The 227210-nt window shown below is 71.5% G+C and carries 203 protein-coding genes, 1 tRNA gene, 1 other RNA gene and 3 pseudogenes (1 of these 208 running past the window's edge); 92 read left to right on the top strand and 116 right to left on the bottom strand.

The annotated features are described in order from the left end of the window. Nucleotides 1–7: 7 nt before the first annotated feature. The 4 genes and pseudogenes from ACQP2F_RS05885 (at nucleotide 8) to ACQP2F_RS05870 (ending at nucleotide 4610) form a co-directional block, all read left to right on the top strand. On the top strand, nucleotides 8–1294 hold the full coding sequence (locus tag ACQP2F_RS05885) for a nicotinate phosphoribosyltransferase (protein WP_433301364.1): 1287 nt from the start codon (nucleotides 8–10) through the stop codon (nucleotides 1292–1294). 10 nt (nucleotides 1295–1304) lie between these two features. Next, nucleotides 1305–1880 carry a nicotinamidase gene (locus ACQP2F_RS05880; protein ID WP_433301362.1) on the top strand — a complete coding sequence of 192 codons (576 nt, stop codon included), beginning with the start codon at nucleotides 1305–1307 and terminating at the stop codon, nucleotides 1878–1880. 99 nt (nucleotides 1881–1979) lie between these two features. After that, nucleotides 1980–3185 (top strand): annotated as a pseudogene (locus ACQP2F_RS05875) (MFS transporter); the annotation flags it as partial. Nucleotides 3186–4001: 816 nt separating this feature from the next. Beyond that, nucleotides 4002–4610, top strand: a complete 609-nt coding sequence (locus ACQP2F_RS05870; RefSeq protein WP_433301360.1) for a hypothetical protein — start codon at nucleotides 4002–4004, stop codon at nucleotides 4608–4610. 47 nt (nucleotides 4611–4657) lie between these two features. On the opposite strand, the gene ACQP2F_RS05865 is transcribed toward ACQP2F_RS05870, so the two are convergent. The 4 genes from ACQP2F_RS05865 to ACQP2F_RS05850 form a co-directional block, all read right to left on the bottom strand. Then, complete coding sequence (locus tag ACQP2F_RS05865; protein ID WP_433301359.1) at nucleotides 4658–5287, bottom strand: TetR/AcrR family transcriptional regulator; 630 nt, start codon at nucleotides 5285–5287, stop codon at nucleotides 4658–4660. Further along, entirely contained in the window at nucleotides 5284–5595 is a 312-nt protein-coding gene (locus ACQP2F_RS05860; protein ID WP_433301357.1) for a DMT family transporter, read from the bottom strand. Before ACQP2F_RS05860 ends, ACQP2F_RS05865 begins: the two co-directional genes overlap by 4 nt. A 214-nt stretch (nucleotides 5596–5809) precedes the next feature. Next, nucleotides 5810–7561 carry an aa3-type cytochrome oxidase subunit I gene (ctaD, locus tag ACQP2F_RS05855; protein WP_433301355.1) on the bottom strand — a complete coding sequence of 584 codons (1752 nt, stop codon included), beginning with the start codon at nucleotides 7559–7561 and terminating at the stop codon, nucleotides 5810–5812. A gap of 111 nt (nucleotides 7562–7672) precedes the next feature. Beyond that, entirely contained in the window at nucleotides 7673–8779 is a 1107-nt protein-coding gene (locus tag ACQP2F_RS05850) for an FAD-dependent monooxygenase (protein ID WP_433301353.1), read from the bottom strand. Nucleotides 8780–8917: 138 nt separating this feature from the next. Here ACQP2F_RS05850 and ACQP2F_RS05845 point away from each other — a divergent pair, with 138 nt between their 5' ends. After that, nucleotides 8918–9316, top strand: a complete 399-nt coding sequence (locus tag ACQP2F_RS05845) for a VOC family protein (RefSeq protein WP_433301351.1) — start codon at nucleotides 8918–8920, stop codon at nucleotides 9314–9316. Nucleotides 9317–9322: 6 nt separating this feature from the next. Here ACQP2F_RS05845 and ACQP2F_RS05840 read toward each other — a convergent pair whose 3' ends face one another. Next, nucleotides 9323–9985, bottom strand: a complete 663-nt coding sequence (locus tag ACQP2F_RS05840) for a helix-turn-helix domain-containing protein (RefSeq protein ID WP_433301349.1) — start codon at nucleotides 9983–9985, stop codon at nucleotides 9323–9325. A gap of 53 nt (nucleotides 9986–10038) precedes the next feature. Between ACQP2F_RS05840 and ACQP2F_RS05835 the strand changes: the two genes are divergently transcribed. Then, the gene (locus tag ACQP2F_RS05835) at nucleotides 10039–11109 is read left to right on the top strand and encodes a DNA polymerase ligase N-terminal domain-containing protein (protein ID WP_433301347.1); all 1071 of its coding nucleotides are present in this window, start codon (nucleotides 10039–10041) and stop codon (nucleotides 11107–11109) included. Between the two features lie 93 nt (nucleotides 11110–11202). Beyond that, nucleotides 11203–12546 (top strand): MGH1-like glycoside hydrolase domain-containing protein, encoded by a 1344-nt coding sequence (locus ACQP2F_RS05830; protein WP_433301346.1) that lies wholly within the window; start codon nucleotides 11203–11205, stop codon nucleotides 12544–12546. Here the strand turns inward: ACQP2F_RS05830 and ACQP2F_RS05825 are convergent. From ACQP2F_RS05825 to ACQP2F_RS05810, 4 genes are all read right to left on the bottom strand, one after another. Continuing rightward, nucleotides 12543–13628, bottom strand: coding sequence for an S-(hydroxymethyl)mycothiol dehydrogenase (locus ACQP2F_RS05825; protein ID WP_433301344.1), 1086 nt, complete (start codon nucleotides 13626–13628; stop codon nucleotides 12543–12545). The two genes, ACQP2F_RS05830 and ACQP2F_RS05825, sit on opposite strands and share 4 nt — an antisense overlap. 39 nt (nucleotides 13629–13667) lie before the next feature. Continuing rightward, on the bottom strand, nucleotides 13668–14141 hold the full coding sequence (locus tag ACQP2F_RS05820; protein WP_433301342.1) for a MarR family winged helix-turn-helix transcriptional regulator: 474 nt from the start codon (nucleotides 14139–14141) through the stop codon (nucleotides 13668–13670). A gap of 184 nt (nucleotides 14142–14325) precedes the next feature. After that, complete coding sequence (locus tag ACQP2F_RS05815; protein ID WP_433301340.1) at nucleotides 14326–14715, bottom strand: cupin domain-containing protein; 390 nt, start codon at nucleotides 14713–14715, stop codon at nucleotides 14326–14328. A 19-nt stretch (nucleotides 14716–14734) separates the two neighbouring features. Then, entirely contained in the window at nucleotides 14735–16381 is a 1647-nt protein-coding gene (locus ACQP2F_RS05810; protein ID WP_433301338.1) for an EAL domain-containing protein, read from the bottom strand. A gap of 436 nt (nucleotides 16382–16817) precedes the next feature. Here ACQP2F_RS05810 and ACQP2F_RS05805 point away from each other — a divergent pair, with 436 nt between their 5' ends. After that, nucleotides 16818–18416, top strand: coding sequence for a restriction endonuclease (locus ACQP2F_RS05805; protein ID WP_433301337.1), 1599 nt, complete (start codon nucleotides 16818–16820; stop codon nucleotides 18414–18416). Here ACQP2F_RS05805 and ACQP2F_RS05800 read toward each other — a convergent pair. Next, a complete protein-coding gene (locus tag ACQP2F_RS05800; protein ID WP_433301335.1) occupies nucleotides 18375–18905 on the bottom strand; it encodes an N-acetyltransferase family protein in 531 nt (176 codons plus the stop codon). The genes ACQP2F_RS05805 and ACQP2F_RS05800 overlap by 42 nt on opposite strands. A gap of 181 nt (nucleotides 18906–19086) precedes the next feature. Here ACQP2F_RS05800 and ACQP2F_RS05795 point away from each other — a divergent pair, with 181 nt between their 5' ends. Then, a complete protein-coding gene (locus ACQP2F_RS05795; RefSeq protein ID WP_433301333.1) occupies nucleotides 19087–19809 on the top strand; it encodes a DUF4190 domain-containing protein in 723 nt (240 codons plus the stop codon). A gap of 18 nt (nucleotides 19810–19827) precedes the next feature. Here ACQP2F_RS05795 and ACQP2F_RS05790 read toward each other — a convergent pair whose 3' ends face one another. After that, complete coding sequence (locus tag ACQP2F_RS05790) at nucleotides 19828–24792, bottom strand: arginase family protein (RefSeq protein ID WP_433301332.1); 4965 nt, start codon at nucleotides 24790–24792, stop codon at nucleotides 19828–19830. Between the two features lie 100 nt (nucleotides 24793–24892). On the opposite strand from ACQP2F_RS05790, the gene ACQP2F_RS05785 reads away from it, so the two are divergent. Next, nucleotides 24893–26191 carry a hypothetical protein gene (locus ACQP2F_RS05785; protein WP_433301330.1) on the top strand — a complete coding sequence of 433 codons (1299 nt, stop codon included), beginning with the start codon at nucleotides 24893–24895 and terminating at the stop codon, nucleotides 26189–26191. A gap of 9 nt (nucleotides 26192–26200) precedes the next feature. Here the strand turns inward: ACQP2F_RS05785 and ACQP2F_RS05780 are convergent, their stop codons facing one another. The 8 genes from ACQP2F_RS05780 to ACQP2F_RS05745 all read right to left on the bottom strand — a co-directional run bounded on the left by ACQP2F_RS05780 (nucleotide 26201) and on the right by ACQP2F_RS05745 (nucleotide 33735). Further along, nucleotides 26201–26473, bottom strand: a complete 273-nt coding sequence (locus ACQP2F_RS05780) for a helix-turn-helix transcriptional regulator (RefSeq protein ID WP_433301328.1) — start codon at nucleotides 26471–26473, stop codon at nucleotides 26201–26203. A 54-nt stretch (nucleotides 26474–26527) separates the two neighbouring features. Continuing rightward, nucleotides 26528–27295 (bottom strand): SDR family NAD(P)-dependent oxidoreductase, encoded by a 768-nt coding sequence (locus tag ACQP2F_RS05775; RefSeq protein ID WP_433301326.1) that lies wholly within the window; start codon nucleotides 27293–27295, stop codon nucleotides 26528–26530. Nucleotides 27296–27391: 96 nt separating this feature from the next. Further along, nucleotides 27392–27742 carry a DUF2795 domain-containing protein gene (locus ACQP2F_RS05770; protein WP_433301324.1) on the bottom strand — a complete coding sequence of 117 codons (351 nt, stop codon included), beginning with the start codon at nucleotides 27740–27742 and terminating at the stop codon, nucleotides 27392–27394. Between the two features lie 286 nt (nucleotides 27743–28028). Further along, nucleotides 28029–28697 (bottom strand): hypothetical protein, encoded by a 669-nt coding sequence (locus ACQP2F_RS05765; RefSeq protein WP_433301322.1) that lies wholly within the window; start codon nucleotides 28695–28697, stop codon nucleotides 28029–28031. A gap of 1081 nt (nucleotides 28698–29778) precedes the next feature. Continuing rightward, nucleotides 29779–30453 carry an activator of HSP90 ATPase gene (locus ACQP2F_RS05760; protein ID WP_433301321.1) on the bottom strand — a complete coding sequence of 225 codons (675 nt, stop codon included), beginning with the start codon at nucleotides 30451–30453 and terminating at the stop codon, nucleotides 29779–29781. Nucleotides 30454–30480: 27 nt separating this feature from the next. Next, the gene (locus tag ACQP2F_RS05755; protein WP_433301319.1) at nucleotides 30481–31338 is read right to left on the bottom strand and encodes a bifunctional DNA primase/polymerase; all 858 of its coding nucleotides are present in this window, start codon (nucleotides 31336–31338) and stop codon (nucleotides 30481–30483) included. Between the two features lie 20 nt (nucleotides 31339–31358). After that, the gene (locus ACQP2F_RS05750) at nucleotides 31359–32396 is read right to left on the bottom strand and encodes a beta family protein (RefSeq protein ID WP_433301318.1); all 1038 of its coding nucleotides are present in this window, start codon (nucleotides 32394–32396) and stop codon (nucleotides 31359–31361) included. A gap of 37 nt (nucleotides 32397–32433) precedes the next feature. Beyond that, nucleotides 32434–33735: an AAA family ATPase gene (locus ACQP2F_RS05745; protein WP_433301316.1), complete on the bottom strand. Its 1302-nt coding sequence runs from the start codon at nucleotides 33733–33735 to the stop codon at nucleotides 32434–32436. Between the two features lie 649 nt (nucleotides 33736–34384). Here ACQP2F_RS05745 and ACQP2F_RS05740 point away from each other — a divergent pair. The 3 genes from ACQP2F_RS05740 to ACQP2F_RS05730 all read left to right on the top strand — a co-directional run bounded on the left by ACQP2F_RS05740 (nucleotide 34385) and on the right by ACQP2F_RS05730 (nucleotide 37053). Continuing rightward, nucleotides 34385–34768, top strand: coding sequence for a YbaB/EbfC family nucleoid-associated protein (locus ACQP2F_RS05740; protein ID WP_433301314.1), 384 nt, complete (start codon nucleotides 34385–34387; stop codon nucleotides 34766–34768). Further along, nucleotides 34761–35075 (top strand): type VII secretion target, encoded by a 315-nt coding sequence (locus tag ACQP2F_RS05735; protein WP_433301312.1) that lies wholly within the window; start codon nucleotides 34761–34763, stop codon nucleotides 35073–35075. The genes ACQP2F_RS05740 and ACQP2F_RS05735 overlap by 8 nt, the downstream gene beginning before the upstream one ends. 202 nt (nucleotides 35076–35277) lie before the next feature. Then, a complete protein-coding gene (locus tag ACQP2F_RS05730; RefSeq protein ID WP_433301310.1) occupies nucleotides 35278–37053 on the top strand; it encodes a SpoIIE family protein phosphatase in 1776 nt (591 codons plus the stop codon). On the opposite strand, the gene ACQP2F_RS05725 is transcribed toward ACQP2F_RS05730, so the two are convergent. From ACQP2F_RS05725 to ACQP2F_RS05715, 3 genes are read right to left on the bottom strand one after another with little or no spacing between them, the layout of a single operon-like run. Next, complete coding sequence (locus ACQP2F_RS05725; protein ID WP_433301309.1) at nucleotides 37033–38445, bottom strand: hypothetical protein; 1413 nt, start codon at nucleotides 38443–38445, stop codon at nucleotides 37033–37035. The two genes, ACQP2F_RS05730 and ACQP2F_RS05725, sit on opposite strands and share 21 nt — an antisense overlap. Further along, nucleotides 38442–39473: a hypothetical protein gene (locus ACQP2F_RS05720; RefSeq protein WP_433307364.1), complete on the bottom strand. Its 1032-nt coding sequence runs from the start codon at nucleotides 39471–39473 to the stop codon at nucleotides 38442–38444. Before ACQP2F_RS05720 ends, ACQP2F_RS05725 begins: the two co-directional genes overlap by 4 nt. Continuing rightward, nucleotides 39467–40033 (bottom strand): hypothetical protein, encoded by a 567-nt coding sequence (locus ACQP2F_RS05715; protein WP_433301308.1) that lies wholly within the window; start codon nucleotides 40031–40033, stop codon nucleotides 39467–39469. The genes ACQP2F_RS05720 and ACQP2F_RS05715 overlap by 7 nt, the downstream gene beginning before the upstream one ends. A gap of 168 nt (nucleotides 40034–40201) precedes the next feature. Here ACQP2F_RS05715 and ACQP2F_RS05710 point away from each other — a divergent pair, with 168 nt between their 5' ends. Next, a complete protein-coding gene (locus ACQP2F_RS05710; protein ID WP_433301306.1) occupies nucleotides 40202–40489 on the top strand; it encodes a DUF427 domain-containing protein in 288 nt (95 codons plus the stop codon). Between the two features lie 16 nt (nucleotides 40490–40505). On the opposite strand, the gene ACQP2F_RS05705 is transcribed toward ACQP2F_RS05710, so the two are convergent. Next, nucleotides 40506–40910 (bottom strand): hypothetical protein, encoded by a 405-nt coding sequence (locus ACQP2F_RS05705; protein ID WP_433301304.1) that lies wholly within the window; start codon nucleotides 40908–40910, stop codon nucleotides 40506–40508. Then, entirely contained in the window at nucleotides 40885–41298 is a 414-nt protein-coding gene (locus ACQP2F_RS05700; protein ID WP_433301302.1) for a YbaB/EbfC family nucleoid-associated protein, read from the bottom strand. The genes ACQP2F_RS05705 and ACQP2F_RS05700 overlap by 26 nt, the downstream gene beginning before the upstream one ends. Nucleotides 41299–41470: 172 nt before the next feature. Here ACQP2F_RS05700 and fxsA point away from each other — a divergent pair, with 172 nt between their 5' ends. The 4 genes from fxsA to ACQP2F_RS05680 all read left to right on the top strand — a co-directional run bounded on the left by fxsA (nucleotide 41471) and on the right by ACQP2F_RS05680 (nucleotide 45521). Beyond that, the gene (gene fxsA, locus ACQP2F_RS05695; RefSeq protein ID WP_433301300.1) at nucleotides 41471–41656 is read left to right on the top strand and encodes an FxSxx-COOH cyclophane-containing RiPP peptide; all 186 of its coding nucleotides are present in this window, start codon (nucleotides 41471–41473) and stop codon (nucleotides 41654–41656) included. 4 nt (nucleotides 41657–41660) lie between these two features. Continuing rightward, nucleotides 41661–43211 carry an aKG-HExxH-type peptide beta-hydroxylase gene (locus tag ACQP2F_RS05690; protein ID WP_433301298.1) on the top strand — a complete coding sequence of 517 codons (1551 nt, stop codon included), beginning with the start codon at nucleotides 41661–41663 and terminating at the stop codon, nucleotides 43209–43211. 26 nt (nucleotides 43212–43237) lie between these two features. Beyond that, nucleotides 43238–44926 carry a putative bifunctional diguanylate cyclase/phosphodiesterase gene (locus ACQP2F_RS05685; RefSeq protein WP_433301297.1) on the top strand — a complete coding sequence of 563 codons (1689 nt, stop codon included), beginning with the start codon at nucleotides 43238–43240 and terminating at the stop codon, nucleotides 44924–44926. Between the two features lie 133 nt (nucleotides 44927–45059). After that, complete coding sequence (locus ACQP2F_RS05680) at nucleotides 45060–45521, top strand: dienelactone hydrolase family protein (RefSeq protein ID WP_433301295.1); 462 nt, start codon at nucleotides 45060–45062, stop codon at nucleotides 45519–45521. On the opposite strand, the gene fxsT is transcribed toward ACQP2F_RS05680, so the two are convergent. Next, complete coding sequence (gene fxsT / locus ACQP2F_RS05675; RefSeq protein ID WP_433301293.1) at nucleotides 45440–47869, bottom strand: FxSxx-COOH system tetratricopeptide repeat protein; 2430 nt, start codon at nucleotides 47867–47869, stop codon at nucleotides 45440–45442. The two genes, ACQP2F_RS05680 and fxsT, sit on opposite strands and share 82 nt — an antisense overlap. A 51-nt stretch (nucleotides 47870–47920) precedes the next feature. Here fxsT and ACQP2F_RS05670 point away from each other — a divergent pair, with 51 nt between their 5' ends. Beyond that, nucleotides 47921–48238: an STAS domain-containing protein gene (locus tag ACQP2F_RS05670; RefSeq protein WP_433301291.1), complete on the top strand. Its 318-nt coding sequence runs from the start codon at nucleotides 47921–47923 to the stop codon at nucleotides 48236–48238. On the opposite strand, the gene ACQP2F_RS05665 is transcribed toward ACQP2F_RS05670, so the two are convergent. Then, nucleotides 48228–49565, bottom strand: a complete 1338-nt coding sequence (locus tag ACQP2F_RS05665; RefSeq protein WP_433307362.1) for an MFS transporter — start codon at nucleotides 49563–49565, stop codon at nucleotides 48228–48230. The two genes, ACQP2F_RS05670 and ACQP2F_RS05665, sit on opposite strands and share 11 nt — an antisense overlap. Nucleotides 49566–49584: 19 nt before the next feature. Between ACQP2F_RS05665 and ACQP2F_RS05660 the strand changes: the two genes are divergently transcribed. From ACQP2F_RS05660 to pilO, 9 genes are all read left to right on the top strand, one after another. After that, nucleotides 49585–50559 carry a GlxA family transcriptional regulator gene (locus tag ACQP2F_RS05660; protein WP_433301289.1) on the top strand — a complete coding sequence of 325 codons (975 nt, stop codon included), beginning with the start codon at nucleotides 49585–49587 and terminating at the stop codon, nucleotides 50557–50559. Nucleotides 50560–50628: 69 nt separating this feature from the next. Next, nucleotides 50629–52296 (top strand): GspE/PulE family protein, encoded by a 1668-nt coding sequence (locus tag ACQP2F_RS05655; RefSeq protein WP_433301287.1) that lies wholly within the window; start codon nucleotides 50629–50631, stop codon nucleotides 52294–52296. Between the two features lie 89 nt (nucleotides 52297–52385). Beyond that, nucleotides 52386–53534: a type IV pilus twitching motility protein PilT gene (locus ACQP2F_RS05650; protein ID WP_433301285.1), complete on the top strand. Its 1149-nt coding sequence runs from the start codon at nucleotides 52386–52388 to the stop codon at nucleotides 53532–53534. 4 nt (nucleotides 53535–53538) lie between these two features. Further along, complete coding sequence (locus ACQP2F_RS05645; RefSeq protein WP_433301283.1) at nucleotides 53539–54771, top strand: type II secretion system F family protein; 1233 nt, start codon at nucleotides 53539–53541, stop codon at nucleotides 54769–54771. Between the two features lie 134 nt (nucleotides 54772–54905). Further along, entirely contained in the window at nucleotides 54906–55382 is a 477-nt protein-coding gene (locus ACQP2F_RS05640; protein WP_433301281.1) for a type II secretion system protein, read from the top strand. A 34-nt stretch (nucleotides 55383–55416) separates the two neighbouring features. Further along, complete coding sequence (locus tag ACQP2F_RS05635; protein ID WP_433301279.1) at nucleotides 55417–56208, top strand: prepilin peptidase; 792 nt, start codon at nucleotides 55417–55419, stop codon at nucleotides 56206–56208. A gap of 34 nt (nucleotides 56209–56242) precedes the next feature. Next, nucleotides 56243–57268 (top strand): type IV pilus assembly protein PilM, encoded by a 1026-nt coding sequence (pilM, locus tag ACQP2F_RS05630; RefSeq protein ID WP_433301278.1) that lies wholly within the window; start codon nucleotides 56243–56245, stop codon nucleotides 57266–57268. Beyond that, nucleotides 57268–57978 carry a hypothetical protein gene (locus ACQP2F_RS05625; RefSeq protein WP_433301276.1) on the top strand — a complete coding sequence of 237 codons (711 nt, stop codon included), beginning with the start codon at nucleotides 57268–57270 and terminating at the stop codon, nucleotides 57976–57978. The genes pilM and ACQP2F_RS05625 overlap by 1 nt, the downstream gene beginning before the upstream one ends. Then, the gene (pilO, locus tag ACQP2F_RS05620) at nucleotides 57978–58550 is read left to right on the top strand and encodes a type 4a pilus biogenesis protein PilO (RefSeq protein WP_433301274.1); all 573 of its coding nucleotides are present in this window, start codon (nucleotides 57978–57980) and stop codon (nucleotides 58548–58550) included. Before ACQP2F_RS05625 ends, pilO begins: the two co-directional genes overlap by 1 nt. On the opposite strand, the gene ACQP2F_RS05615 is transcribed toward pilO, so the two are convergent. Continuing rightward, a complete protein-coding gene (locus ACQP2F_RS05615; RefSeq protein WP_433301272.1) occupies nucleotides 58551–59801 on the bottom strand; it encodes a PQQ-binding-like beta-propeller repeat protein in 1251 nt (416 codons plus the stop codon). A gap of 62 nt (nucleotides 59802–59863) precedes the next feature. Between ACQP2F_RS05615 and ACQP2F_RS05610 the strand changes: the two genes are divergently transcribed. Continuing rightward, complete coding sequence (locus ACQP2F_RS05610; protein ID WP_433301270.1) at nucleotides 59864–60517, top strand: GntR family transcriptional regulator; 654 nt, start codon at nucleotides 59864–59866, stop codon at nucleotides 60515–60517. Here the strand turns inward: ACQP2F_RS05610 and ACQP2F_RS05605 are convergent. Continuing rightward, nucleotides 60511–61353, bottom strand: a complete 843-nt coding sequence (locus ACQP2F_RS05605) for an LLM class flavin-dependent oxidoreductase (RefSeq protein ID WP_433301269.1) — start codon at nucleotides 61351–61353, stop codon at nucleotides 60511–60513. The two genes, ACQP2F_RS05610 and ACQP2F_RS05605, sit on opposite strands and share 7 nt — an antisense overlap. Before the next feature lie 145 nt (nucleotides 61354–61498). Between ACQP2F_RS05605 and ACQP2F_RS05600 the strand changes: the two genes are divergently transcribed. Further along, complete coding sequence (locus tag ACQP2F_RS05600; RefSeq protein WP_433301267.1) at nucleotides 61499–61927, top strand: response regulator transcription factor; 429 nt, start codon at nucleotides 61499–61501, stop codon at nucleotides 61925–61927. Further along, nucleotides 61924–62367 (top strand): response regulator, encoded by a 444-nt coding sequence (locus ACQP2F_RS05595; protein WP_433301265.1) that lies wholly within the window; start codon nucleotides 61924–61926, stop codon nucleotides 62365–62367. The genes ACQP2F_RS05600 and ACQP2F_RS05595 overlap by 4 nt, the downstream gene beginning before the upstream one ends. A 153-nt stretch (nucleotides 62368–62520) precedes the next feature. Here the strand turns inward: ACQP2F_RS05595 and ACQP2F_RS05590 are convergent, their stop codons facing one another. Continuing rightward, nucleotides 62521–69843: a PKD domain-containing protein gene (locus ACQP2F_RS05590; RefSeq protein WP_433301263.1), complete on the bottom strand. Its 7323-nt coding sequence runs from the start codon at nucleotides 69841–69843 to the stop codon at nucleotides 62521–62523. Nucleotides 69844–70106: 263 nt separating this feature from the next. On the opposite strand from ACQP2F_RS05590, the gene ACQP2F_RS05585 reads away from it, so the two are divergent. Together ACQP2F_RS05585 and ACQP2F_RS05580 are read left to right on the top strand one after the other, a co-directional pair. Continuing rightward, on the top strand, nucleotides 70107–72980 hold the full coding sequence (locus ACQP2F_RS05585; protein WP_433301262.1) for an AfsR/SARP family transcriptional regulator: 2874 nt from the start codon (nucleotides 70107–70109) through the stop codon (nucleotides 72978–72980). Nucleotides 72981–72989: 9 nt separating this feature from the next. Further along, on the top strand, nucleotides 72990–73730 hold the full coding sequence (locus ACQP2F_RS05580) for a phosphotransferase enzyme family protein (protein ID WP_433301260.1): 741 nt from the start codon (nucleotides 72990–72992) through the stop codon (nucleotides 73728–73730). Here the strand turns inward: ACQP2F_RS05580 and ACQP2F_RS05575 are convergent. From ACQP2F_RS05575 to ACQP2F_RS05565, 3 genes are read right to left on the bottom strand one after another with little or no spacing between them, the layout of a single operon-like run. Continuing rightward, nucleotides 73705–73995 carry a hypothetical protein gene (locus ACQP2F_RS05575; protein ID WP_433301258.1) on the bottom strand — a complete coding sequence of 97 codons (291 nt, stop codon included), beginning with the start codon at nucleotides 73993–73995 and terminating at the stop codon, nucleotides 73705–73707. The genes ACQP2F_RS05580 and ACQP2F_RS05575 overlap by 26 nt on opposite strands. A 10-nt stretch (nucleotides 73996–74005) precedes the next feature. Then, entirely contained in the window at nucleotides 74006–74929 is a 924-nt protein-coding gene (locus ACQP2F_RS05570; protein WP_433301256.1) for a phosphotransferase, read from the bottom strand. A 9-nt stretch (nucleotides 74930–74938) separates the two neighbouring features. Continuing rightward, complete coding sequence (locus ACQP2F_RS05565) at nucleotides 74939–75397, bottom strand: VOC family protein (protein ID WP_433301254.1); 459 nt, start codon at nucleotides 75395–75397, stop codon at nucleotides 74939–74941. Between the two features lie 165 nt (nucleotides 75398–75562). On the opposite strand from ACQP2F_RS05565, the gene ACQP2F_RS05560 reads away from it, so the two are divergent. The 3 genes from ACQP2F_RS05560 to ACQP2F_RS05550 all read left to right on the top strand — a co-directional run bounded on the left by ACQP2F_RS05560 (nucleotide 75563) and on the right by ACQP2F_RS05550 (nucleotide 77953). Beyond that, entirely contained in the window at nucleotides 75563–75799 is a 237-nt protein-coding gene (locus ACQP2F_RS05560; RefSeq protein WP_433301252.1) for a hypothetical protein, read from the top strand. 850 nt (nucleotides 75800–76649) lie between these two features. Beyond that, nucleotides 76650–77414 carry a hypothetical protein gene (locus tag ACQP2F_RS05555; RefSeq protein WP_433301251.1) on the top strand — a complete coding sequence of 255 codons (765 nt, stop codon included), beginning with the start codon at nucleotides 76650–76652 and terminating at the stop codon, nucleotides 77412–77414. Nucleotides 77415–77419: 5 nt separating this feature from the next. After that, the gene (locus tag ACQP2F_RS05550) at nucleotides 77420–77953 is read left to right on the top strand and encodes a hypothetical protein (RefSeq protein WP_433301249.1); all 534 of its coding nucleotides are present in this window, start codon (nucleotides 77420–77422) and stop codon (nucleotides 77951–77953) included. 807 nt (nucleotides 77954–78760) lie between these two features. Here ACQP2F_RS05550 and ACQP2F_RS05545 read toward each other — a convergent pair. Together ACQP2F_RS05545 and ACQP2F_RS05540 are read right to left on the bottom strand one after the other, a co-directional pair. Then, nucleotides 78761–78833: transfer RNA gene (locus ACQP2F_RS05545), tRNA-Ala, on the bottom strand. 53 nt (nucleotides 78834–78886) lie between these two features. After that, nucleotides 78887–79444 carry a YqgE/AlgH family protein gene (locus ACQP2F_RS05540; RefSeq protein WP_433301247.1) on the bottom strand — a complete coding sequence of 186 codons (558 nt, stop codon included), beginning with the start codon at nucleotides 79442–79444 and terminating at the stop codon, nucleotides 78887–78889. A 107-nt stretch (nucleotides 79445–79551) separates the two neighbouring features. Here ACQP2F_RS05540 and ACQP2F_RS05535 point away from each other — a divergent pair, with 107 nt between their 5' ends. From ACQP2F_RS05535 to ACQP2F_RS05520, 4 genes are read left to right on the top strand one after another with little or no spacing between them, the layout of a single operon-like run. After that, the gene (locus ACQP2F_RS05535) at nucleotides 79552–80343 is read left to right on the top strand and encodes an S-methyl-5'-thioadenosine phosphorylase (RefSeq protein ID WP_433301245.1); all 792 of its coding nucleotides are present in this window, start codon (nucleotides 79552–79554) and stop codon (nucleotides 80341–80343) included. 49 nt (nucleotides 80344–80392) lie between these two features. Beyond that, a complete protein-coding gene (mptB, locus tag ACQP2F_RS05530; RefSeq protein ID WP_433301243.1) occupies nucleotides 80393–81820 on the top strand; it encodes a polyprenol phosphomannose-dependent alpha 1,6 mannosyltransferase MptB in 1428 nt (475 codons plus the stop codon). Continuing rightward, entirely contained in the window at nucleotides 81817–82995 is a 1179-nt protein-coding gene (locus ACQP2F_RS05525) for a glycosyltransferase 87 family protein (protein WP_433301241.1), read from the top strand. The genes mptB and ACQP2F_RS05525 overlap by 4 nt, the downstream gene beginning before the upstream one ends. Before the next feature lie 40 nt (nucleotides 82996–83035). Beyond that, a complete protein-coding gene (locus tag ACQP2F_RS05520) occupies nucleotides 83036–84076 on the top strand; it encodes an LCP family protein (protein WP_433301239.1) in 1041 nt (346 codons plus the stop codon). On the opposite strand, the gene ACQP2F_RS05515 is transcribed toward ACQP2F_RS05520, so the two are convergent. Beyond that, nucleotides 84073–84624 carry a hypothetical protein gene (locus ACQP2F_RS05515; RefSeq protein WP_433301238.1) on the bottom strand — a complete coding sequence of 184 codons (552 nt, stop codon included), beginning with the start codon at nucleotides 84622–84624 and terminating at the stop codon, nucleotides 84073–84075. The two genes, ACQP2F_RS05520 and ACQP2F_RS05515, sit on opposite strands and share 4 nt — an antisense overlap. Nucleotides 84625–84698: 74 nt before the next feature. Then, entirely contained in the window at nucleotides 84699–85094 is a 396-nt protein-coding gene (locus ACQP2F_RS05510; protein WP_433301236.1) for a helix-turn-helix domain-containing protein, read from the bottom strand. A gap of 551 nt (nucleotides 85095–85645) precedes the next feature. On the opposite strand from ACQP2F_RS05510, the gene ACQP2F_RS05505 reads away from it, so the two are divergent. The 4 genes from ACQP2F_RS05505 to ACQP2F_RS05490 all read left to right on the top strand — a co-directional run bounded on the left by ACQP2F_RS05505 (nucleotide 85646) and on the right by ACQP2F_RS05490 (nucleotide 88687). After that, nucleotides 85646–86173 (top strand): SigE family RNA polymerase sigma factor, encoded by a 528-nt coding sequence (locus tag ACQP2F_RS05505; protein WP_433301234.1) that lies wholly within the window; start codon nucleotides 85646–85648, stop codon nucleotides 86171–86173. After that, the gene (locus ACQP2F_RS05500; RefSeq protein ID WP_433301232.1) at nucleotides 86166–86909 is read left to right on the top strand and encodes a hypothetical protein; all 744 of its coding nucleotides are present in this window, start codon (nucleotides 86166–86168) and stop codon (nucleotides 86907–86909) included. The genes ACQP2F_RS05505 and ACQP2F_RS05500 overlap by 8 nt, the downstream gene beginning before the upstream one ends. Nucleotides 86910–86972: 63 nt before the next feature. After that, nucleotides 86973–87923, top strand: a complete 951-nt coding sequence (locus ACQP2F_RS05495) for an ATP-binding cassette domain-containing protein (protein WP_433301230.1) — start codon at nucleotides 86973–86975, stop codon at nucleotides 87921–87923. Further along, nucleotides 87920–88687 carry an ABC transporter permease gene (locus ACQP2F_RS05490; RefSeq protein ID WP_433301228.1) on the top strand — a complete coding sequence of 256 codons (768 nt, stop codon included), beginning with the start codon at nucleotides 87920–87922 and terminating at the stop codon, nucleotides 88685–88687. The genes ACQP2F_RS05495 and ACQP2F_RS05490 overlap by 4 nt, the downstream gene beginning before the upstream one ends. Here the strand turns inward: ACQP2F_RS05490 and ACQP2F_RS05485 are convergent. Further along, a complete protein-coding gene (locus ACQP2F_RS05485) occupies nucleotides 88646–91732 on the bottom strand; it encodes an ATP-binding protein (RefSeq protein ID WP_433301226.1) in 3087 nt (1028 codons plus the stop codon). The two genes, ACQP2F_RS05490 and ACQP2F_RS05485, sit on opposite strands and share 42 nt — an antisense overlap. A 127-nt stretch (nucleotides 91733–91859) precedes the next feature. Between ACQP2F_RS05485 and ACQP2F_RS05480 the strand changes: the two genes are divergently transcribed. Continuing rightward, nucleotides 91860–92540, top strand: coding sequence for a Type 1 glutamine amidotransferase-like domain-containing protein (locus tag ACQP2F_RS05480; RefSeq protein ID WP_433301224.1), 681 nt, complete (start codon nucleotides 91860–91862; stop codon nucleotides 92538–92540). Nucleotides 92541–92543: 3 nt separating this feature from the next. Here ACQP2F_RS05480 and ACQP2F_RS05475 read toward each other — a convergent pair whose 3' ends face one another. Both ACQP2F_RS05475 and ACQP2F_RS05470 read right to left on the bottom strand, forming a co-directional pair. Further along, nucleotides 92544–93311 carry a maleylpyruvate isomerase family mycothiol-dependent enzyme gene (locus tag ACQP2F_RS05475; RefSeq protein WP_433307360.1) on the bottom strand — a complete coding sequence of 256 codons (768 nt, stop codon included), beginning with the start codon at nucleotides 93309–93311 and terminating at the stop codon, nucleotides 92544–92546. 58 nt (nucleotides 93312–93369) lie between these two features. Continuing rightward, on the bottom strand, nucleotides 93370–94032 hold the full coding sequence (locus ACQP2F_RS05470) for an NADPH-dependent F420 reductase (RefSeq protein ID WP_433301222.1): 663 nt from the start codon (nucleotides 94030–94032) through the stop codon (nucleotides 93370–93372). A gap of 186 nt (nucleotides 94033–94218) precedes the next feature. Here ACQP2F_RS05470 and ACQP2F_RS05465 point away from each other — a divergent pair, with 186 nt between their 5' ends. The 3 genes from ACQP2F_RS05465 (at nucleotide 94219) to ACQP2F_RS05455 (ending at nucleotide 95551) form a co-directional block, all read left to right on the top strand. Then, nucleotides 94219–94830: an alpha/beta fold hydrolase gene (locus tag ACQP2F_RS05465; protein ID WP_433301220.1), complete on the top strand. Its 612-nt coding sequence runs from the start codon at nucleotides 94219–94221 to the stop codon at nucleotides 94828–94830. Nucleotides 94831–94928: 98 nt separating this feature from the next. Beyond that, on the top strand, nucleotides 94929–95180 hold the full coding sequence (locus ACQP2F_RS05460; RefSeq protein ID WP_433301218.1) for a type II toxin-antitoxin system Phd/YefM family antitoxin: 252 nt from the start codon (nucleotides 94929–94931) through the stop codon (nucleotides 95178–95180). Further along, nucleotides 95180–95551, top strand: coding sequence for a type II toxin-antitoxin system VapC family toxin (locus tag ACQP2F_RS05455; RefSeq protein WP_433301216.1), 372 nt, complete (start codon nucleotides 95180–95182; stop codon nucleotides 95549–95551). The genes ACQP2F_RS05460 and ACQP2F_RS05455 overlap by 1 nt, the downstream gene beginning before the upstream one ends. Before the next feature lie 40 nt (nucleotides 95552–95591). Here ACQP2F_RS05455 and ACQP2F_RS05450 read toward each other — a convergent pair whose 3' ends face one another. Next, nucleotides 95592–96170 (bottom strand): LURP-one-related/scramblase family protein, encoded by a 579-nt coding sequence (locus tag ACQP2F_RS05450; RefSeq protein ID WP_433301213.1) that lies wholly within the window; start codon nucleotides 96168–96170, stop codon nucleotides 95592–95594. Between the two features lie 157 nt (nucleotides 96171–96327). Between ACQP2F_RS05450 and ACQP2F_RS05445 the strand changes: the two genes are divergently transcribed. Further along, nucleotides 96328–97569: an FIST signal transduction protein gene (locus ACQP2F_RS05445; RefSeq protein ID WP_433301212.1), complete on the top strand. Its 1242-nt coding sequence runs from the start codon at nucleotides 96328–96330 to the stop codon at nucleotides 97567–97569. Between the two features lie 12 nt (nucleotides 97570–97581). Next, nucleotides 97582–99858: a putative bifunctional diguanylate cyclase/phosphodiesterase gene (locus tag ACQP2F_RS05440; RefSeq protein WP_433301211.1), complete on the top strand. Its 2277-nt coding sequence runs from the start codon at nucleotides 97582–97584 to the stop codon at nucleotides 99856–99858. Between the two features lie 165 nt (nucleotides 99859–100023). Here the strand turns inward: ACQP2F_RS05440 and ACQP2F_RS05435 are convergent. Next, a pseudogene (locus ACQP2F_RS05435) lies at nucleotides 100024–100104 on the bottom strand (hypothetical protein); the annotation flags it as partial. 430 nt (nucleotides 100105–100534) lie between these two features. Here ACQP2F_RS05435 and ACQP2F_RS05430 point away from each other — a divergent pair. Further along, nucleotides 100535–102430 carry a hypothetical protein gene (locus ACQP2F_RS05430; protein ID WP_433301210.1) on the top strand — a complete coding sequence of 632 codons (1896 nt, stop codon included), beginning with the start codon at nucleotides 100535–100537 and terminating at the stop codon, nucleotides 102428–102430. Nucleotides 102431–102650: 220 nt separating this feature from the next. On the opposite strand, the gene ssrA is transcribed toward ACQP2F_RS05430, so the two are convergent. The 8 genes from ssrA to ACQP2F_RS05390 form a co-directional block, all read right to left on the bottom strand. Then, nucleotides 102651–103030: a transfer-messenger RNA gene (gene ssrA / locus ACQP2F_RS05425) on the bottom strand. A 23-nt stretch (nucleotides 103031–103053) separates the two neighbouring features. Beyond that, entirely contained in the window at nucleotides 103054–103722 is a 669-nt protein-coding gene (locus tag ACQP2F_RS05420; protein ID WP_433301208.1) for a cellulose binding domain-containing protein, read from the bottom strand. Between the two features lie 47 nt (nucleotides 103723–103769). Further along, nucleotides 103770–104246 (bottom strand): SsrA-binding protein SmpB, encoded by a 477-nt coding sequence (smpB, locus tag ACQP2F_RS05415; protein ID WP_433301206.1) that lies wholly within the window; start codon nucleotides 104244–104246, stop codon nucleotides 103770–103772. Nucleotides 104247–104254: 8 nt separating this feature from the next. Continuing rightward, complete coding sequence (locus ACQP2F_RS05410) at nucleotides 104255–105436, bottom strand: M23 family metallopeptidase (RefSeq protein WP_433301205.1); 1182 nt, start codon at nucleotides 105434–105436, stop codon at nucleotides 104255–104257. 165 nt (nucleotides 105437–105601) lie between these two features. Beyond that, the gene (gene ftsX / locus ACQP2F_RS05405) at nucleotides 105602–106477 is read right to left on the bottom strand and encodes a permease-like cell division protein FtsX (RefSeq protein WP_433301203.1); all 876 of its coding nucleotides are present in this window, start codon (nucleotides 106475–106477) and stop codon (nucleotides 105602–105604) included. Between the two features lie 63 nt (nucleotides 106478–106540). Then, entirely contained in the window at nucleotides 106541–107221 is a 681-nt protein-coding gene (gene ftsE, locus ACQP2F_RS05400) for a cell division ATP-binding protein FtsE (RefSeq protein ID WP_433301201.1), read from the bottom strand. A 143-nt stretch (nucleotides 107222–107364) separates the two neighbouring features. Continuing rightward, on the bottom strand, nucleotides 107365–108477 hold the full coding sequence (gene prfB / locus ACQP2F_RS05395; RefSeq protein ID WP_433301199.1) for a peptide chain release factor 2: 1113 nt from the start codon (nucleotides 108475–108477) through the stop codon (nucleotides 107365–107367). 57 nt (nucleotides 108478–108534) lie between these two features. Then, the gene (locus ACQP2F_RS05390) at nucleotides 108535–109050 is read right to left on the bottom strand and encodes a PadR family transcriptional regulator (RefSeq protein WP_433301197.1); all 516 of its coding nucleotides are present in this window, start codon (nucleotides 109048–109050) and stop codon (nucleotides 108535–108537) included. A gap of 320 nt (nucleotides 109051–109370) precedes the next feature. On the opposite strand from ACQP2F_RS05390, the gene ACQP2F_RS05385 reads away from it, so the two are divergent. Beyond that, nucleotides 109371–110315, top strand: a complete 945-nt coding sequence (locus ACQP2F_RS05385) for a hypothetical protein (RefSeq protein WP_433301196.1) — start codon at nucleotides 109371–109373, stop codon at nucleotides 110313–110315. A gap of 5 nt (nucleotides 110316–110320) precedes the next feature. Here ACQP2F_RS05385 and ACQP2F_RS05380 read toward each other — a convergent pair whose 3' ends face one another. Both ACQP2F_RS05380 and ACQP2F_RS05375 read right to left on the bottom strand, forming a co-directional pair. Continuing rightward, nucleotides 110321–110830, bottom strand: a complete 510-nt coding sequence (locus ACQP2F_RS05380) for a DUF6912 family protein (protein WP_433301194.1) — start codon at nucleotides 110828–110830, stop codon at nucleotides 110321–110323. 119 nt (nucleotides 110831–110949) lie between these two features. After that, nucleotides 110950–111405: an Lrp/AsnC family transcriptional regulator gene (locus ACQP2F_RS05375; protein WP_433301192.1), complete on the bottom strand. Its 456-nt coding sequence runs from the start codon at nucleotides 111403–111405 to the stop codon at nucleotides 110950–110952. A gap of 93 nt (nucleotides 111406–111498) precedes the next feature. On the opposite strand from ACQP2F_RS05375, the gene ACQP2F_RS05370 reads away from it, so the two are divergent. Further along, entirely contained in the window at nucleotides 111499–111942 is a 444-nt protein-coding gene (locus tag ACQP2F_RS05370; RefSeq protein ID WP_433301190.1) for a rhodanese-like domain-containing protein, read from the top strand. Between the two features lie 114 nt (nucleotides 111943–112056). Here ACQP2F_RS05370 and ACQP2F_RS05365 read toward each other — a convergent pair whose 3' ends face one another. The 4 genes and pseudogenes from ACQP2F_RS05365 to secA all read right to left on the bottom strand — a co-directional run. Next, nucleotides 112057–112548, bottom strand: a complete 492-nt coding sequence (locus tag ACQP2F_RS05365) for an Rv3235 family protein (protein ID WP_433301187.1) — start codon at nucleotides 112546–112548, stop codon at nucleotides 112057–112059. 128 nt (nucleotides 112549–112676) lie between these two features. Beyond that, the gene (locus ACQP2F_RS05360) at nucleotides 112677–112904 is read right to left on the bottom strand and encodes a helix-turn-helix transcriptional regulator (RefSeq protein ID WP_433301185.1); all 228 of its coding nucleotides are present in this window, start codon (nucleotides 112902–112904) and stop codon (nucleotides 112677–112679) included. 87 nt (nucleotides 112905–112991) lie between these two features. After that, on the bottom strand, nucleotides 112992–113141 hold the full coding sequence (locus ACQP2F_RS05355; RefSeq protein ID WP_433307358.1) for an SEC-C metal-binding domain-containing protein: 150 nt from the start codon (nucleotides 113139–113141) through the stop codon (nucleotides 112992–112994). 236 nt (nucleotides 113142–113377) lie between these two features. Then, nucleotides 113378–115898 (bottom strand): annotated as a pseudogene (gene secA, locus ACQP2F_RS05350) (preprotein translocase subunit SecA); the annotation flags it as partial. A 176-nt stretch (nucleotides 115899–116074) separates the two neighbouring features. On the opposite strand from secA, the gene ACQP2F_RS05345 reads away from it, so the two are divergent. Then, on the top strand, nucleotides 116075–117208 hold the full coding sequence (locus ACQP2F_RS05345; protein WP_433301183.1) for a GNAT family N-acetyltransferase: 1134 nt from the start codon (nucleotides 116075–116077) through the stop codon (nucleotides 117206–117208). Nucleotides 117209–117212: 4 nt separating this feature from the next. On the opposite strand, the gene hpf is transcribed toward ACQP2F_RS05345, so the two are convergent. From hpf to ACQP2F_RS05265, 16 genes are all read right to left on the bottom strand, one after another. Next, nucleotides 117213–117833: a ribosome hibernation-promoting factor, HPF/YfiA family gene (hpf, locus tag ACQP2F_RS05340; RefSeq protein ID WP_433301181.1), complete on the bottom strand. Its 621-nt coding sequence runs from the start codon at nucleotides 117831–117833 to the stop codon at nucleotides 117213–117215. A 245-nt stretch (nucleotides 117834–118078) separates the two neighbouring features. Further along, nucleotides 118079–118879: a ComF family protein gene (locus tag ACQP2F_RS05335; RefSeq protein ID WP_433301179.1), complete on the bottom strand. Its 801-nt coding sequence runs from the start codon at nucleotides 118877–118879 to the stop codon at nucleotides 118079–118081. Nucleotide 118880: 1 nt separating this feature from the next. Continuing rightward, on the bottom strand, nucleotides 118881–120689 hold the full coding sequence (locus ACQP2F_RS05330; RefSeq protein ID WP_433301177.1) for an LpqB family beta-propeller domain-containing protein: 1809 nt from the start codon (nucleotides 120687–120689) through the stop codon (nucleotides 118881–118883). Then, complete coding sequence (mtrB, locus tag ACQP2F_RS05325) at nucleotides 120689–122356, bottom strand: MtrAB system histidine kinase MtrB (RefSeq protein ID WP_433307356.1); 1668 nt, start codon at nucleotides 122354–122356, stop codon at nucleotides 120689–120691. Before mtrB ends, ACQP2F_RS05330 begins: the two co-directional genes overlap by 1 nt. A gap of 50 nt (nucleotides 122357–122406) precedes the next feature. Next, nucleotides 122407–123096: an MtrAB system response regulator MtrA gene (mtrA, locus tag ACQP2F_RS05320; protein ID WP_433301175.1), complete on the bottom strand. Its 690-nt coding sequence runs from the start codon at nucleotides 123094–123096 to the stop codon at nucleotides 122407–122409. 68 nt (nucleotides 123097–123164) lie between these two features. Continuing rightward, nucleotides 123165–124439, bottom strand: a complete 1275-nt coding sequence (gene efeB, locus ACQP2F_RS05315; protein ID WP_433301173.1) for an iron uptake transporter deferrochelatase/peroxidase subunit — start codon at nucleotides 124437–124439, stop codon at nucleotides 123165–123167. Between the two features lie 5 nt (nucleotides 124440–124444). Then, nucleotides 124445–125572, bottom strand: coding sequence for an iron uptake system protein EfeO (gene efeO, locus ACQP2F_RS05310; protein ID WP_433301171.1), 1128 nt, complete (start codon nucleotides 125570–125572; stop codon nucleotides 124445–124447). 8 nt (nucleotides 125573–125580) lie between these two features. Beyond that, nucleotides 125581–126420 carry an iron uptake transporter permease EfeU gene (efeU, locus tag ACQP2F_RS05305; protein ID WP_433301169.1) on the bottom strand — a complete coding sequence of 280 codons (840 nt, stop codon included), beginning with the start codon at nucleotides 126418–126420 and terminating at the stop codon, nucleotides 125581–125583. A gap of 149 nt (nucleotides 126421–126569) precedes the next feature. Further along, complete coding sequence (locus ACQP2F_RS05300) at nucleotides 126570–126773, bottom strand: DUF397 domain-containing protein (RefSeq protein WP_433301167.1); 204 nt, start codon at nucleotides 126771–126773, stop codon at nucleotides 126570–126572. A 42-nt stretch (nucleotides 126774–126815) separates the two neighbouring features. Continuing rightward, nucleotides 126816–127676 carry a helix-turn-helix domain-containing protein gene (locus tag ACQP2F_RS05295; protein ID WP_433301165.1) on the bottom strand — a complete coding sequence of 287 codons (861 nt, stop codon included), beginning with the start codon at nucleotides 127674–127676 and terminating at the stop codon, nucleotides 126816–126818. Nucleotides 127677–127861: 185 nt separating this feature from the next. Further along, nucleotides 127862–129334 (bottom strand): adenosylhomocysteinase, encoded by a 1473-nt coding sequence (gene ahcY, locus ACQP2F_RS05290; RefSeq protein WP_433301163.1) that lies wholly within the window; start codon nucleotides 129332–129334, stop codon nucleotides 127862–127864. A 938-nt stretch (nucleotides 129335–130272) separates the two neighbouring features. Beyond that, the gene (gene manA, locus ACQP2F_RS05285; protein ID WP_433301161.1) at nucleotides 130273–131415 is read right to left on the bottom strand and encodes a mannose-6-phosphate isomerase, class I; all 1143 of its coding nucleotides are present in this window, start codon (nucleotides 131413–131415) and stop codon (nucleotides 130273–130275) included. A 21-nt stretch (nucleotides 131416–131436) separates the two neighbouring features. Continuing rightward, entirely contained in the window at nucleotides 131437–132396 is a 960-nt protein-coding gene (locus ACQP2F_RS05280) for a cation diffusion facilitator family transporter (RefSeq protein ID WP_433301159.1), read from the bottom strand. Further along, on the bottom strand, nucleotides 132393–133604 hold the full coding sequence (locus ACQP2F_RS05275) for an SIS domain-containing protein (protein WP_433307354.1): 1212 nt from the start codon (nucleotides 133602–133604) through the stop codon (nucleotides 132393–132395). Before ACQP2F_RS05275 ends, ACQP2F_RS05280 begins: the two co-directional genes overlap by 4 nt. 11 nt (nucleotides 133605–133615) lie before the next feature. Next, complete coding sequence (locus ACQP2F_RS05270) at nucleotides 133616–133801, bottom strand: Trm112 family protein (protein WP_433301157.1); 186 nt, start codon at nucleotides 133799–133801, stop codon at nucleotides 133616–133618. A gap of 44 nt (nucleotides 133802–133845) precedes the next feature. Continuing rightward, nucleotides 133846–135225, bottom strand: a complete 1380-nt coding sequence (locus ACQP2F_RS05265; RefSeq protein WP_433301155.1) for a phosphomannomutase/phosphoglucomutase — start codon at nucleotides 135223–135225, stop codon at nucleotides 133846–133848. Nucleotides 135226–135388: 163 nt separating this feature from the next. Between ACQP2F_RS05265 and ACQP2F_RS05260 the strand changes: the two genes are divergently transcribed. From ACQP2F_RS05260 to ACQP2F_RS05250, 3 genes are read left to right on the top strand one after another with little or no spacing between them, the layout of a single operon-like run. Then, a complete protein-coding gene (locus tag ACQP2F_RS05260; RefSeq protein WP_433301153.1) occupies nucleotides 135389–136675 on the top strand; it encodes a GAF domain-containing protein in 1287 nt (428 codons plus the stop codon). Nucleotides 136676–136712: 37 nt separating this feature from the next. Then, nucleotides 136713–138236, top strand: a complete 1524-nt coding sequence (adh, locus tag ACQP2F_RS05255; protein WP_433301151.1) for an aldehyde dehydrogenase — start codon at nucleotides 136713–136715, stop codon at nucleotides 138234–138236. Nucleotides 138237–138238: 2 nt separating this feature from the next. Beyond that, nucleotides 138239–138616 (top strand): DUF779 domain-containing protein, encoded by a 378-nt coding sequence (locus tag ACQP2F_RS05250; RefSeq protein WP_433301149.1) that lies wholly within the window; start codon nucleotides 138239–138241, stop codon nucleotides 138614–138616. A 2-nt stretch (nucleotides 138617–138618) separates the two neighbouring features. Here ACQP2F_RS05250 and ACQP2F_RS05245 read toward each other — a convergent pair whose 3' ends face one another. Then, complete coding sequence (locus ACQP2F_RS05245) at nucleotides 138619–139134, bottom strand: GNAT family N-acetyltransferase (protein WP_433301147.1); 516 nt, start codon at nucleotides 139132–139134, stop codon at nucleotides 138619–138621. A gap of 227 nt (nucleotides 139135–139361) precedes the next feature. On the opposite strand from ACQP2F_RS05245, the gene ACQP2F_RS05240 reads away from it, so the two are divergent. Further along, nucleotides 139362–140180: a polysaccharide deacetylase family protein gene (locus tag ACQP2F_RS05240; protein ID WP_433301145.1), complete on the top strand. Its 819-nt coding sequence runs from the start codon at nucleotides 139362–139364 to the stop codon at nucleotides 140178–140180. Here the strand turns inward: ACQP2F_RS05240 and ACQP2F_RS05235 are convergent. Continuing rightward, nucleotides 140174–140539 carry a DUF3499 domain-containing protein gene (locus tag ACQP2F_RS05235; protein ID WP_433301143.1) on the bottom strand — a complete coding sequence of 122 codons (366 nt, stop codon included), beginning with the start codon at nucleotides 140537–140539 and terminating at the stop codon, nucleotides 140174–140176. The genes ACQP2F_RS05240 and ACQP2F_RS05235 overlap by 7 nt on opposite strands. Before the next feature lie 294 nt (nucleotides 140540–140833). On the opposite strand from ACQP2F_RS05235, the gene ACQP2F_RS05230 reads away from it, so the two are divergent. Then, nucleotides 140834–141199 carry a metallopeptidase family protein gene (locus ACQP2F_RS05230; RefSeq protein ID WP_433307352.1) on the top strand — a complete coding sequence of 122 codons (366 nt, stop codon included), beginning with the start codon at nucleotides 140834–140836 and terminating at the stop codon, nucleotides 141197–141199. On the opposite strand, the gene ACQP2F_RS05225 is transcribed toward ACQP2F_RS05230, so the two are convergent. Together ACQP2F_RS05225 and ACQP2F_RS05220 are read right to left on the bottom strand one after the other, a co-directional pair. After that, complete coding sequence (locus ACQP2F_RS05225; protein WP_015619224.1) at nucleotides 141196–141453, bottom strand: WhiB family transcriptional regulator; 258 nt, start codon at nucleotides 141451–141453, stop codon at nucleotides 141196–141198. The two genes, ACQP2F_RS05230 and ACQP2F_RS05225, sit on opposite strands and share 4 nt — an antisense overlap. A gap of 518 nt (nucleotides 141454–141971) precedes the next feature. After that, the gene (locus ACQP2F_RS05220) at nucleotides 141972–142808 is read right to left on the bottom strand and encodes an NmrA family NAD(P)-binding protein (protein WP_433301140.1); all 837 of its coding nucleotides are present in this window, start codon (nucleotides 142806–142808) and stop codon (nucleotides 141972–141974) included. 85 nt (nucleotides 142809–142893) lie between these two features. On the opposite strand from ACQP2F_RS05220, the gene ACQP2F_RS05215 reads away from it, so the two are divergent. Next, nucleotides 142894–143634 carry a TetR/AcrR family transcriptional regulator gene (locus tag ACQP2F_RS05215; RefSeq protein ID WP_433301138.1) on the top strand — a complete coding sequence of 247 codons (741 nt, stop codon included), beginning with the start codon at nucleotides 142894–142896 and terminating at the stop codon, nucleotides 143632–143634. On the opposite strand, the gene ACQP2F_RS05210 is transcribed toward ACQP2F_RS05215, so the two are convergent. Together ACQP2F_RS05210 and ACQP2F_RS05205 are read right to left on the bottom strand one after the other, a co-directional pair. Next, nucleotides 143631–146141 (bottom strand): bifunctional FO biosynthesis protein CofGH, encoded by a 2511-nt coding sequence (locus ACQP2F_RS05210; protein WP_433301136.1) that lies wholly within the window; start codon nucleotides 146139–146141, stop codon nucleotides 143631–143633. The two genes, ACQP2F_RS05215 and ACQP2F_RS05210, sit on opposite strands and share 4 nt — an antisense overlap. A gap of 108 nt (nucleotides 146142–146249) precedes the next feature. Continuing rightward, entirely contained in the window at nucleotides 146250–147200 is a 951-nt protein-coding gene (locus ACQP2F_RS05205) for a hypothetical protein (RefSeq protein WP_433301134.1), read from the bottom strand. A gap of 112 nt (nucleotides 147201–147312) precedes the next feature. Between ACQP2F_RS05205 and cofD the strand changes: the two genes are divergently transcribed. The 3 genes from cofD to ACQP2F_RS05190 are packed head-to-tail and all read left to right on the top strand — an operon-like array spanning nucleotide 147313 to nucleotide 150085. Further along, nucleotides 147313–148269, top strand: a complete 957-nt coding sequence (cofD, locus tag ACQP2F_RS05200; protein WP_433301132.1) for a 2-phospho-L-lactate transferase — start codon at nucleotides 147313–147315, stop codon at nucleotides 148267–148269. Beyond that, nucleotides 148266–149528: a coenzyme F420-0:L-glutamate ligase gene (locus ACQP2F_RS05195; RefSeq protein ID WP_433301130.1), complete on the top strand. Its 1263-nt coding sequence runs from the start codon at nucleotides 148266–148268 to the stop codon at nucleotides 149526–149528. Before cofD ends, ACQP2F_RS05195 begins: the two co-directional genes overlap by 4 nt. Further along, nucleotides 149525–150085: an NUDIX hydrolase gene (locus ACQP2F_RS05190; RefSeq protein ID WP_433301128.1), complete on the top strand. Its 561-nt coding sequence runs from the start codon at nucleotides 149525–149527 to the stop codon at nucleotides 150083–150085. Before ACQP2F_RS05195 ends, ACQP2F_RS05190 begins: the two co-directional genes overlap by 4 nt. On the opposite strand, the gene ACQP2F_RS05185 is transcribed toward ACQP2F_RS05190, so the two are convergent. Continuing rightward, complete coding sequence (locus ACQP2F_RS05185; RefSeq protein WP_433301126.1) at nucleotides 150086–152200, bottom strand: hypothetical protein; 2115 nt, start codon at nucleotides 152198–152200, stop codon at nucleotides 150086–150088. Nucleotides 152201–152559: 359 nt separating this feature from the next. Between ACQP2F_RS05185 and ACQP2F_RS05180 the strand changes: the two genes are divergently transcribed. Next, nucleotides 152560–154497 (top strand): acetoacetate--CoA ligase, encoded by a 1938-nt coding sequence (locus ACQP2F_RS05180; protein ID WP_433301124.1) that lies wholly within the window; start codon nucleotides 152560–152562, stop codon nucleotides 154495–154497. Here ACQP2F_RS05180 and ACQP2F_RS05175 read toward each other — a convergent pair. Beyond that, the gene (locus ACQP2F_RS05175) at nucleotides 154475–155200 is read right to left on the bottom strand and encodes a TIGR03089 family protein (RefSeq protein ID WP_433301122.1); all 726 of its coding nucleotides are present in this window, start codon (nucleotides 155198–155200) and stop codon (nucleotides 154475–154477) included. The genes ACQP2F_RS05180 and ACQP2F_RS05175 overlap by 23 nt on opposite strands. A 160-nt stretch (nucleotides 155201–155360) precedes the next feature. On the opposite strand from ACQP2F_RS05175, the gene ACQP2F_RS05170 reads away from it, so the two are divergent. The 3 genes from ACQP2F_RS05170 to lexA all read left to right on the top strand — a co-directional run bounded on the left by ACQP2F_RS05170 (nucleotide 155361) and on the right by lexA (nucleotide 158376). Then, complete coding sequence (locus tag ACQP2F_RS05170) at nucleotides 155361–156509, top strand: glycosyltransferase family 4 protein (protein ID WP_433301120.1); 1149 nt, start codon at nucleotides 155361–155363, stop codon at nucleotides 156507–156509. Nucleotides 156510–156543: 34 nt separating this feature from the next. After that, nucleotides 156544–157659: a mannose-1-phosphate guanylyltransferase gene (locus ACQP2F_RS05165; protein ID WP_433301119.1), complete on the top strand. Its 1116-nt coding sequence runs from the start codon at nucleotides 156544–156546 to the stop codon at nucleotides 157657–157659. 87 nt (nucleotides 157660–157746) lie between these two features. Next, nucleotides 157747–158376, top strand: coding sequence for a transcriptional repressor LexA (gene lexA / locus ACQP2F_RS05160; RefSeq protein ID WP_433301117.1), 630 nt, complete (start codon nucleotides 157747–157749; stop codon nucleotides 158374–158376). Here the strand turns inward: lexA and ACQP2F_RS05155 are convergent. Beyond that, nucleotides 158354–158797 carry an NUDIX hydrolase gene (locus ACQP2F_RS05155; protein WP_433301115.1) on the bottom strand — a complete coding sequence of 148 codons (444 nt, stop codon included), beginning with the start codon at nucleotides 158795–158797 and terminating at the stop codon, nucleotides 158354–158356. The two genes, lexA and ACQP2F_RS05155, sit on opposite strands and share 23 nt — an antisense overlap. A gap of 104 nt (nucleotides 158798–158901) precedes the next feature. Here ACQP2F_RS05155 and ACQP2F_RS05150 point away from each other — a divergent pair, with 104 nt between their 5' ends. The 3 genes from ACQP2F_RS05150 (at nucleotide 158902) to ACQP2F_RS05140 (ending at nucleotide 162008) form a co-directional block, all read left to right on the top strand. Next, a complete protein-coding gene (locus tag ACQP2F_RS05150) occupies nucleotides 158902–159717 on the top strand; it encodes an SAM-dependent methyltransferase (protein WP_433301113.1) in 816 nt (271 codons plus the stop codon). Between the two features lie 210 nt (nucleotides 159718–159927). Continuing rightward, nucleotides 159928–161592, top strand: coding sequence for a putative bifunctional diguanylate cyclase/phosphodiesterase (locus ACQP2F_RS05145; protein WP_433301111.1), 1665 nt, complete (start codon nucleotides 159928–159930; stop codon nucleotides 161590–161592). After that, nucleotides 161589–162008: a YbaB/EbfC family nucleoid-associated protein gene (locus tag ACQP2F_RS05140; protein WP_433301109.1), complete on the top strand. Its 420-nt coding sequence runs from the start codon at nucleotides 161589–161591 to the stop codon at nucleotides 162006–162008. The genes ACQP2F_RS05145 and ACQP2F_RS05140 overlap by 4 nt, the downstream gene beginning before the upstream one ends. 39 nt (nucleotides 162009–162047) lie before the next feature. Here ACQP2F_RS05140 and ACQP2F_RS05135 read toward each other — a convergent pair whose 3' ends face one another. Further along, nucleotides 162048–162722 (bottom strand): alpha/beta fold hydrolase, encoded by a 675-nt coding sequence (locus ACQP2F_RS05135; RefSeq protein WP_433301107.1) that lies wholly within the window; start codon nucleotides 162720–162722, stop codon nucleotides 162048–162050. A gap of 70 nt (nucleotides 162723–162792) precedes the next feature. Between ACQP2F_RS05135 and ACQP2F_RS05130 the strand changes: the two genes are divergently transcribed. From ACQP2F_RS05130 to ACQP2F_RS05120, 3 genes are all read left to right on the top strand, one after another. Beyond that, nucleotides 162793–163878 (top strand): AAA family ATPase, encoded by a 1086-nt coding sequence (locus tag ACQP2F_RS05130; protein ID WP_433301106.1) that lies wholly within the window; start codon nucleotides 162793–162795, stop codon nucleotides 163876–163878. Between the two features lie 132 nt (nucleotides 163879–164010). Next, nucleotides 164011–165378 (top strand): response regulator transcription factor, encoded by a 1368-nt coding sequence (locus tag ACQP2F_RS05125; RefSeq protein WP_433301104.1) that lies wholly within the window; start codon nucleotides 164011–164013, stop codon nucleotides 165376–165378. 710 nt (nucleotides 165379–166088) lie between these two features. Next, entirely contained in the window at nucleotides 166089–168020 is a 1932-nt protein-coding gene (locus ACQP2F_RS05120) for an ABC transporter ATP-binding protein (protein WP_433301102.1), read from the top strand. On the opposite strand, the gene ACQP2F_RS05115 is transcribed toward ACQP2F_RS05120, so the two are convergent. Beyond that, nucleotides 168017–168223 carry a hypothetical protein gene (locus tag ACQP2F_RS05115; RefSeq protein WP_433301100.1) on the bottom strand — a complete coding sequence of 69 codons (207 nt, stop codon included), beginning with the start codon at nucleotides 168221–168223 and terminating at the stop codon, nucleotides 168017–168019. The genes ACQP2F_RS05120 and ACQP2F_RS05115 overlap by 4 nt on opposite strands. An 81-nt stretch (nucleotides 168224–168304) precedes the next feature. Between ACQP2F_RS05115 and ACQP2F_RS05110 the strand changes: the two genes are divergently transcribed. Continuing rightward, nucleotides 168305–169473 (top strand): IS3 family transposase gene (locus tag ACQP2F_RS05110; RefSeq protein ID WP_433294327.1). Its coding sequence is split into 2 segments (ribosomal slippage): nucleotides 168305–168589 and nucleotides 168592–169473, totalling 1167 coding nucleotides; the frame shifts between segments, so codons are not numbered across the junction. Between the two features lie 9 nt (nucleotides 169474–169482). On the opposite strand, the gene ACQP2F_RS05105 is transcribed toward ACQP2F_RS05110, so the two are convergent. Next, the gene (locus ACQP2F_RS05105; protein WP_433301098.1) at nucleotides 169483–169719 is read right to left on the bottom strand and encodes a hypothetical protein; all 237 of its coding nucleotides are present in this window, start codon (nucleotides 169717–169719) and stop codon (nucleotides 169483–169485) included. A 53-nt stretch (nucleotides 169720–169772) separates the two neighbouring features. After that, entirely contained in the window at nucleotides 169773–170927 is a 1155-nt protein-coding gene (locus tag ACQP2F_RS05100) for an acyl-CoA dehydrogenase family protein (protein ID WP_433301097.1), read from the bottom strand. Nucleotides 170928–171020: 93 nt separating this feature from the next. Between ACQP2F_RS05100 and ACQP2F_RS05095 the strand changes: the two genes are divergently transcribed. Then, a complete protein-coding gene (locus ACQP2F_RS05095) occupies nucleotides 171021–172388 on the top strand; it encodes a UDP-glucose dehydrogenase family protein (protein WP_433301095.1) in 1368 nt (455 codons plus the stop codon). A gap of 111 nt (nucleotides 172389–172499) precedes the next feature. Then, the gene (locus tag ACQP2F_RS05090; protein WP_433301093.1) at nucleotides 172500–178037 is read left to right on the top strand and encodes a proline-rich domain-containing protein; all 5538 of its coding nucleotides are present in this window, start codon (nucleotides 172500–172502) and stop codon (nucleotides 178035–178037) included. A gap of 927 nt (nucleotides 178038–178964) precedes the next feature. Here the strand turns inward: ACQP2F_RS05090 and ACQP2F_RS05085 are convergent. Genes ACQP2F_RS05085 through ACQP2F_RS05070 form a run of 4 tightly spaced genes read right to left on the bottom strand, consistent with a single transcriptional unit; the run spans nucleotide 178965 to nucleotide 181547 of the window. Next, nucleotides 178965–179444, bottom strand: coding sequence for a GyrI-like domain-containing protein (locus ACQP2F_RS05085; RefSeq protein ID WP_433301091.1), 480 nt, complete (start codon nucleotides 179442–179444; stop codon nucleotides 178965–178967). Continuing rightward, nucleotides 179444–179857 carry a glutaredoxin domain-containing protein gene (locus tag ACQP2F_RS05080; protein WP_433301089.1) on the bottom strand — a complete coding sequence of 138 codons (414 nt, stop codon included), beginning with the start codon at nucleotides 179855–179857 and terminating at the stop codon, nucleotides 179444–179446. The genes ACQP2F_RS05085 and ACQP2F_RS05080 overlap by 1 nt, the downstream gene beginning before the upstream one ends. Before the next feature lie 40 nt (nucleotides 179858–179897). Then, nucleotides 179898–180395, bottom strand: a complete 498-nt coding sequence (gene purE, locus ACQP2F_RS05075; protein ID WP_433301087.1) for a 5-(carboxyamino)imidazole ribonucleotide mutase — start codon at nucleotides 180393–180395, stop codon at nucleotides 179898–179900. Further along, the gene (locus ACQP2F_RS05070) at nucleotides 180396–181547 is read right to left on the bottom strand and encodes a 5-(carboxyamino)imidazole ribonucleotide synthase (protein WP_433301085.1); all 1152 of its coding nucleotides are present in this window, start codon (nucleotides 181545–181547) and stop codon (nucleotides 180396–180398) included. It lies immediately after the preceding gene. 83 nt (nucleotides 181548–181630) lie between these two features. On the opposite strand from ACQP2F_RS05070, the gene ACQP2F_RS05065 reads away from it, so the two are divergent. Then, nucleotides 181631–182188, top strand: coding sequence for a Uma2 family endonuclease (locus ACQP2F_RS05065; RefSeq protein ID WP_433301084.1), 558 nt, complete (start codon nucleotides 181631–181633; stop codon nucleotides 182186–182188). Nucleotides 182189–182203: 15 nt separating this feature from the next. On the opposite strand, the gene ACQP2F_RS05060 is transcribed toward ACQP2F_RS05065, so the two are convergent. The 4 genes from ACQP2F_RS05060 to mca form a co-directional block, all read right to left on the bottom strand. Next, on the bottom strand, nucleotides 182204–184252 hold the full coding sequence (locus tag ACQP2F_RS05060; protein WP_433301082.1) for a thioredoxin domain-containing protein: 2049 nt from the start codon (nucleotides 184250–184252) through the stop codon (nucleotides 182204–182206). Between the two features lie 19 nt (nucleotides 184253–184271). Next, on the bottom strand, nucleotides 184272–186815 hold the full coding sequence (locus ACQP2F_RS05055; RefSeq protein WP_433301080.1) for a putative bifunctional diguanylate cyclase/phosphodiesterase: 2544 nt from the start codon (nucleotides 186813–186815) through the stop codon (nucleotides 184272–184274). A 249-nt stretch (nucleotides 186816–187064) separates the two neighbouring features. Next, nucleotides 187065–187424, bottom strand: coding sequence for a hypothetical protein (locus ACQP2F_RS05050; protein ID WP_433301078.1), 360 nt, complete (start codon nucleotides 187422–187424; stop codon nucleotides 187065–187067). Between the two features lie 669 nt (nucleotides 187425–188093). Beyond that, complete coding sequence (gene mca / locus ACQP2F_RS05045) at nucleotides 188094–188975, bottom strand: mycothiol conjugate amidase Mca (protein ID WP_433301076.1); 882 nt, start codon at nucleotides 188973–188975, stop codon at nucleotides 188094–188096. A gap of 45 nt (nucleotides 188976–189020) precedes the next feature. On the opposite strand from mca, the gene ACQP2F_RS05040 reads away from it, so the two are divergent. Beyond that, nucleotides 189021–189497: a DUF4307 domain-containing protein gene (locus ACQP2F_RS05040; protein ID WP_433301074.1), complete on the top strand. Its 477-nt coding sequence runs from the start codon at nucleotides 189021–189023 to the stop codon at nucleotides 189495–189497. Between the two features lie 141 nt (nucleotides 189498–189638). After that, nucleotides 189639–190133, top strand: coding sequence for a transcription elongation factor GreA (greA, locus tag ACQP2F_RS05035; RefSeq protein WP_433301072.1), 495 nt, complete (start codon nucleotides 189639–189641; stop codon nucleotides 190131–190133). A 27-nt stretch (nucleotides 190134–190160) separates the two neighbouring features. On the opposite strand, the gene ilvA is transcribed toward greA, so the two are convergent. Genes ilvA through ACQP2F_RS05020 form a run of 3 tightly spaced genes read right to left on the bottom strand, consistent with a single transcriptional unit; the run spans nucleotide 190161 to nucleotide 193953 of the window. Then, complete coding sequence (ilvA, locus tag ACQP2F_RS05030; protein ID WP_433301071.1) at nucleotides 190161–191399, bottom strand: threonine ammonia-lyase; 1239 nt, start codon at nucleotides 191397–191399, stop codon at nucleotides 190161–190163. Nucleotides 191400–191420: 21 nt separating this feature from the next. Next, nucleotides 191421–192779, bottom strand: a complete 1359-nt coding sequence (locus ACQP2F_RS05025) for an amidase (RefSeq protein ID WP_433301069.1) — start codon at nucleotides 192777–192779, stop codon at nucleotides 191421–191423. 22 nt (nucleotides 192780–192801) lie between these two features. Next, complete coding sequence (locus tag ACQP2F_RS05020) at nucleotides 192802–193953, bottom strand: cystathionine gamma-synthase (RefSeq protein WP_433301067.1); 1152 nt, start codon at nucleotides 193951–193953, stop codon at nucleotides 192802–192804. A gap of 24 nt (nucleotides 193954–193977) precedes the next feature. On the opposite strand from ACQP2F_RS05020, the gene ACQP2F_RS05015 reads away from it, so the two are divergent. Together ACQP2F_RS05015 and msrA are read left to right on the top strand one after the other, a co-directional pair. Then, the gene (locus ACQP2F_RS05015; RefSeq protein WP_433301065.1) at nucleotides 193978–194391 is read left to right on the top strand and encodes an HIT family protein; all 414 of its coding nucleotides are present in this window, start codon (nucleotides 193978–193980) and stop codon (nucleotides 194389–194391) included. Between the two features lie 48 nt (nucleotides 194392–194439). Then, on the top strand, nucleotides 194440–195111 hold the full coding sequence (gene msrA / locus ACQP2F_RS05010; protein WP_433307350.1) for a peptide-methionine (S)-S-oxide reductase MsrA: 672 nt from the start codon (nucleotides 194440–194442) through the stop codon (nucleotides 195109–195111). Between the two features lie 81 nt (nucleotides 195112–195192). On the opposite strand, the gene ACQP2F_RS05005 is transcribed toward msrA, so the two are convergent. The 11 genes from ACQP2F_RS05005 to ACQP2F_RS04955 all read right to left on the bottom strand — a co-directional run bounded on the left by ACQP2F_RS05005 (nucleotide 195193) and on the right by ACQP2F_RS04955 (nucleotide 203961). Next, nucleotides 195193–196071: a DUF4393 domain-containing protein gene (locus tag ACQP2F_RS05005; RefSeq protein WP_433301063.1), complete on the bottom strand. Its 879-nt coding sequence runs from the start codon at nucleotides 196069–196071 to the stop codon at nucleotides 195193–195195. A 698-nt stretch (nucleotides 196072–196769) separates the two neighbouring features. Then, on the bottom strand, nucleotides 196770–197879 hold the full coding sequence (locus tag ACQP2F_RS05000; RefSeq protein ID WP_433301061.1) for an AAA family ATPase: 1110 nt from the start codon (nucleotides 197877–197879) through the stop codon (nucleotides 196770–196772). Further along, entirely contained in the window at nucleotides 197879–198925 is a 1047-nt protein-coding gene (locus ACQP2F_RS04995; RefSeq protein ID WP_433301059.1) for a bifunctional DNA primase/polymerase, read from the bottom strand. The genes ACQP2F_RS05000 and ACQP2F_RS04995 overlap by 1 nt, the downstream gene beginning before the upstream one ends. Nucleotide 198926: 1 nt before the next feature. Beyond that, nucleotides 198927–199301, bottom strand: coding sequence for an RRQRL motif-containing zinc-binding protein (locus ACQP2F_RS04990; protein ID WP_433301057.1), 375 nt, complete (start codon nucleotides 199299–199301; stop codon nucleotides 198927–198929). After that, entirely contained in the window at nucleotides 199301–199639 is a 339-nt protein-coding gene (locus ACQP2F_RS04985) for a hypothetical protein (protein WP_433301055.1), read from the bottom strand. Before ACQP2F_RS04985 ends, ACQP2F_RS04990 begins: the two co-directional genes overlap by 1 nt. After that, a complete protein-coding gene (locus ACQP2F_RS04980; RefSeq protein ID WP_433301053.1) occupies nucleotides 199636–200076 on the bottom strand; it encodes a hypothetical protein in 441 nt (146 codons plus the stop codon). The genes ACQP2F_RS04985 and ACQP2F_RS04980 overlap by 4 nt, the downstream gene beginning before the upstream one ends. Nucleotides 200077–200276: 200 nt before the next feature. Then, nucleotides 200277–202553, bottom strand: coding sequence for an FtsK/SpoIIIE domain-containing protein (locus ACQP2F_RS04975; protein WP_433301051.1), 2277 nt, complete (start codon nucleotides 202551–202553; stop codon nucleotides 200277–200279). A 7-nt stretch (nucleotides 202554–202560) separates the two neighbouring features. Beyond that, complete coding sequence (locus ACQP2F_RS04970) at nucleotides 202561–202707, bottom strand: hypothetical protein (RefSeq protein WP_433301049.1); 147 nt, start codon at nucleotides 202705–202707, stop codon at nucleotides 202561–202563. 89 nt (nucleotides 202708–202796) lie between these two features. Then, the gene (locus ACQP2F_RS04965; protein ID WP_433301047.1) at nucleotides 202797–202985 is read right to left on the bottom strand and encodes a hypothetical protein; all 189 of its coding nucleotides are present in this window, start codon (nucleotides 202983–202985) and stop codon (nucleotides 202797–202799) included. A gap of 11 nt (nucleotides 202986–202996) precedes the next feature. Further along, nucleotides 202997–203722, bottom strand: coding sequence for a DUF2637 domain-containing protein (locus ACQP2F_RS04960; protein ID WP_433301045.1), 726 nt, complete (start codon nucleotides 203720–203722; stop codon nucleotides 202997–202999). Next, nucleotides 203722–203961 (bottom strand): DUF6284 family protein, encoded by a 240-nt coding sequence (locus ACQP2F_RS04955; RefSeq protein WP_433301043.1) that lies wholly within the window; start codon nucleotides 203959–203961, stop codon nucleotides 203722–203724. The genes ACQP2F_RS04960 and ACQP2F_RS04955 overlap by 1 nt, the downstream gene beginning before the upstream one ends. A 159-nt stretch (nucleotides 203962–204120) precedes the next feature. Between ACQP2F_RS04955 and ACQP2F_RS04950 the strand changes: the two genes are divergently transcribed. Continuing rightward, nucleotides 204121–204900 carry a GntR family transcriptional regulator gene (locus ACQP2F_RS04950; RefSeq protein WP_433301042.1) on the top strand — a complete coding sequence of 260 codons (780 nt, stop codon included), beginning with the start codon at nucleotides 204121–204123 and terminating at the stop codon, nucleotides 204898–204900. A gap of 2 nt (nucleotides 204901–204902) precedes the next feature. Next, nucleotides 204903–205451, top strand: a complete 549-nt coding sequence (locus ACQP2F_RS04945) for a GNAT family N-acetyltransferase (RefSeq protein ID WP_433301040.1) — start codon at nucleotides 204903–204905, stop codon at nucleotides 205449–205451. A gap of 113 nt (nucleotides 205452–205564) precedes the next feature. On the opposite strand, the gene ACQP2F_RS04940 is transcribed toward ACQP2F_RS04945, so the two are convergent. Then, the gene (locus tag ACQP2F_RS04940) at nucleotides 205565–206980 is read right to left on the bottom strand and encodes a recombinase family protein (protein ID WP_433301037.1); all 1416 of its coding nucleotides are present in this window, start codon (nucleotides 206978–206980) and stop codon (nucleotides 205565–205567) included. Between the two features lie 176 nt (nucleotides 206981–207156). Beyond that, nucleotides 207157–208914, bottom strand: coding sequence for a SulP family inorganic anion transporter (locus ACQP2F_RS04935; protein ID WP_433301036.1), 1758 nt, complete (start codon nucleotides 208912–208914; stop codon nucleotides 207157–207159). 259 nt (nucleotides 208915–209173) lie between these two features. Here ACQP2F_RS04935 and ACQP2F_RS04930 point away from each other — a divergent pair, with 259 nt between their 5' ends. After that, nucleotides 209174–209494: a hypothetical protein gene (locus ACQP2F_RS04930; RefSeq protein ID WP_433301034.1), complete on the top strand. Its 321-nt coding sequence runs from the start codon at nucleotides 209174–209176 to the stop codon at nucleotides 209492–209494. A 6-nt stretch (nucleotides 209495–209500) separates the two neighbouring features. Here the strand turns inward: ACQP2F_RS04930 and ACQP2F_RS04925 are convergent, their stop codons facing one another. After that, nucleotides 209501–209674: a hypothetical protein gene (locus ACQP2F_RS04925; RefSeq protein ID WP_433301032.1), complete on the bottom strand. Its 174-nt coding sequence runs from the start codon at nucleotides 209672–209674 to the stop codon at nucleotides 209501–209503. Nucleotides 209675–209846: 172 nt separating this feature from the next. Here ACQP2F_RS04925 and ACQP2F_RS04920 point away from each other — a divergent pair, with 172 nt between their 5' ends. The 3 genes from ACQP2F_RS04920 (at nucleotide 209847) to ACQP2F_RS04910 (ending at nucleotide 213454) form a co-directional block, all read left to right on the top strand. Beyond that, a complete protein-coding gene (locus ACQP2F_RS04920; RefSeq protein ID WP_433301030.1) occupies nucleotides 209847–211268 on the top strand; it encodes a CHAD domain-containing protein in 1422 nt (473 codons plus the stop codon). Between the two features lie 18 nt (nucleotides 211269–211286). Beyond that, nucleotides 211287–212249, top strand: a complete 963-nt coding sequence (ppk2, locus tag ACQP2F_RS04915) for a polyphosphate kinase 2 (RefSeq protein ID WP_433301028.1) — start codon at nucleotides 211287–211289, stop codon at nucleotides 212247–212249. A 299-nt stretch (nucleotides 212250–212548) separates the two neighbouring features. Further along, the gene (locus tag ACQP2F_RS04910; protein ID WP_433301027.1) at nucleotides 212549–213454 is read left to right on the top strand and encodes a ribonuclease Z; all 906 of its coding nucleotides are present in this window, start codon (nucleotides 212549–212551) and stop codon (nucleotides 213452–213454) included. 7 nt (nucleotides 213455–213461) lie between these two features. Here the strand turns inward: ACQP2F_RS04910 and ACQP2F_RS04905 are convergent, their stop codons facing one another. Beyond that, nucleotides 213462–214583 (bottom strand): hypothetical protein, encoded by a 1122-nt coding sequence (locus tag ACQP2F_RS04905; RefSeq protein ID WP_433301025.1) that lies wholly within the window; start codon nucleotides 214581–214583, stop codon nucleotides 213462–213464. 71 nt (nucleotides 214584–214654) lie between these two features. Between ACQP2F_RS04905 and ACQP2F_RS04900 the strand changes: the two genes are divergently transcribed. Next, on the top strand, nucleotides 214655–215161 hold the full coding sequence (locus ACQP2F_RS04900; protein ID WP_433301023.1) for an N-acetyltransferase family protein: 507 nt from the start codon (nucleotides 214655–214657) through the stop codon (nucleotides 215159–215161). Nucleotides 215162–215279: 118 nt separating this feature from the next. Here ACQP2F_RS04900 and ACQP2F_RS04895 read toward each other — a convergent pair whose 3' ends face one another. Next, nucleotides 215280–217448, bottom strand: a complete 2169-nt coding sequence (locus tag ACQP2F_RS04895; protein WP_433301021.1) for a tetratricopeptide repeat protein — start codon at nucleotides 217446–217448, stop codon at nucleotides 215280–215282. Between the two features lie 325 nt (nucleotides 217449–217773). After that, entirely contained in the window at nucleotides 217774–218070 is a 297-nt protein-coding gene (locus tag ACQP2F_RS04890; RefSeq protein WP_433301019.1) for a hypothetical protein, read from the bottom strand. Nucleotides 218071–218251: 181 nt separating this feature from the next. Between ACQP2F_RS04890 and ACQP2F_RS04885 the strand changes: the two genes are divergently transcribed. Further along, complete coding sequence (locus tag ACQP2F_RS04885; protein ID WP_433301017.1) at nucleotides 218252–219199, top strand: S1C family serine protease; 948 nt, start codon at nucleotides 218252–218254, stop codon at nucleotides 219197–219199. Nucleotides 219200–220244: 1045 nt separating this feature from the next. Here ACQP2F_RS04885 and ACQP2F_RS04880 read toward each other — a convergent pair. Continuing rightward, nucleotides 220245–221603, bottom strand: coding sequence for a cystathionine beta-synthase (locus tag ACQP2F_RS04880; protein WP_433301015.1), 1359 nt, complete (start codon nucleotides 221601–221603; stop codon nucleotides 220245–220247). A gap of 3 nt (nucleotides 221604–221606) precedes the next feature. Further along, entirely contained in the window at nucleotides 221607–221951 is a 345-nt protein-coding gene (locus ACQP2F_RS04875; RefSeq protein WP_433301013.1) for a YkvA family protein, read from the bottom strand. A gap of 137 nt (nucleotides 221952–222088) precedes the next feature. Between ACQP2F_RS04875 and ACQP2F_RS04870 the strand changes: the two genes are divergently transcribed. The 3 genes from ACQP2F_RS04870 to ACQP2F_RS04860 are packed head-to-tail and all read left to right on the top strand — an operon-like array spanning nucleotide 222089 to nucleotide 225228. Further along, nucleotides 222089–223120, top strand: a complete 1032-nt coding sequence (locus tag ACQP2F_RS04870; protein WP_433301011.1) for an SGNH/GDSL hydrolase family protein — start codon at nucleotides 222089–222091, stop codon at nucleotides 223118–223120. Between the two features lie 27 nt (nucleotides 223121–223147). After that, nucleotides 223148–223936, top strand: a complete 789-nt coding sequence (locus tag ACQP2F_RS04865) for an SGNH/GDSL hydrolase family protein (protein WP_433301009.1) — start codon at nucleotides 223148–223150, stop codon at nucleotides 223934–223936. A gap of 47 nt (nucleotides 223937–223983) precedes the next feature. After that, nucleotides 223984–225228, top strand: a complete 1245-nt coding sequence (locus ACQP2F_RS04860; protein ID WP_433301007.1) for an acetyl-CoA C-acetyltransferase — start codon at nucleotides 223984–223986, stop codon at nucleotides 225226–225228. 597 nt (nucleotides 225229–225825) lie between these two features. Here the strand turns inward: ACQP2F_RS04860 and ACQP2F_RS04855 are convergent. Together ACQP2F_RS04855 and ACQP2F_RS04850 are read right to left on the bottom strand one after the other, a co-directional pair. Then, entirely contained in the window at nucleotides 225826–226116 is a 291-nt protein-coding gene (locus ACQP2F_RS04855) for a hypothetical protein (RefSeq protein ID WP_433301005.1), read from the bottom strand. Nucleotides 226117–226471: 355 nt separating this feature from the next. Further along, nucleotides 226472–227210, bottom strand: partial view of a Bax inhibitor-1/YccA family protein gene (locus ACQP2F_RS04850; RefSeq protein WP_433301003.1) — the 3' portion only. The gene runs 53 nt beyond the window's last position; 739 of the gene's 792 nt are visible here — the last part of the coding sequence; its start codon lies off the right edge, out of view; it ends in the stop codon at nucleotides 226472–226474.

Genomic DNA, 227210 nt, shown 5'->3' with positions numbered 1-227210 from the left:
TGATGACGTGAACACCTTCGCCCCCGCCCTGCTGACCGATCAGTACGAGCTGACCATGGTCAGCGCCGCCCTCAAGGACGGCACCGCCGATCGATCCTGCGTCTTCGAGGTCTTCGCGCGCCGGCTGCCGACCGGCCGCCGCTACGGCGTGGTCGCCGGCTCCGGCCGTCTGATGGAGCTGATCAGGGACTTCCGGTTCACCGGGCCGGACATTGACTTCCTGCGGCGGGCGAAGATCGTGGACGAGAGCACGGCGGCCTGGCTCGAGGGCTACCGCTTCTCCGGCGACATCGACGGGTACGCCGAGGGCGAGCTGTACTTCCCGGGCTCGCCGATCATGACGGTCGCCGGCACGTTCGCCGAGTGCGTGGTGCTCGAGACCCTCATCCTCTCGGTCCTCAACCACGACTCGGCGGTCGCGACGGGCGCGGCCCGGATGGTGACGGCGGCGCGGGGCCGGCCGATCATCGAGATGGGCTCCCGGCGTACGCACGAGGACGCCGCCGTGGCCGCCGCGCGCGCCGCCTACCTCGCCGGGTTCGCCTCCACCTCGAACCTGGCCGCCGGGATGCGGTACGGCATTCCCACCACCGGCACGTCGGCGCACGCGTTCACGCTGCTGCACGACGACGAGCCGGCCGCCTTCGCGTCGCAGGTGTCGGCGCTGGGCAAGAACACGACGCTGCTGGTCGACACGTACGACATCGCCCAGGGCATCCGCAACGCGATCGCGGTGGCCGGGCCCGACCTGCGGGCGATCCGGATCGACTCCGGCGACCTGTCGGTGCTGGCCCAGCACTCCCGCGAGCTGCTCGACTCGCTCGGCGCGACCGAGACCAAGATCGTCGTCTCCGGCGACATGGACGAGTACGCGATCGCCGCCCTCGCCGCCGAGCCGGTCGACATGTACGGCGCCGGCACCGCGGTGGTCACCGGCTCCGGGGCGCCCACCGCGGGCCTGGTCTACAAGCTGGTCGAGGTCGAGGGCAAGCCGGTGGTCAAGCGCTCGGAGAACAAGGCCACGGTCGGCGGGCGCAAAACGGCCGTGCGGCGGCACAAGCCCACCGGCACCGCGACCGAGGAGATCATCGTCTCCCAGGGCGTGCCCGACCACTCGGCCAACGACCGGCTGCTGCAGCGCTCGTTCGTCGCCCGCGGCGAGATCGTCGACGTGCCGACGCTGGCCGAGTCGCGCGACCACCTGCGGCAGTGCCTGATCTCGATACCGTGGGAGGGCCTGAAGCTCTCGGCCGGCGACCCGGCCATTCCCGTCACCATCGTCCCGACCGCTTAGGGGTTCCGCTGTGGCACGAGCGCTGATCATCGTCGACGTCCAGAACGACTTCTGCGAGGGCGGTTCCCTGCCGGTGACCGGCGGCGCGGCCGTGGCGGCCGGCGTCTCGCTGGTGCTGTCGCAGGCCGGGGACCGGTGGGACCACGTGGTCGCGACCAAGGACTGGCACATCGATCCCGGTAACCACTTCAGCGATCATCCCGACTACCTCGACACCTGGCCGGCGCACTGCGTGGTCGGCTCGGGCGGCGCCGACTTCCACCCGTCGCTGGTGACCGACCGGATCGAGGAGGTCTTCCACAAGGGCGAGCACCAGGCGGCTTATTCGGGCTTCGAGGGGCACGCTTCCGACGGCACGAGCTTGGCGGATTGGTTGCGGTCGCGGTCGGTGACCGAGGTCGAGGTGGTGGGCATCGCGACCGACCATTGCGTACGCGCGACCGCGCTCGACGCCCGGCGCTCCGGTTTCCGGACGACGGTCCTGCTCAATCTGACCGCCGGCGTGGCGGCCGGCACCACCGAGGCGGCGCTCGAGGAATTCCGTACCGCCGCGGTGGAGATGAGCGGCACACCCATCGTCGCTTGAGGGGTTCTGGCCCGATTTTGTCCGGGTTTCTGCCCGCGAAAGCCGTTGGTTTTCTGTCGTACCCCCGGGGCAGGATGACGGGCGGAGGTCAGGAACCACATGCTGCTCAAGCCTTACCGCGAGACCCTCGCCCTGCCCGGCATCAAGTCGCTGCTGATCGTGGCGACGCTGGCGCGCATACCCATCGCCGCCGGCGCCGTGGTCCTGACCCTGCATGTCGTCACCGACCTCGACCGGGGCTACGGCGCCGCCGGCCTGGTCGGCGCCGCCCTGACCATCGGCGGCTCGCTCGGCGCGCCGGTGATGGGCCGCCTGATCGACCGCCGCGGCCTGCGGCCGGTGCTGATCCTGACCACGGTCGCCGAGGTCGTCTTCTGGACGGTCGCCCAGGCCCTGACCTACTGGCCGCTGCTCGTCCTGGCCCTGTTCGGCGGCTTCCTGGCGCTGCCCGCCTTCTCGGTCGCCCGCCAGTCGATCGCCGCGCTCACCCCCGAGGCCCAGCGCCTGCCGGCCTTCGCCCTCGACTCGATCACCACCGAGATCTCGTTCATGGCCGGCCCCGCCCTCGGCGTGGTGATCGCCACCGGCCCCGGCCCGCGCATCGCCATGCTGACCATCGCCGCCGGCATCCTCGCCTCGGGCCTGGGCCTGTGGCTGCTCAACCCGCCGGTCCGCGGCGACCACGAGACCCCGATCGAGGCCGGCGAGCGAGTCCCCCGCCGCTCCTGGCTGCGCCCCCGCTTCGTGGCCATCCTCGCCGTCACGTTGGCCGCCACCCTGGTCCTCTCCGGCACCGACGTGACGGTGGTCGCGGTCCTCCGCGAGAACGGCGAGCTCTCCTGGACCGGCTTGGTGATGTCCCTGTGGGCGTTCTACTCCTTGCTGGGCGGCTTCGCCTACGGCACGATGCACCGCCGCCTACCGGCCGTGGCCCTGCTGACCCCCATGGCCATCCTCACCATGGCCGTGGCGCTGGGCGCCGCCCACTGGTGGCTGCTGGCCATCCTGCTGATCCCATGCGGCGCCCTGTGCGCCCCCACCATCACCGCCAGCGCCGACGCCGTCAGCCGCATGACTCCCGCCTCCGCGCGGGGAGAGGCCATGGGCTTGCACAACTCGTCCTTGACGGTCGGCGTAGCCCTCGGCGGCCCCTTGGCCGGCTTGGCCGCCGACCAGCTTTCCCCAGCGTGGGGTTTCATAGCCGTAGGCGGCGTAGGCACCCTGATCGCCTTGGCCGTACTCCCCACCGAGCTCTTCCACCGCCGCCAGTCCGCCCACGCCGCCGCCGCTCCCGCCGCTGCTCCCGCCGCCGCTCCCGCCGCTGCTCCCGCCGCCGCTCCCGCTGGTCCCGCCGCCGCTCCTGCTGCTCCCGCCGCCGCTCCCGCTGCTGCCGCCGCCCCCGCCGCTGCCGCCCTCGCCGGTCTCGCTGCTGCTGCCGCCCCCGCCGCTGCCGCCCCCGCCGCTCCTGCTCCTGCCGCCGGCAGTGTCGCCCCGGCCACGGAAAGCTCCGTGACCTCGCCCGACGTCGCCTCACCGCTCCCGGACGCCCTCGCTCCCGGCACCGCGGGCCCGGCCGACATCATCCACAGCCCAGCCGCCCACTCCTGACCCCGCCAGCGCTCAGCCCCGCACTCGCCGCTTTCTCCTGCGCCTCCTGCGACCGGCGCCTCTTGCGCCTCGCCCGCGTGCCCCCGAAGACTTTCACGCCTCGACGGGAAGGGCGCGCGAGCAAGGATGGCAGGCGCGCGAGAAGGCGGGCGCGCGAGAAGGCGGGCGCGCGAGAAGGCGGGCGCGCGAGAAGGCGGGCGCGCGCGGAAGGCACGCGCGCGCGGAAGGCAGGCGAGCGCGGACAAGGCAAGCGCGCGGACAAGGCAGGCGCCCGCGGAGAGGGCAGGCGCGCGCCGGGAACGCAGGCGCGCGCGGAGAAGAAAGAGCCCGCACGCCCGTCGCCTCTGCGCCTCCTTCGTCGCCCTCCTCGGCTGGCCCTCGCTGCTGGAAACCATGCTGAGGTCTCCCCCAAGGGGAGAGTCAAGCCCCGAAAGCCTCGCTCTTGGGGCCTTCTGCCGCGCGGAACTCGCCTACTCTGGCGCGGCAACCGGATGGCAACCGAGGCGTGGGACGGTGGCGGACGTGTTCGTCTTCGAGGACTCCGGCTCGGGCGGGCGGCGGCGGTTCGTGGGTCTGGCGGTCGCGCTTGCGGTGGTTGCGGGGGCGGGGCTGCTCTGGTGGGTCGGGCGCGCGCCGGGGGCGGCGATCAAATACTCGTGCGTGTACGTCGGTGGCGGGTCGGCGGCCGAGCGGGAGGCGCAGGACGACTACTGCGAACGCCGGGCGGTCGACGCCGCTCGGCGGGGTGCGGCGCCGGACTGGGCGCCTACCGATCCGCGGGCCGAGCAGCTTGACCGCGCCCTCGAGCAGGCCCTCTGTCGCTTCGACGGCGGCCGGGTCGACTGTCTCGGCGCCACCTCGGGGCAGCGGCGCAAGGCGGACGGCGCCGATGTCGAGCTGATCCGCCGGACGATGATCGGCGCCGGGTTTCCGGACCCGGTGGTACGCCTGACCGGCCGCAAGGACCCGGCCCCGGACGGCGCCGTCGCCTTTGCGACCCTGGTCAACAATCCGCTGAACCCGGCCGAGACCGCCTGCCTGGTCGGCTACGCAAAAGCCGCCGAGCATCCCGAGCAGAACTTGGTCGGCAAGCTTCCGGGCGGTCGCTGCCTCGAGAAATGAGCCGGCGAGCAGCCGCACGGCCGCACCCCGTGGACGCCGCCGGAGAATTATCCGCCGGCCAGGCCGCGGATCGCGGCCGTGAGCGCGGGAGCGTTGAGCGGGTTGCCGGTGACCAGCAGGTGCAGCATCGTGCCGTCGAGCAGGGCCGAGATGTTGTCGGCCGCGTCGGCGCCCACGTGCGGGGCGAGCAGCTCGTGCAGACCTTGCAGCCAGTCCTCGGCCAGCGGCCGCAGCGCCGGGTCCCGAGCCGCCGCGAGGCACAGCTCGAACTCGATCCGGGCCCGCTGCCGGTCGGCCATGTAGTCGTCGACCAGCTCGACCAGGGCGACGGCCAGGTCGTCCGACTCCTGTAGCCGTGCGGCCCACTGCCTGAGGTCCTCTTCCTGGTCTTCGGCCGCCTTCTGCAGAGCGGCCGCGATCAGCGCGTCGAGGGTAGGGAAGTAATAGGTGGTGGCGCCGAGCGGGAGCCCGGCCCGCGCCGCCACGGCCCGGTGGGTCGTCCGCCCGATGCCGAGCTCGGCGACGATCTCGATGGTCGCCGCCGCGAGGGCATCGCGCCGGGCCTGCGGATCCCGTGCGCGTCGCCCGGCCTGCCGCCCATCCGCCGAGGGAGAAGGCCCAGTGGACGGCGCCGCAGAGGGCGGGGAAGGCGGAGGCGGCGCGGGGCGTGCGCTCAACTGGCCCCCCCGAGGTTCAGGGTCACCACTCCCGCGATGATCAGACTGATGCCGGCCACCTTGACCACGGTAATCGGCTCGCCCAGGAAAGCGGCCCCGATGGCGACGATCGCGGCGGTGCCCAGCGCGGACCAGAGCGCATAGGCGACGCCGACCGAGACACCCTTGACCGCCTGGGACAGCAGGACCAGCGAGATCGCGTAGCCGGCGATGCAGGCCAGGGTCGGCCAGAGCCGCGTGAAACCCTCGGTCGCCTTCATCAGGCTGGTCGCCGCAATCTCCGCCGCAATCGCACCGAGCAGAAACACGTAAGCCACGTCAACACCTCTTCTTGTACGTCTGTACAAGTACGATCGTACAAGAGCTGCGAGATTCCCTCACATCAGCCGTCCGGCTGCCGATGGGACAGACTTCGACCTGATGGCGGCAACCGTTCAGCACCCGGCTGGCACCCGGAGAGCAACAGGCAAGAAACGAAAACGGCCCGCCCCGAAGCTCGGGGGCGGGCCGTTTCCGCGACGCTCAGTGGTTGGATTCGCGATCTTCCTGGTACGTGGCGCCGCCGTGCGACTCGGGGCTCAGCGGGCGGGCGCCACCCTCGGGCGGGCCGGCGATCGTCTGGGTGCCGGCGGCCAGCTCCGGGAACTTCGCGTCGAAGGCCGGGCGCTCCGAGCGGATGCGCGGCATGCGGTCGAAGTTGCGCAGCGGCGGCGGCGACGAGGTCGCCCACTCCAGCGAGTTGCCGTGACCCCAGGGGTCGTCGACGTTCACCACCTGGCCGACCTTGTACGACTTCCAGCAGTTGTAGATGAACGGCAGCGTCGACAGGCCCAGGACGAACGAGCCGATCGTCGAGAACGTGTTCAGGAAGGTGAACCCGTCCGACGGCAGGTAGTCCGCGTACCGGCGGGGCATGCCCTCGGTACCGAGCCAGTGCTGCACCAGGAACGTGGCGTGGAAGCCGAGGAAGGTCAGCCAGAAGTGGACCTTGCCGAGGCGGTCGTCGAGCATCCGGCCGAACATCTTCGGGAACCAGAAGTAGATGCCGGCGAAGACCGCGAACACGATGGTGCCGAAGAGCACGTAGTGGAAGTGCGCGATCACAAAGTACGAGTCGGAGACGTGGAAGTCGATGGGCGGCGACGCGAGCAGCACGCCGGACAGGCCACCGAAGAGGAACGTCACCAGGAAGCCGACCGCGAACATCATCGGCGTCTCGAAGCTGATCTGGCCGCGCCACATGGTGCCGATCCAGACGAAGAACTTCATGCCGGTCGGCACCGCGATGAGGAACGAAAGGAAGCTGAAGAACGGCAGCAGCACCTGGCCGGTGACGAACATGTGGTGCGCCCACACCGACATCGACAGCGCGCCGATCAGCAGGGTGGCGGCGACCAGGCCCTTGTAGCCGAAGACCGGCTTGCGGCTGAAGACCGGGATGACCTCGGTGATGATGCCGAAGAACGGCAGCGCCACGATGTACACCTCGGGGTGGCCGAAGAACCAGAAGAGGTGCTGCCAGAGCATGGGGCCGCCGGTGTTCACGTCGAAGACGTGGGCGCCGAGGATGCGGTCGGCGGCGAGGGCGAACAGCGCGGCCGCCAGGAACGGGAAGACCATGACCACCAGGAGGCTGGTGACCAGGATGTTCCACGTCATGATCGGCATGCGGAACATGGTCATGCCGGGAGCGCGGAGGGTCAGGATCGTGGTGATCATGTTGACACCACCGAGGATCGTGCCCAGACCGGAGATCGCCAGGCCGACGACCCACATGTTGCCGCCGACGCCCGGCGAGTGAAGCGAGTCACTCAGCGGCGTGTAGGCGAACCAGCCGAAGTCGGCCGCGCCGGCCGGGGTGAGGAAGCCGCCGATGGCGATCGTGCCGCCGAACAGGTACAGCCAGTAGGCGAACGCATTGAGCCGCGGGAACGACACATCGGGCGCACCGATCTGGATCGGCACCACGAAGTTGGCGAAGGCGAACACGATCGGCGTCGCGAAGAACAGCAGCATGATCGTGCCGTGCATCGTGAACAGCTGGTTGTACTGCTCGGGCGACAGGAACTGCATGCCCGGCCGCGCGAGCTCGGCCCGCATGAGCAGGGCCATCAGGCCGCCCAGCATGAAGAACACGAAGGAGGTGATCATGTACATGATCCCGATCTGCTTCGCGTCCGTCGTGCGCAGGATCCGGGCCAATGCCGAACCCTTGACCTGCCGCCGGACCGGGTAGGGCCGGGTCACGATCGGCTTAGGCGCAACGGTCGTCACGAATAGCCTCCGTCGTCTCGTTCGTGCCACTCGGTACGCCGTGTACCCCCGTAGGAGCAGGCGTACCTCGCAGGCAGAATAGTCCTTCACCTACGCCCGCTCGGCGCGGGGTCAGGCGGGTGGCACCAACGGCCGATAGTGGTCGGCGAAGATCCGCAGGCCGCGCCGCCGCAGCATCGGGTCGCGCAGCGCGGGCGGCACGTCGCGGGTGCGATCGCGCTCGCGGGTGCGGTCCCGCACCGCGCCACAGCGCGGACGACGGCGGTTCTCGTACGCCCGGAGCGCGGCCGGAACGTCCGAGGCGGACCGTTTGAGCTCCTCACCCAGCACCACCGCGTCCTCGAACGACATGGCGGCGCCCTGGGCCAGCGTCGGCGCGGTGGCGTGCGCGGCGTCGCCGACCAGCAGCACCGGGCCACGGAACCAGCGATCGAGCACGACCTCGTCGGTGCGGGCGACCGACACGTTCTCCATGGCGGCCAGGATCGCCGGCACCGGCCCGCCGAAGGAGGCGAACACGTTTCGCAGATGGGCACGCGGGTCCGGCGGGTCCGGCATGTCGGGCGCCGTCTCGTCGGCGTAGCAGTACAGCCGGCGGCCGCCCATCGGCATGGCCACGAAGGACGAACGGCGCCCGAGCAGCGCCGTCCAGTCGCTGAGCGGCGGCCCGCCGCTGACCACCGAGCGGTAGACGATCTGGCCGGTGGGCACCGCCGGCCCGCCGAGGCCGGCCTTGGCCCGGATCGTCGAGCGGCGTCCGTCGGCCCCGACGACCAGGTCGTACTCCGCGACGCTGCCGTCGCCGAACTCGACCTTGGCGGTGCGGTCGAAGATCTCCAGATCGCTCACCGACGTGTCGTAGCGGACCTCGCCGCCGACGCCGGTGAGCAGCACCTGCTGGAGATCGCCCCGGGAGAGCGCCCGGGACTCGCCGACACCGGCCCAGAGACCGGCCACGTCCATCTCGAACAGCGAGCGGCCGCGGGCGTCCAGGAAGACCTGCCGGAAGATGAGGTCGCCGAGCGGCCGCAGCGGCGCGTCGAGGCCGAGCTGGCGCATCGCGCGCGAGGCGTTGCCGGGCAGGTAGATGCCGGCGCCGGGCAGCATGGTGGCGGGCAGCGCCTCGACGACATCCGGCCGGTACCCGGCGAGCCGCAGCGCACGAGCGGCGGACAGACCGGCAATTCCGGCACCCACCACGAGGATGCGCAAGGTCATCGCGGCACTGCCTCCCAGCGGTCGGACACGCGTCGGAGCCAGAACACTACCCCTAGCCACCGGGAGGGGAAAGTCTCGATCAACCCGACGTCCGAATTGTTCAAGACGCCGCGAGCGGGCGCCCGTAGCGTCGACGACATGGCACCGATCATCAATGGAATCGGCCTCGCGGTGGCCGACATGGCAACCTCCCTCACCTTCTATCGCCGTCTCGGTCTGGACGTGCCCGCCTCGGCCGGCAACGAACCGCATGTCGAGGCCGAGCTGCCGGGCGGCATCCGGCTGATGTGGGATACCCACAAGTCCCTCGCGTCAATGGATCCCGGCTACGTTGCCGACTCCGGCCGGCGGACCGGGCCCAGTCTGGCCTTCCTCTGCGCCGACCCGGCCGAGGTGGACCAGCAGCACGCCGATCTCATCGCGGCCGGCGCGGAGAACGAGAAGGCGCCGTGGGACGCCGAGTGGGGCCAGCGCTACGCCCAGCTCCGCGACCCCGACGGCTACCTGGTCGAGCTTTTCGCGTGGCTCAAGAAATGAGCGGGCTCACGAGATGAGCACCCCGAGCGGCACGCCGGCCATGGCCCGCACCTCCCGGGCGAGGTGGGCCTGGTCGGCGTAGCCCGCCTCGGCCGACACCCGGGCGAACGGCGACCCGCGCCGGGCCATCGAGACGGCCCGCTGCATGCGCAGGACCCGCTCGAGCATCTTGGGCCCGTAGCCGAACGCCGCGTTGCTGCGCCGCTGCAACTGCCGGGCGCTCAGCCCGCACCGCGCGGCGATGGCGGCGATCGGCCGGCCGGATCGGGCGGCCGATGCCAGACCCACCATCACCGGGTCGGGGTCGGCCCACCGCCCGGCCGCGAAGGCGGTCAGCGCGGCCAACGGATCATCGGCGGACGCCAGCCGCCGGACCGTGGCCGGTGCGACCAGCGCGTCGAGCGGCACCTGCTGATCGACCAGAGCCGACGCCGGCACGCCGAGGACACCGGGCCCGGTGCCGGAGCCGAAGCGCAGCGCGAAACACCGGCTGCCCGGCGACGCGCACCCGACCTGGGCGGTCGTGTCCGGCCCGGCCACGAAGACGCGCCCGTCCTGCCAGATGATGTCGAGACAGCCATCGGGCAGGATGCGGGACTCACGCACCGCGGTGGTCACGCTCCACCAGGCCACCACGTGCGGCAACGATGACGCCCGTTCCGAGTACATATCGCAACCCTGGCACAGGGGTACGACAAAAGCCGGGCGGGCAAGATGAGCGGATGACCGACCGCCTCGGCGAATACCGGCGCAAACGGGATGAGTCGAAGACCCCGGAGCCGGTTCCCGCGAGCCATCCCGGCGAGACCGGGCAGAACCGCTTCGTCATCCAGCAGCACCACGCCCGCGCCCTGCACTGGGACGTGCGCCTGGAACGGAACGGGGTGCTGGTCAGCTTCGCCGTCCCGCGCGGGCTCCCCCGCGACCGCACCCGCAACAACCTGGCCAAGCACACCGAGGACCACCCGCTGGAGTACCTGACCTTCGCGGGCGAGATCCCGGCCGGCGAGTACGGCGGCGGCACCATGAAGATCTTCGACACCGGCACCTACGACACGCTCAAGTGGCGGGACGACGAGATCGAGGTGACCTTCCACGGCGAGCGCGCGACCGGCCGCTACATCTTCTTCCAGACCTCGGGCACCGACTGGATGGTCCGCCGGATGGACCCGCCGGAGCCGGGCTGGGAGCCGATGCCGGACGAGCTGCGGCCGATGGAGCCGGAGAAGGCGGCGCGGATCCCGAAGAACGACGACCAATGGGCGTACGAGATGGGTTGGTCCGGCCGCCGCGTCATCGCGTACGTGAGCGGGGGAAGAGTGCGCCTGCAGGGAGCCGGCGGCGAGGATCTGACCTCGTGGTTCCCGGAGATCCGGGCGCTCGGACCGGCCCTGGCGCCGATCGAGGCCGTGCTCGACGGCGAGATCGTCGCGTTCGACGGACAGCGACCCGACGCCCGGCTGCTGGAACGCCGCCGGGCGCCGAAGGACGCCGCGGCGGCGAGACGGGCGGCCGAGCGCACCCCGGTCCAGTTCCTCGCCTATGACCTGCTGTGGCTCGAGGGGCACGCGACGACCGGCAACATCGGCTACGCGCAACGCCGGGAGCTGCTGGAAGGCCTGGCGATCGAGGGCGAGCACTGGCAGACGCCGCCCTACTTCCCGGGCGGCGGCCGCTTCGCGCTGGAAACGGCACGGGCCCAGGGACTCGCGCATATCGTGGCGAAAAAGCGTGACTCGCCCTATCTGACCGGGCAGCGCAGCGACCTCTGGCGGGCCATCGAGACCGGGTAGGTCGCACCGGCCGTCCGTGGCCCGTGCATCATGTGCCGGTTCTCTTCAGCGGGACGTTTGCCGGCGCGCGCAGTGGAAAAGGATCCGACCGAGATGTCTGCCGAACTCTGGAACTCCGCCGTTCGCGTCCTGGAGAACAACTGGCAGGACGACCACACCGTGCCGTCCCGGGCGCTGTACCCCCATCAGTGGAGCTGGGACGCCGCGTTCATCGCCATCGGCCTGGCCTATGTGAACCCCATCCGGGCCTGGCGCGACCTGCGGAGCCTGTTCGAGGCGCAGTGGCCGGACGGCCGCGTGCCGCACATCGTCTTCGACCCGGCCACGGCCGAGGAGGACTACTTCCCGGGCCCGGGCTTCTGGGACGTGCCGGCCTACGGCGACCGGCCGGCCCGGGGCAGCACCGGCCTCGTGCAGCCGCCCATGCACGCGATCGCGGCCTGGGACGTCTACCGGCACGCGGCGGCGCACGGCGCGGCCTGCGCGCTGCAGGCCCGCACCGAGCTCGGCTGGCTCTACCCGCGGCTGGTCGCCCAGCAGCGCTACCTCACCGGGCGCCGCGACCTGGGCGGGAGCGGGCTGGCCGCGATCGTGCACCCGTGGGAGTCGGGCCTGGACAACAGCCCGGCCTGGGACGAGGCGATGGCCAACGTGCCCGCCGACCTCGGGCTGCTCGCCGTCCACCGGCGGCGCGACCTGGACCGCGTCGACGCCGCGCACCGGCCGACCGACCTCGACTACGCCCGGTACGTGGGTCTGGTGCTGAGCTACCGGGGCGAGCGCTACGACGACACCGGCCTGCTCGACCGGCACGCGTTCGCGATCGAGTGCCCGGCGTTCAACGCGATCCTGGCGACGGCCGAGCTGTCCCTCGCCCAGATCGCCGGCGAGCTGGGCCTGGCCGCGGAGGCCGCCGCGCACCGCGACCGGGCCGAGTCGATCACCCACGCGATGGTGAAGCGCCTCTGGAACCCGCGGACCGGCATGTTCCACGCCCGGGACCTGCGGGCCGGCAAGCTCGCCGACGCGCGCACCGTGGCCGGCCTGTTGCCGCTCATGCTGCCCGACCTGCCCGCCGGCCACGTCCAGGCGATCATGGCGGCGGCCCGCTCCGAGCGCTTCGGCCTGGGCGAGCGGCCGGCGCCGAGCTACGACCGCACGGCACCCGACTTCGACACCCTGCGGTACTGGCGCGGCCCGATCTGGATCAACATGAACTGGCTGCTGCGCCGCGGCCTGCTGACCCAGGGCTTCCGCGACGAGGCCGAGGACCTGCGCACGGCCATGGTGCGGCTGGTGCATCGCAACGGGCACTTCGAGTACTTCGAGCCGATCACCGGCGAGGGCCTCGGCGCGCCGGCGTTCAGCTGGACCGCCGCCCTCGCCCTGGATCTGCTCGCCGACCGTTCGGTGCCGGCGTACGCCAAGGCCGCTTAGAAGATCACGACCGAGCGCAGCACCCCACCGGTGTGCATCTTGGCGAAGGCCTCCTCGACCTGATCGAGCGCGATCTCCTCGGAGACGAACGCGTCGAGGTCGAGGCGGCCCTGACGGTACAGAGCCGTGAGCATCGGGAAGTCCCGCGTCGGCAGGCAGTCGCCGTACCAGCTCGACTTGAGCGCGCCCCCGCGCCCGAAGACGTCCAGCAGCGGCAGCTCGATCGTCATCTCCGGGGTCGGCACACCGACCAGCACCAGGGTCCCCGCAAGATCACGAGCATAGAACCCCTGCCGGTACGTCTCCGGGCGCCCGACCGCCTCGATCACGAGATCCGCGCCATTGCCGCCGGTGAGCTCGCGAACCGCCTCGACGACATCCGTTTCGCGGGCGTTGACGGTGTGGGTCGCCCCGAAGCCGCGCGCCCACTCCAGCTTCTGGTCGTCGGTGTCGACGGCGATGATGGTCGTCGCGCCGGCCAGCGCCGCGCCCGCCACCGCGCCGTCGCCGACCCCGCCGCAGCCGATCACCGCGACCGAGTCGCCCCGGGTGACGCCGCCGGTGTTGATCGCGGCGCCGATGCCGGCCATCACGCCGCAGCCGAGCAGGCCGACGGCGGCCGGCCGGGCGGACGGGTCGACCTTGGTGCACTGACCGGCCGCGACCAGCGTCTTCTCCACGAAGGCGCCGATGCCGAGCGCCGGGGACAGCTCGGTGCCGTCCTCGAGCGTCATCTTCTGCGCCGCGTTGTGGGTGGCGAAGCAGTACCACGGCTTGCCCCGCCGGCAGGCCCGGCAGTTCCCGCACACGGCGCGCCAGTTGAGCACCACGAAGTCGCCCGGCGCGACGTCGGTGACGCCGGCGCCGACCGACTCGACGACGCCGGCGGCCTCGTGCCCGAGCAGGAACGGGAAGTCGTCGTTGATGCCGCCCTCGCGATAGTGCAGGTCGGTGTGGCACACCCCGCACGCCTGGATCCCGACGACGGCCTCACCCGGCCCCGGATCGGGCACGACGATCGTCGTCACCTCGACCGGCGCGCCCTTGGCCCGGGCGATCACGCCCCGCACCCGCTGACTCATCCGCCCAGCACCTCCGTGAGTTGGGTCACCGAGGCCAGCCTATTCGGCGCTGGGGCGCACCTCGACCGGACTTTCCAGCAGAGCGTCGGCGAGTTTGCCCATCTGCCGCACCTGGGCCGGGGTGAGCCGATCGAAGATCAGCTGCTGGACGGCCTCGACGTGGCCGGGCGCGGAGGAGACCAGCTTGTTCCAGCCCGCGTCGGTCAGCATCGCGATCTGCACCCGGCCGTCCTCGGGGTCGCGCTCGCGGCGCACCCAGCCCTGGGCCTCGAGCCGGGCCACGACGTGCGACAGCCGGGAGAGCGAGGCGGAGACCTGCTTGGCCAGCCGGCTCATGGCCAGCCGGCGGTCCGGCCGCTCGGAGAGGGCGAGCAGCACGATGTAGCCCATGTGGGTCAGGCCGGAGTCGCGCTGCAGTTGGGCCTCGAGCGCCGCCGGGACCTTGACCAGAACCTCGACGAATCGACGCCAGGCCAGCTGTTGCTCCTCGGTCAACCAGCGGGGCTCGTCCATGATGGAAGGTTAAAGGTTCACCGACGGAAGCATCTCATTGGGGCAACGGGACGGCCGCTGAACGAACACGCCGATCGATGCGCTTGCGCCACGCGAGTAGTGTCCCGCCCGGGGTTTCTGCCCCGGCGTGACGCCGGGACCGGCTGGCTGGGGGGCCTCGGCCGGTCCCGGCGGCATGTCACGCTCACTTGTTCGGCGGCTCGTCCTTGCCCTGCTCCTCGAGGCGGTCGGCCTCCTCCTTCGTCTTGTGCACCGCGCCGTCGGCGTGCTCCGGCGGGCCGTAGACGGTGTAGAGGACCAGCGGGTTCGGTCCGGCGTTGACGAAGTTGTGCTTGTGCCCGGCCGGTACGACGACCAGGTCGCCCTGGACCACGTTGCGGGTCTGGCCGGAGACCGTGGCCTTGCCGACGCCGCTCACGAAGGTCAGGATCTGGTCGACCTCGTGGACCTCCTCGCCGATCTCGCCGCCCGGCGGGATCGTCATGACCACGAGCTGGGTGTGCTTACCCGTCCAGAGAACGCGGCGGAAGTCCGGGCTCTTCTCCGCGACGGTGGCGATCGTGAAGTGCTCCATACCGTGACCGTTACCCAGGTCAGGGGCTGGGCAACCGTCCCGGCAGCAGGGGTGCGGGCCGGCCGATGAGGTAGCCCTGGACGTAGTCGACGCCCAGCTCGCGCAGCAGCCGCAGGGTGGGCTCGTCCTGCACGAACTCGGCGACGGTGTGGATCCCGTACGCCTGGCAGACCTGCACCAGCGCTCGCACCAGCACCTGGTCCTGGGGGTTGGCGACGAGGTCCACCACGTACTCCCCGTCGATCTTGACGAGGTCGATCGGGAAGATCCGCAGATAGCGGAACGAGGCGTACCCGGAGCCGAAGTCGTCCAGGGCCAGCTCGCAGCCGAGGTCGCGGACCCGGTCGGCGAAGCGGCGGGCCTCGCTCAGGTTGCCGATCAGCGCGGTCTCGGTGATCTCGAAGGTGAGCTGGGCCGGGTCGACGTCGTACCGCTCGATCAGCCGCTCGACCTCCTCGGTGAGCCGCGGGTCGCCGACCGAGCGGCCGGACAGGTTGATCTGCAGGCACATGCCGGGCTGGCCGGCCGCGAGCTGCATGGCCCGCTCGACCACCCACAAGTCGATGTCGTAGACGGCGTCCAGCCGCTCGGCGATGTCCAGCACCTGGGTCGGCGACTGCGGGCCGTCCGACTCGTCGAGCACCCGCAGCAGCAGCTCGTGCCGGGTGACGGCGTTGGTCTGCAGCTCGAGGATGGGCTGGGCGTAGAGCGTGAACCGGTCGGTGCCGAGCGCGTCGGCGACCCGGCTGCGGTAGGAGCCCTGCCGGTCGCGTACCGGAACGGGATGGGCGACGAAGGTGACCGGCCGGTCGGCGTCGCGGGACTCCCGCCAGGCGTGCTCGGCATCGATCAGGACCTCGTGGCTGCCGGCCTCCGCGTCGGGCGTGAACCGCACGAGCCCGCCCCACGCCTGCGCCCGCAGCCAGGTGTCGGGCAGCACGAAGGTCTGCGAGCGCAACGCCTGCACCAGCAGCTCGGCCTCGCGGCGGGCGGTCGGCCAGGACGTGCCGCCGAGCAGCAGGCCGATCTCGCTGGTGCCGACCCGGCCGAGCAGCGCGCCCTCCTGCACGACGCCCTCGAGCACCCGGGCCGCCCGGTGCAGCAGGTCGGCGGAGAGCTCGGGGCGGGTGCCGGCCGCGTCCTCGCGGGCCGGCTGGACCCGGATGATCAAAATCGCGCCGCCGCCGCGCCGCTGCGCCCGGTCGATCTCGTCGGCGAACCGGGCCCGGGTGAGCAGGCCGGTCGCCGGGTCGGGGTCGACCAGCGAGGCCTGCACGGTCTCGCCGCGCCGGGCCAGCCGGGCCATCTCGCGGCGGGCGCGCTCGCGGGCCGAGACGTCGGTCACCGTGCCGCGGATGCCGCGGACCGTGCCGTCCGGGCTCTTGACCGGCTCGATCCGGCAGTCCACGTCGAACCAGCCGCCGTCGGCACGCATCAGCCGCACGGTGACCCGGACCGGCACCCGGGCCGTCCACGCCTGGGTGATAGCGCCGAGGGCCTTGGCATGATCGTCGCGGTGCACGTAGCGTGCGAGGACCTTGCGGCTCACCTCGTCCTGGGCGGGCGGGTGGCCCAACATGGCACGAAGGGCCGCCGACCAGACGATCTGGTCGCCGGAGGCGGTGTAGTTAAACCACGCAGGCCCGGAAAGGTCGTCCAACGGCACGCGCGGTTCAGGGAGGATGGGCGGCATTGATCGCCGCTCGTCCGGTGCAGCCATGCGCCGGCCACCTCCCCCCTGCCCCATGCCCCAAATCCCCCGGACCTATTACCACCCGTCACGGGCACGAGATAACAGGTCTCGGCCGCGTCAATGTTTTGCCGATCCACTCGGCAAACCCCTCATCTGCAGGTACTCCCCTGATCAGAGTAGGGAATCAACCGATCGGATGACCACTGCGCTGCGTAGTTCCCCGGCCCTACTACGGTCGAGAACATGACGGACAGTTACTGCCAGTGCTGATTGTGGAACCTTCCGCGATTCCTACCCGCTCGCGGGGTTGACCATGCACGGAAAGCTCCGCTGACGACGCGCCGCGTAACTAGATCCAGAAACGGTCGATATGGTGGCGATCGGACATACGCGGAGCGAGGACTGAGGCATGGGCATCATTCGGGACATGCAGCGGGCGCGCGCCACGCAGGTGGCTGCCGACCAGCGGGCGAACACGGCCGCCGCACAGCAGCGCGATCTGATCCGGCGCAACGCCGACTTCGCGATCGCCGCCGCCCAGCAGGCGGCGACCGACGCGCAGCGGCAGCGCGACAGCCAGCGTCTCTACACCGAGGCGCGCACGGCCGACGCGGCGGCGGCCAACGCCGAGATCCGCGCCCGGATCAGCGATCTGGACGCGCTGCTGCTCTCCACCCTGGACGTGGACGACCACATCGACCTCGACCAGTTCAAGAAACCCCTGGCGGTGCCGCCGTTCGACCCGGGCCCGCTCGGTCGGCCGCTGCCCGAGCCGAACTGGGACAGCTATCTGCCGCCGCAGCCGCGGGGGGTGGGCAAGCTGCTGGGCAGCGGCGTCTACCAGCAGCAGACGGCGCAGGCCCGGCGGGCGTACGAGCAGGCGCGGGCGCGGTGGGCGGAGGCCGAGGAGCGGCGCAAGCAGCAGCTGCGGGCGCGCAAGCGGGCGTACGACGAGAGCCGTCGCAAGTACGAGGCGAAGATGACCGCGTACAACGCCGAAGTGGATCGGTTCGCCGCCGCGGTGGCCGGCGCCGACCCCGCCTCGGTCGTCGAGTACTTCGCGATGGTGCTCGGCAACTCGGTCTACCCCGACGATTTTCCGCAGCACTTCCGGCTGGCCTACCTGCCGAAGCAGAAGCACCTGCTGGTCGAGTACCACCTGCCGCCGATCGAGGTCATCCCGGTCGTCAAGGAGTACCGCTACGACCGGGCCCGCGGTGACCTCACGGCGGTGCCGCGCGACGAGGGTGAGATCCGGCACCGGTACGTCGAGATCATCGCCCGGGTCACGCTGCGGACCATCCACGAGATCATCGAGGCCGACCGCGGCGGGCTGGTCCGGCAGGTGTCGTTCAACGGCATCGTGGACACCATCGACCGCCGGACCGGCCGGTTCGTGCGGCCGTGCCTGGTCTCGGTGCGGACCGACCGGGAGACGTTCGCCGCGATCAAGCTGCGCCGGGTCGACCCGGTCGCGTGCGTCAAGCACCTGCAGGGCGCGCTGTCGCCGGCGCCGGACGAGCTGGCCGCGGTCATGCCGAAGATCGACTTCGAGCGGGACGCCGACCGGGACTTCACCGAGGAGTTCAACGTGCTCGCCGACATCGACGAGCGGCCGAACCTGGTGGCGATGACCGACGCGGCCTGGGAACGGCAGCTGGCCGACCTCTTCGGGGTGATGGGCCTGGAGATGGGCGCGGCCGATCGGGTCGCCGGCGGCTCCCGCTGGCTCGCCACCGACCCGCGGCCGATCTTCGGCGGCACGGTGGTGGTCTACGCGACCCGCGGCGTCCCGGCCGGCTCGGCCGCGGTGCACGCCCTGGCCGGCGCGGTGACGGCGGCGGGGGCGACCAAGGGGATCCTGGTGTCGCTCGGCGGGATCGAGGCCGAGGCGTACGAGGCGCTGGCCGGCCGCCCGCTCGAGCTGATCGACGGCCCGGCCCTCGTCACGCTGCTCGCCCACCACCTACGGATCAAGGCCCGGATCGAGCGGACCCGCGAGCCGTAACGCGTAGAAGAGCTTGTCCCAGCGGCGGTCGCCGACGGCGACGAAGTTCTCGAGACGGCCGTAGAGGCGGAAGCCGAGCGACTCGTAGAGCGCGGCGGCCCGGGTGTTGTCGCCGCGCTGGTCGAGGGTGAGCACCTCGACGCCGGCGTCCCGGGCCGCCGCGATCAGCTCGGCCATGATCCGGCGACCCAGGCCGCGGCCCTGGTGGCCGGCGTCGACGGCCACCTTCTCGACGTCGGCGTGCGGCCGGTGGGTCGGCCGGTCGTATCGCCGCCAGTAGCCGAGCCCGTGCAGCCGGCCGTCCTCGCCCGCCACCACCAGCACCGAGTCGGCGTCGGCGGCCACCGTCGTGAGCAGACTGCGGACCTCGGCCGGCTCGGGCGGGTCGACCCAGCCCAGGGCCGCGCCGCCGGCGACCAGACGGCGGAGCAGCTCCGCGGCGTCGGCGATCTCCCGCTCGGTGAGGCGCCCGGCCCGGCGAACATCCATGATCCGCAGTATGCCGAACCGATACCGGCGCGGGTCTGCGAAGGAGATCGGGCCGCTATAGGTTCCGCCGGTGACGGAAAACCCGCCTCCCGACCGCGTGGCAGCCCCGGCGGCTCCCGCGTACGCGCCGCCGGGCGCTTTCCCGCCGCCCGCCTATGCTCCGCCGCCACCGGGTTACTCCATGCCCGACACCGTCGCAGCGCCCTACGCCCCGGCCCACACCGCGCCTCACGCCCCGCCCGCTGCCTTCCCGCCGCCGCACGCGGGCTTCCCGCCGCCTGCCGCCTTCCCGCCGCCTGCCGCCTTCCCGCCGCCCCTCGACCCCGGCTTCAACGGGTTCGCGATCGCCTCGCTCGTCTTCGGCGTCATCGGCGGCCTGCTCTTCAGCATCGGCTTCGGCATCGCCGCCCTGGTACAGATCCGACGGACCCGCCAGCGCGGCCGTTCGCTGGCGATCGCCGGCCTCGCGCTCTCCGGCTTCTGGCTGCTGGTCATCGTGGCCCTCGTGGTCGTCGGGCTCGTCGCCGGCGTCCGCCAGGGCCGCAGCGAGGAGGCCACCGCCGCCCCCGCGGCGCCGGCGCCGACGGCCGGCACCGAGTACCTCGTCGGCCAGTGCATGAACGACATCGAGGGCATGCGCTCGCGGGTGCCGTGCCGGGCGCCGCACGACGGCGAGGTCTACGCCGTCTTCGACCTGCGCGACCGGCCGTGGCCGGGCCGGACGGCCGTCTCCCGGGAGGCCGAGGTGGCGTGCGACGACCGGCTGGCGCCGTACCTGGCGAAGAACGGAAACCTCGACTTCTATTACCTGTACCCGAGCGAGGCGACGTGGCCGGACGACCGGGTCGCCACCTGCATCGCCTACGACGCGACCGGCCAGCTGACCGGCCCGCTGGCCAAATAGGCCGCCCTCCCGGGCGAGTTAGTCGAGCAGCGCCGGCACGAGGCGGGCCAGCACCGCTCGGTCCTCGGGACGGTCCGGCTCGTACTCGGTGATGCCGAGACCCGCCACCGGGAAGCGGTCCCGCAATGCTCGCACCGCGGCGATCAGCTGCTCGGGCGTGACGCCCTCCGGCTCGGGCGCGCCCACCGCCGCGAACGACTGCGGGTCGAGCACGTCCAGGTCGATGTGGATGTAGAGCGCGGTGGCCGAGGCCGGGACGGCGCTCGCCAGCGACGCCAGCGCGGCCGGCTCGACGCGCACGATGCCGGCCTCCTCGACGTACTCCTTCTCGGCCGGGTCGAGCGCCCGCACGCCGGCCAGGATGACCTGCGCCGGTTTCAGCGGCCGAGCCGGCGCCATCTCCGGATGACCGGAGCCGAGCAGGGTGCGCAGGACCATGCCGTGGAAGGCGCCCGACGGTGACGACGACGGCGTGTTCAGGTCACCGTGTGCGTCGAACCAGACGACGACCAGGCCATCGCCGTGTGCGGCCAGCGCCGCCTCGATCGGGGCGACCTCGATGCCGCAGTCGCCGCCGACGATCACGTCCGGCCGGTCGGCCATCGCCGTGCGCGCCACCGCGAGGTTGCGGGCCAGCACGTCGAGCGACGGCGGCTCGTCGGAGAGCGGCGCGCGTACCCGCTTGTCCCCCGGCACCAGCGCGCCCAGCTCCGCCGCGCCGGCGACCAGGCGACGGGCGGTGCGCGAGCCCGACCCCTGCCACTGGGCGAGCTCGAGCACGGTCCGGCGCGGCGTCGGCGTGATCTCCAGCTCCTCGATGCGCTGCCACACCGGCCACATCGCGACCTCGGGCTCGCGGGCGAAGATGCTGCCCCGGATGCGGACGAAGACGCAGTTGCCGACCCGTTCCAGGACGGCCTGCCGGCGCATGTCGCTCTCCCACTGCTCCGGGCCGTGGTAGGCGTCGCCGTCACACTCGATCGCCAGCCGCCGGCCGTCCGGAGCGTTGAGCACGAAATCGATGCGGTAGGCGCCGATCCGGAACTGCGGTATCGGCCGGAAGCCGCGCGCGGTGAGCCGCTTGAACACGTCGCGCTCGAAGTCGCTCTCGCACAACGCCAGGTCGGCCGGGCTTTCGAGATCAACGACATTGTTCGCGTACGCCAGGAGCAGCCCCCGCGCATCGTCGGCGAGCAACGACCCGGCGCGTACGGAATGGAAGATCCACAGTTGATCGCGGGCTCGCGACGCCGCGACGTTGATCCGCCGGTGGTACTCGCGTTTGGTGAAGGCCGCCACCCGGGGATCGTTGTCCGACACCACCATCGAGACCAGCACCACGTCCCGCTCGTCGCCCTGGAACGTGTACGCGTCGCCGACCCGCAGCCGCCGCGCCTGGATCTCGTCCTCACCGATCTCGTCACGCAGCAGCTGCAGCAGGTAGCCGGCCTGCCCGCTGGTGCTGAGCAGCGAGATCACGCCGAGCGTCTTGCCGTCGTAGGCCGGGTCCTTCACGATCGCGCCGACCTGCCGGACCAGCGCCTCGGCCTCGGCCGTGTTGACGTCGCCGAAGCCGGCCAGCGGCTGCCGTACCCCGTCGCCGAGGAAGACCGTGCGGATCGGCGCGAGCGAGGGCCGGTCCGCCCGCAACGGCATGATCTTGCCGTCGTAGTAGTGCCGGGACGAGAACTCGATGATCTGCGGCACGCAGCGGAAGTGCTCGGTGAGCAGGATCCGCTCCGGCGACCGTCGCACCGCGTGGTCGTAGAGCGATGACTCCGGGTCGAAGTGCTCGGCCGACGGCACGTCGCCGAGGTGACTGTGGATCAGCCCGGCCACCGAGCCGACGAAGCCCAGCTGGGGCCCGATCTGCTGGTCGTCGCCGACCACCACGGCCCGCTCGGCCAGCGACAGCACCGGCAGCGCGAAGAGGTCGGCCTGGGACGCCTCGTCCACGATCACCACGTCGAACCGGGCGCCGCCGGCGAACTGCTCGATCGCCCGGTCGACCGACATGACCCAGACCGGGACCGCCTCGACCGCCGACTCCATGTGCCGCTGGGCGTGCGCCTGCCAGGCCGCGGCCGTGCGCCCGGTGCCCTTGCCGATCTTGCGGAGGGCCGTGGTCCAGTCGGCCAGCGCGGCCTTGCGCCGGTCGTCGAGGCTGCGGGCGACCTCGAGCCAGGCGCGGGCCACCACCAGGTCGGCGGTCCGTCGGCGGATCTTCTCGCGGGCGTTCTCGACCCGTTTCGCCAGCACCGCCGGGTCGACGCTGCCGATCACCTCGTCGAACCAGGTCTGCGCGCGTCGCCAGGCCCACGCGTCCAGGCACGCCGGGCCGGAGACCGCCGGCACCTCGCCGCCCTCGATCATGGCGGCCCATTCCGGAGTGTCCTCGGCGAGGCGGTCACGGAGGGCGACGTACCTCTGCACATCGGCACGCAGCGCGACCAGACGACGGACCTCGGCCACCGCGTCGTCCCAGCCGTCCAGCGTCGACCACGCCGCCAGCAGGCGCGGCCACGGCGCCAGCCTCTCCCGGATCGCGCGCTCCCGCTCGACCAGCGTGTCCAGCTCGGACACGGCCGGCGCCTCGTCGAGCAGCGCCTCCACCCCGGCCAGCGCCGCCGGATCAAGGTCAAGATCATGCTGCGGTACGAGGTGAGCCAGCCGCTCGGCCAGCGCGGGCCAATGGCGTACGTCCCAATCGAGAGACTGCCCCGCCTCGGACAGCAACGCGCCCGCCCACAGCTCCGGATCGCCCGCCTGCGCCGGAATCGCCAGCCGCTCGATCCACTCCACCCAGTGGCCGCCGAGCCGGTTGCGGGCCTGCGCCCGACGCACCCAGGCCGTCACCACGTCGACGTCCTCGGTCGTGCGCAGCGGCTCGTCGTCCACCCGCACGTCCTCGGCCAGCTTGTACAGCCCGGCCTGCAGCAGCCGGCTCAGCGAGCGGCCGGCGGCGAACCGCTGCCGGATCTCGGCGAGCTGGGCGAGCAGGCGTTTCGGCTCTCGCGCGTACGCCTCCGGCACCGTCACCCGATGACCCGCGAGCTGACGGGTCAATGCGGCCAGCTCGGCCAGCAGCGCCTCGGTGGCGGTGACGTGGTCGCCCCAGACGGCGCGCCAGTGCGGATCGTTGAGCAGCCGGCCGAGCCGATCGGTCCACGCGCCCTCGCGGCGGCGCAGCCACGAGCGGGCATCGCGGAGATCGTGGCGAACGGCCGCGACATCGGCCGCGCGTACGGCCGCGAGATCGAGGCCCTGGGCCGCGGCCCGGTCCACCCGCTCCTGCAGCTCGTCGATCCGGTCCCGGAGTTGCGCGGCCTCGGCCGCGTCGGGCAGGTCCTCGGTCTCCGGCAGGCTGCGCAACGCGGCCGCCCGGTCGGGCGCGCTCAGCCCGTTCGCCAGCTGGAGCAGCGCGGCGAACTCGTCGCCGGTCAGCGGCGGCGCGGCGCTCACCGGATCGGGGATGCCGGCCTGCGTCGCCGCCCGTTCCCGCAGCCAGGCGCCCACCTCGACCGGGGTCTGCGGCACGCCGTCGATCGGGTAGGTGACCGCCTCGTTCTCGGCGATCGCGCGCAGGCCGCCGAGCGCCGCCGCCAGTTCCCGCTCCGCGTCCTCGAGCAGGCCGGTGAGCCGCGCGACCCGCCGGGCCTCGGCCTCCTGGTCGAGCGTGGCGGCGCGGTCGGCGAGCTCCCGGGCGGCGAGCTGAAGCTGCACGAGCTGATCGGTGGTACGGCCGAGGACGGCCAGACACAGCGCCCGGATGCCCTCGGGCAGGCCGTCGCGCAGCACCCGGAGGGGATCCTCCTTCTGGGCGACGACCAGCACCCGCTTGCCGTTGGCCATGAGATGACAGATCAGGTTGCGGATGGTGTGCGTCTTGCCGGTGCCCGGCGGCCCCTGCACGGCGACGTTGCGATGCTGCGCGAGCCGCCGCGCGATCGACTCCTGCGCCTCGTTGGTGGGCAGCGGCATGAGCAGGCGCTCGCCGACCTTCTGCCAGGCCTCGGGCCGGTCGTCGGGCATGCGCAGCTTGGACGGCTCGTGCGCGACGATCGCGGCCAGCGCGCCGGTGCTCGTGGTGTCGCCGCTCAGCAGCCGGTCGCGCAGGTTTTCCAGGAAGCCGCGGAGCAGCCGCTGCTTGGGCCGCGCGAAGAGAACGCCGACATCCTCGATGTGCGGCCGCGTCGTCTCCCGGCGGCCGTCGGTGACCAGGCGGTCGTAGCCGAGCCGGCCCATCGCGCGCTCGAAGAGCTCGCGGCGCTCGAGGTCGTTCCAGAGGTCGATCTCGAGCGTGCCGGCCGGGCCCGCGAGCCCGAGAAGCTGACTCAGATAACGCTCGTCGAGGCCGGCGAGAGCATCGGTCTGAAGCCGGCTCGGCCCGGCCGGCGAGACCGTGATCATCGACGCGTCCGGCTCGTACTCGATCAGCACCGGGGTCGCGACCAGCGGATATCGCACCCGTTCCCCGTTGACGACGGTGTCGAGGATGCCGTGGCCCCAGACCAGCTCGGTGGTTGTGGCCGTCATGTCGAGCTGGTGCATGAGGTCGAAGAGCTGCCGATGCAGTACGCGGGTCTTCTCCGCTTCCCCGGTGGCATGGGCCCACGGACGCCAGACCGCGTCGCGCCAGCTCTCGAACTCGTCCCCCGCATCGACCGCGCCGCTCTCCTCTTCCTCGCTCGCGCGCGTCGGCTCGGTGACGGAGGTGATGTCACCCCGCAGGCGACGGCGCAGGGCGGCCGGCACCGCGACCGGCGGTGGAAGATCGGGCAGGCCCACCCGCAGCCACGAGGTGCCGTCGGCGGCGGGCCCGGTCCGGCAGGCGGGGTGATCGGGCAACGTGTCGAGCCAGTAGGCATCGGCCGGGACCGTGCGCGCGGGCCGCTCCATCTGGGCCCGCACGGCGAGCAGATAGTCGGCGACCGCGACGGCCCGATCCCGGATCGTCGTGGGCGACTCGACCTGCTCGGACATCCTCCGCATTCTAGGCGGCCCGGTCTCGTCCGCACGGCGTCGTCCACACCCTGGCGAGGCACCGACATACTGAGCACCCGAGACCCGGGCACCCGATACAGTGACGCCGCTGATCCGGCACGAGAGCGGGACGACGTTGACCGAGAACACACCCGAGCGCCCGGACGACGAGAAGCCGTCCCCCGGCACGCCGCCACCGTCCCCGCCCGCGGCCGACCCGTTCGGGGCGCTCCCGCCGGCTTCGGACCCGTACGCGACCTCGGACCCGCTCATCAACTCCGACCCGTTCGGCTCGCCCGATCCGTTGTCGACGTCGAGCCCGTCCGGGCTTCCGCCTCAGGCTCCGCCCTATGGCCCGCCTTATGGTTCGCCTTATGGTCCGCCGCCCGGCCAGACTCCGGCGCCCGGATACATTCCGCCCGGCTACGGCCAGTCGCCCTTCGGCACGCCGCCGCCGGCCTACGGTCCGCCGCCGGCCTACGGTCCGCCGCCGGCCTACGGTCCCCCGCCGGGCTACGGACCTCCTCCCGGATACGGCCTGCCGCCCTACCCCGGCGGCCACCTGCCGGCCGAGTACTACGCCGGCCCCTCCGACCCCCTGGTCAGCGCCGACTTCGGCGGCTGGTGGTCGCGCAGCTTCCGCCTGGTCGGCCAGGCCTGGCGGCCGGTCGCCCTGCTCCAGCTGATCACCGTGGTCCCGCTCCTGGTCGGCACCGTCGTCGTCAACGTGGCCTTCGGCGACCGGTTCACGACGTCGCTCGACACCACACCGGCCGAGAACTTCCAGGACATCGACTGGTCGCCGGTGGTCGACGCGCTGGCCGTGATCCTCCCGCTCGCCCTCGTCTACGTCCTGCTCAGCGTGGTCGTCACCCTCGCCACCCACCGCGTTCTGGTCCAGACCGCGACCGGCCGCCCGGTCGCCATCGGCGCCGCGCTGCTCGACGGCCTGCGCCGCCTGCCCGCCCTGGTCGGCTGGGGCCTGCTGGGCGGCCTGCTGACCCTGCTCGGGGCGATCGCGTGCATCCTGCCCGGCATCTACATAGGCATCGTGCTGACCATCCTGCCGGTGGTGGTCCTGCTGGAACGCGGCAACGCCGTGAGCCGCGCGTTCCAGCTGTTCCACGCCAGCTTCGGCGCCGCCCTCGGCCGCATCCTGACGATGTTCGGGATCACCATCGGGCTGACGATCCTCGAGTCCGTCTTCACCGGAGCCCTGGACAACGCCACCACCTCGGGCGCGGGCGCCACCCCCGCCCTGATCATCGCCCAGCTGATCAGCGCCGCCTTCACCGTCGCCACGGCCGTCATCACGGCCCCGATGCTGCTGGCCGCGTACGCCGACATGAGAGCCCGGCACGAGCCGTTCTCCACCGCCTACCTACTGCCCGGGCAGTAAGCGCGCGTCCTACCGCCCCGCCGCGACCCGCAGACAATCGGAGCTCAGCTCGCGGATCGCCTCATCGAAGGGCTGTCGGCGCGTCCCCTGGGCCACGCGCGGGGGCTGCCGGGCCATCCACTCCTCGACGTCGTCCCTCAGCCAGATCTTGCCCTGAGCCAGCACCGCGACCGGCTTCGGGAAATCCGCCCGCGACGCCAGCTGATAGACCCGCTGCCGGCACACCCCCAGCAGCTCGCGAATCTCATGAGCGCCAAGCAGGCGCATCGGCTCGCCTTCCATGCACACGACTATAGGCCTACGACTACCGGCGCCATAGCCTCTGGTCTGCCAATTTCAGGCTTCTTCCGGGTCCCGGCCGACCGCCGAGCGACCCCCGTCGACCGGGATGATCGCGCCGTTCACGAAGGCCGCCTGCTCGGACAGGAGGAATGCCACGACGTCGGCCACCTCGGACGGGCGGCCCATCCGGCCCAGCGGCTGCAGCAGCCGGATCTCCCGGTCGAACCGCTCCCGCTCGTCGCCGGGCAGCCCGCCGAGATGGGCATCCGACCGGTCGGTCGCTATGGAACCCAAGGCAACGGCATTCACCCGTACGCCCGAAGGACCGTAATCGACGGCAAGCGCGCGAGTGACGCCTTCGACCGCCGCTTTCGCCGTCGCGTAGGCGAAGGCGCCGCGCACCGCCCGCTGTGCCTGGTGCGACGAGACATTGACGATGGAGCCCCGCCCGGCGGACCGGAAGTGCCGGATCGCCGCCGCGCACCCCACCACAACCGGGTCGAGATTCAGCCCGATCAGCCCGAGCATGTCCCGGGCCGCCGTCTCGTGCAGCCAAGCGTCCCGGAAGACCGCCGCATTGTTGACCCAACCGATCAAGGGCGCTCGCGCCGCGGCCTCGGCGGCGGCCCGCTCGGCGACCGCTTCGTCGGAAGCGCTCCCGACGACCGGCAGCAACCGCCCGGCCGCCGGATGATCGGCGATCCAGTCCAGCGCGCCGGGATCGAGCTCGACGACGGCCACGACGTTCCCGCCGCCGGCCAGGCGCTCGACGATGGCCCGGCCGATTCCGCGACCGCCGCCGGTCACCACGAACGAGTCCACCGCGTGATCGTAGGCGGCACGTGCGGAACTCGCCGGGCTGCGCTTCCTGCTTCCTACTTCCTACTTCCTGCTTCCTGCCTCCTGCTTCCTGCTTCCTCAGCGACCCAGCGCCTGCCAGATCTCCACGACGGTCCGGAACTCGGTGCCGGCCGGCAGCCGGTCGAGGTCGGCCAGGATGTCGTCGGGAGCCAGCAGGTCCTGGGCGCTGCGGCGCAGCTTGTCCCGGTCGCCGGGCAGGGCGGACAGGCCGATGTACCGCCCGAGCCGGCTGAACTCCTCGTTCTCGTCGACGTCGAGGCGCTCGGTCGGCTGGGGTTGATCCTCCCCGGCCGGCTCGGCCATGTGCCATTCCTCGGCCCGGCCGCCGGGGACGCCCTGAACCTCCCCGCGGACCTCGTCGCTCATCCGGTCGTCGATGCGGGCCCCGTGCTTGTTTCCTCGGTCCATGCGAGGGACGTTCCCAGCGATCACGCCGATAAACGACCCGTAAGGCGGACGCGGCGTTCTGGTCACCGTCGCCCCGCCGTCGCCGGGCCCCTCGCTCCTCGCCCGCCCCGCTCCTCGCCTGCCCCGCTCCTCGCCCGCCCCGCTCCGCGCCCGCGCCCCTGCGCCGCGAAGAGCCCCATCCTCAACGACCCCGGACACAGCTGTGCCGCACGAGGCGCCTCGCTGTCGAAGCGCCCACGTGCGGCGTTTTCGCTGTCCTCACATCACCCGCACCCGGGCTGATGGATCAGGGGAAACGCATGCGACGAGGGCGGGGAATCACGGGCGGGGGAAGGGGGAGATCATCGATGTGGCTCCAGTTGAGGTGACCGTTGTCGGTCGACTTGACCTCGCCGAGGCACGCCCGCAGCAGGCCGAGGTTCGGCGCACCGGCGAACCCGGCGATCACCACCTCGGGCTTCGGCTCGATCTTCGCGATGGCCGCGCAGATCTTGGCGACCTCGCGCTCGTCGACGGCGTCCAGCGGCAACGGCGCCTCGGCCTGCGACCGGCGCCACGGCGGACCGAATCGCCGCAGCAACTCCCGGGCGAGCCGGCCGAACGAGCGCCCGACCTCGACGTCACGCATCGACGTCTGCGCCGACTGGCCGTAGCACCAGGGCACGACGACGTGTCCGTGGATCACCACGAGCTGGTAGACGGACTTGGGAACACTGATGATCTCGGCGCCGGGGAGCGTGCCGAGGAAGAGCACGAGCTCCTCGTACGGAAGCGGCCATCGCGGATTCGCGAGTACTCGTTCCTGCGTCTGCGTCATAGCGGGGTGAGCGTTGACCTCGCGGTCGATCGCGGTGCTCAACGCCTCCGGAACCCGGGTCCACAGTTCGCCGGCAACCTTGTCGCCGAACTGTTCGACCACCCACTCGCTCGGACCGACCAGAACGTCTGGGCGCATTCGTTACCACCACCGTCCGTGTCGCGGGCGTTACTGCTGGCTTAGAAGAGTTCCACTTCCGGTGATCGACTGGAAGTGGTCTCTTCCCACATCGCAGAAACGCTCATGAATGAAATCCCGCGCGACGATCAAATCTGAGCCACGACGACGGAGCAGCAGGTCGAACCCGTTCGAAACATGCAACTTGCACGGCGAACCGCACGTGCAAGTTGCATGTCGGCTTCGCTATTCGACCGCCTTCTACAGTGAATCACTGACATATTTCGACACGGTGACCACCATGCAAACATCAACTCACCGTGACCATGGAAGGCTCGCCACCAGCACCGACATAACCCACAAAGCCCCCAACCCCCAGCGCCCGTACGCCCGGAGCGCCGTCCAATGCTCCACAGTGGCCAGACGTCCGGGCCGACCTGCGGAGACCGCCGTCGAATCCGCTGCCACCCCTCGAACTTCCCCACTGTCAGATATCCGTCAGAAGCCCACATCGTTATCCGTCGAAGCATGATTTGCCGCATAGGCCCGTTTCCCCGCCGATCCCCGCACCGCACCAAAACGGCATTCGGACCACCGTCCACAAGCCACTCCGCGCAAGAGATCGCCACACCAAATAGTGAGAAGCGGTGTCCTCGGACAAGGGTCGCGCACAGCCACCGCAGGCCCGCCAAGCCCACGCCCAACCGCCCAGCACAGCCAGCCGGGCTTCGACGCCCTGCCGCCCGCCGCACCCAAGGCCCAGCCCGCCCGCCGCGCCTCAGGCCCAGGCCGCCGCCGCACCCAAGGCCAAGCACGCCCGCCGCGCTTCCTGGTCCCGCGCACTGCCCGCCCGCCGCGATCAACGACGTTCTTCCAGCCCCGCGCCGCGGCCAGCCATGTCAAGCCCGGCGCGCTGCCACCCGCCACCAATCGCCGCGCTCTGGCGCCCAGCTCAGCGGCACGACGCGTGACCGCGCGCCTGCCGGTCGCTGCTGGGTGAGGGAGAGGACCGAGCGCGCAGCCGCTACCCGGTGATTCGCCGGCAGATCACCGCGCGTCCGTCAGTTGTCCGGTGATCGGCCGGCAGATCACCGCGCCTCCGTCAGTTGTCCGGCGACGGGTCCGCGGCCGTCGTGATCACCGCATCGGCGGCCAGCGGCGCCCACCTCTTGGTCCACTCCTCCCGCCGCGCCTCGAAGGCCGCGTCGTCCAGGCCGAACGTGGACACCGTCACCTCCATCCGCGCCGCCTCGTGCCGGTCGAGCGGCAGCCGCCCGGACACCACCACCAGCGCGTCCTCGGCGTCGACCGTCCACGCCACCCGCGGCCCGAACCGTTCCCACCCGCCGTCGGCCAGCGTCAGCGCCTGCCGCCCGGTCGTCTCGCCGGTCAGGTAGAGCGTCCGCCGCCGCCCGGCCGGCCGCGCCTCCAGCAGGTACCGCAGCTGGATCAGAAACGCCCGCCACCCCTCCTCGATCGCGTCGTACCGCTCCGGCCCGCCCGGGCCGCCGCCCTCCCGGGACACGCGCACCCGGGCCTCCTCGTCCCCGCCGGACACCTCCAGCGACGACCCGTCGGCCCAGCCCATGTGCTCCGGCGCCCACAACGTCGCCTCGTCCACGAAGATCTGCCGGATCTCGGCGTCGAGCCCGTCGTAGTCCCACCCGAACCACTGACGCAGCACAGCCGTCTGGGTCACGGCCTCCCACACCTCGTCCCGGCCGGCCTTCACGGTGACTTCCACGTCGTACGGCTTCAGCCCGCGTTGATCGGTCATGCCCCCATCATTGGGGCAAACGGATGATCACGCCACGTGTCGGCCCGCTTCGGGATCGATCGGTGACCGTCGACCCGCGCCGAGCCCCGACCGGATCGTCCGCCGAGCCTCGGCGCGGCCCAGACCGGCGCTGCCCGCGGCCGCCTCGAGCTCGCGGACGACGTCGCCAGCGTCGAGCAAGCCGCCGCCGACGAGCCGCCCCAGCGCGAACGCGGCCCGGTTGAGCGTGTCGTTGCGGCTACCGACGGGAGCGGTCGCCACCCGGTCGGCCTCGGCGGCCAGCGCGGCCCGCCCGTAGCGGTCCGGATGCACGATCGGCCGGATCGACCGGCGGGCGACCGGCGCCACCGGCCCCTCGATCAGGTGGCGGAGCGGGGCCGGCCCGGCGGGCAGCCCGTCATCCGGACGGCGCACCCACCGATAGTCGGCGCCGCGGGCGTGCCGAGAGGGCGGGGCCACCACATAGCCGCCGACCCCGCGCCAATCGAGCCCCGGGAGCAGCCGCACCCGGTTGCCGAACCCCAGCGGCGCGAACCACAGGTGCCAGCCGCCCCCGCCCGTACGGACGCGGGGTCCCGCCGGAAGCTCGCCACCGAGCAGGTGGGTCAGACCGTGCCAGCCCTCGGCCGAGTCGATGTCGGCCACATCCATCGCGATGCCCGTGCGCAGCCCGACATTCGCCTCCGGCCACCGGCCCCACCAGAGCTCGATCAGGCGCGGGTCGGTGCTCGCCTCGTTCAGGCCGTGTCGCAGTCGCGGGTGCTTGCCAGGACTGTCGCATCGGACTCCCCGGTCGCAGGAACAGCCGCCGCTCGGGTCAGGCGTGTGCACCGGCAGGACGGGGATCCCGTGCCGGGCGTACGCCAATGCGGCTGTCAGCAACATTAGAACAAGCGTACGACAGTTTATCGCCCCGTCAGAGATTCCAGGACATGGGCGATATGGTGGGAAGTGCTCCACGACATCCAGCTCGCCGAGCTTCCCCCGCCCCGGGCCGTCCGTGCCCGCCGCGCGATCTCGGCGTCGCCCCAGGAGTAGCGCGCCCCGGTCGCCGGCCAGTGCGGAGAACCCACGAGCGTGCGGCAAAGATCGTGGCAGCGGTCGTCACTCCGTCCGCCCCGGCGCGCCCACCGATAGATCCACCAATCGTTCCCGGCGGTGTATCGCAACGTCGGCAACTGCCGGTGGCGCTGCACCCCGTACCGCCGCACCGGCGAGGTCACGCCGTAGTCCGCGTACCCGACGCCCGGCTCACCCAGCCGCGCCCACACCCGCGCGTCCAGCCGCCCCACCGTCACCGCCCGATCGGTGGGCAGGTCGTCGAGATTGGCCGGCATCGCACCCGACGCCACGCTCACCGAACGCCACGGCAGCCCGCGCGCCCAGCGCAGCACCCGGCGGCACTGCTCCTCGACCGCGTCCGCGTGCGCGACGCAGGCGGTCTCGGCCAGGTCGATCAGCAGGTCGACCTCCTCGACCTCCAGCCCCGCGCCGCGCAACATCCGGCCGGTCACCTCGTTCGCCTCCGCCGCGTTCCCGGCGTCGACATGCGGCTGGAGCCGCAACACCGCGCGACGCAGGTGCATCCGGGCCGCAAGCCCGTGGGCGGCCAGGCGACGATTGCTCTCGTACGCCCGGAGCACCGGCAACATCGTCACGCCCAGATCGGCCAGCGCCTCGGCGAGATCCAGCGCCGGCCGCGACAGCGGGTCCCGCGGTTCGGGCAGGCCCCCGAAGTCGATCCCGATCGCCCCGGTCCGCGGCGGCAGCTCCCTGATCAGCGAGAGCACGCCCGGCCCCGGCTCGACCTCGAGGATCGGCATGACCCGCGCCGCGTCCCCGGGCGCCAGGTGACTCAGGGCCGCCAGCTCACCCCGGCGCGGGCGCAGGATGGGACGGTAGACGTCCTCCCGCAACGAGCCCGCCGTCGTGAATATCGCCATTCACTCACGGTAGCGAGTTGTGTCGGATCCGCGACAGTCATCGATATAAATGTGCGAGTATTGCCTGATTCGCCTCCCAGCCGTCCGGGAACTTGACCGGCACGTTGAGGTGCACCGGCTCGGTCGACGGGTGCGCGTCGAGCAGCTCGGCGATGCCGGCCCGGGCCACCACCACGCAAGCGTGCCGGTGCCGCGAGGTGAGCACGCACAGTCGTCCCGACTCCAGATGGAATGCGGTCGCGTCACGCCGCCCCGACAGCGGATGCAGCACGATGGTCAGGTCGTACTCGCGGCCCTGCAGCCGGTTCGCCGTGTCGACCGTGACCCCGGCCGCCTCCGGCGGCAGCAGCGCGCGGATCGCCGCGGCCTGGTCGCGGTGCGCGGCCCCGATCGCGACCCGGGCCGGCGTCAAAGGCCGTTCGTCCTGCTCGGACGTGGCGACCGCATCCCGCGACAGCGCACGCCCGGCCAGCGCCGCGCAGGCGGCCGCGGCCTCGGCGTCCGTACGGACGGTGAACCGCTCCGGAAGTTGGTGAAGACCCCACCCGGTCGCCGCCGCCACGTCCAGCACCTCGTCGAGCGGCCCGGTCGCCGCCGCGCCGAACCGCAGCTTGCGATCGCCCGGCCCGGTGCCCGACCGGAAGCCGGTGAACGGGTAGAACGCCTCGGCCACCACGGAGGCGGCCGAATGCGGCAGCCGCCACGAGACCGGCAGGCGATGCACCGGCAGCTCCAGGTTGTGCCGCAGCAGCACCGCGACGGCGCTCTGCATCGGGTCCCACGACAGCCCCGTCCACCGGTCGACGTCGACGGTCGAGAACGGGTCGAGCTGCCCCGGATCACCCACGAACAGCGCCCGCTCGAACCGTGGCGCCACGCGCAACAGGGCGTCGGAGCGCATCTGGTACGCCTCGTCGACGATCGCCCACGGCCAGGTGCCCTCGGTGACGGTCGCCCACTTGGCCGCCGTGCCGATCGTGACGGCCGGCGACCCGAGATCGGCCACCTTGGCGCCGACCCGGCAGGCGGGATGATCCCGTACCCGCTCGGAGGCCTCGTAGTCGACCGCCGAAAGCCGCCCCACACTCACCCGCGGCGACCGCGCACCCAGCCGCTCGATGAGATCGTCGACCTGCTCGTTGGTCTGCGCGACGATCATCAGCGGCGTGCCGGTGGCCGCGAGCTCGCCGGCCGCCCGCACCACCAGCGTCGACTTCCCGGCGCCCGGCGGCGAGTCGACCACCACGCCGCGATGGTCGCCGACGCGCAGGTCACGAAGCACCGCGTCGATGACACGCGCCGCCTCGGCGGCCGGGCTGACCGGCTGGTTCGCATTCACCCGGGCACCGTAGCGCGGGCCGCCGACATTTCTGCCGTTATCCACAGGGCGCTTTTTAGCGGCCCACCCACGTTCACGGTGGGTGGGTACGTAACCGCGCTCGCGTCACGTTCCACCCCGACCGGCCCACCCCACGTGACGTGGATTGGGCGGGTTACCCGGGCCGATCACACCGGGCCCGATCACCTCGCGCCGATCACCTCGACCGGCCACACGGGCGATCACCTCGGGTCGATCACCTCGGCCGATCACGCATGCAGGTCGCGGGGCGCAGGCCGCGGCGGCCATCCACAGCGGGCCAGCACACGGCGACATCGTCCACGGCCAACGCCAGACACAACCCACCCACGTGACGTGGGTGGGTTGTGTCTCGGCGGCAAACTGGGCGGCCCGCTGTGCGGCCGACCGAGCGGCGATCCAGGCGGCCCGCTGCGCGCGGCCAACCCGGCGGCCCTCCAGGCGGCCCATTGCGCGGCCAACCCGGCGGCCCGCTGCGCGGCCACCGAGCGGCCAACCAGGCGGCCCGCTGCGCGGCCGACCGAGCGGCCACTGAGCGGACGGCTCACCCCTCGCGGTTATCCACAGCCATCAGCGGCAGTTGGCAACCGGGTCTACCGTGAGGCCGAGGCCGCAAGATGGAGGTTGATCAATGTTCGACGCTGGAGATCTCGACGCGGCGGAGCGCATGATCGACGACTGGCAGGCCGGCATCGAGACGCGCGCGGCGCAGGCGCGGGAGCTGTCGGCGCGGCTGTCCCGGCTGTCCGCGACCGCCCGCAGCGCCGACCGGCTGGTCACCGTCACCGTGGGCGCCTCGGGCGACCTGACCGGCCTCACGCTCGACGAGCGCATACGGCAGCGTCCCGCGCAGGAGACGGCGCGGGCGATCCTGGCGACCCTCGGGCAGGCTCGGGCCACGCTGACCGCGGCGGTCACCGAGGTGACGGCCGGGACGGTGGGGGCCGACTCGGAGACGGGGCGGGCCGTCATCGCCTCCTACACCGCGAGGCCGGCTGGTGAGCGCAATGTTTGAGCAGGTGTCGGTGCGGCATCCCGACCTGCTGACGCACGCGACCACGGTCGCGGGCATCGGCGATCAGGTGACCACGGCGGCGGAGGCGGGGAGCGAGGTCCGGCCGGGCGTCGACGCGTACGGGAAATTGTGCGTGATGGTTCCCGCCATGCTCGCGTCGCTGCAGGACGTCCTCGTCTCCGGCATCGCGTCGGCGGCCGGCTCGCTGCAGGACACGGCGGTCCGGCTGCGCACGACGGCGCAGAGCTACGAAGAGATCGACCGGCTGCGGGCGTCGGTCTTCGACAGCATTCGCGCCGGGTCGTGACCGCGACGATGCGAGCAGCGATTCCCGGCTGACGCGGCGAGCAGGAGATTCGCCGCCGGCGATGGCCCGGCGGTCGTGCGACGTGGCCTGCCCGCGGAGAGCGGCTGAACGGAGGGTCGGCATCGGCGCGCCGCGACGGTAGCCTGTCAGGTCTGAGCGGCCGGGGGGCGACGTGCTGCGGGGAGACTTGGTCGAGACGGGTGTGGGCGTTCTCGGGGATCCGGAGCGCCTGCGGGCGGTTCGGCGCCTTGGGCTGGGCGCGCGCGCCGATGCGGCCTTCGATCGGATTGCGACCCTGGTCGAGCGGCTGGTGGACGCGCCGGTCTCGCTGGTCACCGTGCTCGCCGCGGACCGGCAGTATCTGCCGGGGCAGGTCGGGCTTCCGGAACCGCTGGCCGAGTCGCGGGAGATGCCGCTGACGCATTCGCTCAGCCGGCACGTCGTCGAGGCCGGGACCATGCTCGTCGTCCCGGACACCCGCGTCGACCCGCGCATGAAGGACAACCTCGCGGTGCAAGACCTGCAGGCGATGGCGTACGCCGGCGTGCCGCTCACCGACTCCGACGGGCACGTCCTCGGCACCCTCGCGGTGATGGACCGCGAGCCCCGGGCCTGGACCAGGAGCGAGATCGCCCTGCTCGTCGAGCTCGGCGAGGTCTGCTCGTCGGAGCTGCGGCTGCGGATCGCGCGGGAGATCGCGGACGAGGCGCGCCGGGCCGCCGAGTCGGCGCACGACCAGCTCAGCCTGCTCGGGGAGCTCACCGAGACGCTCACGGCCACGATGGACATCGACGAGGCGCTCGGGCGGCTCGGCCGGACGGTCGCCGGCCGGCTCGCCGACTGGTGTGTCGTCGCGCTGGCCGAGCCGTCGGGCACGGTTCGTCATGTGTCGGCCGCGCACCACGATCCGGCGTACGCGGACCTCGCCGAACGTCTCGCGAAGCTGGCCGGCGCGGCTCCCCGCGAAATGAAGTCCCTGGTCGCGGCCGTGCAACGCATTCCGCTGCCGATCCGGGAGGACGCCGCCGATCCCCGCTCGCTGCGCGCCCGCGTCGGACCGGGCGAGGTCATCGAGATCGCCGAGCGGATCGGGCTCGCGTCCTATCTGGTCGCGCCGATCACCACGCCGGTCGGGCGGCGCATCGTCGGCGTGATCATTCTCGTCAACGGGCCGCGGGCGGGCGCCTTCGACGAGGCCGCCGAGCGCACCGCCACCGAGATCGGGCGCCGGGCCGGGCTCGCCGTCGACAACAGCCGGCTCTACGGGCGTCAGCGTCACGTGGCCGAGGTCCTGCAGCACAGCATGCTGCCCGAGCTGCCCCGCATCCCGGGCGTCGAGCTGCACGCCCGCTACCTGCCGGCGCAGGTCGGCGCGGCCGTCGGCGGTGACTGGTACGACGCGTTCGTGCAGCCCGACGGCAGCGTGATGCTGGCGGTCGGCGACGTCTCCGGCCACGACATCGAGGCGGCCGCGACGATGGGCCAGGTCCGCAACCTGGTGCGCGGCGACGCGTACGGCCGCGACGACGAGCCCGGCCCGCTGCTGGCCCAGCTGGATCGCGCGCTGCACGGCCTGAGGATGCCGGCCGCGGCCACCGCCGTGCTGGCGCGGCTGCGGCGCGATGCTGACGGGTACGACCTGACCTTCGCCAACGCCGGCCACCCGCCGCCGATTGTGCTGCGGCGGGACGGCGAGATCGAGGTCTGGTGGCAGTCGCCCGAGCCCCTTCTCGGCCTGATTCCCCGGGATGTCCGCACCACCCACCACCGGCGGATCGATCCGGGCGACACCCTGCTGCTCTACACGGACGGACTGGTGGAGAGCCCGGCCCAGTTGATCGACGAGGGGATCGGCCGCATCCGGAAGGCGATCGAGGGCGGCCAGTCCCGCCCGGCCGACGAGATCTGCACCCGCCTGCTGGACACCGCGATCCGGCGGGACGACGACATCGCGCTCTTAGTGATCCGCTTCGGATGAAGGCGGCGGGCCGCCGTGCGTCCATGGCGTGTCGGCCGGGTCGGGAAACGCGGCTCCGGGCCGGTAAGCCTCACTGAGCGTGGTCAGCAGGAGCTTCTCGCCCACGGCCGGCACGCTCCCGGGCTCGGCGACCAGCTTGCGTCCCATGCCGCCGGAGAGTTCCAGCAACACGTCGTAGCCGGTGGCGGTCGGCGTCACCGAGATCACCCGGGCCTTCTGCGACGGCCGCGCCGGCGAGGTCAGCGACGCCCCGGCCTCGACCCGCACCGTCTCGGTCGTCGCCACCATGATCCGGGGACGTAACACCGGCCGTTTCCCGCTGTCGTCGATCCGGTCCGGATCGGCCAGCGTCACCACTCCGCCGAAGGCCGACCCGGCCAGCCGGTACTCGGCCATCACCAGCGGGTCGTCGAACGCCCGCTGCACCGCATAGCGCGTGGCCGCGTTCTCCAGCCGCTGCAACCGCGCGGCCGCCGCCACGGCGCCGTCCCGGCGCGGCTGCGGCGCGCCGTCCTCGGCCAGGTGCTGCACGTACGCCGAATAGCTGTCCCGGTCCCCGTCCCACCGCGACCCGACCCGGTCGCCCACCGGCAGCCCGCGCAGCAGATCGAGCGCGCGCCACATCCCGTCCCAGGTCGGCGTCAGCAGCTCGCGCAGCACGTCGGACAGCGCCGGGTCGGCCTCCGAGATCAGCGGCGCGAGCACGTGGTTGTCGAAGTCGGGGTCGGTCGCCGGCCCCGCCACCGGGCCGCGCTCGGCCTCCCGGGCGGCCGCCGCGCCCGACTCGATCCAGGCCAGCAGCGAGCCCAGGTGCGCGTCCTCGGCGCCGCTCTGCCCGGTCGCCCAGTGCAGCCCGAGCGCCTGAACCGTGGTGAGCAGCAGCGACGACCCGGGCATCTCGGACGCGCCGGCCAGGAACGTCAGCCACTTCCCGAGCAGCGGTACGGCCGGCGGCACCGGGTTGTCGCCGTCCACCGACCGGAACCGGGTGGACCGCCCGAACAGCCGCAGGAAGTCGATCCCGCCCGTGTTCGGCACCCACACCTGCGGCGCGTCCACGAACCGGTACCGCACGTCGCGTCCGCGGTCGACGGCCACCGCCTCGGTCTCGGTGGCGAAGGACGTCAGGTACGGCACGAGCTCGCCGGCCAGCTCGGCGGCGAACGCGAACCGGTCGTCCCGGTTGCGCGGCTGCCGGACGACCAGCAGGCGGGGCTTCTCCGGATCGGTGCCGGCCATCGCCGCGAGCGGCGCGTTGGCCTCGCCCGCCATGGCCAGTGGGATGAGCACGAACGGCCGGTCGTGGACGTGGAGATGCCGCACTGTGGCGATCGGCTGCGCCCGACCGGCCGTGAACGCCTGTGCCCGCGCGAGCGCGACGAGCGTACTCACGAAAGCGCCTCGGACCGCAACCGCGCCGCCTGGCGCAACAGGGCCGCCGCCTCCTGCTGCTCGGGGGTGGGCGCCACGGCGCCGGTGGAGAGGTCGAGCGCGTGCGCGATCAGCTCGATGCCGCCGAGCGACTCCCGCACCGACCGGCCGAGAGCGGCCGTCGCCCCGTGCGCCTCGTCCCGGCAATATACCGACATTTCGCAGGAGGAGAGGCATTCCGGGGCGTAGCGCGCATCGATCGCTGCGAGCGAGTCGAGCAAAGCGTCCGGAGGCAGGGCGACGTCGAACGAAACGGACGGGGGAAGGGAGGCGATCAAAGCGGCCACCGACGACATACGGGACAATTGCCGCTTAAGCGTGGAAAGCTGCTTGCGCACGTCGAGAGTCACCGCGACCGGTTGCAGGGAGAAGTTCGACGGGCAGACCAGCACGGCCTCGTGACTGACGCGGTCGGCACCGAGCAGGTTGCGCAGGGCGAGCACATAGACGGCTGCCTGCACGGCCGCCGCCGACACCTTGGCCGCATCGGCCTGGCCGTCCACGATCGCGAACGACTTGATCTCGACGACCCGCAGCCGTCCCTCGCTCTGGAAGGCGATCAGATCGGGCTCGAGGAAGACGGTCTGCCCGGCGACCGGGAGCGTCAGCAGCGGATGGTCGATCAGCCCCGGCCGCGAGGAGGCCAGCAGCTCACGGGTGCGCCCGTGCCGCGCGGACAGGGTGTCGTCGGCGTCCGCACCGAGATCCTGATAGCCGATCGCGCCCACGTCGAGCACCGACCGCAGCAGCGCGCAGTCGTCGGCCTTGAGCATCGCCTCGAACGCGTTCCCCCGGGCCAGCGCGAACCGGGACTGCCCGAAGCTGCCCGGGAACCCGATCCGCTCGGCCAGCTTGACCTTGTCGATCCCGGCCGCGTCCAGCACCGCGCGCCGCGAGCAGCCCGGATTTCCGGTGAGCGCCGCGATGGTCCGGGCATTGTGCCGCTTGGCCTTGGCCGTGCCGCGAAGCTGGTCGAGCCGGTTCAACAGCCACCCCGCTGATGCGGCACCACGGGCACACCGAACAACTGCTGCCGGGCGTCGAGCCGTTCCGCCCGCTCGACGGCCGCCTCGCGTACCGGCGCCTCTGCCGCGATCTTCGCGATGAGTTGGGGATCGGCCAGCGCCGCACGCGCCGCGTCCGCAAGATCAAGAGCTTCCACCCCATGGGGTACGCGCTGAGCCAGCTCGCGCAGGAGCAGAGCCGCCGCCCGGCCGGCCGCCGGCGCCATCGCCACGAACCCGGCCACCCGCGCCACCATCGCCAGCTCGTCCGCGCGCCGCACGGCCGGGGTCAGGATCCGCCGTTCGAGTGGCCACTCCGCGAGCGCGAGCACTCCCGGCGCCGCGGTCAGGTCGGGACGCAGCGCCGCGCACAGCCCCGGCACCGGATTGCGCTCGACCTCGGCCAGTGCCGCCGTCGAGAGGTCGCCGTCGAACAGTGCCGCATGCACCCGGACCAGCAGGTGGGCGGGTGCGGGTGCGCCGAGCAGCAGCAGCGCGCGGCGCGCCTGCTCACCGGTCGTGGGTAGCGTGCTCAGACGGTTCACCGGGCCGCTTCTCATCGGGGGGCTGCCAAGGGCCAGTCCTGGCGGATCGACTCTAGATCTTCTTACACCGACGCGGCAATGTGCGGACGAGTCGCCACGTTTCACCCGCGATAGCGATTAATGTTCGCATATCGGACACCAAACCCGTTCCGCGCTACGTTCGACGGTATGCCGAAGGCCATCTGGAACGACGAAGTTATCGCCGAGAGCGACGACACCGTGGTTGTCGAGGGCAACTACTACTTCCCGCGCGCGTCGCTGCGGGAGGACGTGCTGCTGCCCTCCGACACCCACACCGTCTGCCCCTGGAAGGGCAAGGCGTCCTATTACACGCTGTCGTCCGACGGGCACATCGCGACGGACGCCGTCTGGTTCTACCCCGAGCCCAAGCCGGACGCCAAGGCCGTACGGGACCGGGTCGCCTTCCGCAACAAGGACGTCCGGGTAGAAGCCTGAAACCAGTGGGGCCCGCTCACGCGATGCGCGGGTGGGCCTCCTCGATCGCGGAGACCTCGAGGTAGTCCAGCATGTCGCGCTGCTCCTCGGGCTCCAGCGCCCCGAACGCCTCGTAGGCCGACTCCCGCGAGTGGGTGGTCTCGGCCGCGAGCAGCGCGATGATCGCCGACCAGGCCAGCGAGACCCGGTCGAAGAGCCGCGCCTGCCGCAGCGAGGTCAGCCGGCTCAGCATCGCGACCTTGGTCGCCGCGTCGTCGTCGTGCGGGATGCGGTCCGACAGCTCGAAGAGCGCCTTGCCCCGGTACGGATGCTCGGACTCGACCATCCGGGCCAGCTCGGCGTTGCTCATCCGGTCGACCGGGGGCGCCGGACCGCGCCGCGGAAGCTGGGGCACCTCACCGGGCACGGCTGTCCCTTCCACTCTCGTATCCGTTGCCGGGCGACTGCTGCGGCAGGGTGGGCACGCTCTGGAACGTCGGGAACGGCATCACCGGCATGGCCGGCCCGTCCGGCTCGCCGGCGGCCTGCCGGGTCAGCGTGTCGAGCAGCACCCGGCCGGCCTCGCGCTCGGCGCCGTCGGTCTCGTCGACCGCCGCCGCCAGCCGCTCGGCCAGCGTCGCCTGGGCCTTCCGCATCGTCCGCAGGATCTCGTCCGACAACGTCGCGCCGCTCAGCCGGCGCGCGCCGTCGTCCAGCCTCAGCCCGGTCACGACCCCCGCGCCGGCGACGGTCACGGTGACCACGCCGTCGTCACCGGTTGCGGACGCCGACAGCGCCGCGAGCCGATCCGCGAGATTTCCATCCGGCACAGTTTTGTCCTCCGTTGCCGACTTTCTTGCTGTTGGCGTCCTATGAGATCACGGGCACGCAACGATGGCATCCACACCCGCCCCGCTCCTCCCGGGCATCACCCACCCCGGCGACCACCGTAACCTTGCCGCAATACATTGATTGTCACCGTCAACGGGGAGAGTGGGTGTCGTGGACCGGACGACCGACAACGACGCCGATGAGTGGCGCTCACCCCTGGTCGACGTGTCGGACATGTCGCTGGAAGATCTGACATCTCGCAACCCCGAGGGCGCCCTGGCCCAGAGCCTGCGCCGCCTGGCCGCCGAGCGCGACGAGCCGGGCGAGCCGATAGCCGGCTTCAACTCGGCCCTCTGACGTCGTGCGGACCTTCCGCCTCACCGACGCCGAGCTCGCCGCCCTCGCCGCCGGCCGCCCGCACCCACGGACGCTCACCGTCCTGCGGCGGGCCGAGCTCAGCCGCCACCTGCTGCTGATCACCGAGCTGCACCGCCGGGGCGGCCAGATCCCGAGGTGGTACGCGGACCGCGGCACCCTGGCCGACCCGATGGCCGCCCTCCACACCGCCACCCTGCTGGCCGCCACCCCCGCCGCGGCCACCCCCGCCGCGGCCGCTCCCGCCGCGGCCGCTCCCGCCGCGGCCGCTCCCGCCGCGGCCGCTCCCGCCGCGGCCGCCCCGACCGTGGCCGCTCCCGCCGGCGCCACCTCGGTCGCCGCCCCCGTCGGCGCTGCCGCCGCCCGCATTGCCCTCGACCGGGTCACCGCCGGCCGCCACCTCACCGCGACGCACGACGGCCTGACCCTGCGGCTGCGGCTCGAGGACACCGACCCCCTGCGCTCCCACCTGGGCCTGACCCCGTCCCCCCGGCTGAGCGCGGACGACGCGGCCGAGTGGCAGCGCTCGCTGTCGGCCGCGTGGCGGTTGCTGGTCACCCGGCACCGCCCGGCCGCCGAGACCGTCGCGGCCGTGCTCACCGTCCTGATCCCGGTCGAGCCCGACCCCGGCACCACCGGCCTGAGCGCCACCTCGGCCGACGCGTACGGCGCGATGGCCCTCTCCGCGCCCGCCGACCCGGTCGCCTTCGCGGTCGGCCTGCTCCACGAGGCCCAGCACAGCCTGCTCAACGCCACCCGAACCCTCTTCGACCTGGTCACCCCGGGTGCGCCCCGCACCTACTCACCCTGGCGCGACGACCCGCGCCCGGTGTTCGGTCTCCTGCACGGCGCCTACGCCTATCTGGCGGTGACCCGCTTCTGGCGCAGCGAGCGCTCGGCCGGCGGCGGGCGGATCGCCGAGTTCGAGTTCGCGCGATGGCGGGCCGCCGTGGCCTCCGCCGCCGGCCTCCTGCTCGCCGGCGGCCACCTCACCGCGGCCGGGGCACGGTTCGTTCAGGCCATGCGCGACGAGGTCGATCCCTGGCTGGCCGAACCGGTCGATGCCGGCGTCGCGCGACTGGCCGACGGGGCGAACGCCGAACACCGGGCCCGCTGGCGCCTGCGCAACCTGGCCATCGCGCCCGGCTCGGTGGCCGCTCTCGCCGAGGCCTGGCGCCGCGGTGAGCCGGCGCCGATCCCGGAACCCGAGCTCCGGACCGGCGGCGGCCGGGCCCTCGAGACGAGCACGCGGCTCGCGCTGGTCCACCGGCTGCTGCGGGGCTCGTCGGTGGATCACGGGACGGCCGGCGACCTCGCCTATCTGCGGGGTGATGCGGCGACGGCGCTCGACGCGTACCGGAAAAGCCTGGTTTCCGGCGAAGCCGAGCCGTGGGTGGGCATGGCCCTCGTCTCGCCGGCCCGCTCGATCCGGGAGCGGCTCGAGCTCGTACGGGCGACGTGCCTGGCTCTTCCCGATGTTGATCTCGACACAGTCGTCGCGTGGCTGGACGTATCCCTCAACTCACCGCCCCGCTGACCGATGCAAGGCGTCGGAGGTGAGTCATGAGTTCCAGCAAGGTCCTGGATCGGGTTCGCCGGTGCATCGACGAAGCCATGATCTTCGCGTCCTTGATGGTGCTGGCCTGGCCGGTCGTCTTCGGACGCCTGAACGCCGAGAACGCCGGCCTGCTCGACTGGCTGCTGCCGGCCGGCATCGTGCTGGCGGTCAGCGTCCTGGTCTCGAAGCTGGCCGATCGCTGGCCGCTCGCGCAGTACGCACCGGTGAGCGCCGCCGTCGTGATGGCGGCGCTGCTCAACGCCGGGGAAAGTGGCGCGCAGGCCGAGCTCACCTGGCTGATCATCATGGTGGCCGGGGCGATCCTGGTCCGGCAGTTCCTGGGCGCCCGCACCAACCAGGGCCTCATGCGCGACCTCACCCGGCAGCGCGCCCAGCTCGCCCGGCAGGCCTTCCGCGACTCGCTGACCGGGCTCGGCAACCGGGCCATGTTCATGGACCACGCCCGCGACGCCCTGGCCGACGCCGACGACACGATGACCGCGGTGATCCTGCTCGACCTGGACGGGTTCAAGGGCGTCAACGACACGTACGGCCACGCGGCCGGCGACGAGCTGCTGCGGGTGACCGCCGAGCGGCTCAACGCCAACGTCCGGGCCAACGACACCGTCTCCCGCCTCGGTGGCGACGAGTTCGTGGTGCTGCTGCCGCGGCTCACCGACGACCAGATCGCCGACACCGTCGCCAACCGCATCCTGCGCGACCTGCTGCAGCCGCTGGTCGTCGGCGACATCGTGCTGACCATCCGGGCCAGCGCAGGCATCGCCATCACCCGCGGCGCCCAGCACGACGTCGACACCATCCTGCGCGAGGCGGACGCCGCCCTCTACCAGGCCAAGGACGACGGCAAGGGCGTTGCCCGCCGCTTCGACCCGGCCCGCTTCGCCCAGGCCGAGCAGCGCCGCCACGACGAGGACGACCTGCGTCAGGCGCTCGCGCTGCGGCAGTTCGAGGTCTTCTACCAGCCGATCGTGGACCTGGCCGGCGAGCACACCGTGGGCGTCGAGGCGCTGGTCCGCTGGCGGCACCCTTCGCGCGGTCTGCTTCCGCCGGCGGCGTTCCTGGAGCTGGCCGAGGAGCTGGGCCTGATGCCGGAGTTGGGCATCTGGGTGCTCGAGCAGGCGTGCGCGCAGGCCGTCTCCTGGCAGCGCGACAATCCGGACTTCGAGCTCAACGTCAACCTGTCCGCCTCGCAGCTGGGCAGCCCGGCCCTGACCGACGACATCCGCGCCGTGATCGAGCGGACCGGCATCCCGCCGCGGCTGCTGGTGCTGGAGCTGACCGAGTCGGTGGCGCTGGTCGACCTCAAGGAGTCGGCGCGGGTGCTGGGCTCGCTGAAGACCTTGGGCGTACGCATCGCGCTCGACGACTTCGGCACCGGCTTCTCGTCGCTGAGCCACCTGGGCGCCCTCCCGGTCGATGTGGTGAAGATCGACCGCTCCTTCGTCCAGGCCATGCCCGAGAGCGCAACCGGCGCGTCGGTGGCCGAGGCGGTCCTGCAGATCGCCCGCACGTTCGGCCTGGCGCCGGTCGCGGAAGGCGTCGAGGACGAGGCGCAGGCGGCCCGCTTGCGGGACCTGGAGTGCGCGCAGGCGCAGGGATATCACTTCGCCAAGCCGATGCCGGCGTCGGGCGTCACCGAGTTGCTGACCCTGCAGGCCGCGGTCCAGGCCTGATTTCCCTACTGCACGTAATCCACGGCAAGGGACGATGGCGGGGTGACGCACATCGTTCTTTTCCATTCCGTCTACGGTCTGCGGCCGGCCGTCGTCACCGCCGCGGACGAGCTGCATCGGATGGGCGACCATCATGCGGCGGGCGCGCGAAGCCGTCCGGGCCCAGCCGGCCGACGCCGTTCTGGCCGGGCTGTCGATGGGCGCTGGTGTGGCCGGCGAGCTGCTCGCCGACCGCCCGGGCACCGGAGGCCTGCTGCTTCTGCACGGCACCGGCGGCGACCCGCGTTCCGTGCCCGGCGGATTACCGGTGCAGATCCATGTCGGCCGGGCCGACCCGATGTTTCCGCCGGCGACGGTGGCGGCCTGGCGCGATGAGATGGTGGCCGCCGGCGCGGCGGTCGAGCTGTTCAGCTATCCGGACGTGGCCCATTTCTTCACCGATCCCGGTGTGCCGGATTACGACGAGACCGCGGCAGCGCAGGCGTGGCAACGCGGCCTGCGCTTCCTCGAAGCTCAGAGCGGCGGCAGATCCACCTCGGTCTCCAACCGCTCCCCCGCCGCCACCCGGACCAGCAACGGATGTCCTTCGCCGTAGACCTTGGCCAAAGCCGCCGTCACCTGGTGCCGGGCCTCCTCGTCGCCGCCGTCCAGCACGGCGTTCCAGGCGCACGCCAGCGTGTCCGGATGCTCGGCGCCGCGCAGTAGGTGGGAACGCTGCCACGTCTCGGCGGCTATCTGCTGGGCCTCCTGCCGCTCGCCCACCCCGAACAGGTCGGTGGCGTATCCGTTGGCGCACGCCAGCGTGAACGGGTGATCGGCGCCCACGCTGCGCCTCAGGCCGTGCAGGGCCTCCTGGTCTATGCGGCGGGCCTCGACGTGGCCGCCGCCGGCCCGGACCGCGCCGGCCAGGCCGGCCGACGCCGCCAGCGTGAAGGGATGGTCGTCGCCGAGCAGCGAGTGGTAGCGCACCACCGCCCGCTCCAGCAGGTCCAGCGCCCGGCCCAGGTCGCCGGCCGCGGTCACCGCGTTGGCCAGCGTCACCATCGCGCCCAGCGTCTCGATGTGCAGGTCGCCGAAGCGGCGCCGGGTCAGCTCGACCGTGCCCTCGGCCATCGCCACCGCGTCCGGCCGGCAGCGGCGGCGGGCCGCCATCGCGGCGACCCGGGACGCCCACAGGGCGAACGGGTGGTCCTCGGCCACGGCCAGCACGCCGGGACGCGCGGCGGCCAGCACCTCGGCCGCGCCCGCGTAGTCGCCCAGGCCGAACAGGTCGTACGCGAGGCCGGCCCGCGAGGAGAGGATCTCGGGGTGACCGTCGGCCAGGACCGCCTGGCGCTGCCGCAGGGTCTGCTCGTCCAGTGCCCGGGCGCCCCGGAAGTCGCCGAGCAGGCGCAGGTCGGCGGCCAGGTTGTTGGCGCAGCGCAGGGCGGTCGGGAAGCCGTCGCCGAACAGCCGCCGGTAGCGCACCAGGTTGTCGCCGTCGAGCTGCCGGGCCTGCCCGAAGTGGCCGCGGATGCGCAGGTCGGCGCCGACGCTGTTGGCCGTGGCCAGGGTCGTCTCGTCGTCGCCGCCGAGCGTCGTGCGCTGCGAGCGCAGGGTCTGCTCGTTCAGCACCCGGGCCTCGGCCGTGCGGCCCAGTGCGCGCAGGGCGTTGGCCAGGTGGAACGAGGCGAGCAGGGTCTGCTCGTCGGTCTCGCCCAGCGTCTCGCGCCAGCGGGCCACCGCGGCGGCGGCCAGGTCGCGGCTGGAGTCGAAGTCGCCGCTCGCGTACAGGTAGCGGACGCAGTTGATGACCAGCTGGCGGATCTCCTCGGCGCCGGCGCCGAGCACGTCGGAGTGGACCAGGTGCGGGGTGATCTCGGCGTAGCGGGGACGGCCGGTCGGGTCGTCGGGGTCGCCGGGGTCGGCGGCGGCCAGCATGCCGCGGACGGTGGCCAGCAGCGCCGCGTGCCGGTCCGAGCTGAGGCCCTGGCCGAGGATGCCGCGGGCCAGCGGGTGCACCAGCATGCTCTCCCCGGGCGGGTCGAGCTCGGCCAGGCCGTACCGGCCGATCAGGCGCAGCGTGGCCTTGAGCCGGCGCTCGACCCGGACGGCGGGGGCCAGCTCGGCCGGGAGCGGCAGCAGGCGAGCGCCCCAGAGCAGCCGCCAGGAGACCGGGGCGCTGCCCAGGAACGCGCCCAGCTCGAGCAGCTGGTACGCGGCCGGGGAGCCGGTGCGCAGCGCGTCGGCGGCCAGTCCCCACGCCACCCGGATCGGGGTCGGGAAGGACAGCTCGCCGGCGCGGGCGTCGAAGCGGGTCACGTACTCGTCGACCGGCCAGCCGGTCACGACCCGGGTGGCGGCGGCCAGGTGCAGCGCCATCGGCACGTCGCCGAGACGGTCGGCGACCCGGTCGGCGTCGGCGGCGGTCAGCTCGGGGTTGCGCCCGCGCAGCAGGTCGACGCTGTCGGCGCGGTCGAAGACGCCCACCGGCAGGGACTGCGCGACCTCGACCGGCCAGCGCGGGTTGCGGCTGGTGATGAGCACGTGCCCGGCCCCGCTCGGCAGGTACGCCTTGATCTCCTCGGGCCGGTTGGCGTCCTCGAAGACGACCAGCCAGTTGCGGTACGGCTCACCACGGCTCAGCGTGTCGCGTACGGCGGAAAGGGTTCGGTTGATGTCGCCCGTCTCCGGCAGGCCCAGCTCCTGGGCGAGGCCGATCAGCGCCTGCCGGGCCCCGGCCGACTGCTCGGACGGGATCCACCACACGAGGTCATAGGTCTCGGCATATCGATAGACATATTCCACGGCCAGCTGGGTACGTCCCGTGCCACCCAGCGGGTGCTCCTCGCCGGGCAGCAGCACCACCGGGCCGGAGGTGAGCAGGCCATGCAGGCGGGAGAGGAGATCCTCGCGACCCACGAATCCGGGGTTACGCGGCGGCAGACCACCCAGGATCGGCATGCCGATTACCGTACGTGGAAACGTGACGACTGTGGAAGAAGGACGACTCTGTTGCCTGACGAGATCGTGACCAGTCTGGACACCTCCCCCGAGGTCACCACGGTCGCCCTGCGCGGCGAGGTGGACGTGCTCTCCGTCGACCAGGTGCGGGTGGCGCTCGACGAGGCGATGGCCGAACGGCCGCGGGAGATCGTGGTCGATCTGCGCGAGCTGACCTTCATCGACTCGACCGGCCTGGGCGCGCTGATCTTCGGGTTCCAGCGCGCCCGCGACGCGGGCATCCCGTTCCGCCTCGCCCATCCCACCCGGACCGTCCGGCAGATCCTGGTCCTCAGCGGACTGCTCGAGGTCGTCGAGGTCACGCCCTAGAGGTGGCGAGCCCGATGCCGGGCGCCACCGGCTTCAGCCTCTTACCGGCGAAGAGCATGAGGCTGAGCAGGCTGGCCAGGATCGCGAGCGCGCCGGCGCCGTACCAGGCGGCGTTGTACGTCCCGAGCTGGTCCCGCACCAGGCCGGCGCTGGTGGCCGCGATCGCCGCGCCGAACTGGTGCGAGGCGAACACCCAGCCGAAGACGACCGGACCGGAGGCGCCGAAGTACTCCCGGCACAGCGTCACGGTCGGCGGCACGGTGGCCACCCAGTCGAGGCCGTAGAACAGGATGAAGACGACCATGCTCGGGTGCGCGCTCGCGGCGAACAGCGACGGCAGCACCAGCAGCGACAGCCCGCGCCCGAAGTAGTAGACGCCGAGCAGCACCCGGGAGTCGACCCGGTCGGTCAGCCAGCCGGAGACGATGGTGCCGGCGATGTCGAACATGCCGACCAGCGCGAGCAGGCTCGCGGCCGTGGTCTCGGGCATGCCGTGGTCGTGCGCGGCCGGGATGAAGTGGGTGCCGACCAGCCCGTTGGTGGTCGCGCCGCAGATCGCGAAGCCGCCGGCCAGCAGCCAGAACGGCCGGGTGCGGGCGGCCTGCCCGAGCGCGCGCAGGGCGGTGCGGGCGGCGCCGGCCGGGGCGATCGGCTTCGGCTCCTCGTACGGGCCACCGAGCGGCCCGATGCCGAGCGAGGCCGGGTGGTCGCGCAGCCTCCACCAGACCAGCGGCACGACCAGCAGCGCCACCCCGGCCACGGTCAGCGCCGCCACCCGCCAGCCCTGGCTCTCGGTGAGCCGGGCCAGCACCGGCAGGAAGACCAGGTTGCCGGCCGCGCCACCGGCCGTCAGCACGCCGGTGACCAGGCCGCGGTGCGTGACGAACCAGCGGTTGGCGATCACCGCGACGAAGCCGAGGGCCATCGAGCCGGTGCCGAGCCCGACCAGCACACCCCAGCAGAGGATCAGCTGCCAGCTCTGCCGCATGAAGACGGTCAACCCGGAGCCGGCCGACACCAGCAGCAGCGCGCCCATGATCACGCGCCGGATGCCGAACTTCTCCATGAGGGCGGCGGCGAACGGGGCGGTCAGCCCGTAGAGCAGCAGGTTCACCGAGACGGCGGCCGAGATCGTGCCGAGCGACCAGCCGAACTCGTCGTGCAGCGGCCGGATCATGACGGACGGCGTGGCCCGGAAGCCCGCCGCACCGACCAGGGCGACAAAGGCAATCAAAGCGACAAACCAGGCAGGATGGATCCTGTACGTCTTCTGCACGCACTCATCCTGCGCAATCCGGCCCGGCCGGACGAGTGGCCGGAAGGCCATCATGCGCAAGAATCGAGCCATGGAGAAGCATCGGGTAGCGGTTCTCGCCCTGGACCACGTCGTCGGCTTCGACCTCGGCACCCCGCCGCAGGTCTTCCACGCCGCCCGCGACGCCGACCGCCAGCGGCTCTACGAGGTGCGCGTCTGCGGCGCCGGCCCGGTCCGGAGCACGGCCGGCTTCACCGTCGTGCCCGACCACGGCCTCGAGGAGCTGGCGACGGCCGGCACGATCATCGTGCCCGGGATCGGCGGCGGCGGGCCGGTGACGGACGGCACCCTTCCGGCCGAGATCAGATCCGCGCTCCACGAGGCGGCGGCCCGGAACGTTCGCATCGTCTCCATCTGCACCGGCGCCTCGGTGCTCGCGGCGGCCGGCCTGCTCGACGGCCGCCCGGCCGCCACCCACTGGGCCTGGGCGAAGCGGATCGGCGGCCTCTATCCCCGGGTCAACTGGAACTTCGACGTCCTGTTCGTGGACGACGGCGACATCCTCACCTCGGCCGGGGTCGGGGCCGGGGTCGACCTCTGCCTGCACATCGTGCGCAACGACCACGGCGCCGAGGTCGCCAACCGGGCCGCCCGCCGCTGCGTGGTGCCGGCGTTCCGCGAGGGCGGCCAGGCCCAGTACATCGAGCGGCCGATCCCGCAGGTCGCCGGGGCCGGCACCGAGACCACCCGGGCGTGGGCGCTCGACCGGCTGGCCGAGCCGGTCTCGCTCGAGGACATGGCCGCCCACGCGCGGATGAGCGTGCGCACGTTCACCCGGCGGTTCCGCGAGGAGACCGGGCTCAGCCCGCGGCAGTGGCTGCTGCGCCAGCGGGTCGCTCACGCTCAGCTGCTGCTCGAATCGACCGATCTGGGAGTAGACACGGTGGCACGCCGCTCCGGCCTGGGCAGCGCGACCGCGCTGCGGCAGCACCTGCAGGCCACGATCGGGGTGGCGCCGAGCGCATACCGGAAGACATTCCGCCAACCAGTGCAATCCGCCTCATAGGGCCTAAGCTCCGCAGCCGTTCGTCCGATCGTCTGGGGCAAGTACCCACTGTCACCGACGAAGGATGAAATGGACCAGACCTTCCGCCCGCTGCTCGACGCGCTCAAGCAGATCGGCGTCGATCCGCTTGCCGTGGATGCGGCCGCGGAAGAGGCTCAGCGCAGTGGCCGCTCGGTACGTGCCGTCCTGATCAACGACCAGGTCGTCACCGAGGAGCAGCTGACCGCGGCGGCGGCCCAGGCCTTCGGCATCAACACCCTCGACCTGGTCAGCTTCACGCCCGACCCGGCGGCGCTCAAGCGCATCCCGCTCCCGGTCGTGCTGCGGCACCGCGTCCTCGGCCTGTCGATGGCCGACGGCGAGCTGGTCGTCGGCGTCACCGACCCCGGCGACGTGGTGGCGCTCGACGACGTGCGCGCGGCCACGGGCATGACCGTACGCCCGGTGGTCGTCGCCCGCTCCGAGGTCCGCCGGATCATCGAGCGTCTCCAGCGCGAGTCCAGTGATCTCGCCGAGATCGCCGACGAGGAGCAGGACGACCAGGCCGGGATGGCCGCCCAGGCCACCAGCGTCGACGACGCCCCGATCGTGCGCTACGTGAACAGCCTGATCGAGCAGGCGGTCATGAACCGCGCCTCCGACCTGCACCTCGAGCCGACCGAGGACGACATGCGCGTCCGCTACCGGATCGACGGCGTGCTGCACGAGGTCGACCTGGTGCCCAAGGGCGTCATGGCCGCGCTCACCTCGCGTATCAAGATCATGTCGGGCGTCGACATCACCGAGAAGCGGGTGCCGCAGAACGGCCGCATCACCGCGCTGATCCGCGACCGCACGGTCGACCTGCGCACCGCCACGCTGCCGACGGTCTGGGGCGAGAAGATCGTCCTCCGGGTGCTCGACACCGGCGGCATCGACCTCGACATGAACAAGCTGGGCTTCACCCAGCACAACCTCGACCGCTTCGCGGCCTCGTTCACCAAGCCGCACGGGATGGTCCTGGTCACCGGCCCCACCGGCTCGGGCAAGTCCACCACCCTGTACGCGACGCTGGGCCGCATCTCGAAGCCGGAGATCAACGTGATCACGGTCGAGGACCCGGTCGAGTACCGGCTGCGCGGCATCAACCAGGTGCAGGTCAACGCCAAGGCCGGCCTGACCTTCGCGGCCGTGCTCCCGGCCATCCTGCGGTCCGACCCGGACGTGGTGCTGATCGGTGAGATCCGGGACGGCAACACCGCCCAGATCGCGGTCGAGGCCTCGCTCACCGGTCACCTCGTGCTCTCCACGCTGCACACGAACGACGCGCCGGGCGCGGTCACCCGTCTCACCGAGATGGGCATCGAGCCGTTCCTGGTCGGGTCGTCGCTGGACTGCGTGCTGGCCCAGCGTCTCGCCCGCCGCCTCTGCGACTGGTGCAAGGAGGCGTACGTGCCGAGCGAGGAGGAGCTGGTCGGCGCGAACTGGCCGTTCGAGGACCTGGTGGTGCCGGACGCGATCTACCGCCCGATCGGCTGCCGCAACTGCGCCAACACCGGCTACCGCGGCCGGATCGCGATCCACGAGGTCATGCCGATCTCGCCCGAGATCGAGTCGCTGACCATCCGCCGGGCCTCGTCCAACGAGATCCGCGAGGTGGCGCTCGACCAGGGGATGTACGACCTGCGGGCGGACGGCCTGGCCAAGGCGGCCGGCGGCCTGACGTCGCTGCGCGAGGTCTCCCGCGTCGCGATCTGAGGATCGTACCCAAGAAATACGATTTTTACTCTATTTCTGGTGAATGCCCGCTAAGACGGCACGTTCCGGTGCCGAATACAGGTGGCGCCATGACTCGCGAGAGGTTGCCGATGTACACGACGGACCAGCTTGTGCCGCACCAGGCCGCACCGCCCGCGAGCGCGCCGGGCGATCTCGCCGTGCTCAACCAGATGCTCGTGACGCTCGTCGAGTCGCGCGGCTCCGACCTGCACCTGACCGTCGGCACGCCGCCGATGATCCGGGTGCACGGCTCGCTGCAGCCGCTGCCCGGTTACGGCCCGCTCAACTCGGCCGACACCGCGCTGCTGGCCCGGGCCGCGGTCTCGGCCGACCAGTGGCACACCTTCCAGGAGACCCAGGAGCTGGACTTCGCGCACAGCATCGTGGGCGTCTCGCGATTCCGTGGCAACCTCTACGTCCAGCGCAACTCCTGCGGCGCCGTCTTCCGGGCCATCCCGCACGAGATCAAGCCGCTCGACGAGCTCGGCATGCCCGACTCGGTGGCCCGCTTCGCGCACCTCCCCCGCGGTCTGGTGCTGGTCACCGGCCCGACCGGCTCCGGCAAGACGACGACGCTGGCGTCGATCCTCGACCTCGCGAACCGCAGCCGGGCCGCGCACATCATCACCATCGAGGACCCGATCGAGTTCCTCCACCCGCACAAGCGCAGCGTGGTCAACCAGCGCGAGGTCGGCTCGGACACCGAGGACTTCGCGGCCGCGCTCAAGCACGCGCTGCGGCAGGACCCCGACATCATCCTCGTCGGCGAGCTCCGTGACCTCGAGACCACCGCCACCGCGCTGACCGCCGCCGAGACCGGTCACCTGGTGCTGGCCACCCTGCACACGCAGAGCGCCACGCAGACCATCGACCGCGTCATCGACATCTTCCCGCCGCACCAGCAGCTGCAGATCCGCGCCCAGCTCGCCGCCTCGCTGCAGGGCGTGGTCACCCAGGCGCTGGCGCCGACCGCGGACGGCAAGGGCCGGGTCGTGGTCGCCGAGATCCTCACCGCCACGCCGGCCATCCGCAGCCTCATCCGCGAGGGCAAGTCGCACCAGATTCCCTCGTTCATGCAGGCCGGTGGCTCGGACGGGATGCTCGCCTTCGACCAGAACCTGGCCGAGAAGGTCCGGGAGGGCAAGGTGACCCTCCAGGTCGCCTTGGAGCTGTGCCACTCGCAGGAAGAACTGAAGCGACTCATCGGCCGGATGTGATGCCATGCCCGCAACCAAGACGTTCCACTACAACAGCATCGACGCCAACGGCCGCAAGTCGAAGGGCACCGTCGAGGCGCCCAACGAGGCCGCGGCCACCCACATGCTGCGGCAGCGCGGCGAGGTGCCGCTCGAGGTGACCCTCGCCGGCCAGGGCCTCAACCGGGACCTCAAGATCCCGGGGCTCGGCGGCCGCACCAAGCTCAAGGACCTCGCGATCTTCGCGCGGCAGTTCGCCACGATGACCTCGTCCGGCATGTCGCTGCTGCGGTCGCTCTCGATCCTCGAGGAGCAGACCTCGGCCGCCTCGCTGAAGAAGGCGATCGGCGACACGCGGTCGGACGTGGCCGGCGGTGTCTCGCTGTCGGCCGCGATGGCCAAGCACGACAAGATCTTTCCGCGCCTGATGATCGCCATGGTCCGGGCCGGTGAGACCGGCGGCATGATCGACCGCGCTCTCGAGCAGATCGCGGACAGCCTGGAGAAGGACACCGCGCTCCGCAGCAAGATCAAGAGCGCGCTGACGTATCCGGCGATCGTGCTGTGCTTCACGTTCGTCATGATCGCGGCCGTTCTGATCTTCATCGTCCCGATCTTCGAGGCCATGTTCAAGAGCCTCGGCGGTCAGCTGCCGGCGATCACCCAGTTCCTGGTCGACGCCAGCCACAACATGTGGTGGATCGGCCCGCTGGCGCTGGTCCTGTTGATCGGCGGGTCGGTCGGCTACAAGCAGAAGAGCCGCTCGAGCGCCGACTTCCGGCTGAAGGTGGACCGGCTCAAGGTCCGCGCGCCGGTCTTCGGCTCGCTGTTCCAGAAGCTGGCGATGAGCCGTTTCTCCCGCAACCTCGGCCTGCTGCTGAACGTCGGCGTGCCGGTGATGCAGGCGTTGTCCGTGGTGGGCGAGACCACCGGGAACGAAATCATCAACGTCGCCATGAAGGACGTGCAGGCGGCGGTACGGGACGGCCAGCCCATGTCCTCCGCCATGCGCCACCACAAGATCTTTCCCGAGATGGTCACCCAGATGGTCGAGGTCGGGGAAGAAAGCGGTCAGATCAGTCAGATGCTCGACAAAGTTGCCGATTTCTACGACAGGGAGGTCGACAGCGCCGCCGAGTCACTGACGGCGTCGATCGAGCCGATCATGGTGCTCGTCATGGGTGCCGTGGTCGGCGGAATGGTCATCTGTCTGTACCTCCCGATGTTCACCATCTACCAGAACATTCAGAGCAACTGAACCTCAAGTACCGCCGCGGACGACCGAAATGAATCGCCGCGACGACCGCACAGAGCCGGTCGACACCCGGGTGCCCGAACCCGGAGCACGAAGCACCACCCCTTCCCCGCCCCACCCACGGAAAGGCACCCCCAATGCAGGAAACGATCAACCGGCTCCGCGCCAAGAAGGGCGACGAGGGCTTCACGCTCATCGAGCTGCTCGTCGTCGTCGTCATCATCGGCGTGCTGGTCGCGATCGCCGTCCCGGTGTATCTGAACTACCGCAAGGGCGCGGCCGACAAGTCGGCCCAGTCCGACGTCCGCGGCGCGATCAGCGCGATCGAGCAGTTCTACACGGACAACGGCAACACCTACCCGACCGGCCCGACCGCCAAGCAGACCGCCACCTTCGCCCTCACCGGCTCCACGACCGCGAAGATCACGCTGTCGGACAAGACCGAGATGGTCTACGTCCCGGCGTCGACCACCGCGCCGGTGGCGTCGTACAAGGTCTGTGCCTGGAACACCGGCGGTAGCGGCAAGTACTACCTGTACGACAGCACGGCCGGTGGATCGGTGCAGGCCAGCACGGCCATCACCTCCACCAACTTCACCACCTGCGGCCCCTGATACCGGCGACGCCGACCCGACCGAGGAGGACACCATGCTACCGGCATTCCTGCTGGGCCTGACTGCCCTCCTCGGTCTCGCCGTCGGTTCGTTCCTGAACGTGGTGATCTACCGGGTCCCCCGCGACGAGTCGCTGGTCCGGCCCGGATCGCACTGCCCGCACTGCGGTTCCGCGGTGCGCAACCGGCACAACGTGCCGGTTGTCGGCTGGCTGGTGCTGCGCGGCCGGTGCGCCGACTGCGCGGCACCGATCAGCGCCCGGTACCCGCTGGTCGAGGCCGGCACGGCGGCGCTGTTCGTGGCCGTGGCGGCCCGGTTCGGCTACTCCTGGGAACTGCCGGCCTATCTCTACCTGGCCGCCGTCGCGGTGGCGCTGGCGGCGATCGACATCGACCTGATGCGCCTGCCCGACAAGATCGTCCTCCCCTCGTACGCGGTGGCGCCGCTCCTGCTGCTGCCCGCGGTGATCGCGGAGCACAGCTGGGACGCCGCGCTGCGCGGCCTGGCCGCCGCCGCCCTGCTCTTCGCCGGTTACTTCGTCCTCGCGGTCCTGCCCAAGGGCATGGGCTTCGGCGACGTCAAGCTCGCCCCGCTGCTCGGCTTCTACCTCGGCTGGCTCGGCTGGGGCTCGGTCGCCGTCGGCGCGTTCGCCGGCTTCCTGCTCGGCGGCGTGGCCGGCGCCGTGCTCCTGGTCGCCCGCGCCGCCACCGGCAAGACCCGCATCCCGTTCGGCCCGTACATGCTCGCCGGCGCGTTCCTCGCGGTCTTCGCCGCGGCGCCGATCGCGGACTGGTACCTGAACTTCCTCCTCCCACCGACCGTCTGAGAACCGACCCGTCTGAGAAAGCGAAGGGATTGAGATGGCTGGCGTCATCCCGATCGGGCTGGACATCGGCTCGTCCTCGATCCGTGCCGTCGAGGTCCGCCGCAACAAGGACGGCTACGCGCTGAACAACTTCGGCCAGATCCCGCTCGCCCCCGGCACCGTGACCGGCGGCGTCGTGCAGGACCCGGTCGCCGTCACGGCCGCGCTCAAGCAGCTCTGGGCCGCCTGCAAGTTCGGCACCAAGCACGTCAGCATCGGGGTCACCCACCCGCAGCTGGTGGTGCGCGAGATGTCGGTGGCCAACCTGCCGGCCAAGGAGCTGCACCAGGCTTTGCCGTTCCAGGTCAAGGACGCGCTGCCGCTCGCGGTCGAGAAGGCCGTGCTCGACTTCTATCCGCTCGAGGAGCCGGGCAGCAACCCGACCGTACGCGGCCTGCTCATCGCCATCCCCCGCGACGCCGTGCTCACCGCCGTCGACGCCGCGCAGAAGGCCGGCCTGCACGTCGGCACCGTCGACCTCGCCTCGTTCGCCCTGCTGCGCGCCGCCTCCCGGCTCGACACCCAGGTCGAGGCGATCGTCGACATCGGCTCCGACGTGACCAGCGTGGTCGTGCACGCCGACGGCGAGCCGCTGATCGTGCGGACCGTGCCCCGCGGCGGCACCGAGATCACGGCGGCCATCGCCACCCGGCTCGGCGTGCCCGAGCAGGAGGCCGAGGCGATCAAGTGCCACTACGGCCTGCACGGCGACGGCAACCCGATCACCGCCGAGGCGGCCGGCGAGGCCGTCCGCCCGCTCGCCAGCGAGCTGCGCAGCTCGTTCACCTACCTCGCCTCGGGCGAGCGCCAGAAGCAGGTCACCCGGCTCTCCCTCTGCGGCGGCAGCGCGCTCATGCCCGGTCTCGCCGAGCACCTCCAGCAGCAGCTCGGCATCACCGTCATGTACGCCGACGGCGCCAGCCGGCTGCGCGACACCCGCCGCGGCCGCGAACGCGGCTTCGACAGCTTCGTGCCCTCGGCCGCCGTGTCGATCGGCCTCACCCTGGGAGCGGCAGCCTGATGAGCACCGGCACCACGGCCCTGATGCCGCTCGACCCGGCCGTCTCGCCCGAGCAGGCCAACCGGATCCTGCCGATCCGCACCAACCTGCTGCCCGACGAGATCACCGCCGGCCGCAACGCCCGGCGCATCCGGCTGCTGCTGATCGCCGCGGTCGTCCTGGCCGTCGTAGTGATGGGCGGCTGGTACGTCTACGCCATCAAGCAGCGCAACCACGCCCTGGACGACGCCAACGCGGTCAACGACCAGGTGGCCACCGTCCGGAAGCAGACGACGACCAAGGAGTTCAAGGCCGTCACCGACGCGATCAAGCAGACCGAGACGCTGAAGGCGGACCTGAAGTCCACCATGACCGGGGATCTGCCCTGGGACACGCTGCTCGACCAGCTGCGCAGCACCGCCACGGCGAAAGAGGTGACGATCTCGGCGGTGGTCACCACGATGACCCTCGACGACAAGGCCGGCGCGGCCACCGGCAAGCAGACCATCGGCAACCTGCAGATCACCGGCAGCGCCAAGGACAAGAAGACCATCGCCGACTTCGTGGACGCCGTCTCGAAGATCAAGAGCGGGTCGGTCACGCCGCTGACGAACGCCTACCTCACCTCGGCGACGCAGCAGCAGACCTGGGTCTTCACGATGACCGCCGACATCACCGCCGACACGGCCTGCGGCCGGTTCACCACCACCTGCAAGAGCGGAGGCTACTGATGGGCATCCGCCGTATCGACCGGCTCTGGCTGTTCGGCGGCCTCTTCGCGATCATCGTGATCGTGGCCGGCGCCTACCTTCTGGCGATCAAGCCGGTCGACGCGAAGAAGGCCGAGTACCAGGCCCAGGTGGGCGACGCCGGCATCAAGCTGATCAGCCTGAAGCGGGACCTGGCCAAGCTCCAGGCGCAGTACAAGGACCGCGCGAAGTACGCGGCGGCGCTGGACACGATCAAGGACCGTCTGCCCGACAACTACGACGTCCCGAACTTCGTGCGCGCCGTGCAGGCCTCGGGCATCGCCGTCGACGTGACCGTCAGCGGCATCAGCGTGGGCCAGCCGACCAAGGTGGACACCTCGTCCCCGGTCGTCGGCGTCATGATCACGCTGACCGCGTCGGGCACCGCCGACAACATCAGCAAGTTCCTGCACCGCCTCCAGCAGACGCAGTCCCGGGCGGCGCTCATCAACTCGATCAACCTGAGCCAGAGCACCGGCACCGACGCGCTGACCGCTTCGATCATGCTCGACGTCTTCTGCTCGGCGAACCAGACCACCTGCAAGGCGGAGTGATCAGCGGATCTGCCAGACCCGGAACTCGCCGCTGAGCAACGGGCACACCAGGTAGCCCTCGGCCGCCTCGCAACGGAACCAGGCCACCTGCTCCATCGACCCGGCCGTACGCAGGTCGCCGGTGGCCGGGTCGGGCATCAAGACCCAGGAGCGGTTTCCCTCGGTGCGCAGGACCAGCGGGCCGAGCTGCCGGCTGTGCCCGAGCGGGTGAACCACGCGGCCGGTGCCGGCGTCCAGCAGCGCGGCCTCGGCGTCCTCCTGGTTGTCGTACGCGAAGAGCCGTCGCGCGTCGAACCGGTACGCGATGCCCCAGGCCGGCTGCTGCCACCGCACCGCGCCGCCGGCCGGGTCGACGGCGCTGACCCAGCGCGTGTCGGCCACGCACAGCACCGGCCCGCAGTCGGAGATCGTGCCGGTCGGCCCGCCGACCGCCCGCCACACCGGTCGCAGTGGCCGCAGCGAGTAGGCCGTGAGCGACGTCTGCCCGCTCAGCCGCCGGGACAGATAGAGCCGGTCGCCGACCACGCTCACCGACGCGAAGTTGGCGAGCGCCTGCCGGTCGGCCCGCGGCTCCAGGCTCAGCCCGAGGTCGCCCTCGGCCAGCACCGACCCGTCGGCGTAGGAGAGCACCACCACCTGCCCGGTCGACCCGACCGCCACGATCCACGACGAGCGACCGGTGTAGAGGTCGTCCGGGCCGAGGAAGCCGCCGGGGTCGACCGCCCGGGTCCAGATCGTCCGGCCGGTGCGGGCGTCGGTCAGGCGCAGCCGGGACTTCCCCTCCGCCCCGTCCTGGCTGAGCACGCCGCCCCGGCCGGTCGCGATCACCAGCGTGTCCGGGGACTCCGCCGACCACAGCGGCTCGCCCGACGCGGCGTCGAGGGCGGTCAGCTGCTGTCCGCCGCCGGCCAGCACGAGCACCACGCCGGCGTCGAGGTCCGCCCACAGGTTCTGCACGTCCCGGTCGAACTCCCGCCGCCAGCTCTCGGTCCCGGCGGGCAGGGCGTATCGGCGTACGTCGGTGGAGGTCGACAGGAAGAACGACGCGGCACCCAGCTGGACCGAGGTGACCGGATCGGCCACCGACAGCACCAGGCTCAGCCCCGGCCGGGCCGGAACCGCCGCGCTCAGCGTGAACAGCACGGCGGCGATGACCGCGAACAGCAGCCACGGACGGCGGCCCGCCGGCGGCGCCTCGACCGGCGCGGGCGGCGCCCGGTCGAGATCGATCAGCGGAACCCCGGCGACCATGGGTTCAGCATGCCCGGCGAGTGCCCGGAGCGACACCTGGTCACGGTGAGTACTCTGCCCGTATGTCTTATGCGGTCCCACCGACCCGCACCGCGGCCGTGGTCCGGCAGTTACGCAACGAGATAGTGACCGGGGAGCTGCCGCCGGGCACCCTGATCAAGGATGCCGAGCTCGCCGGGCGCCTCGGCGTCAGCATCACGCCCGTACGGGAGGCGATCGCCCAGCTCTCGGTCGAGGGCCTGATCGACATCGCCCCCAACCGGACCCGGCACGTCACCCGCGTGACCCAGAAGAACGCGCTCGAGCTGATCGACGTGATGAGCGTGCTGGCCTGCGCCGGCTTCGAGTGGGGCGTCGACAACCTCACCGAGACGCACATCGAGCTGATGCGCCAGCGGCAGAAGGAGTTCGTCGAGGCGCTGCGCGGCGGCAACGTGCTCGCGGCCAGCGCGGCCGGCGCCGACTTCAGCACGATCGTCATCCTGGCCAGCGGCAACCGCGAGCTGCAGTCCATGGTGGACCTCGTGGTCGCGCGGACCATGCGGATCCTCGCGATGACCGCCGAGAGCAACCTGTGGGACGTCTGGATCGAGGGCCACGACGCGATCATCCAGCTGCTCGAGGCCGGCGACGCGAAGGGCGCCCTGGCCCGGTACCGGCAGATCTACGTCGACTACCGGTACCGGGTCGAGCGCGAGCTCTTCGACGATCAGTAACGGCCGAGGATCGTCTCGACCTCGTCGATCGCCGGCAGCCGTACCGCGAACCGGGTGATGCCCCACCGGCGCTCGATCTCGCCGAGCTTGGCGACGATCTCGTCGTGGGTGCCGGCGAAGACGTAGGGAACGGCGACAATATCGGCTTCGTCCTCTTCCCACTCTTTCGCCCATTTCGCGTACGTCGCACCGGCGTCATCGGTCACCTCGAAGCGCTGCACGAGCGCCTCGGCCGGCTTGTCCCCGCAGATCTCGACCTGAGCGTCGACCTGGTCGCGGCGCCAGCGCGTCTCGTGCATGTGCCCGTCCTCCAGGGTGCGGCCGAGGCCGGAGAGGCCGATGAGGTCGGCGTGGGCGGCCGCCCAGCGCAGCAGCCGGGTGTTGCCGCCGCCGAACAGCAGCGGGACCCGCTCCTGGACCGGGCGCGGCTTCTCCAGCTCGCCGTCGAGCAGGGCCCGGGTCCGCTCCCCGACCGCGATGCAATGCTCGACCCGGCCGCGCACGCCGGGCCGGGTCCTGCCGACCGCCGCCCACTCGGCCGGGGTGTGCCCGGCGCCGAGGCCGAGCACCGCCCGGCCGCCGGAGACGACGTCGAGGGTGGCGACGTCCGAGGCGAGCAGGATTGGCTCCCGGACGCCGGCGTTCGACACGTACGAGCCTAATTTGATCTTTGAGGTCACCGCGGCCGCCGCGGCCAGCGCCACGAAGGGTGAGGCGCAGGCGCCCGGATGGTCGGCGACGTAGAGCGAGTCGAAGCCGATCTTCTCGGCCCGGCGGGCGAGATCGAGCCAGTCGGCGGCGGCGGTCGGTTGCGCCTGGAGCGAGAAGGTCACCATCGGCCGATCCTCGCCGCTCCGGTCGCGGCCGCCCAGGCCGTTCTGCCATGAGCAGAGGACGCAACCGGGATGCAACCGGGATCTCGTTCATCGCGCACCCCCCGAGGTCGATCAGCCGGACAGCCGCCTAGAGGGAGAGCACCCGATGAACCAGAATTTGATCCTCATCGCCGAGGACGACGCCGACATCCGCGACGTGCTCACCTTCGCCGTCGAGTCCGCCGGGTACCGCGCCGTGGCGGCCAAGGACGGGAACACCGCCGCCCGCATCCTCACCGTCGCCAAGCCGGTCGGGCTGATCACCGACGTCCGGATGCCCGCCCTCAACGGCATGGAGCTGTGCCGGCTCGCGCGCCGCACCCCCGACATCCGGGACACCTCGATCCTGATGATCTCGGGCAACGCGCACGCCTACGACGTCGACGCCGGGCTCGAGGCGGGCGCCGACCGCTACCTGCAGAAGCCGCTGTCGACCCGCCGGCTGGTCGCCGAGCTGCAGGACCTGATCACCAACCGGCACCCGTCGATCACCACCCACCGGCATCCGTCGATCATCACGGGAGGCACCCGATGACGCTCACCGAGCCGCGCGCCGACGAGTTCGTCAAGGCGCTCACCTCCGCGCCGATCGCCGCACCGGCGATGCCGACCATCCTCATCGCCGACGACGACGAGGACATCCGCGAGGTCATCGCGTTCAAGCTCCAGGTCGCCGGCTTCACCACGCTGAGCGCCGACAACGGCCGCTCGGCCCTGAACCTGGCCGTCGAGCGCCGCCCCCGCATGATCATCCTCGACGTCACGATGCCGCAGATGAGCGGACTCACCGTCTGCTCCGAGCTGCACTCGCTGCCGGAGACGTCGCGGATCCCGGTGCTCATGATCAGCGGCAACAGCCGCCCGGACGACATCGACCTCGGCTACGCCAACGGCGCCGACGACTACCTGACGAAGCCCTTCAGCCAGCGCGAGATGCTGCGCCGGGTGAACGGGCTGCTCGCGCCCGGTCGCTAGCCGCACGCACCCGGCCACGCGTCAGAAGCCACCGGCGGCCGGGTGCGGGCGGCCGCGGTCGTCGTCCTTGCCGCAGCGGCCCGGACGGGCGGACACGAGTGCGCTCGTCCGCCGGGCCCCCTCGACCCGGCGGACGAGCGCCGCCCGCTTACCTCACTTGGCCTTCACCAAGGCCGCTCCCGGATGCAGTGGCAGCGCGCCGGGGGTGGACCAGAGTGCCGCGCCGGTGAGGGAGAGCACCTTCACCTGCACCGTGTCCGGGGCCGGCTTGCCGTTGACCACGCCGCCGTCGACGACGGTCGCCTCGAACTTGGCGACCTTGCCGTTCCAGAGGGCCGAACCGGTGATCTTCGCGGTGCCGCCGGTGAGGCTCAGGCCGGTGACGGTGCCGATCAGGTTCGACTTTCCGGAGCCGTCGTGCAGGGCGAGCACGCCCCACGTGATCTTTCCGGCGTAGGCGGCGAAGCCCACCCGCGGACCGCCCTCGAGCTGGCCGCCGCCCAGCACCAGGCCGCCGGTCGCGGCCGGGTCCTGCACGATGACGGTGACCTCGGCGGTACCGGTCGCCCCGTCGTCGTCGGTGGCGGTCACCGTGATCGTGTAGACGCCCGCCTTGGCGTACTTCACGGTCGCCGTCGGGCCGGTGCGCGGCGCCGACCCGTCGCCCGCGTCGATCCGCGTGCTCACGGTGTCGTTCGAGCCCGGGTCGGTGACCGTGGCCCGTACGTCGACGGCCGCTCCCGGCAGCACGATCGTGCCGTCGGCCGGGGACGCCACCTTCACCACCGGGGCCGCGCCGGCCACCGTGATCGTGGCCGAGTCGGTGGCCGTACGCCCACCGGCCGTCGCCGTCAGGACCAGCTTCCACACGCCGTCGTCGGTGCAGGTGACGGTCGTGCCCGGCGCGGTCGGGTCGGCGATCGAGCAGGTCGCGCCGGGGTCGGTGCCGGAGACCGGCTCGACCGTCCAGACCGCGGTGGCGCCCGGGCTGACCGTGCCGGTGACGGACACCGGCGAGCCCTCGGTGCCGGTGCGGTCGGCGCCGGCGTCGGCGGTCGGCGCCGGATCCTGCGGCGCCTGCTCGGGCAGGACGACCCAGCTGGTGGTGGTGGCCGTCATGCCGGTGGCCTCCCGCACGGTGTAGCGGAGCTCCAGCGGGGCCGACGGGCCGGCCACGGTGGCGAGCAGGTCCTTGCCGTCCACCTTGGCCGTACCGCCGGAGACCGCCTCGATCCCGGCGACCGTGAGCGCGTCGCCGTCCGGGTCGACGTCGTTGGCGAGCAACGCCGTCAGCGGGAACCGGACCGGCGAGCCCGCCGCCGTACCCGCCGCCGCGGTCAGGGTCTCCCCGGCGGCCCGCGGGGCCCGGCTGCCGACCGTGATGGTCACCAGCGCGATCGGACCGTCACCGGCCTGCAGCCGGATCGAGGCCGTGCCGGCGAAACCGGCGGGCGGCTCGTAGCGCAGCCGGGTGCCGGCGATGGTGGCCGTGCCCTGCTGCGGAGCGGTGACGACGGCCAGGCCGGCCGGGACCCCGTCCGGGTTGCTGACCTCGAGCGGCACCTCGACCGGTACCCCGGCCGCGGTCGTGGCTGTGGCGTCGGCGACGGTGGCCGGCGCACCGTTGGCCGTCCAGCGTCCGTCCGAAGTGACCTTGCTGGTCACGCCGCCGGCGACGACCGTGATGTCGACCGCCGAGCCGGCCGGCAGAGCCGGGGCGACCGCGGTGACCGACCCGTCGCCGGCCACCTTGACCGACGTCGCGGGCTTGTCGCCGAACCGCACCTGGTCCACCGAGTCCAGCAGGTATCCGGCCAGGTGCACCTCGCTGCCGCCGGCCGCCGGTCCGTGGTCCGGCCACACGCCGGTCACCTCGGGCACCGGCGCCGGGAGCACGGTGACGTCGAACTCCTCGCCCGCGTGGTCGCTCGGGTCGTGGTCGAAGGCGAGCACCAGCACCCGGTAGGTCCCCGGCTGGGTCCAGGTGTGCGTGGCCGCCGCCGACCAGCCGCCCGGCACCGCCCGCACCGGGTCGTCGAGCACCCGGTCCGAGCCGTCGCCCCAGTCGACCTCCGTACGCATCGCCGCGCCGTCGGCATCGGTGATCAGTACCGTGTCGAGCTTCGCCGGCACGCCGGCCACCGCGCGCATCGGCGACACCTTGATCGCCGGCAGCGCGTTGGCGGCCGTGACCGTGGTGGTGGCGGTGGCGTCGGTGCCGTCGGCGAGCACCGCCCGGACACCGACCTTCGAGACGCCGTCCCGCGGGATGGTGTACTCGACGCCGGATCCGGCCGCGTCGTCGTACTTGCCGTCGCCGTCGAGATCCCAGTAGTAGAGCGGGATCTCGCCGTTCGGCCGGGTGCCGCCGCCCGCGTTGAGCGTGATCACCTGACCCTCGGTCCCGGTGTACGGTCCACCGGCGTCGGCCAGTGACGGCTCCGGGGCCGGCGGCGGCGGCTTCTCGTCGACCAGCGGCTGCCAGTCCCAGTCGATCGCCGAGTCCCACGTCGGGTCGCCGGTGGAGGTGTGGTCGTAGTCGGTGAACCTCTTGGTGATGGTGCCCTTGGCGTCCAGCAGCGCCAGGTCGTACCGCTGCAGCCCGCCGAGCCAGGCGCCGGCCAGGAAGCCGTCGTCGTGCGGGTTGGCCTTGGCCTGCTGGGCGTCGCTGACCTTGGCGTAGCCGGTGCTGTCCGTCCGGATGGCCCAGGTCTGCCCGTAGTGCTGGCTGGTGTCCGGCGCGATCAGCAGCTCACCGTCGGCCGACCAGCCGCTCAGGCCGTGGAACGCCTCGGGCGGTGTGACCTGCGTGAGCTTCTTGGTCGCCAACTCGTACACCCAGAGCGTCGGCGAACCGCTGCCCGGCAGGTAGAACGCCACCTTCTTGCCGTCCGGCGAGAAGAACGGGCAGGCGCCGGCGAACCCGCCGGTCTCCTCGGTCGCCTCGACCAGGTGGGTCGCCTCCCCGGTGACCGCGTCGAACGCGGTGATCCAGTTCCCCAGGCCGCTCGCGGCGATGGTCCTGCCGTCCGGCGACCAGTCCGGGCACTCCCAGCCGATGCCGTACTGGGCGTACGCGATGGTCCGCTCGTTGGTGCCGTCCGCGTCGCTGGTCACCAGGTCGCCGTTGTGGACCCAGGCCAGCTTGGTGCCGTCCGGCGAGAAGTCCGGGTCCGGCGCCTGCAGCAGCATCGACTGGACGACCTTCTGGTCGCCGGTGGCCGGGTCCAGCAGCTTGATCGTGTAGCGGTGGGTGCTCCTCGCGTCGTCGTAGTAGTTGTCCTCGGTGTAGACGATGCGCCCGGCCTGGGCCCGCTTGCCGGCCTGCGTGGTGGCCTCGGCCGTGCCGGTCAGCACGCCGTCGGAGGTCACCACCCGGACCCGCAGCTCCTTGCCGGCCAGCGCGGCGTCGATGGGCAGGTCGGCCTCGGTGCCGTTGACGTCGGTCAGCGCCGGGATCCAGGTCGTGCCGCCATCGGTGCTCAGCTCCACCGTGGACCGCAGATCCGCCGCCTCGGTGTCGCCGTCGGTCGCGGTCCAGCTGATCGCGAGGTCGCTGCCGGCCGGCACGCTCGCCGGCGCGGTGACCGTGACCCGCGGCGCCTGCTCCGAGACTTCCCGCTCGACGAGCACGTCGTCGCCCCGGCGCAGCTGGACGGTGCGGGCGCCGTCGATCCAGGGCACCAGCGCGGTGACGCCGGCGGTGCTGCCGACCTGCTCCCCCAGGCCGCCGGGGGTGAGCCCGGCGCTGCCCAGCTCCTTGCCGTCGGCGTCGAGGTAGCGGATCTGGTAGGTGCCGGTGCTGCCGAGCGCGACGGTCGGCGCCGCGTCCCGCACGGCCAGCGGCGAGAGCCGGACCGACGAGGGCTCGGCCACGTCGGCGGTCAGCGAGAGCAGAAGCGAACGCTGGGCGCCGAGGCTGCGGAGCCGGCCGTTCGCGGCCCGGGCGGCGAACCGCTTGCGCAGGAACTCGAAGGTGCCGGTGGAGATCCACTGCGGCGGGTTCAGCACGGCGGCCATCAGGTCGGTGCCATCCTGTACGTCGCGGTCGTCGACCCGGTAGCCGGGCGCGGGTGTGTCCTCGACGTGCTGGAGGCCCCAGGTGTGGCCGAGCTCGTGGGCCACGACCTGCGGGTCCTGGTCGACCTCGACGATGGCCGCGTGACGGGGATCGCCCGCGTCGGCGGCGGCGCCCACGAACGCGGCGCCGACGGCCTCGAACTTCATGTCCTGGCTGAGCAGGCCGGGCCGTCCGACCCCGACCACCAGGTCGTACCCGGTCGCGGTGGCCATCCGGTCGAGGATGCCCAGGGTCAGCGAGACGTCGTCGCCGGTCTCGCCCCGGACCGCCCGGACCACGGCCGCGCAGGAGGCGGCGCCGTCGATGCCGAGCTCGCGCACCGGGAGCACGGCCTGCAGGTAGTCCGTGCCGGTGGTGGCCAGCCCCTTGACCTCACGGCAGGAGGGTGCCGCGCCCTTGCTGTTGCCCAGCGGGACGTACAGGATGCGCAGATCACGTCCGGGGCGTACGGGCACGGCCGCCGAGCCGAGCGTGTCGTTGCCCGGCTTGCTGTCGCCGGCGGTGACCGTCACGGTCGCCTCCAGCGACTGCCCGTCGGCCGGCAGCAGCGGCTCGTCCCCGGGCATCAGGTGCACGGTGTTGCGGCCGCCGATCAGGCCGACCGTCTGGGTGAAGGTGCGGGTTTCGCCCTCGACGCCGCGCACGGTCACCTTGACCGGGTAGCTCGCCGCCTTGCCGGTGGTGTTCCGGATCTCGGCCCGGATCGCCGTCGCCTTGCCGGCCACGACGACCGCCGGGTTGTCGGGCGCCTGCACCGCCGAGACCGCGTTGACCGCGATGCCGGGCTCGCCGACCGGCAGCAGCCGCCCGTAGATCTCCCAGCTGGCGGGGCGGGTGCGGCCGGTGTCGGTGTTCTCCACGAAGACCGAGGCCAGACCGGTGGAGGTGGCGACCGAGCGGGACTCCGCAGCCCAGAGGCCGGTGCGGGCCGACAGGTCGACGTCGGTGCCGATCGACGGCGCCGAGCCGGGGATCGCCGAGATCGGCGTGGCCACCCGGTTGTTGCCGACGTTGCGGGTCAGCACCACGTCCGTGCCCTCGGGGAGGCTGCCGCCGCCGGCCGGCGCCGGGGCCGGCAGGGTCCGGTCGGCGACCGTGGCGGGCAGCTTCGCGGCGATGTCCTCGGCGATCCGGCGTCCGTAGACCTGGTGGCCGGCGACATTAGGGTGGAAACCGCCGTTCTCGTCGCCCTGGCCGTCCAGCGACTGGCCGATCTGCACGACCCAGCCGTCCTGGGCGCAGTAGCCGTGCGGCCGGAACTCGTCGGCGATGCCCTTGACGAAGGCCCAGCCGTGCCGGGCCGCCGCCAGGCCGACCTGGACGTCGAGGGCCTTGATCACGTTCTGGTAGGCCCAGTCCGCCTCCTCGTCGGTGACCATGGTGTTGACGCCGTTCAGCACGCACCGCAGGTTGAGCGCCCCGGTCTGGTCGTGCATCGGGTCGAAGTACTGCGAGATGGCGGCGACGGCCGGGTGGAGCTTGGTGTCGATCGCGGCGTCCAGCGCCTGGTAGTGGTCGGGCAGCACGGCCATGCGCGGCTCGAGCGCCTCACCGGTCTGTGCCCAGGTGCAGTTGGTCTTGATGCAGTCCTTGACCACGTTGGAGAACTTCAGGTCGTTGGCGCCGATGGAGATGGTCAGCGCGTCGATGTCGCGACCGCCGGCGAGCCGGGCCGCCGCGTCGACCTGCGGCTCGATCGGGGCACCCGGTTCGATTCCCACGTACGGCGTGAGCAGTCCACCCTCGGTGGTGTCGCCCGCGACGAAGGGCAGCACCGAGGCGCCCGAGCAGGCGAGGTGCAGGAAGGTCACCGAGCTGTGCCGGTCGGCCTGCTCGAGCCGCAGCGCCGCCTGGGACGGGCCGGAGCGCGCCGAGCGGTGGCACTGCTGGTTCTGCCAGCGGGCCGGCGTGTCGCCCTGCTTCGGCACGTCGGGCACGCCCTCGCCGGAGGCGACCGAGTCGCCGATGCTCACCACAAGGTCGTCACGGACGACGACCTTGGCGGTGTCCTTCGCGAGCGCGCCGTCCTGCGTCTTCACCTGCAGCGTGGTGTCGTACGAGCCCTCGGCGAGCTGGACCCGGGTGCGGCAGTCGTTCGCGGTGACGATCCGGCCGGCGAGGTCCCAGCGGTACTCGGTGATCGGGCTGTTGCCGCCCTCGGCGCCGCACGCGTCGAGGTCGACGTCGAAGCTCGTCTGCCCGATGAACGCGGCGTCCTGGTGCTCGTCGACCAGGCCGTCGTTGTCGGCGTCGACGCCGTAGCGGTCGGGCATGCTCCAGTCGATCCGGGCGATCGGGTCACGCCGGCCGGCCGGTTCGGTCCGGGTCAGCGTGGCCGCCGAGCCGAGCGGGTTGTCCGACGGGCGCAGGGTCCGGCCGGCCGCCCAGCCGCGGCCGTCGATGCTGCTCGCCACCTGGGCCAGCCCGGCCCCGTTGACGTAGTCGGTCCAGGCGACGTAGGCGATGCCCTTGTCGACCTCGACGTCGCTGACGTTGGGGACGCGGGTGCCGGTGGCGATCGGCCCGCTGCCCTTCGCCCGCTGCTTGCCGTCCCGGATCACCGCCCCGTACGCCACGTACTCGCTGACGCCGACCTTGAGGTCGGTCCAGCCGGCGGTGGCGACCGGCCCGGCGGCGGCCACGCTGATGTCGCTCGACCCGCGGCCGCCGCTGTCGAACCGGTCGACGACCACGGTGCCGTCCGGCCGCACCTGGGCCACCGAGGCGCCGCCGGCCCGGCGCGGCGTCCAGCCGATCCAGGCGCTGCCGTCGGCGGCGGCCAGATAGTCGCGGTCGTTGCGCCCGGCGTCGTCGCCGAGGGTCTTCGCCGCGCCCCAGGTGCGGCCGTGGTCGTCCGACCGGCGCATCTGCAGCTTGCCGTTCCCGGAGATCCAGGTCACCACCGCGGAGTCGTCGTCGAGGAACTCGACCTGCGGGTTCACGCTCTCGTCGTCGTCCTCGACCACCATCTGGCGGGCGCCGAAGGTCCGGCCGCCGTCGTGGCTGACGTACATGTGCACGTCGTGGTTGCCGACGCTGTAGACGTCGCCGTCGATCAGGGCGTTGGACTCGAACGCGATGACGATGTCGTCGCCGCGGACCGCGACGGCCGGGTGCTTGGCCCCGTGCAGCGGCCCGGTGGCGAGCGTGACGCTCTGCCGGGTCCGCCAGGTCGCCCCGCCGTCGAAGCTGCGGCGGATCGCGAGGTCGTCGTAGCCGGTGGAGGAGAGGCCCTCGTCCACCCAGGCGGCGACGACGAAGTCACCGTCGGAGGCGATGGCCGGGTGAGCGCTGATCGCGGTCGGGGTGTCGGAGAGGGCGGCCTTGTCCGTGTCGGTGGCCGTCGCGGCGGTGGCCGGGCCGGCGGGCAGCACTGCTGCCCCGAGTGCGAACAACAGGGGGACCACCGCGGTGGCGGCGGTGCGTCGCCCACGACGTGGTCGAGGGAAGGGCGGCATCGCGAGTCCTTAGAACGGTGTTTCGTCGGCCGTCGCAGTCTCGGCGAGGCCGCCCGACAGGGACTTGCAATCGACTCGACGCCGACTCGCAACGGCGCCGCCCGCTTCCCTCGGGCGGGCAGAGTCGATCATCCGGATGGGCGAGGCGACCCCTTCTGACCTGGGCGAAGATGTCGGAAAGGAACAGGGAGGGTACGTCGGTGGCGTTCGTGCACGATCACGTGGTGTCCGAAAAGCCGGGTATCGGGCTCAGCGTCGGGGTGCTCGGATCGCTCGTGGTAGCCGCGGACGGCGTGGAGCAGGCGCCCGGTGGGCCGGCGCCCCGGCTGCTGCTGCACCGGCTGGTGATCGCGGGCGGCCGGATGGTGCCGATCGGCGAGCTCGTGACCGACATCTGGGGGTACGACCCGCCGTCGAGCGCGGTCGGCTCGCTGCAGACGTACGTCTCCCGCCTGCGCAAGGTCTTCGAGCCGGCCACCACCGCGCGCACCGACTGGCAGGTCCTGGTCCGCCAGGGCCCCGGGTACGCACTGCGGCTGCCGCCCGGCTCGGTGGACGCCGACCGGTTCGCGACGCTGGCCGGCGAGGGCGCCGATCATCTGGCCGCCGGTGACGCCGAGGCGGCCCGCGCCGTGCTCGACCGGGCGCTCGCCCTGTGGCGTGGCCCCGCCTACGCCGACTGCGCCGAGCACGACTTCGCCCGGCCCGAGGCGCGCCGGCTCGACGAGTTGCGGGTGGTGGCGACCGAGAACCGCCTGGCGGCCCTGCTCGAGCTCGGTGACCGGCACGTGGTGGCGGCGCTCGAGGCGTTCACCGAGGCGCATCCGCTCCACGAACGCGGCTGGGCCCTGCTCGCCCAGGCCCGCTACCGCTGGGGGCGCCAGGGCGACGCGCTGGACGCGTTGCGCTCGGCCCGCCGGCACATCACCGAGGAGCTCGGCATCGACCTCGGGCCCGAGCTGATCGCGCTGCAGTCCGCGATCCTCGCCCAGGACCCGGCCCTGTCGGCGCCGGCGCGGCGTCCCGTGGTGATCGTCGACCCGGCCCCGGCCGGGGACGCTTTCGACGGCGGTCTGCCGGTACGGCTGTCCTCGCTGGTGGGACGGGACGGCGACGTGCGTACGGTCGCCGGCCTGCTCGACCGGCACCGGCTGGTCACCCTGACCGGCACCGGCGGCATCGGCAAGACCCGGCTGGCGCTGGAGGTGGCCCGGCTCCGCGCCGGGGAGGACGTCCGCGCCGGGGAGGACGGCCCGTGGCTCGTCGAGCTGGCCGGGCTGCACGACCCCACGCTGCTGGCCGCCACCGTCGCGAAGATGATCGGCACGGCGGCGTCCACCACCGAGGCGCTCGCCGCCGCCCTGCGCCACCGCCGGACGCTGCTGATCCTCGACAACTGCGAACATCTCGTCGACGCGGTCGCCCCGCTCGTCGAGCAGCTGCTCGGGGCCGCTCCCGGGCTGCGGGTGCTGGCCACCAGCCGGGAGATGCTGGACGCCGAGGCCGAATGCCCGTACGAGGTGCCGCCGCTCTCGGCCGGGCAGGACGGCGACGCGGTGCGGCTCTTCCTCGACCGCGCCGCGATGGTGGCGCCCGGCTGGTCACCGGGGCCGGCCGACCGCGCCGTGCTCGCCGAGATCTGCGCCGGCCTCGACGGGATGCCGCTGGCCATCGAACTTGCCGCGGCCCAGTGCAACACGCTCTCCATCGGACAGATATCCGAATTGCTCAACGACCGCTTCACGCTGCTGCGCCGGGGCCGGCGGGCGAACTCCCGGCATGCCACGATGCTGGCGGCGGTCGAATGGTCGTACGACATGCTGACCGCCGATGAGCAGGAGGTCTTCCAGGCCCTCGCCGTCTTCGAGGAGGGTTTCGTCCTCGACGCCGCCCAGGTGGTGAGCGGGCGCCGCGACGTGCTGATCCACCTGACCAGCCTGGTCGCGAAGTCGCTGGTGACGGTCGTCGGCGGCGATCCCCGCCGCTACCGGATGCTGGAGACGCTGCGGGACTTCGCGCTGCTGCGCACCGATCCGGCCCGGCACCGCGAGCTGATCGAGCGGCACGTGGCGTGGGTCGGCTCGCTGTCCGACCTCAGCCACGCCACCATGCTCGAGGTCGATCTGAGCACCCGCCTCAGCCAGGAGAGCGCGAACGTGCGCGCCGCCCTCGAACGGGCCACCGACCCGGCGGTCCTGCTGCGGATCGCGGCCGGCTTCTACTGGTTCTGGTACCGGCAGGGCCTGGTCGCCGAGGGCCTGCGCCACCTGGAGCCGGCGGTGGCGTACTGGGACGGCGACCGGCCCGGGCAACGCCCCGACGATGCCACCATGGCCCGCGCCTCGATCGGCCTCGCGCTGCTGTACTACCTGGGCGGGAAGCTCGACCGCATCGGCGCCGCGCTGGCCCGCGCGGTCGAGCACGCCGGGCGCGGCATCGAGCCGACGACCGAGGCGCAGGTGCTGGCCACGGTGTCGTACTTCGAGGCCCGCTCGGCTCAGACCGCCGCCGCCCGGGTGCACGCGGACCTGGCGTTGCGGCGCGCGCGGGAGCTGCGGCGGGTGGACCTCGAGGCCGAGGTGCTGATGGTGTTCGGCGAGATCGAGCGCCAGGACGGCAACTTCGACGAGGCCGCGGTGCGCCTGCGGGAGTCGGCGGCCGGCGCCGTACGGTCCGGGTACACCTGGGTGAGCTCCTCGGCCCAGTGGATCCACGCCAAGGTCGAGATCGCCCGCGACCGCTACGCCGACGCGCAGCCCCTGGCCTCGGCCACCGTGGCGGAGAGCTACGCGGCCTCGGACATCAGCTCCTGGCTGGTCGGCATCGCCACGCTGAGCCACATCCGCCACCGGCAGGGCCGCCTCGACGAGGCCGCCGAGCTGGCCGGCATGGTCGCCTGGCACGGTTCCCGGGTCGGCTACTCGCCCTACGACATGGACCCGGAACTGGCCGACTACCTGCACCAGCTCCGAGCGGCCATGCCGGCCGGGGACTACGAGACCGCGGCGGCCCGGTCCCGCGCGCTGTCCCGCTCCGCGACGATGGCCCGCGTACGGGAAATGCTCGGGTCTTAGGGTGAGGTCGTGGGATGGGAGACCCTGGCTCGGTGGGGTGACGACGCCGCTCGCCTCGAACGGCTCACCGGCGGGGTGGCCAACGACGTGTGGAGCGTGCGCGTCGGTGGGCGGCTCGCGGTCGGCCGTCTCGGCACCAGGAGCGACGCCGACCTGGCCTGGGAGACCGACCTCCTGCGGCACCTGAACCGCGAGGGCCTGACCGTGCCGGTGCCGATCCCCACCACCGACGGCCGCCTGTTCGCCGACGGCCTGGTCGTGATGACCTACCTGCCCGGCGGCCCGCCCCGGAACGCCGCCGACTGGCGACGCGTCGCCGCCGTGCTGCGCGAGCTGCACCGCTTGACCCGGGGCTGGCCGCAGCGCCCCGGCTGGCGATCGTCGGCCGACCTCCTGCACGCCGACACCGGCACGAAGGTCGACCTGACCGCGATGCCGGCCGAGGCCGTCGCCCGGTGCCGGGCGGCGTGGTCCCGCCTGCCCGCCGGCCCGACCTGCGTGGTGCACGGCAACCCCACCAACCCGGGGAACATCCGGATGACCGCGGACCAGGTGGCGCTGATCGACTGGGACGAGTCACACGTCGACGTCCCCGCCCTGGACCTGGTGCTCCCGCACAACGCCGCCGCTCTCGACGACGCCTTTCTGGACGTCGCGGCGCAGGCCTCGGCCGCCTGGGAGGCCGCCGTCTGCTGGGACGACGACTACGCACGGCAGCGCCTGGCTACCGTTCTTCCACCCGGCCGGTGATCTCATTGAAGTACACGACCTGGTAGCCGGGCCCGAGCTCGGCCCGCACCCGGTGGAAGAGCCGGCGCCCGCCGGCCACGAACGCGGCCTTCGCCTCCTCGGACGGCCACTCGAAGGCCGGACCCAGCAGCCGGTCGTGCTCGTCCGCCCAGTCCCGCAGCGCCGCCACCAACCAGGGCGGCAACGGCAGGGCATCCGGCGCCAGCTCGCCGCCCGGACCCCACAGCGGAAACGCTCCGTAGTCCGCCATCAGCTTCACTCTCACCTGCTCACTCTCACCGGAGAAGCGCCTCGAGCTCAGGAAGCCGGGCAAACAGCTCGGGAAGCCCGCGCACGCCGTTGCCCGCGGACTCCTGTGACAGCGCGAGGTCGGGGCCGGCTCCGGCCTCGACACCCGCCAGGCAGCGCAGCATGTTCCATCGCATATGCCCCAGCCAGCCGCCGACCATGAAGACGAACCAGCTCGGACCCGGCGGCGGCAGGGTTCCCCCTCCCGCGGTGTAGCCGTCGAGGACCGACCGGAAGATCTCCGGCTCGATGGTGTCCAAGCCCGGCCCTTTCGCGAGGCTGAGCGCGGTCGAGCCGAGTTCACCGGAGAGATCGAGCATTCCCGAGAGCTCCCAGTCGAGCACGACCGGCCGGCCCTCCCGGGCGAGCAGATTCCACGGCTGGATGTCCCGGTGGGTCAGCACGACGGGCCCCGGCCGCTCGCAGGTCTCGACGAAGTCGGCAATCTCCAGGAACGTCCCGACCTGGGAGGCAAGCTCACCGGCCCACGGCTGCCCGGTCGCTGCTGCCCGCTCAGCGAGCTCGGCCCAATCCCGCGCCACCGGTTCCTCGGCCGCATCGTCGGTCCAGGCGACGTCGAGCGCATGGATGCGCGCGAGAATCCCCCCGATCTCGTACGCGTACGCCGGCGACACCGGCTCCTCGGGCACCTTCTCCCCGTCGACCCACCGGTGCACGAGCGTGCCGGCGTCGGCCGAGATCGGCTCCGGCATCGGAATGCCGGCGTCGAAGGCGGCCCGCTCAAACCGGAACACCTCCGCGGCGCGATAGGCCGTGCGCCGATCAAGAAGATTCAGCTCCTTGACGGCGAATGACCCTTGGTCGGTGTCGAGCCGGTACAGCCGGTTGGCGTACCCGCCGCCGATCCGGACCATCGGCCCCACCGGCGTGCCGAGATGCGAGAGATCCACCCACGCAAACTAGGCGCGACGGTTCGCCGTTGCACCCGCTTTATCCGCCGTGCGCGCCCCGATGTGCTCGGCCACAAAGGCCGCGAGTCGCTCCGGCGACGGCTGCCCCCACCCGAGGCAGAACGGGTGGCCGGCCGGATCCGCGTACACCTGGTGCCCTTCCTCGGCGTCCAGGTCGGGAGCGCCTTGCAGCAGCCGCGCGCCGAGCGCGACGGCCTTGTCGTGTGCGGCCTTGGCGTCCGTTACATGCAGATCCAGGTGCACCTGCTGCGGATTCCCATCCGGCCATTGCGGCGCCACGTGACCGGGCGCCAGCTGCACCCCCACCCGCCACTGCCCCGCGGCGTCGATCACCGAGTGCCAGCGGTCGTCCTCGAAGACATGCCCATCGAGCATGCCCGCCCAGAAGGCGCTCTCCGCATGGAGGTCGGCCGCGTCGAAGACAACCACCTGACGAATGATGTCCATGTTGCGCACGCTACTCACGCCGGCCGGCCGGCCACAGCCACACGCCCCGGCCCCCCCTACTCTCAGAGCCATCGCCAGGTTCAGGGTTCGCATACCCGACGACTGCCAGGCCCGCCACCTCGGCTTCGCGGTGCGCATGCTGGTTGTCACTCAGTTAGTCACTCAATGATCGGCATCGAGCGGTATACCTACGCGGCAATCACCAGCGAGATGATGCCAGATGCGGCCTGGATGATTCCGAAGAACAGCGACCAACTGGCCACCTTCAGCTCGGTCGACATCCCGACGCGGATCAATGTCGTGGAAGTGGGATTCTCAGCGAGCAGGGTGCGGCCCGGCTTGGGCCGCACGACTGGCATGGCCATCGGCCTGAACGAGTACGGGACCTTGTGGAGCCGATAGAGCCAGGGATCCAGCCAACTCGCTGCTCCGAGGTGCCTGATCCAGGCTACGGGCTTCTGCATCTTGTGTTGGTAGCAGCCGAGGACGACTTTGGCGTCGCGGTCGCAGGGCCTGTTGGTCGTGCTTACAACGACTAGGCACTTGGCCTTCATCCGGAAGCCAATCCAGAAGCAGGCGTAGAGGAACAGCGCTCCAGACAAAAGGAGCGCGTAGCCAAGATTCTCCCAGCCCGTGTAGTGGTGCGCGGGGGGGGCGCAGCTTGAGCCAAAAAGTGCACGAGGAATTACGTTACGAGATCCAACCAATTGATCTCAGTAAGTGAACGTGCCACTTCTTCGGCGTGTCGCAAGATCGATGGTCTTTGCCGACTAGGTAGCAAGATTGCGATCAACGGCAGAAGATAACGTCTATCGCTTCGCGAGCTAGATCTGGACTGGATCTTTTGTACCTGATCGACTCCTTGACCCTCCAGGATGGGTCATCGTTGCCCTCAAACTCCGTTCGCGTCTCCGCATGAGCGAGACCTTGATCGCAAGCAAACATCCGACACCTTGGATGCCGATACCTTGCGTAGCTACACAGATACTTTAAGTCAGTAAGGCATCACGAAGCTTCGATACGTAGGGGTGGTTGCGCCATGCCCGACGGCACTCACAACAGCAACTGCGCAAACGCGAGAGGGCATCGGTGCGAGTGTGGAGGCTGCTCGGGAGCGTTGCACGGTTGGCAAGGGTGGACCGATCTCGCTGGCTCTGATCCAGCCCGTGAGAAGCGACGCGAGCAACTCACCACGGCCTTGACGTGGCGACGGAACGGTCAGATGCGAAGGGATCAGCCAAACCGCGGTCGAGTGACCGACCTTGCGCGACTCGATATCGCGGATTGGCTTGCAGCACAGCGCGGAGACGCGAGTGATCCGGTCGGGACCCACCTAGCTTCGAGCGTTGCCTCCACCGAGCGAGTTGGTGATGGATTAAGCGAAACGCCGGCCGTCCATGCCAACTCGGCAGGAGAACAAGGCACACCCATCTCCGAACTCGATCTGGTTCGAGAGCTCGGGAGAGCACTGGCCGAAGAACCATGGTCAAAGATCAAAGCCGATCTTGCTGAGGAAGTGCCGGACGACATGCAGGTCCGGCAGAGACTGGCACACCACACGTGGTGCGACCTGCTTGTGGCACTGATCCGCCTCTTAGAAGGTGCCATCCGGATGACCAAGCGATTTGGAGAAAAAGCCGTTACCTTCGTCACCGAGAAAATTGTGCAATCTTCTAAACAAGACTATCGAGGACGAGCCACCGAGAGGGCATTGGGCATCGTTGTGGGCCGAGTTTTCGCGGCGATCAAGACGGCGACGATCGCACACATCCCGCTGGTGAATCTGCTGACAGGGCAGCGTGCGTTGCTTGCACTTCGCATCCTCGCCGTTTTCACCTGTCCCGCACCAGAAGATCATCCAGAGGTCCGAAAGCATGCTTTGGAACCTCTAGCTAGCGACGGTCGCGAGATTCTCACCAACCGAGTAAAGGAGTGGCTGAGCGACCTCTTACCAGATTGGTCGACCGACTCCAAGGAATTTGACTCGGCTTCCAGTGCGCGTCAGGCCACATCGTGAGGAAGATGAACGGCGAAAGTGATGACTCAGTATCCAAAGGTGACGAGCGTCTCGAACTGACGCGCGACATGATGATCAACGATCGGCGCTGCGTTCTCCGGGTGCTGGTCAGCGACGGCATGGCGGACGTCACCTTTGACGCGACCGCCCCAGCCGGGGTTGTGATCGGTTCGCTGTCGGGCACCGTTGCCATTGAAGATCTGGTCCACGTCACCCGAGCCATCGCAATGACGCTTGGCAGTGTTGCCCAGGCGCTCGGCCTGACGGGTGCGCGGTCTGTCGGCCTTGACGAGATTCGAAAGAACCATCCGCGTGCCGGTATGACTTGGTCGGCCGACGAAGACCAACGACTCCTTAAGCGCTATCAAGACGGCGCCACACTGCTCGAACTCAGCGACGAGTTCGAGCGCAACATCGGCGGTATCGCTTCCCGATTGAAGTTGCACGGCTTTCGACCCCCGTTAAGGCGTGATCACGACGACGACGATCCGAACCTTGACTACGCCGACATCGGCGAACCCGATCTGGACTGGCCATGAGAGCTTGCCCAGCCATCCCGTCACCGTCGACCCGTCCACCGTGGGAGCAAGACACCACCGGCGCCCGCCGCGTCAAGACGGCCTTCACGCTAGGCACCCAGGCCGGTCGGCGCCGGCGGGAGTCGGCTGGGACTGCGCGGGGCGAGGATGACGAGGGGCACGGCGGCCATCCCGGAGTCCGAGCGGCCCATCGAAGGCGCAGTAGCCGCAACGCTCAACGCGGCCCGGGACGCCGTACGAACGGGCGCTGGGCCAGTTCGACCACATCGCCAGGGCGAAGCCGGTCGGTCGCCGCACACCCCCAGCGTTCTAACCCGTCGCCCTTTGACGTCGGGGTGTCCAGGTTGCCCGCTTTCCGCGCCCGACGACGGATGTTGGCATGGCCGCCCCGCCCGCGCTTGCCACGGGGCGGCCATGATGCCCGGGTTGGCGGCGTGCGCGGCCCGCTTAGGGCCGCCGTGGAGACGTACAGGGAGTTCGTACAGACACCGGTCGACATCTAGCGACATTCAGCGGCTTCCGACATCTGGCAGCGACACCAGCGGTCAGCGCCTGACCGCCCAGGACAAGGCCCTCACGGTGGCTGGCGGTTCCAAGACGCAGGAAGCCGGGCGACCGAAGCCGCGGAGACTGGCACGCATAGGGCACGTCCGGCATGGGTGCTCACGAAGCCCAACCACCGGCAACGCAACCACCCACCCACCGCAACCACCACACCGTGGGGGGTTCGGGGGGCTCGGCCCCCCGGCCAACATGACGAGGCGGCCCGGTTCGCGCTTCCCGCGAACACAGACCGCCCTCAACTCGTGGAGCTGAGGGGACTCGAACCCCTGACCCCCACACTGCCAGTGTGGTGCGCTACCAGCTGCGCCACAGCCCCTTGCCGTCCCCGGTCTCCCGGGCACGGAGGAAATACTACACACCCCGCCCGGGTCAGTTCAGCAGGGGGTCCGGCGGGAAGTGGGCGACCGCCGCGAGGATGTCGCCCTGGCGGCGCAGCACCATCGCCCACAGGTCGTCCGGGCGGTTGATGAACGGGTCGCCGGGGAGGGCGTCCAGCAGGAACCACGAGCCGGAGGCGATCTCCTCCTCGAGCTGGCCCGCGGACCAGCCCGAGTATCCCGCGAAGACCCGGATGCCGGCCACGCTGTCGCGGATGCGCTCGGGGTCGGCCGACAGGTCGACCGTGCCGAGCGAGCCCGCCACCTGGTGGAAGCCGGTCACCCTCTTCTTCACCTCGGGGCGGGTGCGGGCCAGGCAGATCGCCGACTCCGGCTGCACCGGACCGCCCTCGAAGAGCACCGCGGGGTCGCCCGCCAGCTCGCCCCAGCCGCCCAGCACCTCGGCCACGGGGACCTCGGTGGCGCGATTGAGCACCACGCCGAGGGCGCCGCCGGCCTCGTGGGCGACGAGCAGCACGACGGTGCGGTCGAAGTTCGGATCTTTGAGAGTCGGCGTGGCCACCAGCAATCGGCCGGTCATCGACTCCATCGACCGGCCTCCGATCCGCTGACCCTCGCTATACACAGGCTGCCCAACACGCCAACGCCATGCCCAGCACATTAGCCCGTGATTCCGGGGCCGGATAAGGTCTGCGCATGAACCCAACGGCGGAGATCGGCGTCATCGGCGGGTCGGGACTGTACGCGCTCCTCACCGATGCCGAGGAAATCGAGGTGTCCACGCCCTACGGTCCGCCGTCCGATCCGATCACGGTGGCGCGGGTGGGTGACCGGCGCGTCGCCTTCCTGCCGCGGCACGGTCGTGATCATCGGTTTCCGCCCCACAAGATCCCCTATCGGGCCAATCTGTGGGCGATGCGAGCTTTGGGCGTACGGCAAATTGTCGCACCCTGCGCCGTCGGTGGCCTGCGTCCGGAGCTGGGGCCGGGCACCTTCGTGGTTCCCGACCAGCTGATCGACCGCACGAGCGGGCGGGTGCAGACCTTCTACGACGAGGGCGCCGTGCACGTGTCGTTCGCCGACCCGTACTGCCCGAACGGGCGACGGGTGCTGCTCGAGAGCGACGTCCACCCGGTCGACGGCGGCGCGATGGTGGTCGTCGAGGGGCCGCGTTTCTCGACCCGGGCCGAGTCCCGCTGGTTCACCGCGATCGGCGGCGCTGTCGTGAACATGACCGGTCACCCGGAAGCGGTCCTGGCCCGCGAGCTGGCGCTCTGCTACACCACGATCGCGCTGGTCACCGACCTCGACGCGGGCGTCGAGGGCGATCACGGGGTCACCCAGGAGGAGGTCTTCCGGGTCTTCGGGGAGAACACGGCCCGGTTGCGCGAGGTGCTCCTCGACGCGGTGACCAAGCTTCCGGCCGTACGGGATTGCCCGTGCCCCAATGTTCTCGACGGCATCAAGCTTCCCATCGTCCTCCCGTAGGAGGGACGTGCTTAAGAAGCACGACACCGTTCATTGAAATGGTGCTGCCGTGCGGAAAGATCACGCCTTGGCGCGCGCCGTCGGCTTTGCCGGATCCGCGCTCGTCGCCGTGGGTGGGCTGGGCGCCGGCGCGTTACCGGTGGGCGTCCCGTTCACCGCCTTCGGCCAGCACGCCCGGCTCGGCCTGGTCGGCGTCTACAGCGGACTGGCCCTGCTCCTGCTCGCCTGGTGGTGGTACGGCCGGACGCCCCGGCAGCACCGGGACAGCGACTGGGTGACGCTGGCCCTCTGGGTGGCGCCCCTGCTGCTCGCCCCGCCGATGTTCAGCCGGGACGTGTACAGCTACCTGGCCCAGGGCCTGATGATCGACCAAGGGCTGGACGTCTACCGGCACGGCCCGGCGCTGCTCGGCGGGATGGTCGCCGACCAGGTGCCGGCGATCTGGCAGAACACCCCCAGCCCGTACGGGCCGGTGTTCCTGATCGTGGCCAGGACGGTCGCCGGCCCGCACCTGCTGCTCGGCATCGCCGCGATGCGCCTGGTCGCGCTGGCCGGCCTGATCCTGCTGGCGGGCGCGGTCCAGGTGCTGGCCCGCGGCGCCGGCATCAACCCGTCGGCGGCGACGTGGCTGGCGGTGCTGAACCCGCTGGTGCTGATCCACCTGATCGGCGGCGCGCACAACGACGCCCTCATGGTCGGCCTGCTGGCGGCCGGCCTGGCCGCCGCCGTCCGGCGTCACCCGATCGTGGCCACCCTGCTGGTCGTGGCGGCCGCACTGGTCAAGGTGCCGGCCGCGCTCGGCCTCGTCGCCGTCGCCACGATCTGGGCCACACAGCCGGCCGGGGAAAACGGCCGCTGGTCGTGGGCGCGCGCCGGCGGCGCAGAGGCCGCCACCGCGGCCGGCGGCCGCTGGTCGTGGGCGCGCGCCGCCGCCGGGGTGACCGCCATCGCGGTCGGCGCCACCGTCGTGATCACGGCGGTGGCCGGCACCGGCTACGGCTGGATCGGCGCGCTGAGCACCCCGATCTCGCCCCAGAACTGGTCGGTCACCGGGCTGTTCGGCCGCTGGACCGCCGGCCTGCTCGGCACCGCGGCCGCCGCCGACGTATGGCGCTGGGCCGGGACGCTGGCCGTCGTGATCGTGGCCGCGGTGGCCTGGGCGTACCGCCACCGGATCGGCCCGGTCTACGCCCTCGGGATCGTCCTGGTCGCCCTGGTCGTCTTCGGCCCCGCGATCCGGCCCTGGTACGTCGTCTGGGGCCTGGTCCCGCTCGCGGCCGTGGCCGGGCACCCGCGGGTGCGGGCCGTGCTGGCCGGCTTCTGCGCGGTCCTGGTGCTCGTGGTGCTGCCCGACGGCTTCGCCGCCGACGCCGAGCGGGTGCTCCTGGCCGTGCTCGGCGTCCTGATCGGCATCGCCGCCTTCCTCCTCGTGCGCCTCGCCGTGGCCGCCCCGGTCACCCTGCGGGTGGCCCGATGACCAAGAAACAGGTCGCCCTGGTAGTCGCCGTCGCGATCGCGGTGGGCGTCTTCCTGACCACGGTCCCGACCTTCCGGCACTTCTTCGACCTCGGCGTCTACCGCGGCGCGGTCCGCTACTGGCTGGTCGACGGGGGCGGGCTCTACGAGTTCCACTACCAGGACACCCGCTACGGCTTCACCTATCCCCCGTTCGCGGCCCTCGTGCTGAGCCCGCTCGCGATCACCTCGTGGCCGGTGGCGGTCGCGGCCGCGCTCGTGCTCAACGCGGCCGCGGTCACGCTGCTCATCCGCTGGTACTTCGTGCCGATCCTGCGGCGGCGCGGATGCCCGCTGTGGACGCCGTGCGCGCTGATGTTCCTGGGCTTCCTGGTCTTCGAGCCGTCCCGGGACACGTTCAGCTACGGCCAGGTCAACCTGCTGCTGCTCGTGCTGGTCTGCGGCGACCTGCGCTCCAGGCGCTCGGGCGGGATCGGGATCGGCCTGGCCGCGGCGATCAAGCTGACGCCGGTGATCTTCATCGGCTACCTCGTGCTCTCCCGGCGGTACCGGCAGGCCGCCACCGCGTCGGTGACCGCCGTCCTCGCCACGGTGCTGGCGCTGCTGGCCGCGCCGGACGCGTCGCGCGAGTTCTGGACCGACGCGTTCTGGGACACCGGCCGCATCGGCGAGCTGTACTACGTCTCCAACCAGTCGCTGCGCGGCGTGGTGGCCCGCCTCGACGCGCCCGCGACCTGGTGGCTCGCCGGTGTCGCGCTGGTCGTCGCGTACTGGTGCTGGTGGGTTCGCGTCCGCCGGCCGGACAGGGTGACCGGCTTCGCGGTGACCGGCGTGGTCGCCTGCCTGATCAGCCCGATCACCTGGGTCCATCACCTGGTGTGGCTGATCCCCGGCGTCTTCCTGCTGCTCGGGCGGGCGCTGGGCACCCCGGCGCCGGACCTGCGGCGCCGGCGCCTGGCCGCGCTCCTCGCCGGCTTCGCCGTCATGAGCAGCAGCGTCGTCTGGATCTGGTGGGCGCATCCGATCGGCTGGGCGGCGTTTCCGGGGAGCAACGCGTACGTCTGGCTCAGTCTCGCGTTGCTGCTGGTGCTCACGCGTCCGGTGTGGGTGACGGCCCCGCGCGTACCGGAAATGACCCTCACGCCGCCGCGGCCGAGGCCGATAGGTCCTGGGTAGGAGTCCGCATCCGGCGGCCCACCGGGACAAAGGATGTGCGGTGCCTCGCTGGGCGAAGGTCGTCGTGGTGACCCTGTCGGTCCTGGCCGCTCTGGCCGGTCTGGGCTTCGGCGCGGCCGTGCTGCTCACCGGGCACTACGAGGGTGAGGTGGGGCGGGACGACGTGCTCGGCCGGGCCTCGGCCCTCCCGACGATCACCGAGCCGCCCGAGTACGTGGTGGTCACCGGCGGCCGGCAGTCGCCGACCGCGGCACCGCCCGGCGCCATCGGCGAGAACTTCCTGATCCTCGGCGTCGACACCCGGGCCGGCTGGACGCAGAACCAGTCCCGCAGCGACACGATCATGCTGGTCCACGTCGACGCCGGTCGCCGCCACGCCAGCGTCGTCTCCTTCCCCCGCGACTCCTACGTCTACATCCCGCCGGTTCCCGGACGCTGGGCCGGGGGCAAGACCAAGATCAATGCGGCGTACGCGTGGGGCGGCGCGCCCCTGGTGGTGCAGGTGATCGGCCATTTGACCGGCCTGTCGATCGACCACGTGGTGCGGGTCGACTTCGCCGCCGTCCGGAAGATCACCGACACCGTCGGCGGCGTCGACGTCACGGTCGCCAAGCCGGTCACCGACGGCCGCACCGGCTACCGCTTCCACGCCGGCGTCAACCACCTCGACGGCAAGCGCGCCGAGATCTACGTGCGCCAGCGGTACGGCCTGGCCCAGGGCGACTTCGACCGGGTCCGGCGCCAGCAGCAGTACCTGCACGCGCTCGGCGACAAGGTGCTGTCGATGGGCGTGCTGACCAACCCGATGCGGATGAGCTCACTGCTGTCGGAGGTGGCGAAGTCCCTGGTCGTGGACGCCGGCCTGGATCTGACCGCGACCGCCCGCGCGCTTTCCGGCCTGCGCGGCGACGATCTGTCCTTCACCACGATCCCGTCGACCGGCTTCGTCCGCTCGCCGGCCGGCACCGCGAACCGGCTCGACACGGCCGGCTGCCGGGACCTCTTCCTGGCGCTGCGCACCGATCGGATGACCGAATACTTCCGCACCCACCGCGCCTACCCGGCGCTCACCGGCGCCTAACGCGGCGGGGGCGTACGCCGGAAGGCGCGCACGTTGGCCTGCGGCGGCGACTCGTTCGACGTGGCGGTCCGCATGCCGCTCAGATAGCCGTCGGTCTCGCGGCGCTCGCCGTACTCGGAAGTCAGCTCGGTCATCCGCTCGCTCAGCGTGCGCAGCTCGTTCTCCCGATCGCTGGCCAGCTCGGCCCGGAACGCTTCGAGCCGGGCGCCGAGCTCGTCGGCCGAGAGGCCCGGCGTCGGTCCCCTGCCCTGCCGGCGCAGCTGCCGCAGGATCTGATCGCGCGCGGCGATCACCAGCACCGCCAGCCAGGACAGCACGAAGAAGCCGGTCACCACCGAGAAGACGGCGAGCGGGCGCAGGTTGGGCGGCGGCGGAGGCATGGCGCCGGGAGCGGGCGGGGGTGGCGTCATCCCGGAGGGCATCTGGGTCAGCACGGTGACGATGAGGGCGCCGGTCGCGGCCACCGCCACGACGAAGGCGATCACGAGCAACTTGCTGGTCTGGAGGTGCCATCCTCCGGAGTGGTGCTCAGCTCGCTGCTCGGTCACGGTCCGAGGCTAGTGCGCCGGGGCGTTTCGCGCGACATCGACCAGCGGCGACGTCCGCTCGAGACGGCAATTTGTCACCCGGATCTACGACGGCGCAGCACCCGGCGGTACGGCTCGAGCATCCGGTCGAGCACCGTCTCCAGCGCGTCGCGGTCGGCGCGCGGGATCGGCGAGTCGTCGGCGAGCATCCGGGCCAGCTCATGGACCAGCGGGTGCGCGGCCGGCACCGCGGCCGGCGGCGGCCCGTTCAACCGATCCGGGTAGGCCGCCAGGACCAACTCGTTGATGCTTTTGCCCAGCACCGGGGCAATCCGTTCGATCGATTTGATCGTGGGCCGCTGCTCCTCGCTGAGCCAGCGCAGGACCACCGACGGATCGGTGCCCACGGCCCGGGCGAAGTGCGTCGGCGTCGGGAAACGGGCGGCCAGGATCGCTTCCTTGAGATAGACGCCGAACCCGGTCTCCGCCATCCGCACAGCATAGGACGAGCACGACCATCCGCCCGTACGCCGGGAAGACCGTCCCGCCCGGGCGAGTGACCGATTGGCTACACCGTCCGGCGCTGCTACCGTCATTGTCTCGATAACCAACGGACGGCTCGCCGAAGGGTGGTGCATCGTGACGAACCTGTTCCGCCGCCTCATCGCGCTTTTCGGAGCGCGCCGGCGACGTCCGGTTCCCGCGCCGCTCCCCGAGCCGGCGCCGATGACTCCGGGTGCTCCTGTGGCGGCGGGGGCACCCGGTGCGGGGCCCGTCCCGGCCCCGCGCCGGCATCACGACAACCGCCGCTTCGGCCACTTCGCCGGCAACGGCACCAACGCGCCGCGCCGCACCTCGCGCATCTAGGAAGCAAGCGCGGCCTCTACCTGGCCGCCCTGCGCCGTCACCGGGACGAGGTCCGCCCGCGGCCGACCGAGACCGCCGGGGCCGGCGATCCGGAGCAGGCGAGCAGGCCCTGCGCACCCGGTAAGTTTTCGCCGTCGCGAGCAACCGGGCCGTGGGATGCGGTGTGTCTATAGGTGTGCGAGCACCCACCGGCAGCGACAGCGCCGACTTCGACGCCTTCTACATCGCGACGGTTCGGCGCGTCGTGCTCTATCTCTACGCCGCCTGCGGCGACCGGGCCGAGGCCCAGGACGTCGCCCAGGAGGCGTTCGCCCGCGCCTGGCAGCGGTGGTCCCGGGTCGCCGGCTACGACGACCCCGAGGCGTGGGTGCGCACGGTCGGCTGGCGGCTGTTGGCCAACCGGTGGCGGGGCCTGCGACGCCGGCTCGCCGCGCGGGCCCGGCTGGGGCCGCCGGCGGAGGCGACCGCCGGGCCGTCGCCGGACCGGGTGGCCGTCGTCGCCGCGCTGCAGCGGCTGCCCGAGCCGCAGCGGCAGGCCGTCGCCCTGCACTACCTGCTGGACATGCCGGTCCACGACATCGCCGTGAGCCTCGGCGTCCCGGACGGGACGGTCAAGGCGCGGCTGTCGAGGGCCCGGACCGCCCTCGCCCGGCTGCTCGACGAAGACGACCAGGAGATCAGCGATGTCACCTTCCGTGCCTGAACGACTGCGGGACCTCGAGGCCGAGGTCCGGGACCTGCCGGTGATGCCGGCCGCCGCCGTCCGCGCCCGCGGCCGGAGCCGGGGCCGCCGGCGACTCGCCGCGTGGACCGCGGCCGGAGCGGTCGTGGCCGTGACCGGCTTCGCATATGCCTGGCCGCACCTGACCACCGCCGCCACCGGCACCGGCATCGGCGGCAGCACCGGCATGGGCACCGGCGGCAGCACCGGCACCGGTGCCGGGACCGCGCCGGCCACCCGCCTTCCCGCGACCGCCCTCGCGGTCGCCTGCGATCTCGCCCTCCCCGGCGATCCGGCCGACGTGCACATCCGCGTGGTCGGCGGCGGGGCGCCGGCGGCAACCCTGCAGAAGACGGCCACCCAGCTGCGCGACCGCCGCTTCCGGGTCGAAAGCGGCCCGGACGGCTCGAGCGGCCCGAACGGCCCGGACGACCCGAACGGCCCGACCGGCTCCACCGGCCCGGACGTGGCCGAGGCGGCCACCCTGCACTACGGACCGGCCTCGATCGGCGCCGCGACCCTGGTGCGCGCCGAGGTGACCGGCGCGGTCACCATGCTCTTCGACGCCGACCGCGGCGACGACACCATCGACCTGACCGTCGGAGCGGCCTTCACCCGGCTCGCCACCACGACCGAGGTCAACCAGAGCCTGGTCGCCGCCGGCGAGCCGACCGCGCCGCCGCAATGCCACGGTGAAACCGGCGTGACACCGCGCTGAATCCGGGCTCCCGCACTCTCCTCCCGTCGCGGTCACGGGGACCGCGGCGGTGAGGAGAGAGTCATGCGGGCGGCGATATCGGTCACCGGCTTACGCAAATCGTTCGGCGACACGGCCGTGCTCGGCGGCATCGACCTCGAGGTCGCGGAGGCAAGCACGTTCGCGCTGCTCGGGCCGAACGGGGCCGGCAAGACGACCGTGGTGCGCATCCTGTCCACCTTGATCGGCGCGGACGGCGGCGACGTGCGGATCGCCGGTCACGACCTGGCCCGCGAACCGGGCGCGGTGCGGGCGGCGATCGGGGTCACCGGGCAGTTCTCGGCGGTGGACGGCCTGCTCACCGGCGACGAGAACCTGCTGCTCATGGCCGACCTGCACCACCTCGGCCGGGCCGAGGGACGGCGGCGGGCCGGCGAGCTGCTCGAACAGTTCGACCTCGTCGACGCCCGGCGGCGGCCGGCTTCCACCTACTCCGGCGGCATGCGACGGCGGCTGGATCTGGCCATGACGCTCATCGGGCGGCCCCGGGTGATCTTCCTGGACGAGCCGACCACCGGGCTCGATCCGCGCAGCCGCCGTCTCCTGTGGCGGATCGTGCGCGACCTGGTCGCCGCCGGCACGACGATCTTCCTGACCACGCAGTACCTGGAGGAGGCCGACCGGCTCGCCGACCGCCTCGCGGTGCTCGACGGCGGCCGGATCGTCGCCGAGGGCACCCCGGAGGAGCTCAAGCGCGCCGTCCCGGGCGGTCACGTGAGTCTCCGGTTCGGTGACGTCGCCGCCCTCGACGCGGCGGCCGCGGTCCTCGGCGACGCGACCCGCGACGACGACGCGCTCACCCTGCGGGTGCCGGGCGACGGCGGGGCCCGATCGCTGCGCGGCCTGCTGGACCGGCTCGACCGGGCCGGCGTCGAGGTCACCGAGCTGACCCTGCACACGCCCGGCCTCGACGACGTGTTCCTGGCTCTGACCGGGACGACCCGGCCGGCCGCGGCGAAGGAGGCCGTCCGATGAGCGACGCGATGACCATGGTGTGGCGCAACGTCCGGCACACCCGCCGCAACCCCGGCACGATCGTCATGACGATCGGCCTGCCGGTGCTGCTGCTCCTGCTCTTTGTCGGCGTCTTCGGCAGCACGCTCAGCGCCGGCTTCGGCTCGTCCTGGCGGGGCGCCGACTACATCGACTACGTGCTGGCCGGTGTGCTGCTGATGACGGTCGGGTACGGCTCGACCACGACGGCCCTGGCGGTCAACCGGGACATGACCGAGGGCATCATCAACCGGTTCCGCACCATGGCGATCTCCCGCACGTCGGTCCTGACCGGCCACGTGGTCGGGTCATGCGTCCGTACGCTGGTGAGCGCCGCGCTCGTGGTCCTGGTGGCGCTCGGTCTCGGCCTCCGTCTGGACAGCGGCCCCCTCGGCTGGCTCGGCGCGGCCGGCCTGCTGACCCTGCTCACGATCGCCATGACGTGGCTCGGCGTCGCCGTCGGCCTGGCCGCCAAGACCGCCGAGGCCACCGCGCCGTTCACCCTCGTCACCCAGCTGCTGCCGTTCCTGAGCAGCGCCTTCGTGCCGCCCGAGGCGATGGACGGCGCGGTCCGCTGGTTCGCGGCGCACGAGCCGTTCACGCCGATCATCGACACGCTCCGCGGCCTGCTGCTCGGCACCCGCCTCGGCCACGACTGGATCGTCGCCGTCGCCTGGTGCGTGGCCCTGGCGCTGGCCGGCTACCTATGGGCGCGGACCCTGTTCCGGCGCGATCCCCGCGGCTGAGCGGGCCGCGGCCAGCAGCCCCTCCTCGTCCAGGCCGGCGTACGCCGAGACCGCCTCGGCGTACGTCCTCGGATCGGTTGTCATCGCGACCTCCCGCAGGCGCGCGCTCGACATCGTCGGCTGGAAGTCCTGCCGGAACCCGAGGCGTTCGGCGAGCGCGATGACGCGTACGTCGGAAGGGTTTGTCGCCAGCAGCACCGACCCGCAGGCCGGAAGGTCCGCCGTCGTCGCCGTGGCCAGCATGGCCGCGAGCGTCCCCGGAAGCGCGGCCGCGAGATCACCGACCAGCTCGGGCCGCCCGAACCGGGCGTGCGCCACCACCGCGACCCCGCGCACCTCCCGGGCCCAGTAGTCGTCCCGATCGCGCAGCCGGGCCGCCGCCTCCCGCCAGAGCGCCAGGCCACCGTCCACGTCACCGCGGCCGAGCAGGATCTCCGCGCGGGCGCAGGTGTCGAACATCTGCCGGCCGGCCTCCTCGAGCAGGCTGCCCTCGCCCAGCTGGTCGAGCCCGCGCTCGGCCTCGTCGAACGCGCCCCGCTGCAGATGCGCCAGCACCATCGCCCACCGCGCCCGGGCCGCGCTCGACACCGCACCGAGCTCCTCCATGATCGCCATGGCCGCGCCCAGGTGGTGCAACGCGCCGGCCGGATCGGACTGGAGGCAGAGCTCGCCGATCCGGGCATGCGCCAGCGCGCGGATCCACGGCGTGGCCCCGGCGGGCAGGCGTACGAGCATCCGCCGCGCCGAGCTGAGCGCGAGATCGAAGTCCTGTCCGCTCTCGGCGACGTAGCTCAGCGCATAGCTCGCCAGCACCGCCACCAGCGGCCGGTCACTGTCGGCAAGCCCGCGCAGGCTTGGCAGATCGGTCGCACCCAGGGCACGCTGGGCCGCCCCGACCACCGTGTCCTCGTCCGGCGGCGGCAGCCTGCGGAGGGTGACCAGGGCGCGCCGCGGAGGGTGACCGCGGGTGAGGTACGCGCCGACCGCGCACACCACCGCCGTCATCCGCACGGCCTCGACGACCTCCTCCGCGGGCCGCACCCGGGCCAGGATCTCCGACACGTCCGCGGCCAGCGTCGCGAGGCGCGCCAGGTTCGACTCGGTCAGCCACACCAGCCCGAGCAGCGCGGCCGTGATCGCCACCGTCGGGCCGTCCTCCCGGTCGAGCGCGTACCGCAGCGCCGGCAGCAGGTTGTCCTGCTCGGCCCGGATCACCGCGACGGCCGGCGTCAGGTCGGCGGCCGGCGTCAGCCCGGCGCCGAGCTCGGCGTCCAGCCGGCGCAGCCCGAAGTCGCGGGCCCAGCCGAGAAAGCGGTCCACCACCCGCGGCGTCTCCCCCGCTTCCTCGCGCCGGGCCACGCCGAACTCGCGAACCGTCTCCAGCATGCGGAACCGCGTCTCGGCCCCGATATCGAAGACCTTGATCAGCGACTGGTCGACGAGCCGCTCGATCACCGTGTCGTCCCCGGTCAGAAACGCCGCGGCGCTCGCGGTGAAGCCGCCGGGAAAGATCGAGAGCGCCCGCATCGCCGCCTGGTCGTCCGGGCCGAGCAGGTGCCAGCTCCAGTCGATCACCGCGTGCAGGGTCCGGTGCCGTTCCGGCGAGTCCCGCCCGCCGCCGCGCAACAGGGCAAAACGGTCGTCGAGGCGGCGCGCCATCTCGCCGACCGACATGGCCCGGACGCGCGCGGCGGCCAGCTCGGCGGCGAGCGGAAGCCCGTCCAGGCGCGCGCACAGATCCCGTACCGCCGCGGGCGCGAGATCCACATTGGGGCGCGCCGCCCGGGCGCGGCGTTCGAACAACTCGACCATGGTGGGAAGCCCCAGCTCGGGAAGCGGATAGACCGACTCCGACGACAGATCGAGCGGGGCGCGGCTGGTGGTCAACACCCGCACGTCGGGGGTCAGGGAGATCAGCTCCCGTACGAGGTCGGCGGTCCCGTGCAGCAGATGCTCGCAGTTGTCGAGCACCAGGAGCGCCGTTGCGGGCTTGAGTGCGTCAACAATGGGCCCCGCCCCGCCCCCACCGGCCCTGCCAATCCGCCCTGCGCCTTTCTCAGCCTCGGCCGTCCCGGCGTCGCCGACGCCCAGCGCCGCCGCGACCTCGCCGATCACGTCACGATCGTCCGCAACGCCGGCCAGCTCGACGAAGTACACCACCCGCTGGCGGGCAGCACGGGCCACCGCGTGGGCCAGCCGCGTCTTCCCCAGCCCGCCCGGCCCGACCACCGACACCACCCGCGACTCGTCCAGCAGCGCGAGCACGGCGGCGATGTCACGGTCGCGCCCGAGCAGCTGGTTCGGCTCGTGGCGTACGCCATGCCGCTCGGCCGGGGAATCACTCAGCAGAAGCTCGCGATGCAGCCGCTGAAGTTCGGGCCCCGGATCGCGGCCCAGCCTCTCGCGCAGGGCGCGCCGGTAGTCGTCGTATCGGCTCAGGGCCGCGGTCGGTGTCTCATTGCGCAGCAATGCGAGCAGCAGTTCCTCGTCCAGCGGCGACCGTTCGACCAGCGGCAGCAGTGCCCCGACCGCCTCCGCCGACCGTCCCAGCCGGGCCAATGCCAGCGCTCGGACCCGCTTCAGCCGCTGCCGGGCGGGCTCCCTCGCCCGCCGCAGCGCACCGACCGGACCGTCGTCGTTCTCGTCTCCCTCGGCGAACCCGGCGAACGCGGCGAACATTGCCAGGCCGGCGTCGGCGTGCGCAAGCGCGGTTTCCGGGCCTGTGGACAACTCGGCCGCCGCCGCCTCGATCAGCACCGCCGACGAGTCCACCTCGGACTCCAGCAACGCCAGCCGATAGCCGGTCGGCGTACTCACGATGACGTCGGCGCCCAGCCGCGCACGCGCCCGGGAGACCACCGTCTGCAGCGCCTTGGCCGGGTGTTCGGGCAGCTCGTAGGGCCATAGCGCCTCGATGAGACGCGTTGTGCCGCAACCGTTCCGCAGATCGTCCGCGAGCAGCGCCAGCAGCCCGCGCAGCCGCGACCCGCCGATCTCGGCACCGAGATAGGTCACGGGCCCGAGCAGCGTCAGCCGGACGTCCACGGTGCAACGCTAACGGCTTCCTCCGGCGAGCGGCGGCCGCCAGTCGAACAGCTGCCGACCGGGCCCCGCCGCGTCGACGATGTCGGTACCGTACAGGCCATTCGGCGGGTTCGAACCGGGAGACACCATGAAGCTTCTTCTCACGTCCGGCGGCATCACGAACCCGAGCATCCAGGACGCGTTGCTGGACCTGCTGGGCAAGCCGATCGCCGAGTCCGACGCGCTCTGCATCCCGACGGCGCAGTGGGGTCACCAGATGTGCGGTCCGGTCGGGGCGCGCGGTTTCGTCGTCGGCGGACCGCCGTGGAACCTGACCGGCATGGGCTGGAAGTCGGTCGGCCTCCTCGAGCTCACCGCGTTGCCCACGATCGGCGAAGAACGGTGGATTCCCTGGGTACGCGAGGCGGATGTCCTGCTGGTCGACGGCGGAGATGCGACGTACCTCCGCCATTGGATGCGGGAATCGGGGCTCGCGGAGCTGTTGCCGACGCTCCCGGAGAAGGTGTGGGTGGGTATCAGCGCCGGAAGCATGGTGATGACCCCGCGCATCGGGACGGACTTCATCTCCTGGAAGCGGTCCGCCGACGACGACAGCGCTCTCGGCGTCGTCGACTTCTCGATCTTCCCGCACGTCGGGCACCCGATGATGCCCGAGAACACCATGGCCGAGGCCGAGCGGTGGGCGGCCACGCTGGGCAACCCGTCGTACGCGATCGACGAGGAGACCGCCATCCGGGTCGTCGACGGCAAGGTGGACGTCATCTCCGAGGGCCAGTGGCGGTATTTCCCCGCCGAGGAGAGGCCCTGACCGTTACGCGCTGGGGTCCCAGGCGATGAGCCGCTCGAGGATGCGGCGGTCGCCCTCCAGCTTCGCGGCATCCAGCGACATCCGGCCGTAGAGGAGCAGGACCAGGTCGTGGGCCGAGCCCCAGACCGCGGCGTCCGCTCCGGCGGCGGGGCTGACCAGGCGGTCGACCCGCGCGCCGTCGCCGGAGAGCCGCAGGCGCCACGATCGGCCCTCGGTGGCGTGGTAGTCGACATCGGCCGGTTCGTGCGGCCAGGGGACGTCGGTCGAGCAGCAGGTGGACAGGAACTCCTCGACGCCGTCGAGCGCGACCTCGTCCGGCAGCGGCCGCGGCGCGCCCACGGTGAGCTGGGCGTCGTAGGTGTGCACCGCCACTTCCTGAACCTGGTGCCGCGCGACACCACCGGCGGTCTGCGGCGACTGCGAGTCACCCCACCACGTCCAGCAACCGCGGTCCGGGCCGGCCTCGCGCAGCGTGCTCGCGAGGCGGTCGATCGACTCGCTCAGCCAGGCGAGCAGGGCCTCGCGCTCCCGGGGCGCGCCGGCGCCGTCGTCCCACGCCGACGGGTCCGGGGGCGCGTCGGCCGGCCCCGCGGCGACGATGGCGGCCGCCTTGCGGCGGCCCAGGCCCACGTGCTGCGCCAGATCGAAGAGCGTCCAGCCCGGGCAGGTGGGCACCGGCACCTCGAGGCTGGGTGCGGATGCCACCGTGCGCCGGAACTCCGCGGACCGCTCGTCGATCAGGCGCAGCAGCTCGGGGAACTCCAAAGTCATCTCCACCGCGGCTGTCTACCATCCGGCTCGCGCGGCCGACAGCGATTTTCCGGGTCGCTCAGGCCGCCGCGAGAGCCTCGCGGATGACCTGCGCGCCGGCCGGCGTGCCGGCGACCACACCGTACGGGCCGTAGGGAGTCGTGTACGCGGGCGTGTCCCGCTGGGTCCGCCAGTTCTCGGCGAGCGGGCCGGCGTCCACGGTGTCGTAGCCGATGCTGTCGAGGAACTCGGTGACGATCTTCTTGGCCGCCACGTCGTCCCCGGCGATCGCCAGAGCCGACCGGTCCGGGCTGCCCGCCGGCCGTGCGAGCGACCGCAGGTGCTCGAACCAGATGTTGTTGAACCCCTTGACCACGTGCGCTTCCGGCAAGTGCTTCTGCAGCACCTCACCGGTCGTGCTGGAGCCGTCCTCCAGCTCCGGGAAGATCCCGTCGCGCTCCGGGTAGTAGTTGTTGGTGTCGATGACCACCTTGCCGGCCAGCGCCGCCGCCGGGACATTCCGGTACGCCCCCAGCGGCACGGACACCACCACGATGTCGCCGGCCGCCCCCGCCTCCGCGGCAGTCGCGGCGCGTGCCCGCGGCCCCAGTTCGGCCACCAGGCCCTGGAGAGTCTCCGGCCCGCGCGAGTTGCTCAGCACCACGTCGTGGCCGGCCGCGATCGCGAGCCGCGCCACCGTTCCACCGATCTTGCCACTGCCGATAATTCCCACAGTCGTCATATCAGCGCGAACTGAGGCGATCACCACCCCATTCCGTACGGCGTGAGACCGTGACGCGCAGAACAAGGCGCCGCTTACGCGTTGTCAAGGCGGCGGTCCGTCCCGTCAGGATGTCAGGGTGACGTCCGACGTGATCGTCCTCGCTGATGGCCGGCCGTTGAACTGGCATGAGATGACCTCCGCGCGTTGGCCGGTCACCTGGGCCTGGATCGGTTCGCGCTGGCGGGCGAGTCCGGCGGTGCCCCGTTCACCTTGGACGCCGCGCGCCAGTTCGCCGACCGGGTCGATGTTGTCGCCCTGATCTCGGCCGGCGGACCGATGAGCCGGGACGAGCGAGTGGGCATGACGGCGAAAGCCCGGCTCATGAACTGGTTCGCCCGGAACGCCCCGGCACTCAACACGTTCCGGATCGCGGCGATGCGTCGGGAGCTGGTCAACCCGGAAAACCGGGAGCGCGCCCTGCGCGATGCCATGGCCGCCGCGCCGGATGCCACGCACGCCGCTGCCACACGTATCGAGTTCGAGGCGGTCGCGGACGCGTTGCGGCAGGGCACCCGTGCCACCGTGCAGGAGCTGGCCCTCATCAAGCGCGAGTGGCCGTTTCCGCTCAGTGAGGTAACCATGCCGGTGCACCTGTGGCACGGCGCGCGGGACCGCAACGCGCCGGTCGCCTTCGCCCGCCGCCTGGCGCGCGACCTACCGAACGCGACCTTGCACGTAAGCGATTTCGCAGGCCACGACGTAGGCGTCGACCGCGCCGCCGAGATCATATCCGTGCTCGTCGCACACGTCAGATAACCGTTCCCTGGCGCAAGGAACGGATCGAGGACTACTGGCGGCTCAAAGCTGGCGGCCACACTTCGCGCCGGACTAACCTCTTAGCTAAGGAGGCCGTGATGTCCGACGCAGCTGCGCAGTTCAACATCCATGACGCGAAGACGAACCTCTCACGGATCATCGACCGCGTCGAGCACGGCGAAGAGATCATCATCAGCCGCGCCGGCACTCCCGTCGCCAAGGTGATCCCGCTCAACCGCAGGGTGGACAGGGCTGGCCGAGGCAGCCTCGCCGGCCGACTGACCATGGCCGAAGACTGGGACTCTCCCGAAGTGAACGAGGCTATTGCCCGAGACTTCGGACTCGCTTGATGGGCCTGCTCCTCGACACCCACATCGTGCTGTGGTGGCTGTCCGACGATCCGACGCTCGCCGCCGAACTCAAGGACCGGCTGGACCACGAGCCGGACATCTACGTCAGCGCCGCGACGATCTGGGAAGTAGCGATCAAACAGTCGGCCGGCAAGCTTCAGCCCGACGATCTTCCCGAACGGGTGCGCGACAGCGGCTTCCGCCTCTTGGCCATCACCGCGGACCATGGCATCGCAGCGGCCCGTCTTCCCGCGAACCACCGGGACCCGTTCGACCGCATGCTGATCGCCCAGGCGAGAGCCGAGAACTTGACCCTGGTGACACGAGACCCGGAGATCGGCAAGTACGACGTCGACATCTTGAAAGGCTGACGCACCCGAGGGGTCCGGGCTCGGATCAGCGGCCGCGCGTTCAGCGAGCAGCGTGCGCCATCGTGTCGAGGACCGCGGTGACGGCCAACAACAGCACCGGATTCTGCCCGGGCGCGACCTCCACCCCGTACGTATCCGCAACTCGGAACCACTTCTTGGACACCTCGGCCACCGTCGTGTCGTCGTCCTCGATGGTGTACTCGTGATCCAGGATGTTGCCCTGCACCTTGAGGTCGGGGCCATCCGCCACCTTGACCGTCCACCGCTCCCGCAGCGGCGTGATCATGGCCTTGCGCACGGTGGCGACGCTGTGACCGTCCGCATCTTCGATCTCCATCGTGTCCCGTACGCGTAGCATCCGCTCCTGGATCTGCAGCAGCTTGCCGCCGTGCGCGTCCTCGAAGATCAGCGTCTTGCGCACCCGCAGTGCCTTGCCGTCGACCTTGAAGACGCGTTGCCCCTGATCATCCTCGATCCAGTAGTCGTCGCCGACGGACACCAGCTTCTGGCGCATCCGGTAGTGCGTCGCGTCGCCGCCACCATGGCGTTCCTCGCGCCGATGTTCCCGCCGTTCCCGTCCCCGGCCACCCAACATGATCGCCTCCAGGTCCGTTCGCACCGAGGTCACCCAGCCGGCGACCACACGCACGTCTCGCGCCACGTTCGGCCCTGAGCGGCTCGACGGCATCCTCCCGCACGGACGATTCCGCCGAGCAACGGCGGAACGTGCGGCCAAGGAAGCTCAGAACTCCCGCACGACGGCCGATGGGACGAACATGTCGCATGCCTCGCTCAGCTCGGCCGCGACGGCGCCGGTAGCCGCGACGGCGCCGGTGGCCTCGACGGCTTCGGTGGCCCCGACGGCCCCGGACGGCCGATGGTTCGGCACCGGCGGCAGCATCGCCGCCGATGGGTTCACGGCCGGAGCGGAGGCGACCGCCGCCGCCGTCGCCGGTCGGCCGGATCCCGGCCTCATCCTGGTCTTCGCCCGGGACCGTGCCGACATGCAGCCGCTGCTCGACGGGGTGAGGTCACGTTCCGGCGGAGCCGCCAAGATCGCCGGATGCTCGACGATCGAGCCGATGGCCGCCTCGGGCGATACCGCCGCGTCCACGGTGTCGGTCGTGGCGTTCGGCGGGGACGGGTTCGGCTACGAGATCGAAGTGGCCCGTGAGGTCGAGGGTGACGAACGTGCCGCCGGCGGTCGCGCCGCCGCCGGGCTCGCCCGGCTCGACCATCCCCACAAGGTCCTGCTGCTGTTCATCGACGCCACGCTGAACGGCAACGTCGAGATCGTGCGGGGCGCCTACGGTACCGCCGGCGCGGCCGTGCCCATGGTCGGCGGCCTGGCCAGCGACGACTGGCAGTTCGACCGGACCTGCCAGTTCGCCGGTGACAGCAACGGCGTAGAGGTGCTGAAAGACGCCGTGATCGGCGTTGCCATCGGGTCGCCGCAGCCGGTCGGGCTGGGTGTGGCGCACGGCTGGCGACGCGCGGGCGACCCCATGGTGGTCACCGACAGCGACGGCCTCAAGGTGTACGAGTTCGACAACGAGCCGGCGCTGGACGTGTTCCTCGCCCGGGTCGGCCTGGACGAGTCGGTGCTCGCCGGGTCGGATTCGTTCCGCCTGGCGGCGTTGGAGTACCCGCTGGGCGTGGCCACCCGGTCCGGCGAGGAGATCCGCGTCATCCAGGGCGTGGATCTCACGGACCGTTCGGTCTGGTGCTCGGCCGGTATCCCGCAGGGCGGCCTGGCCTGGCTGATGGAGGGTGACCTCGACTCGCTCGTGGCCGGCGGCACGGACTCCTGCCAGCAGGCGGTGCGCACGCTCGGCGACGCCACGCCGATCGGCTTGCTCACCTTCGACTGCGCCGTACGCCGCCGGGAGCTCGGCCCCACCGGGGTGCGCCGCGAGTTCGCCGAGATCGAACGAATCTTTCGGGCGTGCCCTTCGGCGGCTTCTACTCGTACGGGGAGATCGCCCGGTTCCGCGGTGCCACCGGCATGCATCACCTGACGATGGTCTCCCTTGCACTCGCCTGATTCGAGCCCCTCGCACCATTGGTCGACGCTGCAGCTCACCGAGTTCTGCGCCGTCCTGACCGGCAGCAACGACGAAGCCGACGTCCTTCAACTGGCCGCCGAACGGGCGAGTGAGGCTCTCGAGGCGGAGATCGCCGCCGTGGTCATCGACGGCGAGGTGCGGGCCCACTGGGGCGTGACCGACGAGGTGGCCGCGAGCGAGGCGCTGCTGGGCATCGGATCGGCCCGGTCGGTGCAGCTGCCCGGGCTGGGCGAGATTCACGCGTTCGCCGCTCGCCTCGGCCGCGGCACCCGGGATTTCCTGCTCGTCGGCCGGCTGGACGTGGCCCTGGCCGGCCCGGAACGCCAGACCGTGCAGGCCATGGCTCAACTGCTGAGCCTGATCTTGCGGAACCTGCGGGCGCTGACCGCGGAGCGGACGCTACGCGTGCAGGAACAGGTCCTGCTGCGGGACAAGGAACGCGAGGCCGCGGAGCGGCTCCGGCTTCTGGAGGAGGTACGCACCCGGCAGCGCCTTCTCGAGCAACTGCTCACCATCCAGCGGGCGGTGTCGGCCCGGCACCCGCTTGCCCAGGTGCTCGACGCGGTGACCTCGGGCGCGGCCGAGCTGCTGAACCACCGTCCGGTCGTGCTGGTGCTGGCCGAGACCTCGGCACAGGGACTGACGATCGTCTCCGGCGACGACTCGCGGGCGCTGCCGGATCACGAGGCCGTCCTGCAGGTCGCCGGGCAGGCGATCGCCACCGGGTCGCACACTTCGGCCGATGCGATCGTGGACACGCCGGCGGGGAGAATGCGGCTGACGGCGGCGCCCGTGTCGGTCGGCCGCGAGATCGCCGGGAGCCTGGTGGCCGTGCTCGACGACGACGCCGGGACGGAGCAGCGCGAGCTGCTCGTGGCATTCGCCCAGCAGGCCGGCCTTGCGCTCACCGACGCTCGGACCGTCGAGGCGGTCACGCAGGCGCAGCACGATCCGGTGACCGGCCTGCCCAACCGAACGCTGTTCCTGGAGCGGCTCCGCGAGGCCATGGCCGAGCGCCGCGACGACATCGTGCTGTTCATCGACCTCGACCGGTTCAAGGCGGTGAACGACAGCCTCGGCCATCGCGCCGGCGACGCTTTGCTGGCCGCCGTGTCACGCCGTATCGGCCAGAGCCTGCGGTCCACCGACATGGCCGCCCGGATCGGCGGCGACGAGTTCGCCGTACTGCTGCGGGACATCACCCTGACCGGCGCGGTCGCGGTCGCCGAAGGCCTCATCGGCTCGCTACGCCGGCCGTTCCGCATCGCCTCCCGCGACGCCCTCATCGGCGCGAGCGTGGGGGTGGCCTTTCGCCAGTCGGCCGACGACACCGCCGAGGATCTGCTCAGCAACGCCGACGTCGCGATGTACATCGCCAAGAAGCATGGCGCCTCGCAGGCCGTGGTCTTCGAACCACAGATGCTCGCGGAGACCGTCGCCCGGCTCGACCTCGTCTCCGACCTGCAGCGCGCCCTGCACCAGGGGGATCTGCGACTGCACTATCAACCGCTGATGGACCTCCGTACGCTGCAGCCGGTCGGGGTCGAGGCGCTCATGCGGTGGACCTGCCCACGCCGCGGAGTCGTTCCGCCGGCCGAGTTCATCGAGATCGCGGAGGAGAGCGATCTCATCGTGGACATGGGCCTCTGGGCCCTCCGCGAGGGAGTCCGCCAGCTGGCACGATGGCGGCGCGACTTCCCGGCGCTCCGACTGAACCTGAACATCGCGGCACGTCAGCTGCTTGATCGAGACTTCGTCTCGCACGTGACCGACACCCTGCTGATCGAGGGGGTTCCGGCCACCGCTCTGACGCTGGAGCTGACCGAGACGGCGATGATCAGAGATCCCGAGCGGGCCGGACACCAGATCACCCGCCTCAAAGAGCTGGGCGTGAAGGTCGCGCTGGACGATTTCGGTACGGGTTACTCGTCGCTGTCCTACCTGCGAAGGTTCCCGGTGGACGAGCTCAAGATCGATCGCTCGTTCATCTCCGCCATGAACCGCAGCGACGAGGACCTCTCGGTGGTCCGCGCCGTGATCGACCTGGCCGACGCGTTGCGGCTGCAAACAGTGGCCGAGGGAATCGAAGACGAAACGCAGCTGGCAACGCTGCGCCGGCTGGGTTGCCGCCTGGGCCAGGGCTACCACCTGGGCCGCCCGCTCCCCCCGAACGAGGCCACCAACCGCCTGCACGCCGCCCGCCCGCCCCAGCCGGCCGCCCTTCCCCCGCGCCCCCGCTAGCCAGCGCCGCCTACATGGTCGGGTCGCCGTCGGAGGTCGCCGCCGTCCCGTACCGCAGGACCACGTCGCCCTCGAGATCGGCGGCAAGCCCGGCGAGCGTGCTCCACCGCGGGAAAGCTGCGCCTTGACCGTCCCCACCGTCGCGCCCTCGCTCTCGGCGATGGCGCCGGCCGGCATGTCAACCAGGTAATACGGCGCGACGACCCGCCGCTGTGCCCGCGTTAACCGCGGCAACGCCCGGACCACCGCCACCCGATCCGGCGACGGGCTGGCGCTCTTCTCCTCCGTCGGCCCGAGCCGCGCCAGGGCCCCGCTCGCTTCCCACCTCCGAAACACCCCGCTGGGCCCATTCAGGTGGCACGGCCTTCAACCCGAGTTTCTTGCTGCCATTGGGGCCGGGCAGGGGCGTGGGTTTGCTTCGCGCCGCTGCGCCGGCACGCCTCGTTCTTCACCCTTCGTGTAAAGGTCGGCAATACGCTGCGTTACATAGAGGCAGCTCGCTCATTTCCGATTGCGCAGAGCCATCATCGCTGTCCAGAATTTTACCATCTATACCGACATAAGGTCTCCACCGGACGGGCATAACGGTTACGGAGCGCTTCCCCGATCGACATGTAATTACGTAGCGTGACCTACGTACGGACGAAGTTGCTGGTCCGCCCAAGGAAGGCTCCTGATGAATTTCTCGAAGAAGCAGGTCGGCGTCGCCACCGTGTCAGCCTCGGTCCTGCTGCTCGGCTCCGCCGCCGGCGCCGCCGCGGCCGGCAAGCTGACCTCAAAGCAGTCGAACGTGATCTACGCCTGCGCCAACCAGAAGACCGGCGCGGTGCGCGTCATCGACTACGCCAACCGGGACCGCTGCTCCTCGGCCGAGACCCTGCTCTCCTGGAACCGCGTCGGCCCGCAGGGTCAGCCGGGCCAGCAGGGCCAGCCCGGCCAGCAGGGCCAGCAGGGCCCGCAAGGCCAGCGGGGCCAGCAGGGCCAGCCGGGCCAGCAAGGCCAGCCCGGCCAGCAAGGCCAGCAGGGTCCCCAGGGCCAGCAGGGTCCCCAGGGCCAGCAAGGCCAGCAAGGCCAGCAAGGCCAGCAGGGCCAGCAGGGCCCGCAGGGTCAGCAGGGCCAGCAGGGCCCGCAGGGCCAGCAGGGCCCGCAGGGCCAGCAGGGCCCGCAGGGCCAGCAGGGCCCGCAGGGCCAGCAGGGCCAGCAGGGCCAGCAGGGACGCACCGGCGACACCGGGCCGCGCGGCCTGCAGGGCGTGCCGGGTATCCAGGGCCTCACCGGGGCCACCGGCGCGACCGGTGCCACGGGCGCCACTGGCGCGACCGGCGCGACCGGCGCCACGGGCGCGACCGGCGCCACTGGCGCGACCGGCGCCACTGGCGCGACCGGCGCGACCGGCGCGACCGGGCGTCAGGGCCTCAACGGCGCCGACGGGCTCTCCGCGTTCGAGCTTTGGCTGCAGAACGGGCACAGCGGCACGGTCGGCGACTTCCTGGCTTCGCTGGTCGGCGAGCGCGGAGCCGACGGCCTGTCGGCCTATCAGTTGTGGCTGGCCAACGGCCACGCCGGCACCGTCGAGGAGTTCCTCGCCTCGCTGGTCGGCCCGCAGGGTGCGACCGGGGCCACGGGAGCGCAGGGCTTCGACGGCAAGTCCGCGTACGAGCTCTGGAGCCAGACGCACGAAGGGACCCTCGACGACTTCCTGATGTCGCTGGTGGGCGCGAAGGGCGAGACCGGCGCCACGGGAGCTACCGGCGCCCAGGGCGAGAAGGGCGACACCGGCGCCACCGGTGCGTCGGCCTTCGAAGTGTGGCGGTCGCTGGAGAGCAACGCCGACGGCACGGTGACGGAATTCCTGGCCAGCCTCGTGGGTGCTCAGGGTGCGGTCGGCCCGCAGGGACCGATGGGCCCGCGCGGCCAGCAGGGCCTGCCCGGCGACAAGGGTGAGCAGGGCGACAAGGGCGAGATCGGTGCCACCGGCGCGACCGGCGCCCAGGGCGAGATCGGTGCCACCGGCGCGACCGGCGCCCAGGGCGAGAAGGGCGACATCGGCGCCACCGGCGCCCAGGGCGAGAAGGGCGCCACCGGCGCCACCGGCGCCACCGGCGCCACCGGCGCCCAAGGCGAGAAGGGCGACACCGGCGCCACCGGCGCCACGGGCGCCACGGGCGCCACGGGTGAGAAGGGCGACACCGGAGCGACCGGCGCCCAGGGTGAGAAGGGCGACACCGGCGCGACCGGCGCCCAGGGCGAGAAGGGCGCCACCGGCGCCGCAGGCCCGAAGGGCGACACCGGCCCCGCAGGCCCGAAGGGCGACACCGGCCCCGCAGGCCCGAAGGGCGACAGCGGCACCGACGGTGTGAGCGGCTGGGAGCGGATCACGGGGTCCAGCAGTAGCACGTCGATCGCCACCTGCTCAGCCGGCAAGAAGGTCATCGGCGGCGGCTACACCACCACCACCGGCAACACCACGGTTAGCGCGAGCTACCCGTCGTCGTCGACCGCTTGGACCGTCATCAAGGCCTCCGGCAGCGGTTCTGTGATCGCATACGCCATCTGCGCCACCGTCAACTGACGCAAGGAACGGCATCGGCCGCGTCGCCAAGGCGACGCGGCCGATGTTTTTCCCTACCCGACGGGGTTCACGAGGTTATTCGGTGGCGAAAGAGGGCAGGCGCAACCACCCACCCAGCGCAACCACCCGCACCGTGGGGGGTTCGGGGGGCTCGGCGCCCCGGCAGACATGACGAGGGGCCCCGGTCCGCGCTTTCCGCGGACATAGGGGCCCCAGCCTCTCGTGGAGGTGCCGGGAATCGAACCCGGGTCCTTCGTTGCTTCGTCAGGGCTTCTCCGAGCGCAGCTCACTATGCCTCTACTTGCCCCTACCGATCACGTGAGCTAGTCGGTATGACGGGGCCAGTCGCTGATTAATCTCGCCTCGCGGCCCCCGCGACCGGGGCCGGTTGGCCAACCTCCTAGCTGATGCCGGAAATCTGGGACGGAGGTGTTCCCAGCCCGACAGAGCACGCTACTTGCCTCAGGCGGCGAGAGCGTAGTGCTCAGCGCGATTGTTATCGGCGCTTATTGGTTTCCGACGACCGATTCTCGAGACGACGTCGGCTTCCTCGGCTCGCTTCCCCTGTCTCCACGTACGAAGTCGAAACCAGTCACCCCCCAGTCGAAATCAACCTTTGAATCTTAGCTCACCGAACACGCACCGCCCACGACGGTGCAGCCTGCGGGGCGGGCGTTGCCGCGGCCGGTCTTGCTGACCTGGTAGCCGAAGCTTGCCGTGGCGCCGGGGGCCAGTGGGCCGCCGGTCAGCACGATCTTGTCGCCGCTCTGGGTGCCCCGCGCGCCCCAGGCGCCCATGAAGCGCAGGTTCTCCAGGCCGGAGTGGCTCACGGTGACGGTCCAGCTCCGGGCGACATTTCCGGTATTTCGTACCTTGACCATCCCGACGTACCCCTGCTCCCAGCTTGCCCCGACCGCCAGCGACGCCGAGAACGTGGCCGGCGCGGCAGTGGTCGTGGCCGGGGCGGCGGGACGGGTGGCCGTCCGCGTGCGGGTGGGCCGGGCCGACGGCGACGAGGATGACCGGGGCCGCGAGGGCGACGCGGAAGCGGACGGCGACAAAGACGGGGAAGAGGACGGCGAAGGAGACGGCGAGGACGAGGACGCGGAGGGACCCAGCCCGACCGGCACCTGCGGCATCGACGGCAGCACCACCGTGGGCTGCTGCTGCGCCTCGGCCGGCCCGACCGCCCGCACCGCGACCCACACGACCAGCATGACGAGGACGGCGACGGCGCCGCTCAGGACGACCCGGGCCGGACCGAGAGCGCGCGCCGAGTGCTTGGATGCCAACGGGCCATCCCTCCGGGTGATCTAGGAACGCCCGGCACAGTACCTGATCAGGACATGCCTTTGGAACGCCGACCCAGCGCGCGGGTGATCTCCCGCTGCGCATCGCGGGCGGCCAGGTCCTGCCGCTTGTCGTAGCTCTTCTTGCCCCGCGCCAGCGCGAGCTCGACCTTCGCGTACCCGTTGTGGAAGTAGACCTGGAGCGGCACCAGCGTGATGCCCTCGTCCCGCAGCTTGCCCTGGATCTTGCGGATCTCGTCGCGGTTCAGCAGCAGCTTGCGGATGCGCCGCGGCTCGTGGTTGGTCCAGGTGCCCTGCGTGTACTCGGGGATGTGCATGGCGTGCAGGAAGATCTCGCCGCCGCTCTCCTGGCCGAACGCGTCGGTCAGCGAGGCCCGGCCGGCGCGCAGCGACTTGACCTCGGTGCCGGTCAGCGCCATGCCGGCCTCGTAGGTGTCGAGGATGGCGTAGTCGTGGTGGGCCTTGCGGTTGGAGGCGACAACCTTCCGGCCCTGTTCGCGTGGCATGAACAAAGCTAACAAAGGCAGGACGGGAGATATTGCAGGGGATTCCGCGGTACGCCGTTGAAGCGCGTCTCGAAGTGCAGATGGTTCCCGGTCGACGCCCCGGTGGTCCCGACCCGGCCGATCACCTCGCCGCGGCGCACGTACTCGCCGACGTGCACGAGGATCGCCGACTGGTGCCCGTAACAGGTCTGGAAGCCGACCCCGTCGAGCCGGCCGTGGCTGATGCAGGTGTAGTTGCCGTACCCGCCGCTCCAGCCGGCCCGGATCACGTGCCCGGCGGCGGCCGCGTGGATCGGCATCCCGCGCGGCGCCGCGAAGTCGGTCCCGGCGTGCAGTTGCCAGACCCGGTAGAAGGGGTCGTACCGCTCGCCGAAGTCGCTCGACTTCCAGCCGTTGACCGGCATGAGCAGCCGCCCGCCGGTGTACCGGCCGCCGCCCCCGGACTTCACCGACCAGCCGCGCAGCGCCGTCCGGATCCGCCGCTCCTCGGCCACCGCGGCGCGGTAGCGGGCGAGCACGGCGGCCCGCTGGGCGTCGGCGATGCGCAGGGCGGCCTGGCGGCTGAGCATGAGCCGGGTGAGGGCCTGCTTGGCGCGCAGGGCGGCGGCCTGGGCGCCGCGGGCGGCGTCGACCTTCGCCTTGGCGGCGGCCTCGGCCTCCTCGGCCTCGCGCTTGGCCAGCCCGGCCCGGTCCTGGGCGCTGCGGGCGGCGGCGCGGGACCGGATGAGCCGGTCGACGTCCTGGTTCTGGGTACGCATGAGCTGGTCGACGAGGCTGAGCCGGTCCATGATGTCGGCCGGCCCGGTCGCCTCGACCAGCACGTTGATCCGCGAGAACGTGCTGCCCATGTAGGTGGCCTGGGCGATCTGGTCGACCCGCGCGCGGGCGTCGGCGAACTGGTCCTGCGCCTGCTGGAAGTCGCCGGCGACCCGGGCGTAGGCGGCGCGGGCGGCGTTGGCCCGGCGTCCCGCGGTGTTGGCGGCGGTGATCGCGGCGGCCACGGCTCCGCGCGAGACGGCGACGTTGCGCTGGGCGGCGGGCATCGCGGCGGTGGCGGCCTGCAGGCGGAGTGCGGCGAGGCGCGCCTGGGTGGTGGCATTTTCCAGTACGGCCGAAGCACGGTCCACCGCCCGGGCGGCCTGCCCGGCGGCGTTGTCGTCCGCGGACGCGGGCGCCGGGGCAACCGTCAAGCTGACAAGGCACGCGAATACCGCGATCAGGGGCCTATGCCAACATTTACACCACACGGGGTCTCACCGTACCCGCGAATCACTCCGATATCGCCTAAATCGCCCAACGGCCGCGAATCCCGTACGGGAATCGCGGCCGTTGTCTGTGATGTCAGCGGGAGAGCGTCAAACCTTGAGGTAGAAGCGCAGGGTGATCCAGGCGGTGATCGCGCTGACCACCGCTCCCACCCCCGCCAGCAGCGGCAACATGAGCCACACGTTGCTGTTGTGCACCGGGGTCAGGATGCTCGTCAGCGCGTGCAGCTTGTGATCGAGCAGCACCACCTTGCCGACGAACAGCACGATGAAGCCGATGATCGAGCCGATGACACCGGCGACCACCGCCTCGAGCACGAACGGCGCCTGGATGAACCAGTTGGACGCGCCGACCAGTTTCATGACCGCGACTTCTCGCCGTTTGCTGTACGCCGCCACCTGGATCGTGTTACCGACCAGTAGCAGCGCCGCGACAGCCATGAAGGCCGCCACCCCCAGCGAGCCGAACTGGAAGCCGTTGAAGATGTTGAAGACCTTGTCGAGCAGCGTCCGCTGGTCGATGACGTCCTGGATGCCGGGCATGCCGTTGATCTTGTCGGCGAACGTCTTGTACTTCTCCGGGTCCTTGAGCTTGACCCGGAACGACTCGGGCAGGCTGTTCGGGCCGACCGACTTGACGAAGTCCGGCGAGTCCGCCCAGAGCTGCTGGAAGCGGGCGAACGCCTCCTCGCGCGACTCGTACGTCTTGTCCTTCACCAGCGGATCGTTGGTGATCGCCTGGTCGATGGCGTTCCGCTGCGCCTCGGTGACATCCGAGCGCAGGAAGATGGAAACCTCGATCTCGCCGTAGTAGTAGTTCTTCATCTGGTCGACCTGCATGTAGAGCAGGACACTGGCGCCCAGCATGAAGAGCGACACCGACATGGTGATGATCATGGCGATCGTCATCGTGACGTTTCGCCAGAGGCCGACCAGGACCTCGTTGAGGACGTACTTCAAGCGCATCGGGGGGTTCCTTCCGGGACTCCGCGTCTTGCAACTTCAGCTGGGGATGGGACGGAGCCGGGCTCAGCCGTAAACGCCACGGGCCTGGTCACGGACGATGCGTCCGCTCTCGATCTCGATGACCCGCCGGCGCATCTGGTTGACGATGTTGGAGTCGTGCGTGACCATCACGACCGTGGTGCCGGTCCGGTTGATCCGGTCGAGCAGCCGCATGATCTCGATCGAGGTGTCCGGGTCGAGGTTTCCGGTCGGCTCGTCGGCCAGCAGGATCAGCGGGCGGTTGACGAACGCCCGGGCCACGGCCACGCGCTGCTGCTCACCGCCGGAGAGCTCGTGCGGGTAGCGGTGCTCCTTGCCGCCGAGGCCGACGAGCTCGAGCACCTCGGGCACGACGCGGCGGGCGACGGCCTTGGTCTTGCCGATGACCTCGAGGGCGAAGGCCACGTTCTCGTACGCCGTGCGGTTGGGCAGCAGGCGGAAGTCCTGGAACACGCAGCCGATCGAACGGCGGAAGTGCGGGACCTTCCACGACCGCAGGGTGGTCACATCCTTGGCGTTCACCATGACCTTGCCGCGGGTCGGCGCGACCTCGTGCAGCAGGAGCTTGATGATCGTCGACTTGCCGGAACCGGAGGGGCCGATGAAGAAGACGAACTCACCCTTCTCGATGCCCACGCTCACGTCGTCCAGCGACGGGCGAGACGCCTTGGGATACGTCTTCGTCACGTTCTCGAGCTGAATCACGGGACGGTAGTCTACGCGGTGTAACGAAATCGCCAACCCCGGCGGGTGCGCCAATCTGCACTGCCCATGCCGGAACAGGCGTTCCGACCGACGGCGCCTGACCGAACGTTCAAGCGCCGTCGCCGTCCGTGGCGATCTTGTCGTCAGCCGGCGATCTGACTCTGCTTGCGCCAGCGGATGCCGGCCTCGATGAACTCGTCCAACTCGCCGTCGAACACCGCGGACGGGTTGCCCGTCTCCTGCTCAGTACGCAGATCCTTCACCATCTGATACGGGTGCAGGACATAGGACCGCATCTGGTCGCCCCACGATCCGGTGGTGTCGTGCTTGAGGCCGGCGAGCTTCGCCTCCTCCTCCTGGCGCTTGCGCTCGAGCAGCCGGGCCTGCAGGACGCGCATGGCCGAGGCCTTGTTCTGCAGCTGCGACTTCTCGTTCTGACACGTCACCACGATGCCGGTGGGGATGTGCGTGAGGCGCACCGCGGAGTCGGTGGTGTTTACGCTCTGTCCACCAGGCCCGGACGAGCGGTAGACGTCGACGCGGACCTCGTTCTCCGGGATCTCGATGTGGTCGGTCTGCTCCACGACCGGCATCACCTCGACGCCGGCGAAGCTGGTCTGCCGGCGGCCCTGGTTGTCGAACGGGCTGATCCGGACCAACCGGTGGGTTCCCGACTCGACGCTGAGCGTTCCGTAGGCATAAGGCACTTTTACCGCGAACGTCGCCGACTTGAGGCCGGCCTCCTCCGCGTACGAGGTGTCGTAGACCTCGGTCGGGTAGCCGTGCCGCTCGGCCCAGCGCAGGTACATCCGCATGAGCATCTCGGCGAAGTCGGCGGCGTCGACCCCGCCGGCGCCGGCCCGGATGGCCACGACCGCCTCGCGGGAGTCGTACTCGCCGGAGAGGAGGGTGCGCACCTCCATCTCCTCGATCGCCTTGCCGAGCGACGTGATCTCGTCGCCGACCTCGGCGATGGACGCTTCGTCGCTCTCGGCCTCGGCCATCTCGAGCAGCAGCCCGGCGTCGTCGAGCCGGGAGCGGAGGCGCTCCATCTTGCTGATCTCGCCGGAGACGTACGAGAGGCGGCTGTTGACCTCCTGCGCGCGCGCCTGGTCGTCCCACAGGTCGGGGGCGGAGGCCTGCTCCTCGAGGTCGGCCTTGTCCCGGCGCAGCTTGTCGACGTCCAGGACGTTCTCGATGTTGCGCAGGGTGGCGTCGAGGGCCTTCAGTTGCTCAGGAAAGTCGGCAGCGGTCACGACACTCAAGACTACGCCGCCCGGCCAGGGTTCCGGCCGGGCGGTCGGGTCGGCTCATCAATTCGCGGGTGCGGTCTTCAGCCAGCTCAGCGCGGCCTTGTGATAGGCGACGGCGAACTCGAGCGCGGCGGACCCGTACGCGTCGCCGTTCTTCTTCGCCTCCTTCGCCTGCTCCTTGGCCATGGCCAGCGCCTCCGAGTGGTACTCGCTGGCACCGCTGTAGAGCGTCTGGAGCTGGCCGCCACTGTGCTGCTCGCCGAAGGCGACGCGCAGGGCGACGGGGTTGCGCAGGGCATCACGGCCGGGGGCCTCGGCGAGCCACCGGCTGAAGGCGCGCTTGCCGGAGGCGGTGATGGCGTAGGGCTGGCTGGACCGGGGGCCGGGCTTGCCGAGTCGGACGAACCCCATGTCGGCGAGAACCGGCAATTCGCGGTAGACCTGGCTCCGCGTCATCGACCAGTAGGGCCCGAGGCGGCGTTCGGCAGCCGCCATGAGCTGTCCGCCGGTCATCGGCCCCTCGTGAAGCAGGCCGAGCAGAGCGGCAGCCGTGGGATTGATTTGAGTGTCGGGCATGCCTTCTAAGCTGCCACTTTGTCGCGCCCACGTCCAGGATATCGCCCGATCCGTCCAGTTTGCGTCTCCACAAACGACTGTCCCGCACAGACAGTCCGACCACGAGGGTCGAGACCGCGCGTTTAACCGGCAACCAGGGGTGTGACCAGCTAAAATGGCTCTAGCAAACCGGTCAGACGGCGATGCCGGGCAGCAACCACCCGAAAAGGTACGAGCCGGCGCCCCCAAATGCCGCGCCGCCCCCCAATCGGGATGATTGCCTCGCCGGCCTCCCGCACCGGCCCGGCGATCTCCGGGGCTCGCCGCGTACCCTGAGCCCCATGCGTGCCCAGGCCCCCCTCGCCGAGGATCTGACACCGGACGCCGAGCGGCCCTCGTCGAACGGTCTCGTCCTCGCGCTCGCGGCGCTGATCTGGATGGCCGCCATGCTGTGGTCGGCGCGCGCCACCATCACCGGGCGCACCGACGCCGAGATGGAGGTGACCTCGACGGCGTACGCGTTGCCCGGCGCGGTCACCGCATCGCTGGTGGCCGGGTCCGCCGTGGCGCTGGCCCTGCTCGCCGTGGTCTCCCGGCGCCGGGAGCTCGGCTCGACCGCCCGGTTCGCGGTCGCCACCGGCGGCGGCCTCGTGCTCGGCCTGCTCGGCGCCCTCGCGATCATCACGATCAACACCGAGGGCTGGATCTACGCGGTGGTCGGCGGCACGATCGCGGCGGCGGCCACGATCGGCGGCGCGCTGGCCGGGTTCCGGCAGCCCCGGGTGCTGTCCGCGGTCGGCTGGGCCTCGATCGGGGTGTTCCTGGTCGGCTTCCTGCTCAACATCTTCCAGAACCCGGTGCTCAAGGCGCTGGGCTCGGGCTCGACCGACTCCTCACAGGCCAGTGCGGCCCAGTGGTTCACCTTCCTGCAGGCGGTTCTCTCCGGCTTGGCGGCGGGCCTCATCGCGTACGGGATATTGCGCCGTCTCCGCCGTCGCGCATCCGGCGTGGACGTGCCGTGGCCGTTCTACGCGCTGGCCGGCGCCGGGCCCGGTCTCCTGCTGGTGGTCGGCGAGGGTCTCACCCGGACGGCCGGCGCGCGCGTGCTCGACCTCGCCGGCAAGGTGAGCGAGCTGGAGCTGGCGGTGCAGCAGATGCTCAGCGGGGCCCGCTTCAACAGCGCGCTGATCATCCTCTTCGTGGGCGCGATCAGCGCCGCGATCGCGGTCGGCCGCACCATCAAGCCGGCCGAGGAGCAGGCGTCCGCCCCGGCCGCCGCCGATTAGGAGACTCAGGCCAGGTCGTCCAGCTCGGAGACCGCGTACCACTCCAGCTCGTGATCCTCGGCGCCGTCGACGGTGAACTGCGCGTCGGGGTCACCGGCCAGCGCCTCCTCGACCACGTCGGCCGCGGCGGCCACCTGCTCGGCCGCGTCGGCGCCGTCCACATGGATCGAGGCCACCTCGGTGAGCGACACCGGCTGCGGCAGCAGCACCGCGCTCGAGCCGAGCTCGACGTCCTCGCGGACCAGCGCGGTCGCCGCCACGTCGGCCGACACCACGACCCGCCGGCGCGGGGCGGCCGGATCGTGCCGGAGCAGCTGGAGGGCGGCCTGGGCGGCCCGGGTGAAGGCGACGTACTCGAGCTCCTCCTCGTCGCCCTCCGCGTACCACTCGCGCAGGGCCGGGGTCACCGCGTGCGCGGTCATGCCGCCGGCGCCCAGCTTCCCGGAGTCGCGCAGGGTCGCCAGCAGCGGCACGGTGGCCGGCACGTAGACCCGGACCAGCTCGGTGATCGGCACGTCTCCTCCTGGCTGATGGACCGTCCCCGTAGTACACCGCCGCGGCGGGGCCGGGAAGGCCCATTCCACCAGTCGTGTCCGGATCGTGGCACGCCGGGCCCTTCGGCCGGGCCGTTTGGTCAGACGGGCTCGGCTATGGACCGGCCGGACAGGGGGCTGGAGTAGACGACGCTCGTGGTGACCGGGCCCAGGCCGGAGATGCGGCCGGTCACCTCCTCCAGGTGGCGCATCGAGCGGGCCAGCACCTTCAGGACGAAACAGTCCTCGCCGGTCACGTGGTGGGCCTCGACGATCTCGGGGGTGGCGTCGAGCATCGCGTGGAACGGACGGTAGTTGCCGGTCGGATAGCGCAACCGGACGAAGGCCATCACGGTCAGGCCCACCCGCTCGGGGTCGACGGTCGCCCGATAGCCGGCGATCACGCCACCCTCCTCGAGGCGGCGGACACGCTCGGCCACGGCGCTCGCCGACATGGCGACGGCCCGAGCCAGCTCGGCGTAGCTGGCCCGCCCGTCCCGCTGCAGCTCGGCAAGCAGGCGCCAATCCGTCCGGTCGAGTGCGGAGTCCACGGTCATGGGCGCAATGTACCGGGCGATCCTCGGTGATCGCTGTGAAGCACCGTCGAATGACCATGTGCCAGGCCCGATCGCCGCCCTAGCCTTTCTCCCATGACGATCACCAGCACCGACACCCGGGCCGCGGCCGCCTTCTTCGCCGCCCGGCTCGAGTTCCAGACCGACGTCTCGGACGTGCACGCGGCCATGGCCTCGGCCGAGCCGGGCTTCGTGCTGATCGACACCCGCAGCCGCGCCGCCTGGGACCAGGGCCACATCCCCGGCGCGATCCACCTGCCGACCGCCGAGATCGGCGCGCGCGCCGCCGAGCTGCTCGACCCGGCGGTACCGGTGGTCGCCTACTGCTGGGGCCCCGGCTGCAACGGCTCCACCCGCGCCGGGCTGGCGCTGTCCCGAGCCGGATACGCGGCGAAGGAGATGATCGGCGGCATCGAGTACTGGGTGCGCGAGGGCTTCCCGTTGCGAACCCCCGAGGGCGACGTAGTGGCCGACACCGACCCGCTGACCGCGCCGGTCACCCAAGCCTGCGGCTGCTGACCGGGACGCCCGCCGTCTCCACCCGACGAGCGCCCCGGCGCCTTCGGCCCGGCGCGTCGGCCCGGCGCGTCGGCCCGGCGCCTCCGGCTTGCCGATCCCCCGGCCGATCCCCGGCTAGATCAGCCGGAGCAGGGTCGCCGACCAGGTCTCCTGGTGCAGCTCCATCCGCAACGCCATCGCCCAGGTGCGCTCCCCCGTCACCAGGGCCACGGCGGCTTCGACGGCGCCCGGCCTCGGCTCGCACAGGCGCAACCGGATCACCGCGGTCGGCGGCGGACGCTTCGGCGGCCGCCGCCCCGGGGCGAGCGCGGCCCGGCGCAGCTCGGCCACCCGCCGCGAGCCGGCCAGACCCTGCGCCACCACGCTCGCCGCCTCGGCCGGACGCGCGAGATGCCGCAGGTGGGCGGGCGGCCGATGCCCGTTGAGCACCTCGACACACATGCGCACGAAGCGGTGCACCGCGACCTTCGCATCGTGCGACGCCCCGGCCACCACCGACCGATGCACCGGCACGCGGGCGTCACGCGACGGACGGGTGCTCACCGGCCGGCGCACGGCGACCGCGCCGTCGCGGGACACCCCGGCCATCTCGATCGTCCGACTCACGGCGCCACCCCCGCGTATATTGCGTTTGCCTTCGTTTGCCTACGACAGCGATTCTGTCGCGGGCCGCGGAGGAGCGTCAACGGCGGCCGCAAGACCACCACCGATGCGAGAAGAGGAACAAAGCGGGCCTACTCGGCCTCTCGCTCGGTCAGCGGGTTCTGCGCCACCCACTCGGCCGTCTCGGCGTACTTGAGCTGGATGTATTCCTCGAGCTTGGCCCGCTCGACCCGCCACTGACCGCGGCCGCCGACCTTGATCGCGGGCAGCTCGCCGCTGCGGACCATGTGGTAGACCTGCGAGTCCGAGACGTTCAGCTCGGCCGCCACGTCGGACAGCAGCAAGAATCTTGGCTCCACGGGCTTAGTTTGCCACCGTTTGCCTTCGAGTGCAGGGCAGCAAAACGGCCCGCCGGCAAACGCCGGCGGGCCGTGAAGCAGACGAGGTCAGACGGCCCCGGGAGCCCCGTGGCAGCGCTTGTACTTCTTGCCCGAGCCGCAGTAGCACGGCGCGTTGCGGGACGGGCCGTTCGACTCGGCCGCCTGGTGCGCGCCGCCGCGGCGGTTGGCCGGGCCGTGGGCGGGCGAGGCCGGCACCGGCGAGCCGCCCGTGCCGATGCCCAGGGCCGGCGCCTGCTGGATGACCGGCGCGCCGTCCCCGGCCTCGCCGTCGATCGCGGGCGCCGTGTACTGCAGGTTCTGCGGACGGCGGGCGCCGCCCAAGCCCTTGGCCCGAACCTCGACGCGGTCGGAGTCGGCCAGGTTCTCCTCGGCGTCGCCGGGCGCGCCGACGGCGGAGAGCGGAACGGCCTTGCTCGGGTCGACCGTGACGGTCGGCGCCTCCTCGACCTGGACCTCCAGGTTGAAGACGAACCCGACGGCCTCCTCCTTGATGCCCTCCATCATCTGGTTGAACATGTCGAAGCCCTCGCGCTGGTACTCCACCACGGGGTCGCGCTGGGCGTACGCCCGGAGGCTGATGCCCTCCTGGAGGTAGTCCATCTCGTAGAGGTGCTCGCGCCACTTACGGTCGATGACCGCCAGCAGCACCTGCCGCTCGAGCTCGCGCAAGGCCTCCTCGCCCAGCTCCTGCTCGCGCAGCCGGTACGCCTCGGCCGCGTCGTCCTTGAGCTGCTGGATGAGGAACTCCTGGTCGATGGCGTTCCGCTCGCCGCCGGACTCCTCGACGATGTCGTCGATGGTGACCGACACCGGGTAGAGGCGGCGGAGGTTGGTCCAGAGCTGCTCGAGGTCCCAGTCCTCGGCGTAGCCCTCGGCCGTGGCGGCCAGCACGATGTCGCCGATCACGTCGTCGATCATGTTGCGGACCTGGTCGTGCATGTCCTCGCCGTCGAGCACGCGCTTGCGCTCGGCGTAGATGACCTGGCGCTGCTTGTTGAGCACCTCGTCGTACTTGAGGACGTTCTTGCGGATCTCCGCGTTCTGGCCCTCGATCTGGGTCTGGGCGCTGCGGATCTGCCGGGTCACCATCTTGGACTCGATCGGCACGTCCTCGGGGATGTTGAACCGCTCCATCACCGCCTCGACCGCGCCCGCCCGGAACCGCTTCATCAGGTCGTCCTGCAGCGACAGGTAGAACCGGGACTCGCCCGGGTCACCCTGCCGGCCGGAACGACCGCGCAGCTGGTTGTCGATGCGCCGGGAGTCGTGCCGCTCGGTGCCCAGCACGTAGAGCCCGCCGGCCGCGATCACCTCTTCGGCCTCCGCGTCGCAGGCTTCCTTCCAGGCCGGCAGGACCTCCTCGAGCGCCTTCGCGTATTCCTCGGGGCTCTCGACCGGGTCCAGGCCGCGCTGGTGCAGCTCGGCCGAGGCCAGGAACTCGGGGTTGCCGCCGAGCAGGATGTCGGTGCCGCGGCCGGCCATGTTGGTGGCGACCGTGACGCCGCCCTTGCGGCCGGCCTGCGCGATGATCGTGGCTTCCTGGGCGTGGAACTTCGCGTTCAGCACGCTGTGCGGGATGCCGCGGCGGCGCAGCAGCTGCGACAGGATCTCGGAGTTCTCGACCGAGACGGTGCCGACGAGGACGGGCTGGCCGGTGGCGTGCCGCTCGGCGATGTCCTCGATGACCGCGTTGAACTTGGCCTTCTCGGTCTTGTAGATGACGTCCGGGTGGTCGATGCGGATCATCGGCCGGTGCGTCGGGATGGTCACGACGCCGACCTTGTAGACCTTGTTGAACTCGCCGGCCTCGGTCTGCGCCGTACCGGTCATGCCGCCGAGCTTCTCGTAGAGCCGGAAGTAGTTCTGCAGCGTGATGGTCGCCAGGGTCTGGTTCTCCTGCTTGACCTCCACGCCCTCCTTGGCCTCGATCGCCTGGTGCATGCCCTCGTTGTAGCGGCGGCCGTGCAGGATGCGGCCGGTGAACTCGTCGACGATGAGCACCTCGCCGCTCTCGTTGACGATGTAGTCCTTGTCCCGCTTGTAGAGCTCCTTGGCCTTGATGGCGTTGTTCAGGTAGCCGACCAGCGGGGTGTTCACCGACTCGTAGAGGTTGTCGATGCCGAGGCGGTCCTCGACCCGGGACACGCCGCGCTCGGTGATGGCGACCGTACGCTTGGCCTCGTCGACCTCGTAGTCGCCCTCGCCGTCCTTGCCGCGCTGGAGCCGGTTGACGATCGCGGCGAACTCCGAGTACCACCGGGCCGAGTGCTCGGCCGGACCGGAGATGATCAGCGGCGTACGGGCCTCGTCGATCAGGATCGAGTCGACCTCGTCCACGATCGCGAAGTTGTGGCCGCGCTGGACCAGCTCATCCTTCGACCACGCCATGTTGTCGCGCAGGTAGTCGAAGCCGAACTCGTTGTTCGTCCCGTAGGTGATGTCGCACAGGTACGCCTCGCGGTGCTCCGCGGACGGCCGGTTCGGCAGGATCACGCCGACGGTGAGGCCGAGGAACACGTGGACGCGGCCGACCCACTCGGCGTCGCGCTGGGCGAGGTAGTCGTTCACCGTGATGATGTGCACGCCCTTGCCGCTCAACGCGTTGAGGTAGGCCGGGAACACGCCGGTCAGGGTCTTGCCCTCACCGGTCTTCATCTCCGGGATGTTGCCGAAGTGCAGGGCGGCGCCGCCCATCAGCTGCACGTCGTACGCCCGCTGGCCGAGCACCCGCTTGGCACCCTCCCGGGCGACCGCGAACGCCTCGGGCAGCAGCGAGTCGAGGGACTCGCCGTCCGCGTACCGTTCCTTGAACTGCTGGGTGCACTCCCGCAACTCGTCGTCGGTCAGATCGACGTAGTCTTCCTCGATCGAGTTGACCGCGTCAGCGATCGCCTTCAGCCGGCGCACCATGCGGCCTTCGCCGGCGCGTAGGACCTTTTCCAATATCGACACGGGTCAGCGCTCCCCTAGACAGTCTGCCGAACCATCGTAGGCACCCTTCCGCGGAACCTGTGACCCGAGCCTCCGGTTAACCGCACAAAGGGTACGAAACAGGGCATGGAGTTCGCTCACGGCGCAGCGATTCCGGCAGGATTATCCCCGAAACGGCGCCGTCCCCAGGAGGATCCTTGAGCCCCGCGGAGATCAACGGTACCGGTGTGCGACTCCGGGCATATCGCCCGGACGACGCCGACGCGGTGGCCGCCGGTTACGACGATCCGCTCAGCTACCGCTTCCTGCCGCCGCTGCCGTCCCCGTTCACGCTCGCGCAGGCCGAGCGCTTCCTCAGCGAGGGCGTGGCGGCGATCTTCGCCGAGGGTGGCGCCGCGTACGCGATCGCCGACCCCGAGACCGACGACCTGCTCGGCGGCATCGGCTTCGACAAGGTGGTGCCGAGCCGCGGCCAGGCCGAGATCGGCTACTGGGTGGGTCCGTGGGCGCGTGGCCGGGGTGTCGCCACGGCGGCGGTCCGCGCGCTGAGCGCGCACGCTCTCGGCGCCGGCCTCGAGCGCCTCGAGCTTCTCACCCACTGGGAGAACGCGGTGAGCCAGCGAGTCGCGCTGGCGTCGGGTTTCCAGCGCGAGGGCGTACGCCGCGCGGCCCTGCCCGATCGCGCCGGCGGCCGGGACGACCTGATCGTCTTCGCCCGGCTGGCCGCCGACGACGGCCTCCCGATCGAGCGCGCCCTGCCCGACCTGCCCGGCGGCGAGCTCACCGACGGCGTCGTGCGGTTGCGCCCGCTCGGCCCGGACGACACCGGCTTCCTCACCGCGCTGCGCTCGCTGCCCGACGTGTGGTCGACCAGCGTGCCTCCGCAGCCGCCGACCCCGGAGCAGGTCCGGCGCCGCTGCACGCGGGCGGCGGCGCACTGGCTCGAGGGCGCCCGGGCCGACATGGTCATCGTCGACGTCGCGACCGGCGCGCCGGCCGGCGAGATCGGCCTGTTCTACCAGGAGCCGGCGACCGGCCAGGGCATGATCGGCTACAGCGTGCTGCCGGCGTTCCGGGGCCGCGGCTTCGCGACCCGGGCGGCCCAGCTCGTCGCGCTGTGGGCGTTCGCCGAGACGGACATCGCCCGCCTCATCGCGGGCGCGCTGCCGACGAACGTGGGTTCCCAGCGAGTGCTGCAGAAGGCCGGCTTCCGCCGGGAGGCGTACCTGCGCTCGCGTCTGCCCGGACCGGACGGCGTCCGCACGGACGACGTCCAGTTCGTGCTGCTCGCCGAGGACCTCCTCACCGAAGGCCCTCGGCTGGACGGCTAGCTCTTCAGGCGGTTCCCTCCAGCGAGAGGATGCCGTAGTCGTAGCCGCGCCGGCGGTAGACGACGCTGGGCCGGCCGCTGTCCTTGTCGAGGAAAAGGTAGAAATCGTGGCCGACGAGCTCCATCTGGAACAGGGCGTCGTCGACGGTCATCGGGTCGGCGGGGTGTTCCTTCTCCCGCACGATGCGCCACGGCTGGTCGCCGTCGTGCTCGGCCAGAGCGGTGGCGACGGATGACTCCTCGGCTTGCTGCTCGGCCAGGCTGAGGTCGGTGGGCAGGCCCGCGGTCGCGGCCGCCACCGAGACGGGCGCGTGCCGCCCGCGGTGGACGCGACGGCGGTCGGCCGATCGGCGCAACCGTCCGTCGAGTTTGGTGATGGCGCAGTCCAGGGCTGCGTAGAAGTCCTTGGCGCAGGCCTCGGCGCGAACGACCGGGCCTCTCGTCATGACGGTGATCTCGACCCGCTGGCACTTGTCGGACTGGCGCGGATTGCGTTCGTGGAACAGCTCCACGTCGGCCCGGATCAGCTTCTGGTCGTAACGCTCGACCTTGCTCAGCTTGTCGGCGACGTGTTCCCGGTAGTGGTCGGGAACCTCTACGTTGCGGCCCTTGACGACAATGTCCACTCGTGACCTCCCCCAACGTTCTGTTCTTCGGACGCCCTGACGGACGGATGCCGGGGGCGCCGAACTGCGACGCGGTGTTCTGGTTGCGGTGACGCCGTGCCGGATTTCAGGTGGTCTCCGGCTTTTCAGATGGTGCTTACTCGGCGTGACCGATCGCGAATGAGACGACTCCTTTCCGGTGGCGGATGCGTCCGCACGCTCCCGGTGGGCGGGTAGGCGATGCGCGTACCCTCGTCACCAAGACGCTAACGTGCCGATGCTCCCGCGTCACCCCTCGTTTCGGATAGCTGATCGCCAAGGTTCCGCCTTTTCGGTACCCCTGGGCGGGAATCGCGCGAAACGGTCTTGCGCAACTGGGTGGCGGCCAGTACCGCAGCGCCTGCGACCTGCATGTTCGCCTCCTCGAGACGACGTCTCACCGCGGCCAGAGTGGCGCCGGTCGTGACGATGTCGTCCACTACCACCAGCGTGCACTTCCTCAGCGTCGCGTGCCGGGAAAACCCGATTCGCCCGGAGCGGATTCGCAGCGAATTCTCAGCGGCCACACGGCGTTCGACGACACTCAGTGACGCTGAGTCCGGGCGCGGTAACGCTTCGAGCGCCCGGCTGACGCCAGCGTCCCAACCGCCGGCGCGCAGCCGCCGGACCGCCTGTGCGGCGAGGCGTGCCATGTGGTCGCCGTTGCGCTCGCGAGCCGCGGCCCGGGTCGACGGGACCGGGATCAGCGCGACCGGGCGGCCCCTCGGCGCGAGCGGGGCGACGGCGGTGGCGAGCAGGGCGCCGAGCGGCCGGGCGAGCCGGTGGCGGCCGCGTTCCTTGTACGCGAGCAGGGCGCACCGCAAAGGCCCCTCATACCGCCCCACGGCCACGCAACGGGGCAGCCCGGGTGGCGGCGGAGCGGGCGCCGTCCGGAACGGCCGCAGCGCCTCCAGCCCGCTCGCGCAGGCACGGCACACGCCGTACGTCAGCGGAAGTCGCTCGACCCCGCACCCGGCGCAGGCGGCCGGCAGCACCAGATCGGCGAGATCGCCGAGCAGGGTGCGCACCTCAGGTCAGGAAGAACGGCGCGATCGGGCTGACACCCGGCGCCGGGCTAGCCGGAGCACCGGCCAGATCGACCGTCTCGATCTTGGACGGCTCGCCGATGATGTCCCAGGCGCTGCCGGCCGCCTCGTACGACTCCAGGTCCGAGTTCTCCCCGCGGGTCACCGGGTTCGACGGGTAGGCCGTGAGGTAGGTGACCGCCCGGTTGCCGATGTCCGCGAGCCGGGTGTACGGCAGGGCGCCGTCGGCCGTCACGTCGATGACCGCGTAGCGCGGGCTGTCCTCGCGGACGCCGGCCACCGCCAGGAACGTCTCGCTGCTCCAGGCGACCGCGGTGACCGAGCTGAAGGTGGGCGGCACGAGCTGCTGCGGCCCGCTCATCGACAACGTGTCGCCGCCGGGATCGAGCACCGCCCGGTAGAGGCGGCCGCCGGAGACGATCGCCACCCGGTAGCCGTCGGGCGCGACCGACACCGCGGTCACGGCCCCCGGGCTGCCCTGCCAGTCGATCGGCTTGGCCCGCGCGCCGTCGGCGGTGAAGCTGTACAGCCGGCCGCCCGCGATGATCAGCCCGATCGCGTTCGAGGGGTCACCGCCGGCGGTGGTCGCCCAGACCGGACGGCCGAGCGTGCCCGCGATACCAGGCACGTCCCGCAGGTCGGCCTGCTCGCCGGTGCGCGCCGCCGCCACCCGCAGCTTCGGCGCCTTCCCCGAGGTCACCGCGGCCAGGTACGTGTGCGTGTCGGACGAGCTCATCGCCGCCGACGCGATCCCCTTGTTGTCGGCGTCCTTGAGCACCGGGATCCGGTCGGTGGCGTGCGTCGAGCGGGCCATGCGCCGGACCGTGTTGTTGTAGATCACGAAGCGCTCGGGCTGGTCGGCCAGGCGGTAGGCCGGGTTGCTGCCGTAGTAGTCGGTGCTCGAGTAGCGGATCGGGTCGGCGTGACCGATCTTGAGCGCGATCGTGTGCGGCCCGAGCTGCCGGAACGACCACTGGATCTGCCGGCGCAACCGGTCGAGCGCCTGCGGGTCGCCGGAGGGCACCGCCTGCCCGCTGAGCGTGACCTCGAGGGTGTCGTCGGTGGCCGCGGGCACGTTGTCCGGCGCCTGGGTGCCGGTGGGCAGGCCGTGCGCGGCGTCGGCCAGCCACGACGACGGGCCGTTGACCAGCCAGTTCAGGATCGTGGTCGGCTGCTGGACCTGCGGCACGATGCGCGGCATGTAGCGCAGGTCGGGTATCAGCGACGTGTTCTCGTTGTTCCAGAAGTAGATCGTGCGGCGCTGGTAGAAGTCGTCGAGCGCGGTGTCGGTCAGCAGCAGCACCGGCGGCGCCTTGGTGATGAACAGGCCGCTCTGCCCCGAGACGGTGCCGACCCGCACCGTGTACTCGGTGGTGGACAGGTCGCTGCTGGGCTCGAGCGAGCCCTTGTCGTTCAGTGTGCCGATGGTCTGGGCGTTGAAGGTGACGTTCGGGTCGTCCTGGTTGACCAGCGGGCTGCCCTTGAGCCGGATCACGCGCACGTCCGGTCCCGGCTGGAAGTGCTGCTGCGCGGTGCTGGACAGGAACGCCTTGACCCGCTTGAGCGCGCCGTCCGTGTCGCCGGCCGCGGCCTCGAGGTAGTAGCGGACGAGCTGGCCGGGGTCGGTGGCGGAGCTGCGGGAGTTCGGCAGGGCCGGGATGGAGTCGTCGGCGACGGCGGCGCCGTTGGACGGGCCGTCGCCGACCACGGTCACCCGGGTCTCGTCGGGAATGCCGCAGCCGCCGGCCAGCAGCGCGGTCAGGGTCACCAGGACGGCGATCCGCCGGCGCATCAGAACACCTCCGCCGTCTCGTCGGGGGCGACCGGGACGACGGGCGCCTCGATCGTGGGAAGCCGGTCGCGCGGTATCAGCGGCAGCGGCGCGGAGAGGAGCCGGTCGCCGGCCCGGACCGGGAGGGTCAGCCGGAACTGGGCGCCTTCGCCGGGCGCGCCCCACGCCTCCAGCCAGCCGCCGTGCAGGCGCGCGTCCTCGGCGCTGATCGACAGGCCGAGCCCGGTGCCGCCGGTCTGCCGGGCGCGGGACGGGTCGGCCCGCCAGAACCGGTTGAAGACCAGGCGCTCCTCCCCCGGCTTGAGCCCGATGCCGTGGTCGCGCACGGTCACCGCCACCGCCGACTCGTCGGTGGCCAGGGTGATCTGCACGGGCCGGCCCTCGCCGTGCTCGACCGCGTTGCCGACCAGGTTGCGCAGCACCCGCTCGACCCGGCGCGGGTCGACCTCGGCGATCACCGGCGTCTCGGGCAGGCGCAGCTCGAGCGTCACGCCGACCCGGTCGGCCAGGCCGGTCAGCCGGTCGGCGACCCGCTCGACGATCGGGACCAGGTCGGTGTGCTCGGCGTCGAGCGCGGCGAAGCCGGCGTCGAAGCGGCTGATCTCGAGCAGGTCGGTGAGCAGGCTCTCGAACCGGTCGAGCTCGGCCTGCAGCAGCTCGGCGCTGCGGGCCACGGCCGGGTCGAACTCGTCGCGCTCGGCGAAGATCAGGTCGGCCGCCATCCGGACCGTGGTGAGCGGGGTGCGCAGCTCGTGCGACACGTCGGAGGTGAAGCGGCGCTGCAGGCGGGACATCTCCTCGAGGCGCACGATCTGACGCTGGAGGTTGGCCGCCATCTGGTTGAACGACGCCGCCAGCAGGGCCAGGTCGTCCTCCCCGTCGACGCGCATGCGCTGGTCGAGCAGGCCGGCCGAGAGCCGCTGGGCGGTGCGGGAAGCGTCGCGCACCGGGAGCACCACCAGGCGGGTGACCAGTCCGGCTATCACCCCGAGCAGGATGACCAGGGCCAGGCCGGTGACCAGCACGGTCGTGCGGATCTGGTTGGCCGCGCTGTCCTCGGTGGTCAGCGGGACCATGTAGTACAGCTCGACATGGCCGAAGTTGGTCGGCACCGGCGTCCCGTACACCAGGAACTTGGTCTTCTGACCGCCGACGTCGGCCGTGCGCACCTGCTCGGCCTTCTTGCCGTCGCGGGAGACCGCGCGGATCAGCTCCGGCGTGATCAGGTCGCCGGTCGGCGTCTTGCCCGCCGTGTAGGGCGCGATCTCGGGGAACTGGTCGGCCCGCATCGAGACGATCGAGCCGCCGGACTCGGCCCGGTCACCGTCGGCCAGCGTGTCGACCGTGGTCTTGATGGTCTGCGGCAGCCGCGGGTCGCGGTCCTGCCGGTGCACGCTGAGCTGGGACACCGAGTATTTCAGCTTGCCCGCCATCGACGACTCGACCTCGTCCTGCGCACGGTTGAGCAGGATCTTGGCGCTGCGCTCGGCCACGAAGAAGCCGAACGCGCCGACCAGCAGGCTGGAGGCGACCAGGGTGAGCGCCACGATGCGCAGCTGCAGCGAGCGGCGCCACTGCCGGCGGGCGGGCGCCGACCAGTGCTCGAACCGGCGGCCGAGCACGCGAAGGTACCGCCGCAGCACCCGCAGGGTGCGGCGGACGGGCATCGGAAGCCAGGCCGGAGCGCGCACGCGGCAAGGTTAGCCGCTTTTGCCGATCAGCCAGTGCCGGCCTTGTAGCCGACCCCCCGGACGGTCAGGATGATCTCGGGCCGTTCCGGGTCCGGCTCGATCTTCGCGCGCAGGCGCTGGACGTGCACGTTGACCAGCCGGGTGTCGGCCGCGTGCCGGTAACCCCAGACCTGCTCGAGCAGCACCTCGCGGGTGAACACCTGCCGCGGCTTGCGGGCGAGCGCCACCAGCAGGTCGAACTCGAGCGGGGTGAGCTTGACCTCCTCGTCGTCGCGGCTCACCGTGTGGGCCGGGACGTCGATGGTGATCTGGTTTCCGGGCGGGCCGATGGTGAGCAGCTCCGGCGCGGCGTCCTCGCCGCGGCGCAGCCGGGCGCGCATCCGCGCCACCAGCTCCTTGGGCTTGAACGGCTTGACCACGTAGTCGTCGGCGCCGGACTCGAGGCCGAGCACGACGTCGACGGTGTCGCTCTTGGCGGTGAGCATCACGATCGGGATGCCGGACTCGGCGCGGATGGCCCGCGCGACGTCGATGCCGCTCATGCCGGGCAGCATGAGGTCGAGCAGGACGATGTCGGGCCGGCTTTCCCGGAAAGCGGCCAGGGCGCGCTCGCCGTCGGCGACGAAGGAGGGCAGGAAGCCCTCGCTCCGCAGAACGATGCCGAGCATCTCGGCCAGCGCTGGATCGTCATCGACGACGAGTACCCGGGCTCTCATGCGGTCCAATATTGCACTGTCCTCCCACGCCCCGCGTACCCCGGTACCGATCTCCGTTCGCGGGCAGCCTACGCGAAGAGCGCGCGGCCCCAATAGTCGTCCGGGCCGGTTACGCCCGGTGGGCAGGCGAAAAGGCCGCTGGAGACGTGCCGGACGTACTCGTTCAGGGCGTCGTGCCGGGCGAGATTGAGCTGGATCGGCACGAAGTGCGTCCGCGGATCCCGCTGGTACGCGATGAAGAACAACCCGGCGTTGAGCCGGCCGAGCCCGTCCGAGCCGTCGACGAAGTTGTACCCGCGGCGCAGCAGGCGCGCGCCCTTGTTGGTGTCCGGGTGCGCGAGCCGCACGTGCGCGTCGGCCGGGATCAGCGGCTTGCCCGCGCCGTTCTTGCCGACCAGGTCGATCTCGTCGAACTCCTTGGCCTGACCGAGCGCCGCGCCCTCGCCCTTGGTGCGCCCGATGATGTCCTCCTGCTCGCCGAGCGACGTCCGGTCCCAGGTCTCGATCAGCATGCGGATCTTCCGGGTGACCAGGTACGACCCGCCGGTCATCCAGTCCGGCCCGTCGCCGGGCCGGGCCCAGAGGTTCTGCTCGACGAGGTCGGTCTCCTCGGCCTTGAGGTTGGCGGTGCCGTCCTTGAACCCGAAGAGGTTGCGCGGGGTGGCCTGGCTGGTGGAGGTCGACGACGTACGCCCGAAGCCCAGTTGCGACCAGCGCACGCTGACCACGCCCATGCCGATCCGGGCCAGGTTGCGGATCGCGTGCACCGCCACCTGCGGGTCGTTCGCGCAGGCCTGCACGCAGATGTCGCCGCCCGAGATGGCCGGGTCGATGGTGTCGCCGGGAAAGTGCGGCAGGTCGGCGAGCGCGGCCGGCTTGCGCGCGGCCAGCCCGAAGCGGTCCTTGCCGGACGCGTCCCGGAACAGGCCGGGACCGAAGCCGATGGTCAGGGTCAGCCCCGAGGCCGGCAGCCCGATCGCCTCGCCGGTGTCGTCGGGCGGGGCCTCGAGGATGCCGGCGGTGGCGCCGACCGGGCCGGCGTCCTGCCCGGCGGTCATCCGCGCGGCCGCCGCCGTCCAGTCCTTCAGCAGCTGGATGAGCTGCTGCCGGTCCTTGGTGACGACGTCGAACGCCACGAAGTGCAGCCGGTCCTGGGCGGGCGTGGTGATGCCGGCCTGGGTCGCGCCGTAGAACGGGACCGAGTCCGACGTCGCCGACTCCGGCCGGTCCGCCTTCTTCTCGGACGTGACCAGCGCACCGCCGACGGCCGAGGCGCCGGCGATCCCGGCCACGCCGACGCCGGCGAGCGCGATGGCCCGTCGGCGGGAGACTTTTCCGGTCATGATCCCTACTTCTGCGCGATCACGCCGGCGATCTTGCTGATCGGCTCGGCCAGCGCGTTGATGACGTCGGAGAGGCCCTTCAGCTGCTCCTGGGTGAGCTCGGTCTGCAGCTTCCAGCCGTCGCCGGACCGGTACTTCGCCAGCTCGCTGTCGACCGCCGCGAACGCCTTGTCGATCTGCTTGACCAGCTCGGGGTTGCGCTGCTCGAGCGCGGGCCGCAGCGCCGCGACCGCGGCCTGCGAGCCGTCCACGTTGGCGGCGAAGTCCCACAGGTCGGTGTGCGAGTAGCGCTCCTCCTCGCCGGTGATCTTGCTGGCGGCGACCTCGTCGAGCAGCTCCTTGGCCCCGTTGGCCAGCTGGAGCGGGGACAGCTTCTCGGCCTTGGCCTTGGTGGCGATCTCCTTGACGTCGGTGACCAGCTGGTCGGCGATGGGGCCGTCCTTGCTGATGTCCTTGGTCACCCACAGGTCCTTCTCCAGCTTGTGGTAGCCGGTGAAGGGCAGCTCGGCGGTGGCGTCGTCCTCGCGCCCGTCGATCTTCGGGTCGAGGTCGCCGAAGATCTCGGCCACCGGCTCGATCCGCTCGTAGTAGGTGCGGGCCACCGGGTAGAGCGCCTTGGCCTTCTCGATGTCGCCGGCCTTGACCGCGTTCGCGAAGTCGGTGGTCTTCTGGACCAGCGCCTCGCTCTGCGACGTGATGTAGCGGGTGTAGCTGGCCGAGGCCTGGCCCAGCGCGGCGTCCTCGGTCAGCGCCGCGGCCGAGCCGGAGACGGTGAGCGCGTTCCGGATGCCGTCGCCGATCATGCCCGGCTTGCAGGCGGTCTGGTACGTGCCGGCGGGCAGCTCGACCCGCAGCTCGCGGGAGAGGCCGGGGGTGATGTTCTCGATCTCGCCCATCACCCGGTCGCCCGCGGCGTACACGTAGAACTCGGTGACCTTGGAGCCCGAGTTGGAGACGGTGAAGACGTGGGTGCCGGCGTCGAGGGTGCTCTTGGCGACCTCGCAGCTGGTGTCGGAGGCCTTGACCGTGATCGGGCCACCGGAGGCGGCGGCCGTGCTGTCGTCCTTCTTGCCGCACGCGGCGACGGCGCTGATCGCGACCAGCGAGAGGATCAGAGGGGCGGAACGGCGCACGGGGTCTCCTATGCCTGCGGTGCGGGGGCGGGAGCCGGTGCGGGTCGGCGCGCCGGCCAGAGGAAGAGGATGAGGACGGGCACGGCGTACGCGACCCAGGCGACCACCTCGAGCACGGTCGGCTCGGCGGTGATGTTGAACATCCCGGCCAGCAGCGTCGCGTACCAGGTGGAAGGGTCGAGCACGCTGCCCGCGTGGTAGGCGACGTGGTTGATGCCGGTGAGGGTTCCGGCCTCCTGCAGCGAGTGCACGCCGTACTTGAAGATGCCGGCGGCCACCAGGATCAGCAGCACCCCGGTCCAGCGGAAGAACACCGTCAGGTTGATCCGGACCGCCGTCGCGTACATCAGGTAGCCGATCGCGACCGCGGTGAGGATGCCGCCGAGCAGGGCGACCAGCGGGCCGCCGTTGAGGTCGGCGCCCTGGACCGCGGCGTAGAAGATCAGCGAGGTCTCGAGGCCCTCGCGGACCACCGCGAGGAAGGCCATGAAGCCGACCGCGAGGGAACCGACGGCCAGCGCGTCCTGCAGCTTGTTGCGCAGCTCGCCGGCGATGCCGCGGGCGGCCCGGCGCATCCAGAAGATCATCCAGGTGACGAAGCAGACGGCGGCGATCGAGGTGACCGCCTCGAACAGCTCCTGCTGCTTGTAGTCCTTGAGGATCGTGGTCTCGGTATAGCTCAGCAGCCAGCCGAAGAGCACGGAGAGCGCCACCGCGGCGGCGACACCGGCCCACACCAGCTTCAGACGGTCCTTGCGTTCCGACTTGACCAGGAAGGCGATGAGGATGCTGACCACCAGCGTGGCCTCCAACCCCTCGCGCAAGCCGATGAGGTAGGTGGCGAGCATGTCACTCCGTTAGCTAAGGCGTGCCTAAGTTAGGTTGGGCATACCTTAGCGACCGACCGGACCCGTTCGTCAAGTCGGCCCTGCATTTCACAGGTCACATGGGACGGGCGGCCCCAAAAGGGACCGCCCGCGACGAGTGAACGAACCGGCTAGGCGCCCGGCCGGTCGAACTCTCCGGCCCGGACACCGGCGATGAAGCCGGTCCATTCCGTGGCGGTGAAGGTGAGCACGGGACCCTCGACGTTCTTCGAGTCACGCACCAGCACAGCCGCCGGCACGTCCGCTACCTCGACGCAGTGCCCGGCGGCACCACTTCGAGTGCTCTTACGCCAGGTGAGGTTGGCGTCCTGCATGGCTGTCCCCTTCCAGGATTGAAAAGCACGTCCATTCTCGGCTCAGGACGCCGCCTCGTAGCCGAGCGCTTCCTCCCTTTCAGCGATGACCGTTCGGCTCGCTTCTGCCGGCAGAGCGCGTTCTCGCAGGTCATCGAGGGCCCCGCGGTACACCTCGATCTCGCTCGGCTTCACCCGGAAGAGACCGCCGGTCAGCCCTTCGCTGTGCACAATCGGACTACGCGAGCCGGCGCCGAACTCGAGCACCATGAACGACTCGGTCTGCCCGGCGTGCGCACCCGCCGAGAACGGCAGGATCCGCAGGTCGAGCCCGGGGCGGTGGGAGTCGGCGTAGAGCTTGGCGAGCTGGCGGCGCAGCACCTCGCGGCCGCCGACCTCGCGGTGCAGCACCGCCTCGTCCAGCACCATGAGCAGGGACGGTGGCGGCTCGCGGGTGAGCACGGCCTGGCGGGCCATCCGCAGCGCGAGCCGGCGCTGGAGCACGGCCGGGTCGGCCACGTCGGCGCCGACCTCGATCACGGCGTGCGCGTACTCGTCGGTCTGCAGCAGGCCGGGGACGACCTGCGCCTCCCATTCGCTGATCACGACGGCTTCGGCTTCGAGGGCGACATATTCGTCGTACGGGTCGGGGACCGACGAGCGGTAGGGCGTCCACCACGCTCGGGCCCGGCCGCGTCGGGCCAGGTCGCCGAGCCGGTCGCGGTCCTCCGTCCGTACGCCGTAGGCCGTCAGAAGTCGATCGAGGTCATCCTCGCTGATGGACGTGTGCGCCGTCTCGATGCGGCTCAGCTTGGACTCGGACCACCCGAGCGCGGTCGCCACATCGGCCGCACGCCGGTCGGCGCGAAGCCGGCGCAGCTCGCTGCCCAGCTCGCGCCGCGCGGTGGAAGTCGGCCTCGCCACGCCAGTCACCATAGCCAAACATCGGTGGCTCTCTGCAACTTGCATCGCACACTATGCACTTGCACGCAGGTCAGGGGGCATGTCGTAATGAATGTGAACGACGGGACTCACGGCGGCGGCAACCGCCGTTCTCCCGGAGAAAACCGGGTCCCCGTCCAGCGGGCGGACGGGGACCCGGAACTATCTCAGTAGCGGTAGTGGTCGGGCTTGTAGGGACCCTCCACGGCCACGCCGAGGTACGCCGCCTGCTCCTTGGAGAGCTCGGTCAGGTGTACGCCGAGCGCGTCCAGATGCAGCCGGGCCACCATCTCGTCCAGGCGCTTGGGCAGCACGTACACGCCGATCGGATAGTCCCCGGTCTTGGTGAACAGCTCGATCTGGGCGATCGTCTGGTTCGAGAAGCTGTTGCTCATCACGAACGACGGGTGGCCGGTCGCGTTGCCCAGGTTCAGCAGCCGGCCCTCGGAGAGCACGATGATCGAATGCCCGTCGGCGAACCGCCACTCGTCGACCTGCGGCTTGATCGTCACCCTGGTCACGTCGGGCCGCTTCTGCAGGCCGGCCATGTCGATCTCGTTGTCGAAGTGCCCGATGTTGCCGACGATCGCCTGGTGCTTCATCCGGGCCATGTGCTCGTGCGTGATCACGTTGAAGCAGCCGGTCGCCGTGACGAAGATGTCCCCGTTCTCCACGACTTCGTCGATGGTGGCGACCTGGTAGCCGTCCATCGCGGCCTGCAGCGCGCAGATCGGGTCGACCTCGGTCACGATCACCCGGGCGCCCTGGCCGCGCAGCGACTCGGCACAGCCCTTGCCGACGTCGCCGTAGCCGAAGACCACCGCCACCTTGCCGCCGATCAGCACGTCGGTGGCCCGGTTGATGCCGTCGATCAGGGAATGGCGGCAGCCGTACTTGTTGTCGAACTTCGACTTGGTGACCGAGTCGTTGACGTTGATCGCCGGGAACAGCAGCGTGCCGGCCTGCTGCATCTCGTAGAGCCGGTGGACGCCGGTCGTGGTCTCCTCGGTGACGCCCTTGACGCCGGCCGCCACCCGGGTCCAGCGGCGGTCGTCCTCGGTGAGGCTGCGGGCGAGGACGCCGAGGATCACCGCGTACTCCTCGGAGTCGTCGGGACCGGCACCCGGGACGGCCCCGAGCTTCTCGAACTCGGCGCCCTTGTGCACCAGCAGCGTGGCGTCACCGCCGTCGTCGAGAATCATGTTGGGACCTTCGCCGTCCGGCCACAGCAGGACCTGCTCGGTACACCACCAGTACTCCTCGAGCGATTCGCCCTTCCAGGCGTACACCGGCACGCCCTCGGGTTTCTCCGGGGTGCCGTCGCGCCCCACCACGATCGCGGCGGCGGCGTGATCCTGGGTCGAGAAGATGTTGCAGGAGGCCCAGCGGACCTCGGCGCCGAGAGCGGTCAGCGTCTCGATCAGCACGGCGGTCTGGATCGTCATGTGCAGCGAGCCGGTGATCCGGGCGCCACGCAGGGGCTGATCGGGCCCGTACTCCTTGCGCAGCGCCATCAGGCCGGGCATCTCGTGCTCCGCCAGCTCGATCTCCTTGCGCCCGAACGCGGCGAGCGCCAGGTCGGCGACCTTGAAGTCGCCGTCAGCAACCGTCCGGGGACGGCTCGGCAGGGTGCTGGTCATGCGATTGCTCCTGGGGTGCGGAATTAGCGGCGATTCACCCTACGCTTCGGCGCGGTCACGGAGAGCGGCAAGCGCGGGGCTGCAACCGAGCCGCCCCGCCTTCGTGCGCACATAGCGAACGGGGCGACAGGCCTGAGCCCGCCGCCCCGTTCATCCCCCCGGTTTGGTACCGCGCGCGTCCGTGGGACCCCCCGATCACCAATGACGCTGCGTGGTTATAGCTTCACACTGCGCAGTCGCCATTGTCAAGTAAATCCGGAAATTTCAGTTTTTGCTCCACCCAGCGGGCCCGTCGACGCCGCGCCGCACCGCTCCGATCTTCAGTACCTCTCACCGCCACCACACGCGAAGTCATCAACCACCGACCGTCGGCGGCCGTCGCCCGTCCCCCACAGCCCACCGCCCCCCGAGAAAGCGACACCACCGCGATATTGATGACTTCCCACCGCCACCACACGCGAAGTCATCAACCACCGGCCGTCGGCCGTCGGCGTCGGCCGTCGCCCACAGCCCACCGCCCCGTGCGAAAGCGGCACCACCGCGATCTTGATGACTTTTCCACCGCCACCGAACGCGAAGTCATCAACTCTCAAGAGACGCCGCAGCGGATGCGGACGCGTAGCCATGGAAGGCGGCGCCGGAAGCGCTGCGACACCGCGACGACACAAGAGCCGGCGCGGGCCCGCTGCGGCGGGAAGCCTCCACGGCGGCGTGAAGGGTGAGCGAACGGGCGGGCGGGCGCCGCCAGCGGTTGGGGGCGCCGCGAAGGCGGTGGACAGGCGTCGCGGTCGGTAGGTGGGCGCCGCGGGCGGTGGGCGGACGCCGCGGGCGGTCGGCGGACGCCGCGGGCGGTCGGCGGACGCCGCGGGCGGTGGGCGGACGCCGCGGACACCGCGGGCGGTCGGCGGACGCCGCGGGCGGTGGGCGGACGCCGCGGGTCAGGCGGGGACGGCGGCCACGAACGCCTGGCCGGTGCCGGCCAGCTTCACCCGGCCGGCGGCGGCCGGGGCGTAGGCCACCGAACCGCGGGTCAGCTCGATCGGCGTGCCGTCGATGGACTCGCCGGCGAAGAGGTCGCCGGCGGTGGCCAGGATGATGCGGGGGCCCTCGGCGGGGATCTCGACCGGCGGGCGGGTGCCGTCCAGGTCCAGGCGGTAGAGGACGAAGTCGGAGATCGGGACCGGCCACGTGCGGACGCCGGGTGCCACCTCCGACGGGCGGAGGACCGGGTCATCGAGGACCTCGAAACGCAGCACCTTCAGCAGCTCGGCCACGTCCACGCGCTTGGGCGTCAGCCCGCCCCGCAGCACGTTGTCGCTGGCGGCCATCAGCTCGACGCCGGCGCCGTGCAGGTAGGCGTGCAGGTTGCCGGCCGGCATCCAGATCGCCTCGCCGGGCTCGAGCCGCACGTGGTTGAGCAGCAGCGCGACCAGCACGCCGGGGTCTGCGGGGTAGAACTTCGCGAGCGACGAGGCCAGCTCGGAGGCGCCCGAGGCGACGACGGCCTCGACCAACGCCCGGCGGTCGCCCTCCGGCCAGGAGAGCAGGGTCTCGACGGCCGTACGCAGGTCACCGTCCCGCAGCGACTTGGCGACCGGGGTCAGCGCCGCGACCCCCAGCGCCTCGATGTCGTCGGCGGCGGCCGCTGGGGACCGGAAGCCGCACAGCGCCTCGAACGGCGTCAGGGCCACCAGCATCTCGGGCTTGTGGTTCGCGTCGGTGTAGTTGCGGGGCAGGGCCGGGTCGGCCTCCTGCCGGGCGAACGCCTCCCGCGCGTACGTCAGGTCGGGATGCGCCTGCAGCGACAGCGGCGCCTCGGCCGCCAGCACCTTGAGCAGGAACGGCAGGCGGGGGCCGAACGCGGCCACCACCCGCTCGCCCAGGTGCTCGGCCGGCGCCGCGGCGATCAGGGCGTCCAGCGTCACGCCGCCGACCGTGGACGGGCTGCCGGGATGGGCGCCGAGCCACAGCTCCGCCTCGGGCGCCTCGGTCGGCGCCGGACGGCCCTGCAGCTCGGCGATCACGCTGTGGGAGCCCCACGCGTAGTCGCGGACGACGCCGGTCAGCGGGTACACGGTCATGGCGGACAAGTTCCCCATCGGTCAGCCGGCGGCGGCCGAGGCGCCCTCGGTCACCGTCGGGGTGGTGCGCTCGTGGTAGATGTCGGGCTCGATGTAGATCACCCGGGCGATCGGCACCGCCTCGCGGATGCGCACCTCGGTCTCGTCGATGTGCCGGGCGAGGTCGTCGGCGCGCTCGGTCCGCGGCACCGCGATCTTCACGGCGACCAGCAGCTCCTCGGGACCGAGGTGCAGCGTCTTCATGTGGATGATCCGCTCGATGCCGTCGCCGGCCAGGATCGCCTTCTCGATCTTCTTGACGTCCTCGGGGTTGGCGCCCTCGCCGATGAGCAGGCTCTTCGTCTCGATCGCCAGGATCACCGCGATCGCCACCAGCAGGACACCGATCGCGGCGGTGCCGATGCCGTCCCAGACGCCGTTGTCGGTGATCAGGGTGAGCGCCACGCCGAACAGGGCCAGCACCAGGCCGATCAGGGCGCCGGCGTCCTCGAGCAGCACGACCGGCAGCTCGGGAGCCTTGGCCCGGCGGACGAAGTTGACCCAGGTGACCTTGCCACGGGTGTGGTTGGACTCCCTGATCGCGGTCATGAACGAGTAACCCTCGAGCGCGATCGCGATGACCAGCACGACCACCGGCACCCACTTCCAGGAGTGGATCGCCTCCGGGTGCTGGATCTTGTGGTACGCCTCGTACAGCGCGAACAGGCCGCCCACGCTGAACAGCACGATCGACACGATGAACGCGTAGACGTAGCGCTCGCGGCCGTAGCCGAAGGGGTGCTGCGGGGTCGCCGCGCGACGCGACTGCTTGCCGCCGATGAGCAGCAGGAGCTGGTTGCCCGAGTCGGCGACCGAGTGGATCGCCTCGGCCAGCATCGACGACGAGCCGGTCAGCAGCCAGGCGATGAACTTGGTGACCGCGATGCCGAGGTTTGCCGACAGGGCCGCGATGATCGCGCGGGTGCCGCCTTCGGCACTCACTGGATTCCCTCGGGCATGGGGTTGGACAGCTCCTTCATCTCGCTGATCGCGGGTACGGCCATCGGGTCGAGCCCGTGGGCCAGGGCCAGGTAGAGCGACGCGAAGTCCGGCACGGCGGTGAGCGAGGCGAGCCGCTCGATCGCCGAGCCCCCCTCGGCGGTCAGCACGTCGCAGCGCACGCCGCGCCGCTCGGCCAGGGTCTGCACGGCGTCGGCCCGGCGCTCCTCGACCGCGACCGGCTCGTCCGCGTCCTCCTCCGGGTTGAGGCCGCCGTCGCGCAGCAGCACGAGGCGGAGCCTGGTCGCGTCGTCGGAAGAAGCGTCCGGGTCGGCGAAGATGTCGCGCGAGGACTCGGCGAGGCCACCGAAGACGCCGTCGAGCAGGCCGACCCGCCCGCGGCCGGCCTCGCCCAGCGCGCCGGCCATCACCGGGTAGCGGGCGTTGGCGGCGAGCGTGTCGGCGAACCGGCGGGCGGCCACGGTGGCCAGCGGGGACGAGCCCCAGACGATCGGGATCGAGCCGGCCAGGCCCAGGGCCAGCGACTTCGCCGGGTTCACGAACGAGTCGGCGGCCGGGCGGCAGCGCTCGGCGTCGGCGTCGAGCCGGGTCGCGGTCTCGGCCAGGTCGGCCTCGTTGACCTTGACGAGCCCGATGGCACGGGCCGCGAGCAGCACCGGCACGGCCAGGCCCCACAGGCTGGCCCGGGCCGGGGCGCGGCGCGGCACCGGGATGAACGGCGACCGTGCCCGCTCGGCCATCGCCTGCAGCTCGGTGTCGGGGTTGCCGATGGCGACCAGCCGGGCGCCCCGGCGGACCGCCGCCTCGGCCGCGGCCAGCGCCTCGGGGCTGCGGCCGGAGGCGGAGACCGCGAAGACCACGTCGGCGGCGCCGACCCAGCCCGGGATGCCGGCGCTGCGGTGCCCGATGATCGGCACCGGGCAGCGGTGGCCGGCCACCGTGGCCAGGATGTTGCCGGTGAGGCCGGCGGTGCCGATGCCGGCGACCACGACCGCGCGGGGACGGCCCTCGTCGGACAGCATGCTCAGGTCGGCCTCGGCGGCCAGCGCGGCCGACTCGCGTACCTGCGCGCCGGCCGACGCCGTCGCCCGCAGCATGCCGCCCGGGTCGTTGGCCAGCATCGACTTCTCGTCGTCGAGCAGCGACTCGTCGGGAACCCGGTGCCCGTGCACCCCGGCCGAGCCGTCCATCGGAGCCGCCATCAGTTGCCTTCCACCGCGGGCTGACGCGCCTCGTCGAGGAGCAGCACCGGGATGTCGTCGCGGATCTCGAAGATCCGTCCGCACTCCGTACAGGTCAGCGTCTGCGCGCCCTCGTCGTAGGTCAGCGGCGCGTGATGCGTGTCCGGGCAGGCCAGGATGTCCAACAACTGCGGATCGAGGGCCACCGAACTGCTCCTTACGGTGTTACGGACGGGTCAGCCTCCTGATCCTAACGGCGAACGATGGCGAGCACTTCGTCGCGTAGCGAAGCCATCCGGTCCGGCTTGGCCGCCTCCACGTTGAGCCGCAGCAACGGCTCCGTGTTGGACGCGCGCAGGTTGAACCACGAGCCGTCCGGCAACGTGACGGTCATCCCGTCGAGCTCGTCGACCGTGCCGCCGGGGAAGGCCGCGCGTACCTCCGCCGTCTTGGCTTTGGCGTCGGCCACCGTCGAGTTGATCTCGCCCGAGGCGCTGTAGCGCTCGAACTCGGCGGCGACCTCGGAGAGCGGCCTGTCCTGCCCGCCCAGCGCGGCCAGCACGTGCATCGCCGCCAGCATGCCGGTGTCGGCGAACCAGAAGTCACGGAAGTAGTAGTGCGCCGAGTGCTCGCCACCGAAGACCGCGTTCGTACGCGCCATCTCCGCCTTGATGAACGAGTGGCCGACCCGGCTGCGGACCGGCTTCCCGCCGTTCTCCACGATGATCTCCGGGACCGCGGCCGAGGTGATCAGATTGTGGATGATCGTGCTTCCCGGAAACTTCTTGAGCTCCCGTACGGCGACCAGGGCCGTCACCGCCGAGGGCGAGACCGCGTCACCGTTCTCGTCGACGATGAAGCACCGGTCGGCGTCGCCGTCGAACGCGACGCCGATGTCCGCGCCCTGCGACCGGATCGCCTCCTGCAGGTCGACCAGGTTGGCCGGGTCGAGCGGGTTCGCCTCGTGGTTCGGGAAGGAGCCGTCGAGCTCGAAGTACATCGGCACGATGGTCAGCGGCAGCGCCGGCAGCACCTGGTCGCCGAGCACGGCCGGCACCGTGTGGCCGCCCATGCCGTTGCCCGCGTCCACGATGACCTTGAGCGGCCGGATGCCGGAGAGGTCGACCAGCGACCGCAGGTGCGCGGCGTAGTCGGCGAGCAGGTCGCGGGTCTCCACCCGGGACGGGCCGTCGGCCCCGGCGTTCAGGTCGTCGAGGAGCTCCTCGGCCCGGCGGCGCACCACCGCGAGGCCGCTGTCCTGCCCGACCGGCTTGGCGCCGGCCCGGCAGAGCTTGATGCCGTTGTACTGCGCCGGGTTGTGACTGGCGGTGAACATGGCGCCGGGCAGGCCGAGCGAGCCGGAGGCGTAGTAGAGCTCGTCGGTCGAGGCGAGGCCGATGCTCACCACGGCGGCGCCGGCCGCGTTGGCACCGCGGGCGAACGCGGCGGCCAGCCCGGGGCCGGACTCCCGCATGTCGTGCGCGATCACGATCCGGTCGGCGTCGTCACCGGACTCGCGCAGCATCTCGACGAAGGCCGTGCCGAGGGCCCGGGCCACCGATTCGTCGAACTGGTCGGGCACCACACCACGTACGTCGTAGGCCTTCACAAGCTTGGACAGATCGGACAACTCTCCCCCTATACCTCCGGACACCCGCCGAGAGTAACGGAGAGTGGGCAACGAACGGGTGGCAACCGGGCAGCGCCACGGTTACGTGACGAGATCATGGCGGGCGCCGCGGGTTGTCGAGACTGGTGATGCGGGTCACGATGGTGGGGACTGGAGGTGGCCTGTGCCCAACCCCTGGCTCGCCCTCGACCTCGGCGCTGATCCGGCCGAGCGGATCCGACAGGTCGGGCGTGCTCACGAGCGCTTTTTGTCCGGCGATGAGCACGTTCCTCCGGCCCAGATCCGCTCGGTCGTGGCCGACTCGTGGAAGCGCTCGGCCGACGCCCTGCCCGGGGCCGACGGCACCGCCCCGATCGACCTGAGCGACGGCGACCTCGAGCAGTACCGCGCGGCCCACCCCCTGGCCCGCGTTCTCCCGATCTTTCGCGATCTGCTCGGCGGGCTCGCCGAGGACGGCGACCACCTGATGGCGGTCTGCGACGCGTACGGGCGGTTGCTCTGGGTGGAGGGCGCCGCCTCGGTGATGCGCGGCGCCGAGCGGATGAACTTCGTGCCCGGCGCCCGCTGGGACGAGGAGCACGCCGGCACCAACGCGCCGGGCACGGCGATCGCCATCGACCACTCGCTGCAGATCTTCGCGACCGAGCACTTCAGCCGCGGCGTGCAGCGCTGGACCTGCGCGGCGGCCCCGATCCACGACCCGGCGACCGGCCGGCTGCTCGGCGCCATCGACGTGACCGGCGGCGACCACCTGGCCAACCCGCACAGCCTCGCGCTGGTGCGGGCCACGGCGCTGGCGGCGGAGGCCTACCTCGGCAGCCACCTGCCGCCGCCGGCGAGCGCGGGCCGGGTGGTGGCGCTCGGGCGTAACGAGGCGACGCTGACCTTCGGCGGGGTGCGGCAGCGGCTCGGCCGGCGGCACTCGGAGCTGCTCGTCCTGCTCCTGGCGCACCCGGAAGGGCGTACCGGCGAGGAAATTGGCGTTGATCTTTATGGCGACGACGTCAGCCCGGTGACCGTGCGGGCCGAGCTCTCCCGCCTGCGCCGCGCCCTGGGCCCGGAGCTGCTGCAGTCGCGGCCCTACCGGCTGCGCGCCGAGCTCGACTCGGACTTCCGCACGGTGACCCGGCTGCTGGAGCGCGGGCGGGTGGCCGAGGCCCTCGACGAGTACGCGGGACCGCTGCTGCCCGGCTCCGACGCGCCCGGCGTGACCCGGCTGCGGCGCCTGGTCGACGGTCAGCTGCGCGCGGCGGTGCTGGCCTCCGCCGACCGCACCCTGATGCGCACGTGGCTGCACGCACCGTGGGGAGCCGACGACCTCGAGATGTGGGAGTCCTACGCGAGGCTGCTCCCGCCCGGCTCCCCCGCCCGCCCCTTGGCCGTGAGCCGGGTCCGCGACCTGGCCGTCGAGTTCGGTCTTGCAACGCGGTTGCAACGTCCCCGTAACTAGCGTCGGCCGCACCTACCCCCGAGGTGCGGAGGCTGCCATGACCATCTACCAACCGCCCGGTTCCGACGGGTCCCTCGTCAGCTACCAGAGCCGGTACGACCACTACATCGGCGGCGAGTATGTCCCGCCGGCCAAGGGGCAGTACTTCGAGAACCCGACGCCGGTCACCGGCGAGACCTTCACCGAGATCGCCCGCGGCACCGCCGACGACGTCGAGAAGGCGCTGGACGCGGCGCACGGCGCGGCCGACGCGTGGGGCCGCACCTCGGTCGCCGAGCGGGCCAACATCCTCAACAAGATCGCCGACCGGATCGAGGCCAACCTCGAGAAGATCGCGGTCGCCGAGGCGTGGGAGAACGGCAAGCCGGTCCGCGAGACGCTGGCCGCCGACATCCCGCTCGCGATCGACCACTTCCGCTACTTCGCGGGCGCCATCCGGGCCCAGGAGGGCACGGTCGGCGAGATCGACGACGACACCATCGCGTACCACTTCCACGAGCCGCTCGGCGTGGTCGGCCAGATCATCCCGTGGAACTTCCCGATCCTGATGGCGACCTGGAAGCTGGCGCCCGCGCTGGCGGCCGGCAACGCGGTCGTGCTCAAGCCGGCCGAGCAGACCCCGGCCTCGATCCACTACCTGATGTCGCTGATCGGCGACCTGCTCCCGCCCGGCGTGCTGAACATCGTCAACGGCTTCGGCGTCGAGGCCGGCAAGCCGCTGGCCAGCTCGAACCGGGTGGCCAAGGTCGCATTCACGGGCGAGACCACGACCGGCCGGCTGATCATGCAGTACGCGTCGGAGAACCTGATCCCGGTGACGCTCGAGCTCGGCGGCAAGAGCCCGAACATCTTCTTCGAGGACGTGCACCGCGAGGACGACGACTTCCTCGACAAGTCGCTCGAGGGCTTCTCGATGTTCGCGCTCAACCAGGGCGAGGTCTGCACCTGCCCGTCCCGCGCGCTCATCCAGCAGTCGATCTACCAGGACTTCCTGGCCGCGGGCGTGAAGCGGGTCGAGAACCTCAAGCAGGGCAACCCGCTCGACACCGACACCCAGGTCGGCGCGCAGGCCTCGAACGACCAGCTCGAGAAGATCCTGTCGTACATGGACATCGGCCGGCAGGAGGGCGCCCGGGTGCTCACCGGCGGCGCGCGGGCCGACCTCGGTGGCAACCTCTCCGGCGGCTACTACGTACAGCCGACGATCTTCGAGGGCAACAACTCGATGCGGATCTTCCAGGAGGAGATCTTCGGGCCGGTGGTCTCGGTGGCGTCGTTCGCCGACTACGCGGACGCCATCAAGATCGCAAACGACACGCTGTACGGCCTGGGCGCCGGCGTGTGGACGCGGGACATCAACCTCGCGTACCGGGCCGGCCGCGCGATCAAGGCCGGTCGGGTCTGGACGAACTCGTACCACCTGTACCCGGCGCACGCCGCGTTCGGTGGTTACAAGCAGTCCGGCATCGGCCGCGAGAACCACAAGATGATGCTGGACCACTACCAGCAGACCAAGAACCTGCTGGTGTCGTACAGCCCGAAGGCGATGGGCTTCTTCTAGAGATGGCCACCCGGGTAGACGTGACCCCGGCAGCCGCCGACATGATGCGGCGGCTGCGGGGGCAGCACGGTCCGCTGATGTTCCACCAGTCCGGCGGCTGCTGCGACGGCAGCTCGCCGATGTGCTACCTGGAGGGCGAGTTCCGCACCGGCCAGTCCGATGTGCTGCTCGAGTCCCTCAAGATCGACGGCGTGGACGAGCCGATCACGTTCTGGATGTCGTCCTCGCAGTTCGAGCTGTGGAAGCACACCCACCTGACGGTGGACGTGGTCCCGGGGCGCGGCGCCGGCTTCTCGCTGGAGGCGCCCGAGGGCGTACGTTTCCTGATCCGCTCCCGCCTGCTCACCGAGGCCGAACTCGAGGAGCTCGCGGGAACCTGAACCTAGTACTCCGGCGCCGGGTCGTGGCGCAGGCGGCTGTAGAGCAGGCTGTCGCGCCACGCGCCCGCGCGGAACTCGGCCGCCCGGACCACGCCCTCCAGTTGGAATCCCGCCTTGAGCAGCGCCTTCTGCTCGGCGATGTTCTCCGGCTGGGTGGCCGCCTGCACGCGCTCGACCGGCCAGTGCGCGAAGACGTAGTCGGTGACCATCGCCTGCGCGCGCCACCCGATCCCGCGGCCGCGGAACTCCGGCTTGAGCGCGATGCCGATGTCGTACCAGTCGCCCCGCACGCTGTATCTGCCCTTCAGGTACGAGACGATGCCCGCGGCCTCGCCGTCCACCTCGACGGCCAGGCGGCCGACGTCCTCGCCGAGGAAGCCGTTCTCCGCGAACTCCTTGGCCAGGCCGGCCACGGGCCGGAAGCCGTACCAGTTGCCGGGCGCGTAGGCCGGATCCCGCGCGATGACGCGGACCATGTCGAGCTCGTCCTCACGGATCGGCCGCAGCTGGATCTTCATGGGGTCCAGGATGGCCCGATCGATCCGCGGGCGCTGCCCCGTGCGTACCGGACGATGTGATGCGAAAGTGCCTCGCCTGCGTTTCGGATAAATCGGAAATGCGCCATCGAGCGAGTGAGAAAGCTCCCGGAAATGTGCCGAAGGGGCGGTGGCGGCTGGCCATCGAGCGGGTCGAGCGGGCAGTGTCTCTCGAACCGACGCCATTCGAACCAGCCGGGGAGGTTTTGATGCGGTTGTCGCGCCCGAGGAAGCTGGCGCTGGTCGCCGTGGCCCTGTTGGCAGTGGGCCTGGCCGGGCGGGCCGCGGCGGAGACGACGCCGGCGCCGAAGACGCAGGCCGTCGCTCCGGCGGTCAAGGCAACGGCCAAGCCCAAGAAGAAGCCGGCGCCCAGGACCAAGGCCAACGCCAAGGCGAAGGCGGTCGCGCACCGGACGCCGATCGGGCCGGGCGGCAGCAAGATGATCACCGGCAGCAGAGGGGTCGCGCTGACCTTCGACGACGGGCCCGACCCGGTGCAGACGCCGGCCCTGCTCAAGCTGCTCAAGCAGCAGAAGGTGCACGCGACCTTCTGCCTGGTCGGCAAGAACGTGCACCGGCACCCGGAGCTGGTCCGGCAGATCGTGGCCGGCGGGCACACCCTCTGCAACCACACCTGGAGCCACGACCTGCGGCTCGGCAAGAGGACGGCCGCGCAGATCCGGGCCGACCTCGCGCGTACGAACGCGGAGATCCGCAAGGCCGCACCCACCGCGAAGATCAAGTTTTTCCGGGCGCCCGGCGGCAACTTCACGCCCGGCGTCGTCGCCATCGCGAGGTCGATGGGCATGTCGTCGCTCTACTGGCGGGTCGACCCGCGCGACTGGGAGCACCCCGAGGGCGAGACCGACGCGCAGCACCGGTGGCGGGTCATCCAGCGCGTCCAGCGCAACACCCACGACGGCGCGATCGTGCTCTCACACGACTACGCGCAGCCGGACACCATCGCCGCCTACCGGACGCTGCTGCCCTGGCTGAAGAAGCGGCACCAGCTCGTCGGCCTTCAGTGAGCCGGGGGGATGACCCGCAGGTGGCCGCGGCGACCGGTCTGGTGACCTGGTAGCTCCTGCTCGTCGGTGCGCGGCGGGGGCGCCGGCGGCCGGGCCGCCTCGCGGACGGCGTCGGCCAGGGCGACCAGGTCGTCGGTGGTGGGCGGCGGCGGCGCGAAGTCGCCGTCGTGCCGCACGAGATCCCAGCCTCGGGGGGCGGTGAGGCTGCGGGCGTGCGGCTCACACAGGTCGTACGTATGGGGCTCGGCGAACGCCGCGAGGGGGCCGACGACGGCCGTCGAGTCGCTGTAGACGTAGGTCAGTGTGGCGACCGCCTGTCGGGGACAGCCGTTCCGGGAGCAGCGCCGTGGGGACCTCACGGCGGCACGTTATCGCCCCACGGGCTCGCGTGGGGGCCGATGCACCGCGACACGCCGACCCACGGCGCATCACGATTCGGGCATGGTCGCGCAGACACGCCGCCCCGATGGGACGAAATCCCGGCCGGACACGCGGCAAGCGGCGGCAACCACCGCGTACCGCCGGCGGAGGACTAGGCTTGCCGGGTGACCACGAGCCCCGAACGCAGCCGGAGCGACCGGGCCGCGCGCAAAGCCGGCCCGGGTCATCCGGCCCGCCGCGACCGGCACGGGCGGGGTCTGCGCGGGCGCCTGGTGCCGGCCACCGTCCCGCTCGCCCGCACGAAGGCCGAGATCTTCGACGACCTGGTCCTGGACACGGTCGAGAGCCTCGAGCGGCGCTACGCGAAAGAGCTGGCCGGCGTCGAGTTCGCGGTGGAGGACGTGCCCCCCGAGCTCAACGTCTACGACTCCCATGTGCTCGAGGACGGCGAGGTGCCGCTGGCCCGGTTGCTGCCCGGGCGGCCCGGCCGGCAGGAGCTTCCCCCTCGGATCGTGCTCTACCGGCGGCCGCTGGAGTTCCGGGCGATGGACCGCGAAGACCTCGCCGACCTCGTCCACGATGTGATCATCGAGCAGGTAGCCAACCTGCTCGGGGTGGATCCCGACGAGCTGTCCTAAGCGACCCGACGCTTGAGCTTGCGTCGCTCACGCTCGGACAGCCCACCCCAGATGCCGAAACGTTCGTCGTGCCCCAGCGCGTACTCCAGGCACTCGGCCTTCACGTCGCACCGGCCGCAGATCCGCTTCGCCTCGCGGGTCGATCCGCCCTTCTCCGGAAAGAAGGCCTCGGGATCGGTCTGCGAACACAGCGCCCGTTCCTGCCACTCGGGCGCGTCCCCGAGCAGGTCTACCCCTTCAACCTGCGCTTCCATCGGCGTGCCTCCCAATTTCCGCGCCGGCATCGCTGCCGGCGCTGACCCCCCACGCACGCGGCGTGTTTTTTGCGGGCCGGAACCGCCGCACCGCGTCTGAGCGCAGCCTTCCTACCCACAACCCCACCGAAATTACACGCGTGTAAGACGTGCGTCGTCAAGCCGAACCTGATAAATAGGCCCGTTTCCCCGGCGCGCCTTCGGCGCGTCGTGGTCCCGTTCCTGCCCTATCTCTCGGGGGCCGTACCGGGTTACGCCGCGCTGGCGCGTCACGTCCAATTTAACCCGATTTGTGACCTTGAAGCCAAGGGACGATCGGTTCGGGTGATCAACCCGACACGGCGACCCGCGACGGGCTATCAGCCGGGCGGCGGCGGGGCCGGCGTCGGCCGGGCGGCACGGTGGGCGGCGCGGTGGGCGGCGCGGTGGGCGGCGCGGTGGAGGCGCGGTGGGCGGCGCGGTGGGCGGCGCGGTGGAGGCGCGGTGGGCGGCGCGGTGGGCGGCGCGGTGGGCGGCGCCTACAGGGCCTCGCGCGCTCCGCGCGGCTCCCGGCCGAGGAGCTCGCCGAGCAACGGGTCGACGCCGGCGAAGAAGCCGCCCTGCGCGGCCCGGTAGAAGCCCAGCAGAAAGCCGGTCCGCTCGGACTCCCCGGCAGCGACCCGCGCGGCGACCCATTCCTCCTCGGTCACCGCCCGGTACCGGACGGTTTCGCCGGTCAGCTCGGAGGCGGCGGCGGCGAGCTCGGCGAAGGTCGGCGCCGCGGGCGCGGTGAGGGTCACCGGGCCGTCGTACGCGCCGTCGGAAGCGATGATGACGGCGGCCGCCTCGGCGGCATCCTCGCGGGCCGTCCACGACACCGGCCCGTCGCCGGGCACGGCGATCACGCCGGTCTCGCGCCACGGGCCGGCGAGCCACCGGAGGCTGTGGGCGTAGAAGCCGTTGCGCAGCGAGGTCCACGCCACCCCGGAGTCGGCCAGCATCCGCTCGGTCGCGAAGTGGTCGCGACCCGGGCCGAACGGGTTGCCGGGCGCGGCGCCCTGGTGACTGGTGTAGAGGATGCGCTTCACCCCGGCCGCCGCGGCGGCGTCGACGGCCGCGCGGTGCAGGCTGACGGCGTCCGCGGCCGGGTCGTTGGAGGAGACGAGGAGCAGCTGGTCGGCGCCCTCGAACGCCGCCGGCAACGAGGCCGGATCGGCGTAGTCGGCGCGCCGGACCTCGACCCCACGCTGGGCGAAGCGCGCGGCCTTGGCAGCGTCGCGCACGGCGACCGCGATGTCGGCGGCGGGCATGCGGTCGAGCAGATGGTCGACGGTCGCGCCGTTGAGGGCCCCGGTCGCTCCGGTCACGATAATCATTGGTACGCCTTTCCCGTTATCACTGGAAACACCTCGACCGTAACCGCCGTGAACGTTGATAGCAAGTCGCTGTTATCGTTGGTTCGTGAGTGACGGGGCCAAGGGCCGCGCGGCCACCCGGACGGCGATCGTCGACGCCGCCGCGGACCTGTTGCGCGAGGGCGGACCGGCCGCGGTGACGACCCGCGGCGTGGCCGAGCGGGCCGGCGTCCAAGCGCCGGCGATCTACCGGCTGTTCGGCGACAAGGACGGTCTGCTCGAGGCGGTGGCCGAGCACGTCATGGCCGCCTTCGTGGCGGACAAGGCGGCCGGCATGGCGGCGGCCACGGCGGCGGAGGTCGACCCGCTCGACGACCTGCGCGCGAGCTGGCACCGGCAGATCGACTTCAGCCTTGCCAACCCGGCCGTGTTCCGCCTGCTCAGCGACCCGGAACGGGTGCTCGGCTCCCCCGCCGCCCGGATGGGCCGGCAGTTGCTGGAGACCCGCGTCCACCGGCTCGCGGCGGCCGGTCGGTTACGGGTCTCCGAGCCGCGCGCCGTGGACCTGATCCAGGCGGCCGGCATCGGCACCATCCAGATCCTGCTGGCGTCGCCGCCGGAGCGGCGCGATCCGGCCCTGGCCGACGCGATGATGGAGGCCGTCCTGAGCCGCATCCTGACCGACGCGACGGCCGACGCGCCGGCCGGGGCCGCGGACGGACCGCTGGCGGCGGCCGTCGCCCTGCGGGCCTCGGCCCCGCGGCTGGGAGCGCTCAGCGACTCCGAGCGCCGGCTGCTGGTCGAGTGGCTCGACCGGGTCACCGAGGACGGCGCGGCCCCGCGCTAGCGACGGCCGTAGACGGTGGTGCGCTCGACGGCGGGGCGTCCGGCCGACGCCGCGAGCTCCTTCAGTTCCGCGACCGTACGCGCGGAACCGTGCTCGGATCCGGCCATCCGCGAGATCGTCTCCTCCATCAGGGTGCCGCCGAGGTCGTTGCAGCCCCCGTTGAGCATGACCTTGGTGCCCTCGTCGCCGAGCTTGACCCACGAGCACTGGATGTTGCCGATCCGGCCGTGCAGCAGGATGCGGGCCATCGCGTGCACGACCCGGTTCTCCCGCCAGCTCGCGCCCGCGCGGGCGATCCCGGCCAGGTAGATCGGGGCGTTGGTGTGGATGAACGGCAGGGCCACGAACTCGGTGAAGCCGCCCGTCTCGTCCTGCACGCCGGCCAGCACCCGGAAGTGGCCCAGCCACTGACGCGGGTGGTCGACGTGCCCGTACATCATCGTCGAGCTGGACCGGATGCCCACCTGATGGGCCGTCTTGACCACCTCGACCCACGTGCTCGCCGGCAGCTTGCCCTTGGTCAGCACCCACCGGACGTCGTCGTCGAGGATCTCGGCGGCCGTGCCCGGGATCGTGTCGAGTCCCGCCTCGCGCAGCTCGGTCAGCCACTCGCGGATGGGCACGCCGGCCTTCGCCGCGCCGGTGACGATCTCCATCGGGGAGTACGCGTGGACGTGCATCCCGGGCACCCGCTGCTTCACGGCCCGGACCAGGTCCGCGTACGCCGTCACCGGCATCTTGGGGTCGATGCCGCCCTGCATGCACACCTCGGAGGCGCCGTCCTGCCAGGCCTGCTCGGCGCGGTCGGCCACCTGCTCGACGCTCAGCCGATAGGCGTCGGCGTCCTGCTCACGCTGGGCGAACGCGCAGAACCGGCAGCCGACGTAGCAGACGTTGGTGAAGTTGATGTTCCGGTTGACGACGTAGGTGATGTCCTCGCCGTTGACCTCCTTGCGCAGGTCGTCGGCGATCCGCGCCAGCTCGTCGAGGGCCGAGCCGTCGGAGTTGAAGAGCGCCATCGCCTTGTCCTCGTTTTTCGGGATGAGGAGGGCGGCGGGGTCTTCGGAGGCCAGCTTCAGTCCGGCCAACACATCGGTCGGGGTGGTCTTGTTGGTGCCGGCCTTGATGTGCGCGGCCACCTCTTGCCAGTCGCCGTAGACGTCGTCGAAGTCGGAACGGCGGTCGGCGGTACGGCCGGTGGTGTCGATGCTGGCGAAGAGGTCGGTGCGGCCGGTGCCGCCGAACCCGTCGTCGGGCTCCTGCCACGGCTTGCCGGTCGGGATCGCCTCCTCGTTCGCCAGGCCGTCGTCGCTCGCCAGGGCGGCCACGTGCGCCGCGAGGCGGGGGTCCAGCCAGCCCTCGGTGGCGCGTTTGACGTACTCGGGATAGATGGTGAGGCGCTCCCGCAGGACGAATCCCGCCTCCGCCGATTTCGCGCGGAGAAGCTCGATCTGCGGCCAGGGGCGCTCGGGGTTGACGTGATCGGGGGTGACCGGCGAGACGCCGCCCCAGTCGTCGATGCCGGCCCGGATGAGCAGCGCGAACTCGGCGTCGATCAGGTTCGGCGGGGCCTGGATGCGGGCGCGCGGGCCCATGATGATGCGGGCGACCGCCACGGTGGCGGCCAGCTCGCGCAGCTCGGCGTCGGGCATGCCGCGCATCGCGGTGTCGGGCTTGGCCCGGAAGTTCTGGATGATCACTTCCTGGATGTGGCCGAACTCGCGGGCGGTCCGGCGCATCGCGAAGATCGCGTCGATCCGCTCGGCCCGGGTCTCGCCGATGCCGATCAGGATGCCGGTGGTGAAGGGGACGCCCACCCGGCCGGCGTCGTCGAGGACCCGCAGGCGTACGGCCGGTTCCTTGTCCGGAGAGCCGAAATGCGGGCCGCCCGGCTCCGACCACAGACGCGTCGCCGTGGTCTCCAGCATCATGCCCATGCTCGGCGCCACCGGCTTGAGGCGCTGCAGGTCGGCCCAGCTCAGCACCCCGGGATTGAGGTGCGGCAGCAGGCCGGTCTCCTCGAGCACCGCGATCGCACAGGCGCGCACGTAGTCGAGGGTCGAGTCGTAGCCGCGCTCGTCCAGCCACTGCCGGGCCGCCGGCCAGCGCTCCTCGGGGCGGTCGCCGAGCGTGAAGAGGGCCTCCTTGCAGCCCTGCGCGGCGCCCTGGCGGGCGATCTCGAGGACCTCGTCACGCTCGAGGAACGCGGCCGGGAGGCGGTGCGGGACGGTCGCGAACGTGCAGTAGTGGCACCGGTCGCGGCAGAGCCGGGTGAGCGGGATGAAGACCTTCTTCGAGTACGTGACGACGCCCGGCCGGCCCGCCTCGCGCAGCCCCGCATCGCGGATGCCCCCGGCGATGGCCAGCAGGTCGTCGAGCCGGTCGCCGGTCGCGGCCAGCAGCGCGACGGCCTCCTCGGCGTTGATCGCCTTGCCGTCGGCGGCGCGCCGGAGCGCCCGGCGGATGCTCGCGTCGGTCGGAACCGGTTCCTCGTTGACCTCAACCACGCAGTGCAGCCTAGGCCGGAAAGTGACCGGCCGCCCCGGTCGCGCCCGGGTGGGCGCAGTGGAATAGGACACGGCACACTCGGGCCGGTCCTTTTCCGCGCGCGGCGATCAGCTCCGGGGCGGGTCCTCGGCGGCCGGACCGAAACCGGGGCGGTCGTCGATCTTCTCGGTGCGGTCGTCGGCCGGGGCCGGGTCGGTGCGCGGGACGACCTGAGTCGGATCGGTCGCCGCCGGCGCGCCCGATGCCGGGACGCCCGACGTCGGGGCCGGCTGATACGGACCCTGCGGTACCGGCTGGGTCGGCGCGTTACCGGTCGGCATCGCCACCGGGGGCTGGTTCCACGAGGGCGGCGGGGCCGGCTGGCCGTACGTGCCCGGTCCGTAGCCCGGCGGCGGCTGCTGCCCGGGTGCGCCGCCCGCGGGCGGCTGCTGATAGCCACCGGCGGGGTAACCACCACCGGCCGGCGGCGGAAAGCCCGGCTGCCCCGGCGGCGGCCCGTAACCGGGCTGACCGGGGTAGGTGCCGGGCTGGTTGTAGGCGGGCTGGCCGTAGACGCCCGGCTGCGGCTTGGGCTTCGCCGTGTAGAACATGTTGCGCCAGATCAGGTACGTGCCGTAGGCCGCGACCGCGAAGACGGCGAGCCAGGCGACCCGGGCCAGCAGGCCCTCGAACGCGCTGCGGGCGCCGTTGTTGCCGGCCTGGTTGATCAGCCCGATCAGCACGCCGAAGAGCAGCCCGAAGACGGCCGCCACCGCGTACTCGACCAGGGCCGCCAGGACGATCAGGTGGGCCTTGGGGTGGCGCGGCTGGACCATCAGCGACAACAGCACGGCGGCGATCGGGAAGGTGATCGTCTCCAGGTTGATGAAGTTGCCGAAGCTGCCCTGCGTGCGGTAGCCGAACTGGTCGGCGCCGTCCGGGATCAGATCGACGATCGCCAGGAACAGGAACACGGCGGTCGCCCCGACCAGGGCGTACGCCGCGAGGTCGCGCAGCGGGCGAAGGTACTGGCCGGCCGATTTGCCCTCGCCCGGCGCGGGCTGCGGTTGGCTGGTCACTGGTTCTCCCTGACGGATGGTGAGTGGGTCGGCCCAGCGTAGACCGCTCCCGCTTGTGTCGCCGGTTACCCGGGGGCCAGCTTTGTCGTACCCGTGCGGGAGGATGAACGTCATGCGGATCGTGGTCCTCACCGGTGGCATCGGCGGCGCCAAGTTCCTCGTCGGTGTGCGCGCCCATGCCCGTGCCATCGGCGCCGACGTCACGGCGGTGGTCAACGTGGGCGACGACGTGCGCATGCACGGCCTGCAGATCTGCCCCGATCTCGACAGCGTGATGTACACGCTGGGCGGCGCGCACGACCCTCAGCGAGGGTGGGGGCGCGTCGGCGAGACCTGGGTGGTGAAGGAGGAGCTGGCGGCGTACGGCGTGGAGCCGACCTGGTTCGGCCTGGGCGACAAAGACACGGCAACCCATCTGGTGCGTACGCAGATGCTCGCCGCCGGTTATCCGTTGTCCCAGGTCACGGCCGCCTTGTGCGAGCGCTGGAAACCCGGGCTCACGATGCTGCCGGCCACCGACGACCGCCTCGAGACGCACGTGGTGGTCGACGTCGACGGCGAGCGCAAGGCCATCCACTTCCAGGAGTGGTGGGTCCGTTACCGCGGTGACCTGCCCACCCACCGGTTCGTCTTCGTCGGCGCCGACGCGGCCAAGCCGGCCCCCGGGGTCGTCGACGCGATCAGCACCGCCGACGTGGTGCTGCTCGCCCCCAGCAACCCGGTCGTCAGCATCGCCCCGATCCTGGCCGTCGAGCCGATCCGCGACGCGATCGCGAGCGGTCCGGCGCCGGTCGTCGGCGTCTCCCCGATCATCGGCGACTCCCCGATCCGCGGCATGGCCGACAAGTGCCTGGCCACGCTCGGCGTCGAGGTGAGCGCGGCCGGGGTTGCCGCGCTCTACGGCGCCCGCGGCGGCACCGGGCTGTTGGACGGCTGGCTGGTCGACAGCACCGACGAGGGCGCCGCGGTGCCCGGCGTGACGACCCGGGCCGTACCACTCTGGATGAGCTCCGAGGCCGCGACCGCGCAGATGGTCGCCGACGCCCTGGCTGTGGCTGGTGTCGCATGACGGACGGGCTCGAGATCCTCCCGGTGCGCGGCATCGGCGACATCACGGCCGGCGACGACCTGGTCGAGCTGATCGCGACCGCCGCGCCCTGGCTCGCCGACGGCGACGTCCTGGTGGTGACCAGCAAGATCGTGTCAAAGGCCGAGGGCCGCCTCGTCGAGGTGCCGGCCGACGGCCCCGAGCGCGACGCCGCCCGCGACGCCACCCTGGCCGCCGAGACCCGCCGGGTGGTCGCGCGCCGCGGCCCCACCACGATCGTGCAGACCCACCACGGTTTCGTGATGGCCGCGGCCGGCATCGACGCGTCGAACGTCGACAAGACCCACCTGGTCCTGCTCCCCGCCGACCCCGACGCCTCGGCCCGCCGCCTGCGCGCCGGCTTCCGGGCCCGCGGCCTGGACGTGGCGATCGTCATCTCCGACACGATGGGTCGAGCCTGGCGCAACGGCCTGACCGACGTGGCGCTGGGCGCGGCTGGCATTCCCGCGTTCCGCGACCACCGGGGCGAGACCGACCCGTACGGCAACGAGCTCCAGATCACCCAGATGGCCCAGATCGACGAGCTGGCCGCCGCCGGCGAGCTGGTCAAGGGCAAATGCGACCAGGTACCGGTAGCGGTCGTCCGCGGCCTCCCCTTCACCGCCCCGTCCGCACCCGCCGCCGTCTCCCCCACCGCGCCGTCCGCTCCCGATGCGGGCTCGTCCGCCGACGACCTCGACCCGGGTGCCGCGCCACTGCTCCGCGATGCCGCGAGCGACATGTTCAGCCTGGGCACCGCCGAGGCCCGCGCCGCCGGCCTGCTCGACGCCGCCCGCCTGCCGGATGCCACCCGCCTCCCCGGCGTCCCGGTCGACCCCGCCGCGGTGCAGCGCGCCGTGGACGCGGTCGCCGAGGTCCTCGGCCGCACGACCACGGTGACCCCCGCCGACGTGCTACCTCACAACGACGCGACGGCCGCGCTGCACGTGACCTCCCTGGAGCGTGGCCCGGAGGGCTTGATGCGCCTCGGCGCCGACGCTCACCGCTTGCGGGCGGCGCTGGCCGCGGAGGGCATCCTTTCGGTCGCCCTACCGCACGAGGACGGCATTCGCCTGGACCTCTCCGCCCCCGCGCTCACCCCTTCACCCGCCTCAGCCCCGCCCGCCTCGGATGGCGCGCCCACCGACCTCGTCCCGTCGACCACCGCACCCACCGACCTGGACCCCTCCACCACCGCGCCCACTCAGCTCGACTCCTCCGGTCCGGGGAGCGCCCGATGAACGCGGAGCTGCATGCCGACGCGGTGCGGGTGCTCGGGCAGTGGCGGGCCACCACCGAGGAGGGCGACCTCGCGCGGAAGCGGGCGCTCGAGGTACTCGCCGAGGGGCCGGCGGCCATGAGCCGCGCTCACCGGGCCGGGCACATCACGGCCAGCGCGCTGGTGGTCGACGGAGATGGGCGGGTGCTGCTCTGCCTGCACGGACGCCTCGGCAAGTGGATGCAGCTCGGCGGCCACTGCGAGCCGGGCGACGTGACCCTGGTCGCGGCGGCGCTGCGCGAGGCGACCGAGGAGTCGGGCATCGCCGGGCTGACGATCGACGCCGACCCGATCGACGTGGACGTGCACGACGTCCGGTGCGGCGCCGGCGACGGTTCGCCGGCCGGGCCGTCGACCCATTACGACGTGCGGTTCCTGGTGCGCTGCCCGGCCGGCGCGACCGAGCAGATCAGCGACGAGTCCGCGGCGCTGGCGTGGTTCGACCCCGGGGCGCTGCCGTCGCCGCTGGCCTCGGCCACCGCCCGGCAGATCCCGCCCGCGCTGGAGCGCCTTCGCTGATCAGCTCTCGTCGTCGACCGGCCGGCGCGGCGAAGGAATCTCCACATGCGTGGTCTCGTCGGCGCGCTCGTCCGGCGGGCGTTCCATGTTCATGACGGTCATCGAGCGCTTGCCGCCCGCGGTCGTCTCCTCGTCGGCGGGCTGCCGCAGGTGAGGTGGAATGATCGGGCTGGTCGGATCGTCGGCGAAGTCGGGCGCCTCAGCGTCCGCGATCGACACCGGCCCGGCGTCGCGGCGCGCGGCGTCGCGGGGGGCGGCGTCGCGCGGAGCGGCCGGGCGTAGCTCGATCACCGTGCTGTGGTCGGTCGGTGGCGGTACCAGCATCGGGCGGATGACCTGGGTGCGCTCGTCGTCGATGGTCTTGCCGTCCAGGCGGATCACCTGGGTCTCGTCGCCGCCTACGTCGCCGGTCGCTCGGTTGCTCAGGTCGCGGGTGGTGCGTTCGCCCGGCACGGCGCGAGGGGAACGGGCCGGAAACTTGATGACCTGCGTCTTCTCGCCCGAAGAGGAATCCGAGTTCGAGGATGGGGCCGGGGTCGGGAACGGGACGACCTGGCTGCGGTCCGCACGCTCGGCCGCGTCGCCGACCGGCAGGCGGACCACCTGCGTCCGTTCGGCCGCGTCGCCGACCGGCAGGCGAACCACCTGCGTCTGATCTCCCGAGTCGCCGAGCGGAAGCCGGATCACCTCGGTCCGGTCCTCGGCGAGTGTGGCCGCGGTGGGCTCTTCGTTGTCCGGAGAGTCGTCGTCCGCGGAGGAAGCGTCCGCCTCCGACTCCGGCGGCGACTGCGATTCCGACGGCGACTCCGGCTCCGGCTCGAAGGCCGCGGCCGTCGACTCCTCGTCGGCGACGGTGGCGGCGTCGGTGGCGGTCTCGGTCTCGGTCTCGGCGTCGGTGTCGGTGACGGTGTCGGTGGCGGTGGCGTCGGTAACGGGCTCGTCGTCGCCGGTAACGGCGGCGGTCGTCTCGTCCTCGATCACGAAGGCGGTGGCGTCGGACTCGGGCTCCTCCTCGCTGCTCACCACCGCGGTCGTCTCGTCGTCGACCACCAGGACGGTGACGTCGGACTCGGGCTCCTCCTCGCTGCTCACCACCGCGGTCGTCTCGTCCTCGACCACCAGGACGGTGACGTCGGGCTCGGGATCCTCGTCGCTGCTCACCACCGCGGTCGTCTCGTCCTCGACCACCAGGACGGTGACGTCGGGCTCGGGCTCCTCGTCGCTGGTCACCACCGCGGTCGTCTCGTCCTCGACCACCAGGACGGTGACGTCGGGCTCGGGCTCCTCGTCCGGCTTCGCCGGGGGAGGAAGGATCAGGAGACCTACCGGCTCGTCGTCGACCAGCGCATCGATCGGCTCCTCGGCGAGCGAGCCAGCACGCGAACTCGAGGACGTAGGCGGATCCGCAACGGCCGACGCGGAGGAAGACGGAGAACGAGACGAGGAGACCGCGGCGGGAGACGGTGTGGCTGCCGCCGCCGGCCCCTCGGAGAGGAGGGTCGTCTCGTCGTCGGGGAGGCCGAGCAGCACGTCCAGTGTGGTCACGCCGACCACGGCGGTCGTCGTGTCCGGCGGGCGGGGCAGGACGGTGGTCGGGTCGGCGCCCAGGGCCGGCGCGCCGAGCACCGCCGTCTCGGTGGCGGCCAGCGGGACGCCGGCGGCGGGGGCGGTGGCCCGAGCCCGGCCGATCTGACCGATGACGGGCAACACCGGCGGTTCGTATTGTGCCCACCGGCGGGCGCTCAACGCCGTACAGATCAGGGGAACCGCAAGCAACGCCGCCAAGCCGTAGCCCGGCCGGGAGAGGTCGAATCCGTCCTTGGCCACCGCGTGCGGCCAGACGTCGGCGTATGCCGACGGTGAGATCAGCGCCCACGACGCGAGCGCGAGGTAGACGACCCCGGCGAGCAGCGGGCCGGCGGGCGAGAACGGGCCGAGCACGAGGATTCCGTACGCCGCACCCGCCAGCAGCAGAAGCAGGAGCCCGGTGAGACTCTCCACGGCGAAACCGTCGCGGCCCCGAACGGTCAGGTCCCCGGTGAGTCCCACGCCGGTCAGCACCCAGGCTGCCGGCGCCAGGACGAGCGCATAGAAGATCGACCTGATGTGGCGCAACGCTGTCTCCCCGGGTGGCTCTGCTTCAGGACGCTACCCGCGACGAGCAAGCCGGCCGCGGGACGCAACGTAGCCGTCAAGACCCACCGCACCAGGCCAGACGCCGGATCGGCTCGGCCGGGCGGGCACAGTTCGCGACCGAACAGCCAGCCGCGAGCGGCGCGGGGAAGTCGCCCGGTGACCCGGCGATGTGGGCCGCCACCCCCGAAACGTCCCGCCTGTGGTGCCGACCTACATAGCCGCCGAGGCGCCGCTGCGGCGAGGCTCGAAGCTTGGCGCCCGAGGCAGGCCATGAGCTCGGCCGGCGGTCGAAGGCGAGCTGCGGAAGGCGGGGACTGAACCTTGGTTAAGGTGTGTGCATGACGGGCACAGTGTTGTGGGAGCCGCCGGCCGACGTGCTGTCGACCACGCGGATCGGGGACTATCTGCGCTGGCTGAGCGACAAGGGCCGAAATTTCGGGTCCTATGCCGAGCTGTGGGACTGGTCCGTCACCGACCTGTCCGGGTTCTGGCAGTCGATCTGGGACTACTTCGAGGTCATCGGCCACGACGAGCCGGCCGCCGTGCTGGACGGCGCGAGCATGCCCGGCGCGAAATGGTTCCCGGGCGCGACCCTCAACTACGCGGAGCACGTCCTGCGCATGCCCGGGATCGGCGACGACGAGGCGGTCGTCATCGCGTACTCGCAAACGCGTGAGCCGATCACCTTGACCGCGCGGCAGCTGCGTGACCAGGTCCGGCGGGTGCGTGCCGGGCTGAAGGCCCGCGGTGTCGGCAAGGGTGACCGGGTCGCGGCCTACGCGCCGAACATCCCCGAGACCTACGTGCTCATGCTCGCCACCACCAGCCTCGGCGCGATCTTCTCCTCGTGCGCGCCCGAGTTCGGCAGCCGCAGCGTGATCGATCGCTGGAGCCAGATCGAGCCCAAGGTCCTGGTCGCGGTCGACGGCTACAAATACGGCGACAAAGCCATTTCCCGTACGGATGAGGTCGCCGCGATCCGCAGCGCGATCCCGTCGATCACGTCCGTCGTGACGATCGGTTACCTCGACCAGGAGGCCGGTAACTGGCCGTCACTCAGCGGCGATGACCCCATGGAGTTCGAGGCCGTCCCGTTCGATCACCCGCTGTATGTGCTCTACAGCTCGGGCACGACCGGGCTGCCGAAGCCGATCGTGCACGGGCACGGCGGCATCCTGCTCGAGCACCTCAAGATCTTGGCGCTGCATCACGATCTCGGGCCCGGCGACCGGTTCTTCTGGTTCACCACGACCGGGTGGATGATGTGGAACTTCCTGGTCAGCGGGCCGGCCGTGGGCGCCTCGATCGTCTTCTTCGACGGCAATCCCGGCTTCCCCGACATGTCGGCCTTGTGGGACTTGGTCGACTCGGCGGACATTGCATATTTCGGCACCTCGGCACCGTTCCTGATGGCCTGCCGGAAGGCCGGATTGAAGCCGGACAAGCCGGGCCTGAAGGCGATCGGCTCGACCGGCGCGCCGCTGCCGGCCGAGGGCTTCCACTGGGTGTACGACGCGGTCGGCAAACAGTTGCAGTTGCAGTCCCTCTCCGGCGGCACCGACGTGTGCACCGGCTTCGTCGGCGCCTCCCCGCTGCACCCGGTCATCGAGGGCGTGATCGCCTGCCGCTGCCTGGGCGCCAAGGTCGAGGCCTACGACCCGGCCGGCCACCCGGTGATCGACCAGCTGGGCGAGCTGGTCATCACGGCGCCGATGCCGAGCATGCCGGTCGGCTTCTGGAACGACCCCGACGGCCGCCGCTACCGGGAGGCGTACTTCGACGTCTTCCCCGGCGTCTGGCGGCACGGCGACTGGATCACCATCGCCGCCGACGGCACCAGCGTCATCACCGGCCGCTCCGACGCGACCCTGAACCGGGGCGGCGTCCGACTGGGCACGGCCGAGTTCTACTCGGTGGTCGAGAGCCTGCCCGAGATCGCCGACTCGGTGGTCGTACACCTGGAGCAGAACGACAACCCCAACGGCGAGCTGCTGCTCTTCGTGGTCGTGGCCGACGGCGGCGAGCTGACCGAGGAGCTGACCGGCCGCATCCGGCGCGAGCTGCGGACCGCGCTGTCGCCACGGCACATTCCGGACGAGATCTACCAGGTACGCGCGGTGCCGCGCACCCTCTCGGCGAAGAAGCTGGAGGTGCCGGTGAAGCGCATCCTGACCGGCACGCCGGTGGAATCGGCCGCGGCCAAGGGCGCCCTGGCCAACCCGGAGTCGCTGACCGCCTTCGAGGAGCTGGCGTCTAGGCGGTCAGCACAAGAGTGACCTTCTCCTCGGCGGCCCGGCTGTCGAGCTTGGCCGGATCGAGGTTGGCGCACAGCACCACCGACGCGCCCACCGCCAGGGGTGCGACCAGCCAGTCGATCGGGTCGGGGTAGGCGCGGGTATCGATGAGCGCCCGGTCGCCGGTGGTCAGGCCCAACTCGGCCGCCCGCTCGGTCGCGGTTCGCAACACGGCCAGGTGGCTCAGCTCGATCGGGGCGGCCAGCGCGAGCGCGTCCGGCGCCACCGGCACGCCACGGAAGTGGTCACCGTAGTTGCGCACCTCTGTCACATAGTCGACAAAACCCGGGGGCACCTCGCGCAGCGGCATGGCCAGCGGCAGCAGGCCGGTCGCGTAGCGGTCGGCGGCCGCCCACTCCTCGGCGCCCGGCAGCGAGGGCGTCGTAAACAGGGCATCCACCGGCCGCGGGCGGCCGGGCAGGGCGACCGCGAGGCCGGCCGACGACACGCCGAGGACGATCGCGGCGGTCTGCCAGTGCGGCGGCAACACCACCGCGGCCGTGTCGCCGGCGCCCAGGCCGAGGCCGTCGACCATGAGGTTCGCGGTCTTCGAGACCCAGTTGTCCAGGGTCGCGCCGGAGAGCTCGGTCCGGTCGCCGGTCGCGTCGTCGTACCAGGTCAGCAGCGGGGCGGCAGGGTCGCGCGCGACCGCGGCGGCGAACGCCTGCGTGATCGTCGTATGCACCACATCAACGATAATCACGTCACCGTAAGTAACCGATCCTGAACGGGCGATGAGTTCCCGGAAACGCTTGGAATCAGGCGGTGTCGCGGTCACGTCCCCGATGCATTCCGGGCGTAGTCTTGCCAGTGGTCTGAATTACAACCTCTTTGGGAGTTGCCTCGTGACCGCCGGTCGCCCCCCGCGAGTGCTCGTCGACGCCACCAGCGTCCCCGCTGATCGGGGAGGCGTCGGCCGATACGTCGACGGCCTTCTCGGCGCCCTCGGCCGGATGGATCCGGAACGGGTCGATCTCGCCGTCGTGGCCCAGCGTTCGGATGCGGAGCGTTACAGCCGCATGCTCGGTGACGCCGAGGTCATCGCCGGTCCGGCCGCCGTGGCCCACCGGCCCGCCCGCCTCGCCTGGGAGCAGACCGGCCTGCCGCTGCTCGCCCAGCAGGTCGGGGCCCAGGTGCTGCACTCGCCGTTCTACACGTGCCCGCTGCGGGCCGGCTGCCCGGTGACGGTGACCGTCCACGACGCCACCTTTTTCACCGAGCCCGAGCACTACGACAACACCAAGCGCACGTTCTTCCGCAGCGCGATCAAGACGTCGCTGCGCCGGGCGGCCCGGGTGATCGTGCCCAGCAAGGCCACCCGCGACGAGCTGATCCGCCTGCTCGACGCCGACCCGACCCGCATCGACGTGGCCTACCACGGCGTCGATCCGGCCGCCTTCCACGGGCCGGCCGAGGACGAGAAGTCCCGCGTCCGGGCCCGCCTCGGCCTCGGCGACGCCGGCTACGTCGCCTTCCTCGGCGCCAAGGAGCCGCGGAAGAACGTGCCCAACCTGATCCGCGGCTGGGCCCGCGCGGTCGCCGACTGGCCGCATCCGCCGGCCCTCGTGCTGGCCGGCGGCCAGGGCCACGACGACGAGATCGACCGCGCCGTCGCCGAGGTCCCGTCCCACCTGCGGCTGCTGCGCCCGGGCTACCTGCGCTACGCCGACCTGCCCGGCTTCCTCGGCGGCGCGCTGGTCGCCTGCTACCCGTCCTTCGGCGAGGGCTTCGGCCTGCCGATCCTCGAGGCGATGGCCTGCGCCACGCCGGTGCTGACCACGCCGCGGCTGTCGCTGCCGGAGGTCGGTGGCGACGCGGTGGCGTACACAACGGAGGATCCCGACCGCATCGCGTCCGACCTGGCCGACCTGCTGCACGACGAGCAGCGCCGGCTGACCCTGGCCAAGGCCGGCTTCGACCGGGCCAAGGAGTTCACCTGGGCGTCCAGCGCCGAGGTGCACGTGACGACCTGGCGGCGGGTCGCGGCGGCGTGAGCCACCCCTCCCGCAGCCACTACACTCTGTGCGCATGACTGAGCCTTGGGATTCGCTGTACGGCGTGGTGCTGGCCGGCGGAACCGGAACGCGTCTCTGGCCGCTCTCGCGGGCCGGGCACCCGAAGTTCCTGCACCCGCTGACCGGCACCGACGCCTCGCTCTTGCAGGCCACAGTCGACCGTCTCGACCTGCTGGTCCCGTCCGAGCGGATGCTCGTGGTCACCGGCGTGGCCCATGCCGCCGCGGTGTCCCGCCAGCTCAGCCAGGTCCCCGCCGACAACGTGCTGGTCGAGCCCTCGCCGCGGGACTCCTGCGCGGCGATCGCCCTGGCCGCCGCCGTGATCGCCCGGCGCGAGCCGGAGGCGGTCATGGGTTCGTTCGCCTCCGACCACCTGATCGCGGACAAGGACCAGTTCACCGAGGTCATCCGGCAGGCGATGGGCGGCGCGCGGCAGGGCCTGCTGATGACGCTGGGCATCACCCCGACGCGGCCCGAGACCGGCTACGGCTACCTGGAGTGCGGCGGCGCGATCGGCGACGGCCCGGTGCTCGCGGTCGAGGAGTTCAAGGAGAAGCCGTCGTACGACGTCGCCGAGAGCTATGTGAAGTCCGGCAACTACCTGTGGAACGCCGGCATGTTCGTCTGGCGGGTCGACGCCTTCCTGTCCGAGCTCTCCCGTCAGCAGCCGCAGCTCGCGGCCGGCATCTCGCGGATCGCCCAGGCGTGGGACTCGCCGGGCCGCGAGGAGGTGCTCGGCGAGGTGTGGCCGACGCTGCCGCGCATCTCGGTCGACTACGCGGTGATGGAGGGCGCGGCCACGGTCGGCCGGGTCGGCACGGTTCCCGGCGACTTCGGCTGGAACGACGTCGGCGACTTCCACACGCTCGGTGAGGTGCTGGCCTCCGACCACTCCGGCAACGTGGTGGTCGGCCGGTCGGCCGAGGACAAGGGCGGCGTGCTTCTCCGCGAGACCGAGGGGCTGGTCGTGGTGCCCACGCCGGGCCGGTTGGTGGCGGCCATGGGCGTACGGGATCTGGTCATCGTCGATACGCCCGACGCGGTGCTGGTCTGTCCGCGCGACCGGGCGCAGGAGGTCAAGCAGCTCGTCGACCAGCTCAAGGACGACGGCGAGGTCGGCTACATCTGACCGGCGCCGCGGTTTCGCCGGTTACTCGGCGTCTCCCGATCGAACTCGGTTAGTACAAATGATCGAGAAATGTAGTATCGTCACGGCATGGCTTCCCCTTCGCCGGAGCTCACCGCACGCCAGCGACAGATCCTCACGATGATCCGTGACTGGTCCGACCGGCACGGTTATCCACCCACCATGCGCGAGATCGCGTCCGCCGTCGGTCTCGCGTCGCCGTCCTCGGTCGCCCATCAGCTCACCGTCCTCGAGGAGCGCGGCCACCTGCGGCGCGATGCCCGGGGCTCGCGCGCCGTCGCGCTCCTCGACGACACCACCGAGAAGACCGAGGAAAAGCACACCGATGACGTACGCGTCCCGCTGCTGGGCGCGATCGCGGCCGGCGCGCCGATCCTCGCCGACGAGCAGGTCGAGGACGAGCTGACCCTGCCGCTCAGCATGGTCGGCCGGGGCACGCTGTTCGCGCTCCGGGTCAAGGGCGACTCGATGATCGAGGCCGCCATCTGCGACGGCGACGTGGTCGTCGTGCGCCAGCAGCCCACCGCCGAGAACGGCGACATCGTGGCGGCGATGCTCGAGGGCGAGGCGACCGTCAAGGTGTTCCGCCGCACCGGCAGCCAGATCGACCTGGTCCCCCGCAACCCGGCCTACGACGTCATCCCCGGCAACCACGCCGTCATCCTCGGCAAGGTCGTCACCGTGATGCGCCGCCTGTGACACCCCGCAGGAGGTCGGCGAGCCCGTCGGGATAGAGCGGCGACCCGGCGCCGAAACCGCTCAGCGGCCGCCACAGCACCTTCGTGCCGGCGTCGTCCAGCACCTCGCCGACGACGTCCCGCTCGTAGAAGGACGAATCGGTGAGCCGGCAGCCGAAGATGAAGGCGATCTCGTGCCCGTCCCGGCCCATCCCGTGGAAGATGTTCTCGAGCACGCCGAGCCGCTCGATGTCGGCCAGCTCCGCCCCGAGCTCTTCGCGCAGCTCCCGGGCGACTGCCGTCGCGGCCGTCTCGCCGAACTCGATGCCGCCGCCCAGCGGCCGATAGAAAGTCTGGTCCTTGGTCGGGTCGTAGTACTCGAAGACCAGCAGGTCGTCGCCGCGGCGGGGAACCGCCAGCGCGATGGGCCGGATGGAAGGCATCCGCCGAAACTACCGGAGAGACCTCCGTCCACACCGGACCTCGGGGTGGCCCTCGGGCGATTCAGCGACTTGAATGATCGGAGGACGACGGGGAGGAGCGGACCGTGGGTGAGGCATACGGCTGGGTGCCCGAGGGCGTGGACATCACGGTGCCGGACGCGTCGCGCGTCTACGACTACGCGCTCGGCGGGGTGCACAACTTCGCGGTCGACCGGGAGTTCTGGCATCGGGCCGAGAGCGCCTTCCCCGGGGCGGCGGCGGCCGCGCGGGCCAACCGGGCGTTCCTCGGGCGGGCCGTGCGATGGGTGGCCGCGCAGGGCGTGCGGCAGTTCCTCGACATCGGCTCGGGCATTCCCACGCTCGGCAACGTGCACGAGGTCGCCCAGGAGGCCAACCCCGACGCCCGCGTCATGTACGTCGACATCGACCCGATCGCCGTGCAGCAGAGCCGGAGCCTGCTCGAGGGAAACCCGTACGCGCAGGTGATCGAGGCCGATCTGCGCGACCCGGAGACCATCCTCAACCACCCGGATGTGCTGCGGCTGCTCGACTTCTCCGAGCCGGTCGCGATCCTCACCGTCGCCGTCCTGCACTTCGTCCCCGACTCGGCCGGTCCCGCGGCGATCATGAAGCGGCTCGGCGACGCACTGGTCTCCGGCAGCTACCTGGTCGTCTCGCACGCCGGACCCGACGCCACGCCGGAGGGGCGCGCACTTCAGGAACAGGTCCGCAAGTTGTACGAGCGGACGCCCACCCCGCTCACGATCCGCGACGCCGACGAGGTGGCCGCGCTGATCGGCAGCGACTTCGAGATCGTGCCCCCGGGCGTCACGCCCGCGACCGGCTGGCACCCCGATCCGGACGAGGCCGGCGAGCCCCCGCAGCCGACGGCGCTGGCCGCGGTGGCCCGCAAGCGTTGATCGCCGGTATGCCGTTTCTTACGCGAAGTGCACGCAACCGGCGCATCGGTCACCGTGCGTATCCACATTGACCGGATCAGTACGACGAAGCGTGGCGATCATGACCTTTAGCGCATGACGGCCACCGAGGCAAGAATGGCCCGCGCCGGACGTGAATGGGCATAATTCGGCGGCCGTCACTTGGGAGGGCGGCCGGGGAGGAAAGACGCGATGGGGGCCGACCTCGCCCAGGACTGGCTGCGCGGCATCACCAGCGCCGGCTTCGTCCCCGGCGTGCGTGCCAAGGCCCGCGCCGCCCTGCATGACCTGATCGAGGAAATGGTCGCGGCTCTGCGCGCCGAGCCCTTCGACCCGGCAAAGGGCCGGCGGATCGGCGCCGAGCTGGTCGATCTGCGGATGTCCGCCCCACCCGTGATCGGGATGAGCGTACGGCTGCTGGCCGAACGTCTCCCCGCCGCGGCCGCGAGTGACCCGCACCGCGTGCTGCAGTTGCTCGAGCATCTGACCACCGGGTTCGTCACCGCCCAGCGCGACGCCGCGGTCGAGGCGGCCGAGCAGATGAACCGGTCGGAGAAGATCCATTGGCGTCGGGTGCAGACCGACCTCCAGCAGCGCCTCCAGCACGCGCTGCTGCACGACCCGGTCACCGGCCTGCCCAACGAGCAGAGCCTGCGCCGGCACCTCGAGACGCCGGAGTCGCCGCGGCTCGGCCTCTGCCTGCTCGCCGTCGACCGCTTCCCGGAGCTGGCCGACACGCTCGGGCACGACAACGCGGGCAAGCTGCTCACCGCCGTCGCCCACCGGTTGCGGCAGCTCTCCGGCAGCTTCCTGGCGCACTTCGGCGACGGCCAGTTCGCGCTGGTCGCCGGCCCGACCGCCGGGCCGGACGAGGTGATCAAGCTGGCCGACCAGGCCCGCCGCACGCTGCAGGCGCCGTTCCCGCTGGACGGGCATTCGCTACGGGTGCACGCGACCGCGGGGATCGCCGAGGGCCGCACCGCCGGCACCAGCCCCGACCAGTGGCTGCGCGACGCCCGCCTGGCGCTCGGCTGGGCCCGGCGCGACCGGCACGACCACGCCGTCTTAGAGCCGTCCCGGGCCGAGGACGAGCGCCGCCGGCATCGCCTGGCCGCCGCCCTGCCGTCCGCCCTCGAGAACGGCGAGTTCCTGGCCTACTACCAGCCGCTCTACCGGCTGAGCGACCGGGCGATCATCGGCGTCGAGGCGCTCGCCCGCTGGCAGCGACCGGACGGCTCCCCGCCGCTCGGCCCGCGCGACTTCATCACGCCGGCCGAGCACACCGGGCTCATCCGCCCGCTGGGCCGCACGCTGCTCGCGCAGGCCTGCCGCCAGGGCGCGGCGTGGCGCCGGGCCGGGCACGACCTGCTGATCAGCGTGAACCTCTCACCGCTGCAGCTCGGCGAACCGACCTTCGCGGCCGACGTCTCGGACATCCTGCTCCGGTCCGGCCTTCCGGCCGAGAACCTCCAGCTCGAGATCACCGAGAGCACGGCGCTCGAGCCGGGCTACGAGACGCTGCAACAGATCAACAACTTGGGCGTACGGCTGGCGCTCGACGATTTCGGGACCGGTTACTCGAGTCTCGCCACCCTGTCGTGGCTGCCGGTGGCCAACGTCAAGCTCGCCGCCGAGTTCATGACCGACGCCGGCGGCCCGGCCGCCACCGAGGTGCTGCGCCACACGATCGCCCTGTGCCACGCGCTCGGCCTCACGGTGACCGCCGAGGGCATCGAGTCGGCCGCCCAGGAGACCCTGCTGCGCGACCTGTCCTGCGACAACGGCCAGGGCTACCACTTCGCGCGGCCCGCGCCGGCCACCCAGATCACCCGGCGTCTCACTAGAATTCGACGATGACTGATTTGAGCGGGGGCGGGTTCCTCGACCCGGACGCGTCGATGGCGTACTTGCAGAACTGGAAGGGCCGTGTCGACAAGATGGCCGCCGACACCCAGGCCATGAGCGCCCGCCTGGGCGACCTGCGGGTCACGGCCGAGGACGACAACGGCCTGGCCCGGGTCACCATCGACGCGAACGGCGTCCTGCTCGACGTACATCTGAGCGACCGCATCCACCGCTTCGCTCCCGAGGCCGTCTCCCGCGCGATGATGAGCGCTTTCGGCAAGGCCCGGCGCAAGGCGGCGGAGCAGTCCCGCGACATCATCACCGCGACGATGGGCGCCGACTCGATCGCCGGCCGCACGATCGCCGAGCGGGTGGAGCAGCAGCTCCGGTCCCACGAGGAGGGGCGCTTGGCGGGCGACGAGCGCTGAGCCCGCACCGGTCGCCGCGGTCCGCACCGTCGCTGGGCATCAGCCGCTGGTGGCGGCGGTGATGAGGTCGGCGACCTCGGCCGGGTGGGTGACCATCGCCAGGTGGCCGGCGTCGGCCTCGACCGTCGTCGCGCCCATGCGGTTGGCGAACTGGCGCTCGGCGGCGGGCGGGATGGCCTCGTCGTGGGCGGCCACCAGGTACCAGGTGGGCAGCGACCGCCAGGACGGCACGCCCATCACGTCGCCGAAGGCGGAGCCGGCGACGGGCTGCTGGACGGCGTGGAGCACGCGGGCGCGGACCGGGTCGACGTCGGCGGCGAAGTGGCCCACGAAGTCGGTCTCGGGTAGCCAGATGAAGCCCTGCTTGTCGGTGACCAGGTGCTCGAGCGCGGGCGGGGTCGGTCCCTGGCTGAGCAACGCCCCCAACGCCTCGCCCTCGTCGAGGCCGAACGCGGCGATGTAGACCAGGGCGGCCGCGTTGGGGGCGTCGGTGCCGAGCGCGGTGATGATCTGACCGCCGTACGAGTGGCCGGCCACCACCGTCGGGCCGTCCTGCGCCTCCAGCACGTGCCGCAGCCGGGCGACGTCGTCGGCCAGCGACGTGAGCGGGAACTGCGGCGCGGTCACCCGGTGCCCGTCCGCCTGCAGTCGCGCGATGACGTCGCTCCAGCACGATCCGTCGGCCCACGCGCCGTGCACGAGGACAATGTTCATGATGATCCCCTTCCCTCGGTACAAGCTCACCGTCCATGCTGGCCAGCGGGGCTGAGCCGGGGGTATCCGCATGTTTACTGCACTGGTGCCGTTGCGAGACGCGGAGACGTCGGACCTCTGCCGGCTCGTCGACCCGCCGCCGGCCGAGAGCCACGTACACGTGCTAGCGGGCGAGCCGGGGATGGGAAAGACGATCCTGCTCGGCCAGGTGATCGCGCGGGCCCGGGAGCAGCGCCTCACCGTCCTGTCGAGCACCGGCCGCGAGTCCGAGAAGGACCTCGCCTTCGCCGGCCTTCACCAGCTGCTGCGCCCGGTCCTGGACCGCCTCGACGACCTGCCCGCCCGGCAGGCACACGCCCTGCGCGGAGCCTTCGGACTGACCGACGACCCCGTACCCCCCGACGCGCTCCTGACCGGCCTGGCCCTCCTGACCGTATTGTCGCAGATATCGGAAGAACACCGGTTACTGGTCGTCCTGGACGATTGTCAGTGGCTCGACCAAGCTTCCCTTAACACGGTGATTTTCGCGGCCCACCGCCTGCTCGACGAGCCCGTCACGTTGATCCTGGCCGGCCGCACGAAACTGCCGACGGACTTCGCAACGACGGTTCTGCAGCCGTTGACCAGCGAGGACTCGACCCGCCTGCTCGACCAGCAGCCGCACCCGCCCCGGGGACAGGCCCGCGCCCAGATTCTCGCCCAGGCGGCGGGCAACCCGCTGGCACTGACCGAGCTGTCCAAGGTGGTGCGGCACGGCCACCATCTGGCGTCCGAGCCGCTCCCCCTGACCGACCGGCTCACCGCGATCATGGCGGCGACATTCCAGGACCTTCCTTCCGTCGTACGGGAAGATCTCCTGCTCGCCGCAGTGGCCGACGGAGCCCGCGTCCCGGGCGTCACCGCCGCCACCCTCGCCCCGGCGGAGAAGGCCGGCCTGGTCCGGATCGACGGCGCCGGCCCGCAGTTCACCCATCCCTTGGTCCGCGCCGCCGTCTACCACGCGGTGCCGTTCGCCGAGCGGGCCGCCGTCCACCTGCGCGTCGCCGAGGCCCTGCACGACCAGCCCGACCGCCGCGCGTGGCACCGGGCCGCCGCCGCACTCGAGCCGGACGAGGGCGTCGCCGCCCTGCTCGAACGGACCGCCGCCCAGGCCTAGCGGCGGGGCGGCGCCGCCGCGGCCGCCCGCGCCCTCGAACGCGCCGCCGAGCTCAGCCCGGCCGCCGCCGACCAGGTTCGCCGCCTGCTCGCCGCCGCCGCTCTGGCCCAGGCCACCGGCCAGGCCGACTGGGTGCGCGACCTCGCCGACCGCGTGCTGCGAAGCAACGCCACGCTCGAGCAGCATCTCGCCGCCCGGCAGCGAAGCGGCTGGGCGCAGATCTGGTCCGGCCACCACGCCGCCGGGTTCGCCGCGCTGCTCGCGGTGGCCGAGGAGGCCGAGTCGCCGGAGACCGCCTGGAACTCGCTCTCGTTCGCCGCCACCGTCGCCTACCAGGCCGGATCCAGCGACGAACGGGCCGCCGTGCTGCGCACGCTCGACCGGATGCCGACCCCGTCGGCCGAGCGCAGGCTCTGGATCCGGGCCTGCACCGAGCCGCCCGGCGTGGACGGGCAGATCACCGAGCCGGTCACCCATCCGGTGCTGGCGGGCTCGGCGGCCTGGCTGCTCGACCAGAGCGACCTGGCGGTCCGGCTGCTGCGCGACGAGCTCGACCGGCTGCGGGCGCCCGGCATGCGGGGCGGCAGCGGCGGCGCGATGTCGTCGCTGATGTGGGCGTGCGTCGACAGCGGCCGGTGGGACGAGGCGCTGGCCGTCGCCCGGGAGGGGCGCGAGGTAGGCGCGGCCTACGGGCTTGGTCCGGTGGTCGCCTCGGCCCATCTGACGACCGCCTTCATCGGCATCCTGCGCGGCGACTTCGAGCAGCTCGCACCCCTGACCGCCGACCCGACGGTGTATCGGTCGGCTGCGGCCCGGGTGCGGCATGCCGCCGGGTTGGTCGCCTACTCACAAGGCAACTTCCCCCTCGCGTACGCCCAATTGAGTCACCTTTTCACCGGTGACGGCGAGCCTTTGCACCACCGCGTCTCCTATTTGGCCGTCGCGGATCTGGCGGCGGCCGCGGCGCGCGTCGAGCGCCCGGCGCCGCTCGGTCGCGCGCTGGAGATGATGGCGGTCGCCAACCCCCGGATGCGCCAGATCGCCGCCCGTGCCCGCGGCCTGCTCGTCGACCCGGCCTTCTTCGCGAGCGCGCCGGACGGGTCGCAATGGCCGTTCGAACAGGCACAGCTGCGCCTCGACCACGGCGAATGGCTGCGCCGCCAGCGCCGCATCAACGACGCCAAGCCGGTGCTGGCGGCCGCCCTCGAGACGTTCCAGAGCCTGCGCGCGACCCCGTGGGTCCGGCGCGCCGAGACCGAACTGCGCGCGTGCGGCGTCTCCGAGCGGGTCGCGCCCGACGCGCTCGCCGACCTGACCGCCCAGCAGCGCGAGATCGTCCTGCTGGCCGGCCGCGGGCTGACCAACGCCGAGATCGCCGACCGGCTGTTCCTGTCCCCGCGCACGGTCGCCTCACATCTGTACCGCTCGTACCCGAAGCTCGGCGTCGCCGGCCGTCACCAGCTGCGCGACCTCACCGAAGCTCGGCCTCGAACCCCGTGAGCAGCCAGCGCCCCGATCCCGGCCGTTCGCCAGCAGCTGGGCCAGGTGTGGATAGTCGCCGCCGCCCGGCCTGGTGGTCGCTCCGCTCGGCGCCGGCGCGGTCGTCACCGTGGCGCCGGCCGGCCGCATCTCCGACCGGTTCGGTCCGGCGACCGGCCCTGCGGATCCGAGATTCCGGGTGAGCCGTTGCGGTGGCATGTGGGGGCGTAAACCTCGTTTGATTGGTCGCATCCGACCTCTGCCCCGACGGCCCGGTGTCAAAGCCGCCCGCACGCCGCCCCGCGGCCGAACGCCCGCACGCCAACTCGCAGCCGACCGCCGGCACACGACTGCCCCCGTGGCGAAGCCATCCCGGGAGACACGGGCTGACCGGGGAATCTGCCGCTATCCGCACCGGAATCCGCCTGTGGACAACGACGGAAAGTTGCCGTACCGAGCTGCTCAACTCACCCCACCCAATGACGGGGTGGGGTCGACCAACCAGCGCGGCCCTGTGCACAACGGCCAAACTTGTCACACCCTGCTGCTTAACTCACCCCCCACCCACAGACGGGGTGGGGACCAACTCAGCCGACCAAACCGATCGAAGGCTGTCAAATCGACGGCTGCACACCCGGGCCCGATCGGATGGAATACCGGTGGGTTCTGCGTGCCGCGCCCGCGGGGGCGTTCGCGGCCCGGTACCCCTATGTGTCGGTCACGGAGAGGGGATGCCGCGGGTGGGCACGAAGACGAAGGACGTACCGGAACAGGCTCGTCCCCCGGCGGTGGAGTTCACCCTGCCCGAGCTGCGCAACGCCTGGTGGGAGCACGGCCTAAGGCAGCGGGCGTCGACCGGCGTCCTCGGTGTCTTCGCCGAGCAGCCGGTGCTGCTCAAGCAGGCCGCGGTGATCAGCTGGCAGGCCGACCGGCTGCGCACCCTGCTGGTGGTGCTGGCGACCGTGGGCGGCGGTGTCATGTCGACGTTCGGGCTGCTCTCGACGCAGCGGCTGCTCGTGGAGCTGTTCGCCGGCGGGCCGACCCCGGAGCGGGTGCGGGCCGCGCTGCCCGCGCTGGCGCTGCTTACGGTGGTGACGGCGATCCGCGGGGCGCTCGGCATCGCGGTCGGCTACGCGCAGAACGGCCTCACGCCCCGGGTCAACCAGGCCGCCGAGCGGCGTCTCTTCGAGGCCACCACCGCGGTCGAGCTCGGCGCCTTCGACCAGGACGCGTTCGCCGATGACATGGAGCGCGCCACCCGGGGCAGCGACGCGGCGATCGGGCTGGTGCAGGGCATGACCAACATGCTGGCCGGCCTGGTGAACCTGCTCGCGGTGGCGGTGGCGGTCGTGGTGATCAATCCGCTGCTGCTGATCGCGCTGGTGGTGGCGACGCTGCCGAACGGCTACGCGGCGGTGCGGGCGGGACATCTGCGGTACGCGTCATATCTCAACGGCTCGGTCCGCCGGCGCCGCCTGTGGGTGCTGCAGCGGCAGATGGCCGAGCGCGATTCGGCGCCCGAGCTGCGGTCGTACGGTCTGCGCGGTTTCCTGCTCGGCCAGTACGACATGGTGATGGACGCCCAGACCACCGAGGATCTGGCCCTGGCCAAGCGGGTCACCACCACGACCAGCGTCGGCGCGGTGATCAGCGGCCTCGGCCTGGGCGGCGTCTGGGTGCTGCTCGGCCTGCTGCTGTGGGACGGCCGCATTCCGCTGTCGGCCGCCGTGACCTGTGTCGTCGCCGTGCAGGCCGCCCAGCGGGCACTGTCGACGGTGACGTTCCAGCTCGACCACATCTACACCGACGGCCAGTTCTTCAAGGGCTACACCGACTTCCTCGACCGGGCCCGCACGTTCCTGCCGCCGTCGCTGCCCGGGCGGCCCAGCGCGCCGGTACTGCGCGAGGTGGCGATCAGGAACGTGAGCCTGCGCTACCCGGACCGCGACGACCGGGCGGTCGACGAGGTGAGCATGACCATCACGGCCGGGCAGACGGTGGCCTTCGTCGGCGAGAACGGCTCGGGCAAGTCGACCTTGGCCGCGATGATCGCCGGACTGCGCGCGCCGACCGAGGGCTCGATCACCTGGAACGGCCGGCCGCTGGGCGAGTGGGACCAGGAGTCGCTGCTGTCCCGGGTGGCCGTGGTGCTGCAGGAGCACCACAAATGGCCGTACACGGCGGCCACCAACATCGCGATGGGCGACCTGACCGTCGGCGCCGAGCAGGCTCGCATCGAGGGCGCCGCAGCCCGGGCCGCCGCCCACGAGACGATCCTGGCCCTCCCACACGGCTACCAGACGCTGCTCGACCGCACGTTCAAGGACGGCCAGGACCTCTCCGGCGGCCAGTGGCAGCGGCTGGCCGCCGCCCGCGGCATCTACCGCGACGCCGAGCTGCTGGTCACCGACGAGCCGTCCTCGGCCCTGGACCCGCGCGCCGAGGACACCCTGTTCCAGGCGTTGCGCGAGCGCCAGGGCCGCAAGACCACGATCCTGATCACCCACCGGCTGGCCAACGTCATCCACGCCGACCGCATCTTCGTCCTGCACGAGGGACGCCTGATCGAGGAGGGCACGCACGCCGAGCTGATGGCGGCCGGCGGCCGCTACGCGGAGCTGTTCACCCTCCAGGCCGCCGGCTACGTCGGCGAAGCCACCTAGCGCGGCTGGGCGAACGTCAACCTGTCCTCGGCCAGGATGTCGCGGTCGAGGACAGCGAGGTAGACCTCGTCCACGCTGCCAAAGCTGGCGTTGGCGAAATCGAGTTCCAGAGCTTCCGCAGCGCCTCGCACGGCCGCTTCGTCCGGCCCTTCGACTTCGAGGAATGTGGGTAGTCCTGGCCAGGTGTCCAGGTCGAAAGCCACATCGCCGAGACCTGGGTCTGCTGCACCAATAGGTGACATCTGAGATGGCTTGCCGTGACGGCGGGCTGGAAGGATGTTGCTGTGCCCAAGCCCTACCCCCGCGAGTTCCGCGACGACGTCGTGCGGATCGCTCAAGGCCGCGATCCTGGCGTGACGGTGGAGCAGATCGCGAAGGACTTCGGGGTCCACCCGATGACGTTGTTCAAGTGGCTGCGTCAGGCTGACATCGACGCCGGCGCCGAGCCCGGCGTGAGCCGCAGTGATTCCGCTGAGCTGCGCGAAGCGCGTAAGCGGATCAAGCTCCTCGAGCAGGAGAACGAGGTCCTGCGCCGGGCTGCGGCGTATCTGTCGCAGGCGAATCTGCCGGGAAAAGGCTCTACCCGCTCGTGAGCGAGCTGGCCGCCGACGGGATCCCCGTCGCGGTGACGTGCCGGGTGCTGACCATTGCTCGACAGCCCTACTACCGGTGGCTTGCCCGCCCGGTCACCGACGCCGAGCGGGCCGAGGCGTACCGGGCGGACGCGTTGTTCGACGCCCACCGTGACGACCCGGAGTTCGGCTACCGGTTCCTGGCCGACGAGGCCCGCGCCGCCGGGCAGCCGATGGTCGAGCGCACCGCCTGGAGGATCTGCTCCGGTATGGGCTGGTGGAGCGCGTTCAGCCGCAAGCGGCGGCGCGGCAAAGGTGGCAGGCCGGGCCCACCCGTGCATGACGACCTCGTCAAACGTGACTTCACCGCCGACGGGCCGAACCAGCTATGGCTGGCCGACATCACCGAACACCGCACGCTTGAGGGCAAGCTCTACCTGTGCGCGATCAAGGACGTGTGGTCGAACCGGATCGTCGGCTACTCCATCGACTCGCGGATGAAATCTAGGCTGGCGGTCAATGCCCTGCGCAACGCCGTCGCCCGCCGCGGTGAGGTGGCCGGTTGCGTGCTGCACACCGACCGCGGGTCGCAGTTTCGCAGCCGGAAACTCGTCCTCGAACTGCACCGTCACCACATGATCGGATCAATGGGCCGCGTCGGCGCCGCCGGCGACAACGCCGCCATGGAATCCTTCTTCGGCCTACTACAGAACAACGTCCTCGATCGCGGGACCTGGCCCACCAGACAAGCATTGAGGACCGCGATCGTGACCTGGATCGAACGGACCTACCACCGCCGGCGACGCCAACGAAGCCTGTCCCGGTTGACCCCTATCGAGTACGAGACCATCATGAGCCCACCGGCCAGTCAGGCCGCGTGACTTGTCCTGTCACCTATCGGTGCAGCAGACCCCCTCGTCGGTGACGTGCTTGTAGGTGAGGGTTATCCGGTGGCCTTCGTCGCGGAGGCGTAGCCATCCTCCGCGTCGCTCGATGTCATCGTTCTGGAAGACGATCCGGCGCATGAGAGTGCGAGGCATGACGCACGTCGCAGACTGGCTGATCAGCTTGGCCTTGACGGCGTCGACGTCGACGGCGAGGAACCGGGCCTCATACTCGGTCTGCATGGACCTCCCGTCGGCGCCGCTCTCGGCGGCGTCATCGCCGCGCGATTCGCACATCAGTCCTTCAGCAGCTGGCGCGCCATCACGATGCGCTGCACCTGGTTCGTACCCTCGTAGATCTGGGTGATTTTGGCATCGCGCATCATGCGCTCGACCGGGTAGTCGCGGGTGTAGCCGTAACCGCCGAGCAGCTGGACCGCGTCGGTGGTGATCTCCATCGCGGCGTCCGAGGCGAAGCACTTCGCGGCCGCGCCGAAGTATGTCAGGTCGGCGTCGCCGCGCTCGCTCTTGCCGGCGGCGGTGTACGTCAGCTGCCGCGCCGCCTCGAGCTTCATGCCCATGTCGGCCAGCATGAACTGGATGCCCTGGAAGTCGGCGACCGGCTTGCCGAACTGCTTGCGCTCCTTGACGTAGCCGGTGGCGAAGTCGAGCGCGCCCTGGGCGATGCCGATGGCCTGGGCCGCGATGGTCACCCGGGTGTGATCGAGCGTCTTCATGGCGGTCGCGAAGCCGGTGCCCTCCTCACCGATCATGCGGTCGGCCGGGATGCGCACGTTGTCGAAGTACACCTCGCGGGTCGGCGAGCCCTTGATCCCGAGCTTCTTCTCCGGCGCCCCGAACGAGACGCCCTCATCCGACTTCTCGACGACGAAGGCGGAGATTCCCCGCGAGCGCGCGGTCGGGTCGGTGGCGGCGAAGACGGTGTAGAACTCCGAGACACCCGCGTTCGTGATCCACCGCTTGACCCCGTTCAAAACCCAGAAATCCCCATCCCGTACGGCCCGGGTCGTCATCGACGCCGCATCCGAACCGGCCTCCGGCTCCGACAGGCAGTACGAGAACATCGCCTCGCCCGACGCCACCTTGGGCAGGTAGCGCTGCTTCAGGTCGTGCGAGGCCGCGATCAGCAGCGGCATGGTCCCGAGCTTGTTGACCGCCGGGATGAGCGACGACGAGGCGCAGGCTCGCGCGACTTCCTCGATCACGATGGCCGTGGCCAGCGCGTCGGCGCCCGCTCCCCCGTACTCGACCGGAATGTGCGGCGCGTGGAAGTCGGAGGACCGCAGCGCGTCGTACGAAGCCTTCGGGAACTCGGAGGTCTCGTCGGCCTCGGCGGCGTTGGGCGCCACCCGGGCGTCGCAGACCTCGCGGACCGCGGCACGGATGGTCTCGTGGTCCTCCGGCAGCCGGTAGACGTCGAACTCAGACATATGGGCGCGCCCTTTCCAACAGAAGCGGAAACCACGAGCTATGTTACTGGCGCGTAGCGCGCGCCGACCAGGGGCTTGGTCGTTAAGCCGGACGTGACACATCCCCGCCTGTCGTTCCTCGGCACCGGCTACCTGGGCGCCACCTACGCCATCTGCTTCGCCGAGCTCGGCTACGAGGTGATCGGCGTCGACGTGGACGCCGCCAAGATCGACGCGCTGGCGGCGGGGCGGGTGCCGTTCCACGAGCCGGGGCTGGACGATCTGCTCCGGCGCGGCCTGGCCGGCGGGCGACTGCGCTTCACCACCGACTACGCCGAGGCCGCCGAGACCGCGGAGGTGCACTTCATCTGCGTGGGCACACCGCAGCGCCCGGATGGGATGGGCGCTGATCTCACGTACGTGGAACAGGTCGTCACCCACCTCGCACCGCTCCTGAAGCGCCGCGCCCTCATCGTCGGTAAGTCGACCGTGCCGGTGGGCACGGCGGCGTGGGTGGAGCAGCTGGTCGCCAAGCTCGCCGATCCCGCCCTGGGCGTCGAGGTGGCCTGGTCGCCCGAGTTCCTGCAGGAGGGCTACGCGGTCGAGGACGTGCTGCGCCCCAACCGGATCATCGCCGGCGTGCGCTCGGAGTGGGCGAACACGCTGCTCGCGGCCGCCCACAAGGGCGTCTTCGACCTGGCCGCCACCGAGGACCGCGAGGTGCCGCTGGTGGTGACCGACTTCGCGACGGCCGAGCTGGTCAAGGTGGCCGCCAACGCGTTCCTGGCCACCAAGATCAGTTTCATCAACGCGATGGCCGAGGTGTGCGAGGTGGCCGGCGGCGACGTCACCCAGCTGGCCCGGGCGATCGGCTACGACCCGCGGATCGGCAACCGGTTCCTGCAGGCCGGGCTCGGTTTCGGCGGCGGCTGCCTGCCCAAGGACATCCGCGCCTTCCAGGCCCGGGCGCAGGAGCTGGGCGCGGGCGAGGCGCTGCGCTTCCTGCACGAGGTCGACCTGATCAACACGCGGCGGCGGGGCCGGGTGCTGCAGCTCGCGGCCGAGCTGCTGGATCGGCCGGCCGGGCCGGCGGGACCGGACCTCTCCGGGACCCGGGTCGCGGTGCTCGGCGCGGCCTTCAAACCCCTGTCCGACGATGTACGGGACGCGCCCAGTCTCGCCGCCGCGGCCGCTCTCGCCGCGGCCGGTGCCGACGTGCACGTCTACGACCCCCAGGCCATGGACAACGCCCGCCGCGTCCAGCCGTCCCTGGCGTACGCGCCGAATGTGCTCGAAGCCGTGCGGAACGCCGAGCTTGTGGTGATCGCCACCGAGTGGGCCGAGTTCCGCAACGCCGACCCGGTGGCGCTGGGCGAGCTGGTCGCCGCGCGGCGGGTCATCGACGGGCGGAACTGCCTGGACCCGGCGCAGTGGGCGCGCGCCGGATGGACCTACCGGGGGATGGGTCGCCCGCCCGCGTGACGACGTCTGCGGCGTTTCGCGCCCGTTTCCATAGATCTCCGCCCCGGTGAGCCTGTTCTAATGAGGTGTCGTACCGGCATGCTCTAGTTATCCCGGGGTCGAGGAGGTGCCGTGGCGCAGGCTGGACAGTCCGACAGCTACGACGAGGAGCTGGCCCGGATCGATGCCTCGATCGCTGATCTGAAGATCCGCGACATGGCCGCCGCGAAGGAGCGCACCCAGATCGCCGCCAAGATCCAGGCGGCGCAGTTCCAGCGCGACATCCTTGCCCACGCGAACCAACAGTCAAAAGCCAAAAAAGCGGCAAAATCCCGGCGCGTACGGCGAAAGCCCGCCGAGGACTTCCCGCCCCCTCCCCCGCCGGCCGGCCGTGTCGACGAGCCGCCACCACCCCCGCCGGGCGCCACCCCGGTCAGCGATGACCCGCCGCCCCCGCCCGGCGCCCGTCCCGGCGACACGCCGCCCCCGCCGCCGGGCTCGTCCGGCGCCGCCGCCGGACCGCCGCCCTCCGCCTCCCGCCCCACCAGCCCGCCGCCGACCGGCTCCCGCCCCGGCGGCCCGCCACCCGGCGCCGACGCCACCGGTGCTTCGGTCGGCGCCGGCGCCGCGGGTTCGCCGCCTGGCTCGCACGCCGCCGGTCCGCCGCCCGGCTCGTACGCCGCCGGTCCGCCGCCCGGCGCTCGCGCCGCTGGTTCGCCGCCCGGCTCGCACGCCGCTGGTTCGCCGCCCGGCTCGCACGCCGCCGGTCCGCCGCCTGGCGCTCGCGCCGCGGGGCCGCCTCCGGCGGGCGCCCGTGGCCGGCCGACCGGCCCGCGCCCTGAGTGGTCGCCGCCCGGCACGCCGCACACCGGGCCGCCCGGCTTTGCCAGCGACGGGGTGACCGCCCTGGTCGACGACCCGCCGCCGACCGAGCGGGTCGCGCCAGCGCCGCCGCGCCGGGCCGGGTTCACCGGCGGCGAGCAGCATCCGCCCGAGGCCTCCACCCAGTCGGTGCAGAACATCCTGCTCGCGCTGGGCGCCCTGCTCATCGGCGTGGCCGCGGTGGTCTTCGCCGGCGTGGCCGTCGACAACCCGGTGGCCCGGGCCACGATCCTGGCCGTCTTCACCGCGATCGCCCTGATCGCGGCGCCCGGCATCGCCCGGCGCGGGCTGAGCTCGACGGCCGAGACGGTGGCCGGCGTGGGCCTGATCCTGCTGCCGATGACTTTCTACGCGCTGCACGACAGCGCGCTGGCCGGCGGCGACCGGGTGTCGCTGCCGCTCTACCTCGGCGTCACGTTCGCGCTGACCGCGGTGGCGGCGTTCCTCTATGCGACCGCGACCCGGCTCAGCGCGCCCCGTTACGCCACGGTCATCGCGCTCCAGCCGGTGCCGCTGCTGCTCGCGTACCCGGCGATCCACAGCCCGGCCGGCTGGGGCATGGCGCTGACCGTCGTGGCCGTACTCGACCTGCTGCTGCTCACCACGGTGATCCGCAGCGGCCGGCTGGTGCCGCAGTGGCCGATCGGCCGCCCGGTCGCCGCCGACCGCGAGAACCTGGCCGACGCCGACGAGGCGTACGCGGCGGGAGCCGCCGACGTCGCCGGCCGCGGCGCACCGGTGGAGACCCCGCTGCGTCCCGAGTCGCTGCCCGAGGAGCCCGACCTCATCCTGCACGGGATGACCGGCCGGCAACGCTGGCGCTGGCTGCCGACCCGCATCTTCCCCGGTCCGCGCCCGGCCGGCGCGCCGCCCGCGGGCTCGGTGCCGCTCGCCCCGCCGGCCACGCCGCCGTCCGCCGACTGGCTGCGCGAGCTCACCTTCGCCCTGCTCTGTGTGGCCAGCGCCGGCGCCCTGCTCTACTCCTCGGTGGCGCTGCTGCAGGCCGGCGCGGTCGCCGACGCGGTGCGCTCGAGCCTGGTGCTGGTGCTGGCCGCGCTGGCCGCGGTGGCCGCCGCCCACCTGCTCGACAACCTGCTGGCCCGCAACATCACCGGCGGCGTGCTGACCATCGCGGTGATCGGCTCGGCCGCCCGGATCGCCGACGTGGTGTCGCCGCACTGGACGCTGGTCGTCGCGGCCGCCACGATCGCGGTCGCCGGTGCCGTAGTCAGCCTGCTGCCGGCGGCGGTGCGTACCGGGCCGGAGATCGCCTCGGCCATCGCCCTCGTGATCATCACGCTCTTCCTGACCATCGACGGCGTACGCGCGGCGCTCGCCCCGCTCCAGGCCGCCCGCCCGATCTGGAACGCCGACACCGAGCACTACGCGCAGCGCATCGCCGAGGCGGCCGGCCCGTCCGGCTGGCTGCTCGCGTTCAGCGCGCTGCTGGTCACCATCGCCGCCGCGCTCGCCCTGCCCCGCTCCTGGCGGCACGAGGGCGCCGTGATCGGCGTCGCGCTGACCGCCCTGGCCGTCCCCGCCTCGCTCGGCCTGCGCTGGTCGGAAGCGCCCTGGCCGCTGGTCCTCGGCGCGATCGCGATCGGCGGCGCCGGCCTGGCCGCGAGCACCCGCCGCATCGCCGTCACGCACGTGGCCGCCGCCGGTGCGGTCGGCCTGTTCGGCGCCGGTGCCGCGCTCAGCGCGTCCTGGCTCACCGCCGCCGTACTCACCGCGCTGGCCGGCGCCGGCGTGATGATCGCGGTGGCCGCCCGCCAGATCCCGATCCGGCTCTACGCCTGGCTGGTCGGCGACTGGGCCGCCGGCGCCGCCGCCCTGGCGCTGCCCGGCGCGGTGGTCACCGCCTCGCTCGCCGTCTCCGACACCGGGGACGGCCCGCCGCCGACCGAGGCCGTCACCGTGCCCGCCCTGGCCGTCGGCTTCCTGGCCGTCGCCGCCACGCTCAGCTATGCGGCCGTCTTCCAGGTCGCCCGCCGCGAGATCAGCGTCCCGCTGACCGCCGGCACCGGCCTCGGCGCCGTCGCACTGGCCCTGGCCGCGCTGCTCGCCCCCGGCGCCACCGCGCCCGACATCTGGGTCGGCGCGCTGCTGCTGGTCGCGGCCGGCCTGCTGTTCTTCGCCCGCTCGATCGACAACGGCCGGCGCAGCGACCGGGTGCTGGACGGCCCCGACATCGCGGCCGCCGCCGCCACGGTGGCGATCTGCGGCGCCCTGGCCCGGGTCTTCGCGCTGGCCTTCCCGAAAGCGCCGCTGGCCGTCGCCGGCGTGGTGGTGCTGATCGTCGCGCTCGGCGTGGCCGCCCTGCCCGACGACTGGCGCCGCGGACCGGTGCGCGGCCTGGCACTGGCCGGCGTGGTGGTCGGCGCGATCGCCGGCTACCAGGCGCTGGGCGGCGGGCTGCGGGTGCTGGGCCTGCACGGCGCCGTCTGGGCCGCCGACCTCTCGCAATACTCGACGAACCCGCCGGCGGGGGCCTGGCAGGCGCCGTTCGCGCTGGTCGTGGTGGCCCTCGCGGCCGCCTTCGCGGCGCCCCGGCCCTGGTCGTACGCGATCTCGGCGACCTGCGGCGCGCTGGCCGCCATCGGCACGCCGTACGCGATCGGGCTGCCCTGGTGGTCGCCGCTGCTCGTGGGCGGGGCGGTCGGTCTCGCGTACGCGATGGCCGCGATCGCCGCCGCCGATCCCCGCGCCGCCCTCTGCCGCGCCGCCGCGGCCGCCGCCGTCCTCCTGCACGCCGCCGGCGCCGGCCTCGCCCGCCCGTGGTCCACCGGCGTCGCCCTGCTGGTCATCGTGGCCATCGGCGGGCTCACCGCGGCCATGGCCCGCACCCCGGTCGCCTACACGACCACGCCCGAGGACGCACCGCCGCTCGACTCGGGCGGCTTCTGGAACCCGGTCGTCACCGAGGCCGACCTCGCCCGCGACGACACCGGCATGCCCCGCCACCGGGCCCAGATCGGCGGCGCCGCGACCGGCGCCGTGCTGCTGGCGCTGCCCGGCGTGCTGGCCGCTCTCGCCGCCGACCAGGGCCACAGCGCCCAGGTCGTGCTCACCGCCGCGCTGGCCGCCTCGAGCCTGGGCCTGGCCGTGCTGGCCACGATCGCCCGCTGGATCCCGCAGTACCTGCCCTGGGCCACGGTCGGCCTGGTGCTCGGCGCGACCGGCACCGCCTTCGCGTCGATCCCCACGCCGTACTCGACCGCCCTCTACGCCGCCGCCGCGGCCCTGCTCGGCGTGCTGGCTGAGCTGCTGCGGGGCGCCACGCCCGCCCCCGGCCTGACCGTGGCCCGCAACCGGTTCTGGTCCGGCACCCGCTACGAGACCTCACGCTGGACCGTTTTGCGCCCGAGCGGCCTGAGCGGCCGCTGGATGGTCGACCCGGCCACCAGCGCCGTCCTGATCGCCCTGGTCCCGACGATCCTGGCGCTGTTCTCGATCGCCCCTGCTCTGCGGGCCGCCCTGGTCGACCCGCTGCAGCAGGCCCAGCACATCTGGGACGGCCCGATCCCCGCCCTCGCCCACCCCGCGTCCGGCTACGTCGACGGCACCAGCGTGCTGGCGATCGTGCTGCTCACCGCGGCGGCCGCGCTGGCCGCGATCGGCTTCGGCGGCCGCGCCTCGGAGGCCGTGCCGGTCATCCTCCCCGGCGTGGCGATCACCATCCTGATCGCCCCGATCGCGCTGCGTGCCCCCTTCCCGGCCGCCACCTCGGCCGCCCTGATCGTCTTCACGATCGTGATGCTCGGCCTGGCGCTGACCCCGCCGCCGATCACCACCCGGGCTCCGCTGCTGCGCACCACCCGCAACGTGGTCTTCGTGATCGGCCTGCTGGCCGGCAACGCGGGCCTGTCCGGCAGCCTGGCCCAGCAGGACCTGACGCTGTTCACCCTCGGCTCCGCCGTGGGCGTCGGCCTGGTCGCCGCCCTGGCCGGCAAGACCCAGCACGCCCGCATCCTGGGCTGGCTGTTCACCGCCCTGATGGGCCAGCTGTTCGTCCTCGCGGTGGCCGTGGCCGCCGGTGTCGAGCGCTCGTGGGCCGCCTTCGGCGTCCTGGCCGTCGGCGCCGCGTTGCTCATCATCGAGGCGACGGTCCCGCGCCTGGGCCTGCCGCAGTACCGGGCCGAGGCGACGACGGTCGAGTGGGCCGGCTACACGTCGGCCATCCTGGCCGGCGCGCTGGCCTTCGACTCCCCCGCCCACCTGGCCGCCCTGCTCGCGGCGTGGGGTGCGGTCCTCGGCCTGGCCGCGTCGCGCTCGGGCCGTTCCGCCAACCAGCGGCGGCTGCTCTTCTGGCTGGCGGTCGCCTTCGAGATCGTCGGCTGGTGGCTGTTCATCGCGCTCGGCGGCGTGGCCGTGCCCGAGGCGTACACGTTGCCGTTCGCCGGCATGGCCCTGGCCGTCGGCGTCGTCGAGTCCCGCACCCGCACCGACCTGTCGAGCTGGGCGGCCTACGGTCCCGCCCTGCTGGCCGCCTTCGTCCCCACAATCGGCATAGTCCTGGCCGGAAGCGGTGGCGAGCTGCGCGAGGTGCTGCTCCTGCTGGGCGCCGTAGCGACGCTGATCGTCGGCTCGACGTACCGCCAACAGGCCCCGGTCGTGGTAGGCGCCGTAGCCACCGCCATCGCAGCGATCCACTTCGCCGTCACCTTGGTAGGCCCGTGGGTGGTCCTGCTGCCGCTGGGCGTGATCCTCTTGATCTTCGGCGCCACCAACGAGAACCGCCGCCGGACCCGGGAGGGGTTGAAGAGTCGCTTGGTCGGCATGCGTTGATGGTGTGGGCAGCCGCGTGGGGGACGTGATTCATCGGCTGTCCACGGCGCATTTGACGTCGAATGAAGCGCTGGTTGCGTCGCGCCGCTCCTGCGGTCGGCAGTTTGCCGCTCAGCGCCCGTCTCTCCTGCCCGCCGCTTCCGCCGCCCGCCGCGCCCGCCGCCCGCCGCGCCCGCCGCCCGCCGCTCCCGTCGCCCGCCGCTCCCGTCGCCCGCCGCTCCCGTCGCCCGCCGCGCCCGCCGCCCGCCGCCTCCCCCGCCCGGTAACGGGTGGGCCCACGGTACGGCCTGGCTATGACAATTTCCGGCCGTTGTCCACAGCGCCGATCGCGGCCGCCTCGCCCGTGCCGTCGGACGCCGGTGTCTTCGCCCCCGGCGCCGTCTCAAGGGCAGGCCTTGGTGGGATGTTGGCGGCGTACCGAGCAGCGGTCGCGGTGGCGGACGGCAAGCGGCTGTGGCGGTCGCGGTGGCGGACGGCAAGCCGCGGTCGCGGTGGCGGTGGCGGTGGCGGACGGCAAGCGGCGGTGGCGGTGGCGGACGGCAAGCCGCGGTCGCGGTGGCGGTGGCGGTCGCGATGGCGGACGGCAAGCGGCGCTGGTAGTGGCGGACGGCAAGCGGCGCTGACGAATAGCGATGACAGGCGGCGAACGGCAGCAGCGAAACGGCAGCCTCGACCAGCAGCGGCGACCGGCAACGGCGACCGGCGATGACGAGCGGCGAACGGCAGACGACGAGACGGGCGTCGCCGGCATGTCGCGGCGGGTGCTGTGTCGCCGGACGCGAGGGGGCTGATCCACCTGTCGCGCGTATTGGTGAGCAGAGCAAAGGGCGCCAGAAGGGCTGCTCAGACATCGCCCGTCCGAGCCGCCGCCACCACCTGCGTGACCCGATCGGCGAGACCCTCAACCTCGGCGAAACGCGCCGGAACTCAATCCGCGAGACGGATTGCCAGCTCTATCTGCCACTTGGTTTTCATGCGCTCGGACCTCGGGTCGGTCAAATACATCTCGTAGCGACACCCGAATCGGTCCCCCGCCGGGTTCTCGACCACATCCATCGCCAGCCCATTGCCGCGAATCCAGTCGATCAGCGTCCCATTTGCACGCCGGCCGTGGTTTACGTATGTCATCGTCGCGTAGTTGCCTGCGGGCAGGACGCCGGGCGAAATCCGGGCCACGGGGGCGATCGGCTCCGGCGTCTCGATGCCGACTTCGATGTCCATCGGGCCGTCCATGTTGACCACGCGCAGGCGGAAGAATGTGTGCCCGTCGCCGACTCCGGCGTCGTACAACTCCTGCATCAAGCGGTCGCGGACGGCGAACATGCCGCGAAACGGCGTGACGACCCGGATACCCGCGAAATGCCGCTCGGGCTTGGCGACGACCGCCGGCCGGGTGATTATCTCCATCAGGCGCGAGCCAATTCCCGTACGCGATCGGGCTGCGGATTGACCATCGCCTCGCTTGCCGTTATCACCGTCGGCACCGTCTCGTTGCCGTCGGCGACGGCACGCACCGAGGCCGCACCCTCGGGATCGGCCCAGATGTCGACCCAGTGCAGACGGTTCGCGTCGCGCCCGAGTGACGCGCGCAGCCGGATGCAGAACGGGCAGCCGGGCCGCCAATAGACGATCGGCCGGCCGTCGACAGCGCTGGCGGCCCGCGCCGACGCGTCGGAGACCGACTTCGGGAAGGCGCGCGGCGACGTCAGAACCGCGACGACGGTGAGGACCAGAAAGAGCACGAGGGCGGTGCCGACATTGCCCGCCGCCAATGAGGTGACGCCCGCGAAAAGCGCCATGGCGAACGAGACGATCGACAATCCCCAGCGTCGCATCATGGGCGTGACGCTACCCCACCGGCTAGCCCAGCAGGCGCTCGCGCAGGGCGGCGTCCTTCTCGGCCACGAGCTTCTCGAGACCGGCCTGGAACGCCGACATCCGGTCGCGCAGGGCCGGGTCGGACGCGCCCAGAACGCGGACGGCCAGCAGGCCGGCGTTGCGCGCGCCGCCGATCGAGACCGTTGCGACCGGGACACCGGCCGGCATCTGGACGATCGACAGCAGCGAGTCCATGCCGTCGAGGTGCTTGAGCGGCACCGGTACGCCGATCACCGGAAGCGGGGTCAGAGCGGCGACCATGCCGGGCAGGTGGGCCGCACCGCCGGCGCCCGCGATGATGGCTTTGATGCCACGGTCGGCGGCGCCCTCGGCGTAGTCGACCATCTTGCGTACGGTGCGATGGGCCGAAACGACGCCGACCTCGAACGGCACGTCGAACTCGGCCAGCGCGAGCGCCGCGCCCTCCATCGTGGGCCAGTCGGAGTCGCTGCCCATGATGATGCCGACGACCGGTGCCATCTACACGCCTTCCTGAAGCCACTTGGCAGCGCGGACCGCACGGGCCCGCACCGAGGTCATGTCGTCGCCGAGGACGGTCACGTGGCCGATCTTGCGACCGGGCCGCACCTGCTTGCCGTAGAGGTGGACGCGTGCGCCCGGATCGGTGGCGAACAGATGGTGCAGCCGCTCGTCGATGGAAATGCCGCCCGGGGCGCCGCCCAGCACGTTCGCCATCACGACCGCCGGCGCGGTCAGCGTGGTCGCGCCCATCGGGTAGTCGAGCACCGCCCGCAGGTGCTGCTCGAACTGCGAGGTGCGGGCGCCCTCGATCGTCCAGTGGCCGGAGTTGTGCGGCCGCATCGCCAGCTCGTTGACCACGATGCCGCCGTCGGTCTCGAACAGCTCGACCGCGAGCAGGCCGACCACGCCGAGCGCGTTGGCCAGGTCGATGGCGAGCTGCTGCGCCTCGAGCGCGCGCGACTCGGAGAGGCCGGGCGCCGGCGCGAGCACCTCGACGCAGATGCCGTCCCGCTGCACCGTCTCGACCACCGGGTAGGCCGCGACCTGCCCGAACGGCGACCGGGCCACGAGCGCGGCCAGTTCCCGCCGCAGCGGCACCCGCTCCTCGACCAGCAGCGGGGTGCCGGTGGCGACCAGCTCGGCGGCCTCGTCCGGCCCGGCGAGCATCCACACGCCCTTGCCGTCGTACCCGCCGCGGACCGCCTTGGCGACGACCGGCCAGCCGCCGCCGCCCGCTTCCGCGAACGCCTCGATCTCCGCCGCCGTCCCGACCCGCTGCCAGCGTGGCACCGGCGCGCCCATCGCCGCGAGCCGCTCCCGCATCCGCCCCTTGTCCTGCGCGAAGACGAGCGCCGCCGAGCCCGGGAAGACCTTGACCCCTTCGGCCTCCAGCGCCGCGATGTGCTCGTTGGGCACATGCTCATGGTCGAACGTGACGGCCTCACACCCCTTGGCGAACTCACGGAGAGCAGCCAGATCGGTGTGCGTGCCGAGACGCACATCGGCCGCGACCAGCGCGGCGCTGTCATCGGGCGAGACACTGAGCACGCGCAGTGACTGGCCGAGGGAGATCGCGGCCTGGTGGGTCATCCGGGCCAGCTGCCCTCCGCCCACCATGCCGACTACGGGCAGACCGGTTCGGGTATCCATCGCCCGCCCAGCCTAGCCGCGCCGGTCGGAGGGGTTATCCACAGCCCCGGCCGAGCGCCGCCCAGCTTCCGTAGCATTGCGGCATGAGCGCGGAAGCAATCGGCAGGAACATGCCTGAGGTCATCACTCTCGATGACCTTGCCGCCATGATTTCCGCCGACACGCACGGCCGACGATACGAGGCCAGCCCCGAGGGAGTCCTCTTCGTCGTGCCTCCCCCCGACAGCGAGCATGCCGTCATCGCCACCCACCTCATGGCCTGGTTCATCACCGCGGGGTGGCCGCTCGGACAGCTGATGCAGGTCGCCGGCATCCGGGTGCCGGGGCCGAACGGCGACGGCGGCCGCATCCCGGACCTCACCGTCTGGGCGAAACCGCAACCGCACTCGGTGTGGTTGTCCACCGCCGATCTGCTGCTGGCCATCGAGATCGTTTCCCGGGGTTCCGAGGCGATCGATCAGCTGGTCAAGGTCGGCGAATACGCGAGCGCGCGCATCCCGCGGTATTGGACGGTTGCCCGCGACGCCGCCCGCACGGTCACGCTGTTCCGCCTCAGCGACGGCGGCATCTACGAGACGGAGGCGCAGATGCCGCTCGACGAGCTACTGGAGGGCGCGCCGGGCGAGTTTCTGCAGCTCTGATGGGCGCGGGCGGATTCAGTTGCGCAGGCGGGCGACGAGCTCTTCCGGGTCGGTCACCGGGCGATCACAGACAAAACCGCGGCAGACGTACGCGGTGGGAGCGCCGCCGATGAGCGGACGGCCGGCCAGCAGCGGGACGCCGGGCCGATCGGGCTCGCCGACGACGATGACGGCCCCGGGCGGAGCGTGGCGGTGCGCGGCCTCGATCAGAGCCCGGGCGGCGGGATCGGCGGCAGCCGGCACGGCGGTCGTGGGGGCGTGCTCGGAGGAGGTGCCGGCCGGCGCGACCGCGATGGCGATCTCGTAGGGGCCGGCCAGTGCTGCCTCGGCGACGGCCGCGGAGTAGCCGGCGAAACGCGGATGCCCGGCGATCAGCGGGGCGACCCGCTCGAGCGCGGCGTCGGCGGCCTCGCGGTAGGCCGTCTCACCGGAGAGCGCCGCGTAGGTGATCAGGGCCGCGCACAGCGCCGACAGGCCCGACGGCGTCGCGTTGTCGGTGGGGTCGGCGGGGCGGGTGACCAGGCGTTCGGCGTCGTCGGCGGTGTCGTAGAAGCCGCCGTCGCCGGTGGGGAAGTGGGCCAGCGCCACGTCGAGCAGGTCGCGGGCCAAGGTCAGCCAGCGGCCGTCGGCGGTGAGCTGGTGCACGGCCAGGAACGCCTCGGCCACGCAACCGTAGTCGTCGAGCACGCCGACCGGCTCGCCGACCACGCCGTCGCGGGAGACGCGGCGTAGGCGGCCGTCGACCAGGTGACGGGTGGCCAGCACGTCGGCGATCGCGACGGCGGCCTCGCGCGAGTCGGCGGAGCCGGTCAGGGTGCCGTGCTCGGCCAGCGCGGTCACGGCCAGGCCGTTCCAGGAGGCGACGACCTTGTCGTCACGGGCCGGCTGCGGGCGGGTGGCTCGGGCGGCGAGGAGCTTCGCGCGTACGCCCGACCAGCGGGTGACCAACGACGGCTCGGCGGCGTCGATGTCGCGGGCCAGCACCAGCACACTGCTGCCGTGCTCGAAGGTGCCCTGCGCGGTCACCCGGAACAGGTCGGCCGCCCAAGCGCCGTCCTCGGGACCGAGCACCTCGGTGAGCTGGGCGGGCGTCCAGGCATAGGTCAGGCCCTCCACCCCGTCGGCGTCGGCGTCGAGCGCCGACGCCAGCCCTCCGGCCGGCGTGCCCAGGTCACGCAGGAGAAAGGCGGCGGTCTCGTCGGCGATGCGGCGGGCGAACGGGTCACCGGTGAGACGCCACAATTGGGTGTACGCGCGAAGCAGCAGCGCGTTGTCGTAGAGCATCTTCTCGAAGTGCGGCACGGTCCAGTGCGCGTCGACCGAGTAGCGTGCGAATCCGCCCGCGAGCTGGTCGTAGATGCCGCCGCGGCCCATCCGCTCGGCGGCCTCGCGCACCACCTCGAGCACCTCGGCCGACCCGGTCCGCTGGTGGTGCCGCAGCAGGAACAGCAGATTCATGTGCGGCGGGAACTTGGGCGCGCCGCCGAAACCCCCGTACGTGCGGTCCTGGTCCTTGAGGAGCGCGGTGACCCCGGCCGTGAGCAGATCGGCCGAGATCGGCGCCGTCGGGCCGCCGACCAGCTGGGCGCCGCCGATTGCCTGCACCACCGCGGCGCCCTGCTTGACCACGTCGTCGCGCTTGTCGCGCCAGGCCTCGCCGACCGACTCCAGCAGGCGCGCGAAGTGCGGTTTCGGGTAGTAGGTGCCGCAGAAGAACGGGTCACCGCCGGGCGTGGCGAAGACCGTCATCGGCCAGCCGCCCTGCCCGGTCATGGCCTGCGTGGCGGTCATGTAGACGGCGTCGACGTCCGGCCGCTCCTCCCGGTCCACCTTGATCGCGACGAACCCGTCGTTCATCAGCCGGGCGATCGCCTCGTCCTCGAACGACTCGTGGGCCATCACGTGACACCAGTGGCAGGCCGCGTAGCCGACCGAGATCAGCACCGGCACGTCCCGGCGGCGGGCCTCCTCGAACGCTTCCGGCGACCATTGCCACCAGTCCACCGGGTTGTGCTGGTGCTGCAGGAGATAGGGCGAGGTCGCGTCAGCGAGGCGGTTGGCCATGAGCCAACCCTAGACACTCTCAGGAGGCGTCGTCGGCGCGCAGCGGGCGGATGTTGTCCGGGGCGGCCTCGGTGAGCTGGGTCAGCGCCTGCACGATGCGGTCGGCCGGCATCGGCTTGCAGAAGTGGTAGCCCTGGGCGTTGGGGCAGCCCAGCTCGATCAGCGCGGCCCGCTGCTCGGTCGTCTCGACGCCCTCGGCGACCACCCGCACGCCCAGGCGGGCGCCCAGCTCGACGGCGCCGCGGACGACGGCCTCGGCCGCCGACGAGTCGATCATGTCGTCGACGAAGGAGCGGTCGATCTTGATCTCGTCGACCGGCGCCCGGGTGACGATCGACAGCGACGAGTAACCGGTGCCGAAGTCGTCCAGCGAGAGCTGCACGCCGCTGTCGCGCAGCTCGGCCAGCACGTCGTCGACGATGGCCTCGTCGCTGACCGCGACCGACTCGGTGATCTCAAGGACCAGGCTCGAGGCGGGCGCGCGGTGGCGGCGAAGGGCATCGGCGACCTGGCCCGGGAACGCCGGGTCGAGCAGGCTGCGGGCCGACACGTTGACCGAGACCGGCACCTCGACGCCGACCGCGGCCCAGCTCGCGGCGGCGGACAGGGCGAGATCGAGCACCCGGTGGGTGAACGGGGTCAGCAGCTCGGTGTGCTCGACCGTGCGGATGAAGTCGTTCGGCGACAGCTGGCCGCGGCGCGGGTGCTGCCAGCGGACCAGGGCCTCGACGCCGGTCGGCGCGGCCGTGACCAGGTCGACCGCCGGCTGCAGGTGCAGCACGATCTGGTCGTGGGCGGCGAGCGCGTCCTGCAGCTCGGCCAGCAGCGCCAGCTCGTCGATGGTCACCGCGTCCTGGCTGGTGTCGTAGGTCGCGACGGCCAGCTCCTGTCGCTTGGCCTGGTCCAGGGCGAGCGCCGCGCGCCGGACCAGCTCGGTCAGCTCGATCCGGCCGGCCCGCCCGACCACGACGCCGACGGCGATCTCGACGGCCAGCCGGACGCCGGCCACCTCCATCGGCAGGCCGACGTGCTCGGCCAGCTCGCGGGCACGCCGGACCGCCGAGGGCAGCGGCGGCGGCGTCTCGTGCAGCGGCGTCGAGGAGTCGGCGAGCGCGGTCAGGCCGGGAACGAGCAGCGCGAACTCGTCGTCACCGACCCGGGCCACCAGCTCCGACCCGCGGGACAGCTCGGACAGGCGCTCGGCGATCAGGCGCAGCACGTCGTCGCCGCCACGGTGGCCGAGTGTGCCGTTGACCTCGCGGAAGCCCCGCACGTCGAGCAGCAGCAGGGCCACGTGGCTGTCCCGCTCGAGCTCGCGCATCAGGCGGTCGCCGTCGGTGAGCAGGCTGCCGCGGTTGCGCAGCCCGGTCACCTGGTCGTGCACACCGTCGTGGTCGGCGCGCCGGCGCAGCTCGGTGAGCTGGTCGTGGGCCGCGGCATCATGCAGCGCGGCGGCGAGCGCGTCGCCGTAGGCGGAGATCGCGGCCTCGTCCCGGGGCGCGGGCAGGGTCGGCTCGGCCAGCCAGACGGTCAGCTCGCCGACCACCTCGCCGGCCACCGCCATCGAGCGGGTGATCGCGGGCCCGGTCCGGCCGCCGAGCGAGATGTCGTGCCCGGGTCCGTCCTCGGCGTACCGGCGCTCGCCCCCCGCGACGCGCACCTCGATCTCGACCCGCCGGGCGCCGAAGACATCGAGCGCGCCTCGCAGGCCGGCCTCGGCCACATCGGCCTCGGTGCGGCCGGGCAGGGCGGCGGTGGCCGCGGCGAACGCCTCCCACATCCGGCGTTCCTCCTCGGCTCGCAGGTGCATGCGGTAGGTGCGTTGCAGCAGCCACAGCGCCGGGCCGAAGGCGAGCAGCCAGATCGGCTTGCGCACGAGGACGGCCACGGCGCCCAGCCCGACCAGGACGTTTCCGACGAACATCGGGACCTTGGCATACGGGATCCGGGCGAAGATCTGCTCGGCCGCGGCATCCCGGTGCAGCGCCAGCGTCAAGGCCGCCAGCCCGAAGGTGATCAGCAGGTAGGTGAGCGCTCCGGCGACAAGAGCGATTTGCGTCCGTACGCCGAGGACAGCCCCGTCCCCACCGATGAGCCGGGCCACGGTCGCCGCCCCCGCCGTTCCGAGCGCGAGCGACGCGGCCAGGTGCGCGACCTCGGCGACGTTGCGGTGTTCGTCGAGCCAGGACAGCAGCGCCCAGGCGACGGCGGCCCCGGTCAGGGTCGCCAGCGGCAGCCAGCCGGGCGGCGCCACCACGTACCCGATGATGAAGGCGGCCTCGCCCCACGAGACGGAGACGACGCCGCGCCCGAGCCGGAAGCGCAGTCGCGCGAGCTGACCGGCCGTCACCAGAAGTGCGGCGAGGCCGAGCCCGGCCATTACCGAGAGTGGACGATCGTCGGGTCGCGCGACCGGCAGCAGGGTGCCGCCGACGGCGACGAGAACGGCCAGCGCGACCACGCACGCGGTCAGCGCGCGGACGCCCCGGGAACGGCCCGCGAGGCCCGCCGCGTCGATCCACGATCGACGGACGCCGGCGCCGGGGACCGGTGGGGCGGTCATGAGTTGTCCCTGTTCACGTGCGGCACTCGCGAATGCACGTGCATCTGCAGGGGCGAAAGCCGGGGGCGGGGAATGGTCATTTTCGGCGCCCCCTTCCGCGCAGGGTCGAGGGTCGTTGAGACCCCCGGCGGAAGGCTAAATCAATCCCGATGAACACAACAAGGGTTGACGTACGAGACGTGTTTGGCTTTTGTCTGACCAATACACAGCGTATTGGTCGCCGTCGTGGCCGAAACGGCCGCGACGTGGTCAAACGCGGCCCTGATCGCCTTCCGCGCGAGCAGCATCACCCTGAGTAGTATCGCCCTTGACCTCGGCCTCCGTGACGGCCGCACCGGTCGCCGATCGATTCTGATCGACGTCGGAGTGAAGCGGTTCGACACCGGAACGCTCAAGGTCAGTATTCAACCGGGCAATCTCAGCCTCACGCTGTGTCCGCTGTCCGTCCGTGAAACTGTCGGGAAGCCGACGCAAGCGCTTGTTCATATTGCGGATCAGCAAAACAGTCGCTATGGAGAGCAACACGATGACGAACAGACCCATGGGCCCGGCGAGCCCGCCGGACCGGGTGTCACCGAAGTTGTTGACCGCGACCGAGATGCTATCCACGCCTCCAGACTACGCCGCCAGCCCATGATCGCCCCCGCCGACCGCTAGCGACCTGCCCGCGCGACCCGCCCGCACGAGCCGCGCGGCCGAGCCGCCCGCATGAGGTCGCCGGGCGAGCTGACCGCGCGAAGTCACCGGGCGAGCTGACCACGCGAGGTCACCGGGCGAGCTGAACGCGCGAGGTGGCGGGGCGAGACGCCCGGGCGGCATGCCAGCGCGCGGTGGCTGGGCGAGACGCCCGGGCGACATGCGAGCGCGCGGTGGCTGGGCGAGACGCCCGGGCGACATGCCAGCGCGCGGTGGCTGGGCGAGACGTCCGGGCGACATGCCAGCGCGCGGTGGCGGGGCGAGACGCCCGGGCGACATGCCCGCGCAAGGGTTGCACGGGCGACGTGCCGAACGAGCTGCCCGCGCGAGCCGCCCGCCTCAGGCACGCGGCCGATCTGACCACGCGAGGTGCCCGCCCCTGAGCCTTCTCGTGCGGCGAGCCCCTTCACCACGGAACTGCCCGCGATCGCCCCGTCGAGGGGGAGGCGGTCGATTTTCCGTCGCCGCGGGGTTTGCGGTGCCGGGAAATCGGCCGCCTCCCCCTCGACCTAAAGGGGGCGATCGCCCGCGGCGCCGGAGGCGACGCCATCAAGCACAGTCGGCGGGACAACCCAAAAAACCTCAGCGCACGTCAGCGCTCTCGTGAATACCGGCGAACAGGTCCGACTCCGGCACCGGGCTGTCGACCAGCGACCGGGCGAGCTCGAAGTCCTCGGTCGGCCACACCTTCTGCTGCAGCTCGAGCGGGATGCGGAACCAGAAGCCGTCCGGGTCGACCTGGGTGGCGTGCGCCCGCAGGGCGTCGTCGCGGACGCCGAAGTAGTCGCCGCACTCGACCCGGGTGGTGATCTTGTCACCGCGGTCGTCGCGGTCCGACCATTTCTCCAGCCATTCCGCGTACGGCGACTCCAGCCCCGCCGCCAGCATGCCCTCGTGCAGGGCCAGCATGCGCGCCCGGGTCCAGCCGGAGTTGTAGTACAGCTTCAGCGGCTGCCACGGCTCGCCCAGCTCCGGGTACTGCTCCGGGTCGCCGGCCGCGTCGAAGGCCACCACCGAGATCCGGTGGCACATGATGTGGTCGGGGTGCGGATAGCCGCCGTTCTCGTCGTAGGTCGTCATCACGTGCGGCCGGAACTCGCGGATCAGCTTGATCAGCGGCTTGGCCGCCTCCTCCGGGTCCTGCAGGCCGAAGCAGCCCTCGGGCAGCGGCGGCAGCGGGTCGCCCTCGGGCAGCCCCGAGTCGACGAAGCCCAGCCAGGCCTGGTCGACCCCGAGGATCTCGCGCGCCTTCGCCATCTCGGCCCGGCGGATGTTGGTGATGTCGGCCAGCACCTCGGGCCGGTCCATCTTCGGGTTGAGCACGCTGCCACGCTCGCCGCCGGTGCAGGTGGCGACGAGCACGCTGGCGCCCTCGGCGACGTATTTCGCCATGGTCGCGGCGCCCTTGCTCGACTCGTCGTCGGGGTGGGCGTGCACCGCCATGAGGCGCAGCTGCTCGGTCACCGAAGGGCTCCTCTGGTTTATGAGCGGGTCAGGTCAAGTGCGAAGATGAACTCTGCCATTCTGGCCGATGCCACCGACAAGAACTGCACGAGAGGTCGTCAGGTGAGCGAGACGCACACCACAAACCCGGTCTTCCCGCCCGGTCGCTACGGGCGCCGGCGCGAGGGGCGCCGGCGCCGGGTGCTGCCGATCGCCATCCTGGTCCTGGTGATCGCGGCCTCCCTGGCGGTGACCTGGAAGCTCTACCAGCGGTACGGGCAGACCGACTACCAGGCGCAGATCGTCGGCTGGCGGGACCCGACGCCGACGAGCTTGACGATCAAGTTCACGGTCCGGGTGCCGGCCGGCGCCGCGGCCCGATGCGACCTGCGGGCCCGTGACTACGACGGCAACGTGGTCGGCCGCCGCACGGTGACGGTCAAGGCCGGGCCGGACGCCACGACCATCGAGGCCGAGGAGCCGGTGACGACCACGAGCCGGGCGTCCGTGGGTGACGTTCTGCGGTGTCAACCGGCGGGCTGATCGCCTGTCGGTCCGCGTTTGAATAGTGCAAGATCGAGCAATCCAGGCGCGGTGCGTACCGCTGGTAAGCTTGGTGATTCGCTCCGTTCAGCATGCAACGGCGATGTTGAGCGTTTCCCCGTCCACGCAAGGAGATCGACCGTGTCCAGTTCAGAGGCGCCCAAGACTTGGCTTTCCCAGGACGCTTACGACCGGCTGCAGGCCGAGCTCGACGAGCTGATCGCCGCGCGGCCGGCCGTCGCCGCGGAGATCAACGCGCGTCGCGAGGAGGGTGACCTGCGGGAGAACGGCGGCTACCACGCCGCCCGCGAGGAGCAGGGCAAGCAGGAAGGCCGCATTCAGTACCTCAAGGAGTTCCTGCGCACAGCCGAGGTCGGCGAAGTCAAGACGGCCGACACGGTGCAGCCCGGCTCGGTCGTGACGATCTACTTCGACGACGACAAGACCGACACCGAGACGTTCCTGCTCGGCTCCCGCGAGATCGCCTCCACCACCGACCTGACCGTGTACAGCCCGGAGTCGGCGCTCGGCAAGGCCATCCTCGACGCCGGCCCCGGCCAGACCGTGACCTACACGGCCCCCAGCGGCGCCGACATCAAGGTCACCGTGGTCGAGTTCGGCCCCTACCAGGGCTGACCAGCACGACAGCGAGCCGGCGCCGCCTCACGGGGTGGCGTCGGCCAGCAGCGCCACCCGGTAGCCCGCGCCCCGCAGCATGCTGATCAGCGCGGCCGAGTGGTCCGGCCCGCGGGTCTCGACCGACAGGGCCACCTCGACCTCGCCGAAGCTCAGGCGCGGGCTTTCCCGTACGTGTGCGACGTCCACGACGTTGGCCCGCTGCTCGGCGATCTCGGTCAGCAGTCGCGCCAGCTCGCCCGGCCGGTCGTCGCAGCGCACCGCCAGCCGCAGGAAGCGGCCCGCCGACGCCAGCCCGTGCTCGATCACCCGCAGCAGCAGCATCGGGTCGATGTTGCCGCCGGAGAGGATCGCCACCACCGGCCCGGCCGGCGGCACGCAGGCGCCGGTCATCAGCGCCGCCACCCCGGCCACGCCGGCCGGCTCGACCACCATCTTGTGCCGCTCCAGCACCATCAGCAGCGCCGCCGACAGGTCGTCGTCGGTGACCGTCACGACCTCGTCCACAAGCTTGCTGACGTGCGCGAACGTGAGCTCACCCGGCCGCAGCACGGCGATGCCGTCGGCGATGGTCACCCCGCGGTCCAGCTTCTGCGGCGACCCGGCGGCCAGCGAGGGCGGGTACGCCGCGGCCCCCGCCGCCTGCACACCGACGACCCGGACATCCGGCCGCAACGCCTTGACCGCCACCGACAGCCCGGAGATGAGCCCGCCGCCGCCGACCGCGGTCACGATCGTGGTCGCCTCCGGCAGCTGCTCGAGGATCTCCAGGCCGACCGTGCCCTGCCCGGCGATCACGTCCGGATGGTCGAAGGGGTGGATCAGCACGGCCCCGGTCTCGTCGGCGAAGCGGCGGGCGGCGTCCAGGGCGTCGTCGACGGTCGTCCCCGCGTACTCGATCGCCGCTCCGTACCCCTTGGTCGCCGTGACCTTGGGCAGCGGCGCGCCCTCCGGCATGAAGACGGTGGCGCTCGCGCCGAGCAGCTCGGCCGCGAGCGCGACACCCTGCGCATGGTTTCCGGCGCTGGCGGCCACCACGCCGCGCTTGCGCTCGGCGTCGGAGAGACGGGCGATCCGGGTGTACGCGCCGCGCACCTTGTACGACCCGGCGCGCTGCTGGTTCTCGCACTTGAGCCAGGCCGGCACTCCGGTGATCTCCGACAGCGGACGCGAGTGGATCAGCGGGGTCGGCTCGACCACGCCGGCGAGCAGCTCGCGCGCGGCCTCGACGTCGGCCAGCGACAGCAGTTCGAGAGGGGCAACCATGGGAAGGATCGTGCCACCCGCCTACGCGAAGGCGTGACGCTGCCACGGGTTGAGCATCTCCAGCTGCCCGGCGAGCGAGAGAAGCAGCAGCTCGGAGTCGGGCGGGCCGACGATCTGGACGGCCAGCGGCAGCCCGTCCGGCCGCACCCCGACCGGGACGACGATCGCCGGGAGACCGGCCACGTTCCAGGGCGCGGCGTACGGCGCGTACCGCATGTTGACCGCCATGTTGTGCCGCCAGGAGCCGGACGAGTACTGCTCGGCCGGCGGGGGCGCGGCCGCCAGCGCCGGGGTGAGCAGCACGTCCACGTTCTTGTCGGCGAAGAACTTGATCGACTGTTCCCGCCAGGCGTCCCGATGCGCCTGCTTGACCAGGCCGGCCTTCCACGCCCACTTGCCGAGCGCGATGTGCCGGCGGGTGCGCGGCTGCAGCTTGGACACGTCGAGGTTCTGCGACTCCCGGTAGGCCGACGCGAACCAGGTCGCCAGCACCCGTACGCCCAAGGCCGTCGGATAGCGCGGGTCGGCGGTGACCGTGTCGTGTCCCGCCTGGGTGAACAGCTTCGACGCGGTGGCCACCGCGTTCCGGTTGGGCTCGTCCGGGCGGACGCCCACCACCGGCGACCGGGTCGAGACGCCGATGCGCAGCTTGCCCGGCTCGACCAGCTTGGCCGGCTCGCGCCCGGCCAGCACCGAGAAGCCGAGCACCGCGTCGGAGACGGTGGTGGTCAGCACGCCGTTCTCGACCAGGCCGAACCAGCCGTCGATGCCGAGCTCGGCCGGGATCACGCCGCGGCCGGGCTTGAGGCCGACCAGCCCGCAGCAGGCGGCCGGGATGCGGATCGAGCCGAGACCGTCGTTGCCCTGGGCGATCGGCACCAGGCCGGCCGCCACCGCGGCCGCCGACCCGCCGGACGAGCCGCCCGGCGTGCGGTCGCGGTCCCACGGGTTGCGGGTGGGCGCGTCCTCGTCGTCGGTCACCGCCCACAGGCCCATCTCGGGCATCCGGGTGACGCCGACGACGATCGCGCCGGCGCCGCGCAGCCGCCGGACGACCTCGTGGTCGACCTCGGCGACCGGCTGGCGGGCCGCCGCCGAGCCGCCCCAGGTGGGCAGCCCGGCGACGGCCGTGTTCTCCTTCACCGCGACCGGCACGCCGGCCAGCGGGAGGTTGGCCAGGTCTTCCTGGTCGTCGACCTTTTCCGCCTCGCTCAGCGCCTCGCCCGCCCGGATCACCCGGAACGCGTCGAGCGACGGGTCGGAGATGGAGATCTGCTCGATCGTGTCGGCGACGATCTGGGTGGCGGACACGTCACCGCGCCGTACCGCCCGGGAGATCTGTTTCGCGGTGGCGCCCACCCAGCTCGAACCGTCCGACATGCCATGCTCCGTTGTTGAGGTGTCAGCCGAGCGCCTGCTCGAGGTCGGCGAGCAGATCGTCAACGCTTTCGATGCCGACAGACAGTCGCACGAGATCGGCGGGTACTTCAAGCGGAGAGCCCGCAGCGGACAGGTGTGTCATCTGACCCGGGTGCTCGATCAGCGATTCGATTCCGCCGAGCGACTCGGCCAGCACGAACAGTTTCGTCTTGTTGCAGATCGCGATCGCCGCCTCGGGGCCGCCGGCCGCCCGGAACGACACCATGCCGCCGAACCGCTGCATCTGCTTGGCCGCCGTCTCGTGCCCCGGGTGCGACTCCAGACCTGGGTAGAGGACCTCCGCCACGGCGGTGTGCTCGCCGAGGTATCGGACGATGCGCTCGGCGTTGTCACAGTGCCGCTCCATGCGTACGCCCAATGTCTTGATCCCCCGCAGCGTGAGCCACGCGTCGAAGGGCCCGTTGACCGCGCCCATCGCGTTCTGGTGGAACAGCAGCGTCTCGCCGAGGTCGTCGGTGGCCGTCACCAGCGCGCCACCGACCACGTCGGAGTGTCCACCCAGGTACTTGGTGGTCGAGTGGATCACCACGTCGGCGCCGAGCGCGATCGGCTGCTGCAGGTAGGGCGACGCGAACGTGTTGTCGACGGCGAGCATCGCGTCGTACTCGTGGGCGAGCGCGGCCAGCGCCGGGACGTCGGCGACGTTGAGCAGCGGGTTGGTGGGAGTCTCGGCCCAGATCATCCGGGTGTGCCCGGGGCGGAACGCGGCCCGCACCTGGTCGATGTCGTCGAGTGGCACCGCGGTCCAGTCCAGTCCCCAGTTCTCGAGAACCTTCGAGAAAAGACGGAAGGTGCCCCCGTACGCGTCACCGGGGATCACCACGTGATCGCCGGGCCGGCAGACGGCGCGCAGCAGCGTGTCCTCGGCCGCCAGCCCGCTCGCGAAGGCCAGGCCGCGACGTCCGCCCTCGATCGCGGCCAGGCACTCCTGCAGCGCGTCCCGGGTCGGGTTGCCGGAGCGGCTGTACTCGTACCCGAGGCGGGGTGAGCCGACGGCGTCCTGCGCGTACGTGCTGGTCTGGTAGATCGGAGGCACCACCGCGCCGGTCCGGGGATCCGGCTCCTGGCCGGCGTGGATGGCGAGGGTGTCGAAGCCGTAGCTGTTAGCCGTCATGCTGCGCAAGGCTAGTCTCACCTGGTGGCGGACTGCGTGTTCTGTGCGATCGTGGCGGGGTCGGTGCCCGCCTTCAAGGTCATCGACGGGCCCTCCGGAGTCGGCTTTCTCGATACCCGGCCGGTGTTCAAGGGGCACGTGCTGGTGGTTCCCCGCCAGCACGTGGTGACGCTGCCCGAGCTGCCCGTTGCTGATTTGCCCGGATATTTCGGGCTGGTGCAAGACGTCGCCGCCGCCGTTCCCGCCGCGCTCGGCGCCCAGGGAACCTTCGTCGCGATCAACAACATCGTCTCGCAGTCGGTCGCACACCTGCACACGCACGTGGTGCCCCGGACAAAGGGCGACGGATTGCGCGGGTTTTTCTGGCCGCGCACCAAATATGCCAGCGACGAGGAAGCCACCGAGTACGCCGCCAAGATCGCCTCGGAGCTCGGGTAAGGATTGCCTAACCCCCGGCGTTGTGCAGGGCGGATGAAGGGAGTGACCGTGTTCCTGCGGCACAAGAAGCTCGAGCTACCCACCCCCGACCAGGCCCTGCCGGGCCGAAGCCTTCCGATGCCGGTCGCCGACAAGCACGTCGTGCTCGGCACCCCGCTGAAGGGCCCGTGGCCGTCCGGCCTCGAGGTCGCCGTCTTCGGCATGGGCTGTTTCTGGGGCGCGGAGCGCATCTTCTGGCGGCTGCCCGGCGTCTACTCGACGTCGGTCGGCTACGCGGGCGGGTTCACCAGGAACCCGACCTACGAGGAGGCCTGTTCCGGCTCCACCGGTCACGCCGAGGTCGTGCAGGTGGTGTACGACCCGAGCAAGATCGCCTATGCGGACCTGCTGAAGGCCTTCTGGGAGAACCACGACCCGACCCAGGGCATGCGCCAGGGCAACGACGTCGGCACGCAGTACCGTTCCGCGATCTACACGACCACGGACGACCAGCTGCGCGTCGCGCGGGAGTCGCTGGAGGCGTTCCAGCCGGTCGTGTCCAAGGCCGGCCACGGCGCGATCACCACTGAGATCAAGCCGCTGACGGCCTACTACTACGCCGAGGACTACCACCAGCAGTACTTGTCCGACGCGAAGAACCCGTACGGCTACTGCAACCACGGCCCTACAGGGATGAAGATATGTGCCCCTGATCAGTGGGACATCAAGACCGACGGGTGACCCTTCAACACGCATCGGTGCCCGGTGCTCCGATGGCGGCACGCCCGCAGTGCACCGCGAGCGGGCCGCCATCGTCATGGATCACTCCTGCGCGTCCGCAGGAGGATTCCCTACATCGGTCGATGTAATGACCGGCGGCGACACGGCCCGATAGAATCGTTCCGCGAACGCGTTCCGTCGGATAAGGCCCTTCGTGAACGTGATTGAGTCAACATCCGGCATTTCACCAATCCGGACGTAATCAGGGGAAGTAGTGACCCACTCGTACGCCGCTTCATTGACAGCATGCTCGGCATACGTCGCATCCACGAGTCCCAGCCTTACCCAATTGTCGATCCAGGTTGGTATCAAGGAATTCTGGGTGGAGCCTTCGCCGTTAATGCGGAAAGGCGTTAGATGCATCATCTTGACTTGATAGCCGCCCGGGACAGTATTTTCCACCCGGACAATAGGCCACTGCTCCTGGGCAAGGACGGTATTCAACAAATTTGCTTCGCTCGCCGTCAGCTCTTTGATCACTTGAGCGAATGCCGGATGCGCGTCTGCGTTCCGGCGGTCATCTGAGGCAGTTGTAAGTAGATTTAGGTACAATTCTTTGAGATCAGGTTCCTCGGCAATGTAACTCAGAACCTGCATCGTAGGCACCAGAACACTGGGCGGCGGAGTAACCATGTTTTCAGAAGGGATGTCGGCCGTTTTCGCCGCCATCTCATCCACGAACGCGTCCTCGAAGTAGGCAGCGCTCTCGCCGAAAAGCCGGGCTACCGGGTACCAGAGCTTGAGCTTGACCCGCTCCACCAGCGCAACGCGGGCACCCCTCGTCCGGGCCGCTGCTTTCATCTCCGCGGTTTCCGCGGCAAGGGCCACTATCGACTTGTTGGTCTCTTCGTCGGGACTTAGCGCTTTGTTAACCGCAGCACCAACGACCTTGCCGGCTGCCGCGATTTCTGACCCATTCACGCGTGGCATCGTAGCTCGATTTGGTCACCCTCGGGCTCGACATCACCCGAACGAGGGCTGGACTCAACTGCCGTACCGGTGCCTACGGCAGTTCGTGACCGACTGCCCCTAACCTCGGACTCAACAGCACGCCCTGACAACGACGAATGCCCCGACCTAAACCGGTCGGGGCATTCCGCGTTCGTCCTGCTAGGCGGCCCTGCGGGCCGGTCGGGCGCGCGCGGCCGGGGCAGCGGCAGGCTCGGCGGCTAGCTTAAAGATCGCAGCGACTCTCTCAAGGACGTCGGTGTCCTCAATGGTCGGGGGCAACCCCTGCTTTGCCCTCGATTGGGTGACCATCGCGCGAAGTTGATCGATGTTGGTAGGGACTCGTGCGGCGCTTTCCGGGCGACCTTGATCGACAAGCGCCAGCGGCCGGGGATTTGCTTCTTTTCTGAAACACTGAGGCGTTGTGCTGGTGATCTGATCTGCTTCCGCGGCGGTCGTGGTGGTGCTGTCGACGGCCTTGAGTCGCACGATGACGGCCTCCCGGTGCTGCGGTGCGGTGTTGGCGAGGGTGCGAGGCTCGATGTCCCTGCGGCCCTCTGCGCGGCCCGCTGAGAGCCACGCTGAGCCAAGATCTCGGACACCCTGGGGTGTTCCTATGCATCCGAGAGGAATCATCCTGGATCCTTCGTGTTTCAGCCGATCTCCCATGATCAGCCGTCCTCTCGGCTGTCACTCTCGCTGTCACTGGCGTTTCCGCAGGTCAGCTCAGGTTGAGTGACGGCAGTGACAGGAGTGACAGCGGTGACACCGGGCACCCGGTACCGGCCGCCTGGCTCGGCGGCCAGCTGCCCATCGGCGAGCATCCGCGTGCAGTTCTGCCGCACGGTGTCCGCCTTGAGCCCGGTCCCCTCAGCGATGACCTTGGGCGTCGAGCCGGGCGCGCCGCGCAGGTAGCGCAGGATCGCCGCGCGGGTGTCGCTGAGCTGGTAGTCGCCGGCCGGGCCGTCGAGCATCCGCCACGCACCCGCGGCAGGGTCGAAGGTCAACGGGTACTCGTTCTCGTCCACGTCGCGGCCGGTCACGTGCAGCACGCCGTCACCCTGGTTGCGCGCCCGCTTGAGCACGAGCGTCGCGTCCGCGGCCCCGGCGAGCCCGTTCGTGCCGGACACCTCGGACAGGAAGTCCTCCGAGCCCGCCTTGCGCACGTGGTGCACGGCGACAACCGCGACGCCGTAGTCATCAGCGATCTTCTTCGCCCGACCGACCGCGGCGTAGTCGGCATCGTAGGCGGACGCGCCCGGCGCGGAGTTGCCGCGCAGCTTGGCGAACACATCGATGATGACCAGCCGCGCCCGCGGGTGCCGGTCGAGCCACGCAGCGATGGCCTGATCCCCGCCCTGCGGCAGCGGCGGGCACTGGGTGGCCAGGGTAAGCCCGGCCGGGGCGGGCCGGTCGCCGAGCACCTTGCGCAGCCGGGTTTGCAGCCGCCGCGCGGTGTCTTCGAGGGCGAGGTAGAGCACCGGCCCGGCCTCCACGTCGATCGTGCCGAACGCGCGGTCGCCGCGGGCGACGTCCACGCCGAGCCCGAGCGACATCCACGACTTGCCGACCTTGGGCGGCCCGCACAGCAGGGTGAAGCCCTCGGCGATCACGCCGGGCACGGCCCACTTGGGCGGGGCGAACTCCATCGCCATGATGTCCGCGGCGGTCCACGAGGTGCGCAGCCGGGCGGGCTTGTCGACCGCGGACAGCACCGCCGCGGCGTCGTCCGGTCCGGCGATGCGCAACGCGGGCCGCTGGTCCGGGGTCGGGGCGGTCATCACGCCACCTGCCGCGGCCGGCGGGCACCGGCCCGCAGCCCGGAAGCGATCGTGCGCTCGATCTCCCGCGGTCTCAGCCCGAGCCGGGCGGCGGCGTCGGTCAGCACGGCGGTCACGGTGTCCTCGGCGACCGCGCCGCCCGCGGCGAGCTGCCCGAGGGTCTGCGCGGCCATGAACAGTGCGTGGTTCCGCCCGCCCTCGCCGACCTCGGCGAGCTTGGACAGGGTGCCGTCGATCGCGGCCCGCACGTACGCGCCGCGCCGGTCCGCGGGCAGCTCAATGACGACCGGCGGCCCTTCCGGCCGTAGCGGTGCGGGCCGTAGCCGCTCGCCGAGCCAACTGGGCATCCCGGCCGTGGGCACGTCCTGCCGGATGGTGTACGCGCGCCCGGCGACGATCGAGCCCGCGGCGACGACGTAGCCGCCGCGCGCGCGGGTGTCGATCAGCCAGCCCAGCGCGCCCGCGGTGTTGCGCAACTCGACGGCCTCGGGGTGGCGGAAGTACAGGTGCAACCCGCCGCGGCCGGTCGTGACCGCGTACGTGTCGTCGGGCACCGGGTGGCCGAGGTCGCCGCACAGGTCGGTGAACACGCCCCACCCGTGCATGTAGCCCTCGGATCCCGCGGGCGCAGCCTGCCCGGTCTTGCGGGCGTCAAAGTCGAGCACCACGAGGCAGGACGGCCCGCACGCGATGCCGACGTTGTACGAGCCGGCCGTCCAGCATCGGCGGATCCGGTCAGGGTCGGTCGTGGCGCGCTGCTCCCATCGGTCGATCGCGGGCCGCTTGTCGTCGGGACGTAGCGGGAAGACGTGCCAGCCGCGGGCTGCGGCGGACAGTGCGGCGGTCAGGAAGTCGTTGCTGTGCATGGGGATCTGCTCCCTTGTGTCACTTGTGGATGGTGCGAGCCGGGTCTCCGCGCAGGTCTTGTGGCAGGGCCGCTCCTTCTCGTCGCGCAGGATCGACAGGCGTCCGCAGATTCGGCAGGGCAGCGCCGGGCCGGTGCTGTGGGTGCGCCAGTCGAGGAAGCCCGGCTCGGTGGCGGTCATGTCAGTGGGCCGGGTTCCGGTCGTCGCGGCAGTCAAGGCACTCGCCGAACGAACGCGGGATGTAGTAGGGCCGCACCTCGCCGCAGGTCGGGCACGTCCGGCGGGCGCGCAGCGCGGCGCGCACCGCGGCGAGCTGGGCGGGGCTCGCGGTGCGCTTGGGCCGGGCCAGGTCGAGCCGGTACAGGTACGCGGCCCGGGTGCCGCCGACGCCGCGCCACAGGATCTGCGCGGCGATCGGCTGACCGCCCGGCCGCAGCCCGCGGGCGCGCAGTTGCCGCCGGGTGGCGTAGCCCGCGGGTGCGCCCTGCCACCAAAAGGTGGGCAGGCCGTACCGGGTGCCCGCGGGATCCCAGTAGGTGGCCCGGATCCGGGACATCAGGCGGCCCTCCGCCCGATCGCGAACCGCTCGCCGCGGCCGGTCAGCACGTGCGGCCGGACGATGACCGCGTCCAGCAGCTCGCCGAGTAGCCGCAGCAGCGTGGCGAGCTGCCCGCGCGCGGTGTTTCCGTTGCGGTGCAACGGGATCCGGATGACCACCTCGGCGTACTCGACGTCGGCGGCGCGGGTGCGGGTCATGACGGCCCGGCCGCTTCCGCGGGCAGTGACGACAGGCCGGGCGCGGTGGGTGTCGATGCCGCAGGTGTGGTCTTGGGCGCACCATTGGGTGTGCTGGGTTGCGATCCGGGTGAGCCGGGCCATCGTGCGGGTGGTCATCGGGTGCCTGCCTCGTGCTCGTCGGTGTCGCGGAGGGCTTGGACGTAGGTGCCGGCGGCGGGCGGCCGGGCCGCGGGCGCGGCCGGGGCGGTTCCGGAGTAGGTGGCGCGGCGGTAGGCGTTCATCACGGCGCGTCCCCAGCGCATCCGGACGCCCTTGCCGCGGCACAGGCGGCACGGCTTGTGGTGGCGGATCCGGTGGTTGCCGGTGCCGTGGCAGCGAAGGCAGCGGGCGTAGGGGGTGCGGGAGCACTGCTCGCGGTAGACCATCGCGCCGAGGGCGGCGACCGCGAGGCCGGTCCAGGGGTGCCCGAGACCGGCCGCGAGGCTACCGACAGTGATCAGAGTGAGTCCGGGTGTGGTGCGGGCGGCGAGCCAGAGCAGGCCTGCGAGCAGGGCGAACATTGCCCATAGCGGGTTGCGGGTGGGGGTCTTCACCAGGGCCTCCAGGGCGGTTTTTGGGTGTGCGGGACCATGCCGGGCGCTAGGAGCGAGTCGGCTGGTGATGGCGCGGCTAGGGGGCGAGGGTGGGGGCTAGCGGACCCGCTAGGCCTCGCGGGTGATCCCGCTAGGCCTAGCGGCCCGATCTCCGTCGCCGAGGGCGTCGGCCGGGCCGGTGTCGGCCCGACTGTCCGCCGCTACTGACCCTTCTTGTCGTCACGCTCGGTGATGGCGGCTTCCAGGTGGGCGAGGCGGATGCCTTTGCGGGTCTTCTCGATCCCGGCGTCAACGGGGGCGTCGGCCGGGCGGACCTGCCCGACGTCGACGGTGGGGGACTTCCAGCCGGGCGCTTCGGCCTTGAGCGCGGCCATCAGCGCGGCCTGCGACTTCCACCGGTCGGGGTGCCGGGTGTTGATCCGGTGGAAGATCACGTCGCCGTGCAGGGCGATCTCTTCGCCGATGAACACCGCGCGCACGTCGTCGAGCGCGCTGTGCGCCGGAGCGGCCTCGACCTGCTCGACGATCCCGGCCGCCGCGCCGATCAGCGTCCCGGCCTTGGTCCGACCCTCCAACGCGGTAGCGACGATCCGCTTTACGTCCGGCAGCACGAACGTGGTCCGGACCCGCACCGGCTCGCCGCCCTCGGAGCCGATGTACCAGCAGGACCCGCGGTCGTCGGCGGCGGTGCCGGCCGCGCCGCGGCGGAACGCGGTCGCGTCGACGCCGCGCTTGTAGGCGCCGGTGCCGAGGATCATGTCGTTGCCGGGCTGGCCGTTCTGGTGGAACGCCACCCGCACGATCGGCAGGGAGCTGATCGAGGTCGGGATGGAGTCGGTGTCGGTGCGCTGAGAGGCGATCTCGACGTGGATCCCGCACGCCCGGCCGATCTTCATCAGGTCGGTGAGCAAGGCGGCGATGTCCTTGCCGTAGATCGGGTCGCCGAGACCTTCGTGGATCTCGTCGATGATGACCAGGATCCAGGGCATGTTGTGCTTCTTCGACCGGGCGAGCCGGTCGGTCAGCGCCGCGGCGTTGTTGTCCAGCATCTCCGAGCCGACCTTCTTCAGGTCGGTGAGGACCTGCCGGCGGCGGATGATCTCGCGCTTCAAGCTGGTGAGGTAGCCGACCAGCATGCGGGCGGTCTCGGTGGGGTCGGCGTCCGCGCCGTAGGCGTAGCTGACCGGCTCGAGTTCGGCGTAGTCGCCCATGCCCTTGAAGTCGAACACCGCGAGCTGCGCGCCGTCGACGTCGGCGGCGGCCAGGCACGCCAGCCCGATCAGGTAGGCGGTCTTGCCGGAGCCGGGGGTGCCGGTGGTGATGCCGTTCGAGCCCGGCAGCGGCCAGCGCACCGGCCGGTTCCGCGGGTCGTAGCCGATCGTGCAGGGAGCGCCGACGTTGACCGGCTTGCCGAGGTAGGCGAACCGCTTCGGCTTGGTCTGCCCGGGGTCGATGTCCAGCACCAGGATCTCCACGTGGCCCGGCACGCCGGTCGGGGCCTGCGACAGGTGCACCATCGCCGGAGGGCGCTTGAGGGCACCGGCGATGACGATGGACTTGGCCATCACCATCTGCGTGGTCACACCGGGGATCGGGTGGGTCTCGGCGATCTTCCCGCCCGCGCTGTCGTCGCGGAAGATCACATCGACCGGGGAGTGCCCGGCCTTGACCACGTCCTTGAACTGGGTGATCCCGGTGGCCAGCAGCGCACCGGTCACGGTGTCATTGGTGACCGGCGGATAGGGCGACGGCTCCCGGAACTGCGGCAGGAACGGCGCGGTACGCGCCCGGCCGTACCAGACCAGCCAGCACCCCAGCCCGATCCACGCGGTCAGCGCGGCGTGACCGAGGTTGCCGCGGATCAGGTCACCGCGGCCCAGCCACACCAGCAGAACGATCAGCCCGATCAGGCAGACCAGCGGCAGGATGGTGCGGGAGCGGACCACCCGGCGGCGGTCCTTGACCTCCCGATGCCGCTCGGCGCGGGCCTTGAGCCACGCGTCCACGTCAGCCCGGCCGTCGACGGCCCCGGCGGTCTGATCGGCGATCACGAGGGCCTGCCGGTCGTCGACGTAGTTGAAGAAGTCGGTGACCGAGCGGGCGATCCCCCGGAACCACCACCCGGACGCGCGCACGGACCACGCGCCGAGCACCACGAACGTGTTCCACAGGTAGCGCCACTTGTACATCCACAGCCGGTGCAGCTTGTGCTTCCAGCCGACCGCCCACGCCCACTGCTTCAGCTCCGGCGGCGTGTCCGTGACCTGCGCGGCCACGATCTCGCCCTCCAACACCTCGGTGTCCACCGTGCCGGCCGGGCCGGTCACCGCGGGCGCCACGTCGTCGGGCACCTCGGACGGGACCAGGGCCGCGGCCTCGCGGCGCTGACGGGCGGCTTCCAGGTCGACGACCTCGCCGAGGTCAGACTCTGCGGCCTTCCAGTCGAACTCGTTCGGATCGTGGTTAGGGGTGCTCATCTCGTCCTCAGCTCTGGCTCGACGTGACGGCCTTGCGGCAGTCGGGGCAGTAGGTCGGGGCCTTGGCGTTGCCGTGGAGGGTGACCTGGCAGCCGCACGACAGGAGGATCCAGCGGGCGGCGAGGGTGACGCGGTGGGCGACGTGCGAGAACATTGGGGCCTCTCCTTGAGGTCTAGAACCGAGGGGTTGAGGCCGGCGGCGCGGCGCTGCTTTGGTCGGTTGAGCCGTGCCGCCGGGCGGAGCTAGAACGGACGCCGCGGGAGCGGCTTGCCGGTCGCCAGCGCGGCGACCTCGGTGGACAGGTGCTCGGCGATGTACTGCCGGTCGCGCTCCTCGTTGAGCGCGTCCTCGGCCCAGTCGTGCAGGGCGGCGAGATCGGCGCGCAGGTTGTGCAGCTCGGCGTGTGCTTCGTAGATCTCGATCTCGGTCATCGTTGGTCACCTCACGCGGCCACGAGAGCGGGCGTTTCCGCAGGAACCGGGGTAGATGGTGACGCATCGGTGACGCGGGCGGGCAGATGACGCCGGGCCGTCGAGACGGACACGCCGGCCTTCTTGGCGATCTCGGCGACGCTCGCACCGGGCAGCTTGGCCGCGGCCCGCGCCACCTTCTCGGCCGACGCCGGCCGCGGCGTGACGCGCTTGGCGGGAGCCCTCTTGACTGGCCGTGCCGCGGCGGGCTCAGCCTCGGTGACCGGGGCGAGGGTGACCGGCTCGGGCGCAGCCGGGGCCGTCGTGACGGCCGTCGTGACGTCGGACGCGGGCTCGGCCAGTGAACGGATTCGGCCGCCGATCTCCACGAGGCTGATCGAGGCGACCACGATCAGGCCATCTACGCTGAACGGCAGCAGGTACGGGCTCGCGCCCGTCTCGCCGTAGCGGGCTGCGACGCCGGCCATGTGCCAGTACGACACCCACGCGGCGATGCCCGCGATGACCGCGGTAGCACCGAGCCGGGCGACCGACATCGGGCCGCGGCGGGCCGGGATGCGCGAGATCAGCTCGACGGCCAGCAGCAGCGCCAGCGGCGACCACGCCGAGATGGCCTTGCTGACCGGGTTGTCCGCGGCGTGCAGCACGTTGCCCGCCAGCGACGCGGCGATACCGAGGACAAACACACCTCGGACGCCCCACCCGATGCGGCGGAGACGCTTGATGTCCTGGGTCATCACGCCACCTCGCGGAGGGCGGCGGGACGCGCGGCCAGCTCGGCGGCAACGCGGGTGACGCGGGCCTCGGCCCGGCGAAGACGTCGCCAGTCCAGCGGCGACGGGCCGCCGTGGTCAGCGGCGTAGATGTTGGTGATCTCGGCGTCCAGTACGGACAATTCCGCCTCGATCAGCGGCCACTCGGCCTCGATCGCGGACAGGTCGGCCGGCGACGGCTCGCCTTCGACGTACTTCCTCACGAGAAACCTCCGGGACGATCTCGAAACTGGCTTGAGCCAGTTAACTGGCTTGAGCCAGTTGTAGTCCACCGACCGAGATCGTGTCAAGAACTGGCCCAAGCCAGTTGGGCTACGATGGCCAGGAGGTCTTGACTGAGGGGTGAAGGGGAAGGCCACAACGTGACGTCTGACCAGGGCGAACGCCGACCGCCGAGCCGGCGGATCGCAGATGATCTCAGGGACCAAATCGCGGACGGGACGTACCAGCCCGGCAAGAAGCTGCCATCCGAGCGAGCCCTAGCCGCGCAGTATGGGACGGCGCGAAACACGGCAGCCGAGGCGATCGACATGCTCCGCCGCGAGGGGCTGGTGGTCGCCAAGCACGGCGCGGGGGTCTTCGTTCGCGAGCATCGCCCACTACTGCGGCTCGGCAGCAACCGGTACTCGCGCACGCTGCGCGAGTCGACGGGCCTCTCTCCCTACCGAGCTGAGGTGACCAAACAAGGCCGGACGGCGCGAGTCGATTGCACTTCGATTACGCGCGTCGATGCGCCTGACGACGTTGCCGAACGGCTCGGCCTGAGCCGCGAAAATCGCTCTGTAACACGGCGCGAGAATTGGTACTACGCCGACGATGAGCCAGTGCAGGTGGGCATCACGTACATCCCAATCAGCATTTCGGAGGGATCTGTATTAGCCACGAGTGCCGACATGGGAAAGGGCAGTCTCTACGCACGTTTCGAGGAATTGGGACATCCGATTGCGCGTATTCGCGAAGAGATATCTGCGCGCATGCCGACGCCCGAGGAAGTGAGCGGACTTGCTATCCCGGACGGCGTTCCGGTACTCGACGTCCTTCACACGGGGATCGATGACCAGGGAAAGCCATTCGAGGTAACGAGGTTCGTACTTCGCGCTGACCTGAACGGGTTGGATTACAACATGCCGATTGAGGATTGATCATGACAGAGCCGTCGAGCGAACAAGATGCCGTACGAATTCGCGTCCGGACCGACGCGGACGTACCCGAATGCGCGGCGCTGCTGCGGGAGGTCTACGCCCTAGACGGATACCCCGTGGAAGGCGTCGACGATGCTGAGGGGTGGATGTACCCTGCCGGGCTGATGGCCGCGTTCGTGGCGAGCGAGCCCAAAGGGCTGCTCGGGCATGCCGCGGTATGCGAGCCAAACGGCGATGCAGCGGTGGCGATGCTCGTAGCGCGGACAGGTGCCACCGAGTCTGAGATTGCGGTACTTGCCCGGCTTTTTGTGGGGCCGAAAGCGCGAGGCCGTGGGGTCGGGCGAATGCTCGCCGAGGCCGCGCTCGCCTATGCCTCCGCTAGTCGTCTGCGGGCTGTTTTCGACGTCATGGAGAAGGACCGCACCGCAATCAGCATGTACGAACGGATGGGATGCGTCTTGCTCGGCCGCACATTGCACCACGTCGCCGATGGCCGAACCATTCCGGCACTTTGCTATGCAGCACCCGGCGCTGTCGATTCCGCCGCGTAGCCGGCTGGCCCTCCGTCACCCCTGTCACTAACGTCACTGCTGTCACCCGATGACTGTCTAGCTGCGGAAACGCGAGTGACAGCCCCCTGTGCGGGCTGTCACTCAGGTCGGAGCTACGCGATCCACTCGGGGACGAACCGGTCTGGATCCCAGCGCTTCCGTGGGTCTGCCGGGTTGACCTTGACAGAGTGCAAGGTGGCGCTGAGCACTGCACGTCGCTGCGAGACGTTCAGGCGTTCCCAGCGCTCGTACATCTCCCCCAGCGTGCCGACGAAGCCGCGGAGTACGTGGCGGCGAGACTCCCGTGCCGCGGCAGCCCGGTTGCGCTCTAGCCGCTGCTCGACGACCAATCGAGCGGCCATCCACTCTCGCCGGGTGATCTCTTTCCTGGCCCACTGCTGGGCCAGTTCTTCGAGCTGTAGTTCGTCGTCCTTCACCGCGTCCGACGCCTCGGATCCGAGGGCCTGTCGGGACCGCAGCCGCTCGATGAAGTCGGGCGAGTCCAACGCCACGATGACCAGGTCTCGGATGTGATCATCGGTTCGCGCCGTGTTGGTGGCGGTCTTGCCGCATGAGTCGTAGCCAGGGGCGTTGGAGCACACGTAACGAGGCACGCCCGACCGCGGCCGGCCGACGAGACGGGCACCGCAATGGCACACGAGTAGGCCAGTCAGGAGGTAGGTGTTCATGCGCTGGCCCGGCTGGCGGGTCTGCCGGTCAGGGTCCGTGAGGATCGCGCGCACTCGGTCGGACTCATCCGCGGTGATGATCCCGGGCCAGACCGCATCGGCCACGATGTCGCCGATGATCGGACGCGTCGTCTCCCAGTTGCTCCGGGGGGTGTGCTCGCGGCGACCGCTGATCCTCGCCCGGCAGAGGAGTTGCCGAAGGCTGGTGACCTTGAAGCTGTTCCCGGCGGTCGTCGTGATGCCGCGCTGGGTGAGGTCGCGGACGATGCTCGCCAGCGACTCCATGGCCAGCACGCGGCGGACGCATTCCCGGATGATCTCGGCTTCCTCCGGGACGATCGTCACCCGGTCGGCTTCGTAGCCGAACGGCCGGTGCCCTCCGCCGGCGACCCTCCCGGCCTCGGCCGCCTGCCGACGCTGGCGCTTCTGCCGCTCCGCCTTGTGCTCGGCTTCATGCCGGGCAGCAGCGCCGAGCATCCGGGCGACCAGCCGGCCCGTGGGCGTACTGAGGTCAACGTCGCCGGTGACCGTCGCCAGCTCTACGCCGTACTTGTCGGCGAGGTCGATCACGTCTTCCAGCTCCCGCGGCGACCGTGTCAGCCGGTCGACATGCCACCCCACGATCGCGTCGACGGTGCCCGCCCGCACGTCGGCCAGCAGACGCGACCACGCCGGCCGTGGTGCGCCTGAGTAGGCGCTGACGTCGTTGTCGGGGTAGACCTCGACGACCACCCATCCCCTACGCTCGCAGAGGGCGCGACAGTCCTCTTCCTGGCGGGCAACGCCTAGCCCTGCTCCGGCCCTGTCTTGGCTGATCCGGCAGTAGATCGCAGCACGCATGCATCGACCATACGCCGATGGGTCACATAGCTTAAGCCCTGTCCCGAACGGCATGACCTGCCCGGTCGGTGTGGCCCGGACCAACTGACGCTCGCGCGCCACGGTCGGTGCTGGCCGGCACGCCGTCAGCACCGACCATGCTTGGGCCGGCTCGTGAAGCGGTCCCATCGGAGTAGTCAGGCGATGCGGCTGGCGTCGCGTGCGGCGTGGAGGCTGTCGTAGTAGCGGTCGGGACCGATCTTGGCGGTGAACCCGAAGCGGTCGAGCTCACGCCGGAGGTCGTCGCCGGCCCCGGCGACGGCGAGGACGATCCCGCGCGCGGTGAGGTGATCGGCCAATTCCAGCAGGGTCTGCGCGCCGGTGTAGTCGATGTCGTCGATGGCGTCGGCGTAGAGGACGAACCATCGCGGCGGGTCCGGGACGTTCACCAGGGCCATGATTTCTTGGGAGAGACGTTCGGCGTTGGCGTAGAAGATGCCGACGCCGAACCGGTAGATGACCAGGCCCGGCTCGGTGACGGTGCCGGGCGTGGGCTTGGCCAGTTCGAGCCGTCCCTTGCTGTCGAAGCGCACCACCGCGTCGTGCGGCGCGTAGTGGCGTCGGACGTGCACGACCAGGGACAGGACGATGGCCAGGATGATGCCCTGCTCGACGCCGAGGGCAACCACGACGACAGCCGTCAGCAGCGCCACCCAGAACTCGTCGCGGCGCAGGCGGTAGATCGACCGCATGGGCCGGATAGCGATCAGCTTCGCCCCGATCAGGAACACCACCGACGAGAGCACCGCGTTCGGCAGGTACTGCAGCGGCTTGGTCAGGAACAGCAGCACGAGCGCGACCACGACCGCGGTCGTGAGCTGGGCGACCTGGGTGCGGCTCTTGGCCTCGTCGACCATCTCGGTCTTGGTCGGGCTGCCGTTGACGACGAAGGTCCCGCTCAGTCCGGCCGTGACGTTGGCCAGGCCGAGGCCGATGAGATCGGTGTTCTCGGTGAAGCGTTCGTTGTACTTGACCGCGTAGGCGCGCGAAGTCGCCGCGCTCTGGGCGAGAATCACCAGGAACATCGAGAACGCGACCGGCAGCAGTCCCGCAGCCTCGTGCCAGGTCACCCCGCTCGGCAACCCGATGCTGGGCAGGCCGCTGGGGACCGGACCGAGAATGGAGACGCCGTCGGCCTGCAAGTCGAGTGCCCAACTGGCCACGATCGCGCCGATGACCGCCACCAGCCCGCCCGGGATCGCCTTGATCCATCGTTCGAAGACGATCAGCACGGCCAGCACCGAGGCCGACACCAGGGCCGTTGGTCCGGAGGCCTGACCGATGTGGCCCAGGGTCTTGAAGAACTCGATCAGGTTGCCGCTGAAGAACGGCACCTCTGAGGTCTGCTTGGGTATCTCGAGCATTCCGCCCACCTGGCCGGTGGCGACCTGGACCCCGACCCCGGTCAGGAAACCGATCAGCACCGTTCGCGAGAGAAAGTCGGCCAAGAAGCCCAGGCGCGCCAGCCGGGCAAGCCACAGCAGTCCACCGGCCAGCAGAGCGCTGAGCCCGGCCAGCGAGACCCATTGCGGCGTCGCCGGCTGTAGTCCGCCGATCCCGAGGCCGGTGATCCCGGCGAACATGATCGCGGCGGTGGCCGAGTCCGCCCCGACCACCAGATGCCGCGACGACCCGAGGAACGCGAAGGCGACGATGGGGATCAGGATGGTGTACAGGCCGGTGATCACCGGCATCCCGGCGATCTTGGTGTAGCCCATGGTCTCGGGGATGGCCAGTGCCGCCAGGGTGATCCCGGCGATGATGTCGGCTCGCAACCAGCCCCGCCGGTACGGCCGGATCCCCTCCAGTATCGAGACCGAGCGCTCGCGCTTCGGCCGCGTGGCACGGTCCCCGGCCGAGTGCTGTCCCGGGCCGGCTTTCAGCTGCTCGCTCATGTCGTCCTCGCCGTCGCAGGGCCCACAACGGGCAGCCCCCCGCATCCACGCATCTTCGACCGGGGCCGGCCGGCATCGGAGAAGAATCCAATGCCGGCCGTTTCCGGGGCATCACCCCGACGGAATGAACCGAGACGACATGCGTCCGGGGAAACCGCTGTGAATGCGTACGCATTTCACGCGAGCGGCTGAAAAAGATCGACATGTCCCGACATGCTGCGCACACTGGAGATCGACGCTGCTAGCCGGGAGGTGCGCCATGCCATCCTTCAACAGCGAAGAAGAGCGAGCCGCGTGGGCTCTCGCCGAATCGCTCTCCGACCAGGCCCGCGCGATGATGCGCCAGGCCGAGGCCGCGCTCGAGACCTGGAAGCTCGGGAAGGAGATGAATCGGCTGCGCTGCGAGCGCAAGGGAATCAGCGCCTCGGATGCGGAGATCCGGTGGGCGGCGTCGGCCAACTCGAAGAACGCACTGACCGACAACAGCTTCCACGTCGGCCTCGCGACGATGTATTACGGCGCCGCCACGGCAAGTTACTCGCGGGCGCTCTATCTGCGCAGCCGGAGCACATTCCGGTAGGGCTCGTTACTCCTGCTGATCCGCGATTTCGACGACGGGGGACGCCGGTGGTTTGGGCGAGCGGGGGCCGTCGGGCGTGGCCGCCGACGCCGGGGTCGCGAGCGCGATGCCCAGCACCGCTCCCGCACTGATCAGGCCGAGCCCGGCGAGCGAGACCCGTCGCGTCTCGGACTTCTCCATGAGGACCTCCTGACGAAACCGGCCTCCCACACTGCCAGGCCGACCTGAGACGAAGCTGTGCAGAAGCTGCCAATCGATTGGTCTGTGTGCGCGGCCTTCCGTCGGGCACCATGAACGTATGGAGATCGCCCGCGAAACAGAGCGTAAATACGATGTTCCCGCGGACTTCGTCATGCCTTCGCTGGTGGGCACGGCCGGCATCCGGGACGCCGCCCCGGCCGAGACGCACGATCTGGACGCCACCTACTTCGACACCGACGAGCTCACCTTGATGCAAAACCGCCGGACGTTGCGGCGGCGTACCGGTGGCGGCGACGCCGGCTGGCATCTCAAGACCCCGGGCACCGGCGGCAGCCGCACCGAGCATCGGCTGCCGCTGAACGGCGACCGGGACGGCGAGCAGAGCAGCGACCAGAACGGCGACCAGAACACCGTGCCGGCCGAGCTGCGCGGGCAGGTCCGGGCGATCATCCGGCGCAGGCCGCTCAAGCCGGTCGCCCGCCTGCGCACCCGCCGCATCGAGACGCCGCTGCGGGACGCCGACGGGAACACGCTCGCCCTGGTCGCGCAGGATCAGGTGACGGCCGAGACCGACGGCACCGAGCAGCACTGGCAGGAGATCGAGGTCGAGCTGGTCGACGGCGACGAGGCGCTGCTCGATGCGGTCGAGCGCCGCCTGCGCACGGCGGGCGCCACGCCGGCGGCCGGGCCCTCCAAGGTCGCTCGCGCGCTGAACGGCCGGCTGCCCGGCACGACCCCGGCCGAGGACCAGGGCAAGGGCAAAAAGATCAACCCCGTCTTCGCGTACGCCCGGCAGCAGCGCGACGCCCTCACCGAGTACGACCCGGGTGTCCGGCAGGGCGATCCGGAGTCGGTGCACAAGATGCGTGTCGCCACCCGGCGCCTGCGCAGCACCCTGAAGACGTTCAAGCGCTCGTTCCCCGGCTTCGAGGAGGTCGGCGACGAGCTCAAGTGGCTCGCCGACCTGCTCGGCCAGGTACGCGACGGCCAGGTGCAGAAGAACAAGCTGCTGTCCGGCGTCGAGCGGTCCGGCCCGCAGTTCACCGAGGTCGCGGCCCGCATCGGCCGGCACCTCGACGAGCAGGTCGCGCAGGGTCGCGCGGCGCTGGCCGACGCGCTGGAGAGCGAGCGATACCTCGCGCTGCTCGACCGGGTCGACCGGTTGGCGTCACTGCCCGGCACCGGCGAGCCCGACCCACGGCGCCGGGCCCGCAAGAGCCTGCGCAAGGCCGACGCGCTGCTCGATCAGGCCCTCGCCGACGGGGAGGACGCCGAGCTCCACGAGGCGCGCAAGGCGTACAAGAAAGCCCGTTATGCCGTCGAGGTTTTCGCCCCGGCCGCCGGGAAGCGGGGCAAAGGCCTGGTCAACGCCCTGACCGACCTGCAGGACGTGCTCGGCGCCCACCAGGACTCGGTGGTCGCCCGCGAGCTGCTGCGGGAGCTCGGGCCGGACAGCTTCTGGTTCGGCGTGCTGTGGGCGCGGCAGGAGCAGATCGGCAAGGACACCTACGCTGAGCTGCCGGTGGTGGTGGAGACCTCGCGAAAGAAGAAGCTTCGTCGCTGGATGGGCTGACGTTCATTTGATCGGGGTATGAAGAGGGCCATGCAGGCCGAGGCGGAGTACCAGGACGAACAGACCACGGAGCCGTACGACGGGCCGATCACGGCACTCGAGGGCTACCGCGTCGCGGACGACGACGATGACGACCCGGTGCTGCTCAACGCGGACGGCTCGCCCGTCGACACCTGGCGCGAGGACTACCCGTACGACGAGCGGATGTCCCGCCAGCAGTACGACCACGAGAAGCGGCTGTTGCAGATCGAGCTGCTGAAGCTGCAGAACTGGTGCAAGAGCACGGGCGAGCGGCTGGTGGTGCTGTTCGAGGGGCGGGACGCGGCCGGCAAGGGCGGCACGATCAAGCGCTTCATGGAGCACCTCAACCCGCGCGGGGCGTCGGTGGTGGCCCTGGAGAAGCCGAGCGAGCGCGAGAGCACGCAGTGGTACTACCAGCGCTACATCAGCCATCTGCCGGCCGCCGGCGAGATCGTGCTGTTCGACCGTTCCTGGTACAACCGGGCCGGCGTCGAGCGGGTCATGGGCTTCTGCACCCGCGCCGAGTACCTCGAGTTCATGCGCCAGACCCCGGAGCTCGAGCGGATGCTGGTGCGCTCGGGCGTGCACCTGGTCAAGTTCTGGTTCTCGGTGACCCAGGGGGAACAGCGCACCCGCTTCGCCATCCGGCAGGTCGATCCCGTACGGCAATGGAAGCTCTCGCCCATGGATCTTCAATCGCTCGACAAGTGGGGCGACTACACCGAGGCCAAGGAGGCGATGTTCTTCTACACCGACACCGCGGACGCGCCGTGGACGGTCGTGAAGAGCAACGACAAGAAGCGGGCCCGGCTCGAGGCGATGCGGCACGTGCTGAGCCGCTTCGACTACGAGAACAAGGACGACGAGGTGGTCGGCCGCCCCGACCCGCTGATCGTGGGTCCGGCGTCGCTCGCGGTGGAAGGTACCGAAATGTCCCCTCGGGTATTCCCGCGGCTCTAGTGATATTAAAAGCGTTGGCAACCTGCCCCGACCCTGGATAACGTGGCCGTACACGTGAAGGGAGGTGGTCCGAAGTTGTATACCAACGGGACTCGTGAGGTGGCTGTCCGCTAGCCGCTGTCCTCGACAGCTTCGTTCTGTTTGAAAGACGTCGAGACCGTGTGGCAGCGGTTCGGCGAATACCAGGCAGCCACCCGACCCCCGGGGATCCGGCCTTGTCCGACCGGACCACGCGCCTTCTTATGTGGGAAGCAGCGTGGAAACCTCCCCGGGGGTCGACCCGTTTCTGGAGTCCGTTGATGCGTGAGCTGGCCATTCTCGGCACCGCGAGCCAGGTGCCGACGCGACACCGCAACCACAACGGCTACCTCCTGCGCTGGGACGACGAGGTGATCCTCTTCGATCCCGGCGAGGGCACCCAGCGCCAGATGCTGATGGCCGGCCTCGCCGTCACCCCGATCAAGCGCATCTGCATCACCCACTTCCACGGTGATCACAGCCTCGGCCTGCCCGGCATCCTCCAGCGCATCTCGCTCGACAAGGTGCCGCACCCGGTCGCCGTGCACTATCCGGCCGAGGGCCAGGAGTTCTACGACCGGCTCCGGCACGCCACCAGCTACTGGGACAACGCCGACATCGTGGCCTCGCCGGTGAGCGGCGCGAGCTTCGCGACCGAGACCTCGGCGGGGCGGCTCACCGCGCTGCCGCTCTGGCATTCCCTGCCCACGTACGGGTACCGCCTCGACGAACCGGAGGCGCGCCGGATGGTTCCGGGGCTGCTGGCCGAGCACGGCATCGCCGGACCGGCCGTGGGTGAGCTGCAGCGCGCCGGCCGCCTCGGCGACGTGACGCTCGACCAGGTGAGCACGGTGCGGCCGGGCCAGAGCTTCGCCTTCATCATGGACACCGGCCTGTGCGACAACGTCTACGCCCTGGCCGCGAACGTCGACATGCTGGTGATCGAGTCGACGTTCCTCACCGAGGACGCCGAGATGGCCCGCCTGGTCGGCCACCTGACCGCGGCCCAGGCCGCCCGGGTCGCCCGCGAGTCGGGCGTCCGCACCCTGGTGCTGACCCACTTCTCCCAGCGTTACCAGGACCCGCAGCGCTACCTCGACGAGGCAAAGGCCGAGTTCGGCGGCACGATCGTGCTGGCGGAGGACCTGACCCGCATCCCCCTGCCGCCCCGGCGGGAGGCCCGGTGATTTCTGATCAGCCAGGCGGTGACTCGCGGTTCCGCAGGGCGGCGTCCCAGGCGGGCGGGTCGTCGGCGGGGGCGGCCAGGCGGTCGAGCACGTGGTCCCAGATCAGGCCGAGCGCGATCGCGTCGCGGGCCGGAACCTCCTCGTGCCGGACGGTCAGGTCGGCGGCCCCGGCGCCGTCGTCGTCGATGCGCAGCCGCACGGCGGTCGGCTCGTCATCGGGCAGCGCGGCCGGCTCATCGTCGGGCCGCGTGGCCGGCTCGCCGTCGGGCCGCGCGTCCGGTTGCTGCCGACGGGCGGCCCAGCGCCAGGCCAGCGTGCGCGTGCGCATGCCTTCGGCGACCGTGCGCAGGCGGATCTCCAGCTCACCGGCCGACAGAGCGTGATCGGCGGCGGGCGGACGCTCAGAAGCCGGCCGATCGGAAGCCGGGTGCTCAGGACCGGGCGCGCGATCGGAACCGCGGCCGGCGGCGGGCGCGGCCGGCGTGGTCAGGGCGGCGGCGGGGTCGGCCAGCAGGGCCTTGGCGGCGGCCAGGGGCAGCGGCCGCCGGCGGACTACGGTCGCCCGGGCGCGGTGGTCGGGCTCGGGCGGGCCGGCGGCGACCAGGCCCAGCATCGCCCACTCGGCGGCCTTGGCCGGTCGGGGCGACCAACCGCCACGGGCGCCGTCGTCGCGCAGCGTCAGCAGGCCGGGCTCCTCGGCGACCGGCCACACCCACAGCTCGTGCTGCTCGGGCGGGTCGTCCTCGGTGCGTACGGTCTCGTGCAGGCGGTTGCGCGCCCGCACCCGCACCCGGATCAGCCCGGGGCGGCTCACCGGCACATCGGTGAGGCCGTCGGCGCTGCCGCCCATCAGGCCCCGCACCGAGAACGTGCCGGTCGGGCACCACAGGGTCGCCTCGCTGACCGCGTCCCACTCGTCGTCGTCCGGCGTGGCCGGCGGCGCGCCGGCGGTCACCACCCGGATCTCGATGTGGCCGGTGTGGTTGCCGGCGAAGGCCGTCAACCGGGCCGGCCCGCCGACGTGCACGAGATCGTCGCCGACGGTGTAGATCTCCAACGCGTCGCGCCCGGGCGCGGTGACCACCAGGTATTGGCAGTAATCCACGAACAGCCGCACGAAACCGTCCATTGAGCACCCCCGTTAGCCGAGAGTGTCCACGATCTGATCTCGGCACGCGACCCGGTCGCTAAAGTCCGGTGATGACTGCTTTGCTGCGTACGGGCGCGGACTCTGATCTTTTGGCGGTCGGGGCGCTGCATTTCCGATCGCGCGCCGACGCCTATGCGCACATCCTCTCGGCCGAGACCCTCGCGTCACTGTCGGCCGCCGCCCTCGCCGAGTGGTGGACCGAGCGCTGGAAGTGGGAGCGCGACACGCATCGGCTGACCGTCGCCGAGCAGTTCGACCGGGTCGTCGGCTTCACCTACGTCGGTCCGAGCGAGACCGAGGGCGCCGTCGAGCTGTACGCGATCCACGTCGATCCGGTGCTGGTCGGCACGGGCGTGGGGCGGCTGCTCATGGAGAACGCATGGACCCAGCTGACCGGGCTCGGCGGCGACCGGGCCGTGTTGTGGGTGCTCGCCGAGAACGAGCGGGCGCGCCGCTTCTACGAGAAGGCGGGCTGGCAGGCGGACGGCGCGACCCGGGTCGAGGCGATCGGGGGCGAGCCGGTGCCGCAGGTGCGTTACGGCCGCGAGCTGGGCTGATTGCTGTCCGGGTGGCCCCCAGTCTCCACCCGGACACTCCCCCGTGTTCCCTCTGCTCTCATGGTGCGGGGCGGCGCCGGGACGGCACAGGCAGCGGACCGGCAAAGGCACCGGCAAATCAGCCCGACAGCTCCAGGTGGAACCGTTCCCGCTCGTCGCCCTCGAGGCCGAACGCGTCGGCCAGCAGGCGGGCGGTCTCCGGGCGGGGCCGTCCGCCGCGGCCCGACTCGAGGTTGCGGATCGTGCGCACGCTCAGCCCGGTGCGCTCGGCCAGGTCCTCCTGCGACAATCCGCGACGCAGGCGGTGCGAGCGGATCCCGGGCGCGTCCGGCTTGGAGACCGGGGTGAGCTTGCCGCGGACGGCGGCGGCCTGCGGGTGCCCGAGATCGGCGAGGATCTCGTACGCCTCCCGCCAGCGCTCGCCCGCCGTCTCCTGATCGCCGAGCGTCTCGTAGAGGTCACCGAGGTGCCCGAGGATCTGCGCCTCGACGGCGGGGTTGCCGGTGCGCCGGGAGAGCCGCAGCCCCTCCTCGAACTGCCGGGCCGCCTCGTCGTGCTCGCCGGTCACCAGGTGGAGCAGGCCGAGGCTGTCCCGGGTGACCGACTCGTTCTCCCGGTCGCCGGCCGCGCGCTGCAACGTCACGGCCCGGTTGAAGTAGGGCAGCGCCGTGCGGTTGTCGCCGCGCTGCGCGTGGTACCAGCCGACGGCGAGCGCGGCCTTGCCCTCCCAGATCGCGTCGCCGAGCGAGCCGAACAACTCGAGCGACGTCTCGGCCTCGGCCAGCGCGCGCTGCTGATCGCCCTGCAGCCACCACAGATAGGACAGGATGAATCGGCACTCGGCCGTCCCGGCGACGTCGCCCGCCTCCTCGACCAGGCCCAGGGCGCGGCTCATGTGCAGCTGGGCCTCGGCGAAGCGCTGACGGCGGGCGTCGGCGACGGCGAGGAACGAGTACGCGTACGCCAGCGCCGGCCCGTCGGCGAGAGTGGTCGCCGCGTCGAGCGCCACCGCCCAGGCCGCCCCCTCGTCGTCCCAGCGGCGCTCCTCGTTCAGGAAGGAGTCGAGCGCCCAGCTCAGCTGCCAGGCCTGGGTGTCGAGGCCCTCGTCGCGCGCCTGCCGGACGGCGGCCAGCAGCGTCTCCCGCTCCCCGGTGAGCCAGGTCAGCGCCGCCTTCATGTCGCCGAGGGGACTCGGCCGCGCGTCGTCGGCGGGCTCGCCCAGCGTCATCGGGATCGGGGCCCGGCTCGGGTTGAGCACCAGATCGGCCTGGTACGCGGTGTGCGTGTAGTGGTCGAGCAGCCTGGTCAGGGCGGCCCGCCGCTCGGGTGAAGGGTCGTGCCGGCGGGCGAGCTCCCCGGCGTACGCGCGCAAAAGATCTTGAAGGTGGAAACGCCCGGGGCTGGGCTCGGCCAGGAGTGCCGTCTCGGTGAGCTCGCGCAGCAGGCGATTGGTCTCCGCGGGTGGGCGACCGATCAGCGCCGAGGCCGCGGCGAGCGCGATGTCGGGGGCCGCGACCAGGCCGAGAAGCCGGAAGAGACGGGCGGCTTCCGGGCTGAGACCGTGGTACGACCAGGAGAAGACCGCACGCAGGTCGTCCAGGGCCTCCAGGCGCCGGGACGGGCGGCGCAGCTCGGCGGTCAGCGCGGCGAGCGCGGCCAGCGGATGCCCGGAGGTGCGCACCCGGGCGGCGGCCAGGGTCACCGCGAGCGGAAGGCCGCCGCAGGCCCGCACGATGTCGACGGCCGAGGTGGCGGCGAGGGTGCCCACCCGCCGCTGGAAGAGCTCGATCGCCTCGGCCTCGGGCAGTCCGTCGAGCGCGATCGGGCGGGCGCCGACCGCGGCGACCAGGCCGGTCAACCGCCGCCGGCTGGTCACGATCGTCCTGGTCTCGGCGCCGGTCGGCAGCAGAGGCAGCACTTGGTCGTCGTCGCGGGCGTTGTCGAGCAGCAGGAGAAGCCGGCGGTCGGCGGTCTCGCCCCGCCACAGCGCCTGCCGGCCGTCGATGTCGGCGGGCATCCGGTCGGGGGTCACGCCCAGTGATTCGAGCAGGAGGCGAAGGACGTCGGCGGGCTCGCGCGGCTCGGCGCCACCGAAGCCCCGTAAATCCACATATAGACTAGTTTGATAGTTGATTGCCCTCGCCCCATGGACCGCGAGAGCGCTCTTTCCGCAGCCGGGCGGACCGGAGATCACCGTGACGGCGGCCGGCTCGCTCAGTGTGGCCAGCTCCTGCGTACGTCCGGTAAACGACGCGATGTCAGGGGGTAGTTGCGCCGGGGCGGACATGGCGGTCGCACCACCTCCATATTGGACCGCCCCAACTATAGGTGGACGGGAGCGCGCGACCGAGATATTGCGGGGGAACCTGTGGTCACGCGCTCCCGCCAACCGCCCCGCCCAAACCGGGGGTCGCGCCTGGCCGGAGGCGCTGGACCAGCGGAGGCGTGCCGGTCCTGAACCAGTTCAAGGGCGGGTCCTGTTGCGGGGATGCCGCGGCGCTGGCGGGGCGCTGCGGTGTCACCGCGGGGAGACGTCGGCCGGGCTGGGAAGCCGGGGCCTGCCGGGGGAGGTCAAGCTGTCGGCACGACGTCGAGCCTGGTATTTACTTGTGTCAGTCGAAGTAGCCGCGGTTGGTGCGCGAGCCCCGGACGCCGTGCCGGTCGCCGTTGAGGCCCGGCATCGCCCGGATGCTGTTCAGGTCGTGCCGGGCCGTCCACGCCTCGCGCCATGGACGGCGGGACGCTTCCTCCGCCCTCTCGGCCAGCCGGCGGGGGGCGCACGGCCAGCGCCATCCACACCAGACACAGTTGCCGTCGTGGTCGCCCTCGGCGTGGCGCCCGAGCATCTGCTGCGCGTCGCGCCAGAGCATCCGGTCCACAATGTCGGCCGGTGGGTCCGCGATGACCATCCGTCACTCTCCGTCGGGTTGTACTGCAACCTCCGGTACGACAGATACAACCGCACCGGGCGGCCGGCCCGCCGCACTTTCTGTCCGACTGTCGCGACTATCCGTGACCGGCCCTCTTTTGTTCGCCATGGGCGGACGTAGGCAGGGCATCGAGTGCCGCCGGGGCGTTGTTGAGGCCGTCATGGATACCGAACACACGGGCGTCGACCCGGCTGAGGCCCTCGACGCCTACAGCCGCGTCGTGACGGGTGTCGCCGCCAGCCTCCTGCCCTCGGTCGCCGCCCTCTCGGTGCGTACCGCCCGCGGCGCCGGCGCCGGCTCCGCGGTCACCTTCACCGACGACGGCTTCCTGCTCACCAACGCCCACGTGATCACCGGCGCGACCAGCGGCACCGCCGCCTTCGCCGACGGAACCGAGTCGAAGTTCGACGTGGTCGGCTCCGACCCCCTCTCCGACCTCGCCGTCGTGCGGGTCCACAACTCCGGCGCGCCGGCCGCCCCTCTCGGCGACGCCGACACCCTCAAGATCGGCCAGCTGGTCGTGGCCGTCGGCAACCCGATGGGCCTGGCCGGCTCGGTCACCGCCGGCGTAGTTTCCGGCCTGGGCCGTTCCCTGCCGGCCCGCGACGGCCGCCGCATCCGCATCATCGACAGCGTCATCCAGACCGACGCGGCCCTCAACCCCGGCAACTCGGGCGGCGCCCTGGCCGACGCCACCGGCACGGTCGTGGGCATCAACACCGCCGTCGCCGGTTACGGCCTGGGCCTGGCCGTCCCGATCAACACCACCACCCGCACCATCATCGGCGAGCTGGTCGCCTCGGGCCGCGTGCGCCGAGCTTGGCTCGGGGTGGCCGGCGTCCCCACGCCGCTACCGCCCGCGCTGGCCGAGCGCCTGGGCCAGAAGCTCGGGCTGCGCGTGGTCGAGGTCGTCCCCAGCAGTCCGGCCGGCACGTCCGGCATCTACCTGGGCGACGTCTTGATCTCGGCCGGCGGCCAGCCCATCCAGACAACGCAGGCGCTGCAGCGCCTGATGCTGGGTCCCGCGATCGGCAAGAGCCTTCCGATCACGCTGCTGCGCAAGAACGCCCTGGTAGACGTCGTGACGGTGCCGGCCGAGCTGAACTGACCGGCGCGCCCTTTGCTCTGCTTACCGATACGCGCGAGCGTGGGTAGGCAGAGCGCGCACGCCCGCGGTTCGGCAGGCATCGGGAGTCCGCGCCGGACCCGTCAATCCGACCGTCGCCGGCGCCGTTTCGGCCACCAACCCCTAGATCCTGTTGATTTCGCACTCGGCGCCGGGCGGGAAGGCTTCAACGCTTACTCGATCTGGGTCTCGTCACGCCTAGTCGCGCATGGCCAGCTCACCATGCATGACCGCCCCAGCCGCGCATGGCCAGCTCACCACGCATGACCGACCCAGCCGCGCATGACCGATCCGCTCCGATGCCACCGGACCGCCCGGATGCCACCGCTCGAATACCACCGCGCCGCTCCATGCCACCGAGCCGCTCGAATGTCACCGGCACCACCGGGCCGTCCGGACGCCGCCGGCACGAGCCCAGCCCGCGGCAAACCGACACACGCGCGATCTTGTTGAGTAAGCGCATACCAACAGCGGTAAGTCTTCATCGCGGAGCCACACCGAGCATCTCGATCATGCCTGTCCTCTGGCGCCGCGGCCTCATCCCTGACGGCGCCTGCCGCCCCCGCCGCCCCAACACCCCACGGCCGACGCACCCGCGACGACCCGAGGATTCTTCGCGCCGCCGGGTACACCCCACCCACCCAGGGGGCCGACCAGCCACAAATCAGTGTGCGGGATGGCGTCTGCACAGTGTCAAATCGCGCCTGTGGACAAGGACGCCGACGCGACTGCGGCGCGGCACCTGCACAGTGTCAAATCGCGCCTGTGGACAAGGACGCCGACGCGACTGCGGCGCGGCACCTGCACGGTGTCAAACCGCGCCTGTGGACAAGCGCCGCGCCGCCGCGGCGGCACGGCGCCGAACGCGGGGCTAGTGGACAGCCCGGTAAAACGTGGTCGCGGCGGACAAGACCGGCAGTCGCACGGCGCCAGCGAGTGTGAACGAGCGAAGCGGCACCCAACCGCCGCAGAAGAGATCCGCCCGCGGTCACCCCACGAAAGAGACAACCGCGGGCGGACACACCGCTCAAGTCAGATGAGCGAGCAGATCCTGCCTGGTCAAAACCCCAGCCGGCTTGCCGTCGATCAACACCATTGCGGCGTCGGCCTTTTCGAGCAACGACACGGCCTCGCTCACCGGCTGACCGCCGCCGATCATCGGCAGCGGGTCGCCCATGTGGCGCTCTATGGTGTCGTGCAGGTGGGCCTGGCCGGTGAACAACGCGTCCATCAGCGCCTTCTCCGCGATCGAGCCGGCCACCTCGCCGGTCACCACCGGCGGCTCGGCCTTCAGCACGGCCAGCTGCGAAACGCCGTACTCGCGCATGTAGTCGATCGCGTCGCGGACGGTCTCGGTCGGGTGGACGTGGATCAGCGGTGGCATCCGGCCGTCCTTGCCCGCCAGCGCGTCGGCCACCGTCGGGGCGTCGCCGCCCGTACGCAGGAAGCCGTAGCGTGCCATCCAGTCGTCGTTGAAGATCTTCGACAGGTAGCCGCGGCCGCCGTCGGGGAGCAGGACCACCACGACGTCGTCGGGGCCGGCCTTGCGGGCCACCTCGAGCGCGGCGACCACCGCCATCCCGCACGAGCCGCCGACCAGCAGGCCCTCCTCGCGGGCCAGGCGCCGGGTCATCTCGAACGAGTCGGAGTCGGAGACCTCGATGACGTCGTCGCAGATGTCGCGGTCGTACGCGGTCGGCCAGAAGTCCTCGCCGACGCCCTCGACCAGGTACGGCCGGCCGGTGCCACCGGAGTAGACCGAGCCCTCGGGGTCGGCGCCGATCACCCGTACCGGACCCTGTTCTTTGAGAAATCGCCCGACGCCGCTGATCGTGCCGCCCGTGCCGACGCCCGCCACGAAGTGCGTGATCTTGCCGTCGGTCTGCTTCCACAGCTCGGGACCGGTCTCCTCGTAGTGGGAGCGCGGGTTGGCCGGGTTGCTGTACTGATCGGGCTTCCACGCGCCGGGCACCTCGCGGGCCAGGCGGTCGGAGACGTTGTAGTAGGAACGCGGGTCCTCGGGGGCCACCGCGGTCGGGCAGACCACGACCTCGGCCCCGTACGCCCGAAGGACGTTCTGCTTGTCCTCGCTGACCTTGTCGGGACACACGAAGATGCATTTGTAGCCGCGCTGCTGCGCGACCAGAGCCAGGCCGACCCCGGTGTTTCCGCTGGTCGGCTCGACGATGGTGCCACCGGGCCGGAGAATCCCGTCCCGCTCCGCGTCGAGCACCATCCGCAGCGCGATCCGGTCCTTGACCGAGCCGCCGGGATTGAAGTACTCGACCTTGGCCAGCACCGTGGCTTCGATGCCCTCGGTGACGCGATTGAGCTTCACCAGGGGTGTGTCACCGATGATCTCGACGACGTTGTCGTAGTAACGCACGCTTTAGATTACGACGACGCGGTCCCGCTGCTTCTCCCACTCCAGGAAGCGCTCGGTTTCGGCCAGCACCGCGCCGGCCAGCCAGGTGATCATCACGGCGTCGTCGGCGAGACCCAGGACCAGCAGGAACGCCTCGGGAACGAGGTCGATCGGCGAGGCGATGTACGCCGCGGCGGCCGCCATCATCGCGACGCGGACACCTCCGTCGTACTCCCCTTTCGCCGTCGCCTTGAGCATGCGCGGCAGCGCGGCGAGTCGTTTGCTCACCGAGGGACCGCCCCGGACACCGGCCGTCAGTTGCTTGGCCAGCGCCGTGAACGCCGCCGTCCTTTTCAACGTCTTCGCCATCGCTTCCCCTCTCCGCAACTCCAGCATGACGTGCGCGCGCCACGATTGCGTTGCCCAAAAGTCTGACGTGACTTTGATTTACCCTTCGCCCGTACGAGTTAGCCTCGAAATCCAAGCCGGATCTGGGAGGGGGACCCGTGAGCGGCATCGAGTTCACCGCGGAGGACTGGCGGCGGCTCAAGCTGGCCGGTCAGATCCTCGGCGGCGTCACCGGCGGGCTCGCCGTGCTGACCGCGGGCTCGGCGGGGCTGCTGCTCCGGCAGGCGGCCGACGCGCGGCGGGTGATTCCGCTGGCCGAGGCGCCACCGCCGCGGGGTGACGGGGTCTACGGGGCGAAGTTCGGCGGCAAGCCGATCACCATGGTCATTCTCGGCGATTCCTCGGCGGCCGGGTACGGCGTGCACCGTCCCCGCGAGACACCCGGCGCCCTGCTCGCGACCGGCGTGTCGCGCCGCCTCCGCCGCCCGGTACGCCTCTACCGGGTAGCCGTGGTCGGCTCGATGTCCTCCGGCCTGCCGTATCAGGTGGACGCCGCGCTCGAGTACGAGCCGGACGTCGCGGTGATCCTCATCGGCGGCAACGACGTCACCCACTTCTCGGCCCGGGAGCAGGCCGTGCGCTACCTCGGCGACTCGGTGCGACGGCTGCGCGAGGCCGGCTGCCGGGTCGTGGTCGGCACCTGTCCCGACATCGGCGCGATCCAGCCGATCAAGCCACCGCTGCGCTGGCTCGCCCGCAAGTGGAGCCGCGATCTGGCCGCCGCACAAACTGTCGCGGTGGTCGCGGCCGGCGGGCGTACGGTGTCGATCGGCAATTTGCTCGGCCCGATGTTCGAGGCGGACCCGGTGCGGATGTTCAGCTCCGACCACTTCCACCCGTCGGCCGAGGGCTATGCGCGGGCGGCGTCGGTGGTGCTGCCGACGTTGCTGGCACTGCTGGGCGAAGAGGAACGACCGGTGGCGGCGGTGGGTGATCTCGAAACCGCGGCGCAGGAGGCCGTACGCGCGGCCGGCACCGAGGTCAGTCCGGCCAAGCCGGACGGGCGCCGCGCCACCCTCCGGCGGCATCCGTGGTTCGGCGAGCCGCGCACCTGGTTCGGGCACAAGGCACCGGTTCCGAGCGGCCCTTCCGCGACCGGAGCCGTAGGGTGGACCCCAGCGGATCATTAGGCCGGGGGTCAGGCAGGGAGGCGAGAGATGGCGGGGCTGAACGCACGGATCGGCAAGGCGGCGGCCACCGGTCTGCTCGCCGGCGCGGTGGGTGGCATGGCGCTTCTGGCCGGCGAGGTGCTGGCGGCCAAGGCGCGGCGCTACGCGAAGCCGACCATGGGCCTGGCCCTGCGCACGTCGATGGGCAAGGTCTCGGCGCCCACCCTGCGGCTGGTGCTGCTCGGCGACTCGGCCGCGATCGGCGTCGGCGTCGAGTGGCTCTCCGAGACGGTCGGCGGCCAGCTCGCGCGGCTGCTCGCCGAGGGCACGCCCGAGACCGGCGAGCGGCACGTGCTGCTGTCGAGCGTGGGCGTGGCCGGCTCCCGCTCCGCCGACCTGGCGACCCAGGTCGCCCGCGCGCTGCTCGGCGACCGGCCGGACGTGGCCGTGGTGCTGATCGGCGCGCACGACGCGACCAGCATGCGCAGCCCCGAGGAGTCGGCCGAGCTGCTCGGGCAGGCCGTGCGCCGGCTGCGGGACGCGGGCGTACGGGTGGTCGTCGGCACCTGCCCCGACCTCGGCGCGCTGCGGGCGATCGCGCCGCCGCTGCGCCAGGTGGCCGGCCTGATGGGCCGCCGGATGGCGAAAGCGCAGATCAAGGCGGTGCAGGCGGCCGGCGGCGCGGTGGTCGACCTGGCCGAGGAGACCGGCGCCGTGTTCCGGGCCGACGCCGGCACGTTCTGCTACGACGGCTTCCACCCCTCGGCCGACGGCTACCGGGTCTGGGCCCACGCGCTGTATCCGGCGGTCGCCAAGGCAGCTCTCAGCCCGCTGTGACGAAGTTGCACTCGCACGGCATGTTACTGACCGGTTAACGTGGGGACATGCCGGAAGCTGTCATCGTCGCCACCGCCCGCTCCCCGATCGGCCGCGCCGTCAAGGGATCGCTGAAGGATCTGCGTCCCGACGACCTCGCCACCACGATCGTCGACGCGGCGCTGAAGAAGGTGCCGCAGCTCGACCGCACCCTGATCGAGGACCTCTACCTCGGTTGCGGCCTGCCCGGCGGTGAGCAGGGCTTCAACATGGCCCGCGTCGTCGCCACCAAGCTCGGCCTCGACGGCCTCCCCGGCGCCACGATCACCCGGTACTGCTCATCCTCGCTGCAGACCAGCCGCATGGCCTTCCATGCGATCAAGGCGGGCGAGGGCGACATCTTCGTCTCGGCCGGCGTCGAAACCGTTTCCCGGCACGCGCGAGGCAGCTCCGATGGGCTTCCGTCGGCCGCGCAGGAGCTCGTCGGCGGCGGCTGGGAGAACCCGTTCTTCGCTTCCGCCCAGGAGCGGACCGCTTCGTTCGCCCAGGGCGGCCGCACCTGGCACGACCCGCGCGACGATGGCGACGTTCCGGACATTTACATCGCAATGGGTCAGACCGCCGAGAACCTGGCGCAGATCAAGGGCATCTCGCGCGAGGAGATGGACGAGTTCGGCGTACGCAGTCAGAACCTCGCCGAGAAGGCCATCGCCGACGGCTTCTGGGACCGCGAGATCACGCCCGTGACGCTGCCCGACGGCACCGTCGTGTCGAAGGACGACGGCCCCCGCCCCGGCGTCACCATCGAGGGCGTGTCCGGCCTCAAGCCGGTGTTCCGCCCCGACGGCCGGGTCACGGCCGGCAACTGCTGCCCGCTCAACGACGGCGCCGCGGCCGTGGTCATCATGAGCGACACCAAGGCCCGCGAGCTGGGCATCACGCCGCTGGCCCGGATCGTCTCGACCGGCGTCACCGCCCTCTCCCCCGAGATCATGGGCCTGGGCCCGGTGGAGGCGTCGAAGCAGGCCCTGTCGCGCGCCGGCATGACCATGGCCGACGTCGACCTGGTCGAGATCAACGAGGCGTTCGCGGCCCAGGTCATCCCGTCGTACCAGGACCTTGGCATCCCGATCGAGAAGCTGAACGTCAACGGCGGCGCGATCGCGGTCGGCCACCCCTTCGGCATGACCGGCGCCCGCATCACCGGCACGCTGCTGAACTCCCTCGACTGGCACGACAAGAGCATCGGCCTCGAGACGATGTGCGTAGGCGGCGGCCAGGGCATGGCGATGGTCCTGGAGCGCCTGAGCTGAGCTGCTGACGCTCCGCGGTTTTCCGCCGGGTTCGGTCTGCCACGAGCGGCCGGGCTCGGCGGTTTTCATTGCCCGTCCGTCGCTTCCCCCGTCACCCCGCCCTCTCGAGGGTCACGCCGGCCCCGCGCTCGCCGTTCGCCCGCTCTCGCTCTCGCCGATGTTGATGACTCCCAGCGAGACGACCAGCCGAAATCATCAACATCGCGGGCTGGAAGGGGCCGCGCGAGCGTGGGCGCCCAGCATCCCGGCAATTTGATGATTGGCAGCGCAGCGGGCCACCCATCTCATCAAGATTGCGGGTGAGCCGAGCAGCAGCAGCCCCCTCGCGCGTGCGGGCAGGCGCGGGCGGGCGCCGGCGCGACCGGGCAGCCGTAGGCGTTCAACCTCCCGGCCGACCTTGATAACTCGCAGCGCAACGGGTCACGGAACCTATCAAGATCGCAGCAGGGAGCCGGGCGCCAGCACCCAAACGAGCCCTGCGGGGCGCGGGCGGGCGGACGCGGGCGAGCAAGCGGGGCGAGCAGGCGCGGTCGGGCAGGCGGCGCGGGCGGGCAGGCGCGGTCGGCGGGGGGCGTAGCGAAGCGGGGCGTGTGGTGGTTAGAGGGCGGCGCGGAGGTTTTCTACGGCCTCTGCCGCCTCGGCCAGGACCGGTGGCGGCGGGGCGGCGGCCAAGAGGTCGTCGGCGAGGACTCGGAGCTGGTCGGGGAGGACCATGTCGTGCTCGCGTGGGAGGGGGCGACGGGGGCGGCCCTCGGCGTCGGCGGCCAGGTCGGCCAGCAACTGTGCCAAGGCGAAGGTCTGGTCGGATCGGTGACCCCGCCAGCGCGGCTGCTCCCAGTGGCGCACCTGGGTGAGTAGGCGCTCGATCGAGGTCGCGAAATCGGTCACGCGCCGAGCGTAGCCGTCGCCACCGAGGCCGAGGGAGACCGCGCGAGGACGCCGGCAACCGAACCCGGGGCAAGCAGAGCGCGGCGACGCCGGCAACCGCGCCGCAGGCAAGCAGAGCGCGGCGACGCCGGCAACCGCGCCGCAGGCAAGCAGAGCGCGGCGACGCCGGCAACCGCGCCGCAGGCAAGCAGAGCGCGGCGACGCCGGCAACCGAGCCGGAGGCAAGCGGAGCGCGGCGACGCCGGCGACCGCGCCGAAAGCGGCGCTGCGGCGGGCGGGCGCGCGGCGGGAACACGACGGCGCCCGGGTCGTGGGAGGACGACCCGGGCGCCGGGGTGCAACGGCGAGGGGACTACTAGTCTCGGCTGCTGCCCTGCAAGTAGCTCAGCAGACGCAGGATCTCGAGGTACAGCCAGATCAGGCCAACCAGGATGCCGAACGCGCACGTCCACGAGTAACGCTGCGGGAGGCCCATGCGGACGCCCTGCTCGATCTGGTCGAAGTCGAGGATGAAGCTCAGCGACGCGACCACGATGCAGACGACGCTGAACAGGATGCCGATCAGGCCGTTGTCGCGGATGCCGGTGTTCACGCCGAAGAGCGACAGGACGAAGTTGATCAGCATGAGGGCGAACAGGCCGCCGATCGTGGCGATCAGGCCCTTGGTGAAGCGGGGCGTCGCCCGGATCACGCGGGACTTGTAGAGCATGGCCATCAGGAAGAAGACGCCGAAGGTGGCGACCACCGCCTGCAGGACGATGCCGTGGTAGAAGGACTCGAAGGCCTTGCTGACCATGCCGACGAAGGCGCCCTCGACCACCGCGTAGGCCACCACGAGCGCCGGGTTGGCCATCCGCGAGAACGAGATGATCAGGCCGAGGACCAGGCCGACGATGGCGGCGCCGATCCAGGCCGGGCCCTGCAGCGAGTCGGGGATCAGGTTCCACGCGGCGATCGCCGAGATGCCGGTGATGCCGAGCAGCACGACGGTCTTGACGACCACGTCGTCGATCGTCATGGCCTGGGCGACCGGCGGAGCCGCGTAGCCCGGCGTGGTCGGGTACGGCTCACCATATCCGTACCCGGCGGCCCGC

This window comes from Actinoplanes sp. CA-030573 (assembly GCF_050951115.1).
In the GTDB taxonomy this organism is placed as follows: Bacteria; Actinomycetota; Actinomycetes; order Mycobacteriales; family Micromonosporaceae; genus Actinoplanes.
Note: the sequence above shows the minus strand (reverse complement) of the source record. Positions and strands in the feature narration are given on the sequence as shown.

Bases quoted from the DNA above. Each gene is read 5' to 3' on its own strand.
- ACQP2F_RS05850 (WP_433301353.1), bottom strand. From the start codon at position 8,779: ATGACCTTGCGCATCCTCGTGGTGGGTGCCGGAATTGCCGGTCTGTCC.
- ACQP2F_RS05845 (WP_433301351.1), top strand. From the start codon at position 8,918: ATGGCACCGATCATCAATGGAATCGGCCTCGCGGTGGCCGACATGGCA.
- ACQP2F_RS05840 (WP_433301349.1), bottom strand. From the start codon at position 9,985: ATGTACTCGGAACGGGCGTCATCGTTGCCGCACGTGGTGGCCTGGTGG.
- ACQP2F_RS05835 (WP_433301347.1), top strand. From the start codon at position 10,039: ATGACCGACCGCCTCGGCGAATACCGGCGCAAACGGGATGAGTCGAAG.
- ACQP2F_RS05830 (WP_433301346.1), top strand. From the start codon at position 11,203: ATGTCTGCCGAACTCTGGAACTCCGCCGTTCGCGTCCTGGAGAACAAC.
- ACQP2F_RS05825 (WP_433301344.1), bottom strand. From the start codon at position 13,628: ATGAGTCAGCGGGTGCGGGGCGTGATCGCCCGGGCCAAGGGCGCGCCG.
- ACQP2F_RS05820 (WP_433301342.1), bottom strand. From the start codon at position 14,141: ATGGACGAGCCCCGCTGGTTGACCGAGGAGCAACAGCTGGCCTGGCGT.
- ACQP2F_RS05815 (WP_433301340.1), bottom strand. From the start codon at position 14,715: ATGGAGCACTTCACGATCGCCACCGTCGCGGAGAAGAGCCCGGACTTC.
- ACQP2F_RS05805 (WP_433301337.1), top strand. From the start codon at position 16,818: ATGGGCATCATTCGGGACATGCAGCGGGCGCGCGCCACGCAGGTGGCT.
- ACQP2F_RS05800 (WP_433301335.1), bottom strand. From the start codon at position 18,905: ATGGATGTTCGCCGGGCCGGGCGCCTCACCGAGCGGGAGATCGCCGAC.
- ACQP2F_RS05795 (WP_433301333.1), top strand. From the start codon at position 19,087: ATGCCCGACACCGTCGCAGCGCCCTACGCCCCGGCCCACACCGCGCCT.
- ACQP2F_RS05790 (WP_433301332.1), bottom strand. From the start codon at position 24,792: ATGTCCGAGCAGGTCGAGTCGCCCACGACGATCCGGGATCGGGCCGTC.
- ACQP2F_RS05780 (WP_433301328.1), bottom strand. From the start codon at position 26,473: ATGGAAGGCGAGCCGATGCGCCTGCTTGGCGCTCATGAGATTCGCGAG.
- ACQP2F_RS05770 (WP_433301324.1), bottom strand. From the start codon at position 27,742: ATGGACCGAGGAAACAAGCACGGGGCCCGCATCGACGACCGGATGAGC.
- ACQP2F_RS05765 (WP_433301322.1), bottom strand. From the start codon at position 28,697: ATGCGCCCAGACGTTCTGGTCGGTCCGAGCGAGTGGGTGGTCGAACAG.
- ACQP2F_RS05760 (WP_433301321.1), bottom strand. From the start codon at position 30,453: ATGACCGATCAACGCGGGCTGAAGCCGTACGACGTGGAAGTCACCGTG.
- ACQP2F_RS05755 (WP_433301319.1), bottom strand. From the start codon at position 31,338: ATGTTGCTGACAGCCGCATTGGCGTACGCCCGGCACGGGATCCCCGTC.
- ACQP2F_RS05750 (WP_433301318.1), bottom strand. From the start codon at position 32,396: ATGGCGATATTCACGACGGCGGGCTCGTTGCGGGAGGACGTCTACCGT.
- ACQP2F_RS05740 (WP_433301314.1), top strand. From the start codon at position 34,385: ATGTTCGACGCTGGAGATCTCGACGCGGCGGAGCGCATGATCGACGAC.
- ACQP2F_RS05735 (WP_433301312.1), top strand. From the start codon at position 34,761: ATGTTTGAGCAGGTGTCGGTGCGGCATCCCGACCTGCTGACGCACGCG.
- ACQP2F_RS05710 (WP_433301306.1), top strand. From the start codon at position 40,202: ATGCCGAAGGCCATCTGGAACGACGAAGTTATCGCCGAGAGCGACGAC.
- ACQP2F_RS05685 (WP_433301297.1), top strand. From the start codon at position 43,238: ATGAGTTCCAGCAAGGTCCTGGATCGGGTTCGCCGGTGCATCGACGAA.
- ACQP2F_RS05680 (WP_433301295.1), top strand. From the start codon at position 45,060: ATGCGGCGGGCGCGCGAAGCCGTCCGGGCCCAGCCGGCCGACGCCGTT.
- fxsT (WP_433301293.1), bottom strand. From the start codon at position 47,869: ATGCCGATCCTGGGTGGTCTGCCGCCGCGTAACCCCGGATTCGTGGGT.
- ACQP2F_RS05665 (WP_433307362.1), bottom strand. From the start codon at position 49,565: ATGGCCTTCCGGCCACTCGTCCGGCCGGGCCGGATTGCGCAGGATGAG.
- ACQP2F_RS05660 (WP_433301289.1), top strand. From the start codon at position 49,585: ATGGAGAAGCATCGGGTAGCGGTTCTCGCCCTGGACCACGTCGTCGGC.
- ACQP2F_RS05655 (WP_433301287.1), top strand. From the start codon at position 50,629: ATGGACCAGACCTTCCGCCCGCTGCTCGACGCGCTCAAGCAGATCGGC.
- ACQP2F_RS05650 (WP_433301285.1), top strand. From the start codon at position 52,386: ATGACTCGCGAGAGGTTGCCGATGTACACGACGGACCAGCTTGTGCCG.
- ACQP2F_RS05645 (WP_433301283.1), top strand. From the start codon at position 53,539: ATGCCCGCAACCAAGACGTTCCACTACAACAGCATCGACGCCAACGGC.
- ACQP2F_RS05640 (WP_433301281.1), top strand. From the start codon at position 54,906: ATGCAGGAAACGATCAACCGGCTCCGCGCCAAGAAGGGCGACGAGGGC.
- ACQP2F_RS05635 (WP_433301279.1), top strand. From the start codon at position 55,417: ATGCTACCGGCATTCCTGCTGGGCCTGACTGCCCTCCTCGGTCTCGCC.
- pilM (WP_433301278.1), top strand. From the start codon at position 56,243: ATGGCTGGCGTCATCCCGATCGGGCTGGACATCGGCTCGTCCTCGATC.
- ACQP2F_RS05625 (WP_433301276.1), top strand. From the start codon at position 57,268: ATGAGCACCGGCACCACGGCCCTGATGCCGCTCGACCCGGCCGTCTCG.
- pilO (WP_433301274.1), top strand. From the start codon at position 57,978: ATGGGCATCCGCCGTATCGACCGGCTCTGGCTGTTCGGCGGCCTCTTC.
- ACQP2F_RS05615 (WP_433301272.1), bottom strand. From the start codon at position 59,801: ATGGTCGCCGGGGTTCCGCTGATCGATCTCGACCGGGCGCCGCCCGCG.
- ACQP2F_RS05610 (WP_433301270.1), top strand. From the start codon at position 59,864: ATGTCTTATGCGGTCCCACCGACCCGCACCGCGGCCGTGGTCCGGCAG.
- ACQP2F_RS05605 (WP_433301269.1), bottom strand. From the start codon at position 61,353: ATGGTGACCTTCTCGCTCCAGGCGCAACCGACCGCCGCCGCCGACTGG.
- ACQP2F_RS05600 (WP_433301267.1), top strand. From the start codon at position 61,499: ATGAACCAGAATTTGATCCTCATCGCCGAGGACGACGCCGACATCCGC.
- ACQP2F_RS05595 (WP_433301265.1), top strand. From the start codon at position 61,924: ATGACGCTCACCGAGCCGCGCGCCGACGAGTTCGTCAAGGCGCTCACC.
- ACQP2F_RS05565 (WP_433301254.1), bottom strand. From the start codon at position 75,397: ATGGACATCATTCGTCAGGTGGTTGTCTTCGACGCGGCCGACCTCCAT.
- ACQP2F_RS05560 (WP_433301252.1), top strand. From the start codon at position 75,563: ATGATCGGCATCGAGCGGTATACCTACGCGGCAATCACCAGCGAGATG.
- ACQP2F_RS05550 (WP_433301249.1), top strand. From the start codon at position 77,420: ATGAACGGCGAAAGTGATGACTCAGTATCCAAAGGTGACGAGCGTCTC.
- ACQP2F_RS05540 (WP_433301247.1), bottom strand. From the start codon at position 79,444: ATGGAGTCGATGACCGGCCGATTGCTGGTGGCCACGCCGACTCTCAAA.
- ACQP2F_RS05535 (WP_433301245.1), top strand. From the start codon at position 79,552: ATGAACCCAACGGCGGAGATCGGCGTCATCGGCGGGTCGGGACTGTAC.
- ACQP2F_RS05525 (WP_433301241.1), top strand. From the start codon at position 81,817: ATGACCAAGAAACAGGTCGCCCTGGTAGTCGCCGTCGCGATCGCGGTG.
- ACQP2F_RS05510 (WP_433301236.1), bottom strand. From the start codon at position 85,094: ATGGCGGAGACCGGGTTCGGCGTCTATCTCAAGGAAGCGATCCTGGCC.
- ACQP2F_RS05495 (WP_433301230.1), top strand. From the start codon at position 86,973: ATGCGGGCGGCGATATCGGTCACCGGCTTACGCAAATCGTTCGGCGAC.
- ACQP2F_RS05490 (WP_433301228.1), top strand. From the start codon at position 87,920: ATGAGCGACGCGATGACCATGGTGTGGCGCAACGTCCGGCACACCCGC.
- ACQP2F_RS05480 (WP_433301224.1), top strand. From the start codon at position 91,860: ATGAAGCTTCTTCTCACGTCCGGCGGCATCACGAACCCGAGCATCCAG.
- ACQP2F_RS05475 (WP_433307360.1), bottom strand. From the start codon at position 93,311: ATGACTTTGGAGTTCCCCGAGCTGCTGCGCCTGATCGACGAGCGGTCC.
- ACQP2F_RS05470 (WP_433301222.1), bottom strand. From the start codon at position 94,032: ATGACGACTGTGGGAATTATCGGCAGTGGCAAGATCGGTGGAACGGTG.
- ACQP2F_RS05460 (WP_433301218.1), top strand. From the start codon at position 94,929: ATGTCCGACGCAGCTGCGCAGTTCAACATCCATGACGCGAAGACGAAC.
- ACQP2F_RS05455 (WP_433301216.1), top strand. From the start codon at position 95,180: ATGGGCCTGCTCCTCGACACCCACATCGTGCTGTGGTGGCTGTCCGAC.
- ACQP2F_RS05445 (WP_433301212.1), top strand. From the start codon at position 96,328: ATGTCGCATGCCTCGCTCAGCTCGGCCGCGACGGCGCCGGTAGCCGCG.
- ACQP2F_RS05430 (WP_433301210.1), top strand. From the start codon at position 100,535: ATGAATTTCTCGAAGAAGCAGGTCGGCGTCGCCACCGTGTCAGCCTCG.
- smpB (WP_433301206.1), bottom strand. From the start codon at position 104,246: ATGCCACGCGAACAGGGCCGGAAGGTTGTCGCCTCCAACCGCAAGGCC.
- ftsX (WP_433301203.1), bottom strand. From the start codon at position 106,477: ATGCGCTTGAAGTACGTCCTCAACGAGGTCCTGGTCGGCCTCTGGCGA.
- ACQP2F_RS05390 (WP_433301197.1), bottom strand. From the start codon at position 109,050: ATGCCCGACACTCAAATCAATCCCACGGCTGCCGCTCTGCTCGGCCTG.
- ACQP2F_RS05385 (WP_433301196.1), top strand. From the start codon at position 109,371: ATGCGTGCCCAGGCCCCCCTCGCCGAGGATCTGACACCGGACGCCGAG.
- ACQP2F_RS05375 (WP_433301192.1), bottom strand. From the start codon at position 111,405: ATGACCGTGGACTCCGCACTCGACCGGACGGATTGGCGCCTGCTTGCC.
- ACQP2F_RS05370 (WP_433301190.1), top strand. From the start codon at position 111,499: ATGACGATCACCAGCACCGACACCCGGGCCGCGGCCGCCTTCTTCGCC.
- ACQP2F_RS05330 (WP_433301177.1), bottom strand. From the start codon at position 120,689: ATGCGCCGGCGGATCGCCGTCCTGGTGACCCTGACCGCGCTGCTGGCC.
- mtrB (WP_433307356.1), bottom strand. From the start codon at position 122,356: ATGCCCGTCCGCCGCACCCTGCGGGTGCTGCGGCGGTACCTTCGCGTG.
- mtrA (WP_433301175.1), bottom strand. From the start codon at position 123,096: ATGAGAGCCCGGGTACTCGTCGTCGATGACGATCCAGCGCTGGCCGAG.
- efeB (WP_433301173.1), bottom strand. From the start codon at position 124,439: ATGACCGGAAAAGTCTCCCGCCGACGGGCCATCGCGCTCGCCGGCGTC.
- efeU (WP_433301169.1), bottom strand. From the start codon at position 126,420: ATGCTCGCCACCTACCTCATCGGCTTGCGCGAGGGGTTGGAGGCCACG.
- ACQP2F_RS05300 (WP_433301167.1), bottom strand. From the start codon at position 126,773: ATGCAGGACGCCAACCTCACCTGGCGTAAGAGCACTCGAAGTGGTGCC.
- ahcY (WP_433301163.1), bottom strand. From the start codon at position 129,334: ATGACCAGCACCCTGCCGAGCCGTCCCCGGACGGTTGCTGACGGCGAC.
- manA (WP_433301161.1), bottom strand. From the start codon at position 131,415: ATGACCGTGTACCCGCTGACCGGCGTCGTCCGCGACTACGCGTGGGGC.
- ACQP2F_RS05275 (WP_433307354.1), bottom strand. From the start codon at position 133,604: ATGGACGGCTCGGCCGGGGTGCACGGGCACCGGGTTCCCGACGAGTCG.
- adh (WP_433301151.1), top strand. From the start codon at position 136,713: ATGACCATCTACCAACCGCCCGGTTCCGACGGGTCCCTCGTCAGCTAC.
- ACQP2F_RS05250 (WP_433301149.1), top strand. From the start codon at position 138,239: ATGGCCACCCGGGTAGACGTGACCCCGGCAGCCGCCGACATGATGCGG.
- ACQP2F_RS05245 (WP_433301147.1), bottom strand. From the start codon at position 139,134: ATGAAGATCCAGCTGCGGCCGATCCGTGAGGACGAGCTCGACATGGTC.
- ACQP2F_RS05240 (WP_433301145.1), top strand. From the start codon at position 139,362: ATGCGGTTGTCGCGCCCGAGGAAGCTGGCGCTGGTCGCCGTGGCCCTG.
- ACQP2F_RS05225 (WP_015619224.1), bottom strand. From the start codon at position 141,453: ATGGAAGCGCAGGTTGAAGGGGTAGACCTGCTCGGGGACGCGCCCGAG.
- ACQP2F_RS05220 (WP_433301140.1), bottom strand. From the start codon at position 142,808: ATGATTATCGTGACCGGAGCGACCGGGGCCCTCAACGGCGCGACCGTC.
- cofD (WP_433301132.1), top strand. From the start codon at position 147,313: ATGCGGATCGTGGTCCTCACCGGTGGCATCGGCGGCGCCAAGTTCCTC.
- ACQP2F_RS05195 (WP_433301130.1), top strand. From the start codon at position 148,266: ATGACGGACGGGCTCGAGATCCTCCCGGTGCGCGGCATCGGCGACATC.
- ACQP2F_RS05190 (WP_433301128.1), top strand. From the start codon at position 149,525: ATGAACGCGGAGCTGCATGCCGACGCGGTGCGGGTGCTCGGGCAGTGG.
- ACQP2F_RS05180 (WP_433301124.1), top strand. From the start codon at position 152,560: ATGACGGGCACAGTGTTGTGGGAGCCGCCGGCCGACGTGCTGTCGACC.
- ACQP2F_RS05165 (WP_433301119.1), top strand. From the start codon at position 156,544: ATGACTGAGCCTTGGGATTCGCTGTACGGCGTGGTGCTGGCCGGCGGA.
- lexA (WP_433301117.1), top strand. From the start codon at position 157,747: ATGGCTTCCCCTTCGCCGGAGCTCACCGCACGCCAGCGACAGATCCTC.
- ACQP2F_RS05155 (WP_433301115.1), bottom strand. From the start codon at position 158,797: ATGCCTTCCATCCGGCCCATCGCGCTGGCGGTTCCCCGCCGCGGCGAC.
- ACQP2F_RS05145 (WP_433301111.1), top strand. From the start codon at position 159,928: ATGGGGGCCGACCTCGCCCAGGACTGGCTGCGCGGCATCACCAGCGCC.
- ACQP2F_RS05140 (WP_433301109.1), top strand. From the start codon at position 161,589: ATGACTGATTTGAGCGGGGGCGGGTTCCTCGACCCGGACGCGTCGATG.
- ACQP2F_RS05135 (WP_433301107.1), bottom strand. From the start codon at position 162,722: ATGAACATTGTCCTCGTGCACGGCGCGTGGGCCGACGGATCGTGCTGG.
- ACQP2F_RS05130 (WP_433301106.1), top strand. From the start codon at position 162,793: ATGTTTACTGCACTGGTGCCGTTGCGAGACGCGGAGACGTCGGACCTC.
- ACQP2F_RS05120 (WP_433301102.1), top strand. From the start codon at position 166,089: ATGCCGCGGGTGGGCACGAAGACGAAGGACGTACCGGAACAGGCTCGT.
- ACQP2F_RS05105 (WP_433301098.1), bottom strand. From the start codon at position 169,719: ATGCAGACCGAGTATGAGGCCCGGTTCCTCGCCGTCGACGTCGACGCC.
- ACQP2F_RS05100 (WP_433301097.1), bottom strand. From the start codon at position 170,927: ATGTCTGAGTTCGACGTCTACCGGCTGCCGGAGGACCACGAGACCATC.
- ACQP2F_RS05085 (WP_433301091.1), bottom strand. From the start codon at position 179,444: ATGGAGATAATCACCCGGCCGGCGGTCGTCGCCAAGCCCGAGCGGCAT.
- purE (WP_433301087.1), bottom strand. From the start codon at position 180,395: ATGGCACCGGTCGTCGGCATCATCATGGGCAGCGACTCCGACTGGCCC.
- ACQP2F_RS05070 (WP_433301085.1), bottom strand. From the start codon at position 181,547: ATGGATACCCGAACCGGTCTGCCCGTAGTCGGCATGGTGGGCGGAGGG.
- ACQP2F_RS05065 (WP_433301084.1), top strand. From the start codon at position 181,631: ATGAGCGCGGAAGCAATCGGCAGGAACATGCCTGAGGTCATCACTCTC.
- ACQP2F_RS05060 (WP_433301082.1), bottom strand. From the start codon at position 184,252: ATGGCCAACCGCCTCGCTGACGCGACCTCGCCCTATCTCCTGCAGCAC.
- ACQP2F_RS05055 (WP_433301080.1), bottom strand. From the start codon at position 186,815: ATGACCGCCCCACCGGTCCCCGGCGCCGGCGTCCGTCGATCGTGGATC.
- ACQP2F_RS05040 (WP_433301074.1), top strand. From the start codon at position 189,021: ATGAACTCTGCCATTCTGGCCGATGCCACCGACAAGAACTGCACGAGA.
- ilvA (WP_433301071.1), bottom strand. From the start codon at position 191,399: ATGGTTGCCCCTCTCGAACTGCTGTCGCTGGCCGACGTCGAGGCCGCG.
- ACQP2F_RS05025 (WP_433301069.1), bottom strand. From the start codon at position 192,779: ATGTCGGACGGTTCGAGCTGGGTGGGCGCCACCGCGAAACAGATCTCC.
- ACQP2F_RS05020 (WP_433301067.1), bottom strand. From the start codon at position 193,953: ATGACGGCTAACAGCTACGGCTTCGACACCCTCGCCATCCACGCCGGC.
- ACQP2F_RS05000 (WP_433301061.1), bottom strand. From the start codon at position 197,879: ATGACCGCCCCGACCCCGGACCAGCGGCCCGCGTTGCGCATCGCCGGA.
- ACQP2F_RS04995 (WP_433301059.1), bottom strand. From the start codon at position 198,925: ATGACCGCCACCGAGCCGGGCTTCCTCGACTGGCGCACCCACAGCACC.
- ACQP2F_RS04990 (WP_433301057.1), bottom strand. From the start codon at position 199,301: ATGTCCCGGATCCGGGCCACCTACTGGGATCCCGCGGGCACCCGGTAC.
- ACQP2F_RS04985 (WP_433301055.1), bottom strand. From the start codon at position 199,639: ATGACCACCCGCACGATGGCCCGGCTCACCCGGATCGCAACCCAGCAC.
- ACQP2F_RS04975 (WP_433301051.1), bottom strand. From the start codon at position 202,553: ATGAGCACCCCTAACCACGATCCGAACGAGTTCGACTGGAAGGCCGCA.
- ACQP2F_RS04970 (WP_433301049.1), bottom strand. From the start codon at position 202,707: ATGTTCTCGCACGTCGCCCACCGCGTCACCCTCGCCGCCCGCTGGATC.
- ACQP2F_RS04965 (WP_433301047.1), bottom strand. From the start codon at position 202,985: ATGACCGAGATCGAGATCTACGAAGCACACGCCGAGCTGCACAACCTG.
- ACQP2F_RS04960 (WP_433301045.1), bottom strand. From the start codon at position 203,722: ATGACCCAGGACATCAAGCGTCTCCGCCGCATCGGGTGGGGCGTCCGA.
- ACQP2F_RS04945 (WP_433301040.1), top strand. From the start codon at position 204,903: ATGACAGAGCCGTCGAGCGAACAAGATGCCGTACGAATTCGCGTCCGG.
- ACQP2F_RS04940 (WP_433301037.1), bottom strand. From the start codon at position 206,980: ATGCGTGCTGCGATCTACTGCCGGATCAGCCAAGACAGGGCCGGAGCA.
- ACQP2F_RS04935 (WP_433301036.1), bottom strand. From the start codon at position 208,914: ATGAGCGAGCAGCTGAAAGCCGGCCCGGGACAGCACTCGGCCGGGGAC.
- ACQP2F_RS04930 (WP_433301034.1), top strand. From the start codon at position 209,174: ATGCCATCCTTCAACAGCGAAGAAGAGCGAGCCGCGTGGGCTCTCGCC.
- ACQP2F_RS04925 (WP_433301032.1), bottom strand. From the start codon at position 209,674: ATGGAGAAGTCCGAGACGCGACGGGTCTCGCTCGCCGGGCTCGGCCTG.
- ACQP2F_RS04920 (WP_433301030.1), top strand. From the start codon at position 209,847: ATGCCTTCGCTGGTGGGCACGGCCGGCATCCGGGACGCCGCCCCGGCC.
- ppk2 (WP_433301028.1), top strand. From the start codon at position 211,287: ATGAAGAGGGCCATGCAGGCCGAGGCGGAGTACCAGGACGAACAGACC.
- ACQP2F_RS04910 (WP_433301027.1), top strand. From the start codon at position 212,549: ATGCGTGAGCTGGCCATTCTCGGCACCGCGAGCCAGGTGCCGACGCGA.
- ACQP2F_RS04905 (WP_433301025.1), bottom strand. From the start codon at position 214,583: ATGGACGGTTTCGTGCGGCTGTTCGTGGATTACTGCCAATACCTGGTG.
- ACQP2F_RS04900 (WP_433301023.1), top strand. From the start codon at position 214,655: ATGACTGCTTTGCTGCGTACGGGCGCGGACTCTGATCTTTTGGCGGTC.
- ACQP2F_RS04895 (WP_433301021.1), bottom strand. From the start codon at position 217,448: ATGTCCGCCCCGGCGCAACTACCCCCTGACATCGCGTCGTTTACCGGA.
- ACQP2F_RS04890 (WP_433301019.1), bottom strand. From the start codon at position 218,070: ATGGTCATCGCGGACCCACCGGCCGACATTGTGGACCGGATGCTCTGG.
- ACQP2F_RS04885 (WP_433301017.1), top strand. From the start codon at position 218,252: ATGGATACCGAACACACGGGCGTCGACCCGGCTGAGGCCCTCGACGCC.
- ACQP2F_RS04875 (WP_433301013.1), bottom strand. From the start codon at position 221,951: ATGGCGAAGACGTTGAAAAGGACGGCGGCGTTCACGGCGCTGGCCAAG.
- ACQP2F_RS04865 (WP_433301009.1), top strand. From the start codon at position 223,148: ATGGCGGGGCTGAACGCACGGATCGGCAAGGCGGCGGCCACCGGTCTG.
- ACQP2F_RS04860 (WP_433301007.1), top strand. From the start codon at position 223,984: ATGCCGGAAGCTGTCATCGTCGCCACCGCCCGCTCCCCGATCGGCCGC.